At 72.4% G+C, this 230,686-nt stretch carries 161 protein-coding genes, 1 tRNA gene and 3 pseudogenes (2 of these 165 running past the window's edge); 98 read left to right on the forward strand and 67 right to left on the reverse strand.

The features are described from left to right. Positions 1-227, reverse strand: partial view of an esterase/lipase family protein gene (locus WMF17_RS15345; RefSeq protein ID WP_437602818.1) — the 5' portion only. The gene continues 991 nt to the left of window position 1, outside the view; 227 of the gene's 1,218 nt are visible here — the first part of the coding sequence; the start codon lies at positions 225-227; the stop codon falls past the left edge of the window. 220 nt (positions 228-447) lie between these two features. Here WMF17_RS15345 and WMF17_RS15350 point away from each other — a divergent pair, with 220 nt between their 5' ends. Further along, a complete protein-coding gene (locus WMF17_RS15350; RefSeq protein WP_437650153.1) occupies positions 448-1,611 on the forward strand; it encodes a hypothetical protein in 1,164 nt (387 codons plus the stop codon). Between the two features lie 4 nt (positions 1,612-1,615). On the opposite strand, the gene WMF17_RS15355 is transcribed toward WMF17_RS15350, so the two are convergent. From WMF17_RS15355 to WMF17_RS15375, 5 genes are all read right to left on the reverse strand, one after another. Then, positions 1,616-2,218 (reverse strand): adenine phosphoribosyltransferase, encoded by a 603-nt coding sequence (locus WMF17_RS15355; RefSeq protein ID WP_437602820.1) that lies wholly within the window; start codon positions 2,216-2,218, stop codon positions 1,616-1,618. Between the two features lie 38 nt (positions 2,219-2,256). Further along, entirely contained in the window at positions 2,257-3,033 is a 777-nt protein-coding gene (surE, locus tag WMF17_RS15360; protein WP_437650155.1) for a 5'/3'-nucleotidase SurE, read from the reverse strand. Between the two features lie 24 nt (positions 3,034-3,057). Then, entirely contained in the window at positions 3,058-4,671 is a 1,614-nt protein-coding gene (locus WMF17_RS15365) for an aldehyde dehydrogenase family protein (RefSeq protein ID WP_437650157.1), read from the reverse strand. A gap of 100 nt (positions 4,672-4,771) precedes the next feature. Then, positions 4,772-7,003: a hypothetical protein gene (locus WMF17_RS15370; protein WP_437650159.1), complete on the reverse strand. Its 2,232-nt coding sequence runs from the start codon at positions 7,001-7,003 to the stop codon at positions 4,772-4,774. A 112-nt stretch (positions 7,004-7,115) separates the two neighbouring features. After that, the gene (locus tag WMF17_RS15375; RefSeq protein WP_437650161.1) at positions 7,116-8,930 is read right to left on the reverse strand and encodes a cytochrome-c peroxidase; all 1,815 of its coding nucleotides are present in this window, start codon (positions 8,928-8,930) and stop codon (positions 7,116-7,118) included. Between the two features lie 441 nt (positions 8,931-9,371). Between WMF17_RS15375 and WMF17_RS15380 the strand changes: the two genes are divergently transcribed. From WMF17_RS15380 to WMF17_RS15390, 3 genes are all read left to right on the forward strand, one after another. Further along, a complete protein-coding gene (locus WMF17_RS15380) occupies positions 9,372-10,898 on the forward strand; it encodes a TolC family protein (RefSeq protein ID WP_437602826.1) in 1,527 nt (508 codons plus the stop codon). A 164-nt stretch (positions 10,899-11,062) separates the two neighbouring features. Then, positions 11,063-13,279 carry a sodium-translocating pyrophosphatase gene (locus WMF17_RS15385; protein WP_437602827.1) on the forward strand — a complete coding sequence of 739 codons (2,217 nt, stop codon included), beginning with the start codon at positions 11,063-11,065 and terminating at the stop codon, positions 13,277-13,279. A gap of 94 nt (positions 13,280-13,373) precedes the next feature. Then, entirely contained in the window at positions 13,374-16,703 is a 3,330-nt protein-coding gene (locus tag WMF17_RS15390; protein ID WP_437602828.1) for an SNF2-related protein, read from the forward strand. 73 nt (positions 16,704-16,776) lie between these two features. Here the strand turns inward: WMF17_RS15390 and WMF17_RS15395 are convergent, their stop codons facing one another. The 3 genes from WMF17_RS15395 to WMF17_RS15405 are packed head-to-tail and all read right to left on the reverse strand — an operon-like array spanning position 16,777 to position 18,626. After that, positions 16,777-17,385 carry an ExbD/TolR family protein gene (locus WMF17_RS15395; RefSeq protein WP_437491313.1) on the reverse strand — a complete coding sequence of 203 codons (609 nt, stop codon included), beginning with the start codon at positions 17,383-17,385 and terminating at the stop codon, positions 16,777-16,779. Continuing rightward, complete coding sequence (locus WMF17_RS15400) at positions 17,382-17,945, reverse strand: ExbD/TolR family protein (protein WP_437602830.1); 564 nt, start codon at positions 17,943-17,945, stop codon at positions 17,382-17,384. The genes WMF17_RS15395 and WMF17_RS15400 overlap by 4 nt, the downstream gene beginning before the upstream one ends. 3 nt (positions 17,946-17,948) lie before the next feature. Continuing rightward, a complete protein-coding gene (locus WMF17_RS15405; RefSeq protein ID WP_061605615.1) occupies positions 17,949-18,626 on the reverse strand; it encodes a MotA/TolQ/ExbB proton channel family protein in 678 nt (225 codons plus the stop codon). A 989-nt stretch (positions 18,627-19,615) separates the two neighbouring features. Here WMF17_RS15405 and WMF17_RS15410 point away from each other — a divergent pair. The 4 genes from WMF17_RS15410 to WMF17_RS15425 all read left to right on the forward strand — a co-directional run bounded on the left by WMF17_RS15410 (position 19,616) and on the right by WMF17_RS15425 (position 22,814). Continuing rightward, positions 19,616-20,233, forward strand: coding sequence for a MotA/TolQ/ExbB proton channel family protein (locus WMF17_RS15410; RefSeq protein WP_437602832.1), 618 nt, complete (start codon positions 19,616-19,618; stop codon positions 20,231-20,233). 222 nt (positions 20,234-20,455) lie between these two features. Further along, the gene (locus tag WMF17_RS15415) at positions 20,456-21,022 is read left to right on the forward strand and encodes an ExbD/TolR family protein (protein WP_437602833.1); all 567 of its coding nucleotides are present in this window, start codon (positions 20,456-20,458) and stop codon (positions 21,020-21,022) included. Between the two features lie 15 nt (positions 21,023-21,037). Then, positions 21,038-21,619: an ExbD/TolR family protein gene (locus WMF17_RS15420; protein WP_437602834.1), complete on the forward strand. Its 582-nt coding sequence runs from the start codon at positions 21,038-21,040 to the stop codon at positions 21,617-21,619. Positions 21,620-21,881: 262 nt separating this feature from the next. Continuing rightward, positions 21,882-22,814 carry a hypothetical protein gene (locus tag WMF17_RS15425; protein WP_437602835.1) on the forward strand — a complete coding sequence of 311 codons (933 nt, stop codon included), beginning with the start codon at positions 21,882-21,884 and terminating at the stop codon, positions 22,812-22,814. Positions 22,815-22,874: 60 nt separating this feature from the next. Here the strand turns inward: WMF17_RS15425 and WMF17_RS15430 are convergent, their stop codons facing one another. From WMF17_RS15430 to WMF17_RS15440, 3 genes are read right to left on the reverse strand one after another with little or no spacing between them, the layout of a single operon-like run. Next, a complete protein-coding gene (locus tag WMF17_RS15430) occupies positions 22,875-24,176 on the reverse strand; it encodes a DUF4147 domain-containing protein (RefSeq protein WP_437650163.1) in 1,302 nt (433 codons plus the stop codon). Further along, a complete protein-coding gene (locus tag WMF17_RS15435; protein WP_437650165.1) occupies positions 24,173-24,901 on the reverse strand; it encodes a hypothetical protein in 729 nt (242 codons plus the stop codon). The genes WMF17_RS15430 and WMF17_RS15435 overlap by 4 nt, the downstream gene beginning before the upstream one ends. Beyond that, positions 24,901-26,232, reverse strand: coding sequence for an HD domain-containing protein (locus WMF17_RS15440; protein ID WP_437602838.1), 1,332 nt, complete (start codon positions 26,230-26,232; stop codon positions 24,901-24,903). The genes WMF17_RS15435 and WMF17_RS15440 overlap by 1 nt, the downstream gene beginning before the upstream one ends. Positions 26,233-27,096: 864 nt before the next feature. Here WMF17_RS15440 and WMF17_RS15445 point away from each other — a divergent pair. Together WMF17_RS15445 and WMF17_RS15450 are read left to right on the forward strand one after the other, a co-directional pair. Further along, positions 27,097-29,235, forward strand: a complete 2,139-nt coding sequence (locus tag WMF17_RS15445) for a hypothetical protein (RefSeq protein WP_437602839.1) — start codon at positions 27,097-27,099, stop codon at positions 29,233-29,235. Between the two features lie 255 nt (positions 29,236-29,490). Continuing rightward, positions 29,491-31,206, forward strand: a complete 1,716-nt coding sequence (locus tag WMF17_RS15450) for a serine/threonine-protein kinase (protein ID WP_437602840.1) — start codon at positions 29,491-29,493, stop codon at positions 31,204-31,206. A gap of 18 nt (positions 31,207-31,224) precedes the next feature. Here WMF17_RS15450 and mutH read toward each other — a convergent pair whose 3' ends face one another. Both mutH and WMF17_RS15460 read right to left on the reverse strand, forming a co-directional pair. Further along, positions 31,225-31,908 (reverse strand): DNA mismatch repair endonuclease MutH, encoded by a 684-nt coding sequence (mutH, locus tag WMF17_RS15455; protein WP_437602841.1) that lies wholly within the window; start codon positions 31,906-31,908, stop codon positions 31,225-31,227. Positions 31,909-32,127: 219 nt separating this feature from the next. Next, positions 32,128-35,679 carry a protein kinase domain-containing protein gene (locus WMF17_RS15460; protein ID WP_437650166.1) on the reverse strand — a complete coding sequence of 1,184 codons (3,552 nt, stop codon included), beginning with the start codon at positions 35,677-35,679 and terminating at the stop codon, positions 32,128-32,130. A 490-nt stretch (positions 35,680-36,169) separates the two neighbouring features. Here WMF17_RS15460 and WMF17_RS15465 point away from each other — a divergent pair, with 490 nt between their 5' ends. Further along, positions 36,170-37,357 (forward strand): aminotransferase class V-fold PLP-dependent enzyme, encoded by a 1,188-nt coding sequence (locus tag WMF17_RS15465; RefSeq protein ID WP_437650168.1) that lies wholly within the window; start codon positions 36,170-36,172, stop codon positions 37,355-37,357. A gap of 111 nt (positions 37,358-37,468) precedes the next feature. On the opposite strand, the gene WMF17_RS15470 is transcribed toward WMF17_RS15465, so the two are convergent. Further along, on the reverse strand, positions 37,469-38,326 hold the full coding sequence (locus WMF17_RS15470) for a metallophosphoesterase (protein ID WP_437602844.1): 858 nt from the start codon (positions 38,324-38,326) through the stop codon (positions 37,469-37,471). Between the two features lie 179 nt (positions 38,327-38,505). Here WMF17_RS15470 and WMF17_RS15475 point away from each other — a divergent pair, with 179 nt between their 5' ends. The 9 genes from WMF17_RS15475 to WMF17_RS15515 all read left to right on the forward strand — a co-directional run bounded on the left by WMF17_RS15475 (position 38,506) and on the right by WMF17_RS15515 (position 49,989). Further along, positions 38,506-40,254 (forward strand): phosphoenolpyruvate carboxykinase (GTP), encoded by a 1,749-nt coding sequence (locus WMF17_RS15475; RefSeq protein ID WP_437650170.1) that lies wholly within the window; start codon positions 38,506-38,508, stop codon positions 40,252-40,254. Between the two features lie 276 nt (positions 40,255-40,530). Beyond that, on the forward strand, positions 40,531-41,127 hold the full coding sequence (locus WMF17_RS15480; protein ID WP_437602847.1) for a GbsR/MarR family transcriptional regulator: 597 nt from the start codon (positions 40,531-40,533) through the stop codon (positions 41,125-41,127). Between the two features lie 88 nt (positions 41,128-41,215). Beyond that, the gene (locus WMF17_RS15485) at positions 41,216-42,292 is read left to right on the forward strand and encodes a polyprenyl synthetase family protein (RefSeq protein ID WP_437650172.1); all 1,077 of its coding nucleotides are present in this window, start codon (positions 41,216-41,218) and stop codon (positions 42,290-42,292) included. Positions 42,293-42,372: 80 nt separating this feature from the next. Next, positions 42,373-43,647 (forward strand): hydroxymethylglutaryl-CoA reductase, degradative, encoded by a 1,275-nt coding sequence (locus WMF17_RS15490; protein ID WP_437602849.1) that lies wholly within the window; start codon positions 42,373-42,375, stop codon positions 43,645-43,647. Further along, positions 43,644-44,375, forward strand: a complete 732-nt coding sequence (ubiE, locus tag WMF17_RS15495; RefSeq protein WP_437602850.1) for a bifunctional demethylmenaquinone methyltransferase/2-methoxy-6-polyprenyl-1,4-benzoquinol methylase UbiE — start codon at positions 43,644-43,646, stop codon at positions 44,373-44,375. Before WMF17_RS15490 ends, ubiE begins: the two co-directional genes overlap by 4 nt. A 33-nt stretch (positions 44,376-44,408) precedes the next feature. Next, entirely contained in the window at positions 44,409-46,253 is a 1,845-nt protein-coding gene (gene menD, locus WMF17_RS15500; RefSeq protein ID WP_437650174.1) for a 2-succinyl-5-enolpyruvyl-6-hydroxy-3-cyclohexene-1-carboxylic-acid synthase, read from the forward strand. A 183-nt stretch (positions 46,254-46,436) separates the two neighbouring features. Then, positions 46,437-47,372, forward strand: coding sequence for a 1,4-dihydroxy-2-naphthoate polyprenyltransferase (locus tag WMF17_RS15505; RefSeq protein WP_437602852.1), 936 nt, complete (start codon positions 46,437-46,439; stop codon positions 47,370-47,372). 5 nt (positions 47,373-47,377) lie between these two features. Beyond that, positions 47,378-48,451, forward strand: a complete 1,074-nt coding sequence (locus WMF17_RS15510) for a mandelate racemase/muconate lactonizing enzyme family protein (RefSeq protein WP_437602853.1) — start codon at positions 47,378-47,380, stop codon at positions 48,449-48,451. Then, positions 48,439-49,989, forward strand: a complete 1,551-nt coding sequence (locus WMF17_RS15515) for an AMP-binding protein (RefSeq protein WP_437650176.1) — start codon at positions 48,439-48,441, stop codon at positions 49,987-49,989. The genes WMF17_RS15510 and WMF17_RS15515 overlap by 13 nt, the downstream gene beginning before the upstream one ends. Before the next feature lie 32 nt (positions 49,990-50,021). Here the strand turns inward: WMF17_RS15515 and WMF17_RS15520 are convergent, their stop codons facing one another. Then, complete coding sequence (locus tag WMF17_RS15520; RefSeq protein WP_437580432.1) at positions 50,022-50,459, reverse strand: acyl-CoA thioesterase; 438 nt, start codon at positions 50,457-50,459, stop codon at positions 50,022-50,024. 327 nt (positions 50,460-50,786) lie between these two features. Here WMF17_RS15520 and WMF17_RS15525 point away from each other — a divergent pair, with 327 nt between their 5' ends. Then, positions 50,787-51,716: a hypothetical protein gene (locus tag WMF17_RS15525; RefSeq protein WP_437602856.1), complete on the forward strand. Its 930-nt coding sequence runs from the start codon at positions 50,787-50,789 to the stop codon at positions 51,714-51,716. A 70-nt stretch (positions 51,717-51,786) separates the two neighbouring features. Continuing rightward, a complete protein-coding gene (locus WMF17_RS15530; protein WP_437650178.1) occupies positions 51,787-52,605 on the forward strand; it encodes a lysophospholipid acyltransferase family protein in 819 nt (272 codons plus the stop codon). 18 nt (positions 52,606-52,623) lie between these two features. Here WMF17_RS15530 and WMF17_RS15535 read toward each other — a convergent pair whose 3' ends face one another. After that, entirely contained in the window at positions 52,624-53,823 is a 1,200-nt protein-coding gene (locus WMF17_RS15535) for a lipin/Ned1/Smp2 family protein (RefSeq protein ID WP_437650180.1), read from the reverse strand. Positions 53,824-53,985: 162 nt separating this feature from the next. On the opposite strand from WMF17_RS15535, the gene WMF17_RS15540 reads away from it, so the two are divergent. From WMF17_RS15540 to WMF17_RS15550, 3 genes are all read left to right on the forward strand, one after another. Further along, positions 53,986-54,642 carry a hypothetical protein gene (locus WMF17_RS15540; RefSeq protein WP_437491385.1) on the forward strand — a complete coding sequence of 219 codons (657 nt, stop codon included), beginning with the start codon at positions 53,986-53,988 and terminating at the stop codon, positions 54,640-54,642. 44 nt (positions 54,643-54,686) lie between these two features. Beyond that, positions 54,687-56,855, forward strand: coding sequence for a serine/threonine protein kinase (locus WMF17_RS15545; RefSeq protein ID WP_437650181.1), 2,169 nt, complete (start codon positions 54,687-54,689; stop codon positions 56,853-56,855). 131 nt (positions 56,856-56,986) lie between these two features. Then, entirely contained in the window at positions 56,987-58,471 is a 1,485-nt protein-coding gene (locus WMF17_RS15550) for a tetratricopeptide repeat protein (RefSeq protein WP_437650183.1), read from the forward strand. A 49-nt stretch (positions 58,472-58,520) separates the two neighbouring features. Here the strand turns inward: WMF17_RS15550 and WMF17_RS15555 are convergent, their stop codons facing one another. The 3 genes from WMF17_RS15555 to WMF17_RS15565 form a co-directional block, all read right to left on the reverse strand. Beyond that, a complete protein-coding gene (locus tag WMF17_RS15555; RefSeq protein WP_437602862.1) occupies positions 58,521-59,243 on the reverse strand; it encodes a hypothetical protein in 723 nt (240 codons plus the stop codon). 224 nt (positions 59,244-59,467) lie between these two features. Beyond that, entirely contained in the window at positions 59,468-60,802 is a 1,335-nt protein-coding gene (locus tag WMF17_RS15560) for an NAD(P)/FAD-dependent oxidoreductase (protein ID WP_437650184.1), read from the reverse strand. Between the two features lie 230 nt (positions 60,803-61,032). Beyond that, positions 61,033-61,539, reverse strand: coding sequence for a DUF2505 domain-containing protein (locus WMF17_RS15565; protein WP_437602864.1), 507 nt, complete (start codon positions 61,537-61,539; stop codon positions 61,033-61,035). Between the two features lie 350 nt (positions 61,540-61,889). On the opposite strand from WMF17_RS15565, the gene WMF17_RS15570 reads away from it, so the two are divergent. Beyond that, a complete protein-coding gene (locus tag WMF17_RS15570; RefSeq protein ID WP_437650186.1) occupies positions 61,890-62,360 on the forward strand; it encodes a response regulator in 471 nt (156 codons plus the stop codon). Positions 62,361-62,448: 88 nt separating this feature from the next. Here the strand turns inward: WMF17_RS15570 and WMF17_RS15575 are convergent, their stop codons facing one another. The 3 genes from WMF17_RS15575 to WMF17_RS15585 all read right to left on the reverse strand — a co-directional run bounded on the left by WMF17_RS15575 (position 62,449) and on the right by WMF17_RS15585 (position 67,976). Next, positions 62,449-64,602 (reverse strand): protein kinase domain-containing protein, encoded by a 2,154-nt coding sequence (locus tag WMF17_RS15575; protein ID WP_437650188.1) that lies wholly within the window; start codon positions 64,600-64,602, stop codon positions 62,449-62,451. Positions 64,603-64,692: 90 nt separating this feature from the next. Then, complete coding sequence (locus WMF17_RS15580) at positions 64,693-66,081, reverse strand: pyridoxal phosphate-dependent aminotransferase (protein ID WP_437602867.1); 1,389 nt, start codon at positions 66,079-66,081, stop codon at positions 64,693-64,695. 74 nt (positions 66,082-66,155) lie between these two features. Further along, positions 66,156-67,976 carry a hypothetical protein gene (locus tag WMF17_RS15585; protein ID WP_437602868.1) on the reverse strand — a complete coding sequence of 607 codons (1,821 nt, stop codon included), beginning with the start codon at positions 67,974-67,976 and terminating at the stop codon, positions 66,156-66,158. Positions 67,977-68,481: 505 nt separating this feature from the next. On the opposite strand from WMF17_RS15585, the gene WMF17_RS15590 reads away from it, so the two are divergent. The 3 genes from WMF17_RS15590 (at position 68,482) to WMF17_RS15600 (ending at position 71,446) form a co-directional block, all read left to right on the forward strand. Continuing rightward, on the forward strand, positions 68,482-68,982 hold the full coding sequence (locus tag WMF17_RS15590) for a hypothetical protein (RefSeq protein WP_437602869.1): 501 nt from the start codon (positions 68,482-68,484) through the stop codon (positions 68,980-68,982). 942 nt (positions 68,983-69,924) lie between these two features. After that, positions 69,925-70,476 carry a hypothetical protein gene (locus WMF17_RS15595; protein ID WP_437602870.1) on the forward strand — a complete coding sequence of 184 codons (552 nt, stop codon included), beginning with the start codon at positions 69,925-69,927 and terminating at the stop codon, positions 70,474-70,476. Between the two features lie 55 nt (positions 70,477-70,531). Further along, positions 70,532-71,446 (forward strand): isoaspartyl peptidase/L-asparaginase, encoded by a 915-nt coding sequence (locus tag WMF17_RS15600; protein ID WP_437651347.1) that lies wholly within the window; start codon positions 70,532-70,534, stop codon positions 71,444-71,446. A 158-nt stretch (positions 71,447-71,604) separates the two neighbouring features. On the opposite strand, the gene WMF17_RS15605 is transcribed toward WMF17_RS15600, so the two are convergent. After that, positions 71,605-74,799: a kelch repeat-containing protein gene (locus WMF17_RS15605; RefSeq protein WP_437650190.1), complete on the reverse strand. Its 3,195-nt coding sequence runs from the start codon at positions 74,797-74,799 to the stop codon at positions 71,605-71,607. Positions 74,800-74,846: 47 nt separating this feature from the next. Continuing rightward, positions 74,847-76,700 (reverse strand): PEGA domain-containing protein, encoded by a 1,854-nt coding sequence (locus WMF17_RS15610; protein WP_437650192.1) that lies wholly within the window; start codon positions 76,698-76,700, stop codon positions 74,847-74,849. A gap of 209 nt (positions 76,701-76,909) precedes the next feature. On the opposite strand from WMF17_RS15610, the gene aroA reads away from it, so the two are divergent. After that, a complete protein-coding gene (gene aroA, locus WMF17_RS15615; protein WP_437602873.1) occupies positions 76,910-78,211 on the forward strand; it encodes a 3-phosphoshikimate 1-carboxyvinyltransferase in 1,302 nt (433 codons plus the stop codon). A 733-nt stretch (positions 78,212-78,944) separates the two neighbouring features. Next, on the forward strand, positions 78,945-79,667 hold the full coding sequence (locus WMF17_RS15620; protein WP_437602874.1) for a hypothetical protein: 723 nt from the start codon (positions 78,945-78,947) through the stop codon (positions 79,665-79,667). A gap of 92 nt (positions 79,668-79,759) precedes the next feature. Here WMF17_RS15620 and WMF17_RS15625 read toward each other — a convergent pair whose 3' ends face one another. Together WMF17_RS15625 and WMF17_RS15630 are read right to left on the reverse strand one after the other, a co-directional pair. Next, positions 79,760-80,701 (reverse strand): hypothetical protein, encoded by a 942-nt coding sequence (locus WMF17_RS15625; RefSeq protein WP_437650193.1) that lies wholly within the window; start codon positions 80,699-80,701, stop codon positions 79,760-79,762. An 87-nt stretch (positions 80,702-80,788) separates the two neighbouring features. Further along, positions 80,789-81,031, reverse strand: a complete 243-nt coding sequence (locus WMF17_RS15630; protein WP_437650195.1) for a hypothetical protein — start codon at positions 81,029-81,031, stop codon at positions 80,789-80,791. A 601-nt stretch (positions 81,032-81,632) separates the two neighbouring features. Between WMF17_RS15630 and WMF17_RS15635 the strand changes: the two genes are divergently transcribed. The 3 genes from WMF17_RS15635 to WMF17_RS15645 are packed head-to-tail and all read left to right on the forward strand — an operon-like array spanning position 81,633 to position 84,551. Next, the gene (locus tag WMF17_RS15635; protein WP_437602879.1) at positions 81,633-82,196 is read left to right on the forward strand and encodes an RNA polymerase sigma factor; all 564 of its coding nucleotides are present in this window, start codon (positions 81,633-81,635) and stop codon (positions 82,194-82,196) included. After that, the gene (locus WMF17_RS15640; RefSeq protein ID WP_437650197.1) at positions 82,186-83,493 is read left to right on the forward strand and encodes a FecR domain-containing protein; all 1,308 of its coding nucleotides are present in this window, start codon (positions 82,186-82,188) and stop codon (positions 83,491-83,493) included. Before WMF17_RS15635 ends, WMF17_RS15640 begins: the two co-directional genes overlap by 11 nt. Then, entirely contained in the window at positions 83,490-84,551 is a 1,062-nt protein-coding gene (locus tag WMF17_RS15645) for a hypothetical protein (RefSeq protein ID WP_437650199.1), read from the forward strand. The genes WMF17_RS15640 and WMF17_RS15645 overlap by 4 nt, the downstream gene beginning before the upstream one ends. 137 nt (positions 84,552-84,688) lie before the next feature. On the opposite strand, the gene WMF17_RS15650 is transcribed toward WMF17_RS15645, so the two are convergent. Further along, positions 84,689-85,993, reverse strand: a complete 1,305-nt coding sequence (locus tag WMF17_RS15650; RefSeq protein WP_437650201.1) for an RICIN domain-containing protein — start codon at positions 85,991-85,993, stop codon at positions 84,689-84,691. 272 nt (positions 85,994-86,265) lie between these two features. Between WMF17_RS15650 and WMF17_RS15655 the strand changes: the two genes are divergently transcribed. Next, complete coding sequence (locus WMF17_RS15655; RefSeq protein ID WP_437650203.1) at positions 86,266-88,305, forward strand: rhamnogalacturonan lyase; 2,040 nt, start codon at positions 86,266-86,268, stop codon at positions 88,303-88,305. A gap of 351 nt (positions 88,306-88,656) precedes the next feature. On the opposite strand, the gene WMF17_RS15660 is transcribed toward WMF17_RS15655, so the two are convergent. From WMF17_RS15660 to WMF17_RS15670, 3 genes are all read right to left on the reverse strand, one after another. After that, positions 88,657-90,003, reverse strand: coding sequence for a DUF1552 domain-containing protein (locus WMF17_RS15660; RefSeq protein ID WP_437651349.1), 1,347 nt, complete (start codon positions 90,001-90,003; stop codon positions 88,657-88,659). Positions 90,004-90,044: 41 nt separating this feature from the next. Continuing rightward, positions 90,045-91,691, reverse strand: a complete 1,647-nt coding sequence (locus tag WMF17_RS15665; protein WP_437650205.1) for a DUF1592 domain-containing protein — start codon at positions 91,689-91,691, stop codon at positions 90,045-90,047. Positions 91,692-92,306: 615 nt separating this feature from the next. Further along, entirely contained in the window at positions 92,307-93,476 is a 1,170-nt protein-coding gene (locus tag WMF17_RS15670; protein ID WP_437650206.1) for a hypothetical protein, read from the reverse strand. A 229-nt stretch (positions 93,477-93,705) separates the two neighbouring features. Between WMF17_RS15670 and WMF17_RS15675 the strand changes: the two genes are divergently transcribed. Next, the gene (locus WMF17_RS15675) at positions 93,706-94,281 is read left to right on the forward strand and encodes a c-type cytochrome (RefSeq protein ID WP_437650208.1); all 576 of its coding nucleotides are present in this window, start codon (positions 93,706-93,708) and stop codon (positions 94,279-94,281) included. Positions 94,282-94,317: 36 nt separating this feature from the next. On the opposite strand, the gene WMF17_RS15680 is transcribed toward WMF17_RS15675, so the two are convergent. Both WMF17_RS15680 and WMF17_RS15685 read right to left on the reverse strand, forming a co-directional pair. Then, a complete protein-coding gene (locus tag WMF17_RS15680; RefSeq protein WP_437650210.1) occupies positions 94,318-96,567 on the reverse strand; it encodes a hypothetical protein in 2,250 nt (749 codons plus the stop codon). Then, positions 96,564-98,372 (reverse strand): hypothetical protein, encoded by a 1,809-nt coding sequence (locus tag WMF17_RS15685; protein ID WP_437650212.1) that lies wholly within the window; start codon positions 98,370-98,372, stop codon positions 96,564-96,566. Before WMF17_RS15685 ends, WMF17_RS15680 begins: the two co-directional genes overlap by 4 nt. A gap of 302 nt (positions 98,373-98,674) precedes the next feature. Between WMF17_RS15685 and WMF17_RS15690 the strand changes: the two genes are divergently transcribed. Then, entirely contained in the window at positions 98,675-99,085 is a 411-nt protein-coding gene (locus WMF17_RS15690) for a VOC family protein (RefSeq protein WP_437602891.1), read from the forward strand. A 479-nt stretch (positions 99,086-99,564) separates the two neighbouring features. Here WMF17_RS15690 and WMF17_RS15695 read toward each other — a convergent pair whose 3' ends face one another. Continuing rightward, complete coding sequence (locus tag WMF17_RS15695) at positions 99,565-100,740, reverse strand: hypothetical protein (protein WP_437602894.1); 1,176 nt, start codon at positions 100,738-100,740, stop codon at positions 99,565-99,567. A gap of 65 nt (positions 100,741-100,805) precedes the next feature. Then, positions 100,806-101,411 (reverse strand): polysaccharide biosynthesis/export family protein, encoded by a 606-nt coding sequence (locus WMF17_RS15700; RefSeq protein ID WP_437602895.1) that lies wholly within the window; start codon positions 101,409-101,411, stop codon positions 100,806-100,808. Positions 101,412-101,654: 243 nt separating this feature from the next. On the opposite strand from WMF17_RS15700, the gene WMF17_RS15705 reads away from it, so the two are divergent. The 4 genes from WMF17_RS15705 to WMF17_RS15720 all read left to right on the forward strand — a co-directional run bounded on the left by WMF17_RS15705 (position 101,655) and on the right by WMF17_RS15720 (position 106,576). Continuing rightward, complete coding sequence (locus WMF17_RS15705) at positions 101,655-103,181, forward strand: O-antigen ligase family protein (protein ID WP_437602896.1); 1,527 nt, start codon at positions 101,655-101,657, stop codon at positions 103,179-103,181. 312 nt (positions 103,182-103,493) lie between these two features. Continuing rightward, entirely contained in the window at positions 103,494-103,748 is a 255-nt protein-coding gene (locus tag WMF17_RS15710; protein ID WP_437602897.1) for a hypothetical protein, read from the forward strand. A gap of 314 nt (positions 103,749-104,062) precedes the next feature. Continuing rightward, positions 104,063-105,199: a UTP--glucose-1-phosphate uridylyltransferase gene (locus WMF17_RS15715; protein WP_437602898.1), complete on the forward strand. Its 1,137-nt coding sequence runs from the start codon at positions 104,063-104,065 to the stop codon at positions 105,197-105,199. 240 nt (positions 105,200-105,439) lie between these two features. Then, a complete protein-coding gene (locus WMF17_RS15720; RefSeq protein WP_437602900.1) occupies positions 105,440-106,576 on the forward strand; it encodes a ferritin-like domain-containing protein in 1,137 nt (378 codons plus the stop codon). A 42-nt stretch (positions 106,577-106,618) separates the two neighbouring features. On the opposite strand, the pseudogene WMF17_RS15725 reads toward WMF17_RS15720, so the two are convergent. Then, positions 106,619-106,702 (reverse strand): annotated as a pseudogene (locus WMF17_RS15725) (hypothetical protein); the annotation flags it as partial. Between the two features lie 385 nt (positions 106,703-107,087). Between WMF17_RS15725 and WMF17_RS15730 the strand changes: the two are divergent. The 3 genes from WMF17_RS15730 to rpsD all read left to right on the forward strand — a co-directional run bounded on the left by WMF17_RS15730 (position 107,088) and on the right by rpsD (position 109,542). Beyond that, positions 107,088-107,768, forward strand: a complete 681-nt coding sequence (locus tag WMF17_RS15730) for a hypothetical protein (protein ID WP_437650213.1) — start codon at positions 107,088-107,090, stop codon at positions 107,766-107,768. A gap of 234 nt (positions 107,769-108,002) precedes the next feature. Further along, positions 108,003-108,797, forward strand: a complete 795-nt coding sequence (locus WMF17_RS15735; protein ID WP_437650215.1) for a class I SAM-dependent methyltransferase — start codon at positions 108,003-108,005, stop codon at positions 108,795-108,797. A 133-nt stretch (positions 108,798-108,930) separates the two neighbouring features. Next, positions 108,931-109,542, forward strand: coding sequence for a 30S ribosomal protein S4 (gene rpsD / locus WMF17_RS15740; protein ID WP_437602903.1), 612 nt, complete (start codon positions 108,931-108,933; stop codon positions 109,540-109,542). Between the two features lie 95 nt (positions 109,543-109,637). Here the strand turns inward: rpsD and WMF17_RS15745 are convergent, their stop codons facing one another. Continuing rightward, a complete protein-coding gene (locus tag WMF17_RS15745) occupies positions 109,638-109,817 on the reverse strand; it encodes a hypothetical protein (RefSeq protein ID WP_437602904.1) in 180 nt (59 codons plus the stop codon). A 233-nt stretch (positions 109,818-110,050) separates the two neighbouring features. On the opposite strand from WMF17_RS15745, the gene WMF17_RS15750 reads away from it, so the two are divergent. Further along, entirely contained in the window at positions 110,051-112,705 is a 2,655-nt protein-coding gene (locus WMF17_RS15750) for a hypothetical protein (protein WP_437650217.1), read from the forward strand. Positions 112,706-112,846: 141 nt separating this feature from the next. On the opposite strand, the gene WMF17_RS15755 is transcribed toward WMF17_RS15750, so the two are convergent. Continuing rightward, complete coding sequence (locus tag WMF17_RS15755; protein ID WP_437602906.1) at positions 112,847-113,275, reverse strand: VOC family protein; 429 nt, start codon at positions 113,273-113,275, stop codon at positions 112,847-112,849. A gap of 129 nt (positions 113,276-113,404) precedes the next feature. Beyond that, on the reverse strand, positions 113,405-114,790 hold the full coding sequence (locus tag WMF17_RS15760; RefSeq protein ID WP_437650219.1) for an aldehyde dehydrogenase family protein: 1,386 nt from the start codon (positions 114,788-114,790) through the stop codon (positions 113,405-113,407). A gap of 58 nt (positions 114,791-114,848) precedes the next feature. Between WMF17_RS15760 and WMF17_RS15765 the strand changes: the two genes are divergently transcribed. Next, a complete protein-coding gene (locus WMF17_RS15765; protein WP_437650221.1) occupies positions 114,849-115,640 on the forward strand; it encodes a Stp1/IreP family PP2C-type Ser/Thr phosphatase in 792 nt (263 codons plus the stop codon). Positions 115,641-115,759: 119 nt separating this feature from the next. Here the strand turns inward: WMF17_RS15765 and WMF17_RS15770 are convergent, their stop codons facing one another. Continuing rightward, complete coding sequence (locus WMF17_RS15770; RefSeq protein ID WP_437650223.1) at positions 115,760-116,836, reverse strand: MJ1255/VC2487 family glycosyltransferase; 1,077 nt, start codon at positions 116,834-116,836, stop codon at positions 115,760-115,762. Positions 116,837-116,950: 114 nt separating this feature from the next. Between WMF17_RS15770 and WMF17_RS15775 the strand changes: the two genes are divergently transcribed. From WMF17_RS15775 to WMF17_RS15810, 8 genes are all read left to right on the forward strand, one after another. After that, positions 116,951-118,147 carry a hypothetical protein gene (locus tag WMF17_RS15775; RefSeq protein WP_437650225.1) on the forward strand — a complete coding sequence of 399 codons (1,197 nt, stop codon included), beginning with the start codon at positions 116,951-116,953 and terminating at the stop codon, positions 118,145-118,147. Positions 118,148-119,095: 948 nt separating this feature from the next. Then, positions 119,096-123,016: an RHS repeat-associated core domain-containing protein gene (locus tag WMF17_RS15780; protein WP_437602912.1), complete on the forward strand. Its 3,921-nt coding sequence runs from the start codon at positions 119,096-119,098 to the stop codon at positions 123,014-123,016. Next, positions 123,013-123,918, forward strand: coding sequence for a hypothetical protein (locus tag WMF17_RS15785; RefSeq protein ID WP_437602913.1), 906 nt, complete (start codon positions 123,013-123,015; stop codon positions 123,916-123,918). The genes WMF17_RS15780 and WMF17_RS15785 overlap by 4 nt, the downstream gene beginning before the upstream one ends. A gap of 830 nt (positions 123,919-124,748) precedes the next feature. Next, positions 124,749-125,426: a DNA alkylation repair protein gene (locus WMF17_RS15790; RefSeq protein WP_437650227.1), complete on the forward strand. Its 678-nt coding sequence runs from the start codon at positions 124,749-124,751 to the stop codon at positions 125,424-125,426. A gap of 289 nt (positions 125,427-125,715) precedes the next feature. Further along, on the forward strand, positions 125,716-126,981 hold the full coding sequence (locus WMF17_RS15795) for a DUF1566 domain-containing protein (RefSeq protein ID WP_437650228.1): 1,266 nt from the start codon (positions 125,716-125,718) through the stop codon (positions 126,979-126,981). A gap of 110 nt (positions 126,982-127,091) precedes the next feature. Beyond that, a complete protein-coding gene (locus tag WMF17_RS15800) occupies positions 127,092-128,585 on the forward strand; it encodes a YkgJ family cysteine cluster protein (RefSeq protein WP_437650230.1) in 1,494 nt (497 codons plus the stop codon). 51 nt (positions 128,586-128,636) lie between these two features. After that, positions 128,637-129,668: a DUF2169 family type VI secretion system accessory protein gene (locus tag WMF17_RS15805; protein ID WP_437602918.1), complete on the forward strand. Its 1,032-nt coding sequence runs from the start codon at positions 128,637-128,639 to the stop codon at positions 129,666-129,668. Further along, positions 129,665-130,720, forward strand: a complete 1,056-nt coding sequence (locus WMF17_RS15810) for a beta-ketoacyl synthase N-terminal-like domain-containing protein (protein ID WP_437650232.1) — start codon at positions 129,665-129,667, stop codon at positions 130,718-130,720. The genes WMF17_RS15805 and WMF17_RS15810 overlap by 4 nt, the downstream gene beginning before the upstream one ends. A gap of 103 nt (positions 130,721-130,823) precedes the next feature. Here WMF17_RS15810 and WMF17_RS15815 read toward each other — a convergent pair whose 3' ends face one another. Together WMF17_RS15815 and WMF17_RS15820 are read right to left on the reverse strand one after the other, a co-directional pair. Then, positions 130,824-131,726, reverse strand: a complete 903-nt coding sequence (locus WMF17_RS15815; protein WP_437650234.1) for a hypothetical protein — start codon at positions 131,724-131,726, stop codon at positions 130,824-130,826. A gap of 280 nt (positions 131,727-132,006) precedes the next feature. Continuing rightward, positions 132,007-132,201: a hypothetical protein gene (locus WMF17_RS15820; protein WP_437650236.1), complete on the reverse strand. Its 195-nt coding sequence runs from the start codon at positions 132,199-132,201 to the stop codon at positions 132,007-132,009. 184 nt (positions 132,202-132,385) lie between these two features. Here WMF17_RS15820 and WMF17_RS15825 point away from each other — a divergent pair, with 184 nt between their 5' ends. From WMF17_RS15825 to WMF17_RS15845, 5 genes are all read left to right on the forward strand, one after another. Continuing rightward, a complete protein-coding gene (locus tag WMF17_RS15825) occupies positions 132,386-134,611 on the forward strand; it encodes a type VI secretion system Vgr family protein (protein WP_437650238.1) in 2,226 nt (741 codons plus the stop codon). A 27-nt stretch (positions 134,612-134,638) separates the two neighbouring features. Next, the gene (locus WMF17_RS15830) at positions 134,639-136,912 is read left to right on the forward strand and encodes a type VI secretion system Vgr family protein (protein ID WP_437650240.1); all 2,274 of its coding nucleotides are present in this window, start codon (positions 134,639-134,641) and stop codon (positions 136,910-136,912) included. A 16-nt stretch (positions 136,913-136,928) separates the two neighbouring features. Next, the gene (locus tag WMF17_RS15835) at positions 136,929-139,670 is read left to right on the forward strand and encodes a type VI secretion system Vgr family protein (protein ID WP_437650242.1); all 2,742 of its coding nucleotides are present in this window, start codon (positions 136,929-136,931) and stop codon (positions 139,668-139,670) included. Next, positions 139,670-140,242: a hypothetical protein gene (locus WMF17_RS15840; protein WP_437650244.1), complete on the forward strand. Its 573-nt coding sequence runs from the start codon at positions 139,670-139,672 to the stop codon at positions 140,240-140,242. The genes WMF17_RS15835 and WMF17_RS15840 overlap by 1 nt, the downstream gene beginning before the upstream one ends. 746 nt (positions 140,243-140,988) lie before the next feature. Beyond that, entirely contained in the window at positions 140,989-141,966 is a 978-nt protein-coding gene (locus WMF17_RS15845; protein ID WP_437650246.1) for a hypothetical protein, read from the forward strand. Positions 141,967-141,982: 16 nt separating this feature from the next. On the opposite strand, the gene WMF17_RS15850 is transcribed toward WMF17_RS15845, so the two are convergent. The 3 genes from WMF17_RS15850 to WMF17_RS15860 form a co-directional block, all read right to left on the reverse strand. Then, positions 141,983-146,116: a PAAR-like domain-containing protein gene (locus WMF17_RS15850; RefSeq protein ID WP_437650248.1), complete on the reverse strand. Its 4,134-nt coding sequence runs from the start codon at positions 146,114-146,116 to the stop codon at positions 141,983-141,985. Between the two features lie 60 nt (positions 146,117-146,176). Beyond that, complete coding sequence (locus WMF17_RS15855) at positions 146,177-147,571, reverse strand: hypothetical protein (protein ID WP_437650250.1); 1,395 nt, start codon at positions 147,569-147,571, stop codon at positions 146,177-146,179. A gap of 79 nt (positions 147,572-147,650) precedes the next feature. Further along, on the reverse strand, positions 147,651-148,085 hold the full coding sequence (locus tag WMF17_RS15860; protein ID WP_437602928.1) for a hypothetical protein: 435 nt from the start codon (positions 148,083-148,085) through the stop codon (positions 147,651-147,653). A 64-nt stretch (positions 148,086-148,149) separates the two neighbouring features. Here WMF17_RS15860 and WMF17_RS15865 point away from each other — a divergent pair, with 64 nt between their 5' ends. Beyond that, a complete protein-coding gene (locus WMF17_RS15865) occupies positions 148,150-150,246 on the forward strand; it encodes a hypothetical protein (RefSeq protein ID WP_437650252.1) in 2,097 nt (698 codons plus the stop codon). An 81-nt stretch (positions 150,247-150,327) separates the two neighbouring features. Here WMF17_RS15865 and WMF17_RS15870 read toward each other — a convergent pair whose 3' ends face one another. The 4 genes from WMF17_RS15870 to WMF17_RS15885 all read right to left on the reverse strand — a co-directional run bounded on the left by WMF17_RS15870 (position 150,328) and on the right by WMF17_RS15885 (position 158,261). Further along, positions 150,328-151,077: an OmpH family outer membrane protein gene (locus tag WMF17_RS15870; RefSeq protein WP_437602930.1), complete on the reverse strand. Its 750-nt coding sequence runs from the start codon at positions 151,075-151,077 to the stop codon at positions 150,328-150,330. A gap of 33 nt (positions 151,078-151,110) precedes the next feature. Next, positions 151,111-155,241 (reverse strand): serine/threonine-protein kinase, encoded by a 4,131-nt coding sequence (locus WMF17_RS15875; protein WP_437650254.1) that lies wholly within the window; start codon positions 155,239-155,241, stop codon positions 151,111-151,113. A gap of 244 nt (positions 155,242-155,485) precedes the next feature. Continuing rightward, positions 155,486-156,430: a hypothetical protein gene (locus WMF17_RS15880; protein WP_437602932.1), complete on the reverse strand. Its 945-nt coding sequence runs from the start codon at positions 156,428-156,430 to the stop codon at positions 155,486-155,488. A 538-nt stretch (positions 156,431-156,968) separates the two neighbouring features. Further along, positions 156,969-158,261 carry a PP2C family protein-serine/threonine phosphatase gene (locus tag WMF17_RS15885; RefSeq protein WP_437602933.1) on the reverse strand — a complete coding sequence of 431 codons (1,293 nt, stop codon included), beginning with the start codon at positions 158,259-158,261 and terminating at the stop codon, positions 156,969-156,971. 437 nt (positions 158,262-158,698) lie between these two features. Between WMF17_RS15885 and WMF17_RS15890 the strand changes: the two genes are divergently transcribed. The 3 genes from WMF17_RS15890 (at position 158,699) to mutS (ending at position 166,172) form a co-directional block, all read left to right on the forward strand. Beyond that, positions 158,699-160,474, forward strand: a complete 1,776-nt coding sequence (locus WMF17_RS15890; protein WP_437650256.1) for a hypothetical protein — start codon at positions 158,699-158,701, stop codon at positions 160,472-160,474. After that, positions 160,471-163,338 (forward strand): hypothetical protein, encoded by a 2,868-nt coding sequence (locus WMF17_RS15895; protein WP_437650257.1) that lies wholly within the window; start codon positions 160,471-160,473, stop codon positions 163,336-163,338. The genes WMF17_RS15890 and WMF17_RS15895 overlap by 4 nt, the downstream gene beginning before the upstream one ends. Positions 163,339-163,478: 140 nt before the next feature. Continuing rightward, positions 163,479-166,172: a DNA mismatch repair protein MutS gene (mutS, locus tag WMF17_RS15900; RefSeq protein ID WP_437602936.1), complete on the forward strand. Its 2,694-nt coding sequence runs from the start codon at positions 163,479-163,481 to the stop codon at positions 166,170-166,172. Positions 166,173-166,206: 34 nt separating this feature from the next. Here mutS and WMF17_RS15905 read toward each other — a convergent pair whose 3' ends face one another. Next, a complete protein-coding gene (locus WMF17_RS15905) occupies positions 166,207-168,243 on the reverse strand; it encodes an IgGFc-binding protein (protein WP_437602937.1) in 2,037 nt (678 codons plus the stop codon). Then, the gene (locus WMF17_RS15910; RefSeq protein WP_437650259.1) at positions 168,243-170,348 is read right to left on the reverse strand and encodes an IPT/TIG domain-containing protein; all 2,106 of its coding nucleotides are present in this window, start codon (positions 170,346-170,348) and stop codon (positions 168,243-168,245) included. Before WMF17_RS15910 ends, WMF17_RS15905 begins: the two co-directional genes overlap by 1 nt. Before the next feature lie 422 nt (positions 170,349-170,770). On the opposite strand from WMF17_RS15910, the gene rpsB reads away from it, so the two are divergent. The 4 genes from rpsB to WMF17_RS15930 all read left to right on the forward strand — a co-directional run bounded on the left by rpsB (position 170,771) and on the right by WMF17_RS15930 (position 175,528). Continuing rightward, positions 170,771-171,598, forward strand: coding sequence for a 30S ribosomal protein S2 (gene rpsB, locus WMF17_RS15915; RefSeq protein WP_437604261.1), 828 nt, complete (start codon positions 170,771-170,773; stop codon positions 171,596-171,598). A gap of 260 nt (positions 171,599-171,858) precedes the next feature. Beyond that, positions 171,859-172,809 (forward strand): translation elongation factor Ts, encoded by a 951-nt coding sequence (gene tsf / locus WMF17_RS15920; protein ID WP_437602939.1) that lies wholly within the window; start codon positions 171,859-171,861, stop codon positions 172,807-172,809. 9 nt (positions 172,810-172,818) lie between these two features. After that, positions 172,819-173,763, forward strand: coding sequence for a polysaccharide deacetylase family protein (locus WMF17_RS15925; protein WP_437602940.1), 945 nt, complete (start codon positions 172,819-172,821; stop codon positions 173,761-173,763). Positions 173,764-174,523: 760 nt separating this feature from the next. Further along, entirely contained in the window at positions 174,524-175,528 is a 1,005-nt protein-coding gene (locus WMF17_RS15930; protein ID WP_437650261.1) for a hypothetical protein, read from the forward strand. 65 nt (positions 175,529-175,593) lie between these two features. On the opposite strand, the gene crcB is transcribed toward WMF17_RS15930, so the two are convergent. Beyond that, complete coding sequence (gene crcB / locus WMF17_RS15935) at positions 175,594-175,977, reverse strand: fluoride efflux transporter CrcB (RefSeq protein ID WP_437602942.1); 384 nt, start codon at positions 175,975-175,977, stop codon at positions 175,594-175,596. 88 nt (positions 175,978-176,065) lie between these two features. Here crcB and WMF17_RS15940 point away from each other — a divergent pair, with 88 nt between their 5' ends. Continuing rightward, positions 176,066-177,640 carry an ATP-binding protein gene (locus WMF17_RS15940; protein ID WP_437650263.1) on the forward strand — a complete coding sequence of 525 codons (1,575 nt, stop codon included), beginning with the start codon at positions 176,066-176,068 and terminating at the stop codon, positions 177,638-177,640. Between the two features lie 146 nt (positions 177,641-177,786). On the opposite strand, the gene WMF17_RS15945 is transcribed toward WMF17_RS15940, so the two are convergent. Further along, positions 177,787-178,701, reverse strand: coding sequence for an ABC transporter ATP-binding protein (locus tag WMF17_RS15945; protein ID WP_437602944.1), 915 nt, complete (start codon positions 178,699-178,701; stop codon positions 177,787-177,789). Positions 178,702-178,812: 111 nt separating this feature from the next. Here WMF17_RS15945 and WMF17_RS15950 point away from each other — a divergent pair, with 111 nt between their 5' ends. The 4 genes from WMF17_RS15950 to WMF17_RS15965 are packed head-to-tail and all read left to right on the forward strand — an operon-like array spanning position 178,813 to position 183,879. Further along, entirely contained in the window at positions 178,813-179,103 is a 291-nt protein-coding gene (locus WMF17_RS15950; RefSeq protein WP_437602945.1) for a hypothetical protein, read from the forward strand. Between the two features lie 15 nt (positions 179,104-179,118). Beyond that, positions 179,119-179,952 carry a CheR family methyltransferase gene (locus WMF17_RS15955; protein ID WP_437650265.1) on the forward strand — a complete coding sequence of 278 codons (834 nt, stop codon included), beginning with the start codon at positions 179,119-179,121 and terminating at the stop codon, positions 179,950-179,952. A 40-nt stretch (positions 179,953-179,992) separates the two neighbouring features. Further along, positions 179,993-182,833 (forward strand): [protein-PII] uridylyltransferase, encoded by a 2,841-nt coding sequence (glnD, locus tag WMF17_RS15960; RefSeq protein ID WP_437650267.1) that lies wholly within the window; start codon positions 179,993-179,995, stop codon positions 182,831-182,833. Next, positions 182,830-183,879, forward strand: coding sequence for a tetratricopeptide repeat protein (locus WMF17_RS15965; protein ID WP_437650269.1), 1,050 nt, complete (start codon positions 182,830-182,832; stop codon positions 183,877-183,879). Before glnD ends, WMF17_RS15965 begins: the two co-directional genes overlap by 4 nt. An 87-nt stretch (positions 183,880-183,966) precedes the next feature. Here WMF17_RS15965 and WMF17_RS15970 read toward each other — a convergent pair whose 3' ends face one another. Both WMF17_RS15970 and WMF17_RS15975 read right to left on the reverse strand, forming a co-directional pair. Continuing rightward, positions 183,967-184,875 carry a ParB/RepB/Spo0J family partition protein gene (locus tag WMF17_RS15970; RefSeq protein ID WP_437602949.1) on the reverse strand — a complete coding sequence of 303 codons (909 nt, stop codon included), beginning with the start codon at positions 184,873-184,875 and terminating at the stop codon, positions 183,967-183,969. Beyond that, positions 184,872-185,798 carry a ParA family protein gene (locus tag WMF17_RS15975; protein ID WP_437602950.1) on the reverse strand — a complete coding sequence of 309 codons (927 nt, stop codon included), beginning with the start codon at positions 185,796-185,798 and terminating at the stop codon, positions 184,872-184,874. The genes WMF17_RS15970 and WMF17_RS15975 overlap by 4 nt, the downstream gene beginning before the upstream one ends. A 647-nt stretch (positions 185,799-186,445) precedes the next feature. On the opposite strand from WMF17_RS15975, the gene WMF17_RS15980 reads away from it, so the two are divergent. From WMF17_RS15980 to WMF17_RS16020, 9 genes are all read left to right on the forward strand, one after another. Next, the gene (locus WMF17_RS15980; protein WP_437491693.1) at positions 186,446-186,607 is read left to right on the forward strand and encodes a transcriptional regulator; all 162 of its coding nucleotides are present in this window, start codon (positions 186,446-186,448) and stop codon (positions 186,605-186,607) included. A gap of 213 nt (positions 186,608-186,820) precedes the next feature. Then, positions 186,821-188,089, forward strand: coding sequence for a trigger factor (gene tig / locus WMF17_RS15985; protein WP_437602951.1), 1,269 nt, complete (start codon positions 186,821-186,823; stop codon positions 188,087-188,089). A gap of 319 nt (positions 188,090-188,408) precedes the next feature. Next, entirely contained in the window at positions 188,409-189,053 is a 645-nt protein-coding gene (locus WMF17_RS15990; RefSeq protein ID WP_012235778.1) for an ATP-dependent Clp protease proteolytic subunit, read from the forward strand. Positions 189,054-189,379: 326 nt separating this feature from the next. Beyond that, the gene (gene clpX, locus WMF17_RS15995; RefSeq protein ID WP_437602952.1) at positions 189,380-190,636 is read left to right on the forward strand and encodes an ATP-dependent Clp protease ATP-binding subunit ClpX; all 1,257 of its coding nucleotides are present in this window, start codon (positions 189,380-189,382) and stop codon (positions 190,634-190,636) included. A gap of 243 nt (positions 190,637-190,879) precedes the next feature. Then, positions 190,880-193,372: an endopeptidase La gene (gene lon, locus WMF17_RS16000; RefSeq protein WP_437602953.1), complete on the forward strand. Its 2,493-nt coding sequence runs from the start codon at positions 190,880-190,882 to the stop codon at positions 193,370-193,372. Positions 193,373-193,440: 68 nt separating this feature from the next. Then, positions 193,441-195,009, forward strand: a complete 1,569-nt coding sequence (gene purH / locus WMF17_RS16005) for a bifunctional phosphoribosylaminoimidazolecarboxamide formyltransferase/IMP cyclohydrolase (RefSeq protein ID WP_437602954.1) — start codon at positions 193,441-193,443, stop codon at positions 195,007-195,009. A gap of 199 nt (positions 195,010-195,208) precedes the next feature. Beyond that, positions 195,209-196,636 carry a ParA family protein gene (locus WMF17_RS16010; RefSeq protein WP_437602955.1) on the forward strand — a complete coding sequence of 476 codons (1,428 nt, stop codon included), beginning with the start codon at positions 195,209-195,211 and terminating at the stop codon, positions 196,634-196,636. A 178-nt stretch (positions 196,637-196,814) separates the two neighbouring features. After that, on the forward strand, positions 196,815-197,159 hold the full coding sequence (locus tag WMF17_RS16015; protein ID WP_437602956.1) for a hypothetical protein: 345 nt from the start codon (positions 196,815-196,817) through the stop codon (positions 197,157-197,159). Between the two features lie 316 nt (positions 197,160-197,475). Further along, positions 197,476-198,180 (forward strand): Bax inhibitor-1/YccA family protein, encoded by a 705-nt coding sequence (locus WMF17_RS16020; protein WP_437602957.1) that lies wholly within the window; start codon positions 197,476-197,478, stop codon positions 198,178-198,180. 165 nt (positions 198,181-198,345) lie between these two features. Here the strand turns inward: WMF17_RS16020 and WMF17_RS16025 are convergent, their stop codons facing one another. Then, the gene (locus WMF17_RS16025; protein ID WP_437602958.1) at positions 198,346-198,852 is read right to left on the reverse strand and encodes a DUF4112 domain-containing protein; all 507 of its coding nucleotides are present in this window, start codon (positions 198,850-198,852) and stop codon (positions 198,346-198,348) included. 93 nt (positions 198,853-198,945) lie between these two features. On the opposite strand from WMF17_RS16025, the gene WMF17_RS16030 reads away from it, so the two are divergent. Together WMF17_RS16030 and WMF17_RS16035 are read left to right on the forward strand one after the other, a co-directional pair. Next, the gene (locus WMF17_RS16030; protein ID WP_437650271.1) at positions 198,946-199,470 is read left to right on the forward strand and encodes a DUF4126 family protein; all 525 of its coding nucleotides are present in this window, start codon (positions 198,946-198,948) and stop codon (positions 199,468-199,470) included. Positions 199,471-199,708: 238 nt separating this feature from the next. Next, entirely contained in the window at positions 199,709-200,224 is a 516-nt protein-coding gene (locus WMF17_RS16035; protein ID WP_437650272.1) for a hypothetical protein, read from the forward strand. Between the two features lie 18 nt (positions 200,225-200,242). On the opposite strand, the gene WMF17_RS16040 is transcribed toward WMF17_RS16035, so the two are convergent. The 4 genes from WMF17_RS16040 to WMF17_RS16055 all read right to left on the reverse strand — a co-directional run bounded on the left by WMF17_RS16040 (position 200,243) and on the right by WMF17_RS16055 (position 205,741). Continuing rightward, a complete protein-coding gene (locus tag WMF17_RS16040) occupies positions 200,243-202,201 on the reverse strand; it encodes a molybdopterin-containing oxidoreductase family protein (RefSeq protein WP_437602961.1) in 1,959 nt (652 codons plus the stop codon). Positions 202,202-202,233: 32 nt separating this feature from the next. Continuing rightward, entirely contained in the window at positions 202,234-203,184 is a 951-nt protein-coding gene (locus tag WMF17_RS16045) for a hypothetical protein (protein WP_437650274.1), read from the reverse strand. 202 nt (positions 203,185-203,386) lie between these two features. Next, positions 203,387-204,439 carry an RluA family pseudouridine synthase gene (locus WMF17_RS16050; RefSeq protein WP_437602963.1) on the reverse strand — a complete coding sequence of 351 codons (1,053 nt, stop codon included), beginning with the start codon at positions 204,437-204,439 and terminating at the stop codon, positions 203,387-203,389. Between the two features lie 123 nt (positions 204,440-204,562). Beyond that, complete coding sequence (locus WMF17_RS16055) at positions 204,563-205,741, reverse strand: vWA domain-containing protein (protein WP_437650276.1); 1,179 nt, start codon at positions 205,739-205,741, stop codon at positions 204,563-204,565. Between the two features lie 363 nt (positions 205,742-206,104). On the opposite strand from WMF17_RS16055, the gene glgA reads away from it, so the two are divergent. From glgA to hflX, 6 genes are all read left to right on the forward strand, one after another. Next, on the forward strand, positions 206,105-207,562 hold the full coding sequence (glgA, locus tag WMF17_RS16060) for a glycogen synthase GlgA (protein WP_437602966.1): 1,458 nt from the start codon (positions 206,105-206,107) through the stop codon (positions 207,560-207,562). A gap of 147 nt (positions 207,563-207,709) precedes the next feature. Continuing rightward, the gene (locus WMF17_RS16065) at positions 207,710-208,699 is read left to right on the forward strand and encodes a hypothetical protein (RefSeq protein WP_437650278.1); all 990 of its coding nucleotides are present in this window, start codon (positions 207,710-207,712) and stop codon (positions 208,697-208,699) included. Beyond that, the gene (locus tag WMF17_RS16070; RefSeq protein WP_437602968.1) at positions 208,692-209,153 is read left to right on the forward strand and encodes a FixH family protein; all 462 of its coding nucleotides are present in this window, start codon (positions 208,692-208,694) and stop codon (positions 209,151-209,153) included. The genes WMF17_RS16065 and WMF17_RS16070 overlap by 8 nt, the downstream gene beginning before the upstream one ends. Positions 209,154-209,164: 11 nt before the next feature. Continuing rightward, a complete protein-coding gene (locus WMF17_RS16075) occupies positions 209,165-210,586 on the forward strand; it encodes a WD40/YVTN/BNR-like repeat-containing protein (protein ID WP_437602969.1) in 1,422 nt (473 codons plus the stop codon). A gap of 120 nt (positions 210,587-210,706) precedes the next feature. After that, entirely contained in the window at positions 210,707-212,626 is a 1,920-nt protein-coding gene (locus tag WMF17_RS16080; RefSeq protein ID WP_437602970.1) for a GAF domain-containing protein, read from the forward strand. 220 nt (positions 212,627-212,846) lie between these two features. Next, the gene (hflX, locus tag WMF17_RS16085) at positions 212,847-214,286 is read left to right on the forward strand and encodes a GTPase HflX (RefSeq protein WP_437602971.1); all 1,440 of its coding nucleotides are present in this window, start codon (positions 212,847-212,849) and stop codon (positions 214,284-214,286) included. Between the two features lie 28 nt (positions 214,287-214,314). On the opposite strand, the gene WMF17_RS16090 is transcribed toward hflX, so the two are convergent. Then, positions 214,315-214,512, reverse strand: a complete 198-nt coding sequence (locus WMF17_RS16090) for a hypothetical protein (protein ID WP_437650280.1) — start codon at positions 214,510-214,512, stop codon at positions 214,315-214,317. A gap of 113 nt (positions 214,513-214,625) precedes the next feature. On the opposite strand from WMF17_RS16090, the gene WMF17_RS16095 reads away from it, so the two are divergent. Together WMF17_RS16095 and WMF17_RS16100 are read left to right on the forward strand one after the other, a co-directional pair. After that, positions 214,626-215,045 (forward strand): DUF309 domain-containing protein, encoded by a 420-nt coding sequence (locus WMF17_RS16095; protein ID WP_437650282.1) that lies wholly within the window; start codon positions 214,626-214,628, stop codon positions 215,043-215,045. Positions 215,046-215,250: 205 nt separating this feature from the next. Beyond that, on the forward strand, positions 215,251-215,643 hold the full coding sequence (locus WMF17_RS16100; RefSeq protein ID WP_437602974.1) for a response regulator: 393 nt from the start codon (positions 215,251-215,253) through the stop codon (positions 215,641-215,643). A 135-nt stretch (positions 215,644-215,778) separates the two neighbouring features. Here WMF17_RS16100 and WMF17_RS16105 read toward each other — a convergent pair whose 3' ends face one another. Continuing rightward, positions 215,779-216,582, reverse strand: coding sequence for a hypothetical protein (locus tag WMF17_RS16105; RefSeq protein ID WP_437650284.1), 804 nt, complete (start codon positions 216,580-216,582; stop codon positions 215,779-215,781). 419 nt (positions 216,583-217,001) lie between these two features. On the opposite strand from WMF17_RS16105, the gene WMF17_RS16110 reads away from it, so the two are divergent. Further along, a complete protein-coding gene (locus WMF17_RS16110) occupies positions 217,002-217,439 on the forward strand; it encodes an acyltransferase (protein WP_437602976.1) in 438 nt (145 codons plus the stop codon). Between the two features lie 83 nt (positions 217,440-217,522). Here WMF17_RS16110 and WMF17_RS16115 read toward each other — a convergent pair whose 3' ends face one another. Further along, positions 217,523-218,941, reverse strand: a complete 1,419-nt coding sequence (locus WMF17_RS16115; protein ID WP_437602977.1) for a L,D-transpeptidase — start codon at positions 218,939-218,941, stop codon at positions 217,523-217,525. A gap of 4 nt (positions 218,942-218,945) precedes the next feature. Between WMF17_RS16115 and WMF17_RS16120 the strand changes: the two genes are divergently transcribed. Next, positions 218,946-219,146 carry a hypothetical protein gene (locus WMF17_RS16120; RefSeq protein ID WP_437650286.1) on the forward strand — a complete coding sequence of 67 codons (201 nt, stop codon included), beginning with the start codon at positions 218,946-218,948 and terminating at the stop codon, positions 219,144-219,146. Between the two features lie 590 nt (positions 219,147-219,736). Here WMF17_RS16120 and WMF17_RS16125 read toward each other — a convergent pair. After that, positions 219,737-220,501 (reverse strand): S1 RNA-binding domain-containing protein, encoded by a 765-nt coding sequence (locus WMF17_RS16125; protein WP_437650288.1) that lies wholly within the window; start codon positions 220,499-220,501, stop codon positions 219,737-219,739. A 350-nt stretch (positions 220,502-220,851) separates the two neighbouring features. Here WMF17_RS16125 and WMF17_RS16130 point away from each other — a divergent pair. Next, a tRNA-Lys gene (locus WMF17_RS16130) sits at positions 220,852-220,924 on the forward strand. A 121-nt stretch (positions 220,925-221,045) separates the two neighbouring features. Here WMF17_RS16130 and WMF17_RS16135 read toward each other — a convergent pair. Beyond that, positions 221,046-221,360, reverse strand: a pseudogene (locus WMF17_RS16135) (tyrosine-type recombinase/integrase); the annotation flags it as partial. 296 nt (positions 221,361-221,656) lie between these two features. Here WMF17_RS16135 and WMF17_RS16140 point away from each other — a divergent pair. From WMF17_RS16140 to WMF17_RS16150, 3 genes and pseudogenes are all read left to right on the forward strand, one after another. Next, positions 221,657-221,866 (forward strand): annotated as a pseudogene (locus WMF17_RS16140) (DUF6531 domain-containing protein); the annotation flags it as partial. 508 nt (positions 221,867-222,374) lie between these two features. Then, positions 222,375-225,137, forward strand: coding sequence for a hypothetical protein (locus WMF17_RS16145; RefSeq protein WP_437651503.1), 2,763 nt, complete (start codon positions 222,375-222,377; stop codon positions 225,135-225,137). Positions 225,138-225,775: 638 nt separating this feature from the next. Continuing rightward, positions 225,776-226,177: a DUF6968 family protein gene (locus tag WMF17_RS16150; RefSeq protein WP_437650290.1), complete on the forward strand. Its 402-nt coding sequence runs from the start codon at positions 225,776-225,778 to the stop codon at positions 226,175-226,177. Positions 226,178-226,339: 162 nt separating this feature from the next. On the opposite strand, the gene WMF17_RS16155 is transcribed toward WMF17_RS16150, so the two are convergent. Both WMF17_RS16155 and WMF17_RS16160 read right to left on the reverse strand, forming a co-directional pair. Next, positions 226,340-227,473, reverse strand: coding sequence for a hypothetical protein (locus WMF17_RS16155; protein WP_437602981.1), 1,134 nt, complete (start codon positions 227,471-227,473; stop codon positions 226,340-226,342). A 614-nt stretch (positions 227,474-228,087) separates the two neighbouring features. Next, on the reverse strand, positions 228,088-229,464 hold the full coding sequence (locus WMF17_RS16160; RefSeq protein WP_437650291.1) for a YecA family protein: 1,377 nt from the start codon (positions 229,462-229,464) through the stop codon (positions 228,088-228,090). 374 nt (positions 229,465-229,838) lie between these two features. On the opposite strand from WMF17_RS16160, the gene WMF17_RS16165 reads away from it, so the two are divergent. Further along, on the forward strand, positions 229,839-230,686 hold the 5' portion of the coding sequence (locus WMF17_RS16165) for a hypothetical protein (protein ID WP_437650292.1). It continues 268 nt past the right edge of the window; 848 of the gene's 1,116 nt are visible here — the first part of the coding sequence; the start codon lies at positions 229,839-229,841; its stop codon lies beyond the right edge, outside the window.

The following is a 230,686-nucleotide window of genomic DNA, read 5'->3' on the forward strand; positions in this document are numbered from 1 at the left end:
AGGCCTCCCGTCGAGTGGCCGACGATGTGGATCGGGCCATCGTCGTCCCCGGCGCTCTCGTCCACGAGGCGGGCGAGCTTCGCGGCGCGGCGGAGGATGGAGGCCGTCGGATGCACCTCGCAGACGTGGATCTCGACGATGCGGCCGCGATCACGGAAGCGCTCCTCGAGCGCTCGGATGAAATGCTCGAAGTACTCGAGGGAGGCGAGGGTCGCGAAGCCGAACATGCCTGGCGATAGGTAGACGCGCGTCTTCTGCACGCGCGAGAATGTGCCATTTTCATCGCCCCTCCGCGGCATTTCCCGCGCTGCCCGGCCGCCGGCCGCGTCCGCGTCCGCGTCCGCGCCCTCCGCGAAGAAGCGGCGGCATGCCGGCCGCAAATCCGGGTAACCTGCGATCGTGGACGACTCCAGCGCGCGGGAAATCGAAGCGGCTGTACAGGAGGCCTTGGGCCTGTTCGGAACCTCGGGCGCGGTGAGCGTCCAGGGAAGGCAGATCGCGCTGCATGGGCGCGGGGCGCCGGTGGCGATCGATCTGGAGCAGCTGGTCGAGCAGTGGCCGCTCCTGCCGCGGGACCTGCGCACGCGCAAGGCGTCCGACCTGGCGCGGCGGCTCGCGCAGGCGCACCGCGCGGTCAGCTCGCTGGCCCCGCCGGCGCCGACCGTGCCGATCCGGCCGGTGCGGCACGTCGTGATCCCGATCGGCGCGGTGCTGCTCGCGGTCGTCGGCGTACTCGTCGCGGTGCGCCTGCTTCGATCGCGGGAGACGCCGGCCACGCTGCCGGCGGCGCCGGAGACGGACGTCGGCGAGGACGCGGCGCGGAACACGCGCACCTGTGAGGCGGCGCGCAAGCGCATCTACTCGGGCGCGTCGATGGGACCGTTCGAGCTCGCTGGCTGGGTCGCCGAGCTCTGGCTGGCGACGCCCCGCGGCGGCGCGGCGCAGGCCGCCGCCGGTGCCGCGGGGCAGGATGCCCTGTCCGCCGAGTCCGTGGGGCTGGGCGCGTTCATCTCCCAGGGGAAGCTGACAGCGGCCGCCGACGCCGAGCTCGCGGCGGTCACCGACGGGCTCGTCGAGATCGTCCCCGGGTTCGACGAGGAGGAGGCGGGGCGCTCGCCGTCGTGGCGCGCGATCACCGCGCGGTTCTCCAGCGGGTACGCGCGGGCATACTTCGATCCCGCGCTCCGGGCGCGCTTCGTCGCGCTCGCCGACCGCATGGCCGATGGCGCGTCCGCTGAGCTCGGCGCCCTGTACGCGCGCTGCGCGCACCTGCCTTATCACGACGCGGGCGCCTGGTTCCGCGGCCCGGATCCGGCCGCTGCGGCGACGGCGCTCGTCTATGCGTCCGGCGTCTTCGCCGAGATGCCGGCGGTCGATCGAGGGGCGCTGGCCGCGCTGCGAGGGGCGGGGCCGATCGACGCGCTGCGAGGCGCCGGCGCCTCGCTCGACGCGGCGAGCCTGGGTAAGCTCGTGGGGGCGCACGGCGGCGGCATCACGAAGGGCGGGGCGGGCGCCGTCGTCATCACGTTCCCTGTCGGCGGGCCGACCCGGGCGACCAGCGCGAGCCGCATCGTCGCGCGCAAGCTGCAGGTCGGCGTGGGGCAGGACTGAACGATCACTCGCCCGCGGCGAAGTGCACGATCGAGTAGACCCGGGCCGCGTCGCCGGCGCGCTGCGCGAGGAGCGCCCGGCCGCCGAGGAAGTCGAGCTCGACGACGAAGGCGAAGCCGGCGACCTCGCCGCCCTGATTGCGCGCGAGCTCCGCGGCGGCCGAGGCCGTGCCGCCGGTCGCGAGCAGGTCGTCCACGATGAGGACCCTGGCCCCGGGCTTGATCGACCCCTTGTGCATCTCCAGCTCCGCCGTGCCGTACTCGAGCGCGTACGCCACCCGATCGGCCGCGGCCGGGAGCTTGCCGGGCTTGCGCACGGGCACGAAGCTCGCGTTGAGCCGGGCCGACAGCGCGCCGCCGAAGATGAAGCCCCGGGACTCGACGCCGACCACGACGTCGACGTGCTCGCCGATGTAACCCTGGGCCAGGAGATCCAGCGTGATGTGGAGCGCCCGCGGGTCGGCGAGGAGCGGCGTGATGTCCTTGAAGAGGATGCCCGGCTTCGGAAAATCCGGGACGTTGCGGAGGCGGGCCTTGAGGTAGCGGAGCGCGTGCTCGGAGGGCAGGGCGTCGTGGTTGAACATGGCGCCGAGCGTAGGCGAGCGCACCCGAGCCGGAAAGCGCTGCCAGGGCGACGCGCGCGCCGTCAGCCGGTGCGACCGTCGTTGAGCTCCGCGGCGAGCTGGAGCGCGACGCCCTCGTGCTGCGCCGCGAACAGGTCGAGCGTCAGCGGGGTGACGCTGACGGCGCCCTCGTCGTAGGCCTCGGTGTCCGAGCCGGGGACGAGGTCGTGGCGCACGCCTGCGCCGCCGATCCAGAGGTACTCGTGCCCGCGGGGATCCCGGCGAAAGATCACCTCTTCGGTGTAGAGGCGCGCGCCGATGCGCGTGGCGCGCACGGGCCAGCTGCTGCCCGCGGGGATGTTGACGTTGAGCAGCGGCGCCGGCCGGCGCCCCTCCGGCCCGGCGGCGCGGTGGAGGGCGAGGGCTAGCTTCACGCCGAGCGCCGCCGCGGCCGGGCGCGACGCGCCCGCGTCGGCGGAGAGCGCGATCGAGGGGATGCCGCGGAGCGCTCCTTCGCGCGCTGCGGCCACGGTGCCCGAGTAGAAGATGTCCGAGCCCAGGTTGAGCCCGTGGTTCATGCCCGACACGACCAGATCCGGGCGGCGCGGCAGCACGCGCGTGCCGGCGTGGAGGGCGACATAGATGCAGTCGGCGGGCGTCCCGTCGACCGCGAACACGCCGGGCGCGGCCTCCTGCAGCCGGAGGACGCGGTGCAGGCTCAGGGAGTGGCTCGTCGCGCTCTGGTTGACCGCGGGGGCGCACACGACCACGTCGGCGTGCAGGGCGAGCTCGTCGCGTACCGCGATCAGACCCGGGGCCGAGTAGCCGTCGTCGTTGGAGAGGAGGATCAGTGGGCGCATGCGTTTCGCTCGATGGCCCCCGCATCAGCTGCCGAGCAGGCGCCTCGCGAACGCGGCGACGAGCTCGACCAGGGCGCTCATGCGGCCGAAGAAGCCGGCTCCACCTCGCGCCCGCGCCATCGCGAAGGCGACGGTCCGGAGCGCCGGAGTATAAGGATACCACCACAGCTCGCTCTTCGCTCTGCTGCGGTCCTCGAGGAAGAAGCGCGGCCGCGTCAGGCCCGAGAGCGCGTGCGGGCTGCTCGTGATACCGGAGCCGCTGTCGCCCGTCCCCGTCCACGGAGCGGCCGGGAGCGCGCCCGTGAAGCCGTGATTGTTGATCGTCACCACGCCCGAGCGCAGCCGCCGCGCGAGCGCATGGGCTCGCTCGTAGCCGCGGGTCCAGAGGCTCGTCGTGAGCGCGAAGCGGGACGCGTTGGTGCGGGCGATCGCCTCCTCGGCGTTCTTCACGACCATGACGGGGAGGATGGGGCCGAACGTCTCGTCCTGGAGCAGCGGTGTGTCCTCGCGCTCGATCTTGACGACCGTCGGCGGGAAGGCGAGCGATCCTGCTGCCGGCGCGCCGCCGGCGAGGACCTCCGCCCCGCTCTCGACGGCCGCGTCGAGCTGATGCCGCACGATCTCGGCCTGCCGCGCGGTCGTCATCGCCCCGACGTCGACGCCGGCCCGGAGCTGCCCGGTGAGCGCGACGACGCGCGCGATGAAGCGATCCGCGATCGCCTGTTCGACGTAGACGCGCTCGATGGAAGCGCAGTTCTGTCCGGCGTTCGTGAAGGCACCCCAGACGACGCCGCGCGCGGCGCGCTCCAGGTCGCAGTCGTCCAGCACGATGGCGCTGTCCTTGCCACCGAGCTCCAGCGACGTCGGGACGAGGCGCTCGGCGCACGCGACGGCGATCTTCTTGCCGGTGGCGACGCTGCCGGTGAAGACGACGAGATCGACGCCGGCCTCGATGAGCGCGGCGCCGACGTCGCTGCCGCCCTGCGCGACGCCGAGGACACCCTCCGGGAGCAGCCCGTCGAACAGCGACGCCACGAGCGCGCCGGCGCGCGGCGTGACCTCGCTCGGCTTGAAGACCACGGCGTTGCCCGCGAGCAGCGCTGGCACGATCGTGCGCAGCGGGATCGCGACGGGGTAGTTCCAGGGCGTGATGAGCGCGACGACGCCGCGCGGGTCCCTCCGGATGCGCCCGACTTTGCCGGGGTAGGCGAGCGCGTCGAGATCGACGGGGGACTCGTCGAGCAGCTCCTCGATGGACAGGGTCCAGTAGTCGACGAGATTGGCGTTCGGCAGCACCTCGGCCAGCGCGGCTTCCTCGATCGGCTTGCCGCACTCGCGATGCAGGAGCGCTGCGATCTCTTCGGCCCGCGCGAGCAGGCGCTGCTTGACCCTCGCGATGAGCTCCGCCCGCTCCCGGATCGGGATCTCGGCCCAGGTGACCTGCGCCGCCCGCGCCCTCTCGACGATCATCGCGACGGCGCTGGGCTCTGTCCCCGCGACGGCGTCGAGGGGCTCTCCTCCTGCCGGGCTGCGCGTCGGGAAAGGTCCAGCGCTCGCCGTCCTGCCGGACGCCGGCGAGGCCGCCGCTTCGCTCGCTGCCGCGCAACCCTCGCCGATGGCAGCTGTCTTGGATTCCATGGGGCGCCGAGCCTAGCACCGCGCTTCTGCCCCCCTGCAGGGCGTGTGGGCCGCCCTCGAGGGGGGCAGGGGTTCTCGAGCGGACCAGCGCGGGGGGCTGCTACGGGGCGGGGTCGGCCGTCGAGGCGGGAGGCGTGGCCTCTTCGGCGGGGGCCGGCGCCGAGCCCTCGTCGTCAGGAGCGGCGGTGCCGGCGGGGTTGGCTTTCCGCTTGGCCGGCGGGTCCGTCGACGGGGTTGCCATGGTGGCAGCGATCGACAGGACCGTCTTCTTGCGGCAGCCGACGATGACCGCCTGACCCGAGGAGAGCCACGCGGGGCTCGACACCTTCTCCGTCGTCAATTTGCCGAGCCGCACGTAACGCGTCCCGCAGGGCACGTCGAGCGTCTCTCCCGTATTTCCGGCGAGTGAGCCGTTCACGTACACGGATGCCTGCTGGGGCGAGTTGACCAAGAGATGACCACGGTTCGGCGGCAGATCCTCGGCGCTACCCGCAGCAGGCGCCGCGGTCTCGGCCGGCGCCGCGGTCTCGGCCGGCGCCGCGGTCTCGGCCGGCGCCGCGGTCTCGGCCGGCGCCGGTGCGGCCGCGGTCTCGGCCGGCGCTGCGGTCGGCGTCGGAGGCTGCGCCGTCACGTCCTGCGTTGCGCCCGGGGTGGTGTCGGGGACGACGTTCGGGAGGGGCGCGGGCTCGGAGCCGAACAACCCGAGGCGATGCGCAACCGCTGCGCCGCCCACGAGGAGCGCCACGGCCGCGATGAGGATGCCCACGCGGGAACGCGGGCGCGGAGGCGGGCGATCGGTGACGCTTGCGTCGGCGGGCGGACGCGCGGTGACGCGCTCGGACGGCTTCAGCCCCTTCTCCGTGGTGATGGGCGGGTCCTTGGTGATGACCTTCGGGAGGAGATCGCGATCGACCGGCTTCGACCTGGAGTTGCGATCCGCTTCCTCGTGCGCGTCCTTGGGCAGCACCCCCGGCGGCGCCTCGACGGTCTCTTGATCCTGGATCGAGCGAGCGATCGCCTGGGCCTCGGACCGCGCGGATCGCACGGCCGTCTCCTCGTCTTCAAGGCCTTCGGGGCGAGAGCGAATGACGGTGGCCTCGTCCTCGAGCATGCCGCGGATCACGGTCGGCTCGTCGTCGACCATATCGCGGCTGAGCTCGCGCTCGGTGGCAGGCTCTCCGAACGCGCGCCGTGTGGCCGCGGTGACCTGCTCCGCCTTGGGGGTGACCGGTTCCGCGGTGGACGCCACGTGGGCCGTGACCGCGTCCAGCGCGAAGGCGCCTTCCTTCCCGACAGGCGTGGTCGTGGCGGGCGCCTCGGCGCGGTCGGGCAACGACCTGCGCTCGGCGCGCGCCTCGTGCGCTGCGGCTTCCGGCGTCTGCCTGCGCTCGACGGGGATCTTCAGCGCTGCAGCCGACCTCTGCGCGGGCTCCGGCTCGTCGGGGAGGAGCCCCGCGAACGAGAGCTCGCTGTCGCTCTCCGCCACCATCTTCCTTCCCGCGGTGTCCTCGTGCGGGAAGAACGGCTTCGTTTCTGCGCGCGGACTGGAGCCGCGGGCGGGGGGCACTGCCGGACCGGCAGAGAGCGCGTCCCTGCCCTGGCCTGACCTGGCGGCCGGCGCCGTGACCTTGGCCGCGGGTCGGGTCGCCTCTCTCGGCCTGGGCTCGGCGGGCTCCGCGGGCGGGCGGAAGGTCTCCTGGGGGCCGGCGTCACGGGCTTCGCCCCGCGGGAGATCGAGGGAGGCCCCGGGCCTCGCGGCCGGCTTCCCGGGGTAGCTGGGAGGCGGCGCCGGAATCCGCGCCGGGGTCGCGGCCGCCGGCTTGCCGGCCGGCGTCTTGGCTGCGCTCGCGGCGGGCGTGGCCGCTGCGGCCGTCCTCACCGCAGGCTGTGGCGGCGTCTTCGCGGCAGGCTGCTGCGGCGCCTTCGCGGCCGCGGAAGGATGCCTCGCGACCCCGCCGGCCGCGGTCTGCGGCGCCTGAGCGGCGGGCGGCGCGGCAGCCTGGCGCGCATCGCCGGGCAGGCCCGAACCGTCGATGCTGCCGACGTCGTCCAGGAACGGCTCGGGGGCGCGCGGCGCGGACGGCCCGCCCAGGGCGACCGCGCTGGCCGCACCTGCCGGCCGTGCTTCGTTCGCCGGCGACGTTTCTGGCGCGATCAACCTGACGTTGGGCAAGGCCGCGCCCGCCGTGGCGATGGCGCCGGGCGCTTCGCCGCGGTGCGGGACGAGCTCCGCGGAGACCGGGAGCTGCGACCGGGTTCGAGGCGCAGCGGTGTTCCGCTGCACCCGCTGGAGGAGCGCTTCGAGGGTGGCGACTTTTTCGGCGACGTTCACGCCGCGTCAGCATATCGCGGCTCGGCGCTCGTTACATCATTCGCGGTGAGGGAGGCGCGATCGGGCAGATTCCCCGGCGAAAATCCAGCCGGGGGGCCGGTGGGGCGGGGGGTCAGAGGGTCTCGAGGTAGGCGACCAGATCGTCGATCTGGTCCTCGGCGAGGTGGGACGTCTTGCCGTGCAGGTCGCCGCCGCCGCAGGCGGGGTTTGTGAACCGGTCCCTCAGCGACGTGGCGCATCCGTCGTGCATGAACGGCGCGCGCGTGCCGATGCGGACCAGCGACGGCACCTGGAAGGCCTTGCCCGTGCCGACGTCGAACGACTCGTTGCTCGTGAGCTGAGCGCCCGCGTGGCACCGCGCGCAATCCACGGTCTTGTCGTGGAAGACGGCTTCACCTCGCGCCACGGCGCCCTGGTCGGGCCCCAGCGACACCGGCGGAGCGGGGAGGCTGTCGATCCACCGGGCGAAGAGGTTCACCCGGCGCGGCCCCTGGTGCACGCCGCCCATGCGGCGCTCGAAGACCTCGTTCATGATGGCCTCGATGCCCGACATGTCGCCGTCCCAGTGGAACGGCGCGGTGTTGAGGATCCCGCCGCTCACGAACTGGGTGCGCCGGGGCCCGATGGGGTTGAAGACCCAGGTATGGCCGTCCTCGCCGCCTTCCGGATGGCACGACGCGCAGGCCATCGGACCGGCCGCGTTCCGGTGGAACATCTCGTGGCCGGTGTCTCTCCGGCTCTCCCCGGGGAGCGTGATGACGCGGTTGCTGGAGATGCCGGGGATCCCGAGCACGTGGATGCCCGCCGGCTCGCGCGTCTGCACGATCACGGCGTCGCCGGCGAACGCGACGGCGGTGGGCTCGCCGTTCACCGCCATCCGCTGCTGCGCATCGATGCAGGTTCCCTCGCCCTCGAAGCCCATGTTCGCGTTCAAGGTCGTCGGGGTGGTGATGAGGATCTCGTTCGTGCCGGCCGCGACGACGGCGTACGATGCGCCGTCGGCCGACACCGCGAGGTCGACCGGGAGGGTCGCGGACGGGAGGGCAGGGGACGCTCTCGGCCCGTCGCCGGAATCGGGGGTCCCGACCTCTGACACCGTGCTGTGCACGATGCTCCCGTCGCATCCGCCGGAGCTGTAGCCCCCCTCGACGATCTCGACGGGCGCGATGAGGGCGCGCTGGTGCACCATCGCGACGCCGCCGGACGGCAGGCCGACCGTCCGCCAGGCGACGGTCGGAACGAACTCCTGTCCGAACAGGTTGAACTGCGGGATCTTCTGCCGCTCCGCGACGCTGCCGTCCGCGTCGACGGTGAGCAGCTCAGCCGCACGGAACTTGCTGACCAGGAGCCGCTCTCCATCCACGACGACATCGCGCAGGTCGCGATCGAGCTGCAGGCGGCGCGTCGCGTCTCCGGGGCCGGCCGGGAGCGTCACGAGCTCGCCGCCGAGGCAGGCGACGTGGAGCTCGTCGGTCCTCGCGTCGTAAGCGATCCCCCTCGGGGCCGGGCACGCCGCGCGCCGCTCGACGATCTTCCCGCTGTCCGCGTCGACCGTGACGATCGCGCTGCCGCGGCGGAGCGCGACGTGGAACCGCCCCGCGTCGTCCTCGACGACCCGGCCCGGCTCATCGCCTTTCTCCAGCACGATCTCCGCGGTCAGCTTCTGCGCCTGCAGATCGACGATCCACACCCGGTCGCGATCCGGATCCGAGGCCACGGCCCTGACAGCGCTCCTGCTCACGGCGAGCGTCCCACCGCTGATGGCGGGCGGCGGCTCAGCCGCGATCGCGACGCTCCCGGGATCATCGACCTGGGGGGGCTCGTCCTCACCGAGATCCCAGGGAGCGCAGGCGGCCAACGATGATGCGCTCGCGAGGATGGCGAGCATCGGGGAGAAGCTGCAGCGCGATGCAAGCAGTCTATGCATTGAGGCCTCCGGTCAGCCGCCAAGCAAGATGGCGGCCACTTGATGAGATGTTCTTCCATTCGATCGAGCGCCGCAATAAGCGTTGCCTCCGAGTGAGCGACGGATTTCTGCCGTCCACGACGCGCGTGAACGGGTACGAACGCTGTCTTGGACGAGGGGCCCCCCTCCCGGGAGCCGGTCGTCATGTCCCGGCTGTCCTGGCCCAGTGCGGCACGGCATGACGAACACGTCAGACCATGGTGCCAGCGCGGTCTTGGACAGCGCGGGGCGCCATCACGCGTTCATGTGCGCCTGCGCCGCCACGGGCGTCGTGGGACGAGAGCGCAGGCTGCGCGGTCACGTTCGTGGGACGGTGGCGCGAGCGATCGCCGAGGCGCGATGGCGCGGGATCGCCTGCGATCTTGACGGGTGCTGTCACCGCCCATAAGTGACCGACCGGTCATGAAAAGCACCGCAATCCCGTCTCGACGCAGCCTCTCGCTCGCTTCGACGCTCGCCGGGCTGCTCGCCCTCGGGCTCATCGCACAGCCCGCCGCCGCGCAGCCGGTCGCCCCGCAGCCCGCGCCGGCGCCTTCCGCCCCGGGGGAGCCGCAGCCCCTGCAGGCTCCCGTCGCTGCGGCCCAGCCGGCGGCGCCGAAGGCCGATCCGCTCGCCACAGCGCTCGCGCCCCAGCCAGGAGGGCTGACGCCGGACGACGTCGCGAAGGCCGCGCTGCGGACGCGCGCGTCGCTCCGCGCCAAGCAGGCCGACCTCCGCGCGGCGTCGGCGAGGGTCGACCAGGCGATGGTCAATTTCTTTCCGCGGGTCACGGTAACGGCGACGTACACCCGGCTGTCCGAGGTCGAGAACCCGCTCGCCGACCTGTTCGCGAGCATTCCGGGGCCGGGCGGACAGCCTGCTATCGAACCCTACAACGCGGTGAACACGTACGCGCTCACGGCCAACCTCGCCGTGCCCATCTCGGATTACGTGCTCCGCCTCTCGCAGGCGTATGCATCGGCTTCGCACGCGGAGAGCGCGAAGAAGCTCGAGCTGCAGGCGGAGACGCTGCAGGCCGCCGCCGACGCGAAGCTCGCGTTCTTCAACTGGGTCCGCGTGAAGGGCCAGGTCGTCGTCGCAGGCGAGGCGGTGTCTCAGGCCAGAGCCCACGTCGAGGACGCGCGCCGCACCTTCGAGGTGGGGCTGCTCTCGCGCGCCGACGTGCTCCGGCTAGAGGCCCAGGTGGCCGGCGCGGAGCAGGTGCTCATCGAGGCCCAGGCCGCGCTCCTGGTCGCGGACGACCAGATCCGGATCGCGCTCGGGGCGGCGCAGGACAGGCCGCTCGCCCTCGGGATCGACGTGATGGGCAGCGCGCCCGCGAAGCCGCCCGCCGAGGCGCTCCCGGCGCTGTTCCAGGAGGCGCTCCAGAAGCGCCTCGAGATCCGCGCCCTCGACGAGACGCAGTACTCGCTCGAGAAGGCCGAGGCGGTCACGCGGGCCGGCTACTTCCCGCGCGTGGACGCGTTCGCCGACCTCACCTACGCGAACCCCAACCAGCGCGTCTTTCCGTCGCAGAACCAGTTCGACATGACGTGGGCCGCCGGCGTCCGCGCCACCTGGGTGCTCAACGACGTCTTCACCACCGCGGCCGCCTCCGCCGAGGCGAACGCCCGCACCACGCAGGTCGCCGAGCAGAAGGCCGTGCTGCGCGACGCCCTCCGGCTCGAGGTGGCGTCGGCGTACGCCGAGCTGAGCAAGGCCGCGAGCAGCATCGAGTCCGCCGAGCGCCAGCTCGCGGCGGCTGCGGAGTCGATGCGCGTCAGGTCCGAGCTGTTCCGGGCCGGGCGAGCCACGAGCGTCGACGTGGTCGACGCGGAGACCGAGGTCACTCGCGCGCGGCTGCAGCAGCTCAACGCGCGCGTCGGCGCGCTCGCCGCGAAGACCCGCCTGGACCACGTGGTCGGACGCGATGCGAATGACGTGAAATGACCGAGCTGCGCGCGTCGTCTTCGCTTGCACGGCCCACCTGGCCGGAGTAGGGAAGGCGTGCGTCGCTGCAGCGTGGGTTCCTGCGGCGCTTCCGCGGGCACCGCCCGCACTATCCCTCACCGGCCGAGGTAGCGCGTCCACGGTGCGCGCCCGGTCCGCCCGTCATGACGGAGCTTGCGCTCATCCTCAGCGGCGGCCTGATCGGGCTCGCCTTTGCGGTCTACCTCGCTCGCTGGGTCATCGCGCGCCCCGCGGTCGAGCCCGAGATGCAGCGGGTGGCCGCGATCATCCAGGGGGTCGCCGAGGCGTACTTTCGCCGCCAGAGCAGCGTGATCGGCGCGGTCTCCGCGATGCTCGGCGGCGCCATTTTCCTCGCGTACGGCCTCCTCCGGCGCGCCGGGGAGAATAACCCGGTCCCGGCGCTGGAGCTCGGGGTCTGGCTGACGCTCTCCTTCGCGGTCGGCGCGGCCAGCGCGGTCGCGACGGGCCGGGTCGCCACCTGGATCGCGCCTCGCACCGGCGTGCGCGTGGCGAGCGGCGCCCGCCGCTCGCTCGACCTCGCGCTGCAGATCGCCCTCCGCGGGGGGGCCGTGTCGGGGCTCTTCGTCGTCAGCATGAGCCTGCTCGGCCTGGGCGGCCTGTTCGCCGCGGTCCTCGCGTTCCGCGGCGGCTTCGGGTCCGAGCCGGCCGAGGCGCTCGCGCTCGCGCCGACCATCCCCTGGGTCATCGCCGGCTACCCCCTCGGCGCCTCCTTCGCCGCCCTGATGGCGCAGCTCGGCGGCGGCACGTTCGCCAAGGCGGCCGACCTCGGCGCCGATCTCGCGGGCGCGGAGGTCGGCCTCGACGAGGACGACCTGCAGAACCCGGCCACGATCGTCGACCTGGCCGGCGACACCGTCGGCGACTGCGCCGGGCGCGCGGCGGGCGTCTTTGCCTCGACCGTCGCCGAGAACGCGGGCGCCATGGTGGTCGGAGCCATGCTCTTCCGCAGCAACGCCGGGCTCCCGAGCGCCCTCGCCGTCGTGCTCTTTCCGCTGGTCAGCCGCGCGTTCGGCCTCATCGCGACGCTCTTCGGCGTGATGGTCGTCAAGACCGACGACCGCGAGGACGCCTCCAACGCCCTCCTGCGGGGGCTCTACGTCACGGCCATCCTGCACGCCGTCGGCATCGCCGGGGCCGCCAAGTGGCTGCTCGGCGCCCACTGGGTGGTCTTCTTCGCGTGCGGCGTCATCGGCATCGTCACGGGCATCGGCGTGCTGCACGTGACGCAGTACTACACCGAGCAGCGGCACCGCCCGGTGCGCGAGCTCGCCGAGGCGGCCCGCAGCGGCTCCGCGATGGCGGTGCTGCGCGGGCTCGCCATCGGCCTCGAGAGCTCGGTGCTCCCGCTCCTCGTCGTCGTCGGCGCGACCTTCGGCTCCTACCTGCTCGGCGCCCGCTCCGGGCTCGCCTGGGGCGGCCTGTTCGGGACCGCGGTCGCCACGATGGGGATGCTGGGCACGGCGGGCTACGTCCTCGCCATGGACGCGTTCGGTCCCATCGTGGACAACGCGGGCGGCATCGTCGCCCTGACGGTCGCCCGCGAGCGGCCGGACGTGCGTGGACGCACCCTCGTCCTGGACGCGGTCGGCAACACGACCAAGGCGCTCACGAAGGCGTACACGGCCGGGGTGGCCGCGCTCGCCTCGCTGCTGCTCGTCGCTGGTTACCTCGACGAGTCCAGGCGGCGCGCGCTGACGTTGAGCGCGCCGAGCAGCGGCGAGACGACCGCGATGGTCGTGCGCCTCGACCGGCCCGAGGTCTACCTCGGCGCGCTGGTCGGGATCCTCCTGGTCTTCTGGCTGGCCGGCCGCTGCATCCGCAATGTGCTCCAGGCCGGCCGCCGCGTCCTTGATGAGGTGAGGCGTCAGACCCGGGCCCGGCCGCCGGGCTTCGTCGGCGATCACGAGCCCTGCGTCGAGATGGTCTCTCGGGCGGCGCTGCGCCATATGATCGTGCCGGCCCTCGTCTCGGCGGCGGTCCCCGTGGTCGTGGGACTTGCCTTGCGCTTTGCAAGGACGGAAGATAATCCTCTGGTCGCGGCGGATTCAGTCGCGGCCCTGCTCATGGCCGCGACGGTCGCAGGCGTCCTCGGGTCGCTCTTTTTGGGGAATACCGGGGCGATCTGGGACAATGCGAGGCAGTACATCGCTACCGGCGCGCACGGGGGGCGCTACCTCGTCGACGAGACCGGGGCGCGGGCGGACAACCCCACCTACGGCGCCGCCGTCGTGGGCGACACGATCGGCGATCCTCTCAAGGATGCGGCCGGCCCAGCGATCCACGTGCTCATCAAGATGCTCCCCGCCGTGACCATCGTGTTCTTGCCGTTCTTCATCTGATGACGGTTCTTCATCCAGCGGGATCCGCCAGGGATCCCGTCCACCCGACCCATCCCGGCGAATTGCCGCCGCACCCGTATCCCGAGCCCACGACGTGCCGCCTCCGATCTCCGACGCACTCTCCACCCTCAGCGATCGTGGCCTGCGAAGGCTCCTTGGCGCCCGCACTTTTCTCCGCGGGCTGGAGTACTTCCGCCGCCGCGTCGTCGAGGACATCTCCATCAACGAGACGATGGCGAGCGGCACCGTCCGCGCCGCCGACTCCGAGCCGTATCCGGTCAAGGTCGAGCTTTCACCCGATGGAATCCAGTCGCAGTGCTCCTGTCCGGCCTTCCAGAAGGCTGGCCAGCATTGCAAGCATGTCGCGGCGCTGCTCATCAGCATCCGCGATCAGGCGCGAGGCGCGCAGCCCCGGCGCGAGCCGCCGAGCCCGGCGCTCGTCCCGCAGACCGCCCACGCCGGCGGTGACGCCCTGAAGCGCGTGCGCCGGCGTGACCGCCGCGGGCGACTGGCGATCACGCCGTCGGTGCCGGTCCCGACCGTCGTCGGCACCCACGGGCCGCCGGGCTCCGGCGTCGCCTTCACGGCGCCGATCCTGGACGCCACGGCCAAGCAGACCGGGATCGGCGCCTGGCTCCCGCCCGAAGGGGTCAGCGGAGCCCGGCGCGTGGAGTTCCGCCTCCACGTCCGGCAGGGGGCGCTGACCGTCACCGTCCTCGACGCCGAGGCGCGCGTCCCGGTGCTGCCCTCCGCGGCGCTCGCCTGGCAGGCGCTCTATCCGACGCCGGACCGGGACGCGCTCCGGCTGCTCGCCCGGTTCGAGAGCGGCAACCCGCGCCACCCGGCCGTCGACATCCGTGGCGAGGACGTGGCCGAGCTGCTCCCGCTGCTGGAAGGCCAGCGCGTGCTCCTCGAGCCGGCGCTGATGCAGCTCCGCTTCGGCGAGGACAGCCTGCGGCCGCGTTTCGACCTCGAGACCGTCGGCGGCGACACCATCATCGTCAAGGCGAGCTTCGAGCGGGGGAACGACAAGCGCCGCTTCTCGCTCTTGCAAGGCGGGTGGTTCGAGGGCTGGCCGGGCTGGCACATCGACACGCAGGAGGGGCTCGCGCGCCGCATCGACAAGCGCGTCTCCCCCGCGGCGATGCGCCGCCTGCTCCGCTCGCCCACCATTGGCGAGCCGATGAGCGAGCTGCCCCGCATCATCATGCAGGGGCTGCCCAAGATCGCGCTCGAGGTCGGCGCCGAGCTGCCCGACCTGAACCAGATCGCCGAGGTCGTCGACCTCGTTCCCACGTTCCGCATGCGCGCGGGCGGCTCGCTCATCGAGGCGCGCGTCACGCTGTTCGCCGCGTACGGCGACGCGGAGGTCGCCGTGCGCGCCGACGGCATGTCGCCCCCGGTCCTCGTGCAGCCGCCCGAGGAGGGGATGAAGCGCGCCCGCTGCATCCGCGTGGACATCGCCGCGCAGCAGGACGCGGCGAGCAAGCTGCTCGCCCTCGGGCTCAAGCCGGACGAGACAGGCCAGGGCTTCATCGCGAACGGCGATCAGGCGCTCACGTTCTGGACCGAGGGGCTCGCCGAGCTCCCCGACGACTGGGATCTCTTCGTCCCTGAGGATCTCGTCGACACGCAGGTGCGCGGCAGGCCGATCGGCGTGTTCGCCAAGGTCACCTCGGGGATGGACTGGCTGAACGTCAAGCTCAGCTTCGAGAGCGAGGGCGTGGGCGTCGATCGCGACGAGCTGCGCCGCTGTCTCGCCGAGGGCAAGCGTTACGTCCGCCTCGAGGACGGTTCGTTCGCCGCGTTCGACCCTGACGCCGTGCGCGCGATGCTCGATCGCGAGGTCGAGCTGATGATGGCGGCCGGCAAGAACGGCCGGCTGCCGCTCGCGCAGGCCGGGCGAGTGCACGAGCTGATCCAGCACGCGAGCGGCTCGAACGTGACCGCCTCCGCGCGCGAGCTCTTCCACAAGCTCAGCAATATCGACGAGATCGGCAGCACCAAGCGGCCCCGGAACCTGAAGGCGACGCTCCGTCCCTACCAGGAGGCCGGCCTGTCATGGCTCAAGTTCATCCATGACATCGGCTCGGGCGGCGTGCTCGCCGACGACATGGGCCTCGGCAAGACGGTCCAGACGATCGCCCTCCTGCTCGCCGTCAAGCAGGAGGAGAAGCACATGCGCGCGCTGATCGTCGCCCCGACGAGCGTCGTCACGAACTGGGAGCGCGAGCTCGCCCGGTTCTCGCCCTCGCTCTCGGTGGCCCTCTGGCACGGCGCGGATCGGAAGGACCAGATCGACGAGGTGAAGGCCGCCGAGGTCGTGATCACGAGCTACGCGCTCCTCCGCCGCGACGAGGACTTCCTCGCGCAGCTCGATCTGACCTACGCCATCCTCGACGAGGCGCAGCACATCAAGAACCCGATGAGCGCCACCGCCGCCGCGGCCAAGCGGCTCCGCGCGAAGCGCCGGCTCGCTCTGACGGGCACGCCCATCGAGAACCGGCTGTCGGAGATCTGGTCGATCTTCGACTTCGTCTCGCCGGGCCTGCTCGGCTCGCTCGACAAGTTCGAGGCGCGCTTCTCGCGGCCGATCGAGGCGGGCGACTACAAGACCGCGCAGCGGCTCCGCGCCGCGATCCACCCGTTCATCCTGCGCCGCACGAAGCAGGAGGTCGCCAAGGACCTGCCGGAGAAGATCGAGATGGACCAGATCTGCGATCTCACCGGCGAGCAGCGGGCGCTCTACATGCAGGTCGCGCGCGAGGTCCGGGCGCAGGTCCTCGGCGAGGTGGAGCGCGTCGGTCTCGCGAAGAGCCAGCTGCAGATCCTCGCGGGCCTCACCCGCCTGCGGCAGGCGGCCTGCGACCCGCGCCTGCTCGGCTTGCCGCGCGAGTTCGGCGACGACGACTCGGGCAAGCTCATCGCGGTCCGCGAGCTCATCGCGAACGCCGTCGAGGGCGGGCACAAGGTGCTCGTCTTTAGCCAGTTCGTGATGATGCTGAAGCTCATCGAGAAGGCGATGAAGGAGGATGGCGTCGCGTACGAGTACCTCGACGGGTCCACGAAGGACCGGCCGGAGCGCGTCGATCGCTTCCAGGGCGATCCGAGCGTGCCGGTCTTCCTCATCAGCCTCAAGGCAGGCGGCACCGGCCTGAACCTCACCGCGGCCGACACGGTGATCCACTTCGATCCGTGGTGGAACCCGGCCGTCGAGCAGCAGGCCACCGACCGTGCCCACCGCATCGGACAGACGAAGGTGGTCACCGCTTACCGGCTCATCGCCGCGGGCACGATCGAGGAGAAGATCCTGCTGCTCAAGGACAAGAAGCGCCAGCTCGTCTCCTCCGTCCTCAGCGAGGACGCAGGCGGCGCCAAGAAGCTCACAAAGGCCGACCTGGAAGAGCTGTTCGCGGTGGACTGACCGGACCACGGCGCGCGCCGGGGGGGAGCGCGCCGCTCGCGGCTGCGGGGGCAGCCGGCAGGGCCGGCGGCGGCTACTGCTTGCTGCCGCCGCTCAGAACCATCAGGTGGTACTTGCCGAACTCGCTCTGCCCGAGGGTGAACAGGACCTCGATCAGCAGGCGGTACGGCGTGGTCGCGTCAGCCACGATGACCGCCTCGGACGACGACGGATCGAGCCCCTTCGCGGCGCGGATGGCCTTGTCCGTCTCGCGCGCGTGGGAGAGGGCGTTCGCGAGCGGCACGACGTAGAGATCGTTCGGCCCGCTGCGCTTGTATTTCGCGTCGACGCCGGACTGGGCGAGCTGCTCGCGGTTGGGCAGCACGACGATCGGGGTCGGATCCTCGCCGACCAGGATCTGCGACTTCGAGACGATGACGACCACGCCCTCCTGCGAGGGCTCGGACTGCATCACCGACTTCGGCAGGGTGAGATCCTTCGACTGCGGGATGGATGCCGCCGACGATCCCACGCTCTTCAGCAAGAAGACGAGGATGATCGTCATCAGATCGAGCATCGCCGTGATGTTCAGGAAGTCGATCTCCGGCTCCCGCCGGTTCCTGCGGATCGCCTTCCGGAGGGCCGCCTTGTAGCGGACGACGCTCGCCTTCGGCCGCGGCGGAGGGGGCAGCTCGGCGCTCATCGGGCGACTCCGAAGTGGACCTCCGGGAACAGCTCCTCCCCGTCGTCGCTTCGCAGCGCGTCCATCACGTCGATGATAGTCTTGTAGTCGATGCCCGGGTTCGCCGTGATCGTCACCTGCGTCTCCTCTTTGAACTCGGGGCGGGCGTTCTTGAGGCGCTTCGCGCACGCCATGAGGGCGGTATAGTCGTAGCTGTCGTTCGTCTTTGGCACCGTGACCCCGCTGCCGACGTCCTGGCAGCCGGTCGCGATGTTGCCGCTCGACGTCTTCAGCGAGATCCCCTGGCTGGTGATGAACGCCGAGAGGTTCAACGCCTTGCTGGACAGCTCGCTGCGCACCTTCCCCCCGCCGATGGATGGCGGCGTCGTGTCGATCGACGACACGAATGTCACCGAGACGCTGGCGAGCACGAAGATGAGGATGTTCATGATGATGTCGAGGTACGGAACGACGTTGAGCTCGCCGGCCTCCTCCCCGGCGTCGGGCTCCTTGGGCTGTGATAGGCGCCGGATCTTCGATCGCTGCGCCGAGCTGAGCGGGACGTCTTGCGGGTCCGCCATGGGCTAGTAGCCAGGCTTGCTGCTGATCGTGAGCAGGTTGAAGACGCGCTCCGTCGTCGCCTCCAGATCGTGCTGGATGTTCTTGGAGCGGGTGTGGAGGAGGACGTGCGCGATCATGCACACCACGGCGATGGCGAGGCCGAACGCCGTGTTGTACATGGCCTCCGCGATGCCGTTCGAGAGCATCCGCTGCTTGTCGGCCTGCGAGAGGCCCTGGGCGGCGATGGAGGCGAACGTGTTGATCAGGCCAGAGACCGTCCCGATGAGGCCGATCAGCGTCGCGATGTTCGCGAGCGACCAGAGGGCGCCGACCCGCTTCTCCACGGCGGGTTTGAGCTCGGACAGCTTCTCGCTGAGGGCGGCGTCGATCTCGTCCGCGCCCTTGTTCGCGTGCGTCAGGCCGGCCTTCACGAGCTGCAGGATCGGGTAATCGCTCGCGTCGCACAGCTTGATGGCGCGGTCGATGTTGCCGGCCGCCACCAGCTTCTTGACCTGCGCAAAGAACTCCTTGGAGTTCACGCGGTAGCGTCCCAGCTGGAACGCGGTCCGCTCGATGATGATCGTCACCACGACCGCCGAGACGACCAGGTTCGCGATCAGGAAGGTCGGATTGTGCTTGATGGCCTCCCACATCCCACCTTCGCCACCACCCTCGGCCGCCAACATCAGCAGATGACGCATCCTCGAAGTCCCTTTCTCAGCGTCGTCAGAAGCCCGACAATCTCCAGGCGCGGCGACTATAACTGCCGCCCGATCCCGTGCGCAAGCTCGGCGATGCGGCCACGCCGCGCGGCGAGAGGCCTGGATCGGCGAAAATCCCCGCCGAATCAGCGTGCCTCTCGCGGTGAGCGCCCTCGGGGTACGGCGAGGCAGCGCGGGAGCGGCCGACGCCGGAGGGGTACGGAGCCCCCTGAATCGCTCCGGTCGACGGCGCCCGACCAGGCCACCGTGCTCGGCCGTTCCCGCGTCCGCTTGCCTGCTGAGCCACTGCGCTCCCTCTGGCGTAATGTCGCTCGCACTGCCGCGGTGCGCTGTCGCCGGCGGACGTCGCGCCGGCGCCTCGCCTCCCGAGGTTTCGCGGGATGGGCTGCCGGTGCGCGCGGTGCGCCCGGCGGAACGTTACATAACCCTGCGATTGTTGTAAAGTTTTGCCCGTATCAGAGCGCTCACGTGTGGCCAAATCTCTCTTGACGGCGCCGGGTCTCAATCGCGAAGATGCGCGAGTCCCCCGAGCGCATCGGCGTAGCTCGGCCAGAAGGCGGCACGCTCTGCGGTGACGGGGAGCCGCGCCCAGAGCCATCACGGGCCCCGGGGGTGACGACGCGAAGTCAGTCTTGGACGACAGGTGAGAGAGCTGGGACGGCGCCGGGCGCCGGGACCAGGAGAGACGATCAGGACTCTTGCAGAGGTCAGCGCCGCTCGGCTAGCGTCCCGTGCGCATCTCGCCAGAGAGCGACAGGAGCACGCCGTCCACGGCCAGCGACGCCAAGCGAAATAGGCCTCTCATCCGTTCTTACGTGTGAGTGAAAGACTGCCGCCCCTCGGCAACACGAGTCTGACAAAGGGAACCGATCGAGTTGCGCGAAACCTCATCCCGGGGACGCGAGGCGAACTGGAGGACAGAAGCAATGCACGGAGCATATGAAGCTTTTCAAGAGGGTGGGTGGGCCATGTGGATCATCCTGTTCTGGTCGATCATCGAGATCGGCATCATTGTCGAGCGCGCCCTCTACCTGTTCGGCTCGTCGATCAACAAGGATGTCTTCCTGGCCACCATGCAGAAGTGCATCCTGGCGGGTGACGTTGCCAAGGCCGTGAAGATGTGTTCGGCGGCGAACGCCCCGCTCGCCCGCATCGTCCAGGCCGGCCTCGTCAAGGTGAACCGCCCCGACGAGGAGGTCCAGGCGGCGATGGACGAGGCGGCGCTCCGCGAGCTGCCGAAGATCTCCGCGCGCACCTCGTACCTCGCGCTGTGCGCGAACCTCGCGATGCTCTCCGGGCTGCTCGGGACCGTGCTGGGCCTCATCAAGTCGTTCGGCTCCGTCGGCGGCGAGTCGGTCGACCCGAGCCAGAAGGCGCGCGTGCTCGCGGCCGGTATCTCCGAGGCCATGAACTGCACCGCCTTCGGCCTCGGCGTGGCCATCATCGGCCTCGTCGGCTTCGCCGTGCTGAACGGCAAGACGCAGCAAGTCGAGGACGACATCAACGAGGCGTCGGTACAGATCCTCAACCTGGTCGTCACGAACCGACAAAAGGTGAATGTCGCGGCGGTCGGTCAAGCTGCCTGATGGTCCTCGGCGGGTCCAGGTTGCCGGGCGCTCTTCGTCCCACCTGGGCCCGCTCTCGCGTCACAAATCCTTGGACGGTCGCGTGCGCCGTTCGGGATCCCGGGAACTTCGGAAGGGCGACGAGGTCAGACCCAGCAACGTATCCCTCCGCGCGAGCAGCCGGCAGGGCGTCCCCCGGAACAACTTGAATCTGTGGGCCGAGGCTCACGTTGGGAAGGCATTATGGGCGGCGTAGACGTCGGCGATAATGGCAAGAAGCGGTCGACGAACAGCGAAATCAACATGGTTCCGTTCATCGACCTGCTGATGGTCACGATCTCATTCCTGTTGATCACGGCGGTCTGGGTCACCAACTCGCGCATGAACGCGGACGCGCAGGTCCCCGGCCCGCCGGACCCGAACAAGGAGCTCACCCCGCAGACGCCGGAGAAGGTGCTGAACCTGCACATCGGCGAGAGCGAGTTCGGGCTCGTGTGGAAGCAGGGCGCGACGGTGGTCAACGAGGTCAAGGTGCCGAAGACCCCGCTCGAGGCCGGCGACGGGAGCTCGAAGGTCATCCGCTACCCCGAGCTTGCGAAGCGGATCGAGGAGGAGTGGAAGCAGCACGGCGGCCACCGGGATCCGAGCGACAAGAAGCTCGACCAGGCCATCCTCCACACCGACAACCGGACTCCGTTCAAGGAGATCGTTGCGGTGCTCGACGCGCTCTACTCGCCGAAGCGCGAAATGAAGCTGCCCGAGGGGACGAAGCAGATCCCCGCGTTCAATATGACGTTCTCGGTCCGGTGAGGCAGGAGCGCGCACATGGATAGGTTCACTCGGAAGCACCACAAGGACCCGCACGCCCACGTGATCCACAAGCCGGGCCGCCGGCTGATGTTGGGGGTGCCGCTCCGGTTCGTGTGGAACAAGGTGTCGGGGCACGGCTCTCGCAGCCCGAACGCGGGGCTCAACCTCGTGAGCTTCATCGACTTCCTCGTCGTGACCGTGATCTTCCTCCTGATGTCCTTCTCGGCGTCGGGTGAGATCGCCGTCGACAAGAACGTCAGGCTACCGAAGGCGGAGAACGTCGAGGACATCATCGACGCGCCGATGGTCGCGGTGAACGGCAACCAGATCCTCGTCGACGGCGCCCTGGCCGGGTCGACCCGCGCGATCGAGGAGCTCGGGCGCCTCCAGAAGATCGACGAGCTCTTCAACCTGCTCAAGAACAAGCGCGAGCTGTGGAAGCAGGTGCAGCCGAACAAGCCGTTCCCGGGCGTGTGTATCCTCCAGGTCGATCAGGACGTGCCCGCGCTGGTCGTGAAGAGCGTGTTCCAGACCGCGGCATTCGCCGGTTACCCGAACGTCAGCTTCATGGTCAGCAAGCTCCCGAAGTCGCAGTGATCCTCGCTTCTTGACCTATCGAGCAGAGAAGGACGGGGCGCGCCCGGCGGTGCCTGGCGGCCCCGGCCACCATCGAACGAGGTGGCTCTAGCGGCGCGCTCGGCGCGGCCTTCCCCTCCGCGCAGCTCGTGTGGAGGAGGCTGTTCCGCGCGCCTGATCGGGCTGGTGCCTCCTGCGTGGAGCCTCTCCTATGTCCTCTGAACAGCCGCCCCGCGAACGCGGTTTGCCTTCGGTCTACAAGGCGCGGGAAGCGCGCTCGAGGATGCGCTGGCCCTCGGCGAAGTTCTGGGGTTACACCGCCCTCGTCCTCGCGGTCTCGGCGATCCTGCACTGGAAGTGGTCCCAGGGGCAGATCGAGAGCGCGCGCCAGAAGCTGATGGCGCGCCAGCGCGCCGTCGCCGTCGAGCTCGGCCCGCGCTGGTTCCCGATGCGCGAGCGCGTGGAGGGCTGGACCCTCGAGCTGTCGCAGAGCGCGGGGGCCGAGCTCGTGGACCGGGAGGCGCTCAAGGCGTGGAATTTTCGTGACCTTGCGGGCATTTACCTGCGCCTTCGGGTGGACGAGGCGACGAGCGTCGACGCCATCCGCAAGAACGCGCAGCAGTCGCTCCGCGACGCGTTCACCGCGTGTCTCCTGCGGGTGCCGAACCCGAACCCGCTGGCGGGCGCGGAGTGCAAGCGCACGCGGGATTGCCCTGCGGGCGACTACTGCAACGAGGCCGAGCGCTGCTCGCGTCCCGCGCAGCCGTTCAACCTGCGTGTCGCCTACCGGACGATGCACGTCCTCTCCGACGAGTGGGTGCGCGACGCGCAGGACGCCTCGAACGAGCTGCGGCTGCGGCTCCTGGAGTGGAGTTTCGAGGACACGATGCGCGACGACGTGCCGCTCGCGGCGGAGCTCCTGACGCGGGCACAGTACTACCTCCTCGTTCTCGACGAGCCGGTCGAGGGCGCGACGAGCACCGAGGCGTTGCTCGGGGTGCCGCACATGGCGCGGATCGGGGTGTGGCGGCTGTCGGACGGCAAGCCCATCCTGCGGGTCCGCCGCGAGGCGAGCGGCAATCTCATCGGCGGAACGCCGTCCGTCGAGGGGAGCGTGCTCGAGGCGCGACAGCGGCAGGCGAACAGCTGCGCGCTGGCCCTCGCGGTGCGCGAGGCGATGGGCGACACGACCGCGGCCGCCGTCGAGCCGCAGTGAGGCCGCGCCGGGCAGCGCGGTGAGCGGCGCGCGCGCCGCGGGGCAGCGCGCGCTGCAAGATCAGCGCGCACGCGCGCCGAGCGTGACGTCCCGCGCGACGATGTGCAGGTCCGTGAGGTTGTGGCCTGTCGGCCCGGTCTCGACGCGCGTGCCGAGGGCGCGGTGCGCGGCGGCGTCGTCGAAGCCCGCGAGCGCGGCCTCGATGCCCCGGTCGTCCATCGCGGCGGCCGCCGCGCGGGCGACCACCGCGCCCGCCGCACCGGAGCTGCCGTCGACGCCATCGGAGGCCACGCAGAGGAGCGCGACGTCCGGCGGCAAGTCGCGCACGGCGGCGAGCGCGATCCACCCCGCGCGGCCGCCGGCGCCGCGCTGGGCCGGCAGCGCCAGCGTCGGCTCGCACGGGATCACGACCGCGTCGCCCGGGGCGAGGCTGCGGGCGAGCGCGAGGCGACGCTCCACGAGCGCGCGCGCGTCGCCATCCTCGGCGGGGGCGGCGACCGCGCGCAGCCCTGTCCTGCCGGAGAGCGCGGCCGCCACGCGCTCGGCGAGCTTGTCCGGATCGGCGAGCAGGCGCGCCTCCAGGCGACGCGCGTCCGCTGGCTTCAGCGACTCGCTGAACGCGGGCGCGAGCCGCGCGAGCTGAGGGGCCCGGCGACCGAGCGCGGCGAGCGCCTCCTCCACGTGCGTCAAGTCCGGGACGGTGGGGCCCGAGCTGATGTCGTGCGGGAGCCCGCCCACGACGTCGCTCATGATCAGCGTCAGCACGCGCGCCGGAGCCGCCGCCGCCGCGAGCCGCCCGCCCTTGATCCGCGAGAGATGGCGGCGAACGAGGTTGACCTCCTGGATTGGGGCGCCTCCTTCCAGGAGCGCCGCCACGAGGGCCTGCTTGTCCGCGAGGGACACGCCTGCAGGCGGCGCCGCGAGGAGCGCCGAGGCGCCGCCGGAGATGAGGGCGAGCAGGAGATCGTCGGGTCCGAGCGTGGCCACCGCGGCGAGCGCCGCCTCGGCCGCCTCCACGCTGCGCGCGTCGGGGATCGGGTGCGCCGCGCGCATCACGCGGAGCGGGTGCAGCGCGGCCTCCTCGGGATCGGCCGGCGTCATCTGGCGATCGCGCGCGGAGGTCGCGGCGTCCGCGACGGTGACGGCGAGCCCGCCGGTGATCCGGTCGCCCCAGCTGCGGAGCGCGCCCCGGGCCATCCCGAGCGCCGCCTTGCCCGCCGCGATCGCGAGCACGCGGCCGCGGAGCGCGCCTGCCTCGGCGTCGAGCGCGCGCTCGACGAGCCCCGCGGGATCGAGCTCCGCGAGCCCGGTGCGGAACGCGGACACCAGCTCCGCTCGCAGCGCGTCGAGCGCGCCGCTCAACGGCTCCTCGCGCCGGCCTCGCTGCGCCTCGTTGCCACCTGGGCGGGGGCGCGGTCGCCAGCGTCGACGATGTGCGCCGAGACGACGTGATGCCAGCTCAGCGTGACCGACACGAGCGCCCGCTGCTCGTCGCGCGGGCTCACGCCCCCTGCGAGCTCCGAGCCGCGCCAGCGGAGCGCGCCCCGCACCCCGAGGAACGGGCCCGTGGCGTGGCCCAGCAACGGCACGTCGAGCGACAGCGAGAGCTCGACCCCGGGCTCCGGTGCGAGCCCGGCTCCCGGCGAAGACTCCCAGAACGAGCCCACGCCGAGCGCGACGGAATCGATGAACAGGTCGAGCCACGGCGTGCCGAGCTCGAGGTTGCGCGCGTACCGGGCGAGGAAGAGCGGCTGGATGAAGACGCCGCCCGCGATCGAGCGCGCGACGGTCGCCCCCTGAGCGCCGAGCGCGTCGGTGTAGTGCGCATACAGCCCGGCGGTCGAGAGGTAGGCCGCGGCGCCGTGCGCGCTGAGCGCCGGGCCCCCGTTCGTGAGCGAGGCGCCTGCGCCCGCGCGCAGAGCGAGATCTCCGTCCAGGCGGCCGTACGCGCCGTCGCCGTCCGCGCGCGCCGTGGACGCCGCAGCGATCGCCGCGATCGCCGCGGCGCCGGCGAGCGCCCTGGCGGCGGCGCGGCGCGCGCGCGCGGGCTCGAACGATCCCCGTGCTGGCTTGTTCGTGGTGATCATCAGCGTATCAGCGCCTCCCGCACCGCGTCCCGCAGCTCGGGCGCGAAGAGGATCCGGGTGCGCGTCATGGTCTCGTTGCGCAGCCGATCCAGCAAGAAGGACACCTCGGCGGGGCGTCGCGGGCGTCCTCTGGGGTAAACGACCAGGAGCGACTCGTCCTCGGCGTAGGGCGTGTCCTCGGCGATGTCGACGCCGACGTACACCTCCGGGTCGAGCCCGGCGCCCTGCGCGATCTCGCGCACGGTCTCCAGCGCCGCCGTGCGCCGCGCGTCGCACCCGGCCGGCGCCTCGCCGGGCTCGGGGAACAGCTCGACCGACTTGAAGAGCGAACGCACGCGCAGGCGGCGGGCGAGATCGGACAGCACGGGATCGGACGCCGCCTCCCAGGCGTGGATGGCCCCCAGCAGGACCTGATCGTCGAGCTCCAGGTACTGCTCCAGGGTGGGCATCTCGCCGACGGCCATCGCCTCGACGGCGGCGGGGACCTCGGGGATCCGATCGCCGGCGGCGAGGCGGGCGACGGCGCGCCGGAGGATGGCGCCGATCATCCACTCTGCGCTCCGGGTGGTCTTGTGGAAATAGACCTGCTGGAACATGAAGAAGCGGGCGAGCAGGAACGACTCGATCGCGCTCATCCCCTTCGTTCCGTCGATGGCGAGCGCCGGAGCGGGAGGGGCAGACGCGGCGCCGCCGCCGGGCATCTCCACCTGGACGTCGCTGAACCTGAGGCTGCGCAGCAGCCACGGCAGGTCGTACTCGCCGTACCTGACGCCTGTCGCGTGTGCGTCGCGCAGCAGGTAGTCGCAGCGATCGACGTCGAAGGTCCCGCTCACCGCTTTGGCGAGGTACGGCAGCTCGTGTCGTCCGCCGATGAGGTCGGCGACCCGCTGCGGCAGGTAGGGATCCTGGCGAACGAGCACCTGGTGCACGTCCGAGGCCGGGTCGAGCAGGATGCGCTCGGTCCAGCGCTCATGGTGGAGCGCGCCCGGCATGGCTTCCTCGAAGAGGTGGGACAGTGGGCCATGGCCGAGATCGTGCAGGAACGCTGCGGCGATCGCGTCGCGCGCGCGGTCGCTGGTCACTCTCTGCCAGAATGGAAGGTCGCGGTCGATCTGGCGCAGCCTCGCGATGAGGAGGCGCATCACGTGGGCGGCCCCGAGCGCGTGCGCGAAGCGGGTGTGCTCGGCGCCCGGGAACGCCAGTGACGTCAACCCGAGCTGACGGATGCGCCGCAGCCGCTGCACCTCGCGGGTGCCGAGCAGGCGCGAAACGATGGCCGCCTCGCCGCTCTCGAACTCGATCAGGCCGTGGACCGGGTCGCGCAGGATCAAGATGGATCTCCACGCGACCCCATGGGCGCAAACGGAGCCGGGTCACTCAGGAGTTGCCTGATGGCGTCCAGCTGCGGGCGTGTGCGCGGGGAGGAGGACGCGTCGCTCCGGGCGTGCGGCGTGGAGCACAGCATGATGCACGTCGAACAGGGGCGGGAAATCAAGGAGGTGCGCGACGTTCCCACGCGAGCCTACGGGAAGGCAAGCGCGGCTCGCGGCGGAGCGTTCCTCGTGAGCGAGCCAGCGATCTCCTTGGCTCCCCCGGCGACGAGACGTGCGCGTGAGATCGCGGCGTCCGGAGTGCGCGGCGCGCGACGGAAGCCCGCGGTGGGGGCCAGGCGCGCCGACGCGGAATGATGCAGGGACTTCGAGCGTAACGTTCGATCGTGACGTAAAAACGCGTCATGGCGCGCGTCGCGCAGCGCGGCACCGCGAACGCGCCGACGCATGCGCGCGTACGAGGGCGTGCGATTACGGCTGCGCCGTACGACACGACGCGAGACCGACGAGATCTCGAGACGCCTCAGGACGCCTCCGGTGGAGAGCGACGCGGCGATCGGAATCGGGAATCAGGAATCAGGAATCAGGGAGACCGGCGATGGCGGCGATGCGCGACGCGCGACGCGCGACGCAGACGATGCGCGCTGCCTGCGACCGAAATTGTGAACGGAGAAAATTGTGAACGGAGTAGGAAAGTGCTCGATTTCTTGAAGCTGGACGAGCATCCTGGTGTACGTTAGGAGGCTGGCTATTCCGCTGGTTAATGTGGGTCATCGGATATCCGGGAGATAGGTCGAGCGCATGACCACGACCAACGGACGACAGTCGGGGCGGGGGCATCCTGCAGGTGAGGAGCTAGGTCGGGTGACACGCGAATCGGGAGGCGTGGCGAGCCGTGGCGATGCTGAGCTCGACGAGTCGCCGAGGCGGCTCGACGCGATCCTCCGCGCCCTCCCGGAGTCGGAGCTCAAGGGCCTCATCACCCGCATGGGGATCCGCATCGACGCCGCGAAGCGCATCGACGCGCCTTCTCAGGCGGCGCGGGCTCTGGTCGGCCTCCCCGACGTGCGCGATCCGTCGCGGCTCCCGACCGCCAGCCGCGAGCTGCTCCACCGCATCGCGGAGGCGGGCGGCGTGCTCGTCGTCCCCTCGCTCCCTGCCGGGCTCGAGCCGCTCATCGCACGCGGCGTCGTCTACGCGCGCAAGACCGATGAGGGCATCGAGCTCGTGCTTCCGGCTGCGTTTCTCGTCCAGCTGAAGAGCTGGGAGAGCGAGGACCCCCGGGCGATCCGGGCGCTGCTCGCGCAGGCACCGTTCGAGACGATGAGCGCGATCGCGACGCACTATCTCGGCCGCCCTGCCACGCCACCCATCGCGCTGTCGCTCGAGATCGCGTGGGAGACGCTGAGCGATCCGGACCGGCTCCGCGAGGAGATCGATCGCCTCGCGCCGGTCGAGCGCCGTCTGCTCGAGGCCATCGAGTCGGTCGGCGGCGAGGTCGACACGCAGGAGCTGCTCGATCTGGAGCGGGAGCCGATGCGCCTTCGCAGCGCGAGCGGCGTGACCGCGAGCCGCCGTGGCGCGGGCTTCGCGCTCGAGCGCCGCGCCTTCCTCATCCCGATCCACCCGAACCGCCACGTCGTGCCGACCGAGGTGGCCGCCATCGTGGGCGCGGATCGCCGCCGGATGCGCGAGAAGCGGCGGGAGCAGATCCGGTCGTTCGTTCTCGAGGAGGACCACGCCCCACGGCGCGCCCGCTTCGCCTCGGATCCGGGGATGCTCGCGCTGGCGCTCGCGTACTGCGTGCGCGAGCCGGGGAGCGACGTGCGCCCCGGCGTCGGGACGCCACGGTCGCTGCTCGTCCGGCTGGCGCAGCGCTTCGGGCGTGACGTCGAGGGCGTCGCGCTCGTCGCCGCGCTGTCGCGCGCGGTCGGGCTCTGGGACGCTTCGGCCGCGTCGCCAGCCACGCCCCCCGGCTCGCTCCAGGTGCAGGAGCTGACGCCGCTCCTGTTCACGACGTGGCGCCGCGGCGGCGCGTGGGATGAAGCGCGAGCCGAGCGGGAGGTGCTCCGGGTCGCGTCCGACAACCGCGACGCGAGCCCGATCGGCGCGCTCCGCGAGATGGTGCTCGACGCGCTGCACGACCTCGGCGAGGGCCGCTGGGTGCCGTGGCAGTCGTTGCAGGGCTACCTGGCGGCCGACGAGCGGATCGCCGGGGTCGAGCGGCTGGTCCGCCGCTGGGCCGAGCGCGCCTCGGTCGAGGCGCCGGAGGTCCCCGACATCACGCGGCGGATCGCGCTGGAGTCACTGCCGGCGCTCGGGATCATCGATCTCGGCGGGGCCGAGGACGTGGCCAGCGCGGATCTGGCGCTCCGGCTGACGCCGCGCGGTCGGGCGCTGCTCGCGGGCTCCGCGCCGAGCTCGGACAACGGCAAGAGCAAGTTCGTGGAGGCGCATGCGCTGCGCGTCGGCGCCGGCGCCAAGGTCTCGGCCGTGCTCGGGCTCTCGGCGTTCGCCGAGATCGGCCGCGTCGGCGATCAGGTCGATCTCCTGCTCACTCCGCCCTCGATCGCGCGCGCGCTGTCGGTGGGGCTCGACAGCGACGCCTTGCGCACGCGCATCGAGGCGGTCGCGCCGCTGCCGGACACCATCTCGCGCATGCTCATCCAGGCGAGCGTCGTCATCGGCAAGGCGAGCTTCGTTGGCGCCTCCGGCTTCCTCTGGATCGAGGATCCCGAGATCCGCGAGCTGCTCCGTACGCGGAAGCCGGCGGCCGAGATGTTCGTCGATCCGTCGCCCCCCTCGGGCCTGCTGATCGAGGCGGGGGTCGATCTGGAGCGGCTCATCCGGCGCTGCCGCGCGCTCGGCATCGAGATCGAGGCCGATCTCGGCAACCTCAAGGCGACGCGGCAGACCCCGGCGCACGGCACCGAGGGGCCGCACCGGACCTCCTCGACGGCCAACATGCGCCGCTCCCGGACCCCGCCGGCGCGCACCCGCTGAGCTCGCTGTCAACTGGCATCGCGCGAGCGCGGGCCGATGCCGGGCCGAACGGGCGGCAGGGGACGTCCGCGCCTGCGGGCCGCGTGGAGCGCTGCGCCCGCGGTGCGTCACGAGAGCAGGCAGACCCTGAGCCGCGCTCGCTCCGCCTCCTCCGGACGCTCATCCCACCTCGGAGGCATTTTTTCGCAACACTTTGCATTCCTGCGGCGTGAGGGGAATCGCTTCGGAGAAGCGTGACGTGTATACCTTAGCTCGATGGCGCGCTCCTCTGGTGAGCCGGACTCGACCGAAGGAGTGGACTCCGTCGGTCCGGAGACGGCTGCGTTTCCGCTCGGCGCGGGGGAACCCAAGGCTGACAACGTCTACACGATCGCGCCCGGCACCGTCATTGCGCGCAAATACCGCGTAGAGCGCACGATCGGCCGCGGGGGCATGGGCCTCGTGGTCGAGGCGCTGCACCTCGACCTCGATACGCGCGTCGCCATCAAGTTCCTGCTCCCGGAGTTCATGTCGTACACCGAGGCGGCGGAGCGGTTCATGCGCGAGGCGCGCACCGTCGCCAAGCTGCAGACGCCCCACGTCGTGCGCGTGCTCGACGTCGCCGCGCTCGACAGCGGCGAGCCGTACATGGTGATGGAGCTCCTCGACGGCGAGGACCTCGCGTGCCACGCGGCCGAGACGGGCACGCTCGCGATCGGCGAGTGCATCGATCACATCGTCCAGGCGTGCGAGGCGCTCGCGGAGGCGCACGCGCTCGGCATCGTCCACCGCGATCTGAAGCCGGCGAACCTGTTCCTGACGAGGCGCCCCGACGGCGCGCCGCTCATCAAGGTGCTCGACTTCGGCGTCTCGAAGATCCTCACCGGCGACACGGGCAACGTCTCCCTCACGCAGACGACCACGATCCTCGGATCGGCGCTGTACATGTCGCCCGAGCAGATGCGCTCGTCGAAGAGCGTCGATCCCCGCACCGACATCTATGCGCTCGGCGTGTGCCTCTTCGAGATCATCGGCGGCAGGCCGCCGTACGTCGCCGACAGCTTCCCGGAGCTGTGCGCGAAGATCTACACGTCGCCGCCCGAGTCGCTCGAGGATCTCCGTCCCGAGGTGCCGGAGGGCCTCGTCGAGGTGATCGAGAAGGCGATCGCGCGCGAGCCGGAAGATCGCTTCCAGTCGATCTCGGAGTTCGTGCAGGCGCTGGCGCCGTTCGCCGCGCCGGGCACGCGCACGACCATCGCGGGGATCCTCCGCCTTCACGCCGCCGAGCTCGACTTGCCGCCGCCGGCCTCGCGCGCGGCCATGTCGCGGACCACGTCGCGCGCGCCGCGCGCGAGCAGCGGCGGCCCGTCGGTGAGCGACAAGGCGGCGCGCACCGACGGCTCAGCGCCGCCGGCGGAGGACGAGGCCCCGCGCCGCGGGCGCACGCTGCTCTATGTGGCGGTTGGGGCCGTCGCCGTCGCCGTGGGCGCGTGGGGGGCGCTCCAGTTCCAGAGCCGGTTCGCCAAGGGAACGGGCGACGCGGGCTCGCCGGCGGGCGCGCCTCCGCCGAACGACACCGCGGCTCCCGCCGATCTGGCGCCGCCGCAGCAGCAGGCGCCGGATACAGCGATCACCCTCCCGAAGGTCGTCCCCGCGGACGACCCGGGGGCCGCCGACGCGGGCGCGAGCGACGCGGGTGCAGCGGACGCGGGCGCAGCGGACGCGGCCGTCAGCGCGACCGGGGCGGCAGCGGATGGCGGGGCCGAGCCGTCCGCAGCAAGCACAGCGGCGCCGAGCGCTGGACCGGGCAAGCCGCAGCGCGGGAGCACGGGCGGGCGAGGGCGCTCGCGCGCGACGGGGGCGACAGGCCCGTCGCCCGCCAGCGACCCGGAGCCGGCGCGACCCGTCTCGACCGTGAACAGCGATCTCTCGATGGAGACGTGCACGGCGACGATGCCGGACGGCACCAAGAAGGTCGTCCCCTGCAAGTGACGCGCGTCCGCGCCCCGATCACGCCGGCATCGCAGCCGGATCGCTCAGGATGGCGCCGGTGAAGCCGGGGCGCAGGTAGAAGCCGCGCGGCAGCGCCGCGATCATCTCGCCGTCGCGCCCGAACGCGAGCGTCCGCGAGCGTCCACTCGCGGCCTTCGGTCGCACCTGGAGCCAGCGGCCTGCGTGCGCGGTGAGCGCCTCGATGGCGCCGATGCCGATGAGCCCCATGAGATCCTCGAAATCGGCGCGCAGGACGCGCTCCTGCGCCTCGGTCGGGCGCCAGAGCCGCGGGGCGCCCAGCCGCCGCTCCTCGCTCGGCCGGCCGGGAGCGGCGACGATCGGGACCCAGAGCACGTGGGCGAGCTTCGCGCGAGCGCGCGACGTCCCCCACTCCGCACGATCCGCGTCCGAGAGCGAGATCGAACAGACGAACGTCGACTCCTGCGGCGCCCCGGCCCCGTCGACGGGGATCGTCTTGAGCTCGATGCCGAGGTGGGGAAAATCGGGCCTCGACGTCGATCCGGCCGTCGCGCCGAGCGCGCGTTCGACGAGCGCGCCGGCGGCGCCCTTCGTGCGCACGCCGCCTCGGGGCACCGCGCGTCCGAGCGCGCGCGCGAGATCGGCGAGCGTCAGGCCGGCGAGCGCGGACGCCCGGCCTCGGAGCTCGGCTTCATCGCGAGGCGGTTCCAGCGCGGGGATCAACGACGCCGCCTTAGAGCATCGCGCGGCCCGACTCCAGCGTTCGGCCGCGATCGAGATAGGTTGGCCGCCGGGGTGCGCCGGAACGTCGATGGGAATCGAGCAGCGCTGACCCGGGGGCCATGGCGGCCTGATACACGCGGCCCCCCCGAACGCGCCGCCAAGAGAGAGCCTACTGCCTAAGTCCCCCCTTGCGCCCACAGGATTGAAAGGAAAAAAGCATCAGGAAATTCCTGTATAACCTCTCCGAGGTCCACCGGCGCCGTGCCTTGAGGCCCGCCCGTCGTCGAGCGGCCATCTCAGATCGGCGAGCTGACCGGTAATACGGAGCAGCATCTCGCGCAGGGAGGACGTCGTCGCGCGGTCCTGCGGGTTATGTCGTAGACATGCGTACATGAACGCCGCGATGTCGGCGGTCCTCGGATCGTCGGCGAGGCGCTTGACCGGCGTGGGGAGCCCGTCGTGCGTGATGTGCGCCGTGATGAGCGCGACCTCGGTGGGCGCGTCGAACAGCGTCTTGCCGGTGAGGATCTCGTAGGCGAGGCAGCCGAAGCTGTAGATGTCGGCCGTGAGCGGGGTCGCGGTGGCGCCGGGCGGAACGACGCCCCAGATCTCCGGGGCGCCATAGCAGCCGGTGGCGCAGCCGGGTCGGATGTGGCGACCGGCCAGGCCGAAGTCGACGAGCACGGGCTCCCGTCCCCCGCGCAGGATCACGTTGGTCGGCTTGATGTCGAGGTGCCCGACGCCGACCGCGTGCATGGCCTCGAGCCCGGCGAGGATGCCGTCGAGCAGCGCCACCGCGCTGCGCGAGGTGAGGCCTCGAGCGTCGAGCAGCTTGTCGCAGCGGATGCCCTCGATGAGCTCCATCACGAGGATCGGCTTGGGGCGCGCGCCGGCGTCGAACGTGACGAAGCGGGCGATGTTCGCGTGATCGGGCAACGAGAGGAGCGCGCCCGCCTCCTCCCGGAACAGGCGGAGGAAGTCCGCCTCCGAGACGCTCCGGGCCGCCGTGTGATCGTACTCCGGCACCTTGAGCGCGAAGCGCTCGGCCGACGGATCGTGCCGCTCCTCGGTGCGGGTGACGACGAACACCGTGCCCAGCGAGCCGCCGCCGAGCTGGCGGTGCACGTAGAAGCCGCCGAGCGTGCGGCGGCTCGGCAACCACGCGGGCAGCGGCTGCTCGGGCAGGGCGATCCCGCCCGGCGCGCTCGGCCGCCGGACCGGGAGCAGCATGACGCGCGGCACGACGAGGGCGACCACGTCGGCAAGCGCGCCCGGGATGCTCGCGCGCGCGGCCGAGACGAGCGCCTCGACGGGCGCGGCGACGCTCGGCTCCACGTCCTCTTCTTCCTCCTGCAGCGCGACCTCGATGGCGAGGCGCAGCGGCTCCGTCGCGCCAGAGGGCGCGGAGGGCGGGTGATCCCCGCAGCGCCGGCGGGCGCCGGCGGTCAGCTGCGCGAGCCGCGTCAGGGCGTCCTCCAGAGCGCTCAGCGGCGAGGCGTCCGCGTCGCCGTCGCCCGCGGCGGTCAGCGCGCTGAGCGCGCGGGCCGTGTTCACCACGCCGAGCGCGCGCGCGAGGCGGGCGAGCGCGCCGCGCACGATCTCCGTGCGCTGCGACGCGCCCGCCGGCAGCGCCGTGACGAGCGCGTCGAGGGCGGCGATGCGATCGAGCGCCGCGCGCGCGCGCTCGGCCTCGGCGAGCTCCGCGTCCAGCGCCCCCTTCCGCGTCGACCGGAGCGACACCGCCGCGTCGTCGTCGTCCCGCGCGCGCGCGCCGCCCTCGCGCCCGCCGCGCGCGAACCGCGCGTACGCGCGCAGCAGCTGGGCGACGTCCGGGTGCATGCTCGCCTGGCCGAGCACGTCGAGGTCGTCGGGGTCGCCGCCGCGCATCGCGGCGTGCAGGAAGATGTCGGCCGCGTCGGCCGCCCCCTCCCGCACGAGCGCGTCGAGGCCCCGGGCGACAGACGCGGCGATGGCGCGGCGGAGCGACGACCCGCGGTCGGCGCGCAGCCGGTCGAGCAGCACGCCGATGGCGCCCGTCCAGCGGGCGAGCACGCGCGCCTTGAGCTCCGGCTCGCCGCCGAAGTCGGTGTTCTCGCCGTCGATCAGGTGGATGAGCGCGCGGAGGTTGCGCTGGTGCACGGTCACGTGCTGCGGCGGCGATGCGCTCGCCCGCGCCGCGGACCCCTCGGCGCGGAGCAGCCACCGCGCGAGCCGCTCATCGAGGTCGTCCAGGGAGGCGACGCCGGTCGAGTCCTCGCTCGGCCGGCGGTTCAGCAGCAAGAGGCCCTTCAGCAGACCGGAGCCGAGCAGCTCGGCGTCGAGCTCGCGCACGAGCCCCACCGCCGCCCTGCGCGCCGCGGTGCTCTGCGCGTCGTCGAGATCGCAGAGCTCGATCTCCTCGAGCGCGCCCACGACCTCGGCCGCCAGGGCGTACGCCTCGAGCGCGCGGCCGTGCGCCTCGCGCGGCCCCGTCTCGACGAACGCCGCCACGGCGCCGTCGAGCGCGCCGCGCAGCAGCGCGACCCCAGCGCCGTCCATCGAGAGGTCGCGGTGGACGACGCGCGCGAGCGCCGCGAGGCCGTCGTCGCGGACGTGCGCGCTGGGCGGCGCCTCGAGCGCGTCCTCCAGCGCGCGGGCGCACCGCGCCGCCGCGCGGGCGCCGAAGGGCTCGCCGCGGCTCATCACGCCGCGCTGGTCGCGCCGGAGCTCGACGATCGCCTCGGCCGTCGCCATCGGGGCCGCGCGCGCGATCTCGTCGAGCAGCGCGTCGGCCGCCTCGGGCTCCGCGTCGGCCGCGACGGGGAGCCCCCACACCATCGCCGTGGCGATGCCTGGATCGTGCGCGAGCAGCGGCCCCCGGAGGAGATCGACGGCGCGGCCGAGCGCGCCGTCCGGATCGACGGCGAGGCTCGCGGCGAGCGACGCCGCGCCGCGCCGCCACTCGGTGGGGGAGAGATCCTGGACGAGCAGGGCGCGCACCTCCTCGGCGAAGTCGGGCAGCGCCCCCGCGAGGAGGCCTCGCGCCGCGGCGATGTGGCGCCACACGAGCGGCTCGCGATCGGCGAGGAGCGTCTGCCAGGCGAGCGCGATCCCGTCGGCGCTGTGGTCGAGATCGCGCCGGCGCCCGTCGCTCACGTTGCGGAACAGCCGGAGCGGGAGGTCGTCGCCCTGCATGGCCCGGCGGGTCGCGTCGCGGGCGGCGCGCTCGAGGAGGCGCGCGGCGAGGCGCCGCTCCGGGAGAGAGCCGGTCGAGGGCGCCGCGATCCAGTCGCGCGACAGCTCGCGCCGCGAGGCGAGCAGGAGCGCGAGCGGATCGACCGGGATGTCGGTGCCCGCCGGGAGCCAGAGCGAGAGCATCACGCGCGCGCGGATCCCCGCCCCGGAGAGGCCCCGGGCCGAGCCGGCGGCCATGCGCGTGGCGAGGGCGACGAACGTCGCCGCGTTGCCGGCATAGAGCTGGTTGAGCACGCGCCGGCCGAGCTCGCGCCGCTCGGGCCCGAGCGGGAGCGCTCCGGCGATCTCGTAGAGCGCCACGCTCGCCGCGGCCGGCGCGAGCCAGCTCAGATCGTCGAGCAGGCCGTCGGCCATGGCGGTCTGGACGCTCCGGAGCAGGGCATCCGGGCTGAGGGAGTCGAGCGGGGTCGAGCCATCGAGCGCGTCGACGAGGGCGAGCGAGGCGATCGTCTGACGGAAGAGCGCGCGCCGGACGTTCGGGTCGTCGTGGGACGTGAGATCGACGAGCCCTTCGAGGTATTCCGCGCGCGGTCGCATCGACAGATGGCGCAGTCTAGCGCGACGGCGCGCCGGCCCCCCTCCCACGCCGCCGCAATCCTCGCGCGTCATGGAACCTCCCACATCGATCCGGAGCGCGAGCCGCTCCACCGGGCTCCGACAGAGCCACTTCCCCCTACGATGATCGGACCTGCCGGGGGCGCGCCCTCGCCGCGCTTTCCGCTGCCTCGCCCGGGTGACCACGTTGCGGACAAGGCCAACGTGCCAGCGCGGTCGTCGCTGGATGCGCGACCAGACTCGGCTCCTCTCGCGTCCGGCCGCCTGGGCCGTCGGCGGACGCGACAGCGCGCTCCGGTCGCGCCGCGCGCGCGCCGAGGACGCAATCCGCGCCACGTGCGCGCGGGATGACACGGATCGAGCGGGTGGAAGTGAACGCCGAAGTGGGTTAAGCGGGAGCGCGCGCGGAGCCCTGCCGCCCTGCGCGTCCGTCGCGCGGGTACCGCACCGAAGAGCTGGAATGCAAGGAGACGTGGAACCGGGCCTCTCGTTCGACCTCGACGCGTTCCGTGCCGCATACTCGCGCTTCCTCGCGCCCGCCGAGGACGCGGCGCCGCGCATCCTGCTCACGGGGCACTCCCATCAGGCCTGGCCTGACGTGGCGCGCGACGCGGTCGCCGCGTGCTTCGACGACGCCGCCCGGCTCGTCGACGGCAAGTGGGACGATGCGGTGTTCCCGAGACGCTCGGCGGTCGGCGCGGCGATCCTGGAGCGGATGGGCTTCGAGCGCGGCGACGACATCGCCTTCGGCCAGAACACGCACGAGCTCGTCTACCGGCTGATCACCTCGCTCCCCCGTCGCGGTCGGCAGCGGATCGTCACCACCGAGGGCGAGTTCCACTCGCTCAGGCGCCAGCTCGCGCGTCTCGGCGAGGACGGCGTCGAGGTCGCGTGGGTGAGCGTCGAGCCGCGCGGCTCGCTTCCCGATCGGCTGCTCGCCGCGCTCCAGCCGGGCACCTCGATGCTCGCGATCTCGGCCGTGCTCTTCGAGAGCGCCACGGTGGTGCCGCGGCTCGACGAAATCGTCGCGCGCGCGGCCGAGATCGGCGCCGTCCCGCTCGTGGACGCCTACCACGCCTTCAACGTCGTCCCGATCGCGTGGGGCAGCGCGGCGCCTCACGTCTTCGCCGTCGCGGGCGGCTACAAGTACGCGGCGATGGGCGAGGGGATCTGCTGGATGCGCGTCCCGCGCGGCTGCGCGCTGCGCCCGGTCTTCACCGGCTGGTTCGCCGACTTCGACTCGCTCGCGGGAAGCGGCGGCGGCGTCGCGTACGCGCCTGGGGGCGCGCGCTTCGCGGGCTCCACGTTCGATCCGTCCGCGCTCTACCGCGCTGCCGCCGTGCTCGAGCACTGGGATCGCTTCGGCCTCACCGTCCCGCGGCTGCGCGCGATCTCGCTCCGGCAGACCGGGCGCATCCTCGGCCACCTCGACGCCGCGGGCCGCGGCGACGACGTCGTCTCGCCGCGCGAGCCCGAGCGCCGCGGCGGCTTCGTCGCCGTCCACGCGGCGCAGGCGGGCGACGTCGTGCGGCGCCTCCGCGCCCGGCGCGTCCTCGTCGACGCGCGCCGCGATGTGCTCCGCGTCGGCCCTGCGCCGTACCTCACCGATGCCGAGATCGACGCGGGCGTGGCCGCCCTCCTCGAGGAGCTCAGCCGCTAGCGCCGTCCCCGACGGCGGCTCATGGTCCCGTTCTCCTTCCTCTCCGACGCCGGCCGCAGGGATCTCGCCTTCGTCGTCGCGGCGCCCGCGGCGACGTCCTCGCCGGGGCGCTCAGGGGTCGCTGTGGACGCGCGGCGCTTCGGGGTACAGCGATCGGAGCCCGCGCCACGCGACGTCGGTCGCGCTCTCCGCGGGCTCGGCGAGATCCCACTCCAGGTAGAGCTTGTCGCCGTCGTAGCAGCCGAAGCTCGTCGAGAGGCAGAGCATCGGCTCGCGCTCGATGGCGTACCCCGTGCGCGCGACGTCGTGCCCGTAGACCGCCACGCGAGCGTCCCGGTCGAGCGCGCGCAGAAAGGCATAGGCGCGCTCGCTCGAGGTGCTCCGCGCCCAGAGCAGCGCGCCGAGCGTCCCCTGCAGGCTCATCTCCGGGAGCGGTATGTCGAGGAACCCGTCGAGCGGGAGCCGCTCGAGGTCCTCCCGGCTCTGGATGCGCGCGTGCGGCGCCGCGTGGAGCATGACCAGCCGGGCCGCGCGTGCGACCGCGACGAACGGCCACCCGCGGAACCAGCTCCGCATCGCCAGCGTGTCCTCCGGACCGAGCAGCTCCTCGAGCCGATGCGCCTCGTCCGGAAAGAACTTCGCCACCACCGGACCCCCCACGTGCGCGTGTTCGTGGTTGCCAAGCAGGTAATGAACCCTGCCGGGGTGCCGTTCCGCGAGGCTCCTCGCCTTTTTCAACAAGGTCACGGAGTCGCCCCGGTAGAATGAGCCCAGGTAGTCGGGCCATTCATCCTCGTCGAGCTCGGGCCCGTGGACCAGGTCGCCCGTAATGACGAGCACCGCGCCGTCAGGGCCGGCCGCCGCCTGGTCGAAGATCTCGGCGATTCGCTCGAAATCCGCGACATTCCCCTGAAAGTCGGTGGCGACGATCAGTCTGCCCCGATCAGGGAGGTCGACGACACGGTGCACGTCTCCAGCATAGCCGAACGTCCCTGCGTTCGCCTCGCGCGAACTGAGCCCGAGCGGAGGCGCCGCGCCGGCCGGCTGCCGATTCACTTGCAATCTGCCAGATCGTCCATGTTTGCTGTAATTCTACAGCGTTGCTGTCCCTTGGCGGGGCTTCTCGCCCGGGCTAGGCTCCCAGCTGTATGCAAAACCGGAATCTTTCAGCGTGGGTAGACGAGATCGCGCGCCAGACGCGGCCCGATCGGGTCGTCTTCTGCGACGGCTCGGAGGCGGAGAACCGGACGCTGATCCAGGGGATGCTGAGCGACGGCACGGTCATCGCGCTCAACGAGGAGAAGTACCCCAACTGCTATCTTCACCGGAGCGACCCGACCGACGTCGCCCGGACTGAGCACCTCACGTTCATCTGCACTCGCGATGAAGAGGATACGGGCCCGACGAACAACTGGATGTCGCCGGAGGAGGCCTCGCGGCGGGTCGGGCGGCTGTTCGACGGGGCGATGAAGGGGCGGACGATGTTCGTTGTTCCGTACCTGATGGGCCCCGTCGGGTCGCCCTCGGCGAAGGTTGGAGTCGAGATCACCGATAGTCCTTACGTCGTCGCGAGCATGAGGATCATGACCCGTATGGGCCGGGTCGCGCTCGAGGCGCTGGGCAGCTCCGAGGATTACTGCCGGGGGCTGCACTCGCTCGGAGACCTGAGCCCGGAGCGCCGCTTCGTGTGCCATTTCCCTGCAGAGCGGCTCATCTGGAGCATCGGCTCCGGGTACGGGGGCAACGCGTTGCTCGGGAAGAAGTGTTTCGCGCTGCGCATCGCGAGCACGATGGCGCGCGACGAGGGCTGGCTCGCGGAGCACATGCTCATCCTCGGCCTGGAGGACCCGGAGGGCCGCGTGACGTACGTCTGCGCGGCGTTCCCGAGCGCCTGCGGGAAGACGAACCTCGCCATGCTCGTGCCGCCGGCGTCGCAGAAGGGCTGGAAGGTATGGACGGTCGGCGACGACATTGCCTGGCTGCGGATCGGCCCGGACGGCCGGCTCTGGGCGATCAACCCCGAGGCCGGCTTCTTCGGCGTGGCGCCGGGGACGAGCTCAAGGACGAACCCGAACGCCCTGGCGACGCTGGCCAGGAACTCGATCTTCACGAACGTGGCGCTCACGCCGGAGCGGACGCCGTGGTGGGAGGGCTTCGACGGTCCTGCGCCGCCGGTCCTCACCGACTGGAGGGGCCGCCGGTGGACGCCGGACACAAAGGAGCCGGCGGCGCACCCGAACAGCCGTTTCACGTCGCCGGCCCGCCAGTGCCCATCCATCTCGCCGGCGTTCGAGGCGCCGGCGGGCGTGCCGATCTCGGCCATCATCTTCGGTGGCCGGCGCGCGCGGCTCGCGCCGCTCGTCTGCGAGGCGCGCGACTGGGCCCACGGGGTCTACCTGGGCGCGACGATGGCCTCCGAGACGACCGCCGCGGCCACGGGCCAGGTCGGGGTCGTCCGCCGCGATCCGATGGCGATGCGCCCCTTCTGTGGGTACAACATGGGCGATTACTTCCGGCACTGGATCGAGCTCGGCCAGGGTCGCGCGGCGTTCCCGAAGATCTTCCACGTGAACTGGTTCCGGCAGGGCGAGTCGGGCAAGTTCCTCTGGCCCGGCTTCGGCGAGAATCTCCGCGTCCTCCGCTGGATCCACGCGCGCGTGAACGGGAAGGCGCAGGGACGCGAGACGCCGGTCGGGATCATGCCCACGGACGGCGAGCTCGATACGAGTGGCCTCGACCTGAACGACGAGGTGATGCGCGAGCTCTTCGCCATCGACCGCGATGGGTGGCTGGAGGAAGCGCGCGATCGCGAGGCGTTCCTGGAGTCGTTCGGCGCGCGCATTCCCGAGGCGCTGCTCCGGGAGAACCGGGATCTCGTGGCCCGGATGCAGGTGTGAGCTAGCGCCGTCCCCCCCGGGCGACGCATCCGACCCACGCCACCCGCGAGGCCTCGAGCGGCATCGCGCCTGAGGCCGGCCGCCCCCGACCGGAGCGGCCGCCGCCGCGGCGAGCACGTTCTATCCGAGGCGAGCGCGCTCTGTTCGACGCGAGCGCGCCGCGCCGGGAGTCCGGAGAAAGCGGCCTCGCGGTCAGAAGCTTACTGAAAGCTGTCGCGGCCGCGCTCGTCCGTTCTCTGATGAGGACGGTCGGGAATGTCTTGACGCCGGCACAGGTTGGCCCACACAGTTCTTTCAAAGAATTTTGAAACTTTAATGAGCCCTCCCAACGACATCCAGCGCCAGGCGGAGCTGCTCGCTGCGGACGCGATCGGCGACGTCATCGAGCACTGGGGCTTCCGCCGCGTGCTCGGGCGGATCTGGACCGTCCTGTTCATCGCCGGCGGCGCCCTGTCCGCCGCCGAAATCGGTGAACGGCTGCAGGTTTCGTCCGGCGCGATGAGTATGTCGCTGACAGAACTGCAGAGGTGGGGTGTAGTACGAAGGGTATGGAAACCGGGAGAGCGGAAGGAGTTCTTCGAGGCCGAGACGGACTTCTGGAAGATGATTTCCAAAGTGTTCGCCGAGCGCGAGCGGCTCATCGCCGACTCCGTGAGGCAACGCCTCGAGCGGGCGTCCGCGCTGCTCGAGAGCCTGCCTGCCACCGACGCCACCCGGTTCAGCCTCGATCGGGTGGAGCGGCTCCTCTCGTTCGTGATCGTCGCGCAGACGGCGCTCGACGGGTTCATCAAGAGCAGGACCGTGGATTTCTCGCGGTTCGGGGACCTTGTCCGGTTCCCGATCCGGGCCGTTCGGTCCCGGCGAGGCGCCTAGCGGGCTCGTGATTTGGGAGAGCTCGGCCGCTCGTGGGCCCCGCGCGGTGCGGGGAGCGCGTGCGCTCGTGCTTCCAGGTGGAGATGGGATGACTGCGACAACTACGTTTACTGGGACGGTCCAGCGGAGCGATGTCGTCTCGAGCCTCGGAGGCATGTGCGCTGGGCGAGGGCTCGAACCGCTCGCCGCGCGCCTCGCGGAGCTCAGGCGCCTGCTCGACGGGGACCTCGACGACGTCGAGCGCGAGATCGCGAAGGTCGGGCTGGACGGCGAGACGCCGGCGCACCGGAGCGCGCGGCACCTGCTCGGGCTGAACGGCAAGCGGCTGCGGCCGATCTGTGTCGCGCTGGCCTCCCACATCGGGGGCGGCTTCAACGAGGCCGCGCGGACCTTCGCCGTGGCGGTCGAGCTCGTCCACAACGCGACGCTGCTCCACGACGACGTCGTCGACCTCGGCGACCGCCGGCGCGGCGCGGACGCGGCGCGCGTCATCTACGGCAACGCCGCGTCGATCTTCGGCGGCGACTACCTCTTGGTCGAGGCGCTCAGCAAGATCCAGGCGGTGGGCATGCCCGACGTGCTCGAGCGGGTGCTCCAGGTGGTCAAGGAGATGGTCGTCGCCGAGGCGCTCCAGCTCGCGTCGCGGGGCCGCGTGCGCACGAGCACGAGCGAGTACTTCCAGATCGTCGACGGCAAGACGGCCTCGCTGTTCCGCTGGGCGATGTTCGCCGGCGCGCGGGCGGGCGGGGTGAGCGAGCCGCTCTGCAAGGCGCTCGAGAGCTTCGGCACGAGCCTCGGCGTCGCGTTCCAGCTCGTCGACGACGTGCTCGACTTCGCGGGCGATCCGGACGCGACCGGCAAGGCGCTGCTCACGGACCTGCGCGAAGGCAAGATGACGTACCCGCTGCTCCTCGCGATGGAGCGCGACCGCGAGCTGACGCCCGCCCTCGAGGCGCACTGCGCGTCGGAGGAGACGGTGGCCCCGCCGGAGCTCGGCCGGCGCATCGCGAAGGTCATGGTCGAGCAGCGCGTCGTGGACGACTGTCTGGAGCTCGCGTCGCGGCTCTGCGGGGACGCGGTGCGGAGCATCGAGCCGCTCCCGGAGAGCCCGGCGAAGGCGGCGCTGGAGGGGGTCGCGATGTCGACGCCCCGGCGGAGGCGGTGAGCGGCGATGACGGATTTCCCGGTACAAGGCGGAGGGCGCGCGCCGCCCTCGCGAGCGCGCGCGGCGCGCGGAGGCGGCCGATGAGCCAGAACGTGTCCAGCCGGATCAGCGGCTTCTACAAGCGGTGCGTCGAGGAGCGGCTCAGCGCGATCCAGGCGCTCGGGCTGCTCGACGAGGACGCGATCGCGCACCTCGCGAGCGGGGGCGGGCTGCCGACGGCGGTGGCCGACCGGATGTGCGAGAACGTCATCGCGACGCACGCGCTCCCGCTCGGTCTGGCGCTGAACTTCCGCGTGAACCAGCGCGACGTGCTGGTGCCGATGGCGGTGGAGGAGCCGAGCGTCATCGCCGCGGCGTCGAACGCGGCGCGCATGGTCCGCCTGTCGGGCGGCTTCTCCGGCGAGGCGGACCCGCCGATCATGACCGCCCAGGTCCAGCTCGACGACGTGCCGGACGCGGAGGCCGCCGCGGGTCGGCTGGAGGCCGCGCGCGCGAGCCTGCTCGCGGCCGGCGACGCGGCGATCCCGAGGATGGTGGCGCGCGGCGGCGGCTGCCGCGATCTCGAGGTGCGCGTCCTGTCGGCGGAGCTCGGCGTGCTCGTGGTGCACCTCTACGTCGAGGTCGGCGACGCCATGGGCGCCAACCTGGTCGACACCGTGGCCGAGGCGGTGGCGCCGCTCGTGCAGCGCATCGCCGGCGGGACGATCGGCCTCCGGATCCTCTCGAACCTGAGCGTCCGCCGCCTCGTGCGCGTGACGGCCGCCGTCGGCGACGACGCGCTCGGCGGCGCGGACGTGGCGAGCGGCATCGCGCGGGCGAGCCGCTTCGCGGAGCTCGATCCGTACCGCGCGACGACCCACAACAAGGGCTTCATGAACGGGCTCGACGCGGCCGCGGTCGCGCTCGGCCAGGACTTCCGAGCGATCGAGGCGGGCGCGCACGCGTACGCATCCCTGAGCGGTCGGTACCGGCCGCTCAGCACGTGGGAGCGCGTCCCCGGCGGGCTCGTGGGCCGCGCGGAGCTGCCGCTCGCCGTCGGGACGGTGGGCGGCTCGACGGTGGTGCACGCCGGCGTGCGCGCCGCGCTGCAGCTCGTGGGCGCGAAGAGCGCGCGCGAGCTCGCGGTGGTGCTGGCCTCCGTCGGGCTCGCCTCGAACCTGGCGGCCCTGCGCGCGCTCGCGAGCGAGGGCATCCAGCGAGGCCACATGCGGCTCCACGAGCGGAAGCGCGCGCTCGCCGTCACGGGGACGGGGAGCGACGAGGCCACCGCGCCGCCGTCCGGCGAGGGCAAGCGGTTCGCGCCCGAGCGGGCCGATGGGTCGCGCGCGGTGCAGCAGGCGGAGGGCGGGACATGAGCCAGACGGATCACGGCGAGGCGCCGCGAGGCGGGCGCCGGTTCGGCACCGGGGAGATGTTCGACGGCATCGCCGAGCGGTACGACCTCTTGAACCGGGTCATCTCGCTGGGGCTCGATCAGGGCTGGCGGCGGCGCGCGGTGCGCTCGCTCGAGCTCGCGCCGGGCGCCACGGTGCTCGACCTGGCGACCGGCACCGCCGACCTCGCCATCGAGATCGCCCGGACGCACGACGTGAAGGTCGTCGGGGTCGACCCGTCGCAGGGGATGCTCGGCGTCGGCCGCCGGAAGGTGGAGGCCGCGGGGCTCGCCGGGCGGATCGAGCTCGAGGTCGGCGACGCGGAGCAGCTGCGGTTCGGCGACGCGAGCCTCGACGGCATCTCGATGGCGTTCGGGATCCGCAACGTCCCCGACCGGGCGCGGGCGCTCCGCGAGATGGCGCGCGTCACGCGGCCCGGCGGGCGCATCGCGATCCTGGAGCTCAGCGAGCCGCGCGGGGGGATCATGGGCAAGCTCGCGCGCTTCCATATCCACACGGTCGTCCCGTACGTCGGCGGCGCGATCTCCGGGCGGGACGAGTACCGGTACCTGCAGGACTCGATCGCGAGGTTCCCTCCTCCGGACGAGTTCGCGGAGCTGATGCGGGGCGCGGGGCTGCGCGTGCTGCGGGTGGAGCCGCTGACGATGGGCGTCGTGTGCCTGTTCGTCGCGACGCCCGAGGGGGCCTGAGGTGCGCGCGGTCGAGGGCAACCGGGGACGGTGATGAGCGGCTCGAACCTCCACTCGGCCTGGGCGCAGCTGTTCGTCCGCGCGCTGGCGCAGGCCGGGGTGCGCGACGTGGTCCTCTGCCCGGGGTCGCGCTCGACGCCGCTCGCGATCGCGGCGGTGGAGAGCGTGGAGGTGCGCTGCCACAGCGTCGTCGACGAGCGCGCCGCGGCGTTCTTCGCGCTCGGGCAGGCGCGCGTCACCGGCCGGCCCAGCGTGTTCGTCTGCACCTCGGGCACCGCCGGCGCCCACGCGCTGCCGGCGATCATCGAGGCGCACCACAGCTTCACCCCGCTCGTCGCGATCACGGCTGACCGCCCGTGGGAGCTCGCCGACGCCGCGGCCTCGCAGACCATCGATCAGACGAAGCTCTTCGGGGACCATGTGCGTCACTTCGCCGAGCTCGGGCTGCCGGATCCGTCGTCCCTCGCGATGCGCGCCGTGGCGCGCATCGCGGCGCAGGCGGTCTCGCGCGCGCTCGCCCCGACACCTGGCCCGGTCCACATCAACGCGCGCTTCCGCAAGCCGCTCGAGCCGGTCGACGCGGCGGGACCCGAGGCCTGGCAGGCCGAGTGGGAGGCGCAGATGCGCCGCGCCGGGCCGCGGGTCGTGGCGGCGCGCGCCGGGGTCGACGCGCGCGCGACCGAGGAGATCGCGGCGCGGTGCGCGCGCGCCGAGCGGGGGCTCATCGTCTGCGGTCCCGCCCCGAGCCGCGAGGACGACGCGCGCGCGCGCGGCGCGGTGCTCGCGCTGTCGCGGGCGACCGGCTTCCCGGTGCTCGCCGAGGGCACGAGCCAGATCTACTTCGGCGGCCTGGCCGAGGGCGTCGTGATGCCCGCCTCGTTCGATTCGTTCCTCCGCGCGCCCGAGTTCCGCGCGGCGAACGCGCCCGATCTCATCCTCGAACTCGGCGCCCCGCCGACGTCGGGCGGGTACGCGACCTACATCGCCGAGCACGCGGGCTGCCGCCGGTTCGTCGTGGCCGCGCACGGCTGGAACGATCCGACGAGCGCCGCGGCCGCCCTCGTCATGGCCGAGCCTGCCGAGCTGTGCGAGGCGCTCGCGGTCCGCTTCGCCGGGGCGGCGCTGGACCTCGGGCGCGGGCGGCGGGACTGGGCCGCGACGTTCGCGCGCGCCGGCGACGTCGCGGCGGCGCAGTCGGCGCGCGCGTGCGCCGGGGACGAGCTCACCGAGGGCGCGGTCGCCCGGGCGGTGGCGAGCGCGTGCCCGGAGGGCTCGCTGCTCGCGATCGGCAACAGCATGCCGGTGCGCGATCTCGACACGTACTGCCCGCCGTCGGCGCGCGCGCTGCGCGTCCTGCACCAGCGCGGCGCGAGCGGGATCGACGGCCTCGTGTCGGGGGCGGCCGGCGCCCGCGCGGTCGCGGCCGCGCCGCTCACGCTGCTGCTCGGCGATCTCAGCCTGCTGCACGACCTGACCGGGCTGCTCCTCGCCGCGAGGGCAGCGGGAGACGGCGGTGCGCCGCTCGTCATCGTGGTGGTCCAGAACGACGGCGGCCGCATCTTCGAGCACCTCCCCGTCGCCAGGCGCGGCGCCGATCTGCTCGATCGGTGCTTCACCATGCCGCAGCACCTCGACTTCGCGCCCGCGGCGGCGATGTTCGGGCTCGCCTACGAGCGCGCCGGCACCTCCAGCGGGCTCGCCGGCGCCCTCGCGGCCGCGTACCAGCGACCCGGCGCGACGCTGATCGAGGCGGTGGTGCCGCCCCACGACGGCGCCGCCCGCGTCGCGCGGCTCTGGTCCGACGTCCGCCGCGAGGTTGCCGCCCTGAGCAGCGCGCCGGCGGCGGCAGGGGCGGCCGCCGATCTCGAGCCTTCATGAGCGGCGCGCGCGCCGAGAACCCCGAGCTTGCCGAGAGGGATCCACGGTCATGAGCCAGGTCAACGCGAACAGAAGCCCCGGACCCGAGTCCCCGACACCGGCGGCGTCAGGCGAGGAGTCCGCGCGGCGGCGCGATCGCGCCGCCGCGCGCGGGCGCGGCGTCCGCAAGCAGGGGAGGCGCTCGTGAGCGCGGCGGCGGCCTCGCAGGCGGCCGGAGCAGCGGCAGCGGGCGGCGTGCGCCCTGGCTCGTTCCGAGCGTGGCTCCTCGCGTGCCGGCCGGCGACGCTCACGGCCGCGCTCGCGCCGGTGATGGTCGGGACGGCGGTCGCCTACGCGCTCGGCGGCATGCGGCTCGGCCCGGCGCTCTCTGCGCTGGCGGGCGCGATGCTCATCCAGATCGCCACGAACTTCGCGAACGACGTCTTCGATCACGAGAAGGGCGCCGACACGCACGAGCGGCTCGGTCCCACGCGCGCCGTGCAGGCGGGGCTGCTCACGCCGCGTCAGGTGCGCGTCGGGCTCCTCGTCACGATCGCCCTCGCGGCGCCGTTCGGGGTGCACCTTGCGCTCGTGGGCGGGTGGCCCATCGTCGTGATCGGCGTCGCTTCGATCCTCTCCGGCGTCGCGTACACCGGCGGCCCGTACCCGCTTGGCTACCACGGCCTCGGCGATGTGTTCGTGTTCGTGTTCTTCGGCCTCGTCGCCGTCTGCGGGACGGCGTTCGTCCAGCTCGGCTCGGTGCCGCCGCTCGCCTGGGCGGCGGCCGTGCCGGTCGGCGCCATCGCCACCGCCGTGCTCGTCGTCAACAATGTCCGCGATCGCGACACGGACGTCGTCGCCGGCAAGCGCACGCTCGCCGTTCGCTTTGGCCGCAGGGCGGGCGTCCTCGAATACGCGATGCTCCTCGCGGTCGCCTACGCGGTGCCTGTCGCCCTCGCCGTCGGCGAGGGCCGGCGGTGGACGCTCCTCGTCCTCGCGACGTTCCCGCGCGCGGTGCGCCTGCTCCGGGTGCTGGCGACCACCGACGGCCGGCCGCTCAACGACTGCCTCGCCGGGACGGCGAAGCTGCTGCTCGCCTACGCGCTGATCTTCTCGCTGGGCCTCGCGGCCCGGCTGTAGGAACGATGCGCGTCGTCGCCGCCAGCCTTGCGCCACGGGACATCGAGGGCGCGCGCCGGGGCCTCGTGCTGTCGCTCACCGACGACGAGGGGCGCGTCGGCCTGGGCGAGGCCACGCCGCTCCCCGGTTTTTCACCCGACACGGCCGATGAAGACGAGCGCGCGCTCGCCGCGCTGCCCGGGGCGCTCGGCGCGATCGACCTGCCGCTCGAGGACGTGACGTCGACGGCGTCCGCGATCCAGCGCGCGATCGCTCCGCTGTCGCCGCAGCTGCGCGGCCTGCCGGCGGCGCGCTTCGCCCTGGAGACGGCGCTGCTCGATCTGCTCGGCCAGCGCCTCGGCCTCCCGGTGTCGGCGTGCCTCGGCGGACACCGGCGCCATGCCGAGGTCCGGGTCAACGGGCTGCTCACGACCTCGGTCGCCCTGCCGGAGCTGCGCTCGCGCGCTCGCGCGCTCGTCGCGCGAGGCGTCCGGGCGATCAAGGTGAAGCTCCGCTCGCGCGGAGAGGAGGGGTTCGCGCGCGACCTCGAGGCGCTGCGCGCGCTGCGGCAGGAGCACCCGGCCATCGAGCTCCGGCTCGACGCGAACGCGGCCTGGTCGCTGGAGGACGCGCCCCGCCGGCTCGCCCTGCTCGCGCCGCTCGGTCCCCGCTTCGTCGAGCAGCCGGTCGCGCCGGAGCTCCTCCACCTCCTCGGCGCGCGCGAGGTCCCGTGGGCGGCCGACGAGTCGCTCGCCGTCGAGGGCATGCCGGAGCGCCTGCTCGAGGCGGAGGGCTGCGCCGCGTTCATCCTGAAGCCGGCGATGCTCGGCCTCCTGCGCGCGCACGAGCTCGGCCAGAGGGCGCAGGAGCGCGGCCTCGGCGCCGTGGTGACGCACCTCTTCGACGGCCCCGTCGCGCTCGCCGCCTCGTGCGAGCTCGCGCTCGCGCTGCCGCGCCCGCCGCTCGCGTGCGGCCTCGACGCGCACGCCGGCCTGGAGGCGTGGCCCGAGATCTCGATCCCGCAGCTCCGCGAGGGCGGCCTGGTCGTCGCCAGCGAGCAGCCTGGCCTCGGCATCCGACCCTGGACATGGACGGCCTGAGCCTCCTCGAGGCCGTGCGCGATCCTGCGATCGCCGCGCGGACGGCGCTCGTCCATGGCGGCGCCGAGGCCGACGCTCCGCGCGAGATCGACGTCCCCGGCCTCGGCGTCGGCCCCGGCGGCGCCCTCCGCTTCGGCGACCTTGCGCCCGCGGTCGCGGCCGTGTGCGCCCGGCTCGCCCGCGCGGGGGTAGGGCGGGGGGCTCGCGTGGCGCTCGTCGCGCCGAACGCGCTCGGGACCGTCGTCGTCCTCCATGCGCTGCTCGCGCTCGGCGCCGTCCTCGTCCCGATTCACCCGCGGCTCACCGCCGGCGAGGCGGGCGTTCTGATCGACGACGCGCGGCCCGACCTCGTGCTGCGCGAGCCCGCGCTCGCTGCCCTGCTCCATGAGGCCGGACCGGAGATCGCCGCGCTCCGCGATCGCGGGCCGCGCGCCGTCGAGGTCCGGGCGCCGGACCCTTCCGGTGATCTCGCGATCGTCTACACCTCGGGCACCACCGGGCGCCCCAAGGGCGCGGTGCTGCCGCGCCGTGCGTTCCTCGCCGCCGCCGCGGGGAGCGCGGCCAACCTCGGCATGCGCGACGACGATCGCTGGCTGCTCTGCCTGCCGCTCTGCCACGTCGGGGGCCTCTCGATCGTGACGCGCTGCCTGCTCGCGCGGCGCGCCGTCATCCTCGCGCCCCGCTTCGATCCCGCGTCGGTGCTCGCCTCGATCGTCCGCGACCGCGCGACGCTGCTCTCCGTCGTGCCGACCATGCTGCTCGCGCTGCTGGAGGCCGATCGTGACAACGTCCTCGCCCGGCTCCGCGCGGTGCTCGTCGGCGGCGCGGGCGCTCCGGAGCGGGCGCTCGACGAGTGCGCGCGCCGCGGGGTCCCCGCGCTCACCACCTACGGCCTCACCGAGGCGTGCTCGCAGGTCACGGTGCAGCGCCCGCGCGATCCGCGCGCCCGCGAGCCGGGCTCCGGCGCGCCGATCGCCGGCATCGATCTTCGCATCGAGGGCGCCGGCGGCGACGGCGTGGGCCGCATCGAGATCCGCGGCCCGGCGCTGTTCCGCGGCTACTACCGCGGCCCCGCGCGCGCGCCGGAGCTCCAGGTCGACGGCGCCGGATGGTTCAGCACCGGCGATCTCGGCGCGCTCGACGCCGCCGGGCGGCTCCACGTCGCGGCGCGCCGGAGCGACCTCATCGTGACCGGCGGCGAGAACGTCTATCCCGCCGAGGTGGAGCAGGTCCTCGCTTCCTGCGCGGGCGTCGCCGGCGCCGTGGTGTTCGGCGTGCCGGACGCGCGGTGGGGCCACATCGTCGCGGCGGCGATCGTCCCCGACCAGACCGCGCCCGGCGCGCCGGTCGGCTCCGCGCTCTCGCCCGCGCTGCTCGACGACCTCGCGGCCCTCGTCGCGGCGCGGCTCGCCCCGCACAAGCGCCCGCGGCGTCTCTGCGGCGTCGCGGCGCTCCCGCTGACCTCAGCGGGCAAGCTCGATCGCGCCGGCGCGGCGGCGCAGCTCGCGGCCGCGCTCGCGCCGTTCCCGGCGCGCTAGCGCGCGGCGCCGGCCGCCGGCGCTCGCCGCGGTCATCCGAGCGCGGTGCGCAGCCCGTCCGGGAGCGGACACGGGATGAAGCGCGCCCCGTCGATGCACACGTGCACCGTCTGCCCGATCGCGGCGATCCCGCCCGCGGTCGTCACGCGGTAGCCCACCGTGAACGATGTGTCGCCGAGCTTCGGCGCGAGCACCTCGACCTCGATCGCGTCGCCGAACCGGAGCGGCAGCAGGTAATCGGCCTCGGCGTGGACGAGCGGCAGCTTGATCGCGCCGCCCGCGATGAGGGCGGGCAGGTCGATGCCCCGCTCCTTCAGCGCGATCATGTACGCGTCGCTGAAGTACTCGAGGACGCGCGGGTAGAAGACGATCCCGGCCGCGTCGACGTCCTGGAAGCGCACGGCGCGGCGCTCCACGGCGAGGCGGGGCGCGGTCTGCTTGAGCTCATCGATGCTGAAGGCGCGCTTCATCGCGCAGCAAGCTAGCGCAGGAGGCGCCGCGCGCGTCACGAGGAGCGCGGCGCGCCGCCGGGAGCGGAGCCCCGCGCTGCCGCACCTCCACGCGCCGGCGCGGCCGGTTTCGCCGGGCAGCCGGCCCGGTGTCACGTGGCCGTTCCGTCCCTTTCTGCTCGCCGCCGTCGCTTTCGCGGTCCATGCTCGCCCCTGATGGCTGACCGATGTCCCGGGGGCCTCGGGCCCGGGTCCCGCAGCCTGGGCCGCGCCACCGGGAAGGACCACGACAGGTGCGCAACGCGACACCTCGGGACCGCCGCGCCGCGCTCCCGCGGCGTGGCCTGCGTGCTCGCTTGCCTCCTGGCAGCGGGCCTCGCGGCGGCGTGCGAGCCTGCGTCGACGTCGCCCCCGACGCCCACGCCCTCCCACAGCCCGCCCATCGCGCCGCTCGCGGCGCTGCCGCGTCCCGCGGTCGCGGAGACCCGAGCGCCGACGGGCGCGGCGCAGGCGTCGAACCCGCTCGGCCTCCCCGCGCACCCGGTCAAGCTCGATCTAGGCCGCCGTGTGTTCACCTTCTCGGACCGGATGCTCGCCGGGGCCAAGCTCGGATCGACGCTCGTGCTCTACGCGGCGACCGTGGTCGGCTTCGAGGGCGACGACCTCATCATCGAGGGGAGGGGGGGACCGTCGTACAAGGTCCACCCGGGCTACGTCGTCCCCGTGCCCGACGCGCCGCGCCTCCGGCCGCACGAGCCGGTGCTCACGGAGTGGAGCGGCGTGATGAAGCACGCCGTCATCACCCGCTTCGTGAAGGACAAGATGGAGGTCCGCTACACCGACATGGACCCGCGGACCCCGCTCGCGCAGCTCAAGGGGGTCCGCTTCGTCGTGCAGACCGAGGGGCTCGCCCCCGGCAACTTCGCCGCATGGAAGGATGGCGAGACGTGGCGCCACGTGCTCCTCGTGTCGCGGCTCGGCAACTCCCCGGCGGAGCCGGGCGCAGTCTTGACATCGCTGCCGAGCAGCTCGGCGCGGTGGTTCGCCCTCGGTTACGGCGGCGCCGCCCTGCTCGCCGACGAATCGGCGCTGCGCCCGCTCCCGGTCAAGCCGCGGCTCAAGATCGGGGCGAGCGTCTGGGCCGAGTGGGTCGGCGCGCTGCGCCCCGCGGTCGTGCAGAGCGCCGAGGAGACGGGGCTGTACACCGTCAAGTTCGAGCGCGCAGGGCGGCCCGTCACGGTCGGCTGGGGGCTGCTCACGCCGCCGCTCGAGCCATAGCCGCGCGCGACGCAGGTGCGCAAGGTGCTACGCGTTTTCGCCCGACATAGAGAGTGGTAAGCGCTGTAGTATGGATCTCAAGAGCGCCTGGCTGATAACGCGCCAGTGGGTTCCTTTCACCCTGAGGACCATGGCCTATGGCACCGTATCGCTGACGCTGGGGCCTCTCACGCCGCAGCGCTCTGCGAGCCTCTGGGCGATGCGGCGCTGGTGCCAGGCGAGCGCACGCGGGCTCGATATCGACCTCCAGGTGAGCGGCCTCGAGAACGTCCCTCCTGGGGTCTTTATCTACTGCTCCAACCATCAGAGCGTGCTCGACATCCTGGCGCTCGGCGCGGTGCTGCCGGGCGACTTCAAGTGGGCAGCGAAGCGCTCTCTCATGAAGATCCCGTTCCTTGGCTGGCACCTCCAGCTCGCGGGCCATGTGCCGGTGGATCGCACGGTCGGCTCCCGCGCCGCGGTCGAGGCGATCTCGCGGTTCGAGCAGGTGCTCCGGAGGGGCAAGCCGCTGCTCGTGTTCCCGGAGGGGACGCGGAGCGAGGACGGCGTGCTCCGGCAGTTCAAGAACGGCGGCTTCTATGCCGCCGTCCGCGCCGGCGTGCCCGTGGTGCCGGTCGCCATCGAGGGCACGCACCTGCTCATGAAGAAGGGGGCGATCGACTCGGGCGACGGCACCCTGCGGCTCGTTCAGGTGCGGGTCGGCGCGCCGATCTCCGTGTGCCCGGACGGCCGCGAGGCAGCGCGGGTGAACGACCTCCGCGAGCGCGCCCAGGCCGCGGTGAGCCAGCTCCTCCGGTCGATCGGCGGTCGCGTCGAGGCACCGGCCGCCGCCGGGGCCGCCTCGGAGCCGCCGGCGAGCGGCGCCCGGACCGAGCAGGCGTCCGGCTGACGCGCCGGCGCGCCCGGATCAATCGCAGAAGCTGGGGAGCTCGTCGATCTCGGCGAGCAGCTCGGCGTAGTCCTCGATGCGTCGGCCCCCGCGGGCGTCGTCGTCGAACTTGTAGAGCACGCGCCGCGTGAGGGGCACGCCGGCGTTTTCGTAAGCCTCCGCGTCGGTCGCCGTGTTGCCGAAGGCCCACGCGGGCAGCATCTCCCTCCTGTCGAAGAGCTGCTGCAGCTCCGCTGTCTTGTACTCCGCAGCGGCCTCACCCGTCGCGCCGGTCAGGCCGAGCGTTGTGTGCACGATGCCGGACGGGAAGCCGTAGGCGTCGAGGAAATCGCGCGTTCGCTGGACGAGCCACTCCGGCCGCGCGGTCAGGTACATCGGGCGGTAGCCCTTGGCGACGAGCCGGTGGAACGCCGCCGCGGCGTGCGGCTGAACGCCGGGCAGCTTGCCGACGAGGAGGGAGGTGAACTCCTCGGTCTCCGTGCCGGTCAGCGTCCCATCGACGTCGCTCACGAACATCGGGGCGCCCCGGGGGACGACCTCGAGGAAGAGGTCGGCGCTCGACAGGTCGCCGCGGACGACCATGTGGACCCGGTGCCTGCCCACACCGAGCCGCTGCGCCGCAGGGATCTCGAAGTAGACGCGGCCGCCGTCGTCGCTCACGCCCTCGACCTCGGCGTGCGTCGCGTCCGCTTCCGTCGTGGTCGCCGAGCCGAGGCGCTCCCACTCGCCACCGCAGCCGCGGAGCACATAGATGTCGACCCGCTCACCCTTCAGATCCTTGTCGGTGAGCCCGTAGGCGAACTTCCCGATGATCCACTGTGGCTCATCCAGGGTCAGGTAGAGATCGCGCCCGCGGTGGTTGGGGAACCCAGCAGCGGTGATGATGTACGAAGACGTGTGATTCCATGAGAGCTCCTCGCCCGGATCCGGCGGCGCGGAATCGCACCCGCGAACCAGGTCGCACAGGGGGCCCGGTGGCCCGCCGCCACTCGAGAGGTCGCCGCCCCCACCGCTCGACGGGTCGTCGCCGCTGCCGTCCTGGCCATCACCGCTGCCGTCCTGGCCATCGCCGCTGCCGTCCTGGCCATCACCGCTGCCGCCCTGGCCATCGCCGGCTCCCTGGCTCGATGAGCCGCCGCCCGGCGGCTCATCGACCGGCGCCCACCCGAGCGTCGCGTCGGCCGATCCGCAGCCGATCGTGAGCATTGTTGTCGCCATGACAAGAAGTATCCTGGTCTGCATCGCGCGCGAGTGTGACGAGTCGACCCCGTCCGAACAACGGCCTTTCCGGTGGATCGACGACCTCGCACGACCTCGCGGCAGATCGCGCTCGCCCCTTGCGCGCGGAGCTGACTCCGGGCAATCGTAGCTGCCCCGACGATGCCCAAGCCCAACCCGAAGGTGCTGCTCCGCCAGGCCGGTGACTACCTCAAGGCTCACCCGGAGGAGATCGTGAGGGCGCTGCGCGGCGCGCTCGGCCTGCGCTTCGGCGTCCCGATCGATGCGCTGCGCTACCTGGCGCGGGAGCTCAGCGGCGGAAAGCGCGCACCCAAGGACATCGTGATCGAGGCCGCGCCCCCCGGCCTGCGCCTCGCGCTCACCGTGAAGGTGATGGGCGCCCCGATCCGGGCCTCGTTCGCCGTCTACGCCGAGGAGCTCGACGTGCGCGCCGACGCCATCCAGGTCGGCCTGCGGATCGCCGACCTCAAGCTCCACGTGATGGGCGACGAGAGCTCGCCGATCGCCGGGCTCATTAACTCGGGGACGATCGATCTCGACAAGCCGGGCAACCTCGTTTCCTTCATGCCGAAGCGGCCCGCCGCGCTGATCGACGCGAAGGATGACAGGATCACCCTGGATCTGCTCAAAATTCCCGCCGTCGGCGGGAATCCGGCGGTCGCGCGGGCGCTGCGCATCTGTGCGCCGGTGCTCGGTGTTCGTGCGCTGAAGACCAAGGATGACCACCTGGACGTGCACCTCAAGGCCACCCCCTCCGGAGTCGCCGCCGCGATCGCCGCGGCGCGCGCGGGCGTCTGAGGGTCTTTCCGGTAGGGGTTGTCGCCCGCTAGACTTCATCGCGCATGTCTCGGCTCCCCGAGCCCTCGCCGGCTGCGCTCTCGCTTCAGTTCCTTGCCGAGATCGCGTCCGGAGCGACCACCCGCGTTGATCTCTGCAGGTCGGTAGGTCCGCACCGGCCCGGGGAGCTGCTCGCCGTCAAGCGTCTGCACCCGCACTTCGCCGAGGACCCGACGGTGTCCACCCGGTTCTTCGACGAGGTGCGCACGACCGCGGCGCTCAAGCACCCGAACGTCGTCGAGGTCGCCGGCTGGGGGACGGACGACCAGGGCTCGTACTTCGCCGTCGAGCTCGTGCAGGGCGTGAGCCTCGCGCGGCTCATGAAGACCGTCTTCGACACGGGCGAGGTCTTCTCCGAGCGGCTCGTCGTCCACATCGGCGCGACGCTCTGCCGCGGGCTCGGCGCGGCGCACGAGCTCCGCTCGCCGAGCGGCGAGCTGCTCAACCTGGTGCACCGCGATCTCACGCCGGGCAACGTGCTCGTCGGGTTCCAGGGCGAGGTGAAGGTCGCCGATTTCGGGCTCGCCAAATCGTCGCTCCGCGTGATGACCACGGCCGTCGGGGCGCGCCGGCGCGTGACGACCTACATGGCGCCGGAGCAGGCCCGCGGGGGCCCCGCCGACAGGCGCTCCGACCTGTTCTCGCTCGGCGTCGTGCTGTTCGAGCTCTTCTCGGGCAAGCACCCGTGGCCGTCGTCGAGCGACTACGAGCTCCTGCGGAACATGACGACGCAGCCCGCGGCCGATCTGCGGGAGCTCCGGCCGAAGATCGACAAGGAGCTCGTCGCGATCGTGATGCGCTGTCTCGAGCGGGACGCGCCCTCGCGCTTCCAGAGCGCGGACGAGATCCTCGCGCGGCTCGAGGGCTGGCTGCACAGCCACGGGTACCTCGAGGGGAACGAGGAGGCGCTCGGCCGGTTCGTGCGGCGCAACGCGATGAGGCAGATGCGCTGGTTCGAGCGCGCCGTCTCCGGCGGCTTCGCCGGGGTCGCCAAGGCGCCGCGCCCCTCGCTTTCGGCCACGACGACGACGCACCCGCGCCGGCCCTCCGCCGACGCCGCGCGAGACAGGGGAGCGAACGCCGCCGACCGGCTCCGCCGGAACGGCGCGGCGCGCGGCCCTGACGACGATGCGACCGACCTCGAGACGCGCGGCGGCGGCACGTCATCGCCGCTGCCGTCGGGCCCCGGCTCGCGCGGAACGGACACGGCGGACGGCAGCTCGCGCCGGCGCGGGACGCTGCCCTCCGAGACGGCCGACGAGAAGACCGTCATCGTCGGGAGCAGCGGCCGCGGGCGCGGCGACCCCGCGTCCAGCAGCTCGGGCGGCGGGCGGCAGCGCGGCAGCCTGCCTTCGTACGGCTCCATCACCGCGCAGGACGCCGAGCCGCGCTCGACGTCCGCGACGACGCCGACGTACGCCGAGCCGCCTCCCTCGATCACCGCCGCGGCCGCGTTCTCCCCGGAGCACGACGCCGGGGCTGCTCCCCTGGCGCAGGGCGCGCCGGAGAGCGCGCAGCAGCTCCACGCGGAGGTCGACCGGCTCACGACCGAGGCGATCCGGAGCCGCGAGGAGGCGCGCTTCGCGGTCGCGCACGCCGAGCGCAAGCTGGCGCTGGCCAAGGTGGCGGCGCACATCTCCGAGATGGCCGCCGAGGTGCTGCGCCTCTCCGCGAGCGCCGGCGCGGAGAGCGCGCAGCGCCGCCTCGACGAGGCGCTCGCGCTCGAGCGGGCGATGCACAAGGTCATGTCGGCGCCGCTCACGCTCGCGCCCGAGACGACCGCGCTGCCTGTCGCGTGGGGCAACGAGCGGCAAGTCATCCTCGCCCAGCTCGGCCTCGAGCACCTCGCGCCCCCCGCGCCGCCGTCGCCCCTCGCCCTCGGCGCCCCCTCGCCTGGGCTCCCTCCGGGGCCTCGGGACGCCGGCGCGGCCCCGCAGATCGCGGCAGCGGCCGGCGCGAACGGGGGCGCTGCGGGCACACCGACCGCTGCGTTCGCCGTCCAGGGCGACGCGTCCGGCCCCGACACGCGGGCCAACCCGCCGAGCTCCGTGGAGGCGGTCGCGTTCCAGGCCAGCCTCCGGCCGATGCTCCTCGGGGTACCGCGCGCGCTCGCCCTCGCGGTCGCGGCGGCGGCCTTCATGGCGTTCGTCCTGCTGGCCTGGCTCTATTCCTGACGCGCCGGCGCGCCGCGCCGAGGAGCCCGCCTCGCGCGGGCGTGCACGTCGAGAGCCCGCTCTTGCGCGGGCGCGCAGCGCCGAGACGTCGCTTGATCCTGGCGGGGCACGGCGGTTACCGTCCTAGGATCATGAGCGAGCAAGGCGACTGGGTGCTGATCGGCCTGGACGAGAACATGGCGCGCCGGCAGGGGATCCCCGCGCGCATGCCGGTGCCTCGGGGCGAGTTCGAGGGGTTGGCCGACAAGGGCCTCAGCATCGACGCCGCCCGCAAGTGGATCAAGGACTTCCTCACGAGCTCCGAGCCCGGCAAGAGCGGTGTCTGGCGCAAGCAGAACAGCACGCTCGTCTCGCAGTTCGAGGCCTTCCTCGACAAGACGCCGGTCTGGGAGCGCGCGCAGAAGGCCTTCGGCGAGCGCGACTACGAGAAGGCGATCTCGGCGCTCAAGCGCATCGTCACCATGGACCCCGACGACCACGCCGCGCGGCTGAACCTCGCCTCGGCGCAGGCCAACATGGGCGACCACCCCGCGGCGCTGAAGAGCTTCCAGGCGATCCGGAAGACGTTCCAGGGGGACGCCGACTACCACGTGGCGGTCGGGCAGGTGCACCTGGCCATGCAGAAGAAGGACGCCGCCCTCGACGAGATGGTGCTCGCGCTCGAGGCGAAGCCCGACTGCCAGCCGGCGCTCGACGCGATGGTGCAGCTCGGGGTCCTCGTGCCGATCTACGAGAACCCGCGCGACGCGGCCTCGCTTGTCTACGTGCGCTCCGACGCGGTGCTCGACTACCTCACGGGCCAGTGGGACGCAGCGCCGCGCGACAGCGCCTTCTATCTCGAGCAGCTCGCCTACCACGAGCGCGAGCTCCGCCACGACGTCGCGCTGGCCGCCGCCGACCGCGCCGTCTCTGGCGAGGGCGAGGGCGTCGAGCGAGCGCACCTCGCGCGGATCGCCGCCCTCCGATCGCTCGGGCGCATCGACGAGGCGCTCGCCGCGGCCGAGGCGCTCGTGAAGACGGCGCCGTCCTCGTCCGGCGCGTGGGTCGAGCTCGCGAAGTGCCTCTCCCAGGCCGGCCGCGGCGAGGAGGCGCCCGCCGCGATCGAGCGCGCGCTCGAGAGCGACCCCGGCGACCTCGCCGCGCTCTCGCTCCGGTTCTGGCCGAGCGACCCCGCGGACATCCAGAAGGTCAACGCGGCGATCCCCGCGCTCGCCGCCTTCGTCGCCGCGCACCCCGACAGCGCCGGCGCGCGCCGCTCGCTCGCCCGCGCCGAGCTCGTCGCGGGCCGGATCGACGACGCGCTCGCCGGCTTCGCCGCGGCCGTCGCGCTCGCGCCCGAGGACGACGATCTCAGGGCCGAGTACTGGAGCGAGCTCGGAAAGCAGCAGCGGTACCAGGAGATCATCGCCGACGCCGGGAGGCTCTCGGATCTCGCGAAGCGCGACTGGAAGCTGCGCTGGAACGAGGCCGAGGCCTACGCCGCCCTCGGCAAGAACATCGAGGCGCGGGCGGCGTTCTCGGCCATCAACTTCGACGAGTCGCTGCACGTCGACGTGCGCCGCAGGGCCAAGCGCGCCGTCAAGACGATGGACGAGACGCCGCCGGTCGTGACGTGACGCGAGGGCCCCGGTCGTGACGTGACGCCGGGGCGCCGGCGGCGCGCGCTCAGAGCGAGCCGGAGACGCCGAGGCCGAGGGTGTCGCCGGTGACGATCGGCTTCACGGAGAGGGCGACGTCGTTGCGGACGAGCTTCTTCTGCGGCGCGGCGAGGCCGCCGATGAACATGGCAGCGCCGGCGACCTGAGCCAGCCCGTCGACCATGAGGACGAAGACGCCGCCGCCCTTCGCGTCGGACGTGCCGATCGTGATGAAGGGGCCGGCGAGGGGGATGTAGAGCGGGATGTAGCTCTCTCCGGTGCCGCCGCTCGCGCGATCCGCGCTCTCCGCGACGAGCCCGACCATCGCCGAGAGGATGTACGTGACGCCGAACGTCACGGCGCCGCCGATGATCAGGCCGCGGCGCGCCCTCTCCTCGACGCGGTAGCCCTCGGGGACCGCCTGCCCTTCCTCGTAGTTCATGATCCTCGGGCCGACGGGATACGTGCTGGAAGGCTGGGCGTATCCGGGCGGCGGGGCATACCCAGGAGGGGGGGCGTATCCGGGCGGCGGGTAGTAGCCGGGCTGCTGCCCGTAGGCGGCGCCGTACGTCGGAGGAGCTCCATAGGGCGCGGCCTGCGGCTGCGCTCCGGCAGGAGCGGGCTCAACCGGAGGGGGCGCCTGCGCGAAGGCGGAGGAGGCGCCGAGCAGGAGTGCGGCGAGAGATGCTGCGCTGGCGAAGAGGGCTCGCGATGGGTGCGCCGAGGCGCCCTGTCCGGGATAGATGTGCATGGTCTACGACGCTAACGCAGCTCGCGCGCAAAGGTCCAGACGAGCGCAGGATCCCGCTCTGCCGCATGTGTGCTCTCGGGCGCCGCGCGGCCTCCATCCCGGGCCCGGTCCGAGCGACGCCGCGAGCGACGCCCGGGCCCGCGGTGGTCGAGCGAGGCGCGCCGCCGTGCCTTGCGCGCGGTCGACCGGCGGAACGGGCCGCGCAGCGGCGTGTCCGGCGGCGCCTAGGCGCGCGTGCGCGCGTGCTCCAGCGGCTGGCTCGCGAGCGCGCCGTCGTCCTTGCGCGGCTCGAGCGCCGGCGCGTGGTGGTCCTCCACGAGCTGCGGGGTCTCTCCCGTGATCAGGCGCGAGGCGCGCTGGTAGGTCAGGTACGACAGGGCCCACGAGAACAGCACGAGGAACCGGCTGCGGAAGCCGATCAGGAACACGATGTGGACGAAGAGCCACGCGAGCCACGCCGGGAACCCGGAGAGCTTCACCTTGCCGAAGTCGGCGACCGCAGCGGCCCGCCCGATCGTCGCCATCGCGCCCTTGTCGCGGTACCGGAACGGCAGCCGCGGCAGCCCCCGCACGGTGCGCGCGATGTTGCGCGCGGCGTGGCGGCCTGCCTGGATCGCCGCGGGCGCCACGCCCGGCACGGGCGTCCCGTCCTCCTGCTTCAGCGACGCGAGATCGCCGACGACGTAGACGTCCTCGTGGCCGGGCACGGTCAGGTCCGGCGCAACCAGCACGCGCCCTGCCCGGTCGAGCGGCACGCCGAGGCTGCGGGCGAGGGGTGACGCTGCGACGCCGGCCCCCCAGAGCACGGTCCTGGCCTCGATCCGTTTGTCGCCGATCGAGACCCCCTCGTCGTCGATCTCGGTGACGAGGCAGCGCGTATGCACCTCCACGTTGAGCGCCGCCAGCTGCTCTCGCGCCTTCTCGCCCAGCTCCGGGACGTACGATGGCAGGACCTGCCCTGCGCCCTCCACGAGGAGGATGCGCGCTTCGCGCGGGTTGATGCGCCGGAAGTCGTGCAGGAGCGTGTGCCGCGCGAGCTCCGAGAGGGCCCCGGCGAGCTCGACGCCCGTCGGGCCCCCGCCGACCACCACGAACGTCATCCAGGCGCGCCGCCGCGCCGGATCGGGCTCGCGCTCGGCCGCCTCGAAGGCGAGGAGGATGCGCCGCCGTATCTCGAGCGCATCCTCGATGGTCTTCAGCCCGGGCGCGAACGGCGCCCACTCATCGTGCCCGAAGTAGGAGTGCGACGCCCCGGCCGCCACGATCAGCTTGTCGTAGCCGAGCTCGCCGTCCTCCAAGATCACCCGCTTCTGCGCCGGGTCGATCGCCGTCGCCTCGGCGAGGAGCACGCTCGTGTTCTTCTGCTTGCGGAGCACGCGCCGGATGGGCGCGGCGATGTCGCTCGGGTTCAGGCCTGCGGTGGCGACCTGATACAGGAGGGGCTGGAACGTGTGGTGGTTGCGCCGGTCGATCACGGTCACCCGCACCGGCTCGCGCCGGAGCGCCTTCGCCGCGTAGAGACCGCCGAAGCCGGCGCCGAGGATGACCACGTGCTCCATGCCGTGGCCCTGTTACCTGTGAGCTATCTCAGCAAGCGGGGTTACATAAAATCGCGCGCTTTGACCTTGGACGTGCGGGTCGCGTTCTTCAACCGGGCGAGGGATGGGCGGAGAGACGTCGCTCGCGTTCCTCGCCCGGCGGCGTCGCCCGCCATGCGTCTGGCGGCGCTCGCTTCCGCCTGCCTGGTGCAGGCAAGCGGGGCCCGGCCGACCGGCGGATGCCTGGGCGGCTAGACCGCTCGGCCCTGGGCGATCCACTTGTTCATGAAGACGGCGCTTTCCTCCCATCCTTGCCGCAGCTCCTTCTCGGCGCTGCTCTCGAGCAAGCCGCCGATACCGAACACCTTCGCTTCGATGATGAGCTCGGCGATCCGACGCACCTTGTTGTCGCCGATCGCCTCGACGCGCACCACGCCCTCGTTGCGCATCTTGTCGGCCAGGGTGCTGGGCGTCAGCTTGAAGCTCCACACCTTCGTGGCTTTGTTCAGCCTGCCCTCCTCGGTATAGCGGAAGCCCGAGCCGAGCAGCTTCTCCACGGGGCCGGGCAGGTTCATCTTCGGCTTCCCGGCCGACTTCCGGAGGATCTCCGTCTCCGTCTCGACCTGCTCCGTGATGGTGTACTCGGGAAAACCGAGCTCCTTCCGGTAGAGCTCCTCGTTGAAGGTCTTGTCCAGGAACAGCTTCCAAAAGGTGTCGACGTTGCAGTTGATCTCGTTCGTGAGGGTGAACTTGCCCATGGATCGTTCCTTTGCGGTGCGGATGAGGTCTTGCTCCGCGTCTACCGCAGCCCGTCCGTGGCGTCCACGTCTCGCCCGGGGCCACTGAACACAGGATCTGCGATGACGAGGCGTCCGTCTTCGCTGTGCGGACCTCGCGCTCACTGCGTCGAGCGCGAGGTCCGGCCGAGCGTTTTCCTGCGAGCGAAGGCGCGAAGCGGACGCGGGATCACGGTTGGGCCGAGGCGACGTCGGCGACGTCCCGAGATGGAGATCCGCGGCGCGCGGCCTTGTGGACGCTCGCTCCGCGCGATGCGGAGACGGGCGGCGGGCTTCCAGCGCTTCCGTATCCATGCAAACATCGTCATGCTGTGACGTGCATCCTCGTCATCGATGATGACACCGCGATCCGAGGCATGTTTGGACGCGCGCTCCGTACGCTCGGGGACATCGAGGAGGCGAACGGCGGGGCGCCGGCGCTGCGCCGGCTCGCCGCGCGCAAATTCGATCTCGTGGTGCTCGACCTGCACATGCCGCTGGTCGACGGCTTCAGCGTGCTCGACTCGCTCTCGGCCAAGGGGGCGCTGAACCGGGACACGCCCGTCTTCGTCGTGACCGCCGATGAGTCGCAGCAGGCCCGCATCCGCGCGCTGCGGCGGCATGCGATCTTCCTGCTCTCGAAGCCGGTGAACCTCGCAATGCTGGTGTCGCTCGCGGAGTCGTCCCTGAAGAAAGCCGCGTCTCGCGCCACCCCGCTGCCCGAGAAGCCGCAGACCGAGAAGCCGCAGACCGAGAAGCCGCAGACCGAGAAGCCGCAGGCCGAGAAGCCGCAGAAGGACTGAGCGCGCCCGCGGCGGCGAAGCTCGCGGCGATGCACCGGTACGCGGAGGGCTGCGGAGGCCGCCGCCGCACCCGGTCCGACGGCGCTCGCTACCGCGGCGCCAGGTCGAGGGGGGGCGGCGAGGCAGGCCCGGGCGAGCGCCGTGGAGCCTGGCCGGGCGCGGGGGCGCGCGGCGGAGGCGGCGTGGGGCGGGGCGGGTTCGACGGCCATCCAGGCCGCAGCACGGGCGCGCCGGTGACAGGCGGCGCCGGCAAGGGCCCCGGGACGCGCGGCGCGGGGGCGGCGCCGCCGGGCACATACGCCGGCTGTCCGCTCGGGAGAGGTGCGGCTGCGTCGGCGGGGACCGCGGCGTCGGCGTCTGCGTCGGCCGGGGTGGCCGCGTCGGCGGCCAGCTCAGCCGCGGCTGCGTCGGCCGAGGCTGCGGCGTCAGCGATGGCGTCGAGCGCGGCCGTCACGGCCGCGTCCTGCGCCGCGGCTGCGTCCTGCGCCGCGGCTGCGTCCTGCGCCGCGGCTGCGTCCAGCGTCACCCCGGCGTCGGGCGGAGCCAGCGTCGGCCCGGACGCGCTTGGACGCGCGAAGGGCAACACCAGCGAGCCGAACGACAGGCCGCCGGAACGCCGGACCAGCAGGAACGCTGCCGCCGCGGCCAGACCCAGAACGATCAGCGTGATCAGCGCCACGCGGACGAACGACCCCCTCGCCCAGCCCGGGCGCGCGCGCTGCTCGGGCGTCGACGTGACCGCGCTCGTGGGCCCGTTCGCGTGCACCGCTGGACCCGCGTGCGCCGCCCCGACGTGCGCCGCCGGTCGGCCCGCGGGCAGCGGCGGCGGGCCCATCGGCAGGGGCGGCAGCCCTGCCGCGAACTCGAGCGGCGAGCTCGTCGCGTCCGGATGCGACTTGCGGGTCGCGTCCGGGTTCGACTTGCGCATCGGATCCGGGTTCGAGCGGCGCGAGCTGGTCGGCCCCGACATGCGCGAGCTCGCGGGGCCCGACATGCGCGAGCTCGCGGGGCCCGACATGCGCGAGCTGGCCGGCCCCGACATGCGCGAGCTCGCGGGGCCCGCCCCGGCGGAGGGCGGCGCCGCGTCGGCCGGGTCCTCCGGCGCCTCCGGCCCGTCCTGCAGGATCGGCAGCATGGAGATGCGCCGGAGCATCACCTCGGTCGCGTCCTCGGGGCGCGCTGCCTGCGGCCTGTGCGGGTGGGCGCGCTCGGCGAGGATCCGATCGAGCTCGTCGATCGCCTGGTCGATCCGCTCCTTGCGCGCCTCGGCGACCCCGGGGAGCAGCTCGCGGACGAGCTGGCCCACCTGCTTGTCGTTGTAGCTGTCGCGGATGGCGATGCTCACCTGCTCGAGATCGCGGCGCAGCTCCGCGGCCGTCTGGTACCGCTCGTTCGGGTTCTTGGCGAGCGCCCGCATGATGATGCGATCGAGCTCCGGGTGGACCTCGGGCATGATCTCGCGCGGCGGCTGCGGGTTGCGGTTGGCGATCTGCTGCATCGCCTCGAGCGGGCCCTTGCCGCGGAACGGCGTGTGACCCGTCACGAGCAGGTAGAGCAGCACGCCCATGGAGAACAGATCGCTGCGGCGATCGAGCGCGCCGCCCATCACCTGCTCGGGCGAGAAGTACCCCGTCTTGCCCTTGATCGCGCCGACGCGGCTGACCTGCGCGCGCGCCCGCGTCTTCGCGACGCCGAAGTCGACGACCTTCACCATGCCGTCGAAGGTCACCATCACGTTCTCGGGCGTGACGTCGCGGTGGATGAGGTTGAGCAGCTCCCCCGTGTCGTCGCGGACCTCGTGCGCCGCGTGCAGGCCGGCGCACGCGTCGATCATCACGTGGAGCACCCAGCTGAGCGGCAGGAGCGCGCGCTTCGCCTTCTGGTTCGAGAAGATCTTCGCGATCGGGGCGCCGTCGATCCACTCCATCGCGAGGTACGGCCGATCGCGGACCTCGCCGTACGCGAGGATGTGCACCACGTTCGGGTGGAGGATGCGCGACGCGGTGCACGCCTCGTCGAGGAACATCGCGCGCGCGTCGTCGTCCCCGCGCATCGCGTCCGACAGCAGCTTGACGGCGACGATCTGGACGGTGCCGTTGGGCCGCCTGAGCCGCGCGGCCCACACGGCGGCCATGCCGCCCACGGCCGCAGGAAACAGCAGCTCGTAGGGGCCGATGGTATCCCCCGGCTGGAAGTTACCGGGGTCGTCGTCGTTCCAATCACTCCACGGATCTTTGGCCACGCGCTCCCCCACCATGTCGGAAGACGTGCAGCGCGACAAGACCTGGCGCTCGGCCCCGTCTTCCCGCTCCGCTGCGCGGCGCCTCCGGTGTCAGGCCCGGCGACGCTCGCCTACCATGCGCTCGAGCCGCCCGAGCGCCCGGACGAGGACCTCCTCGCTCGGGCCGAACGAAAAGCGGACGTGGTGACGGAACCGTGACGGCCGGCCCGCCCGGCGCTTGCCCGGGTTGACGTCGAAGAATTCGCCCGGCACGACGATGATCCGCTCCCCGAGCGCCGCCCGGAAGAAGCCGTGGCCGTCCGAGAGCCCCGGCGGCAGGTCGGCGACCGAGCCCCAGACGTAGAACGTGCCCTCGGGCGCCACGTCGATGGTAACGCCGATCTTGCGCAGCCCCGCGAGCAAGAGCTCGCGCTTGCGCGAGAACGCGCGGTGGATGGCCGTCGTCTCGGCGCGGGTGTGCTCGATGGTGAGCAACTCTGCCGCGGCGCGCTGCATCGGCTTCGAGCCGCCGCCGTCGAGGAAGCTGCCGGCGCTCGCCACCGCCTCGATGACCTCGCGCGGCCCCAGGGTCCAGGTGACGCGCCAGCCGGGGTAGCGCCAGTTCTTCGTCAGGCCGTCGAAGATCACCACCGGATCGCGGTCGACCTCCTCGACGTAGCGCGCGGCGCTCTCCATCGGGGCGACGTCGCCCATCCCGTAGACGTAGTGCGAGTAGAACTCGTCGAGCAAGAGCGCGCAATCGAGCTCCTTTGCGGTGCGGACCCAGGCGGCGAGCTCCTCGCCCCGCACGTGCTTTCCGGTCGGGTTGCATGGATTCGAGGCGAGGATCGCGCTCAGGCCGCGGCCGAGGATCTCGCGGCGGAGATCGCCGACCGAGAACGAGTAGCCCCGCTCGCCCTCGAGCAGGATCGGGATCGGCGAGAACAGCCGGAAGACGTCGAGCAGCTCCTCATACGCGGTGTAGTCGGGCAGGAAGTGGCCGAGGTTGATCTGCCCGAGCGCCGCCGCGGCGCGGGTGAGGGCGATGCGGCCCCCGCCCGACACGGCGACGTTCTCGGCCGTGTAGCGCGACGGCATGCCACGCCGGTACGCACGGTTGTACAGCGAGGCGATCGCCTCGCGCAGCTCCCACAGGCCGGCCACCGGCGCGTACTCCTGGTCGTCGCCGGCGATCGGCACCGCCGAGCAGCGCTCGGGCGCGCCGGGGAGCGGCCCCGTCTCCGGCTGACCTTGCCCGAGGTTGCACCAGCCGTCCGCCCCCTCGTCGGCGCCCGGATTGAACCCGAGGCGCGCGGCCTCGGTCGTAACGTAGATGACGCCCGTCCGCGGGACCTTCCGGAAGGCGTGGACCGCGCGCTCGTCGCCGCGCTGGGGGGGGCTGTGCTCCCGTTCCGCCGGCGCCCCGGGGTAGCTCGGGCGGGCCTCGTCTCCCTGGAGGTCTCCGGGCTCTTCAGGATGCTCTCGCTCTACGTCCGTCATCGTTCGCTTCCAGGCGTCTCCAGGCGTTCTTGGGGGGGCGGTGTCGCGGGGGGCCAGCGCGGACGCGCGGCGCCTCAGGCCTTCTGGGCCGTCGGCTTCGCCTCCTCGGCGCTCGCCGGCTCGTGGCGCCGCGCCCACGGCATCGGCTTACCCGAGAAGAGGCAGAGCAGGTAATAGCAGAAGGCGAGTGAGACCACGGTGAGCGCCGTGTACTTGTCGTCGTTATAGTGGAACGTGATCCAGATGAACTGGCTGAGCGCCGCCAGGCCGAACAGGGGCACCTCGATCTGCCGTTTCAGCCGGGTGAGCGGCGCGCTCAGGATCATGAACGAATAGTAATAACAGGTGAGCTGCGAGAGCAGAATGACGAAGATCTGGGCCAGGCACTGGGCCACCCACAGCGAGCGGATCCGCCGGCACACGTAGACGAAGCCGGCGAAGCTGGCGGCGATGATCCCGTAGGCGATCCACCGGTATTTCGCGTAGCGCTCGTTGCGCATCCGCTTCCAGACCTCGAACGGATCGACGAGCTTCGTGTCCTTCGTGTACTTCATCCGGCCGGACTCGACGCCGGTCCCGGGCTTGTGGCCGACGAGGACGCGGAGGCCCATGTGGTTCGTCAGCGGCGTCTGGTCGTGCACCTTGAGCGTGTGCTCGTAGAACTGCACGTACGAGTCCTTGCCGGAGACCTTCATGCTCACCGGGATGAGCACGGCGGCCGCGAGGACGCCGCCGATCAGGACCTGCACGTGCGATCGCGCCATCCGCTTGTGGCGGACGAGGTAAATCCCCGCGACGGTCAGCCAGCCGATCACCGGCAGGCCCGGGAAGATGCGCAGGAGGCCGGCGTAGACCATGCTCGCGCCGGCGAGCTTGAAGTAGCGCTTGCGGATGAGGCAGGCCGAGAGGACGAGGTAGAAGAGCCAGTCCTGCCGGAGGAACGCGCCGCCGGTCCAGTAGAACGGCGCCGACGACTGGCAGCCCCAGAAGATCGCCGCGACGGCGAAGACCCGCCATCCGAAGGCCCAGTAGATGGCGGCGAACATGCCGAGCAGATAGAAAATATCGAAGCTGGCGAGGAACTGGAGGTAGCCGGTGCTGGCCGGCTGGAGGTCCCCCCAGAATTTGCCCATGATCGTCCAGACCGGCGGCGGGTTGTAGCCGTGGTCCTTCTGCATGTCCTCCCAGTAGCCCTTGTCGGAGGACGTCCGGAAGAACTGCACGTCGGCCTTGAACTTCTCCCAGCGCTCCGGGGCGAAGTGCGCCTTGCAGATCTCGGGTTTGTCGAGCACCTCGCTCGCCGGCATGAGGAGGTTGTCGCCGCCGAGGTTCCGGATCTTCTTGTCCGGGTGGCGGACCTCCTTCGCCATGTCCAGCTTGATGGACCGCCCGGTGTCCTCGTTCGTGTACGTGACGAGCCCGAGCTCGTCCTGCGCGATCAGCGCGCACTTGTAGAGGCCGTCGTACCCCATCTCGGGGAAGTACTTGGCCCCCATGTAGTAGTGGAACTGATCCCATCGATGGTAATACTTGGGATAGCCGAAGCGGAAGCCGTTGAAGTAGGCGACGATGGCGGCGACCCCGAGGGCCACGCCGACGTACCGCTTCCAGCGCTCCGCGATCGGCCGGCGCATCCCCTCGCGCTGCGTCTCGTAGAAGACGCAGAGCGCGGCGCCCATCGCGATCAGCACCTTCGCCAGGTCCACGGCGCGGGCGTGCTCGTCGATGTACCGGTGCAGGCCATAGAAGAACAGCACGGCGCCCGCGGCGACCGTGCCGTACCGCGCGAGCACGCGAAGGCGAGGGGGGGCGAAGGCGTTGAGCGCGTACGCGGCGCCGAAGTAGGCGCAGAACGCGGCGACGATCTCGATGATTTCTTGCGACGTGAGCTTCATTGCCTGCGGTTCGGGATCGGGATCGAGGTGACGTGGGGGGCGCGCCGGCGGCCTCTGCGCCGGCTGCCGCGACAGCGCGCCCGGCGACGAGCGCTGCTGCCGCCGCCCCGACCCGCCGCTGCGGGCTGGAGCCCGTCGGCCGGGGCGACGCCGTAGGTGCAGAACGCACCCCGTCCCGGACGGGCTCCACGGGGGAGGCGGGGGCCACCTTAGCCGAAATCCAGGGAGTGTGGCGTTCTCGTTGTGGGAACCGTGCCAGGGGAGGGAAGCGCAGGAATCCGACGGGGAAGCACGGGAAGCATGGGAGGCACGGGAGGCACCGGAGGCACGGGAGGCACGGAGGCACGGGAGGCACGGGAGGCGACGGGAGGCGACGGGAAGCCAAGGGAGGCGGCGAGCGCACCCAGGCACCCTGTGTGACCTGGGCGGAGCCTTGGCGGTTCGACGTGCTGCGCAATCGAGCGGGCTTCCTCCGCCGAGCAGAGCTCGTGTATCGTCTCCCTTCGTGTCGAACGACAGTTTCTCTTCCGCTTCTTCGGGGGGCTCCGAGCGAGAGGGGGCTCGCGGTCCCTGCGGTTTCCTCGTCCGGGTCGACGGCGCGCCGCCGCTCTGGTGCCGGGAGGTGCGGGGCTTCCACCGCGCCGCGGTGGCCGCGGCCGATCCCGACGCCATGCCCCCCGCTCAGCTCGTGCTCGTCGGCCTCGACGAAGCGACGCGTGTGTGGCTCGCGTCGTGGGCCGAGGACAGCGAGCGCGTGCGGCGCACGATGACGATCCGCAGGCTGCTCGACGACCGGGAAGCCACGGCGGTCGTGACGCTGGCGTCCTACGGCTACGGGGTCGAGACGGCGCTCGCCGTCGAGTCGGTCGTGGTGCCGGCGGGCGAGGGGCCCGCGGCCATCCTGCGCAGCGGCGTGCATACGAAGGAAGAGATCGACGCGATGCTCGCGGTCCTCGCCACGGCGCTGCCGGAGGCCGAGGAGCCGAGCTGGTTCATGCACGTGTAGCCGGCGCGCGCTGGCGCCACGCGCGCCGCGGCGCCTCCGCGAGCTCGCCGCGCCCCGGCCGCCGCTGCCGTCCGCGCTGCTGTTCCGCTCCGCCGGACACATTCCGTCGGATGTGCTCCCGTGTCCGGACGCGCTCCGTCCGCTGCTCGCCCGCGCTCTGCGCGCAGCCCCTCTGAACCGCGCTGTGCGGCCGTGCGCTGTGCGACCGACGGGCGCTGCGCCCTGTCCGGCCTGGTCGCTCCGAGCGGCTCTGGGCGCTGCGCCGGCGCGCGAGGTGAGGAATGAATGGAAGCGAGTTGCTTTCGATGTTTCAGTGCGTGAGCCCCTTGCTCGCCTGAACAGCGGTGATAGGCTGGTCCTCGGCCTCGGACGGAGCATCAGCTCCAGGATGGTCCTGCCGTGGAGCACCACGGTGCCGGGGTCGATACCAGATCGGCGGGCTCTCCGCTGATCCGCAATCGAACACCCTTGCCATGCCGGACGATCTCTTTCGATCCGGCGCGGGGTGCCGGCACGCCGGAGGAGGGATGGACACCATGCACAGTACCAGTGGCTCTTCTATACCGGAGGCTGGGAACAGCTGACCCTCGTGGAGCGTGACGCAGGGTCATCGGGGCCTTGCGAGACGCCTCCGCGCTCGGCCAGGTCCGGTGCCTAACAACCTGTTGATTGCCATCGCGACCTCCGCGAGACCGGCAGAGAGGGAATCGAGGGAGACTCAGGTCTTCCGGAAACGATTCTCACCGGTTCTACGGGGTCGATCGCTCGTCGCGATGGGGCAGGGGAGGCGCCGCACAGGCGGGATCATGCGGGGTCCAGAAGGCCTCCGGTAGAGGCCCACGGGACGGGTCGGGTGCAAGCGAAGCACCCGACCCGTTTTTTATTTCCATTGCCTGGGGCGCTTTTTTGTCCCTCGCCGGGCCGGTCTGGTAGGCGGGCTCGATGCGGATGCTGCTGCTCGCGTTGCTGTCGGCTGTGCTCCCGGCGTGCGTCGACGCCTTCGGGGACGAGACCGCGGCGCAGGGGACCGCGCTCGGCACCTTCCACGTGGTCGGGACGCAGACGGCGAACACGTGCGGTGAGGGGGCGCTCGGGGCGACGCGCCTGTGGGAGTTCGATGTCGAGCTCGCGCGCGGCGAGGGCGCGCTGTTCTGGGACAACGGCGCCAGCGTCATCGAGGGCGTCCTCGCCGAGGACAACGTGAGCTTCTCGATCGAGGGGCGCGTGATCGCGGACATGCGCACCGGCGACGCGCCGCCAGGGCCGCCGTGCTCCGTCGAGCGGCGCGACCGGGCGAGCGGGGAGCTTGGCGACGCTGGCGACGACGTCGCGCGGTTCAAGGCGCGGATGTCCTACGCGTTCACGCCCACGGCGGGATCGCACTGCGAGAACCTCGTGGCCGGCGAGCTCAGCTTCGCGCCGGTGTTCGCGGCGCTGCCGTGCGGGATGGACTACGACCTCACGGCCAAGAGGGGCGCGTCTCCGGCCGAGTAGCGCCGGGTGGGCGTGGACCTCCGGGCGCGCGCCGCGGTAGGGTGCCGCGAGCGTGATGCACGTCATCCATCATCTGGGCGGGCGCGGAGGGGAGCGATCCATCCTGGTGCACGGCGGCGCGGGGAACGTCGCCCCCAAGCGGCGGCCGCTGCACGCGGCGGGGTGTCTCTGCGCGGCGCGCGAGGGGGCGCGCGTGCTCGCCGAGGGCGGGAGCGCGCTCGACGCCGTCGAGCGCGCGGTGCGCGTCCTCGAGGACGATCCGCTCTTCAACGCGGGCACGGGGGCGGTCCTCAACGAGGAGGGCCACGTCGAGCTCGACGCGTCGATCATGGAGGGCCGCGGGCTGCGGGCCGGCGCGGTCTGCGCGCTCTCGGATTTCGCCGAGCCGATCGCGATCGCGCGCGCGGCGCTGGAGGACGGCAGGCATGTGCTCTACGCCGCCCAGGGCGCCGCGAGGTTCGCGCGACGGATGGGGTTCTCGCCCGTGGGCGAGGCGGCGCTCATCACCGAGGCCGCGCGGGAGGCGCTCGCCGCGGTCCAGCAGGGCGCGGGCCGCGCGACCTCCTGGGCGGGCAGCACGGTCGGCGCTGTCGCGCGGGACGCGAGCGGGCTCACCGCCGCGGCCACGAGCACGGGCGGCACGGTGAACAAGCGGGTCGGGCGGGTGGGGGACTCGCCGCTCATCGGGGCCGGGACGTACGCCGACGACGAGGCCGGGGCCGTGTCGACGACCGGCTACGGAGAGGGGATGATCCGGCTCGCGTCGGCGCACTCCGCCGTGGAGCGGATGCGCGCCGGCTGCAGCGCCGCCGACGCCGCACGGGGGATCATCGCGCACCTGGCAGAGCGGCTCGACGTGACCGGGGGCGTCATCGCCATCGACCGGTGCGGGCGGTTCGGGCTGGCGCGGTCGACAGAGACGATGTCGTGGGCGGCGGCCGGGGACTGGGGTGAAGAGAGCGGTGTGTAAAATGTCTTTGCAAAGTGCATTCCGCCTTTGCAAAGTGCATTCCGCCCTGTTGATTCGATGATCATCGCGTGGCACCGTGGACGCGCTCGAAGCTCGCCGCAGCGTGGAGCCATCTCTTCGGTAGCGAGCGCGCGGGGGCGCCCGGCGCGGTCACGCCGTCATCTGCGGCGCCGGCGCAGCGCCGCCGAGACGGCGGCGAGCGTCAGCAGGCCGAGCTCCGCGGGCACGCGCGTCCCCGGCCCCGCGGCCGTCGCGATGGCGAGGTGGCAGCCGCCCTTGTCGAGGAACCCGCCGCTCTGCGGCGGCAGGACGCACTCGCCCTCGACATCGCAGACGAAGCCCTCAGCGCAGTGGTGGACCGACTTGCAGGGCCTCGTTTGTTCCCCGGTCTGCGGCGAGCAGGCGAAGGGCAGGTAATCGGGGTGCAGCGACGTGCAAACGCCGTCGGCGGAGGCGCCCCGGAGCGCCGAGCACGCTTCGCAGAGATAGATGTCGCAGACCCGCTCGCAACAGACGCCGTCGGTGCAGTGGCCGCTGCCGCACTCGACGTCCGCCGCGCAGGGGCTGCCGTCCGCCATCGGGTGGAAGATGGTCACGCTGTCGAGCGGTCCTTCATCGCCGCCGCCGGCCACGAGCACCCGGCCATCCTTCAGCCGCGTGGTGCTGTGCCAATACCGGCCCAAGGGCAGGGGCTCGAGACGGAACCACGTCCCGGAGGACGGGTCGAACGCCTCGACGGTGTGGGGCTGCAGGGTAGAAGCCTGGATATTGGCGCCGCCCACGACGAGCACCCGCCCGTCCGGCAGCAGCGTGGCGGTGTGATCGATGCGGGCGGTGTGCATGGACCCGAGCGGCAGCCACCTGCCGGAGTCCGGGATGAACACCTCGGCGCTGTCGAGCGAGCCCGCCGACTCGAAACCGCCGGCGACGAACACTCGTCCGTCCGGCAGCAGCGTCGCCGTGTGCATCGAACGCGCAGAGATCATGGGCCCGAGGGGCAGCCACCCGCCTGACCCCGGGTCGAACACCTCGGCGCCGTCGAGCGTTCCATCAGGGCCATAGCCGCCGGCGACGAGCACCTGTCCGTTCAGCAGCAGCGTCGCCGTGTGCGACTGTCGCGGAGCGAGCATGGGCCCGAGGGGCAACCACCTGCCTGAAGCTGGGTCGAACAGCTCGGCGCTGTCCAGATAACCGTCCTGATTGCGGCCGCCGGCGACGACCACTTTTCCGTTCTCCAGCAGCGTCGCGGTATGCTTATGCCGGGCGGTGTTCATGGGGACGACGGGCTGCCAGGTACCGGAGATGGGGTCGAACAGCTCGGCGTGTTTCAGCGATCGTATCTCGCTCGATTGGCCATCGAGGTACGCGTAACCGCCGGCGACGAGCACCCGCCCGTCCGGCAGCAACGTTGCCGTGTGCCCGATCCGGACCTGGCCGATGGGGCCGACGACGCGCCATGTGCCGGAGTCCGGGTCGAACACCTCGGTGATGTCGACGAACCCTCCGGGGTGTGCGCCGCCATCGCCGCCGTCTCCGGCGGCGACGAGCACCCGCCCGTCCTGCAGCAGCGTCGCGGTATGCGAGTAGCGCGCGGTCCGCAGTGGGTCGACGGACCGCCACATGCCCGCGTCCGGGTCGAGCAGCTCGGCGTCGTCGATCGTTCCATGCACGGAGCCGCCGGCGACGAGCACCCGCCCGTCCTGCAGCAGCGTCGCCGTGTGCTCGGCCCGGGACATCTGCATGGATTGGAGCGATAGCCACCTGCCGGAGCCCGGGTCGAACACCTCGACGCCATCGAGCGACCCTTCAGGCCCGTCGCCGCCGGTGATGAGGACCCGCCCGTCCGGCAGCAGCGTCGCCGTGTGCGCGGTGCGGGCGGCGGCCATGCGCCTGACGGTGAGCCATGTCCCCGTGCCCGGGTCGAACAGCTCGGCGTCGTTGGGCGCGCCGTCTGGATCGGCGCCGCCGACGACGAGGACCCGCCCGTCCGGCAGCAGCGTCGCCGTGTGCGCGGCGCGGGCGGCGCTCATGGGAGGCAGCGGGGACCATACGCCGGAGACCGGGTCGAACAGCTCGGCGCTGTCGACCAAGCCGTCAGGCCCGTCGCCGCCGGTGATGAGGACCCGCCCGTCCTGCAGCAGCGTCGCCGTGTGCGCGGTGCGGGCGGTGCCCATGGGAGGCAGCGGGGACCATACGCCGAAGACCGGGTCGAACAGCTCGGCGCTGTCGAGCGCTCCTTCAGGGCCGTAGCCGCCGGCGACGAAAATCCGTCCGTCCGACAGCAGCGTGGCCGTGTGATCGGCGCGGGCAGCGTTCATGGGATCTCCGGTGGACCACCCGCTTGCTTGGCCGGAGTCCGGGTCGAACACCTCGATGCTGTCGAGCGCTCCTTCGAGATCCGGGGCGGCGGTATCGCCCTCGGTGCCGCCGGTATCGCCGCCGATGACGAGGACCCGCCCGTCCGGCAGCAGCGTGGCCGTGTGATCGGCGCGGGCGGCGCTCATCGACCCCTGGACCGACCATTCGCCCGAGGCCGGGTCGAACAGCTCAGCGCTGTCGTGCGCGTCCCAGCGATGATAGCCGCCGACGATGAGGACCCGCCCGTCCGGCAGCGGCGTCGCCGTATGCCGGTAGCGGGGGGAGTTCATCGCTCTGACGGGCCTCCACCGCGGATCCACCAGCACGGTCTCGCCCTCGGCCTCCACCCACAGCTCGATCCGCTCCGCCCGCGCGATGAGCCGCGCGCCGACGGGCCTCCCCCCCGCCGCGTAGGCCTCGGGCGCGGTCACGCGGATCTGCGTCGCGCCGCGCGCGTCCGCCACCTCCACGGTCTCGCCGTCCTGGCGCAGCGCGGCCCCGTCGACCTGCCAGGAGGCCACGGGCGCGTCACGCCGCACCGCGCGCGGCTCGAGCAGCAGCCACTCCTCGTAGCCGTCGTCGAGGGCGGTCCAGAACGATGCTCCGCCCGCCCGCGCATAGGTCACCGCGCCCTCCGCGAGCTCGCCGGCGCCGGTGGCGCCGAGCTCCCTGACCAGCGCCTCGGCGCCGTCCGGCAGGGGGAAACGGACGGCGCCGTCGCCGCGCCGCGGGAACCGGGAGCGCAGCCCGCCAGCGCCGGCGCGGGCGGGGGGCACATCGAGCGGCCGCGGGGCCTCGAACCCATCGTCCGCCGGGGCGAAGGCAAAGGGCCCTTGAAGGATGGCGTCGGCCTGCTCGGGGAACTGCCGCCTGAGGAGGCGCGCATCCATCGGATCGGCCACCTCGCTGCAGCCGAGCAGCAAGGCCAGGGTCACCATCCAGACGAACGCCAGCGTCCACCGGGCAGGTCGGCGCCTCGAACCAGCAATGGGCATATCGAATCCCTCTGTCCTTGTCCGCAGGGCTCGCACGAGCGTCTCCGTCAGTGGAACTCGTAACGAGCGCCGATCCCGGGAGCGACCGTGAGGAGCACGGGGCCGGCGAGCCTCTCGACCGGGAACGTGCCACGGCCGTCTCCCCCCGCGAGCACGGCCTGGGCCGCGTCCCACGTGGGCCGCTCCAGGTCGACGAGCACGGGAAAGGCGATGCCCGCGCTCAGCTGGACCACCCGGCCGATCGGCAGGCCGATCCGCACCTCGGGGGTCACGTGGAAGAAGAACGCCGGGTGCTTCTGGACGAAGGGGGCGAGCTCGTACGGCGCCCCGTCGCCCGTCCGGAACGCGCCGTTCGTGCGCTCCTCCAGGAGCGCGCCGGCGGCGGCGCCGGCGCCGAGGCGGAAGTGCAGCGGGACGCGCTCGCCCAGCGGCAGCGCGAAGCTGATCCACCCGCCGAGGAGCGCGCTGCGCAGCGCCAGCCGATCATCGACGGTGCCCCGGTTGGGCGGCAGGCCCATCGGGATCACCTCCGTGGCGCGGCCCTGGAGGCGCTGCGACACCGCGAGGTAGCCGACGCTGACGCCGAGCCCGAGGCCCATGCCGAGCTCGTAACCCGCATGGATCACGGCGGAGCCGCCCGTGCCGAGCGCCGCCTCGCAGCCGCGGATGCAGGTGCCCGCGACCTCGCCGCCGAAGCTGGGAACGAGCACGGCGCCCGTGACCGCCTCGACGACGAACCGCGCCGGGCGCGCGGGCTTGCGCCAGAAGGGCGAGCGCGGGTCGCGTTCCAGCGTCACGCGCGCGACCTCCGTGTGATCGCGCCCGAGGAGTACGCGGTGCGACTCCGGCAGGAACCCAGGCGCGGCGATCTCCACCCGGTGCGCGCCCGCGCGCAGCCGCCCCTCCCAGACGCCGCGGCCCACGGTCACGCCGTCGACGGCCACGGTGGCGTTGACCGGCACCGGCTCGATCCGCAGCGCCGACGCGAGCTCCTCGGCCGAGAGCGTCAGCGGCACGGTCCTGTCGACCTCGACGTCGACCTGCACCGGCGGCGAGCCGAGGCGGCCCTCGCCGCGCAGCGCGACCGTGTGCACGCCGGGCGCGAGCAGCCCCTCCCAGGGCGCCCTCGCCATGACGCTGCCGTCCACCACGACCTCGAGCGGCCGGCCCTCCCTCTCCATGACCCGCAAGCGCCCCATGCGCGCGAGCGGCCGTAGCCGCGCCCTGACGCGCACCAGCCGGTCGCCCGCGATCTCGATGCGCTGCTCGAAGGGCTCGAACCCCTCCTTGAACACGCGCACCCAGTGGCTGCCGGAGGTGAGCCGGAGCGGCCCGGAGAGCGGCGCCTCGCCGCGGTGCCGCCCGTCGACCGCGATGAGCGCGCCCGGCTCGGCGGCGTCGACCTCGAGGATGCCGACCAGCTGGCGCAGCTCGTCGAGCTGGCGCTGCGCCGCCTCCTTCGCCGCGTCGGGCAGCCGGTGGCTGAACTCGCGCAGCAGCTCCTCGAACATCTCCAGCGCCTCGTCGTGGCGCCCGAGCTGCTTCAGGCACACCGCGGCGCCGGAGGTCGCGGCCCAGCTCGAGTAGACCTGCCGCGCGGCGAGGTACTCGGCGAGCGCCCGGGACCACTCGCGCCGCTCGTAGAACGCCCGGGCCTTTCCATAGTGCTCGGCCGCCATCTCCCGCGCCGATGGGGCGGCGGGCTGCGGCGGCTCGGCGGCGAGATGCGCCAGCTCGACCGCGGGCGGCGCTGGCCCAGCGGCGGGCTGCGGCGGCTCGGCGGGCGCGGCGATCGCGGCGTTCGCCACGGCGAGCAGGAGCCCCGTCACGACGACGAGGCGGCGGCAGCGGGCGCTGCGGTGGTGTTCGGGCTGGGCCCGGCGAGGAAGCAAGAGAGGCATCGTGGCAGGGACTCGGTTCGTGTGGCCCCGTCGAGGGAGCGGCGAGGGGTGGTCGTGACGATTGGGGTTCTTCACGCTGCGATGCGCGCCGGAGCAGCGACGTTCAGAGCAGTACAGCGGCGACGCGTGCGCGGCACGTGCCAGGGAACCCCAGGGCCGTGCTGCCGCACGTAGCCAGCGCTGCCACGAAGATCTAGTCTGCCGGCCCCATGATCCCTGCCGGTCCCTTGCCCATCGTCCCGCTCTCCTCGCCGCCTGAGCTGATCTGGCGTGTCCCCGGCTCGAAGAGCATCACGAACCGCGCGCTCGTGCTGGCGGCGCTGGCCGACGGCGAGAGCACGCTGGAGGGGGTGCTCCACAGCGACGACACGCGGCACATGCGGTCCGCCCTGGAAGCGATGGGGATCGGGATCCAGGACGCCGGGCCCGAGACGCTCGTGGTGCAGGGGGGGCGGCGCCGGCTGCGCGCGCCGGAGCGCGAGCTGTTCATCGGGAACAGCGGCACCACGGTGCGCTTCCTGGCGGCGCTCGCGTGCCTGGTGCCCGGCGAGGTGGTGCTGGTCGGCGACGAGCACATGGCCAAGCGCCCGATCGCCGATCTCGTCGACGGGCTGAGGCAGCTCGGGGTGGACGTGGCGTGCGCGACCGGATGCCCGCCGCTCCGGATCCGGGGCGGCCGGCTGAAGGGCGGCACCCTGACGATGCGCGGGGACCGCTCCAGCCAGTACTTCTCGGCGGTGATGATGGCCGGCCCCCTCGCCGAATCCGCCATCGATCTGCGCATCGCCGGCGAGCTGGTGAGCCGCCCGTACGTCGAGATCACGCGCCGCATGGTCGCGGATTTCGGCGGTCGAATCGACGAGGTCACGGGCGGGTTCACCGTCCATCCCGAAGGAGGGTACCGCCCGCGGAGATACCCGATCGAGCCCGACGCGTCGTCCGCGAGCTACCCGTTCGCGCTCGCCGCGGCCGCGGGCGGCGCTATCACCGTGCCCGGCCTCGGGGAGGGGGCGCTGCAAGGGGACTACCGGTTCGTCGAGCTCCTGGAGCAGGCCGGCGCGCGCGTGAGCCAGCAGGGGGATGCCACCACGGTGCGCAGCGACGGGCGCCTGCGCGGCATCGACGTCGACATGCACCACATCTCGGACACGGTGATGACGCTGGCGGCGATCGCGCCGCTCTTCGAGGGGCCGACGACGATCCGGAACGTGGCGAACATCCGGATCAAGGAGACGGACCGCCTCGCCGCCACGGTCGCGGAGCTCCGCCGCCTGGGGCAGGAGGTGACCCACGGCGACGACTGGCTCCGCATCGAGCCGCGCCCGCTGACGCCCGCGCTTGTGCACAGCTACAGCGACCACCGCATGGCGATGAGCTTCGCGATCCTGGGGCTGTGCCGGCCGGGGATCACGATCGAGAACCCGGCCTGCGTCGCGAAGACGTACCCGACGTTCTGGGAGGACGTCGAGCGGTGCCGCGGCGCGAGCGGCGGCGCGGCGCCGCAGGGGTAACCGCGGGCGGCAGCGCACCGGCCGCTCCCGCCGGTGCCGCGGTCCCCGACCGCCGTGCCCGCCGGTGCCGCGGTCCCCGACCGCCGTGCCCGCCGGTGCCGCGGCTCCCGACCTCACCCTACTGGCACTCGTTCATGTGACAGCGGCCGCTGCAGCACTGGACGTCGAGCGTGCCCAATGGAGTCACCTGATGACCAGTGATCTCCCCATCTTCATGTGAAACCTCTCTGGGCAGATCACAGCACCACCCGACCGAGGGAGGGTGGGTCGCCCAGGAGATGGTCGCTTACTCGGCGGAGCGAGGGTCGACCCTGGGCAAATCGAGGGTCGGCTATGGGCGAATGGAGGGTCGGCTATGGGCGAATGGAGGGTCGGCTATGGGCGAATGGAGGGTCGACCCTGGGCGAGCGGAGGGTCGACCCTGGGCGAGCGGAGGGTCGACCCTCCTGCTTGGGTGGGTGCGTGGCGGAGCCTCGGGTGGGGCAGGATCGAGTCCCTGGCTGGGACGTGCCGAGATCTCGGCGGACGGGTGACCCTGCCCTGCCCGCACATCCTTGCGCAATCATGCAACGGTTTGCCGCAACCCGTTGCGCCTCCACGATCGCCCGCGCCTTCGATCGGCCTTGTCGCCAGGCGTGCGCCGGCTGGCATCGTCCTTGACAATCCGCTGCGGAGACCTGCGCGCCGCGCGAGCCATGACGGCGCGGCGGCGCGCGCCCCGCAAGAGGAGATCATGACATCGCGCAAGAAGACGACGACCACGCCGAGCCCCGTGACGCCCGCCAGCGCCGAGCCCGCGCCCGGCGGCGGGCACGCGGAGGCCGACTTCGACGACACCATCGCGAAGAACCGCGCGCTTCCCATCCTCGATCCGGCGAGCGTGCCAAGGCCGCCGGCCGGCTTCCGGCCGACGGACCCGGCTACGCGCAACCGCCGCCTGCGCAAGGTGCCGTCCGAGCTGCGCGCCGAGGCGCTCGACGCGCTGCAGGAGGCCGCCGGCCTGGATCTCATGGCGGATCTGGGCAAATACGCGCCCGATCCGCAACGGGCGCCCGCGCTGGCCGAGCGGCTCGAGCGGGTGGGGCGGCTGCTGGCCGCGGTCCAGGGGCTCGCGCTGTATGCCCGCGAGATGGAGCAGATCGCGCTGAGCGACGCGCTGGTGTTCCTGGAGGCGGAGAACAAGCAGCTCACCAACGCGCTGGATCACGCGCCCGAGCTGGCCGAGCGCTACACGGCGCTGCGCACGCTCTTCGAGACGCGGGCGGCGTCCATCGTGGCGGGGCGAGCGCGGGCCGCGAAGGGAGCGGCCGCCGCCGCGCAGCCGGCGGGGGCACGGCCGGCGGGGGCGCAGCCGGCGGGGGCGCAGCCGGCGGGGGCGCAGCCGGCGGGGGCGCAGCCGGCGGGGGCGCAGCCGGCGGGGGCGCGGCCGCTTCAGGAACCGCCGCAGGTAGCGTGATGTGACGCAAAGAGGGCCCCCGACACGGGGCCCTCGTCCTCACCCGGCTCGACCGAGGAAGCCCAGCGTGCGCGCCCCCTGCGGCTCGACCGTCACGCTCCGGCGCCGGCCTCCGCCGGCGGCGCCGGCTCCTTGTGAAACATCCCGGCGAGGATCCGCTCGGCCGCGTCGGCCAGGATGTCGCGCGTGAGCCGGGTCTCCTCGCCGAAGAAGCGCGTGGCCACGCCGGCGTCGAGCGCGTGCGTGGCGAGGAGCGCGAACGCCTCCGCCTCGTCGAATGTCGCCTCGGCGGTCAGCACGCGCTTCCCCGGCCGGAGGCCCTCCTGGTCGAAGCGACCTCGCCAGGTCTCTCCCAGGGTGACCGAGAAGTACTGCGCGGCCACGTTCCCCGGGCGGGCCATGTGCGAGACCGCGACCACGGCCCGGAGCCGCTCGCGCTCCTCGGGGGTCATCTCCCGCTTCCAGGCCTCGACCGTGGCGTGCATCGTCTCGATCTGGTCGCGCGCCGCGTCCTCGGCGTTGAGGAGGACGTCCGGGGTCTGCGCGCGGGTGAAGGCGGACAGCGTCTCGGGCGCGACGCTGCCGGCCGCGCTCGCCTCGTCGAGGAGCGCGAGCGACGCGTCCAGGATCCGGCGCTGGCGGGCGAGCTGCTCCGGGGTGAAGCCGCGGCCGTCGAGGTCGGCCGCGGCCGCGGCGATGCGCTGCCGGAGCTCGGCCAGCCGGCCCTGCGCGTCGCCGTCGAGCGCGCCTCGCCGGCCCGAGAGGAGCGTGTGGACGGCGAGCGGGGCGTGGGCGACCACCTTGAGCTCATGGTAGCGCCGGGTGCGCGCGGGGCCCTCGATCCGCCGGCCGCCGCGCCGCAGGATGAGGCTGTCGTCGATCTGGGCGATGATCGGCTCGATGCTGGCGAGGACGGCCTCCCGGCGCGCGGCGTAGGCGTCGAGGAAGGCCTGGTTGAGGGCGCCGAGCGGGTCGGTGGGGGCCAGCGCCGCGCTCACCTCCCGCGGCGCCCCGGAGGACGCGCGCTCGACCATTGCGCGAGCTCCATAGCACGCGCCCGGGCCCGATCTCAGGGGCGCGGCCGCGCGTTCTCGTCGAGCGCGTCCAGCCAGTCGAGCGCCTCATCCATGACCCGCTCGGCGTCCGCATCTCTCCGTGGCGCGCTCCGGGCATCTCCCGAAGTAGCCGATGACGACGAGGTCCTCCGCCTCGCCCCCGCTCGCCGCCAGCGCGCTCCGGATGCGCCGGTCCTGCGCCTCGGGGTCGGGCGAGTACTTGCTGAACACGCCGTCGCCTCCGCAGGGCACGTCGCCCTGGAGCCCGAGCACCCCGCCGTGCTCGCGCGCCGCCCCCTGGCACTTCACGACGGGAAATTTCCGTTCCTGCGCTATTTGCTCTCGTTGTGAGCCGGTTCGAGGGCGCGCCGCTACTGCCTGACAGACGTGCGCTTGGCTGGCTGGGTCGAAGCACCCACCGAGGTCCTTGCGACCTCCGCGGACATCCGGGGGGGGTCGCCGTGCCGGGCATCCGGGCAACGCAGCTCGGGAGCGTCCGATGCAATGTCGACTCCACTCAAGGTCATCTAGGGGGCCGTTGCCGCAGTCCGGGTGTACAGGGACCTCGCTGCCGGCTGCCTCGCGCGGCTCGCGAGCTCTACCGCGCGAGCCGCGCGCTGGAGGGGTTGAGGCGGTGCTCGCACCGCCGTCGCAGAGCAGATATCTCCGGAACTCGCCGGCCTGGGCGCCCTGGTGCCCCACCGCGCCGATAGCCGCTCTCACCCTGGTTGCCGGAGCGACCTCCCCGGCCGTGCGCGCTGACCGCCTTGCGCCGGGAACCTCGGCTCGGTACTGTGCTCGCTCATCACGACCGATCTGCGAAGTCACGAGCCCTCGGAGCGATGACGTTGTGCGTAGAGCCAGCCTTGCCATCGCTCCGTCAGCGCGTGGCGGTACTGACGAAAGTGACGTGGTGCGCGCGCTCATGGCAGGAGAGCCGTGGGCGGCAGCCGCGGTGTGGAACGCGCATGCGCCCAAGGTGTTCCGGATCGTCGCGCGCGTGCTCGGGCCCGGCGCCGACGCAGAGGACGTCACCCAGGAGGTCTTCGTTCGCGTGTTCTCCAGAGTATCGGGGCTGAGAGACCCCGATGCGCTGGGGAGCTTCGTGTTCTCGGTGACCGTTCGACTCCTGAAGTGGGAGCTCCGCCGCAGGCGCGTGAGGCGCATCCTTCAGCTCGCGGACACGGCCGAGCTCCCGGAGCAGGCGGTCGAGCCGGCGGACAGCGAGGCGCGCGAGGCGCTGGGCCGCCTCTATGCGATCCTCGACACGCTGAGCGCAGACGACCGGACCGCGTTCGTGCTCCGCCACATGGAGGGGATGAGCCTGCCGGAGATCGCGGAGGCAACCGGGATATCGCTGGCCACCGTGAAGCGCAGGCTCAGCCGGGCAACGGAGCGCGTGTCGTCCCAGGTCGAGAAGGACATGTCCCTCGCCGCTTACTGCATGAGAGGGGAGGTGCGGGATGACGCTTGACGACGAGAAGGACCTGGCGCTCAGCCCGAAGGCCGCGCGCGCGGTCGAGCTCGCTCGCCTGTCGCTCGGCATGATGTCTCCCCAGCAGCGTGTCCAGGGGCTGCTCCGCCTGACGGAGCGGACGGCGAGGCGCCCGGGCTTCCGGCTGTCGCCCCTCCGGGTCGGAGCGCTCGCGCTCGCCGTGGCCGCCGCGGTTCTGCTCGGCGTCAACGGGTGGCAGCGAGGAACGCGCTCCGATCGGCCCTCCTACGAGCTCTCCTACGAGGTGGAGGGCGGCGCCGTGCAGCAGGACGGCTCCGTCCAGGCGGACACATCGAGCCGTCCGAAGGTCCGGTTCTCCGACGGCACCGAGGTTCAACTCGCCGAGATGGCGCGCGCGCACATCGTGTCGGTGAACGAGCAGGGCGCCAGGGTCGCCCTCGACCGGGGAGAGGTCCACGCGCGCGTGGTCCATCGGTCGGAGGCGCAGTGGCTGTTCGATGCGGGGCCGTTCCTCGTGACCGTGACCGGGACAGCCTTCGCGCTCTCCTGGGCGCCGGAGGACGAGCGCCTCGATCTGCGGCTCGAGAGTGGCGCCGTCGTCGTCAGCGGGCCGCTGTCCGGCGAGCCGATCGCGGTGCGCGCCGGGCAATGGCTGACCCTGCGGCAGCGCACGGGAGAGGTGCTCCTGCGCGATCTCGATCTTCAGCAGGGCGCCGCGGCGTCGCCGGCGCCCGCCCCGTCGTCGTCCGACCACGCCGAGGAGCCCAGCGCTGCGCCGGTTCCGGACCCGCCCGGGGCGCCCGCGGCGGCGCCCGCGGCGGCGCCCGCGGCGGCGCCCGCGGCCGAGCCGAGGCGCGACTGGGCCGGGAAGCTCGCGGCCGGGAAGCTCGACGTCATCGTCGACGAGGCGCAGCGCCGCGGGCTCGACGCCTCGTTCGCGGAGAGCAGCAACGAGGAGCTCTCGGCCCTCGCGGACGCGGCGCGTTACACGCGGCGGAACGACATCGCGCGGCGGGCGCTCCTCGCCCAGCGCCGGCGCTTTCCGGCGACGCAACGGGGCAAGGAGGCGGCGTTCTTGCTCGGCCGCCTCGCGGAGACCCAGGAGGGAGGCGCCGCGGCGCTCGCCTGGTTCGAGACCTATCTCAAGGAGGCTCCGCAGGGGGCTTACGCCTCCGAAGCGCTCGGGCGCAAGATGGTGATCGTGCAGCGGCTCCATGGCGACGCGCAGGCCGAGACCGTCGCGCGGGCGTACCTGCGCCGGTTCCCGGGCGGAACCTACACGCAGGCAGCGCGGGCCCTCGCTCGGACGCCGTGAGGTTCGCGCGGGCGCAGGCGCTGGCCGGGGCCCTCACGCTCCTCCTCCTCTGCGCGGCGAGCCCCGCGGCGTCGGGGGAGCCTGCGCGTGTGGTCCTCGTGCGGCCCGGCGCCGCCGAGCCGTCGATCTCCGAGGCGCTGATCCGCATCCGCGGGGAGCTCGTCGCCGATGGATTCGACGTGGAGCTCCTCGACGCGCAGTCGGCCTCCGCCCCCCGGCCGACGATGGACGACGCCGGGCAGCAGGCCGGCTCCGCGGCCCTTATCGGGCTGTTCCTGGCGCCGGATGGTCAGGCCGCCGAGCTCTGGGTTGTCGACCCGCGGACGAACGAGACGCTCGTGCGGCAGATCGACACGCGCGGCGAGGCGCGGGAGCATATCGTCGAGGTGCTCGCGGTGCGCGCCGTCGAGCTGCTCCGCGCGAGCCTGCTCGAGCTCCTGATGTCCTCGCGGCGCTCCGCGGCACCCGCTGCCGCGCCGCCCCCGAGCGAGGTGAGCCGGCAGGTGGCTCGACGGGCAGAGCGGCCGCTCGACCCGCCGCCCCGATCGATGTGGGGCGTCGAGCTGGGGGGCGGGCTCCTCGCGAGCCCGGGCGGCATCGGCCCGGCGCTGCTCCTCATCGCGCGTCTGCGTGTCGCGCCGCCCGGTCCGATCGAGGGGCGCCTCTCGCTCGCCGGGCTCGGGACGGCGCCGCGCGTCGCTGCGCCGCAGGGCAGCGCGACCGTGCAGCAGCGGTTCGGGCTCGTCGAGCTCGCGGCGCTCCCCTGGCCCGAGTTGCGCTTACGCCCGAGGTTCTCGGTGGGCCTCGGGGCGCTCCACGTCGCCGTCGACGGCGAGGCATCGTGGCCGTACCGGGGGGTCCACAGCGCGCAGTGGGCGTTCGCCGCGGACGCCGGCGCCGGCGTCGAGCTCGGGATCGTGAAGCGGCTCGACGTCGTCGTCGAGGCGCACGCGCTCGTCGCGCACCCCTATCCGGTGGTCCGCTTCGTCGAGACCGAGGCGGCGCGCGGCGCGCGCCCGGCGCTGCTCGGCAGCCTCAGCCTCGTGGGGTGGCTGTGATCGGAGGACGAGCGGTGTCGCGCCGCGCGCCCGGCGGGAGATCTTCCAAGGCGTTGTCGCCCGCGCCGCCCGCCGCCGCGCGCACAGGCTGTCGATGTAGCCGAGCAGGTTTCACGCCTGCGGAGGGGCGCCGGGCGTCACGGCTCCGGGCCGCTGGTGGCGCCCGTGCCGGTGTCGGTTCCGACCGGGTTCAGCCTGAACTGCTGGCTGGTGCCGCCGTTGAAAGGCCGCTGGACGAGGGCGGTGCCGTCGGCGGGCGGGGAGCCGTAAGCGTCGATGACCTTGCCGCTGAGGCGCGATGTGATGCGGACGGCGCCGCCGCTGAGATAGGTGACGGACCATTGCTGGTTGGGGTTGCCGTGGCAGGTGTACTGGACGATGGCGGCGCCGTCGGCGGTCGACCCGCCGCGGAGGTCGAGGCACTTGTCGCTGCTGACGTTGCGGATCCGGTAATACCCGCCGTCCACCGCCTCGAAGCGAAACTGCTGGTTGGTGCCGCCGTTGCAATCCCAGAGATGCAGGACCACGTCGTCGGCCGTGGATACGGCGGCGTCGACGTCCACGCAGCGCCCGCTCTGGACGCCGACCAGGGTGTAGGTGGTGCTCGTCGAGATGTCCGCCTCGACCTCCGCCGGGACGGCGTGCTGCGAGAGCTCGGCGATCTCCGCCGGAACGAGCGCTCGGCTGTAGATCGCGATGTCGTCGACGTCCCCGACAAGGAGCCGACCCTCCTGCGGCCATCGACCGACGTAGAGGCTGGTAGGGCCGGGCGAGATCGTCCTCTCGATGGGCTCGGTGCGGTAGAGGCGCCCATCGATGTAGAGGCTCATGGAGAGCCCCTCGCCGTCGACGACCCCGGCGGCGTGCGTCCACCGCTGGAGCTCCAGGCAGGAACACAGGATGTGGTGGTAGTCGCTGATTTCGGGCCCCTTCCAGAACCCGAAGCGGATGCCCCGCGCCTCGCCGTCGTAGTCGACGTTGAGCTCCCATCCGCCGGTGTTCTCCGTGCTGATCACGGTCCTCAGGGGGCCGTCGGCAGGGGGCTCGTCGGTCAGCACGCGGACCCACGCCGAGACGGTCCAGCTCGAGGTGGCGTTCGGGAATTCGCCCACCGTCATGAACTCGCCCTCATCGAGGTGCAGCGCCCGCCCAAAGCGGCCGTCCTCCACCCACGTGCCGCCGGTGAGCTCGCCGTCGCGCCGGTTGCCGGACCGATCGGTCACGACCGTCCCTTCGCCCTCGTCGAACGCCCAGTATGCGACCATGCCCTGGGTCAACGTCGTCGGCGTCAGCTCGACGGCGTCGATCGGCCTCTGCTCGCAGGCCGCGAGCCCGAGCGACGCGACCGCGGCCAGGCAGCGGGGCGCGGCGCGTCCGCCCGCCATTGCCGTTGCGCTGAGCGTCCTGGTGATGGCGCGGTGCGGCGTGCGCGACGGCTGCATGTCAGGCCCTCTTGCGTACCCTAAACTTCTACGGTTCACCATAAAACTCCGCTGGCATGCCAATTGGCCCCGCGGTGTTGCTCGGAGCACAGCCGCGTTCTCGCGAGGGATATTCAAATTTCCAGCCCACCGAGAAAACGCATGACCTGAGCGTTCGAGGTGATTGAGTTTGCGCTGATGTCACAACCTAGGCCAGCAACCAAATCATCATGCCGCTCACGGCCTGGAGGCGAACCGCCGCCCGGAGGAGGAGCGGCAACGCGAGGTAATTTATGAGGCGCCCTGTTCTCTTGATCTGTTTCTCGCTCGCTGCCGGGCTCGTGGCATGCGGGTCGGGCGATACCGGCGCGGGCGGCGCCGGTGGCGGCGATACGGGCACGGGCGGCGGCGGCGCGACCGGCACGGCGTCCGGAGGCGGCGCGACCGGCACGGCGTCCGGAGGCGGCGCGACCGGCACGGCGTCCGGAGGCGGCGCTGCGTCGGGCAGCGGCGGCGCGGGCGCAGGCCCCGGCACGGGCGTCGGCGGGGGCGCGCCCCCGCCGACGGGGTTCGCGCAGATGGAGGATCTCGACCGCGGCGTCGTGGCCGTTCCCACGGACGGCGGCATCTACGTGGGCTTTCGCCTCTTCGGCTACGATCCCGACGACATCGCCTTCAACGTCTACCGGGATGGCACCAAGGTCAACGACGCGCCGATCGCGGATTCCACCAACTTCGTCGACCGCGGCGGCTCTCCGAGCTCGGTCTACACGGTGCGTCCGGTCGTCGACGGCGTCGAGCAAGGCGAGTCGGAGGCCGCGCCGGTGTGGAAGGATGGATACCTCTCCATCCCAACGATGGCGCCGCCCGCCGGGGACGGAACCACGTACTCGAGCGGCGACGGCAGCGTGGGAGACCTGGACGGCGACGGGCGGTACGAGATCGTCGTCAAGTGGGATCCGTCGAACCTCCAGGACAACTCGAAGGCTGGCCGCACCGGCAAGACCTACCTGGACGCCTACACGCTCGACGGCGAGCGGCTCTGGCGCATCGATCTCGGCGTGAACATCCGGGCCGGGGCGCACTATTCGCCGTTCCTCGTCTACGATCTCGACGGCGACGGAAAGGCGGAGGTGGTCGTCAAGACCGCGCCGGGGACGCGCGATGGGAGGGGCGAGCCGCTGAGCCTTGGGCCCGCGGCGAACGACGACGATTCCAGGGATTACCGCAACAACGACGGCTACATCCTCACCGGCCCGGAGTATCTCACCGTGTTCTCCGGAGAGACCGGCGCCGAGCTCGCCACGACGGAGTTCCAGGTGGGGCGCAGCGACCCGTGCAGCTGGGGCAACAACGAGTGTTACGGCAACCGCGTCGACCGCTTCGTCGGCACGATCGCGTTCCTCGATGACACCGGCCGCCCGAGCGCGGTGTTCGGTCGGGGCTACTACGCGCGCACCACGCTCTCGGCCTGGAACTACCGCGACGGCAAGCTCACGAACCACTGGACGTTCGACTCCAGCTCGAGCCGCGACAACGGGGCGTACGGCGGCAAGGGCGCCCACTCCATCAGCGTCGCGAACGTGGACGACGACCCGCAGCAGGAGATCATCAACGGCGGCGCCACGTTCGACAACGACGGCAAGGGCCTATGCACGGTGGACTTCTACGCTCACGGCGACGCGCTGCACGTCACGGATCACATCCCTTCGCGCCCCGGCCTCGAGGTGTTCATGCCGTACGAGAGCGGGGACGCGCCTGCTTACGCCATGCGCGACGCCCGCACGTGCGAGATCATCTGGAAGGGGCCGGACAACGGCGGCGAGGAGGGCCCCGGCAGGGGCGTGGCGGCGGACATCGACCCGCGCAACCCCGGGAGCGAGGCGTGGGTCAACAGCAGCCAGCTGCTGAGCGGCGCGGACGGCAAGAACGTCGGGAGCCGCCCCTCGTCGTCCAACTTCCTCATCTGGTGGGACGCGGATCTCAGCCGGGAGCTCCTCGACGGCAACGCCATCCGCCAGTACGACGGCGAGGGCGCCAATTTCACGGCCGACGGGTGCGCCGCGAACAACGGCACGAAGAGCAGCCCGACCCTCAGCGCCGATATCCTGGGCGACTGGCGCGAAGAGGTGATCTTCCGCTGCGGCAACTCGATCCGTATCTTCACGACGAACCAGGTCGCGAAGAACCGGATCCACACCCTGATGCACGATCCGCAGTACCGCGTCGCCATCTCGTGGCAGAACGGCGCCTACAACCAGCCGCCCCACCCGAGCTTCCACATCGGAGAGGGGATGGTCCCGGTGCCGAAGCCGGACATCCACGTCCGCTGAGGCACCTAGGTCGTCCAGCATCACCAGACCGGTCGGCACCCGCGTCGGTCCGCGGCGGCGTCGCACCCTAGCGCGACGCGGGCGCCCTGCGGAGGCCTGCGCCTTTCCTGAGCAGCTGCCAGCGTCACGGAGCGCGATCAGGGCTGCGCGATCTCGACGGACTGCACGTCGAGCTGTATGAACTGACCGACATAAGGCTCGGGCGCCAGGCAAGAGCGACCATCATCGCCGGGATCGTAAGAAGATATACTTGCGTATCATACCACTCCGGCGTGAGCGCCGGTGTAGAAGCTGGAACTGCCGGACGTCGTCTCGTTCCTATCGAAGCAGCCGGTGTCCCGCCTGGGATGGCTACGTCAGGTTCGTGAGCGGCCCGGTGCAGGAGCGCGGGTCGCCGAACGTTGTCCGGTCGTCGCCGAACAGGTTCAATATCGAGACGAGCAGATCGTTGTGCGGGCGGTTGGGGTACCGGACCCAGCGTCCGGTGCGCAGGCCTCCGCCGCCGCCGGCCAGCAGGAACGGCATGTTCGTCTTGGTGTGACTCGGCGGATCCGAGAGCTCGGACCCGAAGAAGACGACGCTCTCGTCGAGCAGCGAGTGTCCACCCATGTCGATCTTCTCCATCTCCTGCAGGAGATAGAGGTGCTGCTTCGAATACCAGTTGCAAATGCGCGCGCACTCGTCCGGCCTGAAGCCGCCGTCGTGCTGGTAGAAATGGTGGTGCTCGGTCAAGTTGAGCCAGGGGAAGGTGTGCTTCGCCTCGGTGTCGCTCCACTGCAGCGTGCCGACCGCGGTGATGTCGCAGGCGAGCGACATCACCAGCATGTCCATCATGAGCTTGCCGACCTTGGGGATCGCCGCGTCGGTCGAGGTGTCCTTGATCGAGCCGTCTACGGCGGAGTTGAGCCCCGTGCGCGGGTTGTAGTCGGACGTGTCGACCCTGCCCGGCGCCTTGCACGCGCTCGTCTCGACCGGCACGTTGGCGAGGCTCATCTCGATCTCGCGGATCTTCGTCAGGTGCTGGTCGATCTTCTGCCTGTCGGCGGCGCCGAGCCGCGCGGACAGGGCGGAGTAGCGCCCGTCGAGGAAGTCGAGGATCGATTTCTTCCGCGCGAGGCGGCGGGCGGCTTCGTTGCCGGCGCTGGGATCCAGCGAGCCGAAGAGATCGGTGAAGATCTCCATCGGATCGAGGCGCGGCGGGATCGGCTTGAACGGCGCGGCGTTCTCGAAGTTCGCGGCGTTCATCGGCGACAGCAGGCCGTGGGACTTGCCCGTCGCCCAGCGCACCGCGATCTGGATGCTCGCCTTCGCCTTGATACCGGCGGAGATCTGGGAGGCGATCACCTGATCGACCGACGGCCCGTTCCCGTAACCGCCGTTCGGGGAGCCCTCCTGAGGGCTGCCCGTGAGCCAGGCGATGATCCCGCTCTGGTGCTGCTCACCGCGCGCGCTCTTCATGTCGAGGCCGTCGACGACGAGCAGCCGGTCCTGCACGGGCGCGAGCGGCGACAGGATGGGGCCCAGGGTGAAGCTCGTCTCGCTGCCGGTCGGCCGCCACCGATCGATCACGGTCCCGCCCGGCGTGTAGACGGCGAGGAAACGCTTGGCGGGGGCGGGGGCCGCGCGCGCCGTGCGTTCGGGGCCCATGATCTCCAGCCAGGGGAGCGCGATGGCGATGGCGCCAGCACCGCGCAGCATGGCACGTCGGCTCAAACGAAAGTTGGACATGACCATCACTCCTAGCGGGCAACCAAGATGTAGTGGAAAGCATCCGTCTGTGTGAGCTCGATGAGGAGCTGCTTCACGTTGTACCCGGACGCCTTGAACGCGGTCGATATCGCCTGCTTTGTGCAAGCGTCCTCGGCGCGCAGGGTGAGGCCGTAGCCGTACTCGGCCCAGCGCGTCGCGAAGCAGCCATGCACCTGTTCGGCCTCGGCGAGCTTCTTCACGAGCTCGGTCGGACCGCTCACCGCGCCCGGCGTGCCCGGGAGCGAGCCGCTCGCGTCGATCGTGACGTCGTTCTCTGTCGTGCGGAACAGCCCGACAGCGTCGTAGTTCTCGAACGTGAAGCCTACCGGGTCCATGTACTGGTGGCACGTCACGCAGACCGGATCCTGGCTGTGCTGGCTGAAGCGCTCCCGCGCCGTCGCGCCGGTGTACGGATCCGGCGGCTTCACCCGCTCCAGGATGTCGCCGGTGGGGAGCGGGATCTTCTCACACATCAGCTTCTGGAGCACGAACGAGCCGCGGACCACGGGGTTCGTCGTGTTCGAGTGCGTCGTCCCGGCCATCACCCCCGCCTGGGTGAGGAGCCCGAGGCGCTGGGTCGTGTCGAGCTGCACCTGCTGGAACTCGTCGCCCGTCACGCCGGAGACGCCGTAGAACGCCGCGAGCGGTCCATTCATGAACGTGTACGGGGCCGTCAGGATGGATGCCCAGGTGCCGGTCCCCTCGAAGATCTCGTGCTCGAGGAACCGCTGCGTCTCCTCCCGCATGAGCGCGCCGATCGCTCGAGAGAAGGTCGGGAACGCCTCCGCGTTTCGCTCGAGATCCGCGAGGTTGCTGATAGGGAGCAGGTTGTCGAAGAAGAACCGGATGGTGGTCCGAGCCCGAGGGTCTTCGAGCATGCGCTCGGCTTGCGCGCGCACGCCTTGCTTCGTCGAGAGCTCGCCTGCCTGCGCGGCCAGGCGTAGCTCCTCGTCCGGCATCGTGCCCCAGAACAGGTACGAGAGCCGCGTCGCCATCTCGTCGCCCGTGGGCCGACGGAGCTCGGGGCGCTCCGGGTCGGATGTGCCCCATTCGATGCGGTAGAGAAAATCCGGCGATTGAAGCAGCCCCTCGATCATCGTCGCGACGCCGACATCGAACGCCGCATCCATCCGCCCGACGCTGTACAGCGCGAGGAGCTCGTCCGCCTCGCCGGCGGCGAGCGGCCTTCGATAAGCGAGCGGCGCGATGCGCTCGACGATGGTGCGCGCGCACGCTTCCTCGCTCTCCGCGCTCACATTGCTCGCGCAAGGGGCGAGCTTCGCGAGCGCCTCCCGGGTGGCGGTCGCGCGCCGGGCGACGCCCTCCGCGACGGTGCTCAGCTGCTCGGCCAGCAGGCTCGAGACCGACAGCGCGTCGGCGTCATTGCCAAAGCCGTTTCCGACATCCTCGCTCGGCAGCGAAAAGGCTGGCTCGGTCGTGTCACCGAAGAGGTCGCGAACCGTCTTGTTGTACTCGAAGCGCGTCAGCCGCCGCAGCGGCGCTCGCCCGGGGTGCACCGTGCCGTCCTCGCAAGCGCGCGGGTCCACCGTGGTGGGATCCTCTGCGCCAGGCTCGCCCACGTTGCCCGCGTTGCCCGCGTTGCCCACGTTTCCAGTGCAACCGCTGGCGACGATCAACGCGATCGGGACAGCTGACCGAAGGCCTTTGAGAGGACGCGCCTGATCATGGTTCAAGGATTTGTACATCGATGTCGCTCTTCGCCCGCTCTGGGCGCGCTGAAGTCCCATTGTCGAACAACAGTATTTGTTCTATAATTATAAATTATCGTGCAGCCTCAGGAGGGGTCCTGCTACTGTGTAGGACGTGCCGGAGCTGTGCTGGTTGATCCATGCTCCAGTGAAAAAATTAGGGAATCATCTCGATGGACGTGCTGTGTTTCGGCGGGCGCGCCATCGCCGATCTGCCCTCAACGAACTGGGACGCGCCGCCCCCTGGCGGCGGACTGATGGGGAGGGATCAGCGAAAGCAAGATCCAGCGAAGCACCCGTCAGGCAGTAGCGGATCGCCCTCGGATCGGCTCACCGCGAGAGCGAATATCGCAGAGATGAATTTTTGCTTTGGGAGCGTAACCCTGCTGCCGCGCCGTTGACGCTCAGGTTGGAACCTGGTTCGCGGCGTAGCCGACCCATAGGATCGCATCGAGTTCGTCCCTGGTTCCGGAAGAGGGTAGGCCCGAGCAGCTCGGGGAGACCTCCCGCCCAACCAGGGGCGAATTGGGGCGACGCAGTACTTCAGGGCCCGGGAGGTGGGTACCCGGTCCCCTCCTTCATGCCCAGGATCCAGCTCGTGACCAGCTGCACGCCGGCATTGTCGACCTTGCGGGTCCCGATGCGCGGCATCTGCCCCTCGAAGTCGCGGAGCTCCTGGCGGGCGACAAGCAGGCTGCGCGCCGGGTCCCCTGGACGGATGGCGTACCAGTTGGCGGGGTCGGGGTTCGTCAACCCCTCGTACTTCGCGTTCTCCGCCGGGCGCTTGTTGATGCCCGTCCGGACGGCGTCCGTCGCGGCCACGCTGCCGAGCTCGCTCGCTTCGAGCCTGAGGTACAGGCCCGTCTCCTGGGCCGCCGCCTCGGGGTGATCGTTGTGGCAGCTCACGCCGCAGTTCGCGTGCAGGTAGCCGAGCGCCTGGCGCTCCACGTCATCGCCCGGAATCGACAGCGCGAGCGCGCTCCCGTCCTCGATCACCCCGAGCGCGACGAGCGACTCGCGCGTGACGCCCTCGGCGCCCGGGCCGAGCATCAGCGCGTCCCAGCCGAGGACGAAATCGACGCGCCCGACGTGGCACTCCTTGCATTGATCGCGCGTCGGCACCGCGTGGCCGGTGCCGTGGAGATCGGGCACGCCGAAGTCGTTCTGCATCTGGATCGCCTGCCGCTCGTCCTCGGACCAGACATAGCTCGTGTAGACCCAGCCGGCGGCCGTCTTGCGCAGGAGGCGCGTCTCGCCGAGGCGCGACGCGCCGCCTGCGCCGTGCACGCGGAACTCCTTCCAGAACTGTGTCCCCTCGGGGTACACGAAGGAGTCCGGATTGCTCACGTCCACCCGCTGTCCCTTCGGGATCGAGACGAAGCGCCGCTTCTCGGCGCCGTCGCTCCAGAGCTCCATGGCAGGCTTGTACTCGAGCACGCCGCACGCGAGCTCGCGCTTGTCGAAATCGCCGTAAAGGCCTGTGCAGCGCAGGTCCACCGGCAGCACGCCATCGATCGGCGCGGCGCAGTCCGCGTCGGTGGGCATCGCGAACTCCACGCACCCCGGCTCCACCGGGCCGTCCGGCGGCGCGTCCGGCCCGGCGTCGGGGATCGACGCGTCCGGCCCCGGCTGGACGTCGGGCGGCCCCTCGCCGCCGCCAGAGCTACACCCCGACGCCAACAGCAGCGCACCGACGACACGACCTCTCCTCACGACATGATGAAGCATGCGCGCATGGTGCCACAGGAAAGGAGCGCAGGGGAGCGAGGTTTCGCCCGCTCCATGCCGCATCGCATCGCCCCGCGAGCCTCATCCGGCCACCGGAAGATGCGCGCGCCGACCGATGAAGCGAACTGCGCAGCGCCGGCGCCAGCGGCGGCCGCCGGATGGGGACTTGACGGCGGGGATCGCGTGCGCTTCATCTGCGGCGGAGGAATGCCCCGTGAGTGAAACCGGCAAGCGCGATGACGCTCCAAACGGAGAGCAGAACACGGCCCACGTCGTGGTGATCATGCTGATCGTGGCCTTCGGCGTGCTCGCGTTGCCGTGGATGGTCCTGCGGAAGCTGGACGCCCGGAACCAGACCCGCAGCGAGGCGGCCTCCGGCGTCACGGACGCGGATCTCGCGCAGGGCGGCAAGATCTATTACCGCTCGTGCACAAGCTGTCACCAGGCGAGGGGGGAGGGGAAGCCCGGGCGGTATCCGCCGCTCGTCGGCACGTCATGGCTGCTCGAGGACAAGGAGACGCCGATCCGGCTCACGCTGCTCGGCGCCGCCGGCCCGATGGAGGTGAACGGCGCGATGTACAACGACGTGATGCCCAACCTCGGCGTGACGCTGTCGGACGAGGAGATCGCGCTGGTGCTCACCTATGTGCGGTCGAGCTGGGGGAACAGCGCGCCCGCCATCACGAAGGACGAGGTGGCGAAGGTGCGCGCCTCGCTGGGAGACCGGGTGGAGCCGTGGGCCGGCGGCGCGGCGCTCGTCGAGGCCCGGGCGACGCGCGTCCTGCACTGAGGCGCGCAGTCCGCTTCGCGACCTGCGCCGCGATGGTCACTCCCGCACCGGCTCCTGCAGGTCCACCCCGAAGTGCTCGCGGTATCCCCGCCGCGCGGCCTCGCGCAGCTCGTCGTCGCCGCGGCTCACCTGCTCCTCGAACGCCCGCGCGTACGCCTCCGGATCGACCTCGCGCGCGCCGAGCCGCAGCTTCTTCCCGGAGAGCGTCTCCAGGAGGAGCGTGGCGACCCGGTGCTCGGCGCCGCCGCGCGCGACGACCCCGAACGGGAACAGGTGCACGAGCGTGAGCTGCGGCGGCGCGTCCCCGGCCGTCATCTCGGCGAGGTACGCCGAGAGCTCGCGGCCCACGCGGTCCTGCGCGTCGTCGGCGTAGCCGGCGAGCAGCTCGGTCACCGCGGGCGGGAGGGGCAGGTGAGGGCCGTCGATCTGGTGCTGGAGCTCGTGCCGCTCGGTGCCGGAGAGCACGGCCCGCTCCAGCGCCGCGCCGAGGCGCTCGCGCAGCCTCGCGAGCGCCGCGTCGCACCGCGACAGGGCGCCGGCGTGAGGGCCGGCCGCGCCGCCCGCGGCCGCGTGGCAGGGCTCGCCCTCCTGGCCGATGCGCTCGGCATAGGTCCGGATCTCGGAGCCGATGACGAGCGCAAAGGGGTCCTTGTCGCGCGAGAAGCCGAGGTGGACGCGGCGCTCGGCCGTCATCGGCTCGACGAGGAGCGTCGCGAAGCGGTCGCCGTCGACGCGGAAGGCGCGGACCTCCTTCACGCGGTAGGGCGTGGTGTAGAACCGCCGCGTGGCCCCCTCGGCCGAGACGCCGAGGTTGATGGAGGCGTCGAGGTAATACGCCAGCCCGGCGCGTCGCGCCGCGTCGTTCACCTCGGCGACGAGACGGCCGAACGCGCGGCCGGAGAGCTCGAGATCGTCCACCTGGCTGGCCAGCGCCGCCAGCGCCGCGGCGAAGTCCTTGCCGTCGGGCTGCGCCCTCGCGGTCGCGAGCAGCTCGCGGCTGCGCGCCCTGGTCAGCACCTGCGCCTCGGCGCCCGTGCCCTGCGCGCCCCGCGCGAGCGCGTCGCGCGTGATGCGCGCCCGCTCCCAGCTCGGCAAGAGCTCGCCGAACACCTTGTCCCACTCGGCCGTGGGCGCGCCGAGCGCCCAGTCGACGCCCTTCGGCGCGGGGCGGCCGAGCACGAGCAGCGCGCCGAGCAGCACGGTGACGGCGGCCGCGGCGGCGCTGGCCGCCACGATCGGCCGCGCGCCGGCCGCGCCGGCCGGGCCGGGATCCAGCTCGGCGTCGGGCACCGTCACGCCGAGCACGAGCACCTCGATCGCGGAGGCGAGCACCGCCACGACCGCGGCGAGCAGGAGCGCGAAGAACGCGACCGTGGCCGCCTCCACGCCCCAGCCGCCCGCGAGGAACGCGCGGTACACGAAGAGCAGCATGAGGCCGGGCATGGTCCACACGGCCGCGATCGCGAGGCCCGGGTGCTCGCGCCTGGGCACGCGGCGCACGTGCTCGAGGCCGAGGAGCGCGATCGCGAGCGGCCCGAGCACGAAGAGCAGGACCATGCCGTACCCGAGCTGGAAGCGCACGTCGGGTAGCGTGGCCACGAGCACGGCCGCGCGCGCGATCGTCTGCGCGGGGAGCTCGCCGCGGGACGGCCACAGGTAGAAGACGAGCGCCGCGGCGACCGACGCGACGAGCAGGGCGCTGCCGCTCCTGCGCGCCCGCGCGTGGAAGCGCAGCACCACGCCCGCCGCGGTGAACGCGAAGACGGCGAGGAACGGGGCCGGCCGCGTGATCAGGCTGTCCGGCAGCGGCAGCATGTCCCACGCCGAGCTCCGGCGGCCGAGCCACACAGCGACGTTCACGGCCACGAACGCGGCGAGCACGGCGATCGCGCGCGACGTCGGCCGCTCGATGAAGAGGCCCGCGCGGCGCTCCGTGCGCGCGCCGAGGAAGAGCAGCCACAGGCCGGCGATCGCCGGCGCGAGCGCGGCGAACTGCGCTGCGGGCGCGAGCTCGGGGAGCACGCTCCACACGAAGATGCCGTGCCCGAAGGCGACCTCGTACGGGACGAGCGCCGACAGCGCGAGCGCGAGGCCGCCGAGGAGGCAGCGCGCGCGCAGGCGCTCGGCCGACATCCGATAGAACATCGCGGTCGCGGCGCTCTCTTCCTGGGAAGGAGCGCCGGCGCCGCGTGGTGGAGGCGCGCCGGTGCGTGCTGCCGGAGCGGCGGCGCCGGCCTGCGGCGGCTCGCCCGCGCCGTCCTGCGGAGGGAGGAGGGGCGCGCTCACGGATCGACCGCCGCGCTCGCGATGCGCGAGAGCGACCGCTTCTGCGGGAACACCGGGTCGCGGTACCGCACCTCGAACAGCACGCGCTTGCCGTCCTCGGAGAACCACGGCGTCCGCTCCTGGGCGGAGCCCACCGTCAGCTTCTTCACCTCGCCCGTGGCGAGCGCCAGCACCGCGATGTCCGTGCCGCCGGCGCCCCGCGCCTCGAACGCGACGCGCGCGGCGTCGGGCGAGAACGTGGGCCACGACGCCCCGCCCGGGGCGGCGTACACCTTCCGGCGCCACGTCGTCGCGTCGATGACCGCGATGCCCGGCTCGTCGCCGTCGACGACGCACACGACCTTCGTGCCGTCCTTCGACGCCGCCGGGTTGCGCAGGTCCTCACCGGGCTTCGCGCGGAACGGGCGCTCGATCGAGAGCGGCTGCTTGCTCACGTCGACCACCGCGAGGTGCCGCACGTCGTCCTTCGAGGCGTCGGGCACGTAGATGAACATGAGCCTCGTCCCGTCGAGCCACGCGAACCCGCCGAGCGACTCGTTCTCGGTGTGGAGGCCGAACACCTCCTTGCCGCTGTCCGCGTCGAGCACCATCAGATCGGCCTGCGCGTCGGCCTCCGGGCGATCGTAGACCGCCACGAACCTGCCGCCCGGGGCGAGCTTCGGATCGACGAAGCGGTGCTCCGGGTCGACGCGCACGCGCTTGCTCTGCCCGGATCGGTCGACGATCGTGATCGTCTTCGCCCAGCCGAAGAAGTCCTCCACCAGCGCGACCCGGTCGCCGTCGCGCTGCGACGACGGGTACGAGTACACGTGATAGCCCCTCCACATCGGCTTGACCGCGCCGGGATCCGCCGTCGGGGCCGCCTGCTGATCGAGCGGCCGCCACTCCACCGTCTCCAGCGCCTCGCTGCGGGCGAGGTCCTTCGACCTCGCCGAGTGGAACACCGACACGTCCGCCGTCTTCACGAAGTAGCCGCCCTCGGCGGTGCCCACGAGCAGGTCCTCCGCCGCGGCGTGCGAGAGGAACGTCACGCGCCCCTGCTCCTCGGCCTCGACCTCCTTCGCGCGGGCGGCGTACGCGCCCGCGGCCCGGTCGAGGTTCGCTGCGCGGTCCTTCACGAACCTCCTCGCCGACGCGAGCCGCTCCAGCAGCTTGATGTCCGAGCCCTCCGTGATCTCGCGCACCGAGGGGTGGTCCATGAGCTGCGCGATCACCGCGTCGAGCGCCTGGGAGGCCATGGAGTTCGCGAGCAGGGCCATGGCCCGGTCCTTCTTCGTCGCCCCGGCGTAGCCGCGGATCCGCCCCTCGGTCGACGTGCCCTTGTCGAGGAACGTGAGCGTCACCGGCGCGTCGGCCCGGAGCTCGAAGTACCCCTCCTTGACCGGGTGCTCCACGATCTCGGGCGCGAGGCGCGCCTCGATGATGAAGCCGGCGCCGAGCGCTTTCGCGGCCTCCCTCGGGTCCCTGGCGCTCTCCAGCGCCTTCATCACCTCCGGGTCGCCGCCCTTCACCGGATCGAACCCGAGCTCGGCGAGGTGCGCGCTGAGCTCGTCGGCGAGCCGCGCCGCCGGCTGCGAGCCCTCCCACCAGTACCCGTCGAGATCGATCGCCACGAGGATGCGCAGCGGATCCGTCGCCGTGAGCGAGCGGAAGGCGAGGACCCCCGCCGCCGCGAGCGCGAGGCCGAGCACCGCGAACACCGGCCAGAGCCTGCGCTTCGCGACGAGCGCGTCGAGCGACTCCGGCGGATCGGCCTTGGGGGCGGGGGGCTGCGCGTCGGTCGGGGTTCGAGGGGCCTCCATCATGGAAGAGGAAATGCCCTGTCCGCGTGGCCGCGTAAAGTTGCAGAATCGATGCCTGGGCGGGGGCTGCCGCCAAGGCAGGATGTCGAGCCGCGTCCCGGTAAAGCGCGCTGGCGACCAGGCGCGCAGAGAGAAGGACCGTCGCGACTGACAAGCTCGTATCCATGGCAGAAGATGGGCCGGGGCGGGCGGCGGGCGAGGATCCTGAGGAGGGCGGGCGCTCGGGAGCAACATCGACACCGTCTTTGCGACCGCCGCCGCGCCCGCGTTGCGCGGCGACGCGCCGCGCAGCTAGATTGGCCGCAATGTCCGACCTGCTCGTCAACATCGATGTGCCGGAGATCGAGCCCGCCATCGCGTTCTACACCCGGGCGTTCGGCCTGCGCGTCGGGCGGCGCTTCGGCGCTTCGTTCGTCGAGCTCCTCGGCGCCGCGGCCCCCATCTATCTCTTGCAGAAGCCGGCCGGCAGCGCGCCCGCCGCCGGCGCGCCCTCGCGCGACTACCGGCGCCACTGGACGCCGGTCCACCTCGACTTCGTCGTCGACGATCTCGAGGCCGCTGCGCGCCTCGCGCAGGAGGCGGGCGCTGTCCCCGAAGCGGATATCGAGGTGGCCGCGTGGGGGCGCATGCTCCGCCTGGCCGATCCCTTCGGCCACGGCGTCTGCCTGCTTCAATTCAGCGGTCGCGGCTACGACGACATCGCTACCGCCGGTTGAGCGCGGATCGAGCTCCTCCACGACCCGCGCCCGCGCGGCCGCGAGCTCATCCGCTGCCAGGTCTGCAAGCGGCGATCTCAGGATCGAAAGCCTCGGGGTGTTCCCGACAGGTAAATGCACGAAATGAGTACAGCAATCCCCTGGCCCGTGTCCTGCTAGAGATGCAGGGCAGAGCGCCCGTGACGGCTTCCCCCCCCCCCCCCGCCGTCGAATGGGCGCTCTGCTTTTTGTGCTCCTGCGCGGCGCCCCGTACGGCGATCTCCTCCGCGCCGCCGGCTTCACGCCGGAGACGCTCGCCGCGCAACGACGCGAACGCGATGAGCGCGGCAGGCATGGATGCGAAGACGAGTTCGCCGTCGGACATGGTGTGCGCCGAGGATAGCGCACGCGCTCGACGGCCTGCGCGGCTCGCGTGAACGCGCGACGCGCGCGATCGCCGCCAGCGCTCCGCCCCTCGGTGGAGCGATGAGGGAGAGGCTTCACCTTTCTCCGGTGCCGCTCGGACAGGGCGCCACCCGATCCGCGCCCCCGAAGAACTCGCCCGCGAGCAGCGACCACGCCCGCGCGTTCTCCGGCGGCCCGCACTTGAACGGCGCCTTCCCGAGCCGCTCGCCGCGGATCGCCGCCCGCTGCTCGCGGTAGTACCGGATCGCGAGCTCGGCGGCGTACTCCCCCACGCCGTTGCCGGGCTGGAACGCGTAGTACGTACCGCCCTTCACGATCGTCTCGTTGGGCGAGTACGCCGCGAGGCACGGGATCCTCGTCCCGCAGCGCGCGACGATCCCGTCATAGATCGGCGAGAGCGCCGCCTGGGACCAACCGCCGTGCGCGCTGTCGTTCAGGTGGAAGATCTCGTGGAAGAGCGTCTCTCGCACCGCGTCTGCGGAGCGATGGAGCGAGCCGGCGAGGTTGTACGCGACCGTCCAGCCCGAGGCGTAGGCGGAGGGCGTCCGTGCGCGCACGGAGCGGAAGTACCGCAGCGCGAGGGCGCGGTGGCGGTAGCGCAGGGGCGAGCTGGCCGCGGCCGCGAGATCCGCGAAGAACGCGTCGAAGTCGGCGAGCGCCGCGGCCGTCCACTCCAGGTGGCGGCGCTCTGCGCTCACGGGCAGCTCGGGGACGAGGTGGAGCGTGCCGCGGTAGCCGCCGTCCATCAGGTGTTCCCGCTCCAGCCCGGCGATGCTGCCCGTTTGCTCGAAGAGCGCGGTCGCGCTCGCGGCGGCCTGCGGATCGCCATGATAGCGGAGCGCGAGCAGGCAGCGGACGCGCTCGTGCCCCGGCCGGGAGGCGGCCGCCCCGGCGATCCCGCGCCGGCAGGCGTCGATGCCGTCCTGGTGCGCGGCGGCGTCTTCCGGGAACAGGAGCGCGTCGGCGTCGTCGGCCGAGATGGAGGGCGCCGGCCGGGGCGCAGCCGGGAAGGGGACATCGCCCGTCGCGCCGCCTGCCGGCGCTGCCCCCGCGGACGCCGCGCTGGCAGGCACAGGGCCGCCCGCGCCGGAGGACACGCCGGGCGCCGCGGGCACCGGTAGGGCCGGAGGCGCCGCAGCCTTGCCAGCGGGGGTCGGGCTGCCCGGGCTGGAGGGCGCACACGCGGCCGCGAGCGCCGGGAGCGCGAGGAGCAACGCGGCGATGAGCGGCAACGCGGGGCGGGGGCGCATTCAGCCCAGGATGCCAAAATAGGCCGCGCCGATCACCAGCTCTCCTTCTCCTCCGCGGCGACGCCCTACGGCACCACCACCGTATCGTTCGTCTGCAGCGGCAGATCCCCGCGGAGATCGCCTTTCTCGACGACCTGCTCGAACACGAACGGAATCCTGCGCTCGCCGAGCGCGTCGCGCCGGACGATCACCACGTCGTCGGGATCGGCGAAGCGCGTGAAGCCGCCGGCGAGGGCGAGCGCCTGGAGCACGGTGATCTGCGCCCGCGGCGTGAACTCGCCAGGACGCGACACCTCGCCCATCACATAGACCCGGTAGCTGTGGAGCTCCGCCACCTCCACGCTGACGACCGGCTTCTCATGATAGAACTTGGCCACCTGGGTCGCGATCTCCTCGGCGATGCCCATGACGGTGCGCCCCGACACAAGGATATCGCCGACGAGCGGTATCGTGATGAACCCGTCTGGCCGCACCGTGACGCGGTGGCTCAGCGCCTCGTTCTTCCAGGCGCGCACCTCCAGCACGTCGCCGGGGCCGACCGCATAGGCGCTCGTCGCCCGGCGCTCCGCCTCGAAATCGACGCGCGGGGCGCTCGCGCCGCAGCTCGAGAGCGCCACGAGGACCATGAGCGCGGAGCAGAGCAGGGCAATCCGGACACAGCGGGAGCACATGCGGTTTCCAGCCTCCTTGATGTGACCGCGCACCAGCAAGCGCCGAGCCCGCGGCCGCGCGCCGCGCCTGATCCTCGCGCGCGCACCGGCGCGCTTCCCGCGTGCCGGTCGAGCCCACGGTGCTAGATCCGTCGCGCGGAAGGGGGGAATGCGCGCCTCGCGCCCGCGCAGGGCGCCTCTCGGCGGCCGTCACGAGGACGCCGCGCGGGCGGCCCGCGCGCGGCGCTCGCGGCGCGCCACATCATGGCAGCGTGGGTCGTGTGCGCGCTCTGCGCGCTCGTCATCATCAAGCCGCAGGAGTTCATCCCCGCGCTCTCGGGGATTCCGCTCGTTCACGCGGCGTTCGGGCTCACCCTGCTCTGCGTCGCCCTCGACGTCGTGTGGCGGCGGCTGAGACCGACGCTCGCCCCTCAGGTCGTCTATGTGCTCGCGTTCCTCGCCTGGGCGGCCCTGACCACCGCGCTCAAGCGCCCGGACGCGCTCGAGGAGCGCGGCCTGCAGCTCGCGACCGTCGCGGGCGTCTTCCTCGCCGTCTCGATCGCCGCGGCCTCGCCGCGCGGGCTGCGCGCGCTGGCGATCACGCTCGTCGGCTGCGCCGTCCTCACCACCGCGGTCGCGATCGTGCAGGCGTTCCGGCCCTACGGCTGCATGCTCGCCGCGCCCGACGACTGGGGAGGCAAGGGCGAGCTCGAGCCCGATGGACGCCCGTGCGAGACCAACCTCGACTGCCGCAGGGACCCGCCGGTGCCCGACGGCAACTACCGTTGCGAGCGCCCGGGGCCGCTCGGCACGTCGACCATCGACGGCCGCGTCCGCTACCGCGGCTCGCTCGCCGATCCGAACGAGCTCTCCCTGATGGCCGGCATGTCGATCCCGCTCGTGATCGCGCTCGCGGAGCGGCGCGGCGGCCCGCGCCCGTCGCGCCCGCCCGGCGGCGCTGGCCCGCGCCCGTCGCGCCCGCAGGGCGGCGCTGGCCCGCGCGCGCCGGCGCCGCCCTGCGGGGCGCGCCTCGCGCCTGCGTTGCCCCTCCTGCTCACCGATCGGCTGCTCTCGAGCGCGGCCGCGGCGCTGCGCGCGCTCCCCGTGGCGGCCGTCCTCGTGGCGATCGGCGTGATGGTCGTCATGTCGCGCTCGCGCGGGGGGATCATCGTGTACCTGGCGGTCCTCGGCCTCACGTTCATCCGGCGGAGCGGGACGCTGGGCGTCATCGCCGCCTGCTTCATCGGGCCGCCCATGCTCCTGCTCGGCGGCCGGAGCGGCGACGAGGCGAGCGAGAGCTCGGAGGAGCGCGTCGAGCTGCTCCGGGAGGCGTTCGAGATGATCCGGCGGACCCGGGGGATCGGCGTCGGCGCAGGGCAGTTCGGCGACGAGTCATCGCTCGGCCTGACTGCCCACAACGCCTACCTGCTCGCCGCGTCCGAGACGGGCCTGCTCGGGATGTGCCTGTTCGCGCTCGTCCTCTACGCGTCGATCAAAGTACCGCTCTCGATCTGGCTGGGCGACGTCGAGGTCGGCCCCGCAGCGAGGCGGTTCGCGCCGGCGATCTTCGTGAGCCTGTGCGGCGCGCTGATAGGCATCTTCTTCCTGTCGTGGGCTTACAAGGACGTTCTCTACATGACGCTCGGCGCCTCCGCTGCGCTGTACGGCGCGGCGCGGGCCGAGGACGGCCGCGTCTCGGTGCGCGTGTCCGCCAGGGAGGTCGCGCTCGTGTGCGGCGGGATGTTCGCTGTGCTCGTGCTGCTCAACGTCCTGCTCCGGTTCCTCGGGTGATCGCGTCCCGGGGTGGTATGCTGGTCGGTATGTCGGCTTCCATCCGCAAGCCCGGCGATCCCACCGCGGCGCCGATCCCGGCCGAAGCGCCGCGGGCCCCCACCGAGGCCCAGTGGGCGGCGATGTCGCCCGCTCAGCGAGAGCAGGCCGTTGCAGCGCTCATCGGCTCCGAGTCCCAGGAAGAGATCGACGAGCGCGAGGCCATGGCCGAAGGGGATCCGCACCTCGACGCCAAGATGGAGGCGCGCGACACGCTCCGCGCCTGGTTCGGCCGGCGCGGGCGGCGCATCTACATCGGCGCCGAGATCAAGGGTGGGCAAGCTGGAGAGGATGATCGAGGCCGCCGAGGCCCGGATCGAGCAGGAGCAGGCGCGGGCGGAGCTGGCGTTGGGGCGGCTGTCGGCGGCGATCTTGATGATTCTGGGCGCGCGCGGCGTCCCGGCAAGCGAGGAGGCAAGAGGCCGGATTTTGGGAGAGACGGACCTCGGCGTCCTGGAACGATGGCTCCAGCGGGCGGCGACCGCGACCGCAGTGGAAGAGCTGTTCCGGGAGACGGCTGGCCGCTGATCGCAAGCTGGTGGCCTGCATGGAGCGAATGTACGACCGCCCGCATGCGGCTCGGCGATCGCCCAGGCGTTCGCCAGCCCCAAGGCCAAGGCTTGACGGGGCAGCGGCCAACAGAAGAGCTCGTCCCTCGTCGATGCCCGAGCTCGGCATCTCCAGATGGCCATCAGGGAACAGCTTGCGATGCCTTCAGCCCGGCCCGGACACCGGTCGCGCGCGCCGGGGAACGACGCCGGTGACAGGCTCGCTCGGCGCCTGAGCCGCTGCCCGATGGATGCCGTTGCCTCCCGCCGCGCATCGTGCTTCTTGAAGATACCATGTCTTCTTCCCTCGCTCAGCAGATCGCCGCGCTCCCTGCCCCTCTGCTCGCTCGCCTCCGGGCTCGCGGGTTCGACCCCGAGCGCGTCGTCCGGTGGGCCGCGTCCATCGGCAAGGATCGGGACGCCCGCAACCGCCTCCCCGGCGCGGTCGAGCCGCCGGCGCCCGGCGACGTTGTCGATCTGCCGGCCGAGGGCACGCCCGAGCACGCCCGTTGCCGCGAGGCGGGCCTGGCCGCGCTCCGCCGCGGCGAGGTCGCGCTCTGCGTCCTCGCGGGCGGGATGGCCACCCGGATGGGCGGTGTGGTCAAGGCGCTCGTGGAGGTGCTGCCCGGCCGGACCTTCCTCGACCTGCGCCTCGCCGAGAGCGATCACCTCCGGCGCACGACGGGCGTCCCGGTGCCGCTGTGGCTGATGACCAGCGAGGCGACGAACGGCCCGATCCGCGAGGCGCTCGGCGCGCGCCTCGACGAGCCGGGCGAGCTCTGCACCACGTTCGAGCAGCATGTCTCCCTGCGTCTGACCCCGGAAGGTGGGCTGTTCCTGGACGAGGACGGCGAGCCGAGCGTCCACGCCACCGGTCACGGCGACCTGCCGGATGCCCTCCGGGAGAGCGGCGTCCTCGGCCGCTTCATCGCCCGCGGCGGCAAGACCGTGTGGATCGCCAACCTCGACAACCTCGGCGCGACGGTGGATCCGGTCATCCTCGGCTGGCACCTCGGCCACGGCGGGCCCCTCACGGTCGAGGTGGTCGACAAGGGCGGCGACAAGGGGGGCGGCCCGATGCGATGGAACGGCCGCCCGGTGATCGCGGAGGACTTCCGGCTGCCGGTCGGCTTCGATCCGGAGGTCGTGCCCGTCTTCAACACAAATACTTTTCTGGCCAGCGCCGAGGCGCTCGGCGCGCTCGCGATGGACTGGGTCTATGTGGAGGTCGAGAAGAAGGTGGGTGATCGCAAGGCGATCCAGTTCGAGCGCATCCTGAACGAGATCACCTTCGGCCTCCCGGCCAGGTTCCTGCGCGTGCCTCGAGAGGGCCTCGCGGCCCGGTTCCTCCCCGTCAAGGATGTCGGCGAGCTGGAGCGGCGGCGGCCGTCGATCGAGGCGATCGCCCGGGCGCGGGGGTTCCTGGGCTGAATTGAAGGAGGGCCATGCCGGTGCGCTGTGCCACGCTGTGCCGGTCATTCAGGCACGGAAGCTGTGAGTTCCGCGAATCTTGCGCTGGCATGCATGCTGCTTCGTGGTGATCGCATGATCATCACACCTTATTCTTCATCTCAATTTCGAAGCGCGCTGGCTCGCCGGTTGACTCGCGCCGTTCTCGCGACCGCGACACTCGGTCTGGCGGTTGAAGGCGTCGCCTGCGGCGGGAGCGTCATGCAGGGCGGCGCGTCGAGCGAGGGTGGCGGCGGCGCCGCGAGCGACGAGAGCTCGGGAACGCGTGGAGGGATGGGCGGGAACGGCGGCGACGACGTCGAGGATGCCGCCTCGTCGGTCCAGGCAGGCGGCAGCTACGATTCGCCCGACACGACGAGGGTCTGTGTCGCGTGGGCGCCCCAGGGGGACGGCGGACACGGCGGCTCGGGGGGCTCCGGCGGCGCGCACGGGGGGGCGTGCCCTCCTCTCGATCTCTCGGACCCGAACATCCCTTTCGAGCCCGCCGGGTGCTGGCCCGACACCCTCGGTGATGGCTTCCTCCTCGACGGCCAGTGGTGCTGCTACGAGTTCACCGCGAACTGCAGCGCCGGCGCGGGCCGCCCCTTCCTCGTGGGCGAGCGCGCCCGCACCGCCCGAGCGCAGCGGAGGACGGAGGGCGGGTGGGGTGCTGCGGCGCGTCCGGATCTCGCGGAGCTGGCGCAGGCGACCCGCGCCGCGCTGGCCGAGGCGTGGCTCCGCGACGCCTTGCTCGAGCACGCGTCGGTCGCCTCGTTCTCGCGGTTCGCGCTGGAGATGATGGCGGTCGGCGCCCCCGCCGAGCTGCTCGCGGCCGCGCACGAGGCCGCGCGCGACGAGGTGCGCCACGCAGCGCTCTGCTTCGGGCTGGCGAGCGCGTACGCCGGCGCGGCGCTCGAGCCGGCGCCGTTCGCGTTCGGCGGCCTCGTCGAGGTCACCTCGGATCTCGGGGAGCTCGCGGCGCGCGCCGTCCGTGAAGGGTGCATCGGCGAGACGCTCGCCGCGGTGCAGGCCAGCGAGCAGCTCGCGCACGCCACCGATGGCGCGGTCCGGAGCGTCCTCGCCACGATCGCCGACGATGAGGCCCGGCACGCGGAGCTCGCGTGGCGCTTCGTGGCCTGGGCGCTTCAGACGGGCGGGGACGCGGTGCGCCGGGCGGTCGCGGCGGCCTTCGAGGCGGGCCTGGACACGCATCCGCCGGCCGCCACGGCGGCGGAGACCGCTGCCGTGGCGGCCGGCGCCGCGCATGGGCGCCCCGACGGCGCCGTGCTGGTCGGCTCCAGGCGCCGCGCGATCGCGGACGTCGTCACCCCGGCGATGCGCGCGCTGCTGTCCGCCTAGGCGCGATCCGCGCAGCGACCCAGCGACCCGACCCAGGTTGAGCCGACCCAGGTTGAACCGACCCAGGTTGAGCCGACCCAGGTTGAGCCGACCCAGGTTGAGCCGACCCAGGTTGAACCGACCCAGGTTGAGCCGACCCTAGCGACCCAACCCGGGTTGACCCGACCCGGGTTGGACCTGGGGTTGACCCAACCACGGTCAGGTCGGGCCGGGTTGACCCGACCTGGGTTGGACCTGGGTTGACCCAACCACGGTCAGGTCGGGCCGCGCGGGTCGGGCCGCGCCACGTCGGGCCGCGCAACCTCGGTCGAGGGCCGCTCGCGAAATTTCTTGACGATTACAGCTGTACCACCGTACATTTATTGAAAATGAAGATCATTATCAATTCAATACACGCTCTGGTGGGTTCCGAAAGCGGGCTGGTCGCCGGCGCCATCTGGCGGCAGCTTTCGTTTCGCGGCGCTGGTTGCCGTGCATTTCGCGGCGTCGCCTGCGGTGGGGGGAGGCGGTCGTGAAGGGCCCGGCGGCGCCGGGATCGATCGGCCCCGATCGCACGGCAGCTCTTCGGAGCTGGGGGAGCGACGACCTGCGGCTCGGCGCAGCGCGCGAGGGCTCGCTCATGGGGAGGAGGAGACCGCTCGCGCTGGCCGGCTCGCCCCCTTGGCACTGCTCGCCGCGCGTTCTTCGGCTGATCGTCGCGCTCGCGCTCTCGTGCGAAGAGATCGGCGCCGTGGTGAGCGCCGTGGCGGGAGCGGAGGTCCGTGAGGCCGCGGACGAGCCGTCCGGCGAGGCGCTGCGCGTCCTCATCGACCGCGTGCTGACGAACGCTCGCGCGGCGCGCCGGCTTGCGCGCGCGCTCGACGTCGCCCTCGTGAGCGAGGCGTGCAGCTACCGCGGGCTCTGCGTCTCGGAGCTCGCGGCGCGCTGGGCGAGAGCGCGCGCGGCAGCGTCGGCGAGGGAGGCGGCGGCGATCCTGTGGACGAGCGCGCGAGCACCAGGCTCGCCGATGCGCTTCCTCGAAGAGCGCATCGCCGACGATGTCGAGCTACGCGCGCTCCGGGCCATGGCAACTTCGATGAGGACGGCCGGCGCGTCGCGTTGGACCCGTCCGACGCGTCTGGCGCGCAGCGGGGGTGAACGACGGGGCGAACGAGGCCTCGGTGCGGTCGCCGTTGCTGGGAGGGAGGGGTAGCGGCGGCCCCACGTGGTCGGCGTGTCGTCCCGGTGGCTGGCACCTTGAGGGCCAACCTGGGTGAGGTTGCGGCGGGGTGCCGAGGGCCAACCTGGGCGAGGGCCAACCTGGGTGAGGTCGCGGCGGGGTGCCAACCTGGGCGAGGGCCAACCTGGGTGAGGTCGCGAGGGCCAACCTGGGTGGGCCACGTCTCCGTCTCCGCCCTCCGCTTGACGTAGGACGCAGGAATGTGTCATGAAAATGAAAATGATTTTCAGTATCGATGCCGCCCCTTCCTTTGCCCGGCGCGAGCTCGCGGGGGTCGCCGCGTGCGCCTATGCAACCGACGCTCTTCCAGACCTCGGGTTCCACGACGACGAAGCGCGCCATCTCGCCCGCGTGCTCGACGTCGAGCGCGCGGGCTTCACCGAACAGGAGCTCCGCCCGCTCGCCGCTCGCACGCGGCTGGTGGACGACGTCGTGCACGACTTCTTCCGCCGCCACCCGGACGGGTTGGCCATCGGGCTCTTCTCCGGGCCGTGCACCCGATTCTCGCGCGTTGACAACGGGCTGCTCCACTGGGTCGAGCTCGACGTCCCCCGCGTCATCGCATGGAAGCTCCGCCGCGCCCCCAGGACGTCGCGGTACGCGCTGACCGCCGCGTCCCCTGGCTGCGATCACTGGATCGATCAGCTCTCCAAGGCGCAGGGCTTCCCCACGTTGATCATCGGCCTCGGCCTCTTCTCCCAGCTCGGTCCCGAGCGGATCTCCGCCTTCTTGACCCAGGCCTCCTTGCGCCTCGCGAAGGACGTGGAGCTCCTGCTCGACGCGACACCGTGCCTCCACCTTCGCCCCGCCACGGCGAGGGGCGCGCGCCACGCGGAGCTCCGCCGACCCGGCGGCGGCGTCGAGACGTTCCCGTGGTTACGCGTCCTCGATGAAGACGATTACCCCGAGCCGCTCAACGCCCGCGTCCGGGCCGCGAACGGGCTCGCGCGCGTCCTTCGCAGCGCGCACTTACCGATCCTCCGCCACCTCCGGCGCGTGTGAGCCCTCAAAAACAGGACCAGGAAAGAAGACAAAGGATCTCGATGAACATTCAGGAACATGCTGACGCACCGGCGCCGGACGGCGCCGGGCTCGCTCCTCACGCCGCGCGCGCGTCCCGGGGGAGGGGCCGGACATGAGCCGTTACACCGGACCTCGCGTCAAGGTCATGCGCGCGCTCGGGGTCGAGCTCCCCGGGCTATCGGCGAAGAAGACCGAGCGCCGACCCTACCCCCCCGGGCAGCACGGCCAGGCCCGCAAGAAGCACAGCGAGTACGCCCTGCGGCTCCGCGAGAAGCAGAAGGTCCGGCTCAACTACGGCCTCACCGACACGCAGCTCCGAGCGCTCATGCTCGAGGCGCGCAGGAGCAAGCTGGCCGCCGGGACGAAGCTCATCGAGCTGCTCGAGCGGCGGCTCGACAACGTCATCTTCCGCGCGGGCTTCGCGCGCACCATCCCGGCCGCGCGGCAGCTGGTGGCGCACGGGCACGTGCTCATCGGCGGAAAGCGCGTCGACATCCCCTCCTACCGCGTCAGCGCCGGAGAGACGGTGAGCGTGCGCGAGCAGCGCCGTGACCACCAGACCGTCGTGGCCGGCCTCGCGAGAGCGGATCTGGAAGCCCCCGCGTGGCTCGCGGTCGACAAGGACACCCGGCAGGCGCGTATGACGAGCCTGCCGGACGAGACGAGCATCCCGTTCCCGATCGAGGTTCAGCTCATCATCGAGTTCTACTCGCAGCGACTGTGACGGAGAGCAGGTCTCACCGCGCCGGCGAGCGCTGACGTCGCGGAGGATCTTCGCCTGTCAGCGCGAGGGCTGCTCCCGCGCTTTCGGTCCCGCTCTCAGGTGCGGTCGAGGTGCTCGACCATGAACGGGTACACGTCGGTCGCCGCGGTCTTGCCGAAGATGCAGTCGATATAGCCGTACGCGGGGATGACGTTCCGCGAATAGAGGCCTGCGCCGTTCCTCGCCGAGAGCGCCTCGCCGGTCTTCTCGGTGCTCGCCGGCAGGAAACACTGCAAGGGAGAGCGCCGGGGCCCCCGCGCCTGTCCGCGAAGTACTTCGCGCTCCCCTGACGCGAAATGTCCACGGCGCTCGTTACTCCTCACCCCTCCTCGCGGCCTCGCGCCATCTCCTCGCGCGGGTGCGTCCTTGGGTGACGCGCCCGCGAGCACGCGCCTTGCCGTGTGGGCCCGGAGCGCCCCCGCGCGCGCGCGTCGCGCCGCGCGGCGCTGCCCACGGGGAGGGGAGCATCATGTCCAGCCTGAGCACGGAGAGCACACCCCGGGAGCGCCTGGATCGCGCGATCAGCGTCCTCGGTCGGGTCCGGATGTACTGGCGCAGCGTGGCCGCGATGATCGCCGTCGGGCTCTCGATCTCCCTCGCGCTGGCGCTCGCCACGAAGCGGGTGTGGCGGAGCGAGGCCACAATCCTCTACCGCGAGACCATCCAGACCGGCCGCGATCCCCAGAGCAGCACCGCGCGCGCGGCGCGCCTCGGGCCGAAGCTCAAGGACACGCTCATCGCGCGCGGGACGCTCGCCGGCGTCATCGAGGCGTTCGGGCTGTACCCGGAGAAATCCGCCCGCTCGATGGTCGAGGCGGTCGAGGAGATGAAGGACCACGTCGGGTTCCGCGCGCAGAGCAGCGACACGTACGTCATCTCGTTCACCCACGACGACCCGCTCATCGCGCAGCAGGTCGCCGCCCGCCTCACGCAGATCCTGATCGACGACTACCGCCGCGACAGCCTCGGCGCGGCGACGATGACCCGCGACTTCCTGCGGCGGGAGCTCGACGAGGCCAGCGCCAAGGTCGAGGAGGCGAGCCGCGCGCTGGCGACGTTCCTCGCCAGGAACCCGCAGTTCCAGTGGGGTCTCAACGACTCGCCGTACGCGCCGGTGCCCCAGCCGCTCGGCCCCCCCGGCGCCCCCGCGCCGGCGGCGGCCCGGGCCGCGCCCGCGCAGCCGGCCCGCCCTGCGGACCCGCAGCTCGTCGCGCTGGAGCGCCAGCTCGCCCGGGTCGAGGCGCTGCTCGGGGCCGCGCGCTCGCCCGCGGCGCCGGGGCGGCCGCTGCCGCCGAGCGTCCTCGAGGCGCAGCGGGCCCGCGACGCAGCCGCCGCGGCGGTCGTGTCGGCCGAGGCGGCGCTCGCCGAGAAGCTGGCGACCGTGACCCCGATCCACCCGGACGCCATCGGCGCGAAGCGCCGCGTCGAGGCGGCCAGGAGCCAGCTCGCGGCCGCCGAGAGCGCGCTCCGGCTTGTGCGCGCGGGCCTCACCGAGGCGTCGAGCGGCGAGGCGCGCGCGCTCACGCCGCCGCGGCGCGCGGCGCTGGCGGCCGAGCGGAGCGCGTTGCTCCGGCAGATCGCGGGCCTGCGCGCGCGCCATGGCGGCGGCGGGACGGCGGTGGTGGACGAGGCGCGGCGGGCGCCGGCGGGGCCGGATGGGGGCGCGGAAGAGCGCGTGATCGAGCTCGAGACCGAGTGGCACCGGCTCCGCCTCGATCTAGAGCGGGCGCGCGAGTACCTGAAGACCGTCCAGGCCAACGAGCGCGCCGCGAACCTCTCCGCGGACGCCGCCGAGAACAAGAGCGAGACGGAGCTCGACGTCCTCGATCCGGCGTACCTGCCGAGCCGCCCGGATCGCGGGCGGGGCCGTGTCTTCTTCGCGGGCGCCGCGGTGACGTTCTTCTTCGCGCTCGGCGTCGCCGGGGCCCGGGTGCTGCTCAACGACACGGTGTACGACGGGGGCGACATCCACGCGCTCGGCGGCCCCGCCCTGCTCGCCGCGATGCCGGAGCTCCCGGCGCGCCCGCCGCTCCGCGAGCGCGCGATCGTGCCGGCGTACAGCGCTGCGCCGACCGGCGCGCCGGGAACCAGCGGCGAGCCGACCGGCGCGCCCGACGACGACGCAGAGCGGCCCGGCGCGCCCGGAGACGGCGCGGAGCCGCCGGCCGTGCCCGGGGACAGCATCGCGGGGCCCAGCGCCCCGGCGGAGCCAGCGTCCGCCCGACCCGGGTTCACCCTGGAGGACACGCTCCCGGACGGCCTGGAGCTCGACGACGGCGACGTCGGCCCCGCCTGGAGCGCGCCCGAGCCGTCGTGGAGCGCGCCGGGCGGGTCGCTCGCCTGCGTGGGCCCGCGCCACCTCGCGTACGTCGGGGGCGCTGGGTTTCGCGAGCCCGAGGTGGAGATCCTCGGCGCCGACGTCGACCCCGAGGGGTGCGGCGTGTTCGAGCTGCTCAGGGATGCTCCCGCGCCGGCGCTCGCGGCGCTCCGGGTCCTCCGGCACCGGCTCGATCAGCGGCGGGGGGGCGAGCCGCTCGCGATCGCGGTGGTGAGCCCCGGCCGGGCCGAGGGCAAGACCGCGCTCGCGGCGCGCCTCGCGATGACCCTCGCCGAGGCCGAGCGCGCGCGGGTCCTGCTCGTCGAGGGCCACCTCGCGCGCCCCCGCGTCGCGGCGCTCCTCGGCCTCCGGCTTCCCCCGCACGCGGGCTTCTCGGAGCAGCTCCGCCGGCGGATGGCCGGCGAGGCCCGTCCTCTCGGCGTCATCGCCCTCAGCCCCTCGCTGTCGGTGCTCGCGGAGCCGTCGCTCGAGGCGAGCTATCCAGCGGCGCTCCACTCGGTCCACTTCGAGGCCGCGATGCGCACCCTCCGGCGCTACTTCGACTACGTGGTGATTGACGGCCCGCCCGTCCTCGGGTCGGGCGACGCCAACGTCATCGAGGACGCCTCCGACGGCATCGTCCTGGTCGCTCGCGCCTCGCTGACCCGGGCCTCATCGCTCACCAGGGCCGCCGAGCAGCTCGGCGAGCGCCGCATCCTCGGCGTGGTCCTCAACGACATCGCGGCGAGGCCGGTCGCGAGGAAGCGGATCTGCATCGAGGGGGAGCCGGCGCAGCGGTCGTGTTGATGAGAGGAGAATAAAACGCCAAGGCGCCAAGGGAGAGGAGAGGAAGAGTGTACAGAAGAGAGAGGGGTCATGGCATTACTTGGCCCCTTGATTTCTTCTCAGGTGAACTCTCTCTCCGGGCACCAGCTGGGTCTTTGCAGGTCAGAACGTGATCTCGATCGCGTCCGCCGACCTGTTCGCCGGGCCGTGATGGACGACCTCGATGTTGTTTCCGTCGGGATCGAGCACGAACGCCGCGTAGTAGCCGGGATGGTACGGTCGCTCGCCTGGAGCGCCCTGGTCCTTGCCGCCCGCGGCGAGCGCGGCGGTGTGGAAGCGCTCGACCGTGGCGCGGTCGTTCGCCTGGAAGGCGAGGTGCGTCCGGCCGGTGAGGACGCCCGCAGCGGCCTTTGAGCTCGCGCTCGATACGAAGAGCTCGTCGGCCCAGAAGTAATCGTCGGCCTCGCCGCCCATCGGAATACCGACGGCGTCGAAGACTGCCTGGTAAAATTTCTTGCTCGCCGCAATGTCCGCCACGACGAGCTGGATGTGATCGATGAGACGCCCACGGTAGATCTGTTGGGTTTCCATACTATCGGATATCCCCACGACCCATGGCGCATGGCAAGCCCGAACGACGACGACCCCCGCTGCGCGCTCGTCGAACCGGGCGCCGGGCGCGGGCGCCCCGCAGCGCGCCGGCGCCGCGCGATCCGGCCCTCAGCCGATCTTGAAGTTGATCGACTTCGGCCGCGTCAGGTGCAGGAACCCGAGCGTCGAGAGCGTCGCGCCCTTGCCGCTGTTCTTCGCGCCCGTCCACGGGAGCGCCGGATCCAGGGTGTCGCACTGGTTCATGAAGACCGTGCCGACCTCGAGCTCGCGCGCGAGCCGCGCCGCGCGCTCGCGATCCCGCGTCCAGACCGACGCGGTGAGGCCGAGATCGCTGTCGTTCATCAGCGCCAGCGCCTCCTCGTCCGACGAGACGGGCACGATCGGCAGCACCGGCCCGAACGACTCGATGCGCATCACGTCGAGATCCGGCGCCGCGTCGACAAGCAGCGTCGGCTGGAAAAAGCGCCCGCGCCCGTCGACCTGCGTCGCCCGGCCGCCGCAGAGCGCCTGCGCGCCCCGCGACAGCGCCTGCTTCACCTGCGCCTCCAGGAACGCCGGCGCGTGCGGCTGCGCCATCGGACCCAGGTTCGTGCGCTCGTCGGTCGGATCGCCGAGGACGTAGCCCTTCATCAGCTCCAGCGCGGCCTCCACGAACCTCGGATAGAGATCGCGGTGAACATACGCGCGCTCGACCGCACAGCAGCTCTGTCCGGCGTTGTAGCAGGCGCCGTCGACGATCCCGTCCACGGCCTTCTCGAGGTCCGCGTCGGCTGCGACATAGGCGCCGTCCTTCCCACCGAGCTCCAGGCCGGCGTCGACGGCCACCTTCTTCGACGTGGCCGCGTAGATCCTCCGTCCGCCTTCGACGGAACCGGTGAACGCCACGAAGCTCACGCGCGGGTCGGACGCGATGCGCTCGGACGTGGCGTGATCGCAGTGGAAGGCCTGGACGAGGCCGGGCGGGGCGCCGGCCTCGGCGAACGCGGCCGCGAAGTGCTCCCCGCAGAGCGGCGAGCGCGGCGAGTGCTTGAGCAGCACGACATTGCCCGAGAGCACCGCGGGGATGACCACGTTCACGGCCGTGAGGAGCGGGTAATTCCAGGCAGGGAGGTTGAACACCACACCGAGCGGCGCCCGCACGATCCGCCGCTCCAGCCCCGGGAGCTCCGGGAGGACCACGTCGGCGAGCGCGCCCTCCGCGATCGAGATCACGTGCCGGGCTCGCTTGGCCATCCCCGCGATTTCGTTGCGGGATTGACGCAGGGGCTTGCCCATCATGCGGGTGATGTCGGCGGCGATCGAGGGCGCGCTGGCCTCGATGCGCTCGACCGCGCGCAGGCACAGGGCGGCGCGCTCGGCGAGGGATGTGCGCGAGAAGCTCCGCGCGGCGGCGGTCGCGGCGTCGAGGAGCCGGTCGACCTCGGTCTCGCCGGCGAGAGGCCGGCGGACGGCTTCTTCGAGGGTATACGGGTTGTCGATCACCAGGTCGGGCATGGCGGGGGAGATTAACCCAGTTCCCTGGGAGGCCAAGTGTCGTCTAGACTCGGGGCGAATGCGCGCCACCGCGGCAGGGCTATCGGACGTCGGCAGGGAGCGGATCCACAACGAGGACCGATACATCCTCCTCCCCGAGTTCAACGTCTACGTCGTCGCGGATGGCATGGGCGGGCACGAGGCCGGCGAGGTCGCGAGCCGCATCGCCGCCAGCGCCATCGCCGGCTACTTCCGCGAGGCGAACGGCAAGCGCCGCAAGGCGTCGACCGGCGACAGGCTCCGCGCCGCCGTGACGTACGCGAACGCGCGCATCTTCGCGCACGCCGACGACTCGCGGTTCTACCGCGGCATGGGCACCACGGTCGTCGCCGCGGCGTTCGCGCCGCGGGAGCGGAAGCTCTACGTCGCGCACGCCGGCGACAGCCGCTGCTACCTGCTCCGCGGGGGCGAGTTCGCGCAGCTGACCCGCGACCACTCGCTCATCGCGGACGCGCTCCTCGAGCGGCCCGACCTCACCGAGAGCGACCTCGCGTACCTGCCCCGCAACGTGATCACGCGCGCGCTCGGCATCAGCCCCAGCGTCGACGTCGACCTGCGCGCCGAGAGCGTCGAGGCCGGCGACGTGTTCCTCCTCTGCTCCGACGGCCTCCACGGGCTCGTCGACGACCACGAGATCGCGCGCATCATCGAGAAGAACGCCGTGCTCGCCGAGGCGTGCTGCAAGCTCATCGACTGCGCCAACGAGAACGGCGGCCGCGACAACATCACCGCCGTCCTCGTCCGGATCGAGGAGACCGCCTCGGCGTCGCAGAGCCAGCGCCAGGGCGCGAAGAGCCGCAACGCGCGGTAATATCCGGAGACGGTCGGAGGAGGCGAGGAAGGGCGACGCTCCGCGAGGGGGCGCGCCGCAGCGGCGCTGCGCTCAGCGCACGCCGGCGCTGCGCCGTTGGGCTCCGCCGCGGACCGGGCTCAGAGCACGCCGGCGTGCGCGCGGTCGAGCAGCTCGTCCATCACCTCGAACAGCCGCCGGTTGCCGTCCTGGGAGTAGCCCGCGAGCTTCTCCTCGCAGCCCGGGATGGCCTTCACGAAGTCCGCGATGACCGCCGGGTCGTCGAGCGAATCGGCGGCGCGGCCGAACCCCTCGCGCTCGAGGTAGCGGGCGTTGAGCACCTGCTCGAACTGGCGGCCGAGGGGGACGGCGAGCATCGGCTTGCGCAGGTAGACCGCCTCGCCCATCAGCGTGAACCCTCCGCCGGCGATGACGGCGCGGCACGAGGCGAGGTCGTCGATGAAGCCCTCCTCGCTGAAGGGGCGGTAGCGCAGGTTCCCCTCGACCTGCTCCTCGGTGATGCTCCGGCGCATCCCGTAGATGCGGCACTCGAGCCCGGTCCTGGCGAGCGTCTGGGCGAGCGCCTCGTTCCCCTCGGCGGTCTGGTAGATGAGCAGGTGCTCCCCGGGGCGGCGGTTCGCGGCGACGACCTCGGGGCGGAGGATCGGCGGCACGAGCGTCGTCTCCTGCTTGCGGACCGGGGGGCGGAAGAACGTGGCGATGACGTAGTGGCTGCAGAACGGCAGCTTGCTCTTCACGAACGCGCGCGTGAGCTGGAAGCCCGCCTCGTGGCCGGCGACGATCTCGGGGTCGTGGGTGCACCGGTTGATGATCTGCATGTTGTCGATCGAGAGGATCGGCAGCCGGTGGAGCTTGGCGTAGAGGTACGTCCACGACTCGAAGTCGCTGATCGTGAGCTCGGGGCGAAAGTCCTTGATGAGCTCGAAGTACGCGGCGATGTTCTTCGGCGTGCCCGTCGCGCCGGAGAGCACGTTGGACCAGAGCGTCTTGCCGCGGCGGACCCGGTTCTCCTCGTAGATCATGTGGAGCCCGTGAATGCGGTTCACCCCCGCGAAGCGCTTCGACAGGAAGTCGGTCGCCCGGCCGGACGCCATGATCTCGATCTCGTGTCCCAGCTCGAGCAGGCGCTCGATCACGACGCGCGAGCGCATGGCGTGCCCCATCCCTTCGCCGACGACGCCGTAGAGGATCTTCATGAAGCGCGACTGTAGCGGCGGCCGCCGGGGGTTCGGAAGGAAACGGCGTCGCCGGGGCGGGGGCGGCGCAGGCGTCGCGGGCGTCCAGCCGCCGCCGCGCCGCGGGCGGCGGGTGTGACGCCGCGCCGCCGGATCTGGAGCGAGCTCCTGCCGCTCGAGGCGGTGCGTGCGCCTGGCACGCTCGCGCTCCTCCGGCGGTACGCGCTGGAGCTCGCGATCGCCGTGCGGCCGGAGACGGCCGCGGGCCTGCCGGATCTCGCGGCGGCGTGCGCGGACGCGGGGGTGGCGGTCGCTGTGTGGCCGATGATCGCGGACGAGGACGGGCGGTGGGCGAGCGCCGGCAACGCGGCGGCGTTCGGCGGGTTCGTCGCGCGGCTGCTCGACGCGCTCGACGCCCGCGGCCTCGCGGCGGCGGAGGTCGCGGTCGATCTGGAGCCGCCGATCCAGCAGGTGCGCCGGGCGCTCGGGGGCGGCCGCGGCGCGCTCGCTCTGCTCGGCGGCGGCCCCCGCGGAGCGCGGGAGAGCCCGGGGGAGCGGGGTGCGCGGTGGCGCGACGCGCAGCGCGCGTACGTCGAGGTGGCGGGCGCGATCCACGCGCGCGGGGTGGCGACCTCGGCCGCGATCGTGCCGCTCGTCCTGGCCGACGGGCCGGCGGGCGGCTGGGAGCGGATCCTCGGGACGCCCGTGTCGGCGCCGCCGTGGGGGCGGGTCAGCGCGATGCTGTACACCTCGCTGATCGAGGGCTACTCGCGCGGCGCGCTCGGCCGGGACGACGCTGTCGCGCTGCTCGGCTGGGCGTGCCGCGCCGCCGCCGGGCGGTTCGGTCCGAGGGCGGGTGTCTCGGTGGGCGCGGTGGGGAAGGGGGCGCTCGGCGACGAGCCGGTCTACCGCTCTGTCGCCGAGCTCCGCGAGGACGTGGCCGTCGCGGAGGCGGCCGGCGTCCAGGATCTCTCGCTGTTCGACCTCGGCGGGGTGCTGGCGCGGCCGCCGGCCGAGGCCTGGCTGGAGGCCTTCGTGGCGCCGCCGCTCGAGCCGCGCCTGCCCCGGACGACGCTGCGGGCGCGCGGCGTGGTGGCGGCCGCCGCGCTCGTGGGACGGGCGGCGGGCGCATGGGGGAGCTGGTCGCGGTCGTGGGGGGACCGGGGGGCGCGCAGGGGCGAGGGATGCGCCGTCGCCGCGGGCGAGTCGCGGAGCTCGCCGGAGCTCGCCGGAGCGGCTACCCGTGATGCGACTTGCCCTGGCCGCGGTAGCGCTTCCAGTGGTGTCGCTTGTTCTTGTTCTTCGGCCTGCTGTTGCTGGAGAGGCCGATAGACGTCTTCTTCGTCGGCAATGACATGGGCCGATCCGTGGCGCCGTCGCGGGCCGGGTGACAGGGGGCCGGCGTCGATTGCGCCGAGCTGGCCTCCATCGACGCGAGTCCGCGCGCGACAACCGATGAGCGAGCTCGCATGGATGGCCCGTCAGGGCGCGTGACGCACGGGAGCGATCTCAAGCAGAGCTTTGCCGTCCGGTCATGGCGATTCGCCCGCCGGCCGTGCTCTGGTACAGTGTCGACCAAGGACGAATTTGCCATAGCGAACCGGGGCGATCCGTGCGATTCGGCGCGATTTCGGGGAGGCGTGACGACGGATCGCAGCCCCTCGGACGGCGTGGGCCCAACCCGGGTCCAACCGGCGAGCCTCGGGCCTGGGGAGATCGCGAGCGCCAACCCGGCACATCGGGCCGTCGTGGTCGCCTCGCTCGCCGAGGCGCTTACGCACGCCGTCGCGCTCGGGGATGAAGAGGCGGCCCGTGTCGTGCACGAGGCGATCGGGCGGCTGCTCGGGCCGCCGGTGGCACCGGAGAGGCGCGCAAGCTCACGCCGATAGTCTAGCCCGCCGTTCGCCTCGCCGCCGGAACGCCACCTCCGGTATTGGGACGCATGTCGGCCCCGGGCCAGCGCATGAAAACGTCTCATGACAGAAACCATTCACCGAATGGCATGAGCCTTTCCCAGCGAGAAAGAACAGCACAAGCACAGATGTGCCGGCGTTTATGAACGCCGCATCGACACGTCCACACGGCGGATACTCATCGGTACCAGGTCCAGCTCACGCGCGGAGGGGAGTCCGCCGGCCGCAGCCGAGGGCGAGGTGCTCCCGGAGGTGGTGGAGGTGCCGCCGGCCCCCGCGGGAGGAAGCGGATGAGGCCGCGGCGGACCCGGGGGCTCCCGCTCTCCCGCTGGTGCGCCTAGGACGCTTTAGGCGATACTCTCCAGCCATGGCGCGCACCGCTCCGGTCCCGAACATCCCTGCGATCCCTGGCATGAATCCAGGCGTCTTTATCCTGGGCGGCGGCGGCGCCGGCGGGGGCGACAACGGACGAGGCGGCAGCGGCAGCGGCGCGGGCCAGGGCGCCGGCGGGAACAACGGCGGCAACGGCGCGAATGGCGGGGGGCCAGGCGCGAACGGGTGCGGACCAGGTAGCGGCGGCGGCTGCATGAACCCGGCACACGGAGGCAACGGCGGCACGCACGCCGGCGACCCGGTCGACCCGGTGACGGGGCGGGTCTACACGCTCCCGCAGACGGACCTGGTGCTGACAGGCCCCATGGTCTTCGAGCTGCGCCGCAGTTACTCGTCCTTCGCCCGCGAGCACGACGTCGGGCTGGGCGCGGGATGGACACACTCGCTCGCATGGGAGATCGCGCTCCGGCGGCGCACCCTGGTCGTCCACGCGCCGAGCGGCGCCGCGTCTCTCCGCGATATCCCGCCGCCAGGCGGCGAGGTCGCGCTCAACAGCGGCGGCCGCCTTCGTCGCGACGAGAACGGATTCCTCGTCACCGGCGAGGACGGCCTCGTTTACCTCTTCGAGCCTTTCGCGGCGTCCCGCGAGCGCCACCGGCTCGCCACGATCGTCGACCGGGCCGGCAACCGGGTCGACCTCGCCTACCAGGGCGATCTGCTCGAATCGCTGCGCGACAGCGCCGGCCGCACCGTGCGCGTCCGCCGCTACCGGGACGGGCGGATCGAAGCGTTCGAGCTCGTCACCGCGCGGGGACGCACCGTGCGCTGCCGGACCTACGCCTACGACGATCGAGGCGACCTCGTCGCGGCCACGGACGCCGCCGGCCGGAGCGTGCGCTACGCCTACGACGAGCATCGCCTGGTCGAGCAAGCCTCCCCTTCGGGGCTGCGCGTCTTCTACCGCTACGACGGGAAGGGCCGCTGCACCGAGACCTGGTGCGCACACCCCGGCGAACGCGACCCGGCCCTGGCCGAAGGGAGCCCGACGGTCCTCGCCGACGGGCAGACGCCCGCGCGGGGCATGCTCCACTGCCGCCTGGAGTACGCCGACGGTTTCACCATGGTGTACGACTCCCGGCAGGCGCGGCGATTTGACAGCAACGCCTTCGGCAAGATCGACCTCGCTGCCGGCTTGTGGGTCGAGGGCGCCGCGTACGACGCGCGCGGCGATCTCGTCGCGTACAGCGACCCGACCGGCGCGCGCACGCTCTACGAGCGGGACGCGGCGGGCCGGGTCGTCGCGATCGTCGATCCGACGGGCGCGCGCATCGAGCATCGCCACGATCCGCAGGGCAACGTGGTCGAGGCCACCGATGCGCTCGGCGCTGCGTGCCATTACAGCTACGATGACGCAGCGAACCTGCTGGGGGTCCGGGACGCGCTCGGCGAGCTTCTGCGCTTCACCTACGACGAGCGGGGGTTGCGCATAACCGCCGTCCTGCCCGATGGGGGCGTCACCCTCTTCCGCCATGACGCCGAGGGGAACCTCATCGAGCTCGTGGAGCCGCACGGCAAGCCGCGCCGCATGGAGTACGACGATGTGGGCCGGGTGCTCGCCGTCACTGACGAGGAGGGGCACAGGACCAGCTTCCACTACGACGAGCGCGGCGCCCTCTGGGGGCTGCGCTTCCCGGGCGGCGCCGAGGTCGCGATCGAGCGCGACGAGGACGGGCGGATCACGCGGTACCGCGGGCCAGACGGGGCGTACGATCTCGCGTGGGGCGGGTACAACCTCGTTCACGAGCTCCGCAAGCCGAACGGCGAGACCATCCGCTTCCGGTATGACCGGGAGTGCCAGCTCGTCGAGGTGGAGAATGAGCGCGGGGAGGTGCACCGCATCGAGCGCGATGCGGCGGGACGGATCGTGGCCGAGCGTTTCTTCGATGGGCGCGAGCTCCGCTACCGGCTGGACGCGGCGGGCCGCGTCCAGCACATCCGGGACGCGGCCGCGCACACGACCGAGATCGAGCGCGACCCGTGCGGCAGGGTGGTCCGGCGCGGGTACGCCGACGACACCTTCGACGCGTTCGACTATGACCCGGTGGGCCGCCTGATCCACGCGGAGACCGAGGCCACCTGCTGCGAGTTCACGTACGACCAGCGCGGCAACCTCGTGCGCGAGGTGCAGACCTGCGCTGGTCGGAGGGTCGTGATCGAGAGCGCGTACGACGCTGCCGGGCGCCGCACGGCGCTCCGGACCTCGACAGGGCACGAGGCGCGCTACGAGCGCGATCGAATGGGCCGCGCCCGGCGCGTTGTGACCTCCGGCGCTGCCATCGAGCGCACCTACGACACCTTCGGGCGGGAGCTCCTGCGCGAGCTCCCGGGCGGTGGCCGCGTACTCTGTCGCTACGATGGCGTCGGCGCGCTGGTGGAGCGCCGCGTGCTCGGGCGGTCGAACGCGCGCGAGGCAGAGCCAGACTGGGTGGGCCCGCTGCCGCCGGGCACAACGTACGCCGAAGGCTTCGCGCACTCGCCGGGAGGTGACCTGGTGGAGCATGTCGCGACGGGCGGCGAGCGAACGCGCTTCGAGCACGATGCGGCGGGGCGCATCCTCGCGCAGCTGTCGACGCACACCCCGGCCGAGCGGTTCTCGCACGGCGGCGGCGGGCGCCTGCAGGAGGCAGGGGACGACGCGCCGGCCCGCCGCTACGGCCCAGGCGGGGTGCTGCTCTCGCGTGGCGACATCTCGTACGAGCACGACGCCGAGGCGCGCCGCACGGCGCGCGTCGACAGGACCACGGGTGAGCGCGTCAGGTACGCGTGGAGCGGCCGTGGGCTGCTCGCCGCGGTGGTGCTGCCGGACGGGACCCGGGCCGAGAACGTCTATGACGCGTCTGCGCGCCGCCTGCTCAAGCGCGTGAGCCGCGCGGACGGGGCCTTGCTCGAGACCCACTTCGTCTGGAGCGGGGACGACCTGCTCCAGGAAATCACAGAAGAGGTCGTTGCGGGACAGCGGCGCGTTATCCGCGTGCGCGACTATCTCTGGGGCGAGCAGGGCGAGGGCCCGCTCGCGCACCGGGAGCATGTGCCGGGGGGCGAGCCGGAGGTCAGCCGGTGGGTGCACTATGTGCTCGGCGCAGGCGGCGCGCCCTCGCTGCTGCTCTCGGACACGGGCGAGGTGCTCGCGCGCCTCCGGCTCCGCGTGTGGGGCGCGCTCGATACCCCGCCTTTCGGGCCGGCCCCGACCCCCTGGCGCTACCCCGGCCAGTACCACGACGACGAGACCGGGCTCGCATACAACCGCTACCGCTTCTACGACGCTGCTGTCGGCCTATATCTGAGCCCCGATCCGCTGGGGATCGCCGGCGGACTGAACGCATTCGAGTACGCCCGAGGGCAGCCCTTCCGCGTCGTCGATCCGGAGGGGCTCACGCCGGTGCTGTGCACCGTCTCGGGGCACGGCGTCAGGGGCCGCGGTGCCAGTGCCGCCGGCCGGAGCAGCGACCCGGCGCTACACCCGGTCGTCGTCGCGGCGATGCCGCCGCCGGTCGATCTCCGCGGCGAGCCCTTCTATCCGGCCGAACGACGGAGCCCGGAGACCTGCGCGGAGCCCGGCGCGCTGAGCGAATACATCCGCAACTGGGAGCGCCAGAACAACAACGGCCGCCCGCTCGATCCGAACAACCCGCGCGATCGCCGGCGGATACAGCGCTGCCTGGGCGACATCACCTCGATACAGGCGCAGCACCCCGACGGGACGGCGCGGGCGCCTTGCCCGAACTGTTCGCAGCTCCTGCAGAACCTGCGCGACCGCTGGGGCGCGCCGCGGGAGCGCGTGGTGCAGCCAGGCGCCAGCAGCGAGACCGGGACAGACTCGCTTCGCAGCACGCCGCCCGACCCGCGATGGGCGCAGGGAATGCGGCAGCAGCGCCGCAGGGAGCGACGGAGATGAGCAAGGCACGCAGTGGTAGTGACCGTCCGATCCGGCTCGCCGACAGCGCGCGCAGGCGGCTGAGCCGGCACGCGGTCGAGGTCTTCCAGGAGCTCGACCTCCTCCGCGACCCGGCGCACACCACGTCGCCCGACGCGCTGCGGGCTCTGCTGGAAGCGCGCGGGCTGCCCGTCTACGAGGGCGCGCTCGAGCTCGAGGGCCTCGCCGGGGGCACGCCGCTCCCGCCGGACAAGCGGCTCGGCGTGTTCGCCTCGCTGAAGGCGCTCGAAGGCGCGCGACCGCTCGGGCCGGAGAAGCTGCCGCGCGCGGGGAGAGAGGTGCTGCTGCCGGTGGTGGCGAAGGGGTACCCCTCGGTCTGGATCGGCGAGGGCGGCCAGGTGTACCTGGTCGACACCGAGGCCGCGGGCGTGTCGCCGGCGTTCGACGGGCCGGCGCAGTACCTTGAGGCGCTCGCCATCGAGCTGGAGACGGAGCCCTGGCCGCCCGAGCCGGAGCGCCTGCAGTGGCATCACATCAGCGTCGCCGGCCTGGTCGGCGCCGCGGTCGCGGAGGTCTTCTACGCGCCGCCGTTCGCCCCGGCGTCGGGAGCGCACGGGGCCGCGTGGTTGCGCGAGCACCTCCACATCGTGGAGCAGAACACCCCCGGCTTCTTTGTCGGCACCCGGGTCACGACCACCGACGCCGACGAGGCCGTCGCCGCCCTGGAGGCGGCGCTCGCCACGAACCTGGAGGTGCGCTGGTCGGGGCCCCAGCGGCGGCCGCGCGCGGGGCAGCGGCCTGTCCTGTCGTTCACGTTCGCCATGGGGCCCAACGCGCCCGACAGGGAGGCGGCGGTGTGGGGCGAGTCCGGCGACTACCGCATCGCCTCGCGGAGCGTCGGCGAGCCGTGGCCGTTCCGGTGAGAGCGTCATCCCGCGCGCCCGCGGGCAGGGCACGACGCCGACGATGGATCAACTTCGGGGACGGTCCCGAGGCGCGCCGCCCCCGCGCCTTGCGCCGTTCCGTACAGGCGTCGGCCGGAGCGCCACTGCCGCGCCCCCCTTCATGGTGGACGCTGAGGCTACGAAGACGGCCGATTGGGCCCGCGTTGGGCCACACTGGAAGAGGAACCAGACGCTCCCGTCCCTTGGAGCTATCGATAATTGTTGACCTTTCCGTCGCCCGCTCCTCCGCACCAGCGACGAGGCCCAAGTTCCTCCCTGGTTCCGTGAGGGGGAGAACTTGAACCACAGAGCGGCACAGAGGTGCCCGCCTGGTGGCCGGCGGGAGCGCACCTCGAGGGGACGCTCGGGCCTCGCTATGCCGTGATCGGTTCCGCGGTCGGCGTCTCCGATGAGAACGGCATCGGCCGCCCCGAGGACGGATCCATCGGCTGGTTGGGCGGCTTTGCGACGGGGGCACTGGGGCGTCGCTCGGAGTCTGGCGTGCACGCTCTGCCGAAGCTCGCTGAGCTGATGGTCCGGGTCGCTCCGAAGAGCGATGAGTCGTTCGAGTGCCATGCTCAGTGCTTCGAGGATGTAGCGCTCGGATTCCGAGAGGGGTTCGGTTTCGTCAAGTGTGTATTTCAGGTCGAGGGACCTGAATCGTCGACAACTGACAAGCTCTGTCGCTCGTACAGGGTCCAGAGGCATCGGTGCTGAGCTTACCAGACGCGCCTGGGGAGAAGGAGGTTCAAACCCGAGGCGACGCCGCGTCGCTGGACGATGCCCGCGGATACGGCTAGCTCCAATCCATGAACCTCACCGACGTCATGCGGGACCTCGCCGCGCTGGGCAACGAGAAGATGCGCGAGGTCAACGCCCGCGCCGGAGACGCCCACGGCGTGAACCTCACCCAGCTCCGCGCGCTCGCGAAGCAGCTGAAGACGGACCACGCCCTGGCCGGCGAGCTGTGGCGCACCGGGGATCCCGACGCCCGCCTCCTGGCGACGCTCGTGTTCAAGCCGAAGGCCTTCTCGGCGGACGAGCTGGACGCGATGGTCCGGGAGATCGGCTACCCCAAGCTGCTCGACTGGTTCATCGTCAACGTGGTGAAGGCGTCGCGCCACGTCGAGGAGCTGCGTGTCCGCTGGAAGGACTCCGCGAGCGAGCTGGTCGGGCGCGCTGGCTGGAGCCTGACGACGGACCGCGTCGTGAAGAGCCCTGCCGGCCTCGATCTCCCCGCGCTGCTCGACCAGATCGAGGCGGAGATGAAGGCGGCGCCGGGCCCGAAGCAGTGGTCGATGAACCACTGCCTCGCCGAGATCGGCATCCGCAACCCCGGGTTGCGCGCCCGCGCAATCGCCATGGGCGAGCGGCTCGAGGTGCTCAAGGACTACCCGGCATCGCCGGGCTGCACGCCGCCGTTCGCGCCGGTCTGGATCGCGGAGATGGTGCGGCGGCAAAAGGCCGAGAAGACGCGGGGCCGGTGAGCGGGTCGGCGCGCGATGAAGTACACGGCCCCCGCGCTGGAGCCGACGGGGACGGCAACCCCTCCGCTCGGCGTCCGCCTCGCTGGCCAGTGCGCTAGAAAGCGCGGAAGGCATGCGACACGGAACATCGGAGATGGGTTGAGGTGACAGCGCTGGATGTTTCTGTCGATCGCCCCAAATAGGCCCTGCTTCCGCTGCGTGCATCGACGATGATCGCGCAGCGTGTGATAGGCTGGTGCGGTCCGAACATTTTATCTTGCGGCTTTGGCTTGAGTGTACGGAGGTGCCTGTGAATCGAAGGAAGCGGTGGGTCCTTCACGCGACGTTGGCGACGTCCGTCACGGCAGCGCGTGCCAGGACGGGGGTCGTGCTCGGCGTGGCGCTCGCGGCCGCTGCGTGCTCCAGCGGGGACGCGGGGACGGGCGTGGATGGCGGCGACCGGGGCGATCCCTTCACGGAGAGCGGTGCGTCGGGGACGGGCGGCGCGCTCGCGACAGGCGGAGGCTCCGAGACGGGCGCCGGGGCCGGCGGCGCGGGGAGCACCGCGAGCGGCGGTGCGCCGGGGGAGGGCGGCGGCGGCCCGGGCGAGGGCGGCGGCGGCCCGGGCGGCGGCGCGGGCGGCGCGCCCGACACGTGCAGCAGGGCCGCGGCCTGCGGCACGCACAAGTGGGCGTGCTGGCCGATGCCCAATCCGGCGGGCAGCGACCTGCCCAACCCCGCGAGCTATACCGAGGTGGGGGACGGCGTTGTGCGCGACAACGTCACGTGCCTCGAGTGGCAGCAAAGCCCTCCCGCCGAGGCGTACACGTGGGACCAGGCGATCAGCTATTGCGATAACCTGACGCTCGGCGGATTCTCGGACTGGCGCCTGCCGACGCGCATCGAGATGACGTCCATCGTGGACTTCACCCGGAGCCCGGCCATCGACAGGGCCGCATTCCCGGGGGCGCGGGGGGGCTTCCACAAGACGTCCTCCGACTGGATCCTCACGATCCGACAGGCAGGCGCCGGCGCCGGTCGCGACGTTGCGTGGGCCTTCAACATGAGCGACGGGATCGTCAGCAACGCCTACTCCAAGGCGACCGCGGCGAGCCTGCGCTGCGTGCGGGGCAACGGCGAGGGGGAGGCGCCGAGCAGCCCGGCCGTGCCTCCGCCCGACCAGTACACCGTCGTATCGCCCGGTGAGGTGATGGACAAGTACACAGGCCTCGTCTGGCAGCAGGGCTATTCGCCTGCCACGATGACCTGGGCCGAGGCGGAGAGCTACTGCGCGATGCTCGGCCTCAACGATCACGCCTGGCGCTTGCCGAGCATCCGGGAGCTGGCGACCCTGGTCGACGAGGCCCAGGTGGCGCCGTCGATCCACCGGACGATGTTCCCGGACACGCAGTACGGCGCGCGCAGCAACGACTGGTACTGGGGCTCTCACGCCGCCGTGGGGAACGCCTCGGCGGCGTGGGCGCTCAACTTCGACGACGGCTTCACCGGGTTCAACGCCGGAGCCAGCGGCAAGTGGAACCACTTCACGGCCGCATGGGTGAAGTGCGTGCGCTGACGTCGCCGGCCCTGCCCGCGGCGCGCCCCGGGCGGGCAGGGCCGAGCCGCGGCGGCCGGCGCGCCTCGTTTCGGTGGCGCGCCGCCGCCGGCGTCGGCTAGCGTGCCCGGGTGAGCCCGAGCACGCTGCCGGCGCGCCCTCGCCTCGCCGCCCACGTGCTCGCGCGGCGCCACCTGGTCGGCGAGGAGGAGCGCGTCATCCTGCACGACCTCCGCTCCGGGCAGCTGCTCCAGCTCGGCCCGCGGGAGTGGGTCCTGCTCTCCGCGGCCGACGGGACGCGCGACGTCGAGGGCATCGCGATCGCGGCCGCCCGCGAGGGCGCGCACGCGCGCGTGCCCGCGGTGCAGGCCTTCCTGGCGCAGCTCCACGCCGCGGGCCTGCTCGAGGCCGACGACACCGGCGAGGACGCGGCGCGGTCGGCGCCGGCGGAGGGGGCGCCTGCGTCGGGAGCGCCCGCGTCGGGGGCGCCCGCGTCGCCCGCGCCCGCGCCGGAGGAGCGCGATGCCCGCGAGCGCCCGCTGGAGGTGCTGCCCGATTTCACCCTGCACTGCGACGGCCGCGGGAGCTGCTGCCGGATCTACGCCTCGATCCTCTTCGACCCCGAGGAGGCGGCCCGGGCGCGGGCGCTGCGGCCCGACGTGCTGAGCGGCGGCGCCCGGCACGAGCTGGCCTTCATGCCGGAGCGCGGGACGTGGCCGTGCGCGGCGTCGGTGGTGGCGATGCGGGACGGCCGGTGCGCCTACCTGGAGGGCGAGGGGCGCTGCGCGCTCCACGCGCTCGGCGGCCCCGAGGCCAAGCCGCTCGGGTGCCGGACCTTCCCGGTCAGCTTCGTCGACGACGGCGAGTCGGTGCGGGTCTCGGTCGCCGTGGAGTGCGCCTGCGTGCTGGCCAGCGCGGGCCGCCCCGGCGGCGCCCCGCTGCTCGATCCGCGGCTGCGGGTGCGGGGCGATCTGGACGGGCGCATCGACGTCGCGCGGCTGCCGGATCGCGCCGCGGTGGCGCCCGGCGTGACCGCGGCGCGGGCCGAGCTCGTCGCGTGGTCGCGGCGGCTCGCCGCGGCGGCGCCGCCGCCCGACGTGGCCGCGGGCCTCTTTGCGCTCGCCGACGCCGTCGAGGCCGAGGGGCTCACGGGTGGGGCCATCGCGCGCTTCGAGCGGCCCGAGGCGCTGGCTCCGGCGGCGCTCGGGCCGTGGCTCGCCGCGCTCCACGGGCGCGCGGCGCGGCGGGCGCGCGAGGACGCCGCCTGGCGCAGCGAGCGGGACCTCGCCCGGCGCGCCACCCGGTGGATCGCGGCCGCGACCCTCGCGCTGGCCGAGCCCGACCTGCTCGGCGCGCTGCTCCTCGCGCCCGTGCGCGCCCCCGACCGCGAGCGCTTCTACCTCCGCGCGGCGCTGCACGGCCACCGCCTGCTCGGGGCGCTGCCGCTCTCGCTCGCGCTGCGCGATCGCGCGGCGCGGCTCGTCGTGGCGCGGGCGCTGCCGGTGATCGTCGCCGGGGCGGACGCGGACGATCCGGCCTGCGCCGAGCCGCTCGCCCTCGTCGAAGCCATGCTGCGCGGCCACGGGCTCGACGCCTACGCCGTCGAGATGGCCGGGGCGCGGTGAGCGCGCCGCTGGAGAGACACGGCCGCCGAACTTGTCGATAATGCGCCAGCGATGGACCAGCCCCCGCTCGACAACAAGACGGACTTCGCCGCGCACCCGCAGCTCCTCGTCGATCGGGACGGCGAGAAGCTCGTCGCCATCGTCAAGGCGAGCTTCGAGCTCCAGGAAGACGGCGGCTTCGAGCTGTCGCCGCCCGAGCGCGCGCGCGGGGTCCGCTTCGCCGATCTGCCCTGGGAGGAGGACAAGCCGGAGAGCATCGCGTACCCGGCGGACGTGTGCCTCTTCAAGCCGGCCACCGACGTGATCTTCGTGGCCCGGGCGTACGCGCCGAGCGGCAGGGCGGTGCCTTCCTTCGACGTGCGCGTCGAGGTCGGCCCGCTCAGAAAGTCGCTCGTCGTGTTCGGCAGGCGGCTCTGGGTGGACAGGGGCGCCGGCCTCACCGCGCCGGCGCCGATCGAGGAGATCGACATGCGCTACGACCACGCCTGGGGCGGGAGGGACGACGAGGATCCCGCGGCGCTCGTCGAGGAGCCGCGCAACCCCATCGGCATGGGCGTCACGCGCGCGCCGGCATCGCTCACCCATCAGCCGGCGCCGAACATCGAGGACCCCGCGTACCCGATCCGGACCGCGAAGACCGCGCCGCCGCCCGCGGGGATCGGGGTCGTCGGCCGGCACTGGGAGCCGCGCCGCCGGTACGCCGGGACCTACGACGCGACCTGGCGAGAGCTCCGCGCGCCGCTGCTGCCCGAGGACTTCGACCCTCGCTACAACCTCTGCGCCTCGCCGGGCCTGATCGCGGATCCGCCGCTCGCGGGCGGCGAGCCGGTGCGGGTGCTCAACCTGACGCCCGACGGGGCGCTCAGCTTCGAGCTCCCGCGGGTGCAGGTGGAGATCGAGTTCCAGGTGAAGGACCGCGCGCCGGTCGGCTTCGCGCCCCACCTCGACACGGTGCTCGTCGATCTCTACGCCACCGGCCCGCAGAAGCCGGTGGCCGTCGAGATGGTCTGGCGCGCGCACGTCAAGGCGCCGCGGCGGATGAAGGACGCGCGCGTGATCGTGCGCGAGCGGGGGCGAGCGTGAGGCCGCTCGCCGTCATGGTGGCCGCGGGCGCGGTCACGCCCGTCGGGCTGCGCTCGATCGACACCGCCTTCTCGCACCGCGCCGCGGCCGCGGCGATGCGCGAGGCGCCGCTCGTGGATGGGACCGGCGAGCCGGTCACGATGTGCTTCCTCCCCACGCTCGATCCGCTCGTCACGGGGACGCCGCGCGCCGCCCTGCTCGCGGCGCGCGCGCTCGGCGAGGCGCTCGAGAAGCTCGGCCCCGCGGCGCGGGGGCTGCGGATGCAGATGACCCTGTGCCTGGACGAGCACCTCGGCCAGCGGCCGCCCGGGGGGGAGGCCCCGGCGCAGTGGCTCGCCGTCGAGCTCGCCGCGCGGGCGCAGGCGCACGCGCCGGAGCTCGCGGTCAAGGTCTCGACGCGCGGCCCCGCCGCGGCGGGGCTCGTGCTGCCGGAGCTGTGCGACGCGCTCGGGCGTGGCGCGATCGACGCGGCGCTGCTCGGCGGCGTGCACACCGACTACGATCCCGCGCGCATCGCCGCGCTCGACGCCGCGGGCCGGATCTTCCGGCCGGACAACCTCGACGCGCTGATCCCCGGGGAGTGCGCGGCGTTCGTGGTGCTCATGCGCCCCGACGTCGCGCGCCGCGCGCTCCTCCGCGAGCAGGGGCAGATCGTCGGCGTGGCGACAGCGCACGAGCGGGCGCGCCCGGACAACGATGAGTCCGCGTTCCAGGCCGCGGGCCTCACCGCCGCGCTCCGCTCCGCGCTCGCGCCGCTGTCCGAGCGCGGGCTGCGCGCCGGCTGGATGCTCACCGACCTGACGTTCGAGACGTTCCGCCATTTCGAGCTCCAGGCCGCCTCGGTGCGCACACAGCACCTCTTCTGCGACCCGCAGCAGGTGGAGAGCCCCGCCCAGCGGATAGGCCACCTCGGCGCCGCGGCCATGCCGCTGCACCTCGCCATCGCGTCGGAGGCGTTCACGCGCGGGTTCGCGCCGCACCCGTGCGCGGTCTCCGTCGCGGGGAGCGACGGCGGGGAGCGCGCGGCGATGGTGGTCGCGGCGGCAGGCTGACGGCGGTGTGCATCGCCGAGGTTCGCTCCTGATTCTGTGATGGGGAGGAATTCGAACTACAAAGGATACCCGACGGCGGCGCTCGCGCGGGCGAGCCGCCGCGTCATTTCAGGAAGAGCAGATCCGGACTCTCGCCCGGGAAGTAGTTGATCCCCGCGACCGGCGTGCCCATCTGCTCCTCCGCCAGCGTGTAGCCGTCGCGGATCAAGGCGCCGTACACCGGGTGCGCTCCGACGTTCGGCGTGTCGAGGGAGTCGACCGCATTCCGGTTGAACGAGTACACGGCGTTCCTGAACCTGAACGCGGGATCGTGCCTGTCGAACGCGGGGATCCCCTCGATCTGCGCCGCGAACTGCGACTTGTTCGGCTCCAGGTCCGACGGGTACTCCTTCGCGTGGAACACGATGATGACGTCGCCGTTCCATCGGTTGATGTGACCGTGAAACAGGTCTGCCCTCGAGAACCGGGAGGCGGTCATGACCCTCACCTTCTCGAAGAGCGCGATGAAAAAGGCCCTCACGGCCACGTCGTCCAGGGTGCGGAGGCCGGTAAGGGGGTCCGCGGCTCCGCCGCTGGCCCAGTTGTTCGTCCTGAGGTAATTGGCTCCGTTGAACTGGCCGTTGTACGCCGACAGCCCGTCGATGTACGCCGGTAGCCGCACCGTGGTGAGCCCCACGAGGTTCTGCCGGATCTCGGCGGCGGTGGCCCCGGCCATCGCGTTTGCGAGCGCGCCGGGGACGGCGACGCCGAGCCGCTGCGTTCTCACGCCCTGGACCCACCGGCTCCCGGTGAACCACCTGTAGAGCAGGTAGCCGGCGCCTGCCGCGACGGCGAGGCCGCCGACGGCGAGGCCGATGGGCTGCGCGACCGCGGGCTCGGCCGCGTCGCCGCGTGCGCCCGGACCGACGTTTGCCGCTCGCCCGAACGCCGGGCGCGCCTGCGCGACGGTGGCTGGATGGGGGAGCGGTCGCGCGGGCCCCCGGAGCGCGGTTTGCTTCTGCGCCACACCGACGGTCGCGGGGTGTGGGGGACGCCTCGCGCCCGCCGCCGGCTGGGCGACCGTCGCCGGGTGGGGAGGGCGCGGTGAGCGGGCGGCGGTGGCCGGATGAGGTGTTTGCGCGCCCGTCGCGGCGCGAGGCTGGCCCGCCGTCGCAGGGGGTGAGGGTCTCTGCTGCACCACGGTCGCTGGATGGGGTTGCCCCGTCGCGCCGGCCGGAGACGGCGACCGCGACGGCGACCGTGTACCCGTATCAGAATTTCGGGGTGGCATCGGGTTGAGATCGAGGCTACCCGACGCTGTTGCGCTGTTCAACCGCCGCAGCCCGCGCAAGCGCGGCCGTTTCCTCGCAGCGTGGCCGAGGTGCTGCCGAATCGAGGTCGCGGGCGAGCGCATCAATATCCCGCTCCCGAGCTCGCTGCCGGCGGGGTCGGGTGATCCGCGTCGTGAACATCACGTGCTCAATGCTCATGTCGTTGCTCAAAGGCTCAGGCTTAGACTCCGGCGCAGGGCTCTCCTCATCGGTGCGTGGGCAGGAAACCGTCACGCGCCGCCCTGCGCTCCGAGCGCCGAAAAATCCGACCCCACGCCGCTTTCCCCGCGTCGGTTCCGCGCCGCGGCCCGGCGCGGGGCTTGGCGCCGCCCGCCGATCGCCTAGCATGGCCCCGATGGCCGCCACCTTCGCCACCTTCTCCCTCGAGGGCGACAAGATCCCCGCGGACACCGCCGTGACCGGCTTCGAGGCCGTCGAGGCCGTCTCGACCCCCTACACGGTCGAGGTGCGCTTCGCGACGATGGACGCCGCCTTCCGGGTCGAGGACTGCCTGCGCAGCCGCCTCTGCCTGCGCGTCGTCGACACCGCCGGCAACGAGCGCCTGTTCGACGGCATCGTCGACCGCGCCGGCTTCGCGCGCATCGTGGGCGAGGCCCGCCAGTTCGACGTCCGCCTGCGGCCCGCCCTCGCGGCCCTCGCGCACCGCGAGGGGTGCCGCATCTTCCAGGAGAAGAGCGTCGTCCAGGTCGTGCAGACGGTCCTCGAGGAGGCGGGCTTCGGCGACAAGGTCGCGTGGCGGAACGCGAAGGAGTACGAGCCGCGCGAGTTCATCGTCCAGTACCGCGAGTCGCACCTCAACTTCGTCTCACGCCTCCTCGAGGACAACGGCCTCTTCTACTATTTCCGGCACGAGGCCGACGGGCACACGATGATCATCACCGACGACCCCGCCTCCTTCGCGGTCGAGGAGGGCACGCCGGTGCTCTTCCGGATGGCGCAGGGCGGCCTCCCCGGGAGCCTGCCGCTCGCCAGGCTCACGAGGACGCGCGCGCTGCGCACGAATCGCGTGGTTCTCCGGGACTACGATTTCGAGAAGCCCGACGTGAAGCCCGAGTCCTCGCTGCCCCGCAAGGAGGCCCTCGACCTGCCCTATTTCGAGTACCCCGGCGGCTTCACCAAGGGGAGCGTGGGCGCGCGCCGCGCCGACGCCCGCATGCGCGAGCTCTCCGCCGACGCCGACGTGTGCGAGGGCGAGAGCCGCGCCTCCGGGCTCAAGGTGGGCGAGCCGTTCCTCGTCGAGGGCGCCGCGGAGCCGTGCCTGAACGGCGAGTTCGTGGTCACCCACCTGCGCTCGCGCGGCAACCAGACGCTCACCGGCGGAGACACGAACTACGACGTCGAGAACCATTTCCGCGGCGTCCCCAAGGGCGCGCCCTTCGCGGCCGAGCGCCGCGCGCGGAGGCCGCGTATCCGCGGCATCCAGACCGCGGTCGTCACGGGGTCGAGCACCCAGGAGCAGGCGATCCACGTCGACAGATACGGCCGCATCAAGGTCCGCTTCTTCTGGGACCGGCAAGGCCAGCAGGACCACACGGCGAGCTGCTGGCTGCGCGTCTCGCAGGTCGCTATGGGCGGCTCGATGGTCCTCCCCCGCGTCGGCTGGGAGGTCTCCGTCGCCTTCCTCGACGGCGACCCGGACCGGCCGCTCGCCCTCGGGCGCACCTACAACGCCGAGAAGACGCCCCCGCAGTCGCTCCCCGCCGCCAAGGCCTCCGGGACGCTCAAGAGCATGTCGTCGCCGGGCGCGGGCGGCCATAACGAGATCGGCATGTCCGACAGCTCGGGGAGCCAGGGCTTCGGCGTCCACGCCCAGAAGGACCTCAACGTCACCGTCAAGAATGACAGGGTCGACGAGGTCGCGGTCAACGAGGAGCAGCACATCAGCGTGAACGGCTCCCGGTCGGTCAAGGTCGATGAGTCGATCTCCGTGGCCGGCGATCAATCGCTCGACGTCGGCGCGGTGCTCTCGCACAAGATCACGGGCAACCAGAGCATCTCGATCGGCGGCAACGACACGACCAACGCGATCAGCAACTACGTCGAGAAGATCACCGGCAACCGCGCCTACACGGTGAGCGGGAACCAGATCACGATCTCGAACGGCATCGAGCAGTCGATCACCGGCGACATGAGCCGCAAGGTCGGCGCGCTGCAGCTCTCGGGCAGCCTGGCCTCCATCAACGACAACGTCCTCGGCGGCATGACCGAGACCGTGGGCGCCGTGAAGGTGCAGCTCATCAACGGCAGCCACGGAGAGCAGATCTCGGCGAACAAGGACCAGACGTCGCTCGCGGCCGAGCTCCACCTCACGAAGGGCTCCCTCTCCCATGTGGCGGCCGGCGTCACGAACCTCGTGGGCGGTCTCCATTACCAGAAGCTGAACGGCGATTTCGTGGTGCAGGCGCCGCTCATCACGCTCCTCGGCGCGGTCGGCTCCTTCAAGGGCGGCGGCAGCGAGCTCAAGCTCGGCGGCGGACCCATCGTGATCAAGGGGGCCAAGATCGCGGTCAAGGGCGCGCTGGTGGTCAAGATGGGCGCGTCGATGAAGCTCGGCTCGTGAGGTCCAGGGGCGCCTGTGAGGTGAAGAGTGGCTGATCATCATATCCTCGCCATCCCCTCCGTCAGCGTGGAGGGCAAGATCTACCGGGTGCTGCGCTTCGAGCTCGCCGAGCAGCTCTCGGAGCTCACCCGCCTGGAATGCGAGCTGCTCGACGACGAGGCGGCGCTCCCGCGGCCGAAGGAGGTCCTCGGCAAGCGCGCGGTGTTCACGCTGTCGCGCAGCGACGACACGCAGACCCGCACCTTCGCGGGGACCATCGTCCTCGCCGAGCTCCTGCCCGACCCCGACGACGTGCCCACGCTGCGGGTCCACGTCGCGCCGGCGCTATGGAACCTGGCGCAGCGCGCCGACTGCCGGATCTTCCAGGAGAAGAGCGCTGTCGACATCGCGAAGGAGGTCCTGGAGAGCGCGGGTGTGCCCGCGAGCCAGCAGGACTGGCGCCTGACCGAGCCGCACCCCGCGCGGGTCTACACGGTCCAGTACCGCGAGCGGGACCTCGATTTCGTCCACCGCCTCCTCGCCGAGGAGGGGATCTACTTCGCGATCCACACGAAGGACGAGTCGGACGTGGCCGTCTTCGGCGATTCGCCGACCGGCCTCGAGGACATCGAGGGCGCGACCTCGCTGCCGTTCTCCCAGGACTTCGGCGTGGAGGGCTCGGCGGATCGCGTGGTGCGCCTCTCCCGCGAGGTCTCGGTGCGGAGCGACAAGGTGTTCGTCCGCGATTACGACCCGGAGAAGCCGTCGCTCAAGCTGGAGGCGTCGGCCGAGGGGAGCGACCCCGGGGAGCACGTGCTCGAGATCTACGACTATCCGGCGCGCACCGCCGACGTGAGCGGGGCGGAGCGGCTCGCCAGGGTGCTGCTCGACGCCGTGCAGGCCGAGCGCGACGTCGTGCACGGCGAGACCGGCTCGCTCGCGCTGCTCCCGGGCCGGCGCTTCTCGGTGGGCGGCCACCCCTACGACCCGCTCAACCAGGAGTACCTCGTGGTCCGCTCGCGCATCGCCGGCAGCCGGCCGCGGAGCTTCGAGCTCTCCGGCGGCGCCGGCGCGCAGGAGGGCGCGCGCGACCTGCGCTTCGTCTGCGAGTTCTGGGGCGTGCCGACCGGGACCACGCGCTACAGCCCCCCGCGGCGCGCCCGCGAGCAGGTCATCCCGGGCGCGCAGACCGCGATGACGACCGGGCCCTCGGGGCAGGAGATCCACACGGACGCGAGCGGGCAGGTGAAGGTCTCCTTCCACTGGGATCGATCCGGCAAGAAGGACGACACGTCGAGCCGCTGGATCCGCACGAGCCAGGTGCCGATCGGCGGCTCCATGCTGCTGCCGCGCGTCGGCTGGGAGGTCACGGTGCGCCACGTCGAGGGCGACGCGGACCGGCCCTTCGTGATGGGCCGGATGTACAACGCGCTCACGCCGCCGCCCTACGCGCTGCCGAAGGAGGCGGGGAAGAGCTCCCTCCAGACGGCGACGACGCCGGGCGGGGGCAGCAGCAACGAGCTCCGCATGTCCGATACGAAGGGCGGCGAGGAGATGTTCATCAACGCCTCGAAGGACATGTCCACCGAGGTGAAGAACAACGCCACCGAGTCGATCGGCAACAACCACACGAAGACGATCGGCGCGGACCAGACGACGAACGTCACGAACAGCATGACGAGCAGCGTCGGGGCCAACCAGAAGATCTCGGTCTCGGGCAACCAGTCGATGAAGGTGGAGACCTTCCACGTGGACGACATCGGCGGCGACCATACGCTCTCGATCGGCGGGAACCGCGACATGAAGGTCGGCGGGGATCACAAGCGCGACGTCACCGGCGACAGCACGCTCGACGTCTCCGGCAACCAGATCGACCTCGTGGTCGGCTCGGTCACGGATCAGACCCTGGCCGCCTTCAACCACGAGGTCGGCGCGGCGCTCGTCGAGCTCGCGCTGGGCCACCGCTCCGTGACGGTGCAGGGCGACCGGAGCGAGACGGCGACGGGCGCCAAGGTGATCGCGGTCAAGGCCGGGCGCGGCGTCCAGGTCGGCGGATCGATGAACGTGAAGGTCGGCGGCGCGATCGTCAACGTCGCCAACGGGGATCGCGTGGAGAGCTCGCTCGGCGCCTACACCGAGCTCGCGGGGGGCGCGCAGATCGTCAAGGCGAACAACGTCGTCTTCGAGGCGACCGGCGCGCTCACGCTGGTCATGGGCGCGTCGATCGTGTCGCTGACGCCCGCGAGCGTCGCGATCCTCGGCCTGTCGGCGAAGCTCGACGGCGACGTCGCCGACACCGCCGCGCTGGTGCTCGACAACTGAGGAGCAGGAGGCGAACGTGGCACGCGAGACGATTGCGCACTTCACGATCGAGGAGATCCCCGCCGCCCGGGTGCTCCGCTTCGAGTCGATCCACGAGGCGGGCAGGCCGCTCGTGCTCGACGTCGAGGTGATCCTCCACATGTTCCAGGAGCTCGACGCGATGATCGGGAAGGGCGCGGTGCTCTCCTTCGGCGCGCCCGGCGAGGCGCCGCGGGTCATCGCCGGCACGGTGGAGGCGGCGACCTCGATCGGCTCCACCGAGCTCGGCATGGCGGCGATCGGCGCGCGCTACGCCGTGCGCGTCGTCTCCTCCCTCGCGCTCCTCGCGCGCAGCGTCGACTCGCGCATCTTCCAGGAGATGAGCGCCAAGGAGATCGCCCAGCAGGTCCTCGAGGACCACGGGGTCGCGCGGGTCGCGTGGCGGCTCAGCGGCGACTGCCCGAAGCGCGAGTACTGCGTGCAGTACCAGGAGAGCGCGCTCGCGTTCATCTCGCGGCTCATGGAGCACGAGGGCATCTACAGCTTCGTCGAGGTGGACTCCGACGGGGAGCTCCTCGTCTTCGACGACGACAGCACCGTGGCCGCGCCGGTCCCCGGCGACCCCGCGCTGCCGCTCCGGCGGCGCACCGGCCTGAGCGCGGCCGACGAGCGCGACGCGATCTACGCGATCCGCGAGCTCGAGCGGGTGCGCTCCGGCGAGTTCGTGCTCCGCGACTTCGACTTCGAGCGGCCGCAGCTCGACCTCACGGCGACAGCGGCGTCGAGCGAGCACGCCGAGCTGTCGCGCTACGACTATCCGGGCGGCTATGTCGAGCCGAGCGAGGGGCAGCGGCTCGCGCAGATCCGGCTCGAGGAGGAGCAGGTCGAGCGGCGCACGCTCGAGATCGACGCGGTCTGCCCGCGCCTCGCGGTCGGCCAGAAGCTCACGATCACGGACGCCGGTGAGCTCGACGGCGAGTACTTCCTCTTCGAGGTGACGCACACCTTCGTCCACGACGCCGGCGAGGGCGCCGCGCCGCGATCGAGGTCGCGGGCGCGCCTCGTGCCGGCCGACGTGAAGTACAGGCCGCGGCGCATCACGCCGAGCCCGGTCATCGAGGGGCCGCAGACCGCGACGGTGGTGGCGCCGGCCGGCGCGCAGCCCGAGGCGATCCACACCGACGAGCACGGCCGCTGCAAGGTCAAGTTCCACTGGGATCGCGGCGAGGCGACCGACGACAAGGCCTCGTGCTGGATGCGGGTCGCGCAGCTCCAGACCTCGGGCTCGATGATGCTCCCGCGCATCGGCTGGGAGATGATCGTCGAGTTCCTCGAGGGGAACCCCGACCGTCCGATCGTCACCGGCCGGCTCTACAACGGCGTCTATATGCCGCCGTACGCGCTGCCGGAGGGCAAGACCCGCACGGCGATCCGGACCGCGAGCACGCCGGGCGGCGGCGGCGCCAACGAGGTCCGCTTCGAGGACAAGGCGGGCGCCGAGGAGATCATGATGCATGCCCAGCACGACATGAAGACGGCCGCCGCGAACAACGCCAAGAAGAACATCGGCAACAACGAGACCACGGTGATCGGGAACAACGCGTCCCTCGAGGTCGGCGGCAACCAGACGACGAAGATCACGAAGGGCTCGTCGAACACGGTGGGCGCGGATCAGACGATCAGCGTGGGCGGCAACCGCACCGTCGAGGTGAACGCGGTGTCGGCGGTGACGGCGAAGGGCAACGCGACGACCACGGTGGGCGGGAACCAGCTCGAGATGGACGGCAACCCGCTCGAGGCGATGCTCGCCCTCGCGGCGCAGGCGGCTGTGCAGTTCGCGAGCGTCATGGCCAACAACGCGATCTCGGCGATCCAGGGGCAGGTCGACGGCGCCATCCACCAGGTGATGGGGCCGATCAACGCGTTGACCCAGAAGGCGCAGGGGGTCGCGGGCGCGATGAGCGCCGTCGCCGGCGGGGACATGAGCCGCATGCCCGCGATGATCGCGGGCGCGTCGGGCATCCCCGGCGCGGGCCAGCTCGCGGCCTCGATGGGCGGCGGCGGCGGCGGCGGCGGCGGCGCGCCGGGTGGGTCCGGCCCTCCCAACATGCTCGCGTCCATCGCCGCGAACGCGGCGCACAGCAGCCTCGCCGGTCGGGTCTTCGTCAAGCCGGAGGCGATCGCCTCGGCGCTCGGGATGGACTCGAGCGGCGGCGGAGGCGAGTCGATGGCGAACGCCGCCGGACCGGAGGGCAACGTCGATGGCGTCGACGCGACAGATCGCGAGAAGGGGCCCGGGCACTCGACAGCGAAGGTCGCGGGCACCCACAAGGAGGACGTGGGGTCGATGAAGGTCCTCGGCGCGATCAAGGACATCGACAACAACGTGACCGGCAAGAAGACGATCGACGTCGGCGCCGCGACGGTGCAGGTCGCGTTCGGCAGCTACGCGGAGAGCGTCACCGGCTCGAAGAACGAGAAGGCGACGGGGCTCGTGGTCCTCAGCAACGCGGGCGAGAGCGAGACGATCACGGGCTCGCGCACCGCGATGGTGGGCGGCGCGGTCGTCGACAAGCTCAAGGGGTCGCACGTCGTGCAGGCCGTGGGACCTGCGACGTTCATCGGGGCCTTCCACAAGGTGGAGGCGAAGGGCGCGATCGTCTTCAAGTGCGGCGCCAGCGAGGTGGTGATCGACGGCGGCGGCGTCACCATCAGCTCGCCGCTCGTGACCCTCCTGGCGCCGAAGATCCAGCTGCCGAAGAAGGTCTCGGAGGTGTGATGGCGGCTCGATTCGACGGTGGCTCGCGGGAGGCCGGCGCGTCGCGCCTGCTCGAGGAGCCGGACGCCGGGACCCCGGTGGAGGAGGCGTCCGAGTCGCCGCGCGTGACCCTGGACGACGTGCTCGCCGAGCCGGCCGTGGCGCCGCTTCCGGCGCGGAACGCGCAGCCGCTCGGCGCCGCGATGCGGACCGCGCGCGTCGCCGCGATCGCGGGGCGGGGGGCGCGGATCGTCGTGCGGGGCGCGGCGGAGCCGGTCGAGGCGCTCGTCGCGCCCGAGGTCGATCCCGAGGTGATCGCCGACGCGCACGCCCGCGGCGACGCGGTGCTCGTCGAGCTCTGCGAGGGCGCGCCGCCGCTGATCGTCGCGGCCCTGACGACGCAGCGGCCGAAGGCGCTCCACCTCAAGGCGGCGACCATCACCATCGAGGGCGAGCAGGAGCTGCTGCTGCGCTCCGGCCGGGGCGCGGTCCGCATCCGCGAGGACGGCGACATCGAGGTGGTGGGCAGTCGGATCAGCGCCGCGTCGCGAGGGCTGTTCCGGATCGTGGGGAGGCTCTTGCGCCTGAACTGACCAGGATGCGCAGGGCAGCTTCAGGCGACCGGACAAGCCGCCGCCGCCGCCGGAACCGAAGTTCGTGCCGCCCGAGAACGACAGCGGAGAAAGCCCTGGCGTCAGGGGACTGTCAGCATGGACTGTGCCACCGATGGGGAGGTGCGCTGGCGATCCTCGCCGGTTGCGCGGAGGCAGCTGGCAGCCTCCCCGGGACCGTGTCCGGTTGCGCGGAGGCTGCCAGCAGCCTCCCCGGGACCGTGCCCGGTTGCGCGGAGGCTGCCAGCAGCCTCTCCGGGACCGTGTCCGGTTGCGCGGAGGCTGCCAGCAGCCTTCCCCGGACCGTGTCCGGTTGCGCGGAGGCTGCCAGCAGCCTTCCCGGGACCGTGTCCGGTTGCGCGGAGGCTGCCAGCAGCCTTCCCGGGACCGTGTCCGGTTGCGCGGAGGCTGCCGGCTGCCTCCCCGGGCCCGCGTCCGGTTGAGCGGAGGCTGCCAGCAGCCTCCCCGGGCCCGTGTCCGGTTGCGCGGAGGCTGCCAGCTGCCTCCCCTGGACCGTGTCCGCCCTCGACGGATGCGCAGCCGCGCGTAACCGATGGGCGGGGCCGGATCCACGTGCTAATCGGGCTCGTCGGGTGAGCTTGCGGCGGCGAGGTGGAGCCCTTCTCTCGCGGGAGCCGTCTCCAGCGTGGCGGCGATGTGAGCCTGGCGACCCACGGCGGCCTCGTCTACTCCTCACTGATCGGTGTACGACCCATCACGAGCAGGTCATGATCGCCCCCCTGGTGACCCCGACACTCGATCACGCGCTGCCGGGCGACCGCGATCTCGTCCACTGCGCGACGTTCGTGCTCGCGTGGGCGGAGCTCCAGCGGAAGCTCGGATCCGAGGACGTGCTGGTCGAACCCACGGCGCTCTCTCGCTCCCTCAGCCAAGCCGCTCGCCTCGCTGCCGGCGCCGTGGATCCAGCCGAGTCGTTCGTCTGCGCCGGAGAGGGTAGCGCGGCGGTTGCGACGATCCGCGCCGAGCTGGCTCGCCGCTTCGGCGAGGAGCAGACCCGGCTGTTGCCGCAGAGCGTTCCGGCGCATGCGCTCGTGGCGTTCGCCTTGCTGCGGGCCACGATCGCGTTCGAGCGGCCTTTCGTCCGCGATCGTTCCCATGGCCTCTCATTCCGGGAGGCGCGCGTGCAGTGCTTCGGCCACTGGGGTGGCGCCGGCGCGGGCGTCTATGCTGGCGCCGCGACCGTGCACCGCTACGAGTCTCCGGGCGACTTCGTGATCGAGCTCCGCGGGCGCGGCGGCGCATCGGTCGTCGTCGCCCGCCGGGGCGGGTGGTCGACGCTCGCGGACGCGACGCACGACGCGCTCGACGCGGTCGATCGCGGACCTGGCCGGTGGGCTCGCCTCCGGGGGCAGGTCTCGCTGCAGGACGACGACATCCTCCAGGTCCCGGTCGTGTCGCTGCGCGTCGACGCGTCCTTCCATGAGCTCCTCGGCAGGCCCATCGTCCCGGGAGATCGCGCCCTCGTCGCCGCGTGCCAGACGCTGGAGCTCGACGTGGACGAGCGCGGGGCGCGGCTCGTATCCGAGGCGCTCGCCCTCGGCGTGAAGAGCCGCCGCCGCCGCGGGCGCGAGCTCGTGTGCGACGGGCCGTTCTTGCTCGCGCTGCGGCGCGCAGGGGCGCAGGCGCCGTACTTCGCTGCGTGGCTGCAGTCGGGCGCGGCGTTCGTCCCCGTGGAGTCTCCCTGAGCGGGAGAGCGCCGCTCTAGAAAGGCCGCGGATCCACCGTCACCCAGGAGCCCTTGATCACCTTCTCGTGGACAGGAGGGCCGGGCTTTGTGATCGTCGCGCCGTAGGAAGGCACGACCTTCCCGATGACCATGTCCGAGCCGAGATAGGCGCCGATACGGCTGTCTGCCTTGGCGCCCGAGGTCGGCGCGAGCGTCGTGTCGGCCACTCCCTGCGCCATGCTGGGCCCAAAGAACGGCTTGGTGGCGCCGTTGCAGGACGCGACCTCGACCTTCGCGCCCGGCGCGGCGCCGTTGAATCCGGCCGCGTTGAGCTGCTTCCCGAGCTCCTTGCCGCCGATGCTGTTCTTCTTGCCGTTCCACTCGATCGAGCCTGGATCGCCGTGCGAGATCACGATCACGTGGTCCTCCCCGGCGAGATTAGCGCTCGGCAGCGCATGCCCCTGGACCACGGTCGCTCCTGGGTACTGCTTCTTGTACATGGCCACCGAGTCGTTGATGACCTTGTCGTTGCTCCCCTGGATGATGACGACGAGACCGAGTGGGTCGAGATAGAAGGTCGTGTTGGGCAGGAACCCGATGTCCTGAAACGACGCCGGAAAGCCGAGCGGGTCTGGCGTCAGGTAAACGGAGAGCTCGGGGTCGTAATACCGGAACCGGTTGTAATGCAGGCCGGTCCTCGGGTCAGCGCGGTGCCCCGCGAAGCGCAGGGCGCCGATCGCGCCGCTCGAGCGCGCGACGCGGCCCGATGCCGATAGATCGACGTCGGCGATCTCGCCGTCCGGCGTCGCGTAGAGCCAGGGCGTCGCGGTCAGGTCCGTGGCGATGAGGCGCCATTGGCCTTCCACGGTGCGTTCGGCGAGCGGCGTGAAGCCGTCATCGTCGAAGACACGCCTCACCGATCGCGCATGGCCCGAGTCGACCTCCTCGACGAGCGACTCGTCCTCCCAGAGGAAGAACGTGCTCCGGCCGTCGTCGCCGAGCTCCGCGAGGCGCCTGCCGAAGGCATCGTAGACGTAGCGGATGCGCTGACCGGCGTCGGAGCGCGCGACGACGAGCTGATCGTCGGCATCGTACTCGAACGTCCAGCTCCTCGCCGGGCTGCCGGTCACCTTTCGCACGAGCCGGCCGCGCTCGTCCCAGGAGAGCTCGGCGGTGGTGGTGCGCAATGGCCGCCCGCCCGGGCCGAGCCGCCAGCCGGCGCCGCGCGGAACCGAGGTCCCCTGGGGGGCGATCTCGAAGGCCTCGTTCGCCCCGAGCCCGCGCACCGAGAGCGGCCGCCCGACCGAATCAAGCACGTAGCTTCGCGCGCCGTGGCGGTCGTCGTCGATGTGGGCGACGGGGCCGCGCGGGTCCCAGGCGTAGGCGCGCGTGCGCAGGGGCTCTCCCCTGCGCAGCAACGAGACGCGCGTCGGGAATCCGAGGGGGCTGCGCTCGGTGGTGAGGCGGAGATCCCCGAGCGAGCGGCCGATCTCGCGGCGCTCGCGGTCGCGCTCGAGGGACAGATCGAGCGGCGTCGCGCCGCGTTCGTCCTCGCGCATCCCGACCCGGTCGAGCCAGCCGCCGATGCCGCGCTGTAGCTCCGCCGACCACCCGGTCGAGAACCGGCGCGCCACGACCCGACCGAGGAGGTCGTGCGTGTACTCGACCGTGAAGCGATGGCCCCCGCACTCCTGTACCTCCCGCGCCACCCGGCCGAGCGCGTCACGCTCGAAGAGCACCGACGTGGAGGCGTTCGAGGCGCGGCGCACCTCGCCGAAAGCGTCGTACTCGAACTGCGCGCGCTCGCCGCTCGAGTGCTGGCGTTCGACGACGCGGCCGAGGTGGTCGAGGACGAAGCGCACGAACGTCCCGTCCGGGCGGGAGATCGTGACGGGCCGATCGCCGCCGTCGTAGTCGTAGCGGGTCCAGAGGCCCGCGAACGACCGCTCGCCGATGAGCCGCCCGCGACCGTCGTACTGTCGCTCGTGGCGCTCGCCGGCCGGGTTCTCGATCCAGCGCAGCCGCAGCAGGGCGTCGTATCCGGCGCGGATGCGCACGCCGTCTGGCCGCGCGCGCTCGACGAGCGCGCCGGCGACATGGCGGAACGACTCGCGGCCGCCCCCTGGCCACTCGACGTCGACGATGTGCTGGGCGGCGTCGATCGTCCACCTCGTCCGCTGCCCCTCGGGGCCATCGAGCGCGACGAGGTCACCGCGCGAGTCGTAGGACAGCTCGAAGGCGGCGCCCGTCGGGAGCCGGAGGCGGACCGGCAACCCGAACACGTCGAACGTGTACTGCCAGACGGCGCCCGCCGCGTCGACGACCTCGCGCACGTTGCCGTGGGCGTCGTACTCGAAGCGGGTCGTGGAGCCGTCCGGCCACGCGATTGCGCGGTTCTTGCCGCGGTCGTCATAGGATGCGCGTGTGGCGGCGCCCGAGGGGGCGATGCGCTCGAGCGTGCGTCCATTGCGCGTGCGCTCGGTCATGGACAGCCCGTTCGGCAGTCGGCTGACGCGCGTGCCGTCCTTGACGCTCACCTGCGCGCGCGCCTCGTTGGCGCTCGTGCGCGCGGGCGCGCCGGCGGCGTCGTAGGAGCGCGACCAGCGGAGCCCGTTGGGCTGGGTGGAAGAGATGGCCCGTCCAGCCTCGTCGTAGGTGAAGTGCGTCTCGTACCCGCACGGATCGACGTAATGCTTGATGAGCCCGAGCTCGTTACCCCAGTAGCGATGGACGCCGCCGCCCGCGTCGATCATCGTGGTGTCGTGGCGGCCTGGCCCGTACGTGAAGCGGGTGTGAAAGATGCCCTTCGGCCGGTCCGGCGAGCTCGCCTCCGGCGCGCCCAGCGCCGCGAGGATGTCCTCGCCCTCCAGATCGCCCCAGGTCTCGACGCAGCGCCGCTGTCCGAAGACGGTCTTGTAGACGAAATGGTAGCGGATCTTGTCCGGCCGCTTCTCGCGCACGAGGTAGTGGTCCTCGTCGTACTCGTAGCGTGTCTCGGCTCCACCCGCGTCCACGGTGCCGACCAGGTCCCCGCGCTCGTCGAGCTCGTACGTGACGAGGCGCTGCCGGTGCTCGCGTCCCTGGTCATCCGAGGCGACGACCCACCAGCTCGCGAACCGGTCGTCGCGCTCGATCCATACGCGGCGCCCCACCGAGTCGACGATCTCGACGACCTCGCCATCCCGCCACCGGACCTCGGCGATGTTCCCGTTCGTGTCGCGCAGCTCCGCGAGCTCCCAGCGATCGCGCGTCGATGAGGGCGCGAGCACGCGGATGACGCCGTCCTGGAGATCGACGAAGAGGCGGTCTTGTTCGCGCCAGAGGCGCCACCCGTAGGGGAGCAGCAGCACCTCGTCGGCGCCCGGCAGCGCGAGCGCGGTCCGACGGAACGTCTCATCGACGAGCACGAGGTGGTCGCCGTGGCGCTCCGCGTACCAGAGCAGGCTGTGAGACCACCCGCGTCCGATGCCGGCGTCGAACGGGACCGAGGAGGTCCTGTAGTGGCGAATCAGTGTGACCCACAAGAAGCCCGGGAGCTGGAAGTCGACGACCGGCTCCGTGAACAGCGTGCCGGTCACGACGTCGACGGGGTGGCCGCCGGCGGCCTGTCCCTCGGTGCCTGGGGGCGCTGGCGGGCTGGGCGCGGCCGCGCCCTGGTTGCTGCCGCCGCCGCCCTCGCCGCTGTTGCCAGCGCCTTGCGGTCCACCGCCGCCCGGTCCGCCGGCGCCGCCCCCTGCGCCGGCGCCGCCCCCGCCGCCCCCGCCGGCGCCGCTCGCATTCGCGCCGGCGCCCACGGTGATCGATTTGTTCATCTGCCCCATGCTGCCGGTGATGCCGGCCATGCCGAGCTCGATGAGCACGTTGGGGGCGCCGAGCCAGGGGAAGCACGGTCCGCCGGTGTTGAGGCTGACAACCTCCTTCAGCGTGCCTGGCTCGTTGCCGTGGCACGCCTTCATGCAGCCGCCCACGGTGAGTATCTTGGCGCCTTCGATCTTGGTGCGCATGCAGGGATCGATGATCCCCTCGGCCACCGTTCCCATCGTGGGATAGGGAATCGGCAGCGGGCTCGGGGCGGCAGGGGTAAGGCATACGCTCACCGCCATGCCGGTCATCTGATGCCCGGATTTCTCGGTGATGGTGTCCAGGTGGAGGGCGGTGACCTTACCCATTGCAGGTCGATGGTCTCACGCGCGTTGCGGCAGGGGAAGCTGCGTTTCGGCGCTTGCGGCTCAGCGCTGCGCGCTCTGCTCGACGAGCGCCTGCCACCGCGCCTTGAGCGCCGGATCGGACCGGAAGCGCTCGTGCCACATCGCGTGGAGCGCGGACCAGCCCTGCGGGCTGAGCCTGTAATGGCTCTGGATCTGCTGGATGTGTCTTGAACGGTCTCGCGCGTCAGCGCAGATGCGCGCGTACTCTCCGAGGGTGATCAGCTCCACGCGCCGCATCTCCTGCGCATCGACGCCGGGCTGCGCCTGCACGGCGGGTTCGGAGGTCGACGCGCGCGCGGGCGATCCGGAGGCGGAGCTCGGCTGCTGGAAGGGCAGGGCCCAGCTCCCCTGCGAGCGCTGAGGTGGTAGCGGTGCGGTCTCGTCCTTGACGGGGCCCGAAGAGGTGGGACGCGAGAACGGCAGGGCCTTGTCGGCCTGAGGCGAAGAGGTAGGGCGTGAGAACGGCAGGGCCTTGTCGGCCTGAGGCGAAGGGGTAGGGCGCGAGAAGGGCAGGGCCTTGTCGGCCTGAGGCGAAGGGGTAGGGCGCGAGAAGGGCAGGGCCTTGTCGGTCGGAAGCACAGGAGCCGTGCGAGAGAAGGGCAGGGCTCTGTCGGTCGGAAGCACAGGAGCCGTGCGCGAGAACGGCAGGGCCCTGTCGGTCGGCAGCGCGCCGACCGTGCCAATGCGCGTGGCACCCATCCTCTCTACGGCCGGGATCGCGGCGCTCTCGGCCCGGGGTGCGCTCGAGGCGCCCTGACGGAAGGGCAGCGCTTCGCGCGGCACGACAGCCTGCATGCCGACGAGCGTCACGAAGCCCGGCGGCGCCGTCGGCGCCGGGTCCGAGAACGGGGTGGGCGTGACTGCAGGCACTGGTGGCTGCATGGCCGGCGGAGGCGGCGACTGCATGGCCGGCAAGGGCGGCCCCTGCATGGCCGGCGGCAGCGACGACTGCATGGCCGGCGGCACCGGCGCCGGCTCCACGAGGCCCGGCCCCTGCGGCGCGACCGCGACCAGCCGGGCCCACGGCGATCGCGCAGCCGCCTCGCCGCCCGCGCCGGCGACGGGCAGCGGCGTCGCCCGGTCTCGTGGCGCCCCCTGCAACGGGGAGAGGTGCGCCGCAGGCGCCACCGGGATCGGCCCCTCCGGCTTCCGGCGCGCCTGTCGCGCCCTCGCCTCGGCGCGGCCCTTCTGCTCGGCGACGAGCTCCAGGTAACGCTGGCTCGAGCGCAGCTGCCCCCGCGCGGCCCGCGCGGCGAGCCTCGACATCCAGCCCTCCCGCGCCGCCTCCCACCCCTCGACCGAGAGCCCCGCCCCGGCGAGCACCTCGTCCCGCGGCAAGCCCGCCTCGAGGGCCCCGGTGATGGCGGCGAGCTCCTCGAGCGTGATCGATCGGACCGTCCCCTCGCCCTCCACCATGCCTCCCCGAACCTACGCCTCTCTGCCGCTCAGCGGTGCGGCGCCTGCCCCGACCGATCTCGCCGCGCGGCCATCCCCGCTACCTCATCGCCCGCTGAAACTGCGCCATGAGCTCGTCGTCCTCCAGCATCGCCGCGGTCCATCGCTGCTGCGCGCTCAGGTAATCCTCCAGCGTCAGGTCCAGCCGGCTCAGCACCGTCGCCATGTCGGTGCCCCGCTTCATCGCGCGCGCCGCCTCGAGGAACCGCTCGAACGACAGCTCGCGCTTCGCGCGGCCGCGCTGGACCCGGGCGAACGTCTCGGCGAACGCGGCGACGAGCGGCGGCACCCCCACCTCCTCGCCGTCATCCTCGTCCGCCTCGTCGATGCGCGCCTGCCAGGCGTCGTCGAGCGCCTCCCAGCTCGCCTCGTCGAGCCCGTGCTCGGCGAGGAGCGCCGCGCGGTCGGCGCCCGGGTCCGCGAGCCGGGCGGCCAGCGTCGCGTAGACCTCGACGTCCTGCGAAGGATCCTTCATCGCGCGGCCAGGCTACCGCAGCGCGCGGCTTGGGGCCTCTTCCGCGCAGGTGTATCCATGAAGCGTGTCCTTCTCGTACCTGCCTTTCGTCGCGCCCGGCGGTCAGGACGAGCAGCCCTCCGCGCCCGTCGGCTTGGACCTGCTCGCCCACGACACGCTCGAGAGCGCGCACGCCGCGCTCCGCCGCGCAGCGCTGTCGCTCGAGCACGACGTCGAGCCCGTCACCGACCTGACCGGGCCCGCGCGCGCCCTGGAGCGAGCCCTCGGCGCGATCTACGACGCCTTCGACGGCCGCGCCGATCGCATCGCCGCCGTGCGCGCCGCCATGGCGGAGATCGACGGCGTCGCCGTCGCCGTCGGCGGGGCGGCGGGGCTCGACGCGGGCCTTACGGCGGTGGGCGAGCGGCTCCGGAGCGCGCGGGGCTGGCTCGAGCGCGCCGAGGCGCGGCTCGCCACCGTGCCGCCGGCGCCGCCGCTCGACCCGCCGCCGATCCTGGCGAGCCGCGATCGGCCGCGGCTCCACGCGGTCCCGCGCGCGTCGCTCGCGCCGAGGATCAAGGTCCCGGAGCCGCCCCCGGCCGAGCTCGTCGCGAAGCCGCCGCCGCCGATCGCGCGGCCGAAGACGTTCGAGGAGCTCAAGGCCGCCGTCGAGGCGCTGAGGAAGCAGGCGCCCGCGCCGGGCGCGCTCCCCGGCCCGGCGGAGGCGCGGCCGCTCCCGGAGCGCCGTGACGAGCCCGCCGCGCCCCAGGCGCCGCCGGGGTTCGCGCGGGAGATCGGCGCCGCGATCGACGACCTCGCCTTCCTCCGCGCCCGCACCCGCGAGTGCTTCGAGGAGGTCGCGATGGTCGGCATGCAGCGGGCCCCGCTGCTCGGCGATCCCTTCCGCGAGGCGCTGATCCTCGAGCGGCGCATGCTCGCGGCCATCGACGTGATCGCGGCCATCGGGGCGCCGGCGCTGGAGCACGTGCCGCGGCTCGTGGCCGAGGCCCCCGTGAAGGATCCGAGCCTCGCCTTCGCGAGCGCGATGGTGCTCGGCTGCTTCGCGGGCCGCGACGCGCTCGCCGCGGCCGAGCACGCGCTGCTCCGGTGCGACCGCGACAGGGCGTTCATCGACGCGCTCGGCGCCGCCCTGAAGCTCGCCCCGCACGAGCTCTTGCCGCTCGCGCTCCGCGGCCTGCTCCGCGAGCCCGAGCCGCTGGTCCGCGCGATGGCGATCGACGTCCTCGCCTACCGCGGCCTCGCCACGGAGGACGAGCTCGTCGCGGCGGCCTCGGACGAGGCGGCCCCCGTCGCGGCGCGCGCGCTCCATCACCTCGCCTGCGGGCCGAGCCAGCGCTTGCCCGAGCTGATCCAGCGGGCCGTCGCGGCGGAGGACCCGGCGCTCCGCGAGGCCGCCTGGACGGCCATGGCGCTCTCGGACCACCCGCACGCCTCGATCACGCTGCGCGGCGCGCTGGAGGGGACCGAGGGCGGCGACGCGGCGGCGCTCCTGCTCGCGATCGCGGGCGACGAGGCGGACGCGCGGCACCTCGTCGCGCGCGCCTTCGAGGCGCCGCGCCGCGGCCTGATCGCCGCCGCGGGCTGGACGGGCGCGGCCTCGGCCGTGCCCCTGCTCATCGATCGACTCGAGCGCGACGGGGACAAGGCGGTGAAGCTCACCGCTGCCTACGCGCTGGAGCGGATCACCGGCGCGGAGATGTGGGAAGAGGTCGCGGTGGAGGACGAGGAGATCGCCGTCGCCGATCCGCCCGACCCCGACGTGGGCGAGCCCCGCGAGCTCAAGCTCGCGCAGCTGGTCAGCGATCCCCGCGACCTGCCCGCGGCTCCGGCGCCCGAGGTGGTGGAGCAGCCCACGGTGGACGCCGCGCGCTGGCGGGCCTTCTGGATGGAGCGCTGCCAGGGCTGGGACCTCGGCGCGCGGTACCGGCGCGGGCGCCCGTACACCCCGGAGGTCGTGCTCGACGAGCTCGACGCGGGCCGGGTCACCCCGGCCGAGCGCCGGCACCTCCAGCGCGAGCTCATCGTCCGCACCGGGCGCTTCGTGCGCTTCGATCCGCACGACTTCGTCGTGGTGCAAGAGGAGGCCATCGCGGCGTGGCGGCCGATCGCCGCGCGCGCCTCGGGCACCCCGGGCCGCTGGACGCGCCGGCGCGCGGGGTGAGCGCGAGGCGGCAGCGACGCCGCGCTCACGCGCGCGCCGCCGCCCGCCGCTTCCGCCGCGGGCCGGCGCGAGGTGATTCGGCTACTTCTTGGCGGGTGCGGCCGGCTTGGGCGCCGGGCCGGCCGGCTTCGCAGGCGCCGCGCCCTTGGCCGGCGGCGCGCCCTTCGCGGGCCCTGCCTCGCCGCCCTGTCCGCTGTTGTACATCTGGATGGCGCGATCGGTGAGCTCGAGATCGGCGCGGTAATAGGGCGCTGCCGACTTGTCGAGGATGAGGTCGTAACCCTCCTGCGCGGCGAGGCGGCGGAGCAGGCCGAGGACCTTTTGCAGGATCGGCGTGGTCATCTCGCTCTCCTTGCGCTGCATCTCGCGCTGGTAGTCGACCATCGTCGACTGGAGCTCGGCGGCCTGACGCTGCCAGGTCTCGAACCTGCGCTGCAGCGCGTCCTTCGGCGTCTTGCCCGCCTGGGCCTCCTTGTCGAGCTTGTCGCGCTCGTCGGCGAGCGCGCGCTGCTTCGTGTCGAGCTCCACCTGGCGGCTGTCGAACAGCTTCTTGAGCGTCGCCTGGACGCGGAGCCCTTCCTCGGTCTCCAGCATGGCGCGGCGCACGTCGACGACCGCGATCTTCGACTGCGCCGACGCCGGCGCGGACGACAGCAGCGCCGCCCCGCCCAGCGCCGCTGCCGCGAGCAGCGGCAGGAAGCGCGCCGCGAAGCGCCGGCCCGCGATCGGCCGGGCCCGGAGCGCGGCGCCCCGGCTCGCGTCGGCCGAACGCACAGAGCCGGAGATCGTGGAGCAGCGCGCGAAGGGCCGCTCAGGAGCGTTGTCTTGCATCGCGGATGGCCTTAGCTACCCGGCCACCCAACGTCAAGAACGTGGCGCGCCCTTCTCGCGCGCCGGAGCCGCCGCGCCCTCGGCGTGAGCATCGTTGCCCTGCGCGGGCCCCGCGGGATCGTCGCCCGGCGCCTCGGCGCGATCCCTCCGCGACGCGGTGCCGCTGGCGGTCCTCGCGCCCTTGCTCGGCGACGGCGCCGCAACGGCCTGCCTGGCGGATGGATCCGCGCCGTGCGGAGTCTGCAGCGCCGAGGGCGCGGGCAGCGACCGGCCGAGGCGCTCGTGGGCGAGGGCGATGAGCCGCCCGACGTCGTCGCTCCCGCGCAGGAACGCCTCGCGGTGGCGGGGATCCCGGAGCGCCTCGACGCGCGCGGCCAGGGAGGTGAACGCGGCGTCGAGCGCGGCGTCCGCCTCCCGCTCCTCCCCGGTCGCGAGGAGGGACTCCACGAGCGTGACGCGGATCGCGTCGTCCCACGCCTCGATGGGCCCGCCCTCCAGGTGGCGCGCGGCCTCGCGCGCCGCGTCGACCGCGGCCCGGAGCTCGCGCCGCGCCAGCTGGACGCGGGCGAGCGCGAAGCTCGCCATCGCCTGCAGCGCCGTCGCGTGGCGCGCGGTCTCCTCGCAGAGCCAGCGCGCGATGGCGTGGGCGGTTCCATAGTCGCCGGGCGCGCCGCGCCAGACGAGGAAGATCGCCTCGTACAGCCGGCCGACGATCCTGAGGCGCGCGAGGTGGCAGTCGTCGGCGATCCGGCCCGCCTGGCGCTCGTGCGCGATGCCCTCCTCGATGTTGCCGAGCCGCGCGTACGACATGCCGAGGTTGTGGAGCGCGAAGCCCTCGATCGCCCGGATCTTCCGGCTCCGCGCGCCCTGCAGCGCGCGCTCGAGCAGCGCCTGCGCCTCCTCGAACAGGCCGAGGTGGTTCAGGACCGAGCCGGTGTTCAGGCGGGCCTTCGCCGCGATGATCGCGTCGCCGGCGGCGTCGGCGTCGGCGATGAGCGATGCGCCCGCAGAGGCCGCGGCGGACAGGTCGCCGACGTGCATCAGCGCGGCGAGGTGCGCCTCCCGGGTGTGGAGCAGCGCGGCCGTCGAGCCGCTCGCGCGCGCGACCTCCATCGCCGCCTCGGCGGCGCACCGCGCCTCGGCGGGCCGGCTCAGGTCCACGAGGCCGCGGACGCGCGACGCGAGCAGCCTCGCGCGGATCGACGGGGAGAGCGCCGCCGCGAACTGCGGCGAGAGCGCCGAGGCGGCGCGCGCGTCCCCCTCGGCGCTCTCGCCGGCCGCGATCATGCACGTCACCGCGAGGAGCTGCGCCTCGCCCCACAGATCCGAGCCGGGCAGCGCGAGGCGCGCGGCCTCCTCCGCGGCGTCGAGCCCCTCGGGGATGCGGCCCATCAGCTCGCAGACCTCGCCCCGGTGGACCAGGAGCGTCGCGCGCGTGGTCCCCTCGGCCCCGCAGGCGAGCCCGCGCGTCGCGAGATCGAGCGCCGCGTCGAGCTCGGCGCCGCTCGCCACCGCGCCCCGGGCCGCCCGCGCGTAGAGCAGCGCGGCCCGCGTCTTCTCGCCGCCGGCCTCCGCGTGGCGCGCGATGAGCCCCGGATCGACGTCGCCCGCGGACTCGATCCAGGCGGCCGCGGCGCGGTGGAGCGCGGCGCGGTCCTCCTCGAGGATCGAGGCGTACCCCGCGTCGCGCACGAGCGCCTGGCGGAACGTCCACTGCACCTGCCCCGCGACGCGAGGCTCCAGCTGGCGCGCGATGATCTCGCCCGCCTCCAGCTCGGCGAGCTCCGCGCCCACGGCGCGCTCGAGCAGCGCCTCGACGCCCGCGGTCCAGAAGACCTGGCCGAAGACGGACGCGGCGCGCAGCACCTCGCGCACCCCGCTCGACATGCGGTCGACGCGGAGCTGCACGAGCGCCTGCACGCTGAGCGGGACGTCGTCGCGCCCCTCCGCGGCGTGCCGGATGAGCTCCTCCAGGAACAGCGCGTAGCCGCCGGCGCGCTGCACGATGGCGCTGCGCGTGGCCGGGTCGGCCTGGGGGAGGGCGGTCGCCACGAGGCGATCCGCGGCCTGCGGCGACAGCGGCGAGAGCGTCAAGCGGGTCACGTTGCGCTGCTGCCACAGCGACGGGAACCGGCTCGCGAGCTCGGGGCGCGCGAAGGCGAACACGCCGAAGCGGAGGTCGGTGCAGCCGAGCAGCCAGTCGACGAGCTCGACGGTGGTGCTGTCCGCCCAGTGCATGTCCTCGATGACCAGGATCTGCGGCGTGCTCTCGGACTTCGAGCGGAAGAACGCCTCGATCGCCATCCGCATGCGCGATTCCATGAGCTGCGGGGCCTCGCGGGCGGCGCGCAGCGGCTCGTTGCCCTCGTTGGGGAAGGGCACGCCGGCGAGCTCCCCGATGAAGCCCGCGAGGAAGCGCAGCGGGCGGGCCAGGCGCACCGCCACGTGGGCGTTCACCTTCTGCACCTGGTCCTCGAGGCGCTCGCCGTCGTGGATGCCCATGAGCGCGCGCAGGGCGCGGCCGAGGCCGGAGAGCCCCGACCCCTGGCTCATCGGATCGCCGCGACAGAGCAGGATGACCGGCGCGTGCGGCGCCATGTCGAGGCGCTGGATCAGCTCGGCGCGGACGCGGCTCTTGCCGATGCCGGCCGGGCCGGTCACGAGCGCGGCGCGCGGGATCGCGTCCTCGGCGACGTCGCTGAAGATGCCCTGGAGCCGCGCGATCTCGTGCTCGCGCCCGAGGGTCGGCGTGGGGTGCCCGAGGAGCTTCCGCGCGTCGAAGCCGGCCGCGTCCTCGTGGAGGAGCACGCCGCCGCGCGCGTCCTCCTGGACCACGAACCGCCCCTCGAGCGCCGCGGTCGCGTACCCGTCGATCCGGACCGCGCCGGGCACGGCGGACTCGAGCTGCTGCGCCGCCCGCTCGAGCGCCTCGCCCGCGAGGTTCGTGCGGCCGCGGACGGCGTGCCCGACCGCGACCGAGACCCGCGCGCCCGGCGTCGACCTGGCGACGGTCAGCGCCGCCCGCGCGGCGCGCATCGCCTCGTCCCCGCGCGAGCGCTCCACCCCGAGCACCGCGACCATCTTCCCGCTGAGGAGCGGCTCGAGCCGCGCGTCGTCGCCGAGGACCTCGCGGAGCGCGGCGTCCACCTCGGGGCGGAGCGGCCCGGCGCCCAGCTCGAAGAGCACGCAGGCGACAACGCGCCGCTCGCTCGTGGCGAGCCGCACCTGCGGCCGCTCGTCGACCGGCCCGGCGGGGCTCGCCGGGCCCGACCGGATCTCCGGCGCCGCCGCGCGGCGGATCGCCGAGGCGGACCTGTCGGTCGCGGGGGGGTCGTTGTTGAGCTCCCCGACCCGCGCGAGCGCGCGCGCGAGCTCGCCGCCGTTCTCGTACCGCACCTCGCGATCGCGGGCGATGGCGCGCGTGATCACCTCGTCGAGCGCCTCCGGCACGTCGAAGCGGACCTGCGCCGCGCGCGGCGGGTCCTCGAGGACGAGGCGGCCGAGCAGGGCGATCGCGTGCTCGGTCTCGAAGACGTTCCTGCCGGTGACCAGGCGGAACAGGACGGAGCCCAGCGAGTAGACGTCGGCCCGCGCGTCCACGTGCTCGCCGCGCGCCTGCTCGGGCGCCATGAAGTGCGGGGTGCCGATGATCGTGCCGCGCTCGGTGGGGCAGTCGTCCGGGACCGCGAGCTTCACGACGCCGAAGTCGATCAGCTTGATCGCGGTGCCCTTGCCGCGGACGAGGAAGATGTTGGAGAGCTTGAGGTCGCGGTGGACGACGTCGCGGGCGTGGATGGCCGCCATGGCGGCCGCGCTGCGCCGGACGACCTCCACCGAGTCGCGCAGGCCGAGCGGCGCGCGCCGCTGGCGCTGCCCGAGGTCCTCGCCGTCGAGCCACTCCATCGCGAAGAAGAGGCGCCCGTCGAGCCAGGTGCCGTGCGCGATGTACTGCACGATGTTCGGGTGCCGTAGATCGGCCAGGATGGCGATCTCGCGCGCGAAGCGGGCGCGCTCCTGGGGCGACGCGGCGGCGCGCAGGACCTTGATCGCGACCGGGGCGCCGGTGGACTGATCGGTGCCCTTGAAAATATCGCCCATGCCGCCGCTTCGGCTGCGGGCTTCGATCATGAAGCGGTCGTTCGGATCGGTGAACTCCGGGAGCACCGTCAGGAAAGGCTACGCGAATTCCGCGGCTTCATGCCAGCGAGAAGGCGCTCCGCGCCACGAGGGGCGCCGGCGGGCGGCCTGGGCCGAAGCGCGTCTCGCGCCGCGCGGCGCCCGGCTCAAGCGGGTCCCGCGCGCCGCGCGGCGCCCGATGGAGCCGGGCTGGTCCTCGAAAATTCCAGCCACGATCCACGTCGCAGCGCCGTCCTCACCACCATCCATCCCGCGCGTGGCTCCTGCGCGCTCAGAACGCCGCGATCACGCCGGCGCCGACGGACGCGCTGAGATGAGGAGCCCGCAGGACGTCGACGTGCGGGCGCTCCTGGAGCCCGACGGCCGTGAGGAGATCGAGGTGGGTGGTGAACGAGAGCCAGTCGTTCAGCGCGAGCTCGACCCCGGTGCGGAACCCGAGGGCCACGAACACAAGGAGCAGCGCGCTGTCGCTGCCGCGCTGCCCGGTGAGCGTCAGCAGGCCGAACTCCACGAGGGCGCAGGTGGCGAGCACGTCGTTCGTGTGAAGGCACGGGACGAGGGCGTTCGTGACGAGGATGCGGGTGTTCATCGGCTCCCCGCCCGGGCTCGATGTGTCCAGGCTCCACCCCCGGCCGCTCGCGCCTGAGCTCAGGGGGAGGAACGCGCTGCGGCCCTCCAGCGCGAAGGAGAGGCGGTTCGACCAGTGCGCCCTGCAGAACCAGGAGGCGCCGCCGATCAGCTGATCGGTCAGCCCGATCTGCGCGAACACGCCGGTGCCTGCCCGGAGCGTGCTCAAGATCCCGGCGGGCTCGCTCGCGGGGGCCGGGCGCGCCGGCGGCGGTCGTGACCGCGGCGGAGCCGGGGGCGGCGCGAGCTCGGGGCGAGGCGGCGCCGCTGCGGGAGCCTGTGCATCGCTGCCGAACGGCGTCAGCGCGAAGGCGATCGAGAGCGCGATGTAGCTGGTGAGCAGCTCGCAGCCGGCGTCGCTGTCAGGAGCGCTGAAATAGCGCGGGGCGGAGGCCGTGCCGCCTTCGTCCCGGTACCGGAGGGTCGCGACCAGCATCGCGTCACGCTTCCCGAGCGCGACGTCGACCTCCTCGGGCGCGTCCTCGCGGAAAGGGTCGTAACCCGTGCGCAGACGGACCTGCTCGCGCAGCGCGCCCTCGACAGAGCACGACGTCGCTCGCGCATCCTCGCTGTAGTGCATCCGCAGCATGCGGCGTGTCGGCTCTGCTGCGAGCGCGGGCGCGCTGAGCAGGAGAGAGGCGAAAACAATCTTGCAGAGAAAGGATCGTGGCATTCCGGTTCAATGGCTCCGCCGAGGAGCTGCTCGCGGCAGCCATTGAGAGCTCTCGAGGCATAGCGCGTCAAGAGCTCATGACGCTTCTTTTGATGCAGGCTCGAGCCCAGCAAGCCAGTCATGGTGCGATAATCGAAGATGGCGAACCGTAATGGGTGCGTCAGGGCGATTACGGGTGAGCGTGAGACGAATCTGTGACGATTCTGGCCAGTGGCCCGTATTCGGCTGTCGAGCGGCCCATCGAGCGAGTGTGTCTATGTTCGTGGCAATCGAAGCGCGCTGTCCGTAAAGGCGCGCAACCATGGCGTGCGAACAGCGCGTGGCGACCGCGGGCGCGCGGCGGACGAGCGCGCTCCGCCGACACAGCGCGGACCGCTCGGTCGGCGCTGCGCGGGGTCGGGCTCGATGGAGATGGCGGGAGAGGGGGAGAGGAGGGAGAGAGGACGTCGAGCGATCAGCCCGCGCCGGCGCCGGCGCTGGCGCGGGAGGCGAGCCGCGCGAGGTCCTTGGGGTCGCTGACCCGGACGAGGATCACGGTGATGTTGTCGCGCCCGCCGCCTGCGTTCGCCTTCTCGATGAGCGCCTGGGACGCCTTCTCGGGATCGGGCTCGGCGAGGAGGATGTCGCGGATGGCCTCGTGCGGCGTCATCTTCGACAGGCCGTCGGAGCAGAGGAGGTAGACGTCGCCGGGGTGGGGGCGAGCGATGATCAGGTCGACCTTGACCGCGGGGGAGATCCCGATCGCCCGGCTCAGGTGGTTCGCCATCGGTCCGGTGATCCCCGCGGCGCCCATCGTGTGATCGGTGGTGAGCTGCGTCAGCTCGTTGTCGCGGAGGCGATAACAGCGGCTGTCGCCCACGTGGCCGATGTAGAGGCGCTGCTTGTTGGGGGAGAACCGGGCGCTGACGAGGGTCGTGCCCATGCCGTTGAGGCTCCGCTCGGCGTGGGCCCGGTCGTAGATGGCCTGGTTCGCCCGCTGGATCGCGACCGCGAGCTCGCCGCCGCGACGCGGGACGTCGGGGTAGGGGCTCTCGGCGTCGCTGTCCACGAACGACTGGTCCTTGAACGACCGCGCGATCGTGTCGACCGCGAGGCGGCTGGCGACGTCGCCGCCCGCGTGGCCGCCCATGCCGTCCGCCACGGCGAACAGGTAGTGCTCGTCCAGGCAGAGATAGCAGTCCTCGTTCTTCTTGCGCTTCTGGCCGGGGTCCGTCTGCCCGACGGCGCTGATGAGCAGGAGCGGCGACGAGCTGGTCGGCTCGTCGACGGCTGCATCGTCGTCGTAGATGATCGGGACGGCGGAGGGCTCCTCGCGCTCGTTGTCGTCGTCGTCGTCGTCATCGTCGTCGCCGCCGTACGACGGAGCGCTCGCGCGCCTGATCGTGCTCAGCACCTCCGGCGGCGCCAGCGTGATCAGCGTCAGGTCGTCGTCGTCGAAGGCGTCGTCGTCGTCGAGGCGCGCTGGCCCGTTCGGTCGTCTCCAGTCAGCGCCCGAGATCCGCTCCGCGCGGCCATGTCCACCCGTGGTCTTCGCGTGCGAGCTCTCGCCTGCGGGCACACGCGCGCCGTCCTGCGTGCCGGTTGCGTCCGGCCTCGTCGTTGTATCTTCGAGATCTGCCTCCCCCTCGTCGAGGGCATGGGCTCCTGGGCCACCCAGCGCCGGCGTCGTCGCCGCGCGGGGCCGGGCCCGGTCGCCGTTGTTTGAACGAAAATACCAATAGATTAGCCCGAGAAGGGCGATTCCCATGACAAGGGCGGCTGCGAGATCGGCCATGTCCCGGCGACCAACGTAGCAAAGGCGCGCCGCGTCTCCGAGATCAACATGCAGGGGGACGGACGACGGCGATCGATCTTGCGCCGGCTTCGGCCGGCGGCCCCGCGCCGGAAGGGCCCACCTTGGGTACCCATCAGCGCAGGAGAGCGACGTTGCGTCCCGTCGTGGGGCACGCTGCCGCAGGCCACGGCGCGCTCTAACGGCGCGCTCTAAAGGAGGCGGCCCCGCCCTGCTGTGTGCGCTCGCCAGGGGTCGGCCACGGCCGTGCTGCGTTGCGGCACGCTGCGCGCTCCCCGGCGCCGGCTTCGTGAGCCGACGCTCGCGCCGGCGTGTTCGGCGTGCGTCCGCCGCAAACGAACTCGTGGAGCGGGTTGCCAGTGCTCGTGACGCTGACTAGTCTCCGCGCCCGCATGAAGCTAGCCCGCGCACTTCTCCAGACACCTCGCGTCGTCGGTGTGGGCCTCGTCGCCTCGATCCTGGGTGGGCTCGGGGTTGCCGGCTGCTTCGTTGACAGCGAGGGGCTCCCGCCGCCGGCCGAGGGGTTCTACTTCCCGACAGGCCTGGCGACGTCTCCGGGCGGCCGGGTCCTCTACGTCGCGAACTCGGACTTCGATCTCCGGTACAACGGCGGCACGGTCCAAGCGCTGGATCTCCAGCGGCTGCGCAAGAGGGCGCTCGCTCTCCAGGGGGCGCTCACCCCGCGCGAGGCGGGCGAGGGCGCCGGCGGCGCCGTGAGCGCGGCGTGCCAGGCCGTGGGCCTCTCGACAAACCCTGCGCCGCTGCTCCACCCGGGGCCGTGCGCGCCCCTCGACCTCTCCGCCCTCGAGGGCGACGAGGAGGTCGTGCGGGGCTCGGCCGTGCTCGGGGCGTTTGCGTCGAACGTCCTCCTCGTGCACCGGCCGCTCCTCGGCGAGCTCGCCGACAGCGCCGCGGACGCGCCTCAGGCGCGGCTGTTCGTGCCCGTCCGGGGCGACCCCTCGGTGACCTTCTTCGACCTCGCCGACGATCGGCTCGACGCCCCCGACGCGCAGCGCTGCAGCGGGGACTCCTGCTTTCGCCTGGACTGCGGCGCTGCCGCGGCGGGCGGGCGCTGCGGCAGGGACCACCGCATCGGGGAGGATCCGGGCCAGGGGCTCATCCGGCGCAAGCTGCCGCTCGAGCCGCTCGGGATCGCCGCCGGCCCGGACGGGACGAGCGTCGTCGTCTCGCACCAGACGGAAGACATCGTGAGCGTCATCGCGAACCCCTGGGAGCAAGGGAAGAGACCGCAGCTGGCCGCGGTCCTCCCGGATCTCGCCCTCGGCCCCACGGAGCTCGCGGCCGTGCCGCGCCCGCGCCTCATCACCGAGGTGAAGGCAGCCAAGCAGGAGATCGACTACCAGCCCGCGTTCGCGCTCACGTTCATCGCGGCGCCGCAGCTCGGCCTGATCCGTTACCAGGAACCTCTCGAGGGCGCGCCGGCGCTCCTCTACCAGTCGCCCACGACCCCGATCACCGCGCTCACGAGCGGCACCGACAACCGCGGGATCGCGGTCGACGCGCGCGAGCGCCAGGCGTGCGAGGTGGGTTGCGGGGCGTGCGAGGGGGACTGCGGGGAGGTCGAGGAACGCGAGCGCCACTACGCGTGCCTCGCGCAGTGCGCGGCGATCCCGCTCCAGGTGTTCGTGGCGCATCGCTTCCCGAACTCGCTGCTCATCGGCGAGGTGACGACGACGCTGGTCGAGAACGATGCAGCCGATCCCGCGAAGCCCGAGACCACGTGGGCCGCGGCGTACGAGACGCTCTCGATCAGCGACGCCGTGCCGCTCGCGGCCTACCCGTCGCGGGTCGAGGTGGGCGAGGTGATCGGGGCGGACAACGAGCGCCATCGGAGGATCTTCGCGATCGCGTTCGACTCCGGCCGCGTGTTCTCCTACGACCCGGAAGCGCGCGGCTTCGACCCCGTCATCTCCACCGGGCGCGGACCGCAGGCGCTCGCGTTCGACACGGGCCACACCTGCGGCGACGAGAAGGAACGCTGCGACTGCGCGCCGGGCAGCGACGGCTGCGAGCCCTATTCCTTGATGTACATCGCACATTTCACCGACTCGTACCTCGGCGTCGTCGATCTCGACATGCGCAAGAACACGTCCGGAACGATGATCCTCACGGTGGGCACTCCCGTCCCGCCCCGGGAGTCCCAATGAAGCTGCGCGTTGCGCTCATCGCCCCCGCCTCGGTCCTGGCGCTCGCCGGGTGCGGCGAGGAGCCCGAGCCGGTCGCCGTCGAGGCCCTGGCGCAGTCCGGCCGGAGCGCCTTCGTCTGCCTCGCCGTCGATCGGCCGGACCCGAAGGCGCCGGGCGTTGTGCGCTCGCTGCCGATCACGGATTGCTCGAGCCGCACGGTCGAATCGCCCGGCGACTTCGGCATCGAGGAGGGCAGCGGGGGCAAGGCCACGCTGCCGCACCTCTACGCGCTCGTGACGCAGACGTTGCGCGGCGAGATCGCGGTCGTCGACATGACAACCGAGAGCTCGCCGATCCTCGATCAGGACACGGGCACGCCCGGCGCGAGCTTCCTCCCGGTCGGCGCGCAGCCGGTCGACATCGCCGCGACGCCCGGGGGCACCGCGTCGTTCGTCGCCGTCGCGGAGCCGGGGCGCGCGGGGATCTTCGCGCTCCCGTCGGCGAAGGTGCTGCCGCGCGGCGGCTGTCCGGTCCCGTCGCTCGCCTCGTGGCCGGCGTGCTCGCTCCCGTCGTCGCCCGGCGAGCTGCTGCTCGTCTCCGATCCGCCCGGACCTGACGGCAAGCTGCGGGCCTCGTGCTCGAGCGACTACGACGTCGATCCGACGAGCCCCGGCGAGGCCGAGGCCGGCGGCGACGCCTGCGGCAGCGGGAGCGGCGACCTGAGCCAGGAGGGGCTCGGGCGGCAGAAGCTCCTCGTGACCCTGCCCGAGCTCGGCGGCTTCGCCGTGATCGACGCGCAGGCGCTCCTCCAGGACGAGCGGTACCAGGACGGCGGGTTCGCGCCGTGCGAGGTGGAGCGGTGGGTCCCCCTCCAGGCCTCGCTGCCGCTCTCGCCGCCGGCCGCGCCGCCCGATGAGGCGCCGGGCGGCCCGGCGGCGTGCGTCCAGCCGGCGGTCGCGGCCAGCCCGGCGCAGGCGCTCGCGACGCCGCGGCCCCGGGGGCTCGCGCTCGCCGACGACCGGCTGTTCATCGCCGATCTCGACGCCCCGGTGATCCACGTCGTCGACCTCCCGACGCCCTGCGAGCCGACCGAGCTGCCCCCGCTCCTGCCCGCGTCGACGCTCGACCCCGAGCGCGTCGTCACCACGAGCCGCCTCGCGGTGAGCCAGGCGTTGCCGCCCGATTTCCGCCGCTACCTCTACGCGGTCGACGCGGGCGACGGCAGCGTGATGGTCTTCGACGTCAGCGACGGCGCGTCCGGCCAGTCGCCGCTCGCGCGCCCGAATCCGGAGTGGAACCCGTTCCAGCCCCCCGACCGGATCCGCCTGGCGGCGCCGGTCCGCGATCTCGTGGTCGTGCAGCGCGACGCCCCCGCCATCCTCCCCGCGACGGGCGTGGCCCCGGAGGGGCTCCGGTGCGATCCCGATCCGAGCCTCAAGCCGTGCGACAGCAACGTCGCCTCGTGCGACCTCGAGACGCTGTTCCGCACGTCGGCGAACCGCGACGCCGGCGCCGGCCCGCTGAAGCTCCGCGGCTCGTTCGCGTACCTGGTGCTCACGAACGGCCAGGTCGCCGTCGTCGACGTCGACGACCTCGACGCGGCCTGCCGCGGGCCCGAGCAGCGGAGCCTCCGCGCCGGCTGCGCCGAGGGCGCATCGGAGGGCGACCCGCGGCTCAAGACGAGCGGCGAGGCCTCCTGCAACGTCGTCCTCCCGCACGCGCTCCGCTCGCGGAGCTACGTCGCGACGAGCGACGCCGTCGGTGTGCGCGAGCCCGGCGTGCAGGGCCTGCCGATCCTCTACGATCGCAGCGGCACGGTCGTGCAGCTCTCCGCGGCGAGCCCGAAGATGCGCGCCACGTTCCCGTCCGACGCGGCGGACGCGCCGGCGCTCACGCTCGCGGTGGGGGTCGAGCCCCTGACGATCGAGTCGGTCGACAGCGCCGACAGCGCGCTCGACGAGCAGGGGCTCGTGCTGAGGTCCGGCGAGCCGCATCACGCGCTGACGATGAACGTCGAGGACCCCCGCGTGCACCTCGTCAACGAGACGTGGACCGTGACCTACGAGGGGGTGCTCCCCGGGTTCACGAAGACCTTCGTCCACTTCGACGGGGACGGCCACCTCCGGAGCGGCGACGCCCGCTTCTGCCGTCGCGGCGTGCAGAGCCTGAACAGCGTCAAGGACCAGCCGGTCCCCGCGGGCGTCGACGCCGCGCAGCTCGCCGACTTCGTGCAGATCACGTCCGAGCTCCCGGGCGAGGACACCCCGTACTGGACCGAGGTCGACGAGGCCGTGTGCTCGTTCGACAGCTGCAACGCGAAATACGGCAACGTCATCACGTCGCGCCCGGGGCTCCGCGTCGTGGAGGCCTACGAGGACCACCTCGAGCTCGATCAGGGCGACCCCGAGGTCGCGTTTGCGGCGTGCTGCTTCCCCGGAGAGGTGCAGATCGGCGTCCGCGCCGGAGGCCAGTGGGTCGTCCGGAGCAACGCGGCCGGCTTCCTGCATCACGTGATCGCCGATCCGGCCACGGGCGCGTGCCGCAACTCGTGCGACGCGCGCCTCGGGCGGCTCAACGGGCGCGTCGTGCACACGCCCGGCGACGGGCGGGTCACCGACGGCGATCCGGGCGCGTTCGTCAACCCGATGTTCCGCTTCGCGATCACGGGCGGCGCGCCCGAGCCCGAGCAGGACATGCAGTTCCGCTTCACCACCCAGGGGGCGTTCAACCCCCTGCTCGTCGAGCTCGTGAACGAGGCGGAGCTCCAGCCGCAGGCCATCCGGCTCGTCCCGGCGACCGGAGAGCTCGCCATCACCGACGGCTCGCTCCAGGGCCTGATCCTGCTGGGCGGGAGCGGCGCCGAGGTCGTGCGCCGGTTCCACTGAGGCGCTCGCCCAGCCCGCGCGCCATTCCGATCTCCTCGCCAATTTTTCCACGAAAACGTGGCAAAAACGTGGGGCGAACGCTGAAAGAACGCTCGAATCCCGCGTAGACCTCATCGGGCGTCGCGGCTAATACGCCGGCGATGCATCCGTCCGAGCAGCCTGCGGCCAGGAAGAAGCTGACCCCGGTGATGCGCCAGTACGAGGACGCGAAGGCGCTCCACCCGGACGCCGTCCTCTTCTTCCGGATGGGCGACTTCTACGAGATGTTCAACGACGACGCGGTCCTCGTGTCGCGCGCGCTGAACCTGACGCTCACGAGCCGCAACAAGGGGGAGCCCGAGGAGTCCCCGATGGCCGGCGTCCCGCACCACGCCGCGCACGGGTACATCGCGCGGCTCCTCGCGCTCGGCCACAAGGTGGCGATCTGCGAGCAGATCGGGGACCCGTCGAAGATCAAGGGGCTCGTGCCGCGGCAGGTGGTGCGCGTCGTCACGCCGGGGCTCGTGACCGAGACAGATCAGCTCGACGCGCGCGCCAACCACTACCTGGCGGCCGTCGACGGCGGCGGCGCGCCGCGGGGCGACGGCGGCGCCGCGGGGGGGCCGTACGGCCTCTCGCTGCTCGATCTCTCCACGGGCGAGCTCTCGGCCACCTCGCTCCCGGACGCCACGGCGCTGCTCGCGGAGCTCGCCCGCGCGGATCCGCGCGAGGCGCTGATCGCCCGGGACCTGCCGGACATCCGCGCGGCCGCGACCTCGCTCTCCTGCCGCGCGGCGCTGCGCGACGACGACGAGCTCGACAGCGCGCAGGTCGCGTCGATCCTCGACGACGCCGCGATCGAGCCGATCTCGGCGGCGGCGCTGGCCGAGCACCCGCTCCCGGCGGTGCGCGCGGCGGCGCGGGCGCTGCGCTTCGCGCGCCGCTGCAGCCCCGGCGCGCGCATCCCGGTGCGCCGCATCGCCCCGCACGACACCTCGGGCACGCTGCGCATCGACGAGACCGCCCAGGCGCACCTGGAGCTCGCGCGGGCCGCCGACGGCGGCCGCCGCGGCTCGCTGCTCGACGTCATCGACGGCACGGTCACCCCGGGCGGCGCCCGGCTCCTGCGCCGCCGCTTGCTCACGCCGCTCGCGGACGTCGCGGCCATCCGCCGGCGCCTCGACGAGGTGGAGCTCTTCGTCGCGCACCCGCGCGCCCGGGGCGAGCTGCGGGAGGCGCTCGGCGGCGTCGGCGACCTCGAGCGCCTCAGCGTCCGCGCGCTCCTCGGCGAGGCCACCCCGCGCGACCTCGGCTGCCTGCGCGACGGCCTCACGGCGGCCCCGGGAGCCGTCGCCGCGGTCCGGTCGATCCCCGACCTCGGCGACGCGGGCGCCGAGCCGCTGCTCGCCGAGGCGGCGGCGGTGGATGTCGTCGCCGACGTCCGCGCCGAGCTCGCCGCCGCGCTGATCGAGCGGCCGCCGCCGAACGCGCGCGAGGGCGGCATCTTCCGCGAGGGCTACGACGAGGAGCTCGACGAGGCGCGCGCCGTCGAGAAGAACGCGACGGAGCTCATCCTCGCGCTCGAGGCGAAGCTGCGCGCGCAGACGGGCGCGCCGTCGCTCCGGGTCAAGTACACGCGCGTGTTCGGCTGGTACATCGAGGTGACGCGCGCGCACGTCGCCAAGGTCCCGGAGACCTTCCGCCGCAAGCAGACCGTCGCGACCGGCGAGCGGTACACGAGCGACGAGCTCGACGAGCTCGCCGACAAGATCGAGCACGCCGGCGCGCGCGCGCTGGAGCGCGAGGCGGCGCTCTTCGAGCGCCTGCGGGGCCTCGTGGCGAAGAGCGAGGGCCGCCTCCGCGCCCTCGCGCGGAAGGTCGCGTCGTGGGACGTCGCCGCCGCCCTCGCCGACGTCGCCCACCGCAACGACTACGTGCGGCCGCACGTCACGTCGGGCGAGGCGATCGCGATCCGCGACGGCCGCCACCCCGTGGTTGAGCGCTACGCGGCCGCGGGGCACTTCGTGCCGAACGACACCCGCCTCGATCTCGCGGGCGAGCGGCTCTGGCTGATCACGGGCCCCAACATGGCCGGCAAGTCGACGCTCATGCGCCAGGTCGCGCTCATCGTCGTGCTCGCGCAGATGGGCAGCTACGTGCCGGCGCGCGAGGCGGAGATCGGCCTCGTCGACCGGATCCTCTCGCGCGTGGGCGCGAGCGACAACGTCGCGCGGGGCGAGAGCACGTTCATGGTCGAGATGCGGGAGACGGCCGAGATCCTCCGCGACGCAACGCGAAGATCGCTGGTGATCCTCGACGAGATCGGCCGGGGCACGAGCACGTACGACGGCCTCGCGATCGCCTGGGCGGTGGCCGAGCACCTGCTCGACGCGATCGGCTGTCGCGCCCTGTTCGCGACGCACTACCACGAGCTGACGGAGCTCTCGTCGCGCGCGCCGGGCATCGCGAACTACTCGGTCGCCGCGCGCGAGCACGGCGACGACGTGATCTTCCTGCACAAGCTCGAGGCGGGCCCCGCGAGCCGCAGCTACGGCGTGGCGGTCGCGCGGCTCGCGGGCGTCCCCGAGGGGGTGCTCGCGCGCGCCCGCGCGATCCTCGCGACGCTGGAGTCGGGCGCCGCGCTGCCGGGCGGCAAGCACGCCTCGCTCCGCGGCCGCACGCGCGGCGGCGCCGCGCAGCTCGACCTGTTCGTCCCCGCGCAGGCGGCGGTGGCGCCGGAGCAGGCGGCCGTCATCGAGACCCTGCGCTCGGTGGACGTCGATCGGCTCGCGCCGCTCGACGCGCTGAGGCTCGTGGCGAAGCTGAAGGGCCTGCTCGGCGGCGCCGGCAAGTGACGGCGGCCATCGCGCCGGCCGCGGCCGGCGCGGCTCAATCCGGCGGCGCGATCTCCCGGAGCTCGGTGCCGCCCGCGTACGCGTAGCTCACGAACGAGTCGAACCCCGTGACGAGCAGCCCCACGGGCGCGGAGGCCGCGATCCGGTGCACGCCGTCGCGCTGCCGCCCGGGCAGCACGTTGTCCGGCGCCGGCTGCGCCGGATCGATCGTCGCGAAGCTCAGCTGGCAGCGATAGACGACGAACGGCGGCGCGCGGCGCCCGCGCTCCTCGTCGGTGAGCCCGTCGGCGGGCGCGATCTCGCACTCCTCCGGCCCGAGCGCCACGCCGTCGAGCCGCACGACGGCGGACGGCGGCGCGATCACCGAGATGAAGTCGAACGCGTACTTGTCCGGCGTCAGGAACACGTAATCCGGCCGGAACTGCTCGATCGGCGGCAGGATCACGAGGCTCGGGTCTCCGCCCGGCAGCCCTTGCCTGACCCCGGTCGCGTTCTGGCTGGCCATGATCTGCCACACGATGACCGGCTCGGAGCTCTCGATCAGGAAGTCGCCCCAGGCCATCACCTCGTGGAACTGGCCCTGCGACGACAGCGTGATCTGGTCGTCCGGCGGCGGCAGGGTCGTCTTGATCACGGCGCCCTGGCCGGTGGCGGCCATGATCCTGACGTACTCCGGCTCGGGCACGACCTCGATCTGCGCGCCGGCCTCCTTCACCGTCTGCGACCGGTTCGGCGTGTGCGGCACGGCGAACCGCTTGCCGGTCGCGCGGATCGGATCGAGCTGGTCCTCCAGGTGGTCGGCGCAGCAGCGCCGATCCGCGAGCGTGGCGAAGTGGGGCGCGTCCGAGGCCTCGCTGCCGGTGAAGACCGCGATCGGCTGATCGGCCCTGACGATCGAGCCGGTGAAATCCGCGTTGAACCCGCCGGTCTCCAGGTTGAGCACGTCGAACGCGCCGAGCTTTACCTCGATCGACCCGCCCGCCGGCGTCTCCGGGACCGGCCCGCCGCCGACGACCTTCGCCGTCGTCTTCACCTGCACGGTGGTCTCCTCGCGCGTCCCGACGATGGTCAAGAACGCCCGCAGATCGATCGGGTTCAGCGGATCGAAGTTCGTGTCCGGATCGTCCGTGCTCGCGATGGTCTGCGGCCACCCGGCGACGACGTACGCCGTCGACATCGCGCCCGGGTTGTACGTCAGCGCCTCCCGCGGCTTCAGCAGCGAGGCGTCGTTGGAGAACACGTTGGCGTTCTCCAGCGGGTTGAACTGGTAGGCGACCACGGGAAACTTCGACGTGATCTTGTACGCGTGCCGCGTGAGCGCCGTGTGCGTGCCCGTGTTGTACTTGCCCTCCGGGCTGCCATCGACCTCGCGCGGCCCGAGCTTGAACACCTGGAGGTAGAGCGGCGCGATCAGCGCGCTCGCGATCTCCACGGGGGCGGGCGCGTCGCCGGGCGCGCCGTCGTCCCGGAAGATGTGGACCTCGTTGGGCACGTCCGGCTGCGGGTTCGACACCACCACCGCGAACTGCTGCGCCGCCGCGTTGCTCGTCGCGTCGATCCGCGCGTTGTCCAGATCGACCGCCCAGTACTCGCACCCCACGTTGCTCCGCTCGACCTCGGCGACGGCGCAGAGCGGGAGGCAGCTGCCGCCCCGGCACGCCTCGGCGGCGTCCGTGTCGCACGTGTCGAGCACGTCGCCGAAGCTGCCGTCCGGCTCGCAGGTCACGACGTCCTGCCCTCGGCACGACGTCACGCCGGGCACGCACGGCCTGCACCCGAGCGCGATCGACGCGCACACGAGCCCCCGGGCGGCGCAGTCGTCGAGCGTGACCCAGGCCGGCCCCGCCGCCGTCTCCTCGCAGCGCGTGAGCTCCGCGCCGCAGCGGGTCTCGCCGGTCGTGCAGGCCGGCGGCTCCTCCGGGCGATCGCCCCACCGCACGCCGCTGTCGAAGCAGCTCGGCGACAGCGCGAGCCCCGCGGCGGTGGCGAGGAGGGCGGCGGCCGCCGCGGGCCGCGGGCGGGCGCGGCGTCGTGACCTGCGGGCGCGCGTCGGGGGGAGCGGCTCGCTCATCACAGGTGCGCGCTGAAGCTGTCGAGGGAGTAGGCCGCCATCCCTTGCGGCTTGAGCTGCCGGTAGACGAGCTTGCCGTAATCGAAGGCGCCGTACCGCGCCCCGTACACGCCGATCGTGACCGGCCCCGGCGGCAGCGCGCCGTGCTCGAGCCCGAGCTGCCGGAGGTCCGGCAGCTCGACGGCGTGCGACCCTGCCGGCACGGCCACGGTCCACCGGATGAGCCCGCTGCCGCTCGCGATGTCGTAGACGCTGAGGTCGACGGGCGCGCCCGCGCTGAACGAGGTCGCGAGGTGCGCGCCGTCCCAGGCGGTGTTCTGCGCCGGCGTCTCCACGGTCGGTACGCCCACGAAATCGCCGATGCGCACCGGCGCGCTCGTGCTCGTCGAGAGCACCCGCCCGACGACCGACAGCGGCGCGAGCCCGGCCTGGCCGGTGACGGCGCGCGCCGAGGAGTGGTAGCTCGCCCCGAACAGATCGCGGTTGAGCGGCGGGACGCCAACGAACGTCAGCCGCCCGTCGAACGGGATCAGCGGGCTCTGCGCGCCGATGGGCAGCGTGGCGAACCCGTCGTTGCCGACCATCAAGGACACGTTCGCCTGGATCCGATCCGGCCCCTTCGGCCCCTTCGCGGGCGCGATGACGTCCATCGAGAGGGCGTGGTCGAGCGGCTGGTCGATCCGCACGAACACGTCCCTCGTCACCCGGTTCGGGAGCAGCGGGATCCCGCGGACGACCCCCATGGCGTAGGCGGTGAACCGCGGCGGCGTCGTCGATCGATCCTCGAGCCCTGCCAGCGCGTAGATCGAGCGGTTGCCGGGCGCGAGGTACATCGTGAACCCGTGCCCGAGCTCTCCCGACGTGTCCGGGGTGATCGCCTGGTACTCGGGCGGCAGCCTGAAGGTCGCGAGCGGATCGACCCCCGTCGTGAACACGTACGCCGCCTGGCGCTCTGTCGCGCGCCTCGGGCTCGGGATGTTGCCCCACGCGGCGCTCCCCGGGTCGAGCGACTTATCCCAGACGAGCTCGCCTTCGAGCGCGCCCGCGTTGCCCACCTTGCCGCCGACCGGCGGGGGCGGATCGCCGGAGGCGCCGCAGGCGGGGGTGAGCACCGGGTCCAGGTACACGGTCACCGTGTCGACCGGCACGTCGACGAACGAGATCGGGCTGTGGCACGTCGCGGCGACGGTGACGGTCCGCGGGGCGTCGAGCGAGGGGTTCTCGAAAACGACGACGCCGGACGCGTCCGCAACGCCGTCGAGCGCGGACGACACGTCGTTGCCCACGAGGACGCGCGCCCCCGGGATCGGGTCGCCCGTGAAGTTGTTGTAGGCGAGGACCTTGAGCCGCCCGGCGAGGGGGGCGCCGCTGAGCCCGCCCTTGTAGCCGTTCTGGCTGTCCTCGTAGGTGTAGCCGTCGAGCACGAGGATCGTGTCGTCGCCGGTCGTCACCGAGATCGTCTTCGCGCCCGGCGTGCCCTGGGGCACGGTGCAGACGAGCCGGGTCGGCCCGTCGACGGCGAGCGACGTGCACGGCTTCTGATCGATCCTGGCGACGGTCGTCGCGTCCCAGCGCGTGCTCTGCCCGACGAGCTCGATCGTCGTCCCGCCGGAGATCGGCCCGCTCGATGGAGACGCATAGAGCGCGTCGTAGACGTAGCCGCCCGGCAGCGATCTCCGGGTCGAGGTGTCGTCGCCGTTCTGCGCCGCGAGCTCCACCGGCCCTGCTTCGCCCGGCGGCGCCGCCACCTGGACCCGGCTGGGATCGATGGGCACGATCGCGGACGGATCGACCTCGACGTCGCCGAACCAGACGCGGACCTTGGAGCTGAAGCCGTTGCCATGGAGCAGGACGCGCTGGCCTCCGTTGAACGGACCGTGCGTCGGGTCCGCGCCGAGCAGGGCGTGGGGATCGGCGTCTGGCAGCCCCGTGCTGGTGGTGGACGACGTTGTCTGCGGGTCCACCCCGAAGTCGCCGCCGCCGTCGCCGTCGGTCTGCCGGCGGATGCCCTCGGGGGCCGAGGCGATGCAGGCGGAGACGACCCCGAGGCTTGCGCAAATCGGGGCGAAGCGTGCAGTAAGAAAGCGTCGTGACGCGGTTCGCACGGAACCGAGTCTACGCCATCGTGGGTGCCGGGCCACGGCGCGCGCGCAGGAGCGGCGCGCGGCGCGGGGCGCCGCGCTCCCGCTTCCCGAACCCTGCGGAACCACGTGATAATGTCGCCCGCTGGCGCCCCGGCGCCGCCGCTTGACAAGCGCGGCGCATCGGGGTAGCAAACCGCCCCCTTCTCGCGGCTCGTGACGAGGGGGACAGCGGAGGTTGAATCCTCGCTTTCGCTGTCGCAGCGCCCAAATCCACACGCTCTCCTGGCACCCACGGCATTCCGCGACCCGGTGCCCCTCGACACGGACGTTTTTCCCATGTCCGCGCGAGGGGTTGGTGGCGGGAGGGGGAGCGGCGGACCAACCGAAAGGACAAAGCCGTGACCGATACAAGCTTCTCCGAATCCGTTCCCGCGGCCGACACCATGCAGGCCGTTGCCCCCCAGCCCGGGGAGTTCCCGCTCCCGCTCCGCTCGCTGCTCGACGCGGGCGTGCACTTCGGCCACCAGACCAAGCGCTGGAACCCGAAGATGCGGCCGTTCATCTACGGCGCGCGCAACGGTATCCACATCATCGATCTCGACCAGACGACGCGGCTCTTCAAGCGCGCGTACGACTTCCTGACCGACGCCGTCGGCCGCGGCGGCCACGTGCTGTTCGTCGGCACGAAGCGCCAGGCGCAGGACATCGTGCAGGAGGAGGCCCGGCGGTCGGGCATGTACTTCGTCACGAACCGCTGGCTCGGCGGCACGCTGACGAACTTCCGGACCATCAAGCAGGGCCTCGATCGCCTCCGCACCCTCGAGCGCATGAAGGAGGACGGGACCTACGAGCAGCTGCTCAAGAAGGAGGTCGTCCGGCTCGAGAAGGAGCGCGATCGGCTCGAGAAGTACCTGGGCGGCCTCAAGGGCATGGGCGGCCTCCCGGCGGCGATCTTCGTGATCGATCCGCACCAGGAGTCGATCGCGATCAGCGAGGCGCGCAAGCTGAACGTCCCGGTCGTGGCCATCACGGACACGAACTGCGACCCGGATCTCGTCGACTTCGTGATCCCTGGCAACGACGACGCCATCCGCTCGATCCGGCTGATCACGGCGCGCGTCGCGGACGCGTGCGTCGAGGGCGCGCAGCGCCGCCGGGATCACGGCGACGGCTCGCAGCCTCCGGCCGGCGGCCGCGGCCAGCGCGACGAGATCAACGTGTACCAGGGCGGCCGCGGCGGCCGCGGCGGTCCGCGCCAGCAGGCGTCGTAGCGCGGCGCGAGCCGCGTCGGAGCGGCCCAGCGCTCGGGCGGCGGGGGTGACGGCGTCGCCTCCGCCCGGGAGACGCGGCGATCGCAGGAGCGCAGGGGGCGCGGGGACAGAAATGAAAATTTCGCGCCTCTGCGCCTTCTGTGCCTCTGCGGTTCGGCCGGCTCGTCGCGCGGGCCCTCGTGGTCATCAGTCTGAAGTGCGATGAAGAGGGGCCGCTCGGCGCGGCCTCTTCCTATCTAGGTTGTGAAGGAGAAAGAGCCATGGCCGGCATCAATGCTCAGGCGATCAAGGAGCTTCGTGAGCGTACCCAGGCGGGGATGAGCGACTGCAAGGGCGCCCTCACCGAGGCCGAGGGCGACATGGAGAAGGCGGTCGAGATCATCCTGAAGAAGGGTCTCGCGAAGAGCGCCAAGCGGGCCGGCGCGTCCGCCACCGAGGGTGAGGTTCGCGCGGCGGTCGCGGCCGATCGGCGCAGCGCGACGATGGTCGAGGTCAACATCCAGACCGATTTCGCCGCCCGCAACGACGCGTTCCGGCAGTTCGTCGGCGAGGTGCTCGCCGCGGCCGAGAAGGCGCCCGGGGGCTCGGACGCGAGCCAGCTCTCGATCGGCGGCAAGTCGGTCGCCGACGCCGCGACGGAGCTGACCGCGCGCATCGGCGAGAAGGTCGCTGTGCGCCGCTGGGATCGCGTGTCGATCCCCGAGGGCAAGCACGGCGTCGCGCACGCGTACGTGCACCTCGGCGGCAAGATCGGCGTGCTCGTGGCGGTCGAGGCGTCGAGCCAGGCGGTGGCGGAGCACCCCGAGGTGCAGAAGTTCATCGACGAGACGGCGATGCAGGCCGCCGCGATGAGCCCGCTCGTCCTCCGTCGCGACGAGGTCTCGGCGGACCTGAAGGCCAAGCAGCAGGAGATCTTCGAGGCGCAGCTGCGCGAGGATCCGAAGCCGAAGCCCGAGGCGGCGTGGCCGAAGATCATCGAGGGCAAGTTCAACAAGTGGTACTCGGAGGTCGCGCTCCTCGAGCAGGAGTCGGTCGAGGCGGCGTCGCGCGGCGTGGCGGGCCAGACGATCGACAAGCTGCGCCAGGCGGCGGAGAAGGCGGCCGGCGGCGAGCTCACGCTCACGCGCTTCGTGCGGTACGAGCGCGGCGAGGGCATCGCCAAGAAAGAGGACGACTTCGCCGCCGAGGTGGCGAAGATGGCCGCGAGCTGACGCGGTCCGATGCGGGGGCGCCTCGCCGCCGTCTCGATCGACCTCGACGAGGTCCCGAACTATTTTGCCATTCACGGGCTCGCCGTCCCGGAGCGCTCCGGGGCGGCGGTCTCGCTGAGCGCCGTCTATGACACGGCGCTGCCGCGCATCGCGGCCTTCGCCGCGTCCCACGGCATCCCTGTCACGCTGTTCGCGATCGGCCGCGACCTCGCCCGCCCCGAGAGCGCGGCGGCGTTGCGCGCGCTGAGCGACGCGGGTCACGCGGTCGAGAACCACTCGTTCGGGCACCGTTACGACCTCTCGCAGCTCCCGCGCGCCGCGATCGCGTGGGACGTCCTGCTCGGCGCCGAGGCGATCGCCGAGGCGGTCGGCCGGCGTCCGACGGGCTTCCGCGCGCCGGGGTACACGGTGAGCGACGCGCTGTTCGACGCGCTCGATGCGGTCGGGGTCGCGTTCGACTCCTCGGTGTTCCCGTGCCCGCCGTACTACGCTGCCAAGGCGCTCGCGATGGGGGTGCAGCGCGTGAAGGGGAGGGGATCGTCGGCGATCCTGGACACCCCGCGCGTGCTCGCGGCGCCGCGCCGGCCTTACCGGCCCGGGCGCCCGTGGTACGCGCGGGGCGGGCGGCGCTTCGTCGAGCTGCCGATCCAGGTGACGCCGGGGTTGCGGCTGCCGGTCATCGGGACGAGCGTGGCGCTTTCGGGCGCCGCCGGTGCGCGGCTCCTGGCGCGCGCGTGCGCGGGGGAGGCGCTCGTCAACCTGGAGCTGCACGGGATGGATTTCCTCGACCGGGGCGACGGCCTCGAGGCGCTCGCGCCGTACCAGCCGGAGCTCCGTGTGCCGCTCGGCAGGCGGCTCGCGGCGCTGGAGGCGTTCGTGGAGGAGGTTGCTCGGGGAGGGGCGACGTTCGTGCGGCTGGACGAGGCGGCCAGCGAGCGCGGGCTCATCGTGTGACGGGGAGTCGACGTCGGCTGGCGGCGCGAATTGCCTGACGAGCAGGGGGCCGTCAGCCCCTAGAGCACCGATCAGCTTGAAATGCCCGGGAATGAAGAGATTTGAACCACAGAGGCACAGAGGACACAGAGGGACAACAAAAAAACTCTGTGCCCTCTGTGCCTCTGTGGTTCATTTTCTCGGGGTTTCAACCTGTTCGGTGTCCTAGGCGGCCTCGGCGTGTCCGTGTGGGACGAGCTGCGCCGCGCCGCAGAGCGTTCGCTCTGAGCCTCGCAGTCGGCGGCAGGCCTGCGGCGCGGCTGTTGCCGGCTGGAGGCTAGGGAAGGCGATGATGCGATGCGTCGTGCGCGCGTCCCCGGCGCGTCGTGCGCGCATCCCCGGCGCGTCGTGCGCGTTCCCGAGGTCTCCGGCGCGCGGGGGCGACAGGCTTCCCGCGCGCCACTCCCGCCTCGTGCGCGCGTTCGACCCGCCTGCGCGCGCGTCTCGCCATGCTGCGCGCGCGCCTCGGCCCGCTTGTGCGCTGGCCTGACCGGGGTTGCGCGCGGCTCTGCGCCGGTCTCACGCGCGCCGTCCGCCGTCGTGGCGCCGTCCACCCCGCGTCGCGCGCGCGCGGCGCCCCGCCGTGCGCCCCCTCGCCGCCCTCGTGCGCCATCCCGGCGCGGTGTGTCCCGCCGGCCGGGACGGATCGCCGCGACGTGATCTTGCTCAGCGGAGATGCCCGCTTTTCTTCCATCGACGCGTTCCCCTAGATTTTCCTCTCATGACCACTTCCAAGATCAAGAAGCCCGCGCCGGCCACCTCGCCGGCGGAGGTACCGACCGTTTCATCCACCACCGTCACCCTCGACTCGCTCGCTCGCGAGCTCGGTCCCGCGGACGGCGCGTTCGCCGCGCGGACGTACGCGGGGATCCCCGAGGAGGATCTCGTCGCGGAGGGGACGCGCATCGATTCGCAGAGCCTCATCGACGATGTCCCGCATTTCGTCGCCTCGGCGCGGCGGATCCTTGGCTCGCTGTCGGAGGCGCAGCGCGGCAAGGTGCGCATGCCCGCGGCGCTCTTGCCGCTGCTCGTCGCCGAGGCGGGCAGGCTCCAGGCGATGAAGCGGTCGCACGAGGCCGCGGCGACCGAGGTCGCCGGCGCGAGGGCCGCGCTCGAGGTGCAGGGGCGGAGCGCGATGCGCGACGGCATCGGCGAGCGCGATCTCTGCTACGACGGCCTGCGCAACGCGCTCGGCGCGCGCCGCATGGCGCGGGTCGACGCCGTGGTGGGGCGCGCGGATTCCCCCGAGAGCCTCGCCAAGGGCCTCGAGGCGCTCGCGAGCTTCATCGATGAGACCCGGAGGGCCGATCCGGCGCAGGACGCGGAGGTCCTCGAGGACTACGGCGTCGGCGCCGAGTGCGCGGCCGCGCTCCGCGTCGCGGCGCAGCGGGTGCGCGGCATCGGCGGCGTCCAGATCGCCGCAGGGCGCCGGGTGACGCAGCGGGCGCTCGATCTGCAGGACGGGAGGGTCGCGATCGTGATCGAGAAGATCCTCCGCGCCTTCAGGGCGGCGCGCCGGGTCGATGGAACGATCCTGGTCCCCGAGCTGAACAAGGCCGCCTGGATGTTCGAGGCCCGCTCGGGCAGCTCCGCCAAGAAGCCCTCGCCCGGCGGAGAGAAGCCCGCGCCCGGCGGAGAAAAGCCCGCGCCCGGCGGAGGCGGAGCGCAGGGCGATGTCCCCGCGGCGCAGGAAGAGACGACGCCGATCCTCGGCGCCGGTGGCTGATCCTCGTCCCCGGCCCCCCTGGGCGGCGCATGCCGCGCGCGATCGTACGAGGCCCCCTCCGCGCCTCAGCTCGCGACGAGCCGCCGCGCGAACGCCATCCCGAGCACACCGGCGAGCAGGCACCCGACGACGGTGACCACGACATTCACCGCGCCCGTCATCCACGCGCGACCCTCGAAGAGCTTGAGCGTCTCGTGGTTGAAGCTCGAGTACGTCGTGAACCCCCCCATCACGCCCGCGCCCAACCCGAGGCGGAGCGTCGGCGACAGCAGCTCCGTCGTCGCGGCGACCTGCAGGATGACGCCGAGCAAGAACGACCCGATCACGTTGACCGCGAGCGTCCCATACGGAAACCCGGCGCCGAAGCGCTGCTGGCACCACGTCGATAGACCGTAGCGGGCGAGGGTCCCCGCCGCGCCGCCGAGCCCGATCCAGAACCACCGATCCATTCGCTTCACTCTATCGCGCCCGTCGCACCCGTTGCGCCCGGCGGCTGCTCCCTTGCTTCTTCCCGGCCGATGTCCCAAGGCTCGCCGGGTGAAGCGCCGCTTCAACACGACCGGCCCCTGCCGCCCCGATCTGCACTACATGATCCCGGCGGACAGCCGGCTGCCCGAGGCCCCGGGCCTCGTCGAGCAGATGGGCTATTTCGTCGTCCACGCCCCCCGGCAGACGGGCAAGACCACGGCCCTGCGCGCCGTCGCCGAGCGGCTCACCGCTTCGGGCCGCCATGCCGCCGTCCTCTTCTCCTGCGAGGAGGGCAGCGCCGCCGGCGACGACTACGGCTCCGCCCAGCGCGCCATCCTGCGCGAGCTCACGCGCGCGGCCCAGATCGCGCTCCCGCCCGAGCTCCAGCCGCCCCCGTTCTCGCTCGAGGGCGACGAGGGCCTCCTCTCCGCGGCGCTCACCGGCTGGGCGCGCGCTTGCCCGCGCCCGCTCGCCCTCATCTTCGACGAGATCGACTCCCTGCGCGGCCAGGGCCTCCTCAGCGTCCTGCGCCAGCTCCGCGCCGGTTTCCCGAGCCGTCCCGAGCATTTCCCCGCGTCGGTCATCCTCTGCGGTCTGCGCGACGTGCGCGATTACAAGGCCGCGAGCGGCGGTGATCCCGAGCGCCTCGGCACCGCGAGCCCGTTCAACATCAAGGTCGATTCCTTGCGGCTCGGAGACTTCTCCGAGGAAGAGCTGCGTGCGCTGTACGCCCAGCACACCGAGGACACCGGCCAGGTCTTCGTCGATGCGGCGCTCGGCCGGGCCTTCGAGCTCACGGCCGGCCAACCCTGGCTGGTCAATGCCCTCGGCCGCGAGATCGTCGAGAAGATGGCCGTCCCCCTCGACGAGCCCATCACCCTGGCGCACGTCGAGCAGGCCAAGGAGCGGCTCATCCTCGAGCGCGCCACCCATCTCGACTCGCTCGTCAGCAAGCTCGCCGAGCCCCGCGTCCGGCGCGTGCTCGAGCCCATGCTGGCGGGAACGTACGAGGGCGGCGGCGACACGTACGACGACGACGCCTCCTACGTCCGCGATCTCGGCCTCGTGGCCCAGGGCAAGCCGCTGCGCGTGGCGAACCCCATCTACCGCGAGGTGATCGCCCGCGTCCTCGCCTCGTCGGCCGAGGAGCGGATCGACGCCCCGCCCGAGCGCTTCCTCCTGCCCGACGGCCGCCTCGCCTTCCGGCGCCTGCTCCGCGCGTTCGCCGCCTTCTGGCACGAGCACGGCGAGGTGCTCGCCTCCGGGATGCCGTACCCCGAGGTCGCCCCGCAGCTCGTCCTGATGGCCTTCCTCCAGCGCGCGGTGAATGGCGGCGGCTTCATCGATCGCGAGTACGGCGTCGGCCGGGGGCGCATCGATCTGCTCGTCCGCTTTCCCTACCGCAAGCCCGACGGCTCCCGGGCCGTCCAGCGGCGCGCGCTCGAGCTCAAGGTGTGGCGCAAGGGCCAGAAGGACCCGCTCCGCGAGGGCCTCGCCCAGCTCGACGACTACCTCGCGTGCCTGCGTCAAAGGCGCGGGACGCTCGTGATCTTCGACGCCCGCGGGCCGCTCGCCCGCAACGCACCTCGGTTCGACGAGGCCACGACGCCCCGCGGCCGCCGCGCCTCGGTGCTCCGCCTGTAGCGGCGCCGCCGCGGCGGGCAGCGCCTCGTGCATCGCAGCGGGCAGCGCCTCGTGCATCGCGGCGGGCAGCGCCTCATGCAGCGCAGCGAACAGCGCCTCGCGCGCCGCAGCCGGCCGCGCGTCGCAGCCGGCCGCGCCGCCGCGCCCTACTCCGCCGCCTTCCTGAACTCGATCACCCGGCCGCCCTCGCTGTCCGCCAGCGCCGGCCGGTTCACCCGGGAGATGTGATCCGGCGCGACCCCCGCCGCCGCGATGAACTGGCGCGCCTGCTCGTTCTCGCCGGACGCCAGCTCGTCCGGCGTCCCCGACGCGACGACCCGCCCCTGGATCACGAGGAACGCCTTGTGCGCGATGCGGAACGTGCTCGCCATGTCGTGCGAGATCACCACGCTCGTCACCTTGTGGCGCGACCGCGTCTCCTCGATCAGATCGTCGACCATCCGGCTCGTCAGCGGATCGAGCCCGCTGGTCGGCTCGTCGTAGATCAGGATCTCGGGCTCGAGCATCAGCGCGCGCGCCAGACCCACGCGCTTGCGCTGCCCGCCCGAGAGCTCCGACGGCATCCGGTCCTCCTTGTTCTCGAGGCCGAGCGAGTTCAGCATCCCCACGACCTTCTCGCGGATGTCCCGCTTCGACATGTGCTTCCGGTGCTCGCGCAGCGGGAACGCCACGTTGTCGAAGATCGTGAGCGAGTCGAGCAGCGCCGCGTACTGGAACACCATGCCGAACCGCTGGCGCATCCGGTTCATCTCGTAGTCGTCGAGCACGCCCATATCCACGCCGTCGACCCAGATGTGCCCGCTGGTCGGCCGCTCCAGGCCGATGAGCAGCCGGAGCAGCGTGGTCTTGCCCGCGCCCGATCCGCCGATGATCACCGCCGTCTCGGTCCGCCGGAGGTGCATGGTGATGCCGTGCAGCACCTTCGTCGCCCCGAACGACTTCTTGATGTCGTCGACGAAGAGATGATCCCCCGGCTCCCACCCCGCCGGCATCGCGACCCCCGGCTGCGCCCCGGAGGCGGCCCCGCTCCGGGGGGGCTGGCTGGGCGGCCTTCTCGACATCGGCGCGGCACGGTACCACGGAGGGGGCCCCGCAGGACGCCGATCGCCTTGCATTGCCGTAAGGGCGAGCACGCGCTTGACGCGGCCGGGCGCGGGACGGAAACGTTGCTCATGACCGACGACCTACTCAAGGCAGCCCTCGACACGGCCGAGGCCAAGACCGACAAAGACGGCTGGGCCGAGCTCCCCGAAGGGCGCGCGCTCACGCTCTACGCAGCCCACGAGGGCGTGTCGCTCCCGGTGACAAAGATCGATGCCGTGCTCAGCGTGGGCGGGCTCCTCAAGGCGCGCAGCACCAAGGGCGAGACCTTCGTGCTCGCGCTGAAGGATGTGTTCGCCATCGCCCTCGACGGCGGCGGTGGCAAGGGATCCCAGGCCCGGAAGGCCGGCTTCCTCGGCTGACCGCGGCGCCCTTTCATGGCCAGATCGCCGAGAGCGGGAGGAGGTCCTGCGGCACGCTCCGCCGAGCGGGCGGTCGACCTCGCGCTCGCCGAGCTGGAGCGCCGCTTCGGCCTGGGCCGCAGCCTCGCCGCCCCGGGATGGGTGCGCGAGCGGGTCCTCGCCGTCCTGAGCGCCGTGGCCGCGCGCCAGGGCGTGTCCCCGCTCGCGTCCGCCGAGCGGCTGCACGAGGACAGGGACGCCATCGAGGACATCGTCAGCGCCCTCCGCGTCGGCGAGACGCGCTTCTACCGCGATCCGATCATCTGGGAGGCCATCGCCACCTCGGTGCTGCCCAGGATCCCGCCCGACGTCCCCATCGCCGGCCTCTCCGCCGGCTGCAGCACCGGCGAGGAGGCCTATACCCTGGGGATGGTCCTCGCCAGCGCCGGCCGCCGCTTCAGCGTGCTCGGGGTCGATCGCGCCGCTCCGGCGATCGACGCGGCGCGCGAGGCCGCCTACTCGGCCGAGGCCGCCGAGCAGCTCCCCCCGGCCTTCGCTCAGCGCTACTGTGAGCAGAAGGGCGGCGCGCTGCACGTCGGCCAGAAGCTCCGTGACGTCGTCTCCTTCGAGGTCTGCGATCTGGTCCACGCCGTGCCGAGCGGCGGCTTCCAGATCATCTTCTTCAAGAACGTCCTCCTGTACCTCGCGGAGCCCGCGGGCGACGCGGTCGCCCGCCGCCTCGCCGCCGAGCTCGGCCCCGGCGGGCTCCTCTTCTCGGCCGCGAGCGAGGCGCCGCGGCTGTGCGGCGCCGGCCTCACCGCGGTCAGGGTGAACGCGCACGTCACCGCCTTCCGCGCCCCGGGCGCCTGAGAAAGCGACAACCCATCGCATGAGCGTCGACCTCTCCCCCATGTCCAGGCCCAGCGGGCTCGCCGAGCTCCGCGCCGCCTACGCGCGCGAGCGCGCTGAGCTCGATCGCACCGCGCCGAGCGGCCCCACCCCGGCCGCCGATCCGTCCTCGCTCGGGGTCGCCCTCGGCCGGCGCCACGCGCGCCTGCTCGACGAGCTCCTGGCGCGCCTCTTCCACCTGCTGCGCGAGTCCGGCTCCCCGAGCCGCGCCGCGTGGGACGCGGTCGCCATCGCCGGGGTCGGCGGCTACGGCCGCGGCGCCGCCGCCCTGCGGAGCGACCTCGACGTGCGCATCCTCGCCCACGACGCCCAGCGCGCCAGCGCCATCGCGGACGCGCTGCTCTACCCGCTCTGGGACATGGGGGTCACCGTGGGACACCAGGTCGTCACCATCGACGACCTCGTCGAGGGCGCGCGCGAGGATCTGCCCACCGCGACGAGCCTGCTCGACTGGCGGCACGTCGTCGGCGACGCGTCGATGTCCGAGTCGCTCTGGCAGCGCGCCGCCGCGGGCCTCTTCGCGCACTCGGAGCTCCCCCGCTTCATCGAGCGGCTCGGGAAGGAGATCTCGCAGCGGCACGAGCGCTTCGGCGGCTCGGTCTACCTGCTGGAGCCGGACGTGAAGAACGGCGCGGGCGGGCTGCGCGACCTCGACGTCGCCCGCTGGGCGGCGAAGGCGCGCTACGGCGTCGGCGAGTTCGGCGCGCTGGTCCGCTTCGGCGCGCTCGTCGCCCGCGAGGCCGAGGAGATCCGCAACGCCGCGGAGATGCTCTGGCGCATCCGCAACCTCCTCCACGCCCACTCCGGGCGGCGGACCGACCGGCTGACGTTCGACGAGCAGGAGCTCTGCGCGGGCGTGCTCGGCTACAACAAGGCCGCCGAGGCGGCCGGGAGCGGCCGGGAGGGCGCGCCACCGCCCGACGAGCCCGCCGTGTCGCCCGAGGCGATCGAGCGGATGATGAGCGATTACTACCGGAGCGCCCGGACCATCTCGCGGGCCCTCGACATGATCGTCTCGCGCGCCACGCCGACGCTCACGAAGCGCCGCCGCCGCGACGAGGACCTCGGCGGCGGCATCCGCCTCTTCGACGGCTGCATCACGATGAGCGATCCGGATCTGCTCCGGACCGATCCGCCGATCGCGCTGCGGCTCGTCGCCGCGGCCGTCGAGCGCGGCGTCCCGCTCCTGCCCTACGCGCGCGGGGCGATCGTCCGCGCCGCCGGCGACCCGGCGTTCTGCGCGGTGCTCCGCGAGAGCCCCGAGGCGGCCGAGCTGTTCCGGACCCTCGTCGCCACGTGCAAGGAGACGGCGCTCCAGAGCGGCTCCGTCGTCCGCGAGCTGCACGACCTCGGCCTCCTGCTCGCCATGATCCCCGAGTTCTTGCCGGTCGTCGGGCGCGTCCACCACGACGTCTACCACGTGTACACGGTGGACGTGCACTCGGTCGCCGCGGTCGATCGGCTGGCGTCGCTCGTGCGGGGCGAGCTCGCGGGCGAGTTCGGGCTCCCGTGCCGGCTCGCCGCCGAGGCGACGCGGCCGACGATGCTGTTCTTCGCCACGCTCCTGCACGACGTGGGCAAGGCGATCGGGGGGACCGATCACAGCCGGCGCGGCGCCGAGATGGCGCGGAAGATCCTGGAGCGGCTCGGCTTCCCTCCGGAGGACATCGACGAGGCGTGCCACCTCATCCTGAAGCACCTCGTGATGTACCTCATCGCGACCCGGCGCGATCTCGACGACCCCGCGACGATCTCGGAGTTCTGCCAGGAGGTGCACGGCCGCGAGGGGCTGCGCGATCTCTACCTGCTCACGGTCGCCGATCTGTCGACAACGAGCCCCACGTCGATGACGTCGTGGAAGGCGCGGATGCTCGACGAGCTCTACCTCTCGGCGGACGCGGCCCTGCGCGGCGCGCGGGGGGAGGGCGGGCCGCTCGGCGTCGACGATCAGCGCATGGCCCGCGCGATCAGCGAGACCGTGGGCGCGCTCGAGGATCTCCCGGCCGCGAGCGAGGCGGAGCGGCGCGCGCAGCGGGACTTCCTGGCCCGATACCTCGCGTCGATGCCCGAGCGCTACCTCCTCGCGAACAGCCCGGCCGCGATCGCGGCGCACTCCGAGCTCGCGCGGCAGCAGGAGGGCGGCGGGAACAGCGTCTCGGTCGCGCTCGTGCCGTCGCGCCACCCGGAGGCCGCGGAGCTCTGCATGGTCGCGCCGGATCGACCCGGCTTGCTCGCGGCGATCACGGCGGCGCTCGCCTCCTCGCGCCTCGAGGTCCACGCCGCGCAGATCCACTCGCGCGCGAGCGACGACCCGGGCGCCGACGAGAGCGGCGCGCTCCGCGCGAGGACGGGCTCGTTTCCGCCCGCGGGCGTGCGCCTGCAGGCCGTCGACCTGTTCTGGGTGCGCGATCGCAGCGAGGGGGTAGCGGGGGTGGCCCGCGCCATCCCGAAGCTCGTGGCCGACATCCAGGCGGCGCTCTCGGGCCAGATCTCCGGCGCCGAGCTCGCCAGGAAGCGCCGGGGCGGCGGGCTGCGCGAGCGCCCGACGCCGAAGGTCAAGACGCAGATATCCATCGACGACCGCGCGTCCCATCACACGGTGATCGAGGTCCTCACGCGCGACCGCCCCGGCCTCCTGTTCGCGATCTCGGACGCGCTCTACCAGCTCGGCCTCTCGATCTCGGTCGCCAAGATCAACACCGAGGGGACGCGCGTGGCCGACGTGTTCTATGTGAGCGAGGCGGACGGGACGAAGGTCGCGAACGGCAAACGGCTGCAAGAGGTCGAGGAGCGGCTGCACGCGGTGCTCCAGGGCCTGGACGGCGAAGGGAGTGTCGGATGAACAAGAGATGGCTTTCGCGCGCGGGGCTCGCCGCGCGTCGCGGCGGTGTGTGTGTGGCGCTCGCGGCGTGCGTCGCGGCGTGCGGGGGGGCGCAGGAGCCCCCGCGCGAGCAGTTCGCGGATCCGCTGCTCGCCGATCCGCCCGACGGCAGCGACGCGGCGACCTCGAAGGGGACGTCGACGAGCGCGCTGGACCGGGGCGTCGCTTACATCAAGAACGAGAAGTACGAGGAGGCGAAGGAGCACCTCCTCCGGGCGATCGAGCACGAGCCGAGCAGCGCCGAGGCGCACTACTACCTCGGGCTCGCGCGCGAGAAGACGAGCGACCGCGCCGGCGCCGAGGCGTCGTACAAGAAGGCGCTCGCGAGCGATCCCAAGCTGGAGGCCGCCGCGCTGAACCTGGCGGCGCTCTACCTGGACGAGCCGCCCCGGCCCGACGAGGCGATCGCGGTGCTCTCGAAGGCGATCGAGCAGGCGCCGGGCCGCTCCGCGCTTCACCAGAACCTGGGCTACGCGTACGGCCTGAAGCGCGACGTCGCGAGCGCGAGCAAGCACTACGAGGCGGCGCTCAAGGCCGAGGACACGGCCGCCACGCGCTTCGCCTACGGCGCGATGCTGTTCGAGGCGAAGGAGCTCGACCGGGCCGCGGCCGAGCTCAAGAAGGCGCTCGCCGCGACCGGCGACGACGTGGCGACGATCGCGACGATCGGGCGGATGCTCGGGCCGGCCAGGGCGTACGCCGACTGCGTGGCCGCGTTCGACCGCGCCATCAAGCTGAAGCCGGAGGCGGAGTTCCATGTGCGCCGCGGCACGTGCCGGCACGAGCTCGGCGATGAGCCGGGGGCGCGCGCGGACTTCCAGGCGGCGATCAAGGTGGACCCGCGGTTCGCGGCCGCGCACTACTACCTCGGCCTGTCGTTCCTGGCCGAGCGCAGGCCGCAGAGCGCGCTCGCGGCGCTCACCGAGGCCGGCAAGCACGGGGGCGACACCGAGATCGGCAAGCGCGCCCGCGCCAGGGTGAAGGAGCTCAGCGCCAGGGTGAAGTAGCGCGGCCTTCCGCCGATCCCGCTCGCCGGAGCGGGGCGGCGGTGCGTCCGGCGCGGGGCGGCGGTGCGTCCGGCGCGGGGCGGCGGCTCACGCGCCGAGCAGCGCGATGATCCTGTCGAGCTCGTCGAGCGAGCCGTACGTGACGCCGAGCTCGCCGCGGCCGCCCTCGTCGCGCACCTCGACGCGCGTCCCGAGCCTCCGCGTGAGGCGCGCCTCCAGGTCCTTGATCGCGGGCGACTTCCCCTCGGGCTTCTTCTCGCCAGGGTCCTCCGCGCCGTTCGCGGCCCGGCTCTCCTTCTCCTTCGCCGCCTTGATCAGCGCCTCGACCTTGCGGACCGGGAGCTTGCCGTGGACGGTCCGCTCGGCGACGTCGGCCATCACCTTGTCGCTCGGCGCCCCGAGCAGCGCGCGCGCGTGGCCCTCGCTGAGCTCGCGCGAGATCACCATGCTGCGGATCCGCTGCGGCAGCCGGAGGAGCCGGAGCGAGTTGACGATCGTCGTGCGGTCCTTGCCGACGCGCTCCGCCAGGGTCTGGTGCGTGTAGCTGTGCTCGCGCAGCAGCCGGTCGAACGCCTCGGCGATCTCGATCGCGTTCAGATCGGCCCGCTGCACGTTCTCGACCAGCGCCAGCTCGAACGCCTCCTTGGGGGAGACGTCCTTGACGACGACGAGCACCTCCCTGAGCCCCGCGCGCTGCGCGGCGCGCCACCGCCGCTCGCCCGCGATGAGCTCGAAGCTGTCCTTTCCGGCCTGCGTCCTGCGCACGATGAGCGGCTCGATGAGCCCGTGCTCGCGGATGCTCCCGGTGAGCTCCTCCAGCTCGGCCTCGTCGAAGTGCTGCCGCGGCTGCCCCTTCTGCGGGACGATCTTCTCGATCGCGCAGACGAACACGCTGCGCCCCTCGGCCGCCGTCGACGTCGCCGGCGGCGGCGCCGGGAGCAGGGCGTCGAGCCCCCGTCCGAGCGCGCGTCGCGCCCCTTTCTGATCGGCATTCATGATCTGGGTCGTGCGTCCCTCGCGCGCGCTCCGGTGGTGGGCGGGGGCTCGGCCTGCGGCTCCGCCTCGTCGTCCCCGCGCTGCGCCTTCTTCGGAGCTGCCGCGGCGGCGGGCGGGCCGTCCAGGATCTCGCGCGCGAGGCTCAGGTAGCCCTGCGCCCCCTTCGACTGCGCGTCGTAGAGCAGCGCCGGCTTGCCGTGCGACGGCGCCTCGCTGAGCTTCACGTTGCGCGGGATGATCGCGTCGAAGACGCGGAAGTGCGCCCTCACCTCGTCGGCCACCTGGTGGGTGAGCGAGTTGCGCCCGTCGAACATCGTCAGGACGACGCCCTCGACCGTGAGCTCCGGGTTGAAGGCGCTCCTCACCCGGTCGATCGTCGCCATGAGGTGCGTCAGCCCCTCGAGCGCGTAGTACTCGCACTGGAGCGGCACGAGCACGCGGTGCGCCGCGGTGAGCGCGTTCAAGGTGAGCAGCCCGAGCGACGGCGGGCAGTCGAGGACGACGAACGCGTACCCGTCGAGCTGCGGGCGCAGCGCCTGGCGCAGCCGCGTCGCGCGGTCGTCCGCGTCGACAAGCTCGAGCTCCGCCGCGACGAGGTCCTGCGTCGCGGGCACCACGTCGAGCAAGGGCACCTCGGTCGCGACGATCGCCTGCTTCAGCGCTGCCTGACCGATCAGGACGTCGTAGAGGGACAGCTCGAAGCTCCCCCGCCGCACGCCGACGCCGCTCGACGCGTTCCCCTGAGGATCGCAGTCGACGAGCAGCGTCCGGTACTCCGCCGCGGCGAAGCTCGCGGCCAGGTTGACCGAGGTCGTGGTCTTGCCGACGCCCCCCTTCTGGTTGGCGACGGCGAAGATGACAGGCGAAGGCTTGGGAGCGGAACCGGGCTTGCCGGGCGCGCCCCCCTGGTTGAGCGATGGCATCGTGCTGTGTCGCGTCCGACCCGGCTGCTTACACGACCCCCACCGGCACGTCGAGAGATGCAGGTGTCTCCGCTGCATGTTCGAACGGACGCGCAGGTCCGGCCCGGCCTGGCCCGGGCTCCGGGCTCTCGTTTCAACGCCCTGGGAGCACCCCTCCGGGCGGCTCCGCGGCGCTCGGGCAGGACCCGGACGCTGGACGGCGCCCGCCTGCTCGCCGTTCCCCCACCGTTCGCTCGTCGGATTGTTGGCCTGAACGGCAGTGGTGTCTACAGTGGCCCACATGTCGCTTGGTGTGGTCAAAGGTGACCGAACGACGAGGCCGTTGGTCCGCGGGCGAGCCCCGGGGCGAGGTCGTTGCTTCGGCCTCGGGGGGGCGCTGCTGTCCGGCGGCGACTCCGGCCCGGTCGATCGGATCCTTGCCCACGCGTTCTGGTGCGACGGGGGCGAGCCTGCGTTGCTCGCTCCTGCGCAGGTCCTCGTGCTTTCGCCTTCGCTTCAACGCAGGTCGGCGCTCGGCTCGCGCCGTCGTCTGCCCTCGACGCGCGTCGAGGGTCGGCGCTGACCGCTCCTTGATCACGGACGTGGTGCCCAGCTTCGCCGAGCAGATCGACGCCACGACGTCGCCTCGGCACATGTGAGGAGGACAGATGCCGCTTCCCAGGTCGTATCAGAACTTTGCAGAGTTCGAGCGCGAGATTCTCCGCCCGAACCGTGTGGGCTTCTCGCTCGAAGACATCGTCGAGGAGGGCCCCTTCGATGCCGAGCTCGATTTCGAGAAGGACCCCTTCGACGCCTCGGACAACGACTGAGCGCGACGGAGCGGCGCGCGAGACCCGACGGCCCCGCGCTCGGCCCGGTGCGGGCGCCGCGCAGCCCATCAGCTTGCACGATCCCTCCCGGGATCCCCGAGCCTCGGCGGCCGCCTCTCCGCCGGGGCTCCTTTTTTTAAAGCAGCGTCCTGTCGGTCGTCTTGACCCCCCCAGCGACGCGTGGCACGAGTGCCGCCCTTCGAAAAAAACGCCATGCAAGTCAACGTCGAAAAGCTTTCTCCCGTGCTGATGGAGTTTCAGGTGGAGGTCCCCGCGGACCGGGTCCGGAGCGAGGTCGACAAGGCCTATTCGGCGCTCCAGCGGACGGCCCGGGTCCGGGGCTACCGGCCTGGCAAGGCGCCGCGCCAGGTGCTTGCGCACCTCTACGGCGGCCGCATCCACGCCGATGTCGCCCAGCGGCTCGTCGACTCCACGCTGAACCAGGCGCTCGCCGACAAGCAGGTGCAGCCCCTGTCCCAGCCCGCGATCGCGCCCGCCGAGCTGCGCCCCGACGACGCGTTCTCCTACAAGGCCCGCTTCGAGGTCCGCCCCGACATCGCCGAGGTGACGTGGGAGGGCTTCGAGGTGAAGCGCCCCTCGACCACGCCGACGGAGGAGATGATCGACGCCGAGCTCACCGCCCTTCGGCGCGAGCACTCGACGCTGCAGGCGCCGGAGCCGGAGCGCCCGGGCGCCAAGGGGGACATGGCGACGCTCTCGTTCACCCTCGAGGTCGCCGGCGCCCTCCGCGACGCGAAGCAGCAGGAGATCGAGACCGAGCTCGGCAGCGGCCAGATCTTCAAGGAGATCGAGGACGCGCTCCTCGGGATGACGCCCGGCCAGTCGAAGGACGTCCCGGTCACGTTCTCCGAGCAGCACTCGAACGCGGATCTGCGGGGCAAGCAGGCGCTCTTCCACATCACGCTGAAGGACCTGCGCGAGCGCATCTTCCCGGAGGTCGACGACGAGTTCGCGAAGGACTGCGGCGAGGAGAGCCTGACCGCGCTCCGCGAGTCGGTCCGCAAGAAGATCGAGAAGGAGCTGACCCAGCGCGCGAGCGACGCGGTCGCCGAGCAGCTCGTGATCGAGCTCTGCAAGGCGAACCCGATCCCGGTCCCGCCGTCGCTCGTCGATCAGCAGGCGCAGCTCGCCGAGCGCGAGCTGCTCGCGACGGCCCGGCGGCAGGGGCAGCGCGTCGATCCGACGCCGGAGTTCCGCGCCCGCGTGCGGCTCGACGCCGAGATGAAGGTGCGCGCGGGCCTGGCCATGGCCGAGATCGCGAAGGCGAAGGCGGTCAGGATCACCGAGGCCGATCTCGAGAAGGGCTACCAGGAGCTCGCCGAGCAGAGCGGCAAGAACGTCGCGAAGATCAAGGCGGAGTACCGCGAGCCCCAGAAGCGCGAGCTCTTCGCCGGGATGATCCTCGAGGACAAGATCCTCGACATCATCGAGGCCGCCGCGAAGGTCACGGACGCGAGCTAGCCGCGGCGCCGCGCCGCCGGATCGGCTCCGGCGGCGCAGTTCGTCCGGGTCGTGTCGCGCGTCGCCGCGCGGCGCCCTCATCGAGCCACATCACGTGCGTCGAGCGTGCGTCGCGCGTGCCAACCGGCGGCGCGCCGGCGCTCCGCGTGTCCCGCGCAATCCGTGCGGAGCGCGGGGGCGCCGAGGCGCGGATTGCGCGGAAGTCAACGAGCGGCCGATATTTCCGGTAACCTCGGGCGCGTTCGGTCTTGCGATCGGACGCAGTCTGGCCCAGGAGTAGAACCCCTGCCGCGCGGCAGGAAACCCCCCGGAGCACCGGATGACCCGACGAGTCGAAACCCGCACCCAAGCCATCGAGTTTCTCGAACGCGAGAAGGCCTACATCCTCCCGACGGTCACGGAAGTGACCCACCGCGGCGAGCGGGAGTGGAACATCTTCAGCCGCCTCCTCAAGGATCGCATCGTCTTCATCGGCACGGAGATCGACGACTTCGTCGCGAACGCCGTGATCGCGCAGTTCCTCTTCCTGGAGAGCGAGGATCCCGAGAAGGAGATCCAGGTCTACATCAACAGCCCGGGCGGCGTGGTGACGTCGGGGCTCGCCATGTACGACACGATGCAGTACGTGCGGTGCCCCGTGTCGACGATGTGCATCGGCCAGGCCGCGTCGATGGGCGCGGTGCTGCTCGGCGCGGGTCGCAAGGGCCGGCGCTTCGCGCTGCCGCACGCCCGGATGATGATCCACCAGCCGCTCGGCGGCGCGCGCGGTCAGGCGACGGACATCGAGATCCAGGCGCGCGAGATCAAGAAGATCAAGGAGACGCTGATCGACATCCTCGTCGACGCGACCGGCAAGAACCGGGACGAGCTGGCGAAGGACATCGAGCGCGACTTCTACCTGAGCGCGACGCAGGCCAAGGAGTATGGCCTCATCGACGAGGTCTTCCCGAAGCGGAACAAGTAGGTGCCAGCGCCCCCTCGTCCGGCGGGCGTGCCCTGGCGGAGGGCCGGCGCGAGCGGCGTCGGCCGGCGGCGCGCAGCCTCATCGAGCGCTCGCGCCGCGGCGCCATCGGGCGATTCCCTGACTTCGGCCACAGGCTGGAGACCACCCCCGTTAGCTTGCGACGGTACGGGCACCGGACTAGAATCCGGGCGCGGCGTTTGGCTGCGCATCGCTGAAAATACAGGGAACGGTGGAAGCCGTTCCCGTCCCAAGTTGGAGGGGCCGCCGCGGCGGGACCCTACCTCTCATCGAAGCGGACGCGTCGGCAGGCCGCACTGAGGGTCGAAGTGGAGCGAAGGCGGGACGATCACTCGAATGGCAATTTAAGCTGCTCTTTCTGCGGTAAATCGCAGAAAGAGGTGAAGAAGCTCATCGCGGGCCCCACGGTGTACATCTGTGATGAGTGCATCGGGCTCTGCAATGACATCATCGCGGAGGAGGTCGAGAAGGACGAGCCGTACGCGGGGTCGACCCCGGTTCCCAAGCCCGCCGACATCAAAGCAACGCTGGATGAGTACGTCGTCGGCCAGCACCGCGCCAAGAAGATCCTCGCTGTAGCGGTTCACAACCACTACAAGCGCATCGACAGCCGGGTCGCCTCGGACGACGTGGAGCTGTCCAAGTCGAACATCCTCCTGCTGGGCCCGACGGGCTCCGGCAAGACGCTGCTCGCGCAGACGCTCGCCAAGATCATCAACGTCCCGTTCGCGATCGCGGACGCGACGACGCTGACCGAGGCCGGCTACGTGGGCGAGGACGTCGAGAACATCATCGTCCAGCTCCTCCAGAACGCGGATCACGACGTCGAGCGCGCGCAGCGCGGCATCGTCTACATCGACGAGATCGACAAGATCAGCCGGAAGAGCGACAACCCGAGCATCACGCGCGACGTCTCCGGCGAGGGCGTGCAGCAGGCGCTGCTCAAGATCATCGAGGGGACGATCGCCAACGTCCCCCCGAAGGGCGGACGCAAGCACCCGCAGCAGGACTTCCTCCAGGTCGACACGACGAACATCCTGTTCATCTGCGGCGGTGCGTTCGTCGGCCTGGACCAGATCATCCAGCGGCGCATCGGCCAGAACACGCTCGGCTTCGGCGCAGAGATCAAGGCGAAGAAGGACTTCAAGCTGGGCGATCTGCTCAGCGTCGTCCAGCCGGAGGACCTCCTCAAGTTCGGGCTCATCCCCGAGTTCATCGGCCGCCTTCCGATCATCGCGACGCTGCACGAGCTCAACGAGGAGGCGCTGATCGACATCCTCACGAAGCCGAAGAACAGCCTGGTCAAGCAGTACCAGAAGCTCTTCGAGATGGACGGGGTGAAGCTCAAGTTCACCCGGGGCGCGCTCGTCGCGGTGGCCCGCCAGGCCCTCGAGAGGAACAGCGGCGCCCGCGGCCTGCGCGCGATCCTCGAGTCGGCGATGCTCGACATCATGTACGACGTCCCGTCCCGCACGGGGATCAAGGAGGTCGTCGTCAGCGAGGACGTGATCGTCAAGCACGAGGCGCCGCTCATCGTGTACACGAAGGAGGCGGAGCTCGCGTAGCGCTCGCCCCGAGGGGGTTCGTGGGCCAGGGCGCGCGGCGCGAGCGCGCGCCCTGGTGGAAGGCGCGCGTGCGGCGCGCCCTCGCCTCGATCGCCTGGATCGCCCCCCTCGATGATCCGGCATCGCGCGCGTCCCCGGGGGGACGCGCGCGGCTCCGGTGGAAATTCAGCAGTAGATCAAGCCACGTGTGACAACCGAGGTGGGGGCTGCCCCGGCCTCCCGATACTCCCGGAAAGACGGCGGATGTTCTTCAAGAACGACAGTGATCGCGGCAAGAACGCACCCGAGCGCGGGATCGTCCCGTTGCTCCCGCTACGCGACATCATCGTCTTTCCACACATGGTCTCACAGCTGTTCGTCGGGCGTGAGCGCAGCATCGCCGCGCTCGACGAGGCGATGAACCGCGGCAAGGAGATCTTCCTGGCCGCGCAGCGGAACGCGAAGACGAACGACCCGACGCCGGACGACATCTTCGGCGTCGGCTCGGTCGGCGCGATCATGCAGCTGCTCCGCCTGCCGGACGGGACGGTCAAGGTCCTCATCGAGGGCAAGCGCCGGGCGCGCATCCGCCGCTACGTCCAGAGCGATGCGTACTTTCTGATCGAGTACGACGAGATCGTCGAGAGCTCGGTCGCGAGCGTCGAGGTCGAGGCGCTGATGCGCTCGGTCCAGTCGACGTTCGAGATGTACGTCAAGCTCAACAAGAAGATCCAGCCCGAGGTCCTGATGGCGGTGCAGGCGATCGACGAGGCCTCGAGGCTCGCCGACACCATCATCGCCAACCTGCCGACCATCAAGCTGACGGACCGGCAGGCGCTGCTCGAGATGGAGGAGCCGCAGAAGCGGCTCGAGCGTCTCATCGAGCTGATGCAGTCCGAGATCGAGATTCTCCAGGTGGAGAAGAAGATCCGGAGTCGCGTCAAGAAGCAGATGGAGAAGACGCAGAAGGAATACTACCTCAACGAGCAGATGCAGGCCATCCAGAAGGAGCTGGGCGGCGGCGAGCGCGACGAGTTCAAGAACGAGATCCAGGAGATCGAGGAGGCCCTCAAGACCAAGCGGATGAGCAAGGAGGCCGCCGCCAAGGTCAAGAAGGAGCTCAAGAAGCTCAAGATGATGCACCCCACGAGCGCCGAGGCGACCGTGGTGCGCAACTACATCGACTGGATCCTGGAGCTCCCCTGGTACGACAAGAGCGAGGAGCGCTATGACCTCGTCGAGGCCGAGCGGATCCTCGATGAGGACCATTACGGCCTGAAGAAGATCAAGGAGCGGATCCTCGAGTACCTGGCGGTCCAGGCGCTGACGAAGAAGCTCAAGGGGCCGGTGCTCTGCTTCGTGGGCCCGCCCGGCGTCGGCAAGACGAGCCTGGCGAAGTCGATCGCGCGCGCGACGGGGCGCAAGTTCGTGCGGCTGTCGCTCGGCGGCGTGCGCGACGAGGCGGAGATCCGCGGCCACCGGCGGACGTACATCGGCGCGCTGCCTGGCAAGCTGATCCAGTCGCTCAAGAAGGTCGGGACGAACAACCCCGTTTTCCTGCTCGACGAGGTCGACAAGATGTCGACCGACTTCCGCGGGGATCCGGCGGCGGCGCTGCTCGAGGTGCTCGATCCGGAGCAGAACCACACCTTCAACGATCACTATCTGGATCTCGATTACGACCTCTCCGACGTGATGTTCATCACGACGGCGAACACGCTGTCCGGCATCCCGGTGCCTCTCCAGGACCGCATGGAGGTCATTCAGCTCTCGGGTTACACGGAGTTCGAGAAGCTGAACATCGCGGTGAAGTACCTCGTGCCCCGGCAGCGGAAGGAGTGCGGCCTCGAGGACGTGTCGCTCGACTTCACCGAGGGGGCGCTCCGGACGATCATCCACCACTACACGAAGGAGAGCGGCGTGCGCTCGCTGGAGCGCGAGATCGCGAGCGTGTGCCGCAAGGTGGCCCGGAAGGTCGTGTCGGACGGCAAGGACAAGCCGATCGAGGTCGTCGCGAAGAGCATCCCGAAGTACCTCGGCGTGCCGAAGTTCCGGCTCGGCAGGCGCGAGGAGCGCGACGAGGTCGGCCTCGTGAACGGCCTGGCCGTGACCAACGTCGGCGGCGATCTGCTCCCGGCCGAGGCGACGGTGGTCCCGGGCAAGGGCAAGCTCGTCATCACCGGGCTGCTCGAGAAGGGGATGGAGGAGAGCGGGCACGCGGCGATGAGCTACGTGCGCTCGCGCCTGGATCGCCTCGGACTCGAGGCGGACGTCTATCAGAAGGTCGACGTCCACATTCACTTCCCCGATTTCGTCAGGAAGGACGGGCCCAGCGCCGGCGTCACCATGGTGACCGCGCTCGTGAGCGCGCTGATGAAGGTGCCCGTCCGGCGGGATCTCGCGATGACGGGCGAGATCACCCTGCGCGGCCGGGTGATGCCGATCGGCGGGCTCAAGGAGAAGCTGCTCGCCGCCCATCGCGGCGGCATCACGACCGTGATCCTGCCGAAGGAGAACCGGAAGGATCTGCGGGACGTGCCCCGGCGTGTGCTGAAGTCGCTGCGGCTCGTGCTCGTGGAGCACGTGGACGACGTGCTCCGCGAGGCGCTCGTCCTGCCCGACGCCTACGCGATCTTCGGGCCGCCCAAGGGCATCCTGGAGTACCGGGACGGCGAGCTCGTGACCGAGGAGGCGCCGGTCAAGGCGCCGCCGGCCGCGGCCGGTGAGCCGACGCCGGCCGCCCCGCCCGGCGCGTGAGCGGCGGGAGCGCGGCGACGGACGGATAGGCTGGCGGCGCGCGCCGAGACGCACTAGCTGGCGTCGCGATGATTCGACGCGCATTGATCTCGGTATCCGACAAGACGGGGCTGCTCCCGCTGGCCCGGCGGCTCGCGGAAAAGGGCGTGGAGATCCTCTCGACCGGGGGGACGCAGCGGGCGCTCAAGGACGCCAACGTGCCGGTCGTCGGCGTGGAGGCCTATACCGGCTCGCCCGAGGTGATGGATGGCCGGGTGAAGACGCTCCATCCCCGGGTGCACGGCGGCATCCTGATGCGCGGCGCGATCGACGAGGACGATCTCGCGCGGCTCGGGGGCCAGCCGATCGATCTCGTCGTGTGCAATCTCTATCCGTTCGAGGCGACGGTCCGGAAGCCGGGGGTCACGCACCCCGAGATCATCGAGAACATCGATATCGGCGGGCCGTCGATGGTGCGGAGCGCGGCCAAGAACCACGCGCGCGTGGCGGTGGTGGTCGATCCGGCCGACTACGACGCCGTGCTCGCCGAGATCGACAGGGCGGGTGAGGTGTCGAGCGCCACGCGCCGCCGGCTGGCCACGAAGGCGTTCGCGCATACGGCGGCTTACGACGGGATGGTGTCCGGCTACCTGTCGTCGCTGCCGGAGGAGGGCGAGCCGAACGCCGACGAGCGCGAGGCCTATCCGCGCTTCCTGACGCTCGCCCTCGAGCGGGCCTACCCGCTCCGGTACGGCGAGAACCCGCACCAGTCGGGCGCCTTCTACCGCGAGCGCGGCGCGGCCGCGGGGTCGCTCGCGCTGGCCGAGTCGCTGGGGGCGGGCGGCAAGGAGCTCTCCTTCAACAACCTCGTCGACGTGGACGCGGCGTTCGAGGCGGTGCGTGAGCTCACCCAGCCCGCCGCGGTCGTCGTGAAGCACACGAACCCGTGCGGCGTCGCGATCGGCAACGATCTCGCGACCGCCTACCGGACGGCGCGCGAGGCGGACCCGGTGAGCGCCTTTGGCGGGATCGTCGCGCTGAACCGCGAGGTCGACCGGGCGGCTGCGGAGGTGCTTGTCGAGACGTTCCTGGAGTGCGTGATCGCGCCTGCGTACGCCCCCGAGGCGCTGGAGGTGCTCCGGACGAAGAAGAACCTCCGGGTGCTCGCGACCGGCGCGCTCCTGCCCGCGGATCACCCGGAGCTGACGTTCAAGCGCGTCGGCGGGGGCCTCGTGGTCCAGGATCGGGACGCGACCGCGGGGGGCGAGGTGCGCGGCGGCAAGGTCGTGACGAAGCGGGCGCCCACGGCGCAGGAGATCGACGCGCTCGAGCTCGGCTGGCGCGTTTGCAAGCATGTGAAATCAAACGCGATTGTGCTCACGGTGGCCGGGAGCACGGTCGGGGTCGGTGCCGGACAGATGTCGCGGGTCGAGAGCGTGCGCATCGCCTGCAGCAAGGCGGGTGAGCGGGCTCGCGGGAGCGTCCTCGCGTCGGACGCTTACTTCCCGTTCCCGGACGGCCTGGTGCTCGCCGCCGAGCACGGGATCACGGCGGTCGCGCAGCCGGGAGGCAGCGTGAGGGACCCGGAGGTCATCGCCGCGGCGGACGCGGCGGGGGTTGCGATGGTGTTCACCGGAGTCCGGCACTTCCGTCACTGAGCCGGCCCGCCCCGGCCCCGCCCCGGCCCCGCCCCGATCGGCCCGCCTCGGTCCCGGCCCCGCCCCGGGGTGCGCGATCTCCCCTTGCGCTGGAAGGGTGCGCCGCGTTCGCAGAAAAGTTGACCTTTGTTGCTTGACTGTGATGATGGTCAACGCTGCGCCTGGGCAAAGCGCTGTGCGCGGCGCGAAGGAGCGAGCTGTGGGCGGAATCAGCGAGACGTGCAGCGTGTGCGGGACCGGATTCGAGGTCCAGTTCCGGTACCAGATGGAGGAGAAGGACGGCGGCTTCTCCTTCTTCTGCTCGCAGAAATGCCTGGAGAAGAGCCAGCTCGGCGGGGAGAGCGGCGTCTCGCTCGCCACATGCGACGCGTGCGCGAAGCGCTTTCCTCCGGATCTCGTGTCGCAGGTGCTCTACGTCGCCGGGCGGCGGCACTACGCGTGCTCGCTCGGGTGCCGGACGCAGCTGGTCCGCGAGGCGAAGGGGGTGCGGCTCGGAGACATCGCGGCGGCGGCCGCGGCGCCGGCCGAGGGGCTGCCGTCGACCCGCCGCGATGTGCCGTTGTCGGGGAGCGGCTCCCGCGCCGTCGCGGAGGCCAGTGAGCCGGCGTCCCCGGAGCGTTCGGGGCGGGCTGGCGCGCAGGCAGCGGCGTCGGCCGTTGCGCCGGGCGCGTCGGCTGCGCGCCCGGCGGAGCCCAGGGGGCAGGGGGCGGTCGCGGTGCCCGTGTCGCCGGCGGGGAGCGCGAAGCGGGCGCCGCAGCGCCCGGCCGGGATGCCCCGGTATCTGGCCGTGTTCAACCACAAGGGCGGCACGGGCAAGACGACGACGGCCGTGAGCGTGGCGGCCGGGCTCGCGGCGCGCGACAAGCGGGTGCTGCTCGTCGACACCGACGCGCAGGGGAACGTCTCCGTCTCGCTCGGCGCGGGCGCGGAGCGCTCGCTCTATCACGTGCTCGTGATGGGGCTCCGGGTCGCGGACGCGACGAGGGCGGTGCGGCCGAACCTGGATCTCCTCCCATCCAACGAGACCCTGGCCGCGGCCGAGCTCTACCTGGCGGGGCGCCAGAACCGGGATCGCGTGCTCTCGGATCGCCTCTCCGCGGCTGCGGCCGACTACGACTACGTGGTGCTCGACTGCTCGCCGAGCCTGTCGCTGATGAACCAGAACGCGCTTGTGTTCGCCGACAGCGTGCTCGTCCCGGTCGCGTGCGATTACCTGTCGCTGGTCGGCGTCCGGCAGGTGATCAAGACGGTGAAGAACGTGAACGCGTTGCTGCACCATCCGGTGCAGATCTGGGGCGTGCTGCCGACCTTCTTCGACGGTCGCGCGAAGATCGCGCGCGAGGCGGTCAGCACGATGAAGCAGCACTTCGGGGAGCGCTGCCTCGCGCCGATCCGGCAGGCGATCAAGGTCAAGGAGGCGCCTGCGCAGGGGCAGACGATCTTCGAGTATGCGCCGGGGACGCCGGCGGCCGACGATTATCTGGCGGTGGTCGATCGCATCATCGAGAGTCGCGAGCGCGGCGCGGCCGGCTCGGAGGCAGGGGCGGTGCGCGATCCGGGATCGTGGGGCACCGACCGGGCGGATGGGGCGGCAGAGCGGCCGGGCGCTGCGGCGGCCGGCGCATGAGGGGACCCGCGGCAGCGGGGCCCGCTGGATGAAGGGACCTGCGGCAGCGGGGCCCGCCTGGATGAAGGGACCTGCGGCAGCGGGGCCCGCTGGATGAAGGGACCTGTGGCAAGCGGGTCTCGTGGCTGAAGGGCCCGCGCTCGCGGAGCCCCGACCGGGCAGAGAGCTGGAGGACGCAATGAAGAGCGAAGGCGATCTCGGGGGAGCCGCGCGGGCGCTGCTCGATCGCGACGAGGTGGAAGGTGTTCTGTCCGGGGCGTTCTATGCACCCACGGAAGCGCCGCGTTCACGCGCGAAGACCCGGACGACCGGCGCTGCATCCGAGCCAGGTGCTGCGCCGCCGCCCGAGAGACCGCAGCACTACAAGGTCATCTGTATCTCGATGTACACCGAGGATCTCGGGAGGCTGGATGAGATGGTCAGCGCCCTCAAGGCGCGCGGCATGACGAAGGCCAACCGAAGCGCGCTGATCCGGCATGCGCTCTCCCAGGTGGACCTCGACAAGATCCCCAAGGGGATCTAGGTCGGCTTTCCAGGGAGACCTCGACCGGGCGACGGGATCGAGGCCAGCTTTTCCACCATCGCCCCACGGGCACCGCGCGAGCCGCGGCGGCCTCCAGCGGCACCGGTGGGGCAGAGGCAGCCCGGCTCCCTGGGCTCCGGCGAGCGGTGGAGGGGCGGGGCACCGGCGCCGCCGCTCGCGGTGTGAGGGCGATGCGCGTCCTCGCGCGGCGTGCCCTCGCCCGGCAGCAGCGCCGCGGGGATGCCGCGTGCTAGTGTCGGTAATCAGGAACCGGGGAGCCACGAGCCGACAACCGAGGCGTACCCAGAGAGGGAACATGGACCAGAACTTCGCAGGATACGGGACCCGCTCTTCGGCGCTCCGTGCCGCCGCGGATTCGCGCGAGCGCTTCCTCGTGCGAACGTACAATCACCTGTTCGGGGCGATCGTGCTCTTCGCGGCGATCGAGGTCGCGCTGTTCAAGACCGGCGTCGCCTCGGTCATCGCCAGGGCGATGATGGGCACGAGCTGGCTGGTGGTGCTCGGAGCGTTCATGCTCGTGAGCTGGCTCGCCAGCCGCGCGGCGCACACGTCGATGTCGAAGCCGGTGCAGTACGCCGCGCTCGGCGGCTACGTGGTCGCCCAGGCGATCATCTTCGTGCCGCTCCTCTACATCGCGGACATGGTCGCGCCCGGCGCGATCCAGAGCGCCGCGCTCGCCACGATGGCGGGCTTCGCCGGGCTCACCGGGATCGCGTTCGTGACCCGCAAGGATTTCTCGTTCCTGGGCGGTCTCCTGCGCTGGGGCGGCATCTGCGCGCTCGTCCTCATCGGGGCCGGTCTTTTGTTCGGCTTCCAGCTCGGCACGTTCTTCAGCGTCGCCATGGTCGCCTTCGCCGGCGCCGCCATCCTCTACGACACGTCGAACATCCTGCACCACTTCCCCGAGGACCGGTACGTCGGCGCCGCGCTCGAGCTCTTCGCGTCCGTCGCCCTGCTGTTCTGGTACGTCCTCCGCCTCTTCACCTCCTCCCGCAACTGAGCGGTGCGCGCCCGCTGCGGATACGGGCCCACCTCGGCGCTTTCGGTGCTCGGCGTACTGGAGTACGCCTGCGCGCCGAAAACGCCGATCTGGGCCCGTCTCCTGTGCGGGCGCGCGCCGCTCGGACGGCGGGGAGGACGGCCGGGGGGGACGGGGGGCGGGGGTTTAGGGGGCGAGGAGGGCTTGTAGCGCTCTGGTCAGGGAGAAAAGTAGGAGGGCGGCCAGCGCCAGGAGGGACACGAGCGCTGCGGCCAGGCCGGCGTAGAAGCCTCGATCAGAGGGGCGGGCGCCGCTCTGCGCGCGCGCGACGAGGTGCGCCCGCAGGAGGTCGAGGTTGCGCACGTTCGCCTTGTAGGCCGCGTCGAACAGGTCGCCCAGCAAAGGAACCGCGCCGAACAACGTATCGAGACCCACGTTGAGCATCATCCGAAGCACCGTCGAGACGGGGAGACGATAACGCGCCGCCGAAAGCACGATGTACATCGAAAGGCCAAAGCCGATGAGATCCCCGACCCCCGGGACCAACCCGATCAGCGCGTCGTAACCGACCCGATAGCCGACGCCAGGGATGCGGATCGCATTGTCCAGAAAGTGGCCGAGCGCGCTCAGGCGCTTCAGCCGCTCCTCCTCAAGGTCGACGGTCTTCAGCGTGGTGAGGGGTGTCACAGGCATGACGGACCGGTCTGGGCCGGGTGAGCTGTCCCTCGTAGTGTACGTCGCGCGCTCCAGGCCAACCAGGGCATATGCGTTGCTTCTGGGACCACCATGGAGACGGTAAGGGCTGTGGGAAGCGCCCGGCAGTCGCGCCACTCGGAGATTCTTCTCCTGGGGCAGGCAGCAGGGCTCGGAATGGTGACAGGAATGCGTTCCATGCTGGGCGTCAGGATCCTCGCGGCCAGCGCCCGGCGCGGCGCGTTCGACGGGCAACGCGGGAGCTTCTGGCGCACGCTTCGCTCGCCCGGAGCGCAGCGCGCGCTCAGCGTGCTCGCGGGCGGAGAGCTGTTGATGGACAAGCTGCCCTCCGCGCCGAGCCGCCTCGCGAGAGGTCCGCTCGGCGCGCGGCTCCTGATCGGGGCGCTCCTGGGCGCCGCCGTCGGCACGCAAAGCCCCGGGAGGAACATGCGCTTCGCAGGCGCCGTGGTCGGGGCAGCGGCGGCCGCCATCGGCGCGCTCGTCGGGAATCGCGCCCGCGTGTGGCTGGACCGCGAGACGCGCATTCCCGCCCCGATCGCAGCCGTCGTCGAGGACGCCATCGCCTTCGGCCTGGGGGCGCTGGCGGCGCGCCGCTAGTGTCGAGCGCCGGTGCGCCCGCCAGGGCCCCAGCCCCGGCACCGCCGCAAGCAGCGCGCAGCCCCGGAGGCGAGGGAGGGGCGAAGACGATGCGCGCCGTCGCGCCCAGGGACGTCCCGTCGCGCCCAGGGACGTCCCGTCGCGCGCACGTCTCCCGGCGCACGCACGTCGCGTCCTGCCACAGCGGGGCACCGCTGCCGCCGCGGTCACGGCGACACGAGCCCTGCTGGCGCCGGACTTGCCGCCGAGCCCGCACGCCCGCGTCCTTCGCTCCGGAGCGCGCGGAGCGCTGGCTGGCATCGCCGGCGCGCTCCTCGGGACGCTCGATGGATCCGCGGCGCACGCGCAAGGACGGTACGAGTCCGCGCTCCTCGGCGGGCGCTCGGCGCTCCTCGGAGGCACAGGGGTCGTGCTGGGCGTCGACGGCGCCGCGCCCTTCCTGAACCCGGCCACCATCATCCGCATCGAGGACCGGAACATCGCGTTCTCGGCGGCGTTCTTTCGCTACGCGCATCGCACGCTGGAGGCGTGGCATCAGCCAGGTCCGGTCGACTCCGCCCTGTACGGCGACCTCCGGCTCGATCACACGACGGTGAGCGATCACGGCCTGGACTCCCTCCCTGACGCGATGTGCTATTGCACCGTCGAGGGCGCGGCGCGCGAGATCGGGGACGCCGTGGAGGGCTCGGCCGCGGCTCCCCCTGAGCGCACCACGCCGAGAGAGCCGATGCGGGCGCCTGCGCAGGAGGACTGAGCCGCGGCGCGCCGCCGGTCAGGAGCCGCCCTCGTCCGGCTCGATGCGCACCCGCTCCTCGTAGAGCGCGCCGCCCTCGCCGATGTCCGTGGTGCGGGCGCGGATCAGCGCGTTGGCGCAGCGGCCGTCGCGGAGGTGGCCGCCCTTCGGGATGAGCGCGACGTCGCGGCGCTGCGCGGGATCGTGGCGGAGCTGCACCGTCATCGCGCCGACGCGCGACACGATCCGGCAGAGGCCGCCGTCGGCCACGCCGCTCGCCGCGTCGGGGTGGACCGTCACGACGGCGGGGCCTCGCTGGGGCCTTGCCCACTGCGACGACTGGGACTTCTCGGTGGACAGCGCCATGAGGAGCAGCGGGAGCTCGCGCGCGTCGGGATCCGCGCGCTCCTCCGGCCCCTCGGTGATGAGGTTGACCCGCCCGGTCGGGGTCGGGAACTTGCGGTCCTCGAACAGCACCTTCGGCGCCAGCGGATTGCGCACCGGCCCGCGCTCCAGCGCCTCGAGGGGGATGCCGAACGGCGCGAGCCTGGGCTCGGCGACCCGCCGCTTCCAGTCGCGGGCGCTGCCGTCGAGCGCGTCGCCGAGGCCCACGCGCCGCGCGAGCGCCTGCATGATCTCGAGATCGCTCTTCACCCCGTCCGGGGGCGGGACCACGGGCGTGGCGACGCCGAGGTAATGGTGGCCGTAGGCGCCGAGCACGTCGTCCGCCTCGAGCAGCGTCGTCGTGGGCAGCACGAGGTGGGCGAGCCGCGCCGTGTCCGTGAGGAAGGCGTCGGCGACGACGACGAGCTCGCGCGTCGCGAGCGCCTCCGCGACGACGTCCGACGCGGGCAGCATCGCGACCGGGTTGGCGGCGGTCACCCAGACGGCGCGGATCGGCGGGTCGCTCATCCGGAGCACCTCCTGCCCGAACAGCGGCTCGCAGACGGTGCGGGGCGCGGGGCGATCGCCCCCGAACGGCGAGAGGTCGAACGCGCCGCGCCGCTTGAAATAGAACGAGACGCCGCCGCCGGGGATGCCGAGGTTCCCGCTCACCGCCGAGAGCGCGTCGAGCGCGCGCACGATCGCCCCGCCCGTGGTGCGCCGGCCCATGCCCCAGCCGACGAGGATCGCCGCGGGCCTGTCGGCGAGGCGGCGCGCGAGATCCAGCGCGGCGCCCTCGGGCACGTCGGCCTCGCCGCACCACGCCGCGACGGAGCGGCCCCGCGCGAGCGCGCGGAAGGCGTCGAGGTGATCGCAGTAGTCCGCGGCGCGCGGATCGGTCCACCCCTCGTCGAAGAGCACGCGGGCGACGGCCATGGCGAGCGCGAAGTCGCCGCCCGGGCGCGGCTGGTAGAACGCCGCGCACAGGGAGGCGGTCCTGTGGTGCACGGGATCGACGAGCACGAGCTCCGCGCCGCGCGCCCTCGCCTCGCGCAGCACCGGCAGGGTGTGCGGGCTCGACGTGAAGACGTTCTTGCCCCAGAGGAGGATCTGCCGGGCGTTCTTCAGGTCGGCGAGGTCGTGGCTGTCCTCCTCGCCGAAATCGGCGAGCTGCGCGGCGTCGCCCGCGCCGGAGCAGATGTCGCCGCGCTTGACGGTGACCGGCCCGAACCGCGCGAAGAAGGCGTCGGTGAGCCCCGTGAGCATCCCGAGCGAGCCGCCGCTCCGGTAATGGAAGATCGCGGCCGGGCCCGACTCGCGCCGGATCGCGAGCAGCCGCTCGGCCGCGGTGTCGAGCGCTTCGTCCCAGGAGACCGGGACGAGCTCGCCGCCCTTGCGGAGCAGCGGCGTGGTCAGGCGCTCGGGCGAATACTGGGTCTCCAGGAAGCGCGACGTCCGGTAGCAGAGAAAGCCCCTCGTGACCGGGTGGTCCGGGTCGCCGGCGAGGCGCACGACGCGGCCGTCCTTCACGGTGGCCACGATGCTGCAAGCGTCGGGGCAGTCGCGGTTGCAGACCGTCTTGCGGATCTCCTGCACGGCGGCAGCGTAGATCACGCGCGCGCGGCGGTACACCGCGCCGCGCGGGGCTAGTCGGCCGCGAGCCGCTCGGGGGCGTAGTCTCGCGAGTCGTCGCCGGAGACCTCCTGGGCGATGACGCGGAGCTGCTCGTAGCGCTCACGCAGGAGCGACCACAGCCGATCGCGGATGTCGCGCGAGTCGAGCCGCTCGGTCGGGCGGGTGTTGCTGAGCAGCCACTTCGCGGTGCTGTTCACCCGGGTCACCTCGTCCCTCGTGAGGGAGATCCGGCCTTGCACGTGGTTCCACCGGTCCAGGATGAGGTTGGTGATGCTGGCCGCCGCGCTCGCGGGATCTCCAGCGACGAGCGCGCGCCGGACGATGCCGTAGGTCTCCGGGACGATCCCGCGCGGGAAGCACACCTCGGCCGCGGCGAGCGTCGGGCGCAGCGCCTCGTAGAGCACGTCGAGCCGCTCGGCCACCTCGGGCGGCGGCGCGCTCTCGGGCTGCATGCGCGCCACCGCATGGTCGAGCGCCATCGCGAGCTCCGGCAGGCTGCGGATGGCGTCGAAGCGGGACTTCGGCAGCCGGCGCCGGTGGCGCGCCGGATCGCGCGTCACGGACTGCACGGCGCGCCGGACGATCGCGAGCACCCCGCCCGCGTCCCCGCGGAAGGCCTGCACGTTGGCCGCCGGGAGGTCGCTCGCGGGCATCGCGTACCGCTCGTAGCGCTCGCGATCCAGGCTCTCGTCGCCCCGGGGGCGCGGGTCGGCCTGGGACGGCGCGACGCCGGCGGAAGAGGCCGGCTCCGACCGCTCCGAGCTCGCCCGCTGCGGCCCGTCCGCGTCGGGGCGCTCGCCGTCCGCGCCGGGAAGCTCCCCTGGAGAGGGCGCCTCGGCGGCCTGTGTTGTCTCTCCCGGACCGGGCTCCACCGGCCCGGCTGCCGTGCTCTCGGCCTCGAGCGGTGTGGACCAAAGCGCTGGATCCCGCAGCGCCTCGAGGTCGTCTCGCGCACGCGTCATCCGGGTCATCGTACGTAAGTCGGCGCGACGGTACAAGATCCGCGGCCCCTCGCGCGCGCCGCCGGCGGGGCCGCCGCGGCGGGGGCGCCGCGCGCGGGGCGTCTCGACCTCGCCCGCGGGGGCCATGGCGCCTGCCGGCGTCGCCTCGCACACAGAGGCCACGAGGGGCGGGCCGCGAGGCGGCCCCGTCCTCGGGCGCGGATCAAGCGTCGAGCGCGTCCCAGAAGAAGCGCAGATCGTCCGAGAGCGGCGCCTCGATGCTCACGCGTCCGCCCGTCGCCGGGTGCGTGAGCTCCAGGAGCGCGGCGTGGAGGGCGTGGCGGTCGAGCTCGAGCGCGCGGCGGTCCTCGTCGGTGAGCTCGCCGTCGGCGCCGCGCGCGAACATGCCCTCGTCCGGCCCGTAGAGCTTGTCGCCCACGAGCGGCAGGCCGCTCGTCGCGAGGTGGACCCGGATCTGGTGCTGCCGGCCGGTCTCGAGCGTGCAGCGGATCAGCGCGTAGCGCCGGCCGGTGAGGGGGTCGGCGCGGCGGCCCAGCACCTCGCACGCCGTGGCCGACGAGAGGCCGCGGCCCGGCGGCGCCACCCGCATCTTCACCTTGTAGCGGCTCGCGGTGTCGAGCTCGAGCGGCAGCTCGACCCGGAAGGCGTCGTGCTCGGGCCAGCCCCAGGTGATCGCGACGTAGCGCTTGAGGACGCCCGTGCGCTCCTCGAACTGCGCCTTCACCCTCCGATCGGCCTCGGGCGTTCGGCAGAGGAGGAGCACGCCGCTCGTCTCCCTGTCGATCCGGTGCGCCAGGAACAGCCGCTCGCCGGGGCGCGCGGCCTCCATCATCTTGATGACCGTGCTCTTGTGGTACCGCGCCGTGGGGTGCACGGGCAGGCCCGGCGGCTTGTTGACGGCGAGCAGCGCTTCGTCCTCGTGGAGCACCGGGATCGCCGTGTCGGGCGCCTGCTCGTCCCACGGCGCGCGCCACAGGAGGATGCACTGCTCCGGCCGGACGCGATCGCTGCCGCGCAGGCGCCGCGCCTCGGGCGAGTAGGCGCCGCGGGAGACGATCTCGGCGGCGCGCGTGCGGCTCGTCCGCTTGAGCTGCGACTGCACGAACCGGTCGAGCCGCATGCCCGCCGACTCGGGCGGCACGCGGAGCACGGTGACGACCGACCCTTCCGGCACCTCCTCCGGCCGCACCACCTGTGTGCCGCGGCCGAAGGGGCCGCTCGTGCCGGCGAGCTCCCGCGCGCTGATCCTGGTCATGGGTCGAGGTTGCCGTGGGGCTTTAGCAAAGGCGCCGGCCGGGTGCGCGGAAAAGGAAGCCGCCCGCGGGCGCCTCGACGCGGCGCCCGCGGAAGGCGCGCCGGCCCGCCGCTCACAGGGGCCTCACAGGGGGTCGATGATCTCGCAGGGGAAGTCGAACGAGATCCCCTGCGTCGCGCTCTTGAGCTGCGCGCAGGCGTCGCCGGTGAGCACGAGCTGGGTCGGGCTCTCCATGGTCCAGCCGTTCTGCGCGTCGTAGGGCACGGGTGTGCCGTCGATGAGCACCTGGCCTTCGGACGCGTGCGCGAGATCGACCGCGATCGAGCCCTGGAGGTCGAACGTGCAGCTCTTGGCGCCGGAGATGGCCTCGTTGAGCTCGTTCTCCAGGGCGGTCGCGTTGGTCGGGTCCGGCGTGTAGTACATCGCCGAGCCGCCGGCGTCGGCGTACGTGCCCGCGCCGGTGAAGCAGGCCTGCTGGGTGTTCTGGGGTCGCCGGACCGGCTGGCCGACGCCGGCGTTCGCCAGATCCTGGAGGTGCTCCGCGAAATCACCGTCGCCGAGGCCGAAGACGAACGTCCCGATGCCCTGCGTGTACGCGGACTGCACCGCGCCTACCACGTCGTCGCGCGCGCACACGGAGGGCCCGTCGTCGCAGCGATCGGGCTCGCCGTCGGTGACGAAGAGGATGTACTTGGGGCCGGGCTCTCCGAAGGCGACGAGATCGGGGATGACCGTCTCGTTGAACGTCATGCCGGTGGGCGTCTCGAGCTTCTGAGCCGGCCTCGTGGAGGCCTCCTCGTAGGCGGCCGCGATGTCGGCGTGGCTGTTGAGGGCGATGACGTCGGTCCCGGTGAGCAGCGGGCACTGCGCCGGAGCGACCCCCGTGAACGTGAGGAAGCCGAAGCGCACCTTCGCCTGCAGGCTCTCGACGACGTTGAGCACGGCCGTCTGCAGCGGAACCCAGAAGCCGCTGTCGTACATGCTGCCGGAGCGATCGACGACGATCATCACGGTCGGCGTCTGCGGCTCGAACGCGATGTCGAGCTGCTGGCAAGCGCCGCCGGCGCCGCCGCCTCCGCTCGTGGCGATCAGGCCGCCGCCGCTGCCGACGAAGATCGGCTCCTCGCCGCCGCCCGTGGAGCCGACGCCGCCGGCCGCGCCGCCGCTGCCGCTCACGGCGCTGGAGCCGGAGCCCTGGGGCGATGGATCGCCGTCGTTCGTGCCGCTGCAGCTCACCGCGATGCCGGTGGCGAGAAGCGCGAGGTACCAAGAGAGCCTGGGAAAGATAAGGGTGCTGCTCACGAGGTAAAGATACACAGGCCGGGACGGCGTGTCTCCGCCGTGCACGTCCCCGGCGGTGGATGCGGCGTGGGTGGAAAGTTGCTCCAGATGGCGCATGCCGCGCCACCTCTGCGGCGACGGGCAGTGAAGGTGTGACGCCGTGAGTCGATCCGCTCGATATTGCCAGTCCATCATCACGGCTGCGTGAGCGACAGCCACACGCTCGGGATGAACGTGCTCCGGATCGACCGGAGCTCGGGCCGGAGCCGCCCGCCCCCGCCGAACGGCCGCAGCCGTCCCGGGATCTTCCCCCCCGAGCCTCCCGCCCGGGTGTGCGGAAGCCGCCCCGTACGCCCCCCGGTTCGTGCTACACACCGCGCCCGCATGGACATTCTCTTCGCTGCTTCCGAGATCGCGCCCATCGTCAAGGTCGGCGGGCTGGCTGACGTCGTGTCGTCGCTCTCGAAGGCGCTCCGGCTGCTCGGCCACAAGGTGACGATCGCGCTGCCGCGCTACCGGGCCCTCGATTCGAGCGGGCTGATGATGGCGCGCCGCCTCACCCCGATGCCGCTCGAGGTCGACCCGCAGGTGTCGCCGGGCGGACCCATCCAGGTGACGCTCCTGGACGGGCGGCTCAGCACGGGCGTGGAGCTCATCGTCCTCGACGTGCCCGGCTTCCACGATCGGCCCGGCATCTACGGCGAGGAGGGGCGCGACTACGAGGACAACGCGCGCCGGTTCTCGCTGTTCTCCCGCGCCGTCGTGGAGCTCGTCCGCCAGCGGGCACGGTCCGGCTCGCCGTTCGACATCGTGCACGCCCACGACTGGCCCACCGCCATGGTGGCGTACCTGCTCCGGCACCAGCAGCCGCCCGTGCCCGGCCGGAGCGTGCTGACCCTCCACAACGTGGCCCACCAGGGCCTCTTCCCGAAGGACACGCTCCCGTACCTCGGCCTCGACGGCGACCACTTCCGGCCAGACCGGCTCGAATTCTACGGCCAGCTCAACTTCCTGAAGGGCGGCATCCTGGCCGCGGACGCGCTCACCACCGTCTCGACCACCTACGCGAACGAGATCCTCACGCCCAAGCAAGGCGAGCGGCTCGACGGCGTGCTCCGCACCCGGGCGAACCAGCTGACCGGCATCGTGAACGGCATCGACTACGCCGTCTGGAACCCGATGACCGACCCGGCCATCATCGCGCGCTACGACGCCGAGGACGTGAGCAACAAGGGCCGCTGCAAGAGCGCGCTCCTCCAGGAGATCGGGCTCGAGATCCGGCCGGACCGCCCGCTGCTCGTGTCCATCGGCAGGGTGGTCGCGCAGAAGGGCAGCGACCTGCTCGCGAACGCCATGCCGAAGATCCTGAAGGGCGACGTCAGCGTCGTCGTGGCCGGCGAGGGCGACCCCGAGCTCATGGCGAAGCTCACCGCCGCCGCGGCCAAGGCGCCCGAGCGGGCGAAGTTCCTCGGCGGCGTGAGCGAGGCCGTCGTGCACCGGCTCATGGCCGCGGCCGACCTCGTGGTCGTGCCGTCGCGCTTCGAGCCGTGCGGCCTCGTGCAGCTGTACGCGCAGCGCTACGGCGCTGCCCCGGTGGCGTGCAGGACCGGAGGCCTCGTCGACACGATCGTCGATCTCGACGCCGCCCTGGAGACGGGCACGGGGTTCCTGTTCGACAAGCCGACGGCCACCTCGCTGCTCGGCGGCGTGCAGCGAGCCCTCGCGGCCCTGACGTCGCCCCGCTGGCCCGCCGTCCAGCGCCGCATCATGCGCCTCGACCTCGGCTGGGACCGACCCGCACGCCGCTACGTCCAGGTCTACCGGCAGACGCTCGCCAGCTGATCACCGCGCGCCGGAGCGGAGCGCGCGGCGCCGGACGGAGCGCCGGAGGGGCCCGCCGCAAGGGGCGACCCGACCGCGATACGGCGCCTCCCCGCGCGACAACATGACGCATGTCACCGGGGAGCCGCGTCGCCTATAGCAGCGTCCGTGCTGCCCAGAGCCCTCGCCGGCGCCGCGATCCTCCTCTCGCTCGCGGCGTCTCCGGGCGTCGCGCGCGCGTCCGCCTGCTGCGGGGCGGGCCACGGGATCGCCCAGTGGCTCGCGCCCTCGGAGCGCGCCGCGGCGAGCTTCTCGCTCCGGTTCACCGAGCAGCTCGGGACGTGGACGCCGGAGCGGGACTTCGACGCCTACGGCGAGGGCGTTTACCACCGCGAGCTGAGGGCCGACGTCGGGTGGATGGTGCGGATCAAAGAGCGCCTCCAGCTCGGCATCTCCCTCCCGCTGCGGCACACCTGGATCGGGGCGGGCCTCGACGACACGCTATCCGGCGGCGACGTGGGAGACATCGGCGCGGCAGGCCGCATCGCGCTGATCGAGGGCGCCATGTCCCCGTGGATCCCGTCCGCCGCGTTCACGCTGGGCGTCACGCTCCCGACCGGGTACGGCGAGGACCCCGTGTTCGAGCCCGTCGGCGTCAGCGCTGCCGGCGTGGACACGGGCGGCGCCAGTGCGATCGACGTCGGCGCGAACGGCGCCGACACGACCCGCCTCGGCGTGGCCGAATTCCGGCCGGGGATGGTCTTCGAGAAGTCGTGGGACTCGGTCCATGCGCTGCTCGCCGCGTCGATCAGCGTCCGTACGAGCTACCACGCCGCGGGCGGCGAGGAGGTGCAGCCCGCGCGCCGCCTGCAGGTCCTCGCCGCGGCGGGGCCCGTGTGGGCCTCCGGCACCTCGCTCAGCGTGGGCGGCCTCTACGAGCGCGAGGGATACCCGCGCGTGGCCGGCGGCCGCCCCACGCGGGGCGGAGCGCGTGAGCGGACGGCGCTGCTCGCGGTGCTCGCCCACGACGTCGGCGCGCGCTGGACCGCCGTCGGCAACCTCCAGGTGGACGTGCCGATCTCCGGGATCGGCCGCAGCGAGGGCGCCTTCGCCGCCCTGTCGGCAGGCCTCCGTTACGTGTGGGGACGACATGATTGAACCGCGGGATCGGCTGCTCACCAGGTCATCTCGGGAGCGCCGCGGGGCGCGGGCCCGCCGCGCGGCGCTCGCGGCGCTCGCCGTCCTCTTGCTCCAGGGCTGCGGATCCTCGGACCGGGAGCCGGATCCCGGGGACCGGCAGGACGTCGGCGTCAACGGGCGCATCGAGTTCGCCGTGCAATCGACCGAGCCGATCAAGCGGGGCCCGAACACCTTCAACGTGCGGCTCACCTGGACCGACTCGGGGAACCCGGTGAAGCGGATCAAGCTCCGCGTGTACGCCAGGATGCTCTCGATGGGGCACGGGTCCGGGCACGACGGCGTGGAGATCGAGCCCGGCCTGTACCAGGTGGCCAACGTGCCCTTGTCGATGCAGGGCGCCTGGGATGTGGAATGCCGCGCCCTGGCCGCGTCCCTCATCGACGAGGCGGGATTCACGTTCGAGGTGCAGTAGGCTTCCGCCCCGTGCACACCTTCGCAAAGGCGACGTCTCGCCCGAGGCCGAGCGCGCCGCGGCGCGGCCGCCTGGCCCTCTCCGCCGCGGCGCTGCTCGCGATCGCGTCGCTCGCCGCGCCGGCCTCGGCCAACGGGCGCTTCCCGGCCGCAGGCCTGATCGCGAGCCACCCGAGCGATCCGTCGCGCCTGATGGTGCGCGCGACCTACGGCCTGCTCTCCACGCACGACGGCGGCGAGACGTGGCGCTGGATCTGCGAGCCGGTCGTCGGCTTCGGCGGGAACGAGGACCCGATGCTGGCCTTCCTCGCCGACGGGACGATCCTCGCCGGGGTCTTCGACGGGCTCAGCGCATCGAAGAACGGCGGCTGCGACTGGTCGTTCGCCCAGGGCGAGCTGCTGGACCGCTACGTCATCGACCTCTCGGCCGATCGCGAGGACCCCGCGCGGGCCGTGCTCGTCGTCAGCACGGGGCTCGGGGCAGGGCGGTTCCTGACCCAGCTCTGGGAGACGGGCGACAACGCGAACCGCTGGACGAAGGCGGGCGCCGATCTGCCCGAGGACTTCCTCGCCCACACGGTCGACGCAGCCCCGTCGAACCGCGATCGCGTCTACGTGAGCGGCCGCTTCGGCGCGCCCGAGTACACAGGGGCCCTGCAGCGGACCGACGACCGCGGCGCGACCTGGGAGCGGCTCGACATCCCGGGGAGCGACGACATGCACCTGCCGTACATCGGCGCGATCGATCCCGCCGACCCCGATACGCTCTACGTGCGGCTCGACGGCGATCCGAGCGACGCGCTGATCGTCTCGCACGACGGTGGCGAGAGCTTCACCACGGTCTTCGAGAGCCAGGGCGACCTCCTCGGCTTCGCGCTGTCGCCGGACGGAGCGAGCGTGATCGTGAGCGGCCCCCGGGACGGGATCTTGCGCGCGCCCACGAGCTCGCTCGAGTTCGAGAAGATCTCGGACGTCGGCGCGCGCTGCCTGACCTGGACCGCCGCGGCGCTCTTCGCCTGCGGCGACGAGTTCGCCGACGGCTTCACCGTCGGTCGCTCCGTCGACGAGGGAGAGAGCTTCGAGGCCCTCCTGCACCGCGACGGGCTCTGCGGTCCGATCGAGTGCGCGAAGGAGAGCGACGCGGCCTCGACCTGCTCCGACCTCTGGGGCGCGACGGCGCTCACCATCGGCTCCCGTCAGTGCGGCGGCGACGCCGGCACCGGCAGCGGGGGATCGGCGCCGCCGCCCGTCGAGGAGCCGGCCGGGTGCGGGTGCAAGATCGGCGCGCCCGGCGCCGCGAACGTCGGCGCCGCCGCGCTGCCCGGTGGCAGGAGCGTGATCTGGCTCGCGCTCTCGGCCGCCGGGGCGCTCGCGCTGGCGCGCCGGCGGGCGCACGCGAGCGCCGGTCGGAGCGACCGGACGGAGCGATCGTGACCGACGCCACGCCGTCCGTGCGAGAGCCGGGTGGGCCGGAGGCCCGCCGGTTCGTTTCTGGATCTACGCCATCGCGGGCTGACGTAGACTGGGGGGGCCTCGGCTACGGCCAGCGCGTGAATGGCCCCTAGAGATCTCCCCAAGTCGCCGCTCGCCGCCTTCCTCCGCGCCCACGGCGCGGAGATCCTGGCGGCGTGGGAGCGCGCCGAGAGACGCCGCGCGCCGGGCGAGCAGTCCCCGGGCTACGTCGCGCTGCGCGACGAGCTGCCCTCCGTCTTCGAGCGCATCGCCGAGCGCCTCGACGCGGCCGTGTCCGCGGCGGTGGTGCCGCAGGGCGACGAGGCGCGCGACTCGTGGACCGGCGTCGAGTCGCTGTCGGCCGAGTTCCCCGAGCCGCTGCTCGGCTTCCGCGTGCTCGACAGGCTGCGCGACGGGTTCGAGCTGGAGGACGTGACGGCCCAGTACTCGGTGCTGCGCCGCTGCGTGCTCCGGCTCCTGGAGCGGACCGGCACGCAGCCGTCGTGGCTCGAGATGACCGTCCTGCACGAGGCGCTCGATCAGGTGATCATCGATCCGGCCACGCGGAGCGCCGCGGCCCGGGAGCGCGCGCTCGGGGCGCTCGATCGCGTCTCGGCCGAGGGCATGGGCAGCGTGCACATCGACCGGCTCCTGCGGCGGCTGATCGAGGTGCTGCTCGAGTCGGCGCGCTCGGTCGACTGGGCGGTGATGCTGCTGATCGAGGGCGAGGTGCTGCGGATCCGCGCGGCCATCGGCGTCGACGAGGCGCTGTGGGGCCTGCGCGCCTACCGGCTGGCCGAGGGGTTCGTGGGCCGCGTGGTCCGCGAGCGGCGCCCGGTGGCGCTGCGCTCGGCGGCGCCGGATCCGCTCGCCACCGACGCCGGGGGCGGCGCGGCGGGGCCCGAGTCGGGCGCGCAGAGCGAGCGCCCGAGCGACGCGCTGCACGCGCTCTACGGCGTGCCGATGCTCTCGGAGGGCCGCCTCGTCGGCGTCGCGGTCGTGAGCTCCCGGCGCGTGGCCGAGTTCTCCGAGGGGGACCGGTTGCTCTTCAGGAAGGCGGCCGAGCGCGCGGCCGCGCTCGCGACGCAGGCCCAGCTGCGCGAGCAGCTCGCCTCGGAGCGCAGCCGGTTCGAGACGGCGATCCAGCGGCTCCCGGTCGGCGTGGCCGTGGCGGAGGGGGCGGCGGGCACCGTCGCGCTCAGCAACCGGCGGTTCGCGGAGATCGTCCGCGGCCCCGAGGAGACCCCGAGCAACGCGCCGATGCGCACGCTGCTCAGCGAGGCGGACGACGACCAGCGCGCGCGCTGGCTGCTCTTCCGGGCGCTGCACGGCGGCGAGACGGTCGTCCGCGAGGAGCTCGAGTTCATCCGCGGCGACGGGGAGCGCCGCCTCGGGAGCTTCAGCGCGACCCCTGTGCGCGACGCCGACGGGCGGATCTCGGCGGCCGTGATGACCGTCGAGGACATGACGGAGCTCCGCAAGGCCGAGCGCGGCCGCGAGATCGTGATCGAGGCGAGCGCGCTGCTGGCGGAGTCGCACGACCACGACGCGACGGTCGAGCAGCTGGTGCGGCTCGGCGGCGAGCGCTTCGCGGACCTCTGCGCGCTCGACCATGACGACGGCGGCCTCCCGCGGCTCGTCGCGTCCGCGCGCCTCGCCGATGCGCGGGCGCTCCTGCCGCGGCTCATCAAGCACCCGCCGCTGCTGCTCGGCGAGGCCGGCCCGCTGGCCGAGGCGGTGGCCCGCCGGGAGCCCACGCTCGTCCCGCTGGTCACCGATCCGTGGCTGCAGCGGGTCGCCCGCGGGCCGGAGCACCTCGCGGCGCTGCGGGAGCTCGGGGCCCGCTCGGCGATCCTCGTGCCGCTCGCGGCGCGCGGCCGCAAGCTCGGCCTCCTGAGCCTCTGGACGGTGGAGCGCGAGCTCCGGCACGACGACACGGGCGTCGCCGCGGAGCTCGGGCGCCTCGCGTCGCTGGCCATCGAGAGCGCGCGGCTGCACCGCGAGGCGGCGCGAGCGCGGTGAGCCGGCGCGAGCGCGGCGGCGTCGCGCGGAGCGCGGCGGGCGGGCGCTCGACGAGGTGACGGCCTGCCGGCGGCGTCGGGGCGGCCCTGCACGGCCGTGGTCCGCGCCGGGATAAGCCCAGGGGACGCCCCGAGGGCGGTCTTTCGCGTGCGCCGGGAGAGCGCGCGGCTTGCGTCGCGGGGGTGGATATGGCGAAGCTCCCGCCCTCGCACACCATCGTATGACCACGACCCAAACGGAACGTCCTCTCGCTGTGCTTGTCGGGGTGCAGCTCCCCGGCGTCGACGATGTCGAGCACGCCGCTGATCTGGCCGAGCTGGGCCGCCTCGTTCACACGCTCGGCTTCGACGTGATCGCGACCGTGTCACAGCGGCGCAGCGCGCTCGCGGCGGCCGCGGTGCTCGGGGAGGGCAAGCTCAAGGAGCTCGCGGAGCTCACGGGCGGCAGCGGCGTCGTGCCCTCGGGCGCGCCCGAGCGGAAGAACAAGGCACGCGCGCGCCGGGCCGCGGAGAGCGGCGAGGGCGACGAGGCCGACGGCGAGCTCGGCGATGACGCCGACGACGCAGACGACGACGGCGAGGATGGCGGCGTCGCGGCGACGGGCGCGGGCGGCGCCCGGCGGGAGGCGCGCACGGCGACGGTCGTGGCGGTCGATCACGACATCTCGCCGAGCCAGGCGCGCAACCTGGAGCGCGCGACGGGCGCGCAGGTGCTCGATCGGGCGGGCGTGATCATCGAGATCTTCCACCGCCACGCGCGGAGCCGCGAGGCGAAGCTCGAGGTGGAGATCGCGCGGCTCAACTACGTCGCGCCGCGGATGCGCGAGACGGGCGGCGGCGGGGACCGGCAGCGCGGCGGCATCGGCGGCAAGGGCGCCGGCGAGAGCGCGCTCGAGCTCGATCGGCGCAAGATCCGCGACCGCATCGCGGAGCTGAAGCACGAGCTCGGCGCGGTCCAGCGCGAGCAGTCGACGCGCCGCGCGCTCCGGCAGGGGCAGCGCCGCGTCGCGCTGGTCGGCTACACGAACGCCGGCAAGTCCTCGCTGATGCGGGCGCTGACGGGGAGCGAGGTGCTCGTCGCGGACAAGCTGTTCGCGACGCTCGACACGACGGTGCGCGCGCTCCACCCGGAGGTGCGCCCGCGGATCCTCGTCTCGGACACGGTCGGCTTCATCAAGAAGCTGCCGCACGATCTCGTGGCGAGCTTCCGGTCGACGCTGGACGAGGCGCTCGAGGCGTCGCTCCTGCTCTACGTGGCCGACGCGTCGGACCCGACGTTCCGCGATCAGCTCGGGGTGACGCGCGGCGTGCTCTCGGAGATCGGCGCGAGCGAGGTGCCGAGCCGGCTCCTGCTCAACAAGGTGGACCGGCTGCCGGAGGAGGAGCGCGACGCGCTGCGCCTCGAGTTCCCCGAGGCGACGCTGCTCTCGGCGAAGACCCCGGCCGACGTGGCGGCGCTGCGCGAGGCGATCATCGTCTTCTTCGAGCAGTCGATGGTGGAGGCCGAGCTCCTCCTGCCGTACGCGAAGCAGAGCCTCATCGGGGAGATCTACGACAACGCGCGCGTGCTCTCGGAGGAGTACGACGACGCCGGCGGCCGGCTCTCGGTGCGGGCGCACCCGGTGGCGCTCGAGCGGCTGCGCAGCCTGCTCGCGCGCTGAGCGCGCCGCGGCGGCGGGCGGAGGCGCGTCAGCGCGGCGGGCGGCGGGCGGCGGGGGCGCGTGCGGCGTCAGCGCGGCGGGCGGCGGCGGGAGGAGGCGCGTGCCGCGCTGACGCGGCGGAGGGCAGCGGGCGGCGCCGGAGCCGGTAGCGGCGCAGGAACAGGCCGATCCCGAACGCCACGAGGTGGAGCCCAACGATCACCCCGACGAGGATCCACCGCTGCACGCGCCGAGCGTAGCACCGCAGGGGCGGAGCGCGGGCGCGCCGGGGCGCATGCTATCGTTCCTCGTCTTCCGCTCGTCTTCTGCATCTGCTCGCCTCTGCCGCCGGTCCGCGCCATGAACACCCCCGACGCCGAGCTCGAAGCGATCGTCCTGCGCGGGCTGGGAGCCTACCGCGCCGGGCTGTTCTACGAGGCGCACGAGCTGTGGGAGGCCGGGTGGCGCGACGAGCCGGATCCGGTGCGGAAAGCGCTCCTCCAGGGGCTCATCCTCGTCGCAGCGGCCCTGCACAAGCTCACGCGGATGCGAAGCCCGTCGGGGGCGGTGCGCCTGCTCGACAAGGCGCACGCGCGGCTCGCGGGCGTGCCAGAGGGCATGGGCGGCGTCGCGGTCGATCTCCTGTCCGGCGACATCGCCCGCGCAGCGCGCGCGATCGAACAACGCGCGAGCGAGGGGAGGACAGAGCTCGATGCGTCGCTTCTGCCCAGGATGGAGATCGCGGCGTCCTCACCGGCCGGCGCGCGTCCGCGGGCGTGAACTTCTGCCCAGAACGGGCTCCGCAGTCGAGATTGCGCTTGTCACGTGCGACGTGGGACGCCGGCGTGACATCGTTTGCCTGGGTGGAGATCGCACGGGGCCGCCCGTGTGGGGGGGACGCGTGGCAGACGGAACCTGTGGAACCGGGATGGAGGGGCAGGCGAGCATCGCGCCTCGAGCCAAGCTGCAAACCGAAAGGAGCCGCGTGAAACGGCGCAAGCAGATCCTGATCGTGGACGACGATCAGGAGATCCGGGAGATGCTCGAGATCACGCTGGTGGAGGAGGGCTACGACGTCCTCTCGGCCAGCGACGGAGAGGCTGCGCTGGCGCTGCTCGAGCGCAACAGGCCGAACCTCATCCTGCTCGACATGCGCATGCCGGTGATGGACGGCTGGGGGTTCGCGCGGGCGTACGCGTCGTGTCCCGGTCCGCGCGCGCCGATCCTGGTCATGACGGCGGCGGTGGACGCCGGCAGCTGGGCCCGCGAGGTCGGCGCGTGCGCGTCGGTCGCGAAGCCGTTCGATCTGAACCGCCTGCTCGATTCGATCGCGGTGCACGCCGGCTCGGCGCCCGGCCCGAGCTCCGCCTCCGCCTGAGCGGGGTCAGGCCGGGCGCGATCCGGGCCCGAGGTGCTCGGCGGTGGAGGGGCCGCTCGGCGGCGTGGAGGGGCCGCCGCCGAGCGACGCGGATCCGTCGCTCGGCGGCGCATGGGTCGCTTCTGCCGCGGTGGATCAGCCGCCGGTCGCGCGGCGCATGGCGCACATCAGGTCGCCGCGGCACGGGTCGGCGGGAGCGCGGCGGTCGGTCGTGCCCGGCGCCGCGGGGTCGGCCTTGCCGTGCGGCGGAGCGGCTGCCCCGGTGGCCCGCGCGCGGCCCTCGGGCGCGCGCGGCGAGGTCGTGGTGCCGGGCTCGTCGGCAGGGACGGCGCCGTCGACGCGAGGCGCGGTGGGCGCGCGCTCCGCAGGCGCGGCAGCGGTCGCATCGACGGTGATCGCATCGACGCGCGGGAGCCGCGCCTCGATCGAGCGCGCCGCGGCCGCGAGCCCAGCCGTCGCGGGAGGCCCGGGGGCAGCGTCCGGGGCCGAGACGCCCGCGGTGAGGGCCGCAACCGCGGCGGCGGCCGCGAGCAGGGCGGCGGCCGAGCGGCCGCGCCACGCGCGCCCCGGCGCGTCGAGCGACGGCGCCGCGGGCGTGCGGGCGGACGCGGGGCCGCGCGCGGATGCAGGGCCGCGCGCGGATGCAGGGCCGCGGATGGACGCAGGCGGCTCGCCGAACGGGAAGATCGGCAAGAGGTCGAGGACCTGGGGGGGAGCGCCTTCCGCGTCGGCGCCCAGCGCGGTGAGGTCGATCTGCCCCGAGGGCACGTCGCGATCTTCGCCCGCGGCCCGCTCCACGGACGCGGGCGAGGGCGCCGCGGCAGCGGTCTCGCCGGCCGCCGGCGCGTCGATCGCGAACGTGACCGAGGTGTCATCTGCGGGGCCGGTGACAGCCGATCGGTGTTCGTTCCTCCACTCCTTGTGCTGCGTGCTCTTCATGGTTGCTTCTGCTTCAGCCGTATCGGTCGAACGCTGGAGTCGTGACGCTCCCCCGGCCGGTCGGCGTGTCCTTTCGTGGTTTGGACATGCGCGCGAGCGCGCGCTTGGGCCAGGGGCGCGCGCGCCGGATCGCCTTGCACGACGGCCAGCGCACCTCGCCGCCCTCCATTCCGCCCCGCGCGCGCGGCGACGGACGAGCCTGCAGGCGCGGTCGGGGCGCACCTGAGGCGTGCCCGTCGGCGGCGTTCGCGATCTTGCGAGGGGGCTTGCGACGCCCATACTTCGACCGCTCGGAGCGCCGAGGGCGTGCGGTCGGCGGGGCTCATGACCGCACGCCCTCGGGGAAGTTGGTTACGATCGGGGCGTCCGTCGTCGAACAGAAGTTCCCACGCAAACGCGAATCGGATACTTGAGGCGAGATGAAACCTACACGGCTCTTCACGGTTCTGGGGGCGCTGACGTTCCCCCTCGCGGTGGCTCTGGTCAGCAACGGGTGCAAGAAGGAGGAAGAGGAGCTGCCGCCGGTGCCGGCGCCGACCGTCGAGACGCCGGCCCCGACGCCGACGCCCACGACGCAGATCGTGCCTGAAGAGGACGCCGGGGCGGACGCGGCGGACGTCGACGCGGCGGACGCGGACGCCGGAAAGAAGGTGGTCACCGGCGACTCCAGCGGGATCCGCAAGTGCTGCGCGGCGCTGCGCCAGAACGCGAAGTCGGCGCCGCCCGAGCAGCAGGGCGGCTACCTCGCGGCGGCCTCGGCGTGCGACGGCCTCGCGAACTCGCCGCAGGGCCGGCAGGCGCTCTCGACGCTGCGCGGCCTCCTGCTCGGCGCGCAGATGCCGGCGTCCTGCCAGTAACAGGGACGGGAGAGCCAGCAGCGCACCGGCGGTGAGCTGGCTTCGCGCGCGAGGCATCGGCCGCCTCGCGCAGCGACGCCAGCTCAGCCGTGCACGTACACGAGCGTGCCGCCGCCCTCGATGTTGAGGGCTCCGTGCCACTCGGGCGGGACGGCGGGCTCGGTCCACTCGAAGAGCCAGGCCGCGTCGGCAGGGGCCAGGTTGATGCAGCCGTGGCTGCGCGCCTTGCCGAACTCGTCGTGCCAGTAGGCGCCGTGCAGCGCGTACCCGCCGTGGAAGTACTGGGTGTACGGCACGTCGCGCAGATCGAACGCCTCGGTCGCCTCGTCGTCGCCATCCATCGTGGTCGAGACGTGCTTCGCGTGGATGTAGAACGAGCCGCGGACGGTGGCGTCGGTCTCCCCGGGATCCGCCATGCCGCTGCGACCGCTGGAGATGAGCGACGCGAACACGGGGCGCGTGCCCTCGTAAGCGACGAGCATCTGGCGGCGGATCGAGATGTCGATCCACTTCTTGCCGTCGCGCGCGAACCCCTGAGGGTCCTTGCGCAGCTCGGCGATGACGAGGTGGCTCCCGGCAAGCCATGAGCCCTCCGTGGTCTCGACGAGCCCCTTGGCGCCGCCGCGCGTGCGGCCGGTGAGCACCCAGCCCGACCGGAACGGCGCAGCGCCCGCGCCGACGAGCGCGCGGCCCGAGGCGGACAGGCGCTGCCGCGTCGCCCCGTGGACGCGGACGAAGGCCGGGGCGCCCTTCAGGCTGGGATCGACGCGAGGGTCGGTGCCAGGCGGCGCGGGCGGCAGCTCGTCGGCAGGGGGCTCGGCGATGGAGAAGCTCGCGGCGTCCGGGGCGGCGCTCGCGGGGGCGTCGGCGCCGCCGACGTCGAGATCCTTGATGATCACGCCGCGCAGCTCGCTGAGGCGCGCGGGACGCGTGCGATCGAGCGGGATGAGGTCGAGCTCGGTCGTGAGGCCGAAGCGGCGGTTTGTCCACTCGAAGGTCGTGATCAGGCCGAACGCGGAGCTCTCCTTGGCGCGGCCCGTGTGCACGGAGTAGTGGAGCTTCTCCTCGGCGCCGTACGGCTTGGGGAGATCCCGGCCGGCGAGCAGGAAGGCCGGCACGGGGTCGAGCGGCAACGACGACGGCGCAACAGCCGCGCGAGCGAGGTGGACGCCGAGCGTGGAGCCCTCGACGCGGCGCTGATCCTCGGCGGTCGGGAGCCGGAAGTAGAGGTGCGGCGGGCGCGAGCGCGACATGACGTAGTGGTAAGGCACGGGCGCTCCACGGCGCGGGCCGCGCACGGCAGCGGCGACCACCTGGTGCTCGAGCGCGAGCGAGGCGCCCTTGCCAACGCAGACGTAACCGCGCGGCGCGATCCGGTACCAGCCGCCGGCACAGCCGTCGGTGCCCGCCGGGAGCTCGGCCCGGTCGACCACCGCACCAGCGCGCAGGTAGCCGAGCCTCGTCGCGCGTTCGTCGGGGGCGACGTAGATCCAGGTGCGCATCGCGATGCTGGCGATCTTCGCGCCCTGGCCCGGAAGGGTGGCCTCCTTCGCGGACGAGGAGGAGGCGGCAGACGACGTGAGGGACGCAGGGAACGCGGCGCCGGGCGAGGGGGAGCCAGGAGAGGGGGAGCCAGGAGAGGGGGAGCCAGGAGAGGGGGAGCCAGGAGAGGGCGCCTGGTCCGCGAGCGCGGACGACAGCGGGTGAGGCGAGGGCGAGAGAGAGGCAGCGGAGGGCGCTGCCGGGGCGAGCGAGGGGAGACCCGGGTTGGCGGAAGCGGCAGAGAAGGCGAGCGGAGCGGGCGCTTCCGGGGAGCCGGCAAGGGGATCGTCGGTCGCCCTGCCGGGAGGATCCTGGGCCGGAGCGCAGGCTGCGGTCAGCAAGGCGAGGATGGGGGCGGAGGCGACGGAGGCGAGCGAGAAAGGGAGCGAGCCGGCGCTGGCAAGGGAGCCGGTGAGCGCCGTGGGGCAGGAGCGGGAGCCAGAGCGGGAGCGCGAGGCGCGCGGGGAGCGCTGCGATGGGGGCAGCGACGCGGGGGCGGAGGCTCGAGCGAAGGGAAGCATCGGCGCGAAGGCGAAGGCAGAGAGAGCAGGGCCGCGGGGGCGAGCGCGAGCGCGAGCGCGAGCGCGAGACCGGCGGGCGAGAGAAGCTGAAACCGGGGCCGCAAGGGGCTCAGCGGGCGAGGTGTACGCTCAACCGAGGGGGAGATGCAATCTCCTGCCGGCGGGATGGGGGGAGGCCGAGAGAGACGTGAGGGAAAGGGAGTAGGGAGGGAGGATGAAGACGGAGAAGGCGCGCTAGCGCTTGACCTTCTTCGCGAGCAGGTCGCCCAGCGTGCCGAAGTTGCGAGGGGCAGGCTTGGCGCCCTTGTCGCCGGCGCCGCCGGCACCGCCGGGGCGGTCGCCCTTGGCGTACGACTCGAACTGGCCGCGCTCCTCGTCGACGCGGAGGGCGGAGATCGACAGGCGGATCTTGCCGGACTCGTCCACGTTGAGGATCTTCGCCTCGATCTCCTGCCCCACGGTGAAGTGCTTCTTCAGGTCGGCCGCGCGAGGCGTCGCCGTCTCGACCGTCGGGACGAGCCCACGACCCGAGCGACCCGACGTGCCGGCGATCTGGACGAAAACGCCGTACCGCTCGATGCCCGTCACCTTGCCCTTGACCCGCGCCCCCTCGACGAGCAACGGCGCGCCGCCCGCAGCAGGTGCGGAGACCGCGAGCGACGTCGAACCGTCGCCGTCGTCGCTCGCGCGCACGACGACCGGCGAGAGGCGCACCTGGCCGGTGCCCGAGTCGACGCCGGAGACCACCGCCGAAACGCGCGAGCCGACCGCCACCCGGAGCTTGCCGTCGCCGTCGCTGAGGGCCGGGCGTTCGAACATGCCCTCCTGCTTGCCACCGAGATCCGCGAAGACCGCCTCGCGAGCGATCGCGACCACCGTCACCTCGACGGTCTCACCCGTGTGGTACTGACGGCGACGCTGCTTGCCAGCTCCTTCCGACTGCTCGAAGAGCGAAGCGAACGATTCGTTGGAGGCGGCGGAAGGGCGTGACGGCGACATGGCGCGACCTCATAGCGCGAGGCGAGGGCGTGAGGAAGGCGGCGGTGAGGGGAAGCGAGGGACGGGGTGGAAAGCGGGGAGGTGAGGCGAGCAGGGGGAAAGGGAGGGGAGGTGGGAAGGGGAGGATGGGCGGGGGACGGGGGCAGAGGCGGACGCGGGACGCGGAGGGATGCGGCTGGGCGCGCGGGGGAGGCGAGGTCGCGAGGGGAGTAGGAGGCGGATGAGCCGAGCCGGAGCCGCCGGCGGCGGGCTGGCCGGAGCGACGGGCCGGGTGGATGGGCGACGACGCGGCTGGAAAGGAAAGGTGGAACCTGCCAGGGGCTTCTGCTAGCTTCGCCCGCCGCTGAATCGGGTCGATAGCTCAGTCGGTAGAGCTGCGGACTTTTAATCCGTAGGTCCAGGGTTCGAGTCCCTGTCGACCCACTGAATGATTCCGAGGGGTTAGACGCGAAACCTCAGGTGGAATCGAGGCGGAGGTGGGCAGCAGCGGCGCCCACCCGGGCGTCTGGCGGACGGCGCCCTTGATGGCCGTCTCGCTCAGGTGCGCGTAGCGGTGCGTCGAGGCGATCGACGTATGGCCGAGGTGCTCGCGGACCTCCTCGAGCGTCCAGCGACGGCCCCACCAGTCGGCGACGAGCGAGCTGGCGCAGGTGTGGCGGAGGTCGTGCCAGCGGACCGGGCGGGTGATGCCGGTCGCGGCGATGTAGCGGTCGAAGAGGTCGGCCTTCTTCTGCTTCCGGCGGCCGGTCGGGAGGGGGACCATCTCGCTGCGGATGAGCGGGGTCTTGCCCTTGGAGACGCGGCCGCCCCGGGCGCCGGGGAAGACCAAGGCCTCGGGGTTGTGCCTGGTGGTGTACATTCGCCGGGATCGCACGGCGAAGGCCGCACGAGATCCGGGAGAAGACCATGGCCCGCACTGCGCCTGTACCGAACATTCCCGCCATCCCTGGAATGAACCCGGGCGTCTTCATCATGGGAGGGGGTGGGGCCGGAGGCGGGGGCGGCGGCGCTGGCGGTAACGGCTCTGGAGGTAAGCAGGGCGGCAATGGAGCCAACGGCGGCAAGGAAGCCAGCGGCGGCGGGAAGTCCGCGTGTGGCAGCGCAGGCGGCGACGGCGCCGGCTGCCCGAACCACCATGGCGGCAAAAAATCTGGAATGGCTGCGAAGGGCGACCCGGTCGATGTGGTGACGGGCCGGGTGTTCACGATTCCCGCCGTCGACCTCGAGCTTCCGGGACCGCTGCCGCTCTCGATCGTGCGGGCGTACACCACCGCGGCGCACGAGCGCGACGTCGGGCTGGGGTTCGGGTGGAGCCACTCGCTGGCGTGGGAGATCGAGGTGCGCCGGCGCATCATCCGCGTCTGGACCGACGATGGGCCGGTCGATCTCGAGGCGATGCCCGTGGGCGCCGGCGCGGCGGGCCCTCACGGCTGGGTCCTCGCGCGGGAGGAGCGCGGCTTTGTCTTCGATACCGGCGATGACCGCTGGTACGTGTTCGCCGAAGCGGCGGGGAAGCGGTACCGGCTCACCGCGATCAAGGACCGATACAACAACGAAATCAGGCTCTCGTACCGCGAAGGCGTGCTCGCCGAGATCACCGACAGCGTCGGCCGGACCGTCCGAGTCCGGCGGGCGCCCGACGGGCGCATCGGCGCCTTCGAGATCAAGAACGCGCAGGAGCGTGGTGTCTGGGTGGCTTTCGCGCGGTACACGTACGACGAAGCCGGGGATCTCACGTCCGCGACCGACGCTGACGGATACACGACGCGCTACACCTACCAGGAACCCCTCCTCACCTCACATACGAGCCCCATCGGGCTCACGTCACGTCGTTCAGGACCGCTCCCTCGAGCACGCCGCCCTTCGCCGAGCCATGATCCCTCCTTCGCGAGCACCGGATGCGCCGGCCATGGGCCCGGCGGCGGCGGAGCGCGGCGTCCTTGCCTTCTGGCGCGAGGTCGAGCGCTGCCGCAGCACCCCGCTCGGCGGGAAGGCGCGCGCCGGCGCCGTGGCGGGCCTCGAAGGGTGGCTGGAGCATGGTGGTGCGCGCGTGGCGCTGCTCGGGCCGAGCGGGCGCGGAAAGTCAGCGCTGCTGGGCACCTGGGCCCTGGAGCTGGCCCGCGCGGGCCGACACGAGGTCGCGTTCGTCCCCGTGAGCCGCCGGTTCGGTACGGCGCTGGAGCCTACGGCGCTGAACCTCCTTTACGCGCGCGTGGCTCCGTTCCTCAGGTCGCCGCGGCGCACCGGCGAACGGCCGCACGGGGTCGAGGAGACGCGGCGCGACCTTGCGAGCATGCTTGAGGAGGGCCGCCCGCCCGGAAGCAGGCCGCTCGTCTTGATCCTCGACGGGTTCGACGAGGCCGTCACCTGGACCCCCGATGCAGCGCAGCGCTTCCTGCGAGAGCTCGGCCCCGGCGTGCGCGCCGTGCTGTCGGCGCGCTCGCTTGAGGCGCAGGGAGGCATTCGGGAGGAGACGGAGGTGGTCGCGTTGCCACCGATCGCGGCCGACGAGGTCGTGGAGGCCATCGGGCGAAGGCGCGGCGATCTGCCGGCCAGCGTGAAGGATGATGTTGCACGGGTGAGCGGCGGCGAGCCGCTGCTCGTGGAGGCGCTCATCGAGGCCCTCTCGCGGGATCTCGCGGCTGTGGGAACGGCGCTCGCGGGCGCTCCCGTCGGAGCTTCGGGGGTCCTCGAGCTCTGCGCCGGCGGCTCGATCCTCTCCGCGCTGCCATGGCTTGCAGGCGCGCTCGGGCCGATCGAGGGGGAGGAGCTCTTCGCGATCTCGACGGTGAGCGCCGGAGCCTGGAACGAGCTGATCGGACCGCTCGTCGCCGCCGGAGAGACCGGCCTCGCGCTTCGTCACCCGGCCTGGGCGGAGGCCGCCCTAGCGCGGATCGCGCCGCACCAGCGCGCGGCGATCGATCACCGGTTCGCCGACCACGGGAAGCGCGCATTCGCCTCGGGCACGGTCTCCGAGTACGTATGCCGGAACTGGCGCGCTCACCTGGAGCGGGTCGACGCGAGCCTCGCAGAGCGGCTCGAGCTGGTCTCGAGTGCGTGGCTCGATGTGTGGAGGACGCGCCCGGATGGGTCGTCCGGGTTCATCGCCGACGTGGACGCGACGGCAGCCTGCGCGGCGAGCCTTCTGATCGATGCCGCCGCCGGGGGCGATGTCGTGGCGGCGCTGGCCGCGCGGGTCCGCTGCCTGCTCGTCACGAGCTCCGTGCGGACGATCCTTGGCTTCGAGGAAGCGCGGCGCGCGCTCGCCGCGCAGAACGAGGAGGAGGAAGGGGAAGGGGCCGAGGGCGGCGAGGGCTCCGCCGGACCGCGCATCGAGATGCCGCGCGTCGGCGAGGACGTCTTCGACGCCGTCCGGCCGATCGCCGATGCCGGGGAGCGCGCCGGCGCCCTGATCCGGCTGGCGCGCGAGCTGCCCGACGCCGAGCGCGCCGTTGTGTTCGGCTGGGCGCTCGAGGCCGCCAGCGAGGAGCACGCCGGCGGGGCCGCGCTCGCCGCCGCGGTGTGCGAGCTCGACGGGCAGACGCGCGTGACGGCTGCGCGCGCGGCGGCGGCGCGGCTCGGTCGCGAGCGGACCGAGGAGAGCCGGATCGCGCGCGTGTCCCTGGCGGCGCTGCTGCCCGACTCCGAGGCGCTCGACCTCGGTCGCGCCGCGTTCGCCGAGGTCCCGGCCGACGCGAGGAGCGACGAGCTGCGGCGGCTCTCGGAGGCCGCCGCGCGATTGTCTCCCTCGGTGGTGCGCGGGCTCTGGGCATGGTCCGAGGCGCTGCCCCCCTCGGAGCGGCACCTGGTGCTCGCGCGCCTTGCTGCGGGTCTGCCCGCGGCGGAGCGGGAAGCGGGCGCGTCGGAGGCGCTGGGGCTCGCGCTGTCGCTGCTGGCGGACGACGCGCTGCCGGCGGACGCGTGCTGGAGCATCTGCGTGCTTGCGCCGCACGCACCTGCCGGCGCCGCGCCCGCGCTGGTCCAGGCGTGCGCGGCTGCGGCCGGCTTCCGGCGCCCGGTGGTGACGGCCGTCGCCGCGCGCCTCTGCGATCTGGGCCGCGTGGATGATGCGCTCGCGCTCGTGGCGACGCTGCCCGACGCATCGGACCGGATCGAGGTACGGTCCGCGCTGCTCGCGCATCTCCCCGCCGCGATCCGCGAGGCCGCCTGGGCCCAGCTGTCGAGCGAGCTGCGAGCGAGCGACGGCGCGCGCACGCTTCTCGAGCGGAACGCCGCTGCGTGGACCCGGGCTCTCGGGGCGGATGCGGTCCTCGACCTGTCACGCGAGCTCGGCGCCACGTGGCCAGCCCTGGTCGCGATCGCCGGGGCCTCGCCAGACCATGCGCCGGCGATCACGCGCGATCTGCTCGCGCGCGCCCTCGAGCTGCCGAGCGACGAGGACGAGGCGCTCTTTGCGCTGGTCCCGCTGGCCGCCTCGATGACCGATCCGCACGCGCGTCGCCTCTGCCAGCGCCTCCTGAACGACCTCGACTGGAAGCGGCGGCCTGATCTCCTCGACGACTGGACGAAGGACGACCTCGGGCACCTGGCGCCCTTGTTCGCCCGCGTCGCTGGATCGCAGGGCGTCGCCGAGGTGGCCCGGGAGATCGCCGACGTCGCGCGGTGGATGCCCTGAGCGTCCGCGGAGAGATCTCTCGCACCGAGCCCTTCCCCTGGCCCTGAGTCTCAATACTGCCGAACCGCACCGCCTCCTCGACCTAGTCCTCGATCAAGCGCTTGATTGAGGTCTATAATGACCCACCCTGACCGGCGCTGACCAGAGGGTGCCTCGTTGACCCGAGCGTGACCCGAAGTGGGATCGTGATTGACCGGGTTGGCCCAACCTGCCCGGAGGGGCGGGAGGTCGGACCAGGCAGGCTCGTCCTTGACGTGGCCAGGGGCCGGGCTCCACGTGCTCCTCGGGGGGAGCACATGAGACGGCTGCTGCGTGTGCTGGGTCTTCTCGGAGCCACAGGTCTGGCGATGACGATGGGATGTGGAGCATCGCCAGAGGTGGACGAACCTGAAGCGGCCAGCGGCGAGGTCGAACTGCCTGACTCCCTGGACGAGTGCAACCGGGCATGTCGGAACGGACAGCAGGCGATGGAGCAGTTTTGCGCCCAGCTACCACCGGATCCTCGCTTGAGGGCCGGTTGTTGGGCGGCGGCGAAGGGTAGCTTGGTCGCGTGCCTCGGCTGGTGCTACTGGCACTACGGTACGTGAAGAGAACGTCCGCTTGACACCCTGCGGGAAGGGGCCGCAAGGTGCGTCCTGATGCAGGACGACACCCCGCTCGAACCCATCGCAGAACGCCGCCTCTCGGTCGTAGGCGAGCCCGGCCGGGTGGTGACCGTCACCATCGGCAAGCCCATGCGGAAGCCGTCCGGCGACTGGGCGTGCCCGGTCGATATTCAGGGACTTCAGGAAGCGGTGCGAGATTCCGCCTACGGTGTGGACGCCGTGCAAGCTCTACAGCTCGCCTTCGAGACGGCTCGTCAGTCCCTCAAGAACTCTGGGCTTCCGGTCACCTGGTGCGACGGAGAGCCCGGAGAGACGGGATTCCCCGTCGCCGTGCCGTACATCTTTGGCCGCGCTTTCGAGGACAGGATGGAGCGTCTGATCGAGGATGAGATCGAGAAGGCCGTGGAGGCGAAGAAGAAGGGGGCGCCCGGCTGACCCCCCTCCCGAGGGCACCATGCTCCGAGAGGGGGCGTGGCTGGGCGGGGACGCCGATCGCGGCGGAGATAAGGCGGGCGCTGCTGCAGTAGCAGCGGGCTTCCCAGGTTCGTCGCTGGATCGCGGGAGGAGGGCCCGGGGGCCCCGGGCTCTCTTCATCCCCTATTCGTCAGGCGCCGCTGCCCGATCGCCTCCCTCGGGAGAGGCGGCAATCCACGGATTGTCGAGATCCAGCCGCGGGAAGTTTCCACTCTGGAACTCGGCGATCCGCTCCTCGCCGAAGGCCTCCAGGCTCTCCTGGAGCTCGCGGTAGGTCACGCATCGCACCTCGAGCCTCCCGCAGATCTCGCTGGCGAAGCGCTTGAGGGCGTTCCAGTAGGCGCCCTGGTTCCAGAGCGAGAAATGGTGGCCGATGTGAAGAGGCGCCCGGTTGCCGCTGTAATTGCCGTGGAAGTAGTCGAGGTACGTCTCGTAGGTCTGATCCTCGAACTGCTTGCACTTGACGGGATCGCTCACCGGCCGCGCGCTGGACTGGGCGTAGTAGAAGTTGTAATCCATCGAGAGGGTCTTCTTGCCGGTGCCCGCGATCCTCAGCTCGGCCAGCGGGAAGTTCCACACGCCATCGAGCTTCTCTGGCCAGTAATCCGCCGGCGCCGTGCGGCTCGCATCGTACTTGAAGCCGAACTTCCTCAGAGCAGGCCAGAGACCGGGGGTCACCGCGAGGTAGGGAGCGCGGAGGCCGATCACGTCCGCCTTGATCCCGGGGCGCCAGGCATGTTCGCCGGCCTCGGCGGCCGTGAAGCCGTTGTTCCTGAAGACCTCATCGAAGGTGAGCAGGTTGAACTGCCTGAGCTCACTCTCCCAGTCCTCCTCTGTCCAGCCCTCCGCCTTGGCCTGGAAATGCCCGTTCGCGTGCGAGGCGATCTCGTTCCCTTCCGCGTCGGCCTGATTGACGTAATCGATGCGCTCGAGGATGTCGGCCCTGCTGCGGCTGAAGCCGATGTCCGATTGGCCGGGGCGGTGCCTGGGCCCGTGATAGATCGTCTTGTTCTCGGGCGCGAGGAAATAGACCCCGCTGATGAAGTAGGTGAAGCCGAAGCTCGGCGCCTGTCTCGCCCTGAGCTCGCGCGCGAAGCGGAGGGTGTCTTCCCAGCGGTCCAGCGCGAGCGACCCATCGAAGGAGAACACGACGAACTGCGGGGGGCGGCGCTCCGCCGCAAAGGCGGCAGCGGGGAGGGCGATGGCGATGGCGATGGCAATCGCCAGGGCGCGGCCCTTGGAAAACAGCGGATTCATGGCGAGGTCCTCCTCCTCGGCGCCGCGGCCGGCGGTTGACGCATTCGTGCCCTCGACGGGGGCGACCGGCGCCAACCTTGTACATTCATTGGTGCTCCCGCCAGAAGCCGTCAATCACGCGGCGTGCCGCAGGGGGCTCGTGGCCGGGAGGTATCCCGCCGCTATGGCGCGCGTCATGGGCTCCGCCAATGCAGCGTTATCCGCTTCCGCCCCGCCCCCCCGTCTCCGCCCCCGCGCTCTCGCCCTCAGCGCCGCCATCGCCAGCTCTCGCCCCCCGCCTGCACCCGCACCACCCCCTCCTCCCGTCTGCCCACCTTCCTGCCCACTTTGCCCCTTCCTGGCGCCCTCGACGAGCCGGTCGAGCTCGTCGAACTCGAATCCCGCTCGGCTTCTGCCGGTTCGCCTCCGCGTAGCCCTCGATGAACCGCGGGGCGAACTCGCTGAGCGTGGGCACCTCCTTCGTCGTGGTCTCACAGCGCGGAGCTCTTCGAAGCGCCGGACATCGCGGCGCTCGTGGGGCGCCTCCGCTCGCTCACCGACGCGCTTGTCGCATCACCGGACGCGCCCCTCTCGAGCCTACTCCTGCCGTAGCTGCTTGGAGCCTCTCGCTGGACCTACTTCCCGCAGCACCTCTTCCACTTGCGCCCACTTCCGCAGGGACAGGGAGCTTGCCGCCCGATCGGTGCCGTGCCCGCGCCCGGCCTGCGCCCCGCCTGAGCCGCCTTCAGCAGCGGGTCGAGCACCATCCACGTATTGGCCGGTGTCCAGGGCTCGTGGAGCGCCTCAGCGAGCGCGCCCGGCAGGTAGAACTGCTCCGGCGTGCAACGAGCCGTGGCCGCGATGAGGTTCAGCGACACAAGCAGCTTCTTGCCGTCCGTGATCCCGTCGGCCCTGGACATCAACGGTAGCGTGCGGACGAGCTCTTCTCGGATCGGGTCATCCACTTTCGCCGCGTCCGGCTCAAAGTAGCTCTCGCCGACCCTGCGGAGCATCGCTTCGAGCTCCTCGGCAGGGGCTTCAAGGAACTGCGCTGTGATCTCGCAGCAGAGCTGCACCTCGCGGCCCATCACCTCCCGGAGGCGCTTGGCCTGCGGCGTGAGGGCGGTGCTGGGGGCCGCGTGAAGCGCCTTCACGATCTCGGCGCGGGTGTTCTTCGCCCGGGTCCCGATCGCGAGGAGCGCGAACAACGTGTCGAGCAGCTCGAAGAAGCTCACGTCCTCCGCGAGCGCCCGCTTGTAGTCGGGCAGCATGAGCTTGCCGAGGCGCGCCGCCGCCCACGCGCCCTTGAGGATGAACGTGACGACGCCCGTCCCGGTGAGGGGATAGCTGAACGCGGCTCGCGCTCCCTTGTGCTGGTCGGTGAGCGACACGTACTGGTCTCGATCGGCCGTGATCGCGCCCAGGAGCGCCATGTGCCCTGCGGCGTGCAGGAGGTTCCAGTACGCGTGGAGGACCTCCTCGTCCTGGGCCCGGCGGCTGCGACGCGTCCGGAGCATGGGCCCCTGCAGCGAGAGCTCCCGCCCCATGGCCAGGTAGAGGTCGAGGAACACCGGTCCGAGGAGCGGCTCCCAGGCCGCGACGGCGAGGAAGTCCTCCCGGCTCACCGAGTCGGACGCGACGAGGAGGCGCCGCAGCAGGCGCGCGTGCGCTCGCTCTCCGCCGAGCTGCTTCGCGAGGACCATCTTCTCCCGGAGCCGGGTCACCTTGCGAGCGATCGCGTCGAGCTCGCCGCGCTTCACGATGGGGAGATCCCCGGCCCGCATGCCCCGACCGAGGCACGTGACGAAGTGGCCGCTGCGCGTGACGACCAGGAACGGCCCCTGCACGGGATCGTCGAGCGAGATCGCCACCCGCTCCACGCGCTCCGGCAGCGTCGCGGCGTCGAGCACGGCGCGGAGCAGCTCCGGGTCGCGGTAGAGCTCGAGAGCGAGATCCACCTCGCTGCGCGGCAGGCGATCGAGGCGTGAGAGGAAGTGCTCCGCGTGTTGCACGCCGGCCTGGGTACCCGCGCGGACAGAGAGCGGCAAGCCCGCTATTTCATCCAGCATCGGTTTGATTTTGTGAGAAATTCAAACGCATCGGCGGAAAGCTAGACGATCTCGCCGGGCCATGATCTCGTCCGCGTCCGGAGGCCCATGGATGGAACGACGCGCTGCCGGTGGGAGTGTCGCGGCAGGAACAGTGGCCGATGAAGCGGTGGATACGTGGGAGAGCGCGGCTCCGCTTTCTCGGGCTGTGCCGGCACGGGCTGTGAATCTGTACCTGAACGGCGCGGGCGCCGGGCTGCTCGCCAAGGAGACGCCATGTCTCGCTGGCGTACCTGTGCCGGGGCCGCCCGCGTGTTAGCCAGGGAGCTCGCGGACAGATGAGCGAGTACCAGTGGTACGAGTTCGTCGCGCTCGATCGTCCCCTCACGCCGAAGCAGATGGCGGAGCTCAGGGCCATCTCGACGCGCGCCGACATCACGCCCACGCGCTTCTGGAACGAGTACCAGTGGGGCAACCTCAAGGCCGATCCGGCGAAGCTCCTCGAACGCTACTTCGACGCGCACCTTTACTTCGCCAACTGGGGTACGCGGCGGCTGATGCTCCGGCTGCCGGCGGCGCGCGTGGACAGGAAGCAGCTCCACCCGTACTTCCCCGGCGGCGCAGCACGCATGACGGAGGCCGGCGAGCGCGTCGTGCTCGAGCTGGTGAGCGAGACCGAGGAGCCCGAGGACGACTTCACGAGCGGCGCGTCGCTCTCCTCGCTGGTGCCGGTACGGAACGAGCTTCTGCGCGGAGATCTGCGCGCCGCGTACCTCGCGTGGCTCCTCGCGGTCGAGGCGGGCGATGTCGAGGACGACGAGACGGAGCCGCCACTGCCGCCGGGGCTTCGCGAGCTCTCCGCGCCGCTCCAGGCGATGGTCGGCTTCCTTCGCCTCGACGGCGATCTCCTGTCGGCCGCGGCGGAGCCGAGCGGCGCGGAGCCAGAGGATGCCGACGCCCTCCGCGCGTGGGTCGGCGCGCTCCCCGCGCGCACAAAGGATCAGTGGCTACGACGCGCGGTGGATGAGCCGGATCTCGCGCTCGGCGCCGAGCTGCGCCGCGCGTTCCGTGCCCGGGTGAAGGCGAAAGCCACCAGGGCTCCGCGGACCGTCGCGGAGCTGCGCGCGGCGGCCGAGGAGCGCCGCGCGAAGAGAGAGCGCGCCGAGGCGCTCCGCGCCGAGCGGTC

It is taken from the genome of Sorangium sp. So ce362 (assembly GCF_051519845.1).
Lineage (GTDB): Bacteria > Myxococcota_A > Polyangia > Polyangiales > Polyangiaceae > Sorangium.

Coding starts and splice junctions, on each gene's coding strand:
- WMF17_RS15545 (WP_437650181.1), top strand. CDS start 54,687: ATGTCTCGGCTCCCCGAGCCCTCGCCGGCTGCGCTCTCGCTTCAGTTC.
- WMF17_RS15460 (WP_437650166.1), bottom strand. CDS start 35,679: ATGCGACCGCGCGCGGAATACCTCGAAGGGCTCGTCGATCTCACGTCC.
- WMF17_RS15770 (WP_437650223.1), bottom strand. CDS start 116,836: ATGAAGATCCTCTACGGCGTCGTCGGCGAAGGGATGGGGCACGCCATG.
- WMF17_RS15375 (WP_437650161.1), bottom strand. CDS start 8,930: ATGCATAGACTGCTTGCATCGCGCTGCAGCTTCTCCCCGATGCTCGCC.
- WMF17_RS15965 (WP_437650269.1), top strand. CDS start 182,830: ATGAACAAGAGATGGCTTTCGCGCGCGGGGCTCGCCGCGCGTCGCGGC.
- WMF17_RS15550 (WP_437650183.1), top strand. CDS start 56,987: ATGAGCGAGCAAGGCGACTGGGTGCTGATCGGCCTGGACGAGAACATG.
- WMF17_RS15595 (WP_437602870.1), top strand. CDS start 69,925: ATGCGGATGCTGCTGCTCGCGTTGCTGTCGGCTGTGCTCCCGGCGTGC.
- WMF17_RS15845 (WP_437650246.1), top strand. CDS start 140,989: ATGATCGCCCCCCTGGTGACCCCGACACTCGATCACGCGCTGCCGGGC.
- WMF17_RS15705 (WP_437602896.1), top strand. CDS start 101,655: ATGGCAGCGTGGGTCGTGTGCGCGCTCTGCGCGCTCGTCATCATCAAG.
- WMF17_RS15510 (WP_437602853.1), top strand. CDS start 47,378: ATGCGCGTCGTCGCCGCCAGCCTTGCGCCACGGGACATCGAGGGCGCG.
- WMF17_RS15530 (WP_437650178.1), top strand. CDS start 51,787: ATGGATCTCAAGAGCGCCTGGCTGATAACGCGCCAGTGGGTTCCTTTC.
- WMF17_RS16120 (WP_437650286.1), top strand. CDS start 218,946: ATGCTGGCGATCTTCGCGCCCTGGCCCGGAAGGGTGGCCTCCTTCGCG.
- WMF17_RS15880 (WP_437602932.1), bottom strand. CDS start 156,430: ATGCTGCGGATGCACTACAGCGAGGATGCGCGAGCGACGTCGTGCTCT.
- crcB (WP_437602942.1), bottom strand. CDS start 175,977: ATGGATCGGTGGTTCTGGATCGGGCTCGGCGGCGCGGCGGGGACCCTC.
- WMF17_RS15720 (WP_437602900.1), top strand. CDS start 105,440: ATGCAGGGCGGCGCGTCGAGCGAGGGTGGCGGCGGCGCCGCGAGCGAC.
- WMF17_RS15640 (WP_437650197.1), top strand. CDS start 82,186: ATGACGCTTGACGACGAGAAGGACCTGGCGCTCAGCCCGAAGGCCGCG.
- glgA (WP_437602966.1), top strand. CDS start 206,105: ATGGACATTCTCTTCGCTGCTTCCGAGATCGCGCCCATCGTCAAGGTC.
- WMF17_RS16110 (WP_437602976.1), top strand. CDS start 217,002: ATGAAACCTACACGGCTCTTCACGGTTCTGGGGGCGCTGACGTTCCCC.
- WMF17_RS16115 (WP_437602977.1), bottom strand. CDS start 218,941: ATGCGCACCTGGATCTACGTCGCCCCCGACGAACGCGCGACGAGGCTC.
- WMF17_RS15625 (WP_437650193.1), bottom strand. CDS start 80,701: ATGGTCGAGCGCGCGTCCTCCGGGGCGCCGCGGGAGGTGAGCGCGGCG.
- WMF17_RS15715 (WP_437602898.1), top strand. CDS start 104,063: ATGTCTTCTTCCCTCGCTCAGCAGATCGCCGCGCTCCCTGCCCCTCTG.
- WMF17_RS16080 (WP_437602970.1), top strand. CDS start 210,707: ATGGCCCCTAGAGATCTCCCCAAGTCGCCGCTCGCCGCCTTCCTCCGC.
- WMF17_RS15515 (WP_437650176.1), top strand. CDS start 48,439: ATGGACGGCCTGAGCCTCCTCGAGGCCGTGCGCGATCCTGCGATCGCC.
- WMF17_RS15580 (WP_437602867.1), bottom strand. CDS start 66,081: ATGACGGACGTAGAGCGAGAGCATCCTGAAGAGCCCGGAGACCTCCAG.
- WMF17_RS15555 (WP_437602862.1), bottom strand. CDS start 59,243: ATGCACATCTATCCCGGACAGGGCGCCTCGGCGCACCCATCGCGAGCC.
- WMF17_RS15610 (WP_437650192.1), bottom strand. CDS start 76,700: ATGCCTCTCTTGCTTCCTCGCCGGGCCCAGCCCGAACACCACCGCAGC.
- WMF17_RS15735 (WP_437650215.1), top strand. CDS start 108,003: ATGAAAATGAAAATGATTTTCAGTATCGATGCCGCCCCTTCCTTTGCC.
- WMF17_RS15840 (WP_437650244.1), top strand. CDS start 139,670: ATGGCGGCTCGATTCGACGGTGGCTCGCGGGAGGCCGGCGCGTCGCGC.
- WMF17_RS15785 (WP_437602913.1), top strand. CDS start 123,013: ATGAGCAAGGCACGCAGTGGTAGTGACCGTCCGATCCGGCTCGCCGAC.
- WMF17_RS15605 (WP_437650190.1), bottom strand. CDS start 74,799: ATGCCCATTGCTGGTTCGAGGCGCCGACCTGCCCGGTGGACGCTGGCG.
- rpsD (WP_437602903.1), top strand. CDS start 108,931: ATGAGCCGTTACACCGGACCTCGCGTCAAGGTCATGCGCGCGCTCGGG.
- WMF17_RS15540 (WP_437491385.1), top strand. CDS start 53,986: ATGCCCAAGCCCAACCCGAAGGTGCTGCTCCGCCAGGCCGGTGACTAC.
- WMF17_RS16125 (WP_437650288.1), bottom strand. CDS start 220,501: ATGTCGCCGTCACGCCCTTCCGCCGCCTCCAACGAATCGTTCGCTTCG.
- WMF17_RS15425 (WP_437602835.1), top strand. CDS start 21,882: ATGCGCTGGCCCTCGGCGAAGTTCTGGGGTTACACCGCCCTCGTCCTC.
- mutS (WP_437602936.1), top strand. CDS start 163,479: ATGCATCCGTCCGAGCAGCCTGCGGCCAGGAAGAAGCTGACCCCGGTG.
- WMF17_RS15650 (WP_437650201.1), bottom strand. CDS start 85,993: ATGCAGCCGTCGCGCACGCCGCACCGCGCCATCACCAGGACGCTCAGC.
- WMF17_RS15405 (WP_061605615.1), bottom strand. CDS start 18,626: ATGCGTCATCTGCTGATGTTGGCGGCCGAGGGTGGTGGCGAAGGTGGG.
- ubiE (WP_437602850.1), top strand. CDS start 43,644: ATGAGCCAGACGGATCACGGCGAGGCGCCGCGAGGCGGGCGCCGGTTC.
- WMF17_RS16095 (WP_437650282.1), top strand. CDS start 214,626: ATGAACACCCCCGACGCCGAGCTCGAAGCGATCGTCCTGCGCGGGCTG.
- WMF17_RS15760 (WP_437650219.1), bottom strand. CDS start 114,790: ATGCCCGACCTGGTGATCGACAACCCGTATACCCTCGAAGAAGCCGTC.
- WMF17_RS15600 (WP_437651347.1), top strand. CDS start 70,532: ATGCACGTCATCCATCATCTGGGCGGGCGCGGAGGGGAGCGATCCATC.
- WMF17_RS15655 (WP_437650203.1), top strand. CDS start 86,266: ATGAGGCGCCCTGTTCTCTTGATCTGTTTCTCGCTCGCTGCCGGGCTC.
- WMF17_RS15415 (WP_437602833.1), top strand. CDS start 20,456: ATGGGCGGCGTAGACGTCGGCGATAATGGCAAGAAGCGGTCGACGAAC.
- WMF17_RS16050 (WP_437602963.1), bottom strand. CDS start 204,439: ATGACCAGGATCAGCGCGCGGGAGCTCGCCGGCACGAGCGGCCCCTTC.
- WMF17_RS15620 (WP_437602874.1), top strand. CDS start 78,945: ATGACATCGCGCAAGAAGACGACGACCACGCCGAGCCCCGTGACGCCC.
- WMF17_RS15850 (WP_437650248.1), bottom strand. CDS start 146,116: ATGGGTAAGGTCACCGCCCTCCACCTGGACACCATCACCGAGAAATCC.
- tig (WP_437602951.1), top strand. CDS start 186,821: ATGCAAGTCAACGTCGAAAAGCTTTCTCCCGTGCTGATGGAGTTTCAG.
- purH (WP_437602954.1), top strand. CDS start 193,441: ATGATTCGACGCGCATTGATCTCGGTATCCGACAAGACGGGGCTGCTC.
- WMF17_RS15925 (WP_437602940.1), top strand. CDS start 172,819: ATGCGGGGGCGCCTCGCCGCCGTCTCGATCGACCTCGACGAGGTCCCG.
- WMF17_RS15435 (WP_437650165.1), bottom strand. CDS start 24,901: ATGATCACCACGAACAAGCCAGCACGGGGATCGTTCGAGCCCGCGCGC.
- WMF17_RS15395 (WP_437491313.1), bottom strand. CDS start 17,385: ATGAGCGCCGAGCTGCCCCCTCCGCCGCGGCCGAAGGCGAGCGTCGTC.
- WMF17_RS15365 (WP_437650157.1), bottom strand. CDS start 4,671: ATGGAATCCAAGACAGCTGCCATCGGCGAGGGTTGCGCGGCAGCGAGC.
- WMF17_RS15380 (WP_437602826.1), top strand. CDS start 9,372: ATGAAAAGCACCGCAATCCCGTCTCGACGCAGCCTCTCGCTCGCTTCG.
- WMF17_RS15420 (WP_437602834.1), top strand. CDS start 21,038: ATGGATAGGTTCACTCGGAAGCACCACAAGGACCCGCACGCCCACGTG.
- rpsB (WP_437604261.1), top strand. CDS start 170,771: ATGCAGGCCGTTGCCCCCCAGCCCGGGGAGTTCCCGCTCCCGCTCCGC.
- WMF17_RS15410 (WP_437602832.1), top strand. CDS start 19,616: ATGTGGATCATCCTGTTCTGGTCGATCATCGAGATCGGCATCATTGTC.
- WMF17_RS15475 (WP_437650170.1), top strand. CDS start 38,506: ATGCAAAACCGGAATCTTTCAGCGTGGGTAGACGAGATCGCGCGCCAG.
- WMF17_RS15385 (WP_437602827.1), top strand. CDS start 11,063: ATGACGGAGCTTGCGCTCATCCTCAGCGGCGGCCTGATCGGGCTCGCC.
- WMF17_RS15700 (WP_437602895.1), bottom strand. CDS start 101,411: ATGTGCTCCCGCTGTGTCCGGATTGCCCTGCTCTGCTCCGCGCTCATG.
- tsf (WP_437602939.1), top strand. CDS start 171,859: ATGGCCGGCATCAATGCTCAGGCGATCAAGGAGCTTCGTGAGCGTACC.
- WMF17_RS15780 (WP_437602912.1), top strand. CDS start 119,096: ATGGCGCGCACCGCTCCGGTCCCGAACATCCCTGCGATCCCTGGCATG.
- WMF17_RS16025 (WP_437602958.1), bottom strand. CDS start 198,852: ATGCCTGTGACACCCCTCACCACGCTGAAGACCGTCGACCTTGAGGAG.
- WMF17_RS16045 (WP_437650274.1), bottom strand. CDS start 203,184: ATGACGCGTGCGCGAGACGACCTCGAGGCGCTGCGGGATCCAGCGCTT.
- WMF17_RS16020 (WP_437602957.1), top strand. CDS start 197,476: ATGGACCAGAACTTCGCAGGATACGGGACCCGCTCTTCGGCGCTCCGT.
- WMF17_RS15975 (WP_437602950.1), bottom strand. CDS start 185,798: ATGCCATCGCTCAACCAGGGGGGCGCGCCCGGCAAGCCCGGTTCCGCT.
- WMF17_RS15565 (WP_437602864.1), bottom strand. CDS start 61,539: ATGGGCAAGTTCACCCTCACGAACGAGATCAACTGCAACGTCGACACC.
- WMF17_RS15450 (WP_437602840.1), top strand. CDS start 29,491: ATGGCGCGCTCCTCTGGTGAGCCGGACTCGACCGAAGGAGTGGACTCC.
- WMF17_RS15490 (WP_437602849.1), top strand. CDS start 42,373: ATGAGCCAGAACGTGTCCAGCCGGATCAGCGGCTTCTACAAGCGGTGC.
- lon (WP_437602953.1), top strand. CDS start 190,880: ATGTTCTTCAAGAACGACAGTGATCGCGGCAAGAACGCACCCGAGCGC.
- WMF17_RS15805 (WP_437602918.1), top strand. CDS start 128,637: ATGGACCAGCCCCCGCTCGACAACAAGACGGACTTCGCCGCGCACCCG.
- WMF17_RS15955 (WP_437650265.1), top strand. CDS start 179,119: ATGGCCAGATCGCCGAGAGCGGGAGGAGGTCCTGCGGCACGCTCCGCC.
- aroA (WP_437602873.1), top strand. CDS start 76,910: ATGATCCCTGCCGGTCCCTTGCCCATCGTCCCGCTCTCCTCGCCGCCT.
- WMF17_RS15685 (WP_437650212.1), bottom strand. CDS start 98,372: ATGATGGAGGCCCCTCGAACCCCGACCGACGCGCAGCCCCCCGCCCCC.
- WMF17_RS15790 (WP_437650227.1), top strand. CDS start 124,749: ATGAACCTCACCGACGTCATGCGGGACCTCGCCGCGCTGGGCAACGAG.
- WMF17_RS15890 (WP_437650256.1), top strand. CDS start 158,699: ATGAAGCTAGCCCGCGCACTTCTCCAGACACCTCGCGTCGTCGGTGTG.
- WMF17_RS15950 (WP_437602945.1), top strand. CDS start 178,813: ATGACCGACGACCTACTCAAGGCAGCCCTCGACACGGCCGAGGCCAAG.
- hflX (WP_437602971.1), top strand. CDS start 212,847: ATGACCACGACCCAAACGGAACGTCCTCTCGCTGTGCTTGTCGGGGTG.
- WMF17_RS15905 (WP_437602937.1), bottom strand. CDS start 168,243: ATGAGCGAGCCGCTCCCCCCGACGCGCGCCCGCAGGTCACGACGCCGC.
- WMF17_RS15585 (WP_437602868.1), bottom strand. CDS start 67,976: ATGAAGCTCACGTCGCAAGAAATCATCGAGATCGTCGCCGCGTTCTGC.
- menD (WP_437650174.1), top strand. CDS start 44,409: ATGAGCGGCTCGAACCTCCACTCGGCCTGGGCGCAGCTGTTCGTCCGC.
- WMF17_RS16030 (WP_437650271.1), top strand. CDS start 198,946: ATGGAGACGGTAAGGGCTGTGGGAAGCGCCCGGCAGTCGCGCCACTCG.
- WMF17_RS15660 (WP_437651349.1), bottom strand. CDS start 90,003: ATGCTGCGCGGTGCTGGCGCCATCGCCATCGCGCTCCCCTGGCTGGAG.
- WMF17_RS15560 (WP_437650184.1), bottom strand. CDS start 60,802: ATGGAGCACGTGGTCATCCTCGGCGCCGGCTTCGGCGGTCTCTACGCG.
- WMF17_RS15690 (WP_437602891.1), top strand. CDS start 98,675: ATGTCCGACCTGCTCGTCAACATCGATGTGCCGGAGATCGAGCCCGCC.
- WMF17_RS15535 (WP_437650180.1), bottom strand. CDS start 53,823: ATGGCGACAACAATGCTCACGATCGGCTGCGGATCGGCCGACGCGACG.
- WMF17_RS15485 (WP_437650172.1), top strand. CDS start 41,216: ATGACTGCGACAACTACGTTTACTGGGACGGTCCAGCGGAGCGATGTC.
- WMF17_RS16155 (WP_437602981.1), bottom strand. CDS start 227,473: ATGAATCCGCTGTTTTCCAAGGGCCGCGCCCTGGCGATTGCCATCGCC.
- WMF17_RS16150 (WP_437650290.1), top strand. CDS start 225,776: ATGCAGGACGACACCCCGCTCGAACCCATCGCAGAACGCCGCCTCTCG.
- WMF17_RS16105 (WP_437650284.1), bottom strand. CDS start 216,582: ATGAAGAGCACGCAGCACAAGGAGTGGAGGAACGAACACCGATCGGCT.
- WMF17_RS15695 (WP_437602894.1), bottom strand. CDS start 100,740: ATGCGCCCCCGCCCCGCGTTGCCGCTCATCGCCGCGTTGCTCCTCGCG.
- WMF17_RS15860 (WP_437602928.1), bottom strand. CDS start 148,085: ATGAAGGATCCTTCGCAGGACGTCGAGGTCTACGCGACGCTGGCCGCC.
- WMF17_RS15895 (WP_437650257.1), top strand. CDS start 160,471: ATGAAGCTGCGCGTTGCGCTCATCGCCCCCGCCTCGGTCCTGGCGCTC.
- WMF17_RS15870 (WP_437602930.1), bottom strand. CDS start 151,077: ATGCAAGACAACGCTCCTGAGCGGCCCTTCGCGCGCTGCTCCACGATC.
- WMF17_RS16145 (WP_437651503.1), top strand. CDS start 222,375: ATGATCCCTCCTTCGCGAGCACCGGATGCGCCGGCCATGGGCCCGGCG.
- WMF17_RS15855 (WP_437650250.1), bottom strand. CDS start 147,571: ATGGTGGAGGGCGAGGGGACGGTCCGATCGATCACGCTCGAGGAGCTC.
- WMF17_RS15400 (WP_437602830.1), bottom strand. CDS start 17,945: ATGGCGGACCCGCAAGACGTCCCGCTCAGCTCGGCGCAGCGATCGAAG.
- WMF17_RS15930 (WP_437650261.1), top strand. CDS start 174,524: ATGACCACTTCCAAGATCAAGAAGCCCGCGCCGGCCACCTCGCCGGCG.
- WMF17_RS15980 (WP_437491693.1), top strand. CDS start 186,446: ATGCCGCTTCCCAGGTCGTATCAGAACTTTGCAGAGTTCGAGCGCGAG.
- WMF17_RS15885 (WP_437602933.1), bottom strand. CDS start 158,261: ATGGGAATCGCCCTTCTCGGGCTAATCTATTGGTATTTTCGTTCAAAC.
- WMF17_RS15990 (WP_012235778.1), top strand. CDS start 188,409: ATGACCCGACGAGTCGAAACCCGCACCCAAGCCATCGAGTTTCTCGAA.
- WMF17_RS16070 (WP_437602968.1), top strand. CDS start 208,692: ATGATTGAACCGCGGGATCGGCTGCTCACCAGGTCATCTCGGGAGCGC.
- WMF17_RS15755 (WP_437602906.1), bottom strand. CDS start 113,275: ATGGAAACCCAACAGATCTACCGTGGGCGTCTCATCGATCACATCCAG.
- WMF17_RS16015 (WP_437602956.1), top strand. CDS start 196,815: ATGAAGAGCGAAGGCGATCTCGGGGGAGCCGCGCGGGCGCTGCTCGAT.
- WMF17_RS15520 (WP_437580432.1), bottom strand. CDS start 50,459: ATGAAGCGCGCCTTCAGCATCGATGAGCTCAAGCAGACCGCGCCCCGC.
- WMF17_RS15765 (WP_437650221.1), top strand. CDS start 114,849: ATGCGCGCCACCGCGGCAGGGCTATCGGACGTCGGCAGGGAGCGGATC.
- surE (WP_437650155.1), bottom strand. CDS start 3,033: ATGCGCCCACTGATCCTCCTCTCCAACGACGACGGCTACTCGGCCCCG.
- glnD (WP_437650267.1), top strand. CDS start 179,993: ATGTCCAGGCCCAGCGGGCTCGCCGAGCTCCGCGCCGCCTACGCGCGC.
- WMF17_RS15750 (WP_437650217.1), top strand. CDS start 110,051: ATGTCCAGCCTGAGCACGGAGAGCACACCCCGGGAGCGCCTGGATCGC.
- WMF17_RS15945 (WP_437602944.1), bottom strand. CDS start 178,701: ATGTCGAGAAGGCCGCCCAGCCAGCCCCCCCGGAGCGGGGCCGCCTCC.
- WMF17_RS15970 (WP_437602949.1), bottom strand. CDS start 184,875: ATGAATGCCGATCAGAAAGGGGCGCGACGCGCGCTCGGACGGGGGCTC.
- WMF17_RS15825 (WP_437650238.1), top strand. CDS start 132,386: ATGGCCGCCACCTTCGCCACCTTCTCCCTCGAGGGCGACAAGATCCCC.